The 230,686-nt window shown below is 39.1% G+C and carries 216 protein-coding genes, 2 tRNA genes, 1 pseudogene, 1 riboswitch and 5 other annotated features (1 of these 225 cut by a window edge); of the genes and pseudogenes, 187 read left to right on the top strand and 32 right to left on the bottom strand.

Going from position 1 to position 230,686, the window contains the following annotated elements:
- Positions 1–34 precede the first annotated feature (34 nt).
- Both M3196_RS05340 and M3196_RS05335 read left to right on the top strand, forming a co-directional pair.
- Positions 35–763: a pseudouridine synthase gene (locus M3196_RS05340; RefSeq protein ID WP_251321183.1), complete on the top strand. Its 729-nt coding sequence runs from the start codon at positions 35–37 to the stop codon at positions 761–763.
- A gap of 42 nt (positions 764–805) precedes the next feature.
- Positions 806–1,435: a PRC-barrel domain-containing protein gene (locus M3196_RS05335; protein WP_251321182.1), complete on the top strand. Its 630-nt coding sequence runs from the start codon at positions 806–808 to the stop codon at positions 1,433–1,435.
- A 71-nt stretch (positions 1,436–1,506) separates the two neighbouring features.
- On the opposite strand, the gene M3196_RS05330 is transcribed toward M3196_RS05335, so the two are convergent.
- The gene (locus M3196_RS05330; RefSeq protein WP_066291818.1) at positions 1,507–1,725 is read right to left on the bottom strand and encodes a DeoR family transcriptional regulator; all 219 of its coding nucleotides are present in this window, start codon (positions 1,723–1,725) and stop codon (positions 1,507–1,509) included.
- Positions 1,726–2,156: 431 nt separating this feature from the next.
- Here M3196_RS05330 and M3196_RS05325 point away from each other — a divergent pair, with 431 nt between their 5' ends.
- Genes M3196_RS05325 through M3196_RS05315 form a run of 3 tightly spaced genes read left to right on the top strand, consistent with a single transcriptional unit; the run spans position 2,157 to position 5,797 of the window.
- A complete protein-coding gene (locus tag M3196_RS05325) occupies positions 2,157–3,182 on the top strand; it encodes a potassium channel family protein (RefSeq protein ID WP_251321181.1) in 1,026 nt (341 codons plus the stop codon).
- 3 nt (positions 3,183–3,185) lie between these two features.
- Positions 3,186–4,589 (top strand): dipeptidase PepV, encoded by a 1,404-nt coding sequence (pepV, locus tag M3196_RS05320; protein WP_251321180.1) that lies wholly within the window; start codon positions 3,186–3,188, stop codon positions 4,587–4,589.
- A 26-nt stretch (positions 4,590–4,615) separates the two neighbouring features.
- Complete coding sequence (locus M3196_RS05315) at positions 4,616–5,797, top strand: MFS transporter (protein WP_251321179.1); 1,182 nt, start codon at positions 4,616–4,618, stop codon at positions 5,795–5,797.
- A 51-nt stretch (positions 5,798–5,848) separates the two neighbouring features.
- Here the strand turns inward: M3196_RS05315 and cysK are convergent, their stop codons facing one another.
- A complete protein-coding gene (gene cysK, locus M3196_RS05310) occupies positions 5,849–6,784 on the bottom strand; it encodes a cysteine synthase A (RefSeq protein ID WP_251321178.1) in 936 nt (311 codons plus the stop codon).
- A 115-nt stretch (positions 6,785–6,899) separates the two neighbouring features.
- Here cysK and thpR point away from each other — a divergent pair, with 115 nt between their 5' ends.
- The 6 genes from thpR to M3196_RS05280 all read left to right on the top strand — a co-directional run bounded on the left by thpR (position 6,900) and on the right by M3196_RS05280 (position 12,627).
- On the top strand, positions 6,900–7,460 hold the full coding sequence (gene thpR, locus M3196_RS05305) for an RNA 2',3'-cyclic phosphodiesterase (protein ID WP_251321177.1): 561 nt from the start codon (positions 6,900–6,902) through the stop codon (positions 7,458–7,460).
- Between the two features lie 22 nt (positions 7,461–7,482).
- Positions 7,483–8,265 (top strand): hypothetical protein, encoded by a 783-nt coding sequence (locus tag M3196_RS05300; RefSeq protein ID WP_251321176.1) that lies wholly within the window; start codon positions 7,483–7,485, stop codon positions 8,263–8,265.
- A 48-nt stretch (positions 8,266–8,313) separates the two neighbouring features.
- Positions 8,314–9,237, top strand: coding sequence for a diacylglycerol/lipid kinase family protein (locus tag M3196_RS05295; RefSeq protein WP_251321175.1), 924 nt, complete (start codon positions 8,314–8,316; stop codon positions 9,235–9,237).
- A 30-nt stretch (positions 9,238–9,267) separates the two neighbouring features.
- A complete protein-coding gene (locus tag M3196_RS05290; protein ID WP_251321174.1) occupies positions 9,268–9,468 on the top strand; it encodes a hypothetical protein in 201 nt (66 codons plus the stop codon).
- Positions 9,469–9,568: 100 nt separating this feature from the next.
- Positions 9,569–11,704, top strand: coding sequence for a type I pullulanase (pulA, locus tag M3196_RS05285; RefSeq protein ID WP_251321173.1), 2,136 nt, complete (start codon positions 9,569–9,571; stop codon positions 11,702–11,704).
- A 140-nt stretch (positions 11,705–11,844) separates the two neighbouring features.
- Positions 11,845–12,627 carry a phosphotransferase family protein gene (locus M3196_RS05280; RefSeq protein WP_251321172.1) on the top strand — a complete coding sequence of 261 codons (783 nt, stop codon included), beginning with the start codon at positions 11,845–11,847 and terminating at the stop codon, positions 12,625–12,627.
- Positions 12,628–12,671: 44 nt separating this feature from the next.
- Here the strand turns inward: M3196_RS05280 and M3196_RS05275 are convergent, their stop codons facing one another.
- Entirely contained in the window at positions 12,672–12,956 is a 285-nt protein-coding gene (locus M3196_RS05275; RefSeq protein WP_251321171.1) for a YtzH-like family protein, read from the bottom strand.
- Positions 12,957–13,086: 130 nt separating this feature from the next.
- On the opposite strand from M3196_RS05275, the gene trmB reads away from it, so the two are divergent.
- The 3 genes from trmB to M3196_RS05260 all read left to right on the top strand — a co-directional run bounded on the left by trmB (position 13,087) and on the right by M3196_RS05260 (position 15,330).
- Positions 13,087–13,728: a tRNA (guanosine(46)-N7)-methyltransferase TrmB gene (gene trmB, locus M3196_RS05270; RefSeq protein ID WP_251321170.1), complete on the top strand. Its 642-nt coding sequence runs from the start codon at positions 13,087–13,089 to the stop codon at positions 13,726–13,728.
- Between the two features lie 95 nt (positions 13,729–13,823).
- Positions 13,824–14,666 (top strand): YtnP family quorum-quenching lactonase, encoded by an 843-nt coding sequence (locus M3196_RS05265; protein WP_251321169.1) that lies wholly within the window; start codon positions 13,824–13,826, stop codon positions 14,664–14,666.
- A gap of 127 nt (positions 14,667–14,793) precedes the next feature.
- Positions 14,794–15,330 (top strand): hypothetical protein, encoded by a 537-nt coding sequence (locus M3196_RS05260; protein WP_251321168.1) that lies wholly within the window; start codon positions 14,794–14,796, stop codon positions 15,328–15,330.
- A 52-nt stretch (positions 15,331–15,382) separates the two neighbouring features.
- On the opposite strand, the gene M3196_RS05255 is transcribed toward M3196_RS05260, so the two are convergent.
- Positions 15,383–15,691 (bottom strand): PepSY domain-containing protein, encoded by a 309-nt coding sequence (locus tag M3196_RS05255; protein WP_251321167.1) that lies wholly within the window; start codon positions 15,689–15,691, stop codon positions 15,383–15,385.
- A gap of 234 nt (positions 15,692–15,925) precedes the next feature.
- Between M3196_RS05255 and queD the strand changes: the two genes are divergently transcribed.
- From queD to mltG, 6 genes are all read left to right on the top strand, one after another.
- Positions 15,926–16,399: a 6-carboxytetrahydropterin synthase QueD gene (gene queD / locus M3196_RS05250; protein ID WP_251321166.1), complete on the top strand. Its 474-nt coding sequence runs from the start codon at positions 15,926–15,928 to the stop codon at positions 16,397–16,399.
- Positions 16,396–17,124 carry a 7-carboxy-7-deazaguanine synthase QueE gene (locus M3196_RS05245; protein WP_251321165.1) on the top strand — a complete coding sequence of 243 codons (729 nt, stop codon included), beginning with the start codon at positions 16,396–16,398 and terminating at the stop codon, positions 17,122–17,124. The genes queD and M3196_RS05245 overlap by 4 nt, the downstream gene beginning before the upstream one ends.
- Positions 17,125–17,126: 2 nt before the next feature.
- Positions 17,127–17,798, top strand: a complete 672-nt coding sequence (gene queC / locus M3196_RS05240; protein ID WP_251321164.1) for a 7-cyano-7-deazaguanine synthase QueC — start codon at positions 17,127–17,129, stop codon at positions 17,796–17,798.
- Between the two features lie 87 nt (positions 17,799–17,885).
- Complete coding sequence (locus M3196_RS05235; RefSeq protein WP_251321163.1) at positions 17,886–18,959, top strand: M42 family metallopeptidase; 1,074 nt, start codon at positions 17,886–17,888, stop codon at positions 18,957–18,959.
- A gap of 13 nt (positions 18,960–18,972) precedes the next feature.
- The gene (locus tag M3196_RS05230) at positions 18,973–19,491 is read left to right on the top strand and encodes a DUF84 family protein (RefSeq protein WP_251321162.1); all 519 of its coding nucleotides are present in this window, start codon (positions 18,973–18,975) and stop codon (positions 19,489–19,491) included.
- A gap of 110 nt (positions 19,492–19,601) precedes the next feature.
- Positions 19,602–20,627, top strand: coding sequence for an endolytic transglycosylase MltG (gene mltG, locus M3196_RS05225; RefSeq protein WP_251321161.1), 1,026 nt, complete (start codon positions 19,602–19,604; stop codon positions 20,625–20,627).
- Positions 20,628–20,659: 32 nt separating this feature from the next.
- Here mltG and M3196_RS05220 read toward each other — a convergent pair whose 3' ends face one another.
- Positions 20,660–22,852: a methyl-accepting chemotaxis protein gene (locus tag M3196_RS05220; protein ID WP_251321160.1), complete on the bottom strand. Its 2,193-nt coding sequence runs from the start codon at positions 22,850–22,852 to the stop codon at positions 20,660–20,662.
- 173 nt (positions 22,853–23,025) lie between these two features.
- Between M3196_RS05220 and M3196_RS05215 the strand changes: the two genes are divergently transcribed.
- From M3196_RS05215 to murC, 7 genes are all read left to right on the top strand, one after another.
- Positions 23,026–24,033, top strand: coding sequence for a PTS transporter subunit IIC (locus M3196_RS05215; RefSeq protein ID WP_251321159.1), 1,008 nt, complete (start codon positions 23,026–23,028; stop codon positions 24,031–24,033).
- A gap of 13 nt (positions 24,034–24,046) precedes the next feature.
- Positions 24,047–24,373 (top strand): thioredoxin family protein, encoded by a 327-nt coding sequence (locus M3196_RS05210; protein WP_251321158.1) that lies wholly within the window; start codon positions 24,047–24,049, stop codon positions 24,371–24,373.
- 68 nt (positions 24,374–24,441) lie between these two features.
- Positions 24,442–24,867, top strand: coding sequence for a preQ(1) synthase (gene queF / locus M3196_RS05205; protein ID WP_251321157.1), 426 nt, complete (start codon positions 24,442–24,444; stop codon positions 24,865–24,867).
- A 58-nt stretch (positions 24,868–24,925) separates the two neighbouring features.
- Positions 24,926–25,738, top strand: coding sequence for a DUF1444 family protein (locus tag M3196_RS05200; RefSeq protein WP_276531241.1), 813 nt, complete (start codon positions 24,926–24,928; stop codon positions 25,736–25,738).
- Positions 25,739–25,893: 155 nt separating this feature from the next.
- Positions 25,894–28,494, top strand: coding sequence for a DNA translocase FtsK (locus M3196_RS05195; protein WP_251321156.1), 2,601 nt, complete (start codon positions 25,894–25,896; stop codon positions 28,492–28,494).
- A gap of 699 nt (positions 28,495–29,193) precedes the next feature.
- Positions 29,194–30,291, top strand: coding sequence for a nicotinate phosphoribosyltransferase (locus tag M3196_RS05190; protein WP_251321155.1), 1,098 nt, complete (start codon positions 29,194–29,196; stop codon positions 30,289–30,291).
- A 240-nt stretch (positions 30,292–30,531) separates the two neighbouring features.
- Entirely contained in the window at positions 30,532–31,839 is a 1,308-nt protein-coding gene (murC, locus tag M3196_RS05185) for a UDP-N-acetylmuramate--L-alanine ligase (protein ID WP_251321154.1), read from the top strand.
- 36 nt (positions 31,840–31,875) lie between these two features.
- On the opposite strand, the gene M3196_RS05180 is transcribed toward murC, so the two are convergent.
- The gene (locus tag M3196_RS05180; RefSeq protein WP_251321153.1) at positions 31,876–32,988 is read right to left on the bottom strand and encodes an aminopeptidase; all 1,113 of its coding nucleotides are present in this window, start codon (positions 32,986–32,988) and stop codon (positions 31,876–31,878) included.
- Between the two features lie 177 nt (positions 32,989–33,165).
- Here M3196_RS05180 and M3196_RS05175 point away from each other — a divergent pair, with 177 nt between their 5' ends.
- From M3196_RS05175 to ytxJ, 3 genes are all read left to right on the top strand, one after another.
- Positions 33,166–33,621: a DUF948 domain-containing protein gene (locus M3196_RS05175; RefSeq protein WP_251321152.1), complete on the top strand. Its 456-nt coding sequence runs from the start codon at positions 33,166–33,168 to the stop codon at positions 33,619–33,621.
- Positions 33,622–34,047, top strand: a complete 426-nt coding sequence (locus M3196_RS05170) for a YtxH domain-containing protein (RefSeq protein WP_251321151.1) — start codon at positions 33,622–33,624, stop codon at positions 34,045–34,047. It begins immediately after the preceding gene.
- 79 nt (positions 34,048–34,126) lie between these two features.
- Positions 34,127–34,471, top strand: a complete 345-nt coding sequence (ytxJ, locus tag M3196_RS05165; protein ID WP_251321150.1) for a bacillithiol system redox-active protein YtxJ — start codon at positions 34,127–34,129, stop codon at positions 34,469–34,471.
- Between the two features lie 28 nt (positions 34,472–34,499).
- Here ytxJ and M3196_RS05160 read toward each other — a convergent pair whose 3' ends face one another.
- On the bottom strand, positions 34,500–36,653 hold the full coding sequence (locus M3196_RS05160) for a cell division protein FtsA (RefSeq protein ID WP_251321149.1): 2,154 nt from the start codon (positions 36,651–36,653) through the stop codon (positions 34,500–34,502).
- 128 nt (positions 36,654–36,781) lie between these two features.
- Here M3196_RS05160 and M3196_RS05155 point away from each other — a divergent pair, with 128 nt between their 5' ends.
- The 3 genes from M3196_RS05155 to M3196_RS05145 all read left to right on the top strand — a co-directional run bounded on the left by M3196_RS05155 (position 36,782) and on the right by M3196_RS05145 (position 39,830).
- Complete coding sequence (locus M3196_RS05155; RefSeq protein ID WP_251321148.1) at positions 36,782–37,870, top strand: bifunctional 3-deoxy-7-phosphoheptulonate synthase/chorismate mutase; 1,089 nt, start codon at positions 36,782–36,784, stop codon at positions 37,868–37,870.
- Between the two features lie 238 nt (positions 37,871–38,108).
- Positions 38,109–39,107, top strand: a complete 999-nt coding sequence (gene ccpA / locus M3196_RS05150) for a catabolite control protein A (protein WP_251321147.1) — start codon at positions 38,109–38,111, stop codon at positions 39,105–39,107.
- 21 nt (positions 39,108–39,128) lie between these two features.
- Complete coding sequence (locus M3196_RS05145; RefSeq protein ID WP_251321146.1) at positions 39,129–39,830, top strand: 5'-methylthioadenosine/adenosylhomocysteine nucleosidase; 702 nt, start codon at positions 39,129–39,131, stop codon at positions 39,828–39,830.
- A 194-nt stretch (positions 39,831–40,024) separates the two neighbouring features.
- Here M3196_RS05145 and M3196_RS05140 read toward each other — a convergent pair whose 3' ends face one another.
- Genes M3196_RS05140 through M3196_RS05130 form a run of 3 tightly spaced genes read right to left on the bottom strand, consistent with a single transcriptional unit; the run spans position 40,025 to position 42,497 of the window.
- On the bottom strand, positions 40,025–41,179 hold the full coding sequence (locus M3196_RS05140) for an acetoin utilization protein AcuC (RefSeq protein WP_251321145.1): 1,155 nt from the start codon (positions 41,177–41,179) through the stop codon (positions 40,025–40,027).
- A complete protein-coding gene (locus tag M3196_RS05135) occupies positions 41,169–41,819 on the bottom strand; it encodes an acetoin utilization AcuB family protein (RefSeq protein WP_251321144.1) in 651 nt (216 codons plus the stop codon). The genes M3196_RS05140 and M3196_RS05135 overlap by 11 nt, the downstream gene beginning before the upstream one ends.
- A gap of 45 nt (positions 41,820–41,864) precedes the next feature.
- A complete protein-coding gene (locus M3196_RS05130) occupies positions 41,865–42,497 on the bottom strand; it encodes a GNAT family N-acetyltransferase (protein WP_251321143.1) in 633 nt (210 codons plus the stop codon).
- A gap of 160 nt (positions 42,498–42,657) precedes the next feature.
- Here M3196_RS05130 and acsA point away from each other — a divergent pair, with 160 nt between their 5' ends.
- Positions 42,658–44,373: an acetate--CoA ligase gene (gene acsA / locus M3196_RS05125; protein ID WP_251321142.1), complete on the top strand. Its 1,716-nt coding sequence runs from the start codon at positions 42,658–42,660 to the stop codon at positions 44,371–44,373.
- A 30-nt stretch (positions 44,374–44,403) separates the two neighbouring features.
- Here acsA and M3196_RS05120 read toward each other — a convergent pair whose 3' ends face one another.
- The gene (locus tag M3196_RS05120; protein ID WP_251321141.1) at positions 44,404–47,268 is read right to left on the bottom strand and encodes a transglycosylase domain-containing protein; all 2,865 of its coding nucleotides are present in this window, start codon (positions 47,266–47,268) and stop codon (positions 44,404–44,406) included.
- Positions 47,269–47,394: 126 nt separating this feature from the next.
- Positions 47,395–47,619, top strand: a binding site (T-box leader).
- A gap of 53 nt (positions 47,620–47,672) precedes the next feature.
- On the opposite strand from M3196_RS05120, the gene tyrS reads away from it, so the two are divergent.
- Positions 47,673–48,932 carry a tyrosine--tRNA ligase gene (tyrS, locus tag M3196_RS05115; protein WP_251321140.1) on the top strand — a complete coding sequence of 420 codons (1,260 nt, stop codon included), beginning with the start codon at positions 47,673–47,675 and terminating at the stop codon, positions 48,930–48,932.
- Positions 48,933–48,995: 63 nt separating this feature from the next.
- Positions 48,996–49,898 carry an aldo/keto reductase gene (locus M3196_RS05110; RefSeq protein ID WP_251321139.1) on the top strand — a complete coding sequence of 301 codons (903 nt, stop codon included), beginning with the start codon at positions 48,996–48,998 and terminating at the stop codon, positions 49,896–49,898.
- A 412-nt stretch (positions 49,899–50,310) separates the two neighbouring features.
- Here M3196_RS05110 and rpsD read toward each other — a convergent pair whose 3' ends face one another.
- Entirely contained in the window at positions 50,311–50,913 is a 603-nt protein-coding gene (gene rpsD / locus M3196_RS05105; protein WP_251321138.1) for a 30S ribosomal protein S4, read from the bottom strand.
- A gap of 347 nt (positions 50,914–51,260) precedes the next feature.
- Here rpsD and megL point away from each other — a divergent pair, with 347 nt between their 5' ends.
- Entirely contained in the window at positions 51,261–52,439 is a 1,179-nt protein-coding gene (megL, locus tag M3196_RS05100; protein ID WP_251321137.1) for a methionine gamma-lyase, read from the top strand.
- A 154-nt stretch (positions 52,440–52,593) separates the two neighbouring features.
- Here megL and M3196_RS05095 read toward each other — a convergent pair whose 3' ends face one another.
- Positions 52,594–53,079 (bottom strand): GAF domain-containing protein, encoded by a 486-nt coding sequence (locus tag M3196_RS05095; protein WP_251321136.1) that lies wholly within the window; start codon positions 53,077–53,079, stop codon positions 52,594–52,596.
- A 151-nt stretch (positions 53,080–53,230) separates the two neighbouring features.
- Between M3196_RS05095 and refZ the strand changes: the two genes are divergently transcribed.
- On the top strand, positions 53,231–53,917 hold the full coding sequence (gene refZ / locus M3196_RS05090; protein WP_251321733.1) for a forespore capture DNA-binding protein RefZ: 687 nt from the start codon (positions 53,231–53,233) through the stop codon (positions 53,915–53,917).
- On the opposite strand, the gene hisJ is transcribed toward refZ, so the two are convergent.
- Positions 53,891–54,715, bottom strand: coding sequence for a histidinol-phosphatase HisJ (gene hisJ, locus M3196_RS05085; protein ID WP_251321135.1), 825 nt, complete (start codon positions 54,713–54,715; stop codon positions 53,891–53,893). The genes refZ and hisJ overlap by 27 nt on opposite strands.
- A 222-nt stretch (positions 54,716–54,937) precedes the next feature.
- On the opposite strand from hisJ, the gene ezrA reads away from it, so the two are divergent.
- From ezrA to M3196_RS05060, 5 genes are all read left to right on the top strand, one after another.
- Positions 54,938–56,629, top strand: a complete 1,692-nt coding sequence (ezrA, locus tag M3196_RS05080) for a septation ring formation regulator EzrA (RefSeq protein WP_251321134.1) — start codon at positions 54,938–54,940, stop codon at positions 56,627–56,629.
- A 170-nt stretch (positions 56,630–56,799) separates the two neighbouring features.
- Positions 56,800–57,942, top strand: a complete 1,143-nt coding sequence (locus tag M3196_RS05075) for a cysteine desulfurase family protein (protein WP_251321133.1) — start codon at positions 56,800–56,802, stop codon at positions 57,940–57,942.
- A 5-nt stretch (positions 57,943–57,947) separates the two neighbouring features.
- The gene (gene thiI / locus M3196_RS05070; RefSeq protein WP_251321132.1) at positions 57,948–59,159 is read left to right on the top strand and encodes a tRNA uracil 4-sulfurtransferase ThiI; all 1,212 of its coding nucleotides are present in this window, start codon (positions 57,948–57,950) and stop codon (positions 59,157–59,159) included.
- 234 nt (positions 59,160–59,393) lie between these two features.
- Positions 59,394–60,971, top strand: coding sequence for an acyl-CoA synthetase MbcS (mbcS, locus tag M3196_RS05065; protein ID WP_425310975.1), 1,578 nt, complete (start codon positions 59,394–59,396; stop codon positions 60,969–60,971).
- 89 nt (positions 60,972–61,060) lie between these two features.
- Positions 61,061–62,674 carry an amidohydrolase gene (locus tag M3196_RS05060; RefSeq protein WP_251321131.1) on the top strand — a complete coding sequence of 538 codons (1,614 nt, stop codon included), beginning with the start codon at positions 61,061–61,063 and terminating at the stop codon, positions 62,672–62,674.
- Between the two features lie 39 nt (positions 62,675–62,713).
- Here the strand turns inward: M3196_RS05060 and M3196_RS05055 are convergent, their stop codons facing one another.
- On the bottom strand, positions 62,714–63,511 hold the full coding sequence (locus tag M3196_RS05055) for an NAD kinase (RefSeq protein ID WP_251321130.1): 798 nt from the start codon (positions 63,509–63,511) through the stop codon (positions 62,714–62,716).
- Positions 63,512–63,661: 150 nt separating this feature from the next.
- Here M3196_RS05055 and M3196_RS05050 point away from each other — a divergent pair, with 150 nt between their 5' ends.
- The 8 genes from M3196_RS05050 to M3196_RS05015 all read left to right on the top strand — a co-directional run bounded on the left by M3196_RS05050 (position 63,662) and on the right by M3196_RS05015 (position 70,184).
- On the top strand, positions 63,662–64,333 hold the full coding sequence (locus tag M3196_RS05050) for a DUF2953 domain-containing protein (protein ID WP_251321129.1): 672 nt from the start codon (positions 63,662–63,664) through the stop codon (positions 64,331–64,333).
- A gap of 3 nt (positions 64,334–64,336) precedes the next feature.
- The gene (ytfJ, locus tag M3196_RS05045) at positions 64,337–64,801 is read left to right on the top strand and encodes a GerW family sporulation protein (RefSeq protein ID WP_251321128.1); all 465 of its coding nucleotides are present in this window, start codon (positions 64,337–64,339) and stop codon (positions 64,799–64,801) included.
- A gap of 86 nt (positions 64,802–64,887) precedes the next feature.
- The gene (tpx, locus tag M3196_RS05040) at positions 64,888–65,388 is read left to right on the top strand and encodes a thiol peroxidase (protein WP_251321731.1); all 501 of its coding nucleotides are present in this window, start codon (positions 64,888–64,890) and stop codon (positions 65,386–65,388) included.
- Between the two features lie 132 nt (positions 65,389–65,520).
- Entirely contained in the window at positions 65,521–66,519 is a 999-nt protein-coding gene (locus M3196_RS05035; protein WP_251321127.1) for a class I SAM-dependent methyltransferase, read from the top strand.
- Positions 66,520–66,722: 203 nt separating this feature from the next.
- Positions 66,723–67,910 (top strand): acetate kinase, encoded by a 1,188-nt coding sequence (locus M3196_RS05030; RefSeq protein WP_251321126.1) that lies wholly within the window; start codon positions 66,723–66,725, stop codon positions 67,908–67,910.
- A 168-nt stretch (positions 67,911–68,078) separates the two neighbouring features.
- The gene (locus tag M3196_RS05025; RefSeq protein WP_251321125.1) at positions 68,079–68,750 is read left to right on the top strand and encodes a GNAT family N-acetyltransferase; all 672 of its coding nucleotides are present in this window, start codon (positions 68,079–68,081) and stop codon (positions 68,748–68,750) included.
- An 81-nt stretch (positions 68,751–68,831) separates the two neighbouring features.
- Positions 68,832–69,668 carry an EcsC family protein gene (locus M3196_RS05020; protein ID WP_251321124.1) on the top strand — a complete coding sequence of 279 codons (837 nt, stop codon included), beginning with the start codon at positions 68,832–68,834 and terminating at the stop codon, positions 69,666–69,668.
- A 9-nt stretch (positions 69,669–69,677) separates the two neighbouring features.
- Entirely contained in the window at positions 69,678–70,184 is a 507-nt protein-coding gene (locus tag M3196_RS05015) for a MogA/MoaB family molybdenum cofactor biosynthesis protein (RefSeq protein WP_251321123.1), read from the top strand.
- Between the two features lie 335 nt (positions 70,185–70,519).
- On the opposite strand, the gene M3196_RS05010 is transcribed toward M3196_RS05015, so the two are convergent.
- The gene (locus M3196_RS05010; protein ID WP_251321122.1) at positions 70,520–70,834 is read right to left on the bottom strand and encodes a hypothetical protein; all 315 of its coding nucleotides are present in this window, start codon (positions 70,832–70,834) and stop codon (positions 70,520–70,522) included.
- A 215-nt stretch (positions 70,835–71,049) separates the two neighbouring features.
- Here M3196_RS05010 and M3196_RS05005 point away from each other — a divergent pair, with 215 nt between their 5' ends.
- From M3196_RS05005 to M3196_RS04975, 7 genes are all read left to right on the top strand, one after another.
- Positions 71,050–72,252 (top strand): argininosuccinate synthase, encoded by a 1,203-nt coding sequence (locus M3196_RS05005; RefSeq protein ID WP_251321121.1) that lies wholly within the window; start codon positions 71,050–71,052, stop codon positions 72,250–72,252.
- Positions 72,249–73,634: an argininosuccinate lyase gene (gene argH, locus M3196_RS05000; protein ID WP_251321120.1), complete on the top strand. Its 1,386-nt coding sequence runs from the start codon at positions 72,249–72,251 to the stop codon at positions 73,632–73,634. Before M3196_RS05005 ends, argH begins: the two co-directional genes overlap by 4 nt.
- A gap of 65 nt (positions 73,635–73,699) precedes the next feature.
- Positions 73,700–73,861, top strand: coding sequence for a hypothetical protein (locus tag M3196_RS04995; protein WP_251321119.1), 162 nt, complete (start codon positions 73,700–73,702; stop codon positions 73,859–73,861).
- Between the two features lie 423 nt (positions 73,862–74,284).
- Positions 74,285–75,409 carry an alanine dehydrogenase gene (ald, locus tag M3196_RS04990; protein ID WP_251321118.1) on the top strand — a complete coding sequence of 375 codons (1,125 nt, stop codon included), beginning with the start codon at positions 74,285–74,287 and terminating at the stop codon, positions 75,407–75,409.
- Positions 75,410–75,547: 138 nt separating this feature from the next.
- Positions 75,548–76,228: a metal-dependent hydrolase gene (locus M3196_RS04985; RefSeq protein ID WP_251321117.1), complete on the top strand. Its 681-nt coding sequence runs from the start codon at positions 75,548–75,550 to the stop codon at positions 76,226–76,228.
- 58 nt (positions 76,229–76,286) lie between these two features.
- Positions 76,287–76,526 carry a hypothetical protein gene (locus tag M3196_RS04980; RefSeq protein ID WP_251321116.1) on the top strand — a complete coding sequence of 80 codons (240 nt, stop codon included), beginning with the start codon at positions 76,287–76,289 and terminating at the stop codon, positions 76,524–76,526.
- Between the two features lie 82 nt (positions 76,527–76,608).
- Entirely contained in the window at positions 76,609–77,925 is a 1,317-nt protein-coding gene (locus M3196_RS04975) for a DRTGG domain-containing protein (protein WP_251321730.1), read from the top strand.
- Positions 77,926–77,967: 42 nt separating this feature from the next.
- Here M3196_RS04975 and M3196_RS04970 read toward each other — a convergent pair whose 3' ends face one another.
- Positions 77,968–78,267: a YtpI family protein gene (locus M3196_RS04970; protein ID WP_251321115.1), complete on the bottom strand. Its 300-nt coding sequence runs from the start codon at positions 78,265–78,267 to the stop codon at positions 77,968–77,970.
- A gap of 85 nt (positions 78,268–78,352) precedes the next feature.
- Between M3196_RS04970 and M3196_RS04965 the strand changes: the two genes are divergently transcribed.
- Positions 78,353–79,300, top strand: coding sequence for a DHH family phosphoesterase (locus tag M3196_RS04965; protein ID WP_251321114.1), 948 nt, complete (start codon positions 78,353–78,355; stop codon positions 79,298–79,300).
- 51 nt (positions 79,301–79,351) lie between these two features.
- Here the strand turns inward: M3196_RS04965 and M3196_RS04960 are convergent, their stop codons facing one another.
- The 3 genes from M3196_RS04960 to M3196_RS04950 form a co-directional block, all read right to left on the bottom strand.
- Entirely contained in the window at positions 79,352–79,534 is a 183-nt protein-coding gene (locus tag M3196_RS04960; RefSeq protein WP_251321113.1) for a hypothetical protein, read from the bottom strand.
- 119 nt (positions 79,535–79,653) lie between these two features.
- A complete protein-coding gene (gene ytrI / locus M3196_RS04955; RefSeq protein ID WP_251321112.1) occupies positions 79,654–80,163 on the bottom strand; it encodes a sporulation membrane protein YtrI in 510 nt (169 codons plus the stop codon).
- The gene (locus M3196_RS04950; RefSeq protein WP_251321111.1) at positions 80,163–80,495 is read right to left on the bottom strand and encodes a YtrH family sporulation protein; all 333 of its coding nucleotides are present in this window, start codon (positions 80,493–80,495) and stop codon (positions 80,163–80,165) included. The genes ytrI and M3196_RS04950 overlap by 1 nt, the downstream gene beginning before the upstream one ends.
- 162 nt (positions 80,496–80,657) lie before the next feature.
- Here M3196_RS04950 and dnaE point away from each other — a divergent pair, with 162 nt between their 5' ends.
- The 8 genes from dnaE to M3196_RS04910 all read left to right on the top strand — a co-directional run bounded on the left by dnaE (position 80,658) and on the right by M3196_RS04910 (position 91,335).
- Positions 80,658–84,035 (top strand): DNA polymerase III subunit alpha, encoded by a 3,378-nt coding sequence (dnaE, locus tag M3196_RS04945; RefSeq protein ID WP_251321110.1) that lies wholly within the window; start codon positions 80,658–80,660, stop codon positions 84,033–84,035.
- Positions 84,036–84,148: 113 nt separating this feature from the next.
- Complete coding sequence (locus tag M3196_RS04940; RefSeq protein WP_251321109.1) at positions 84,149–85,390, top strand: NAD(P)-dependent malic enzyme; 1,242 nt, start codon at positions 84,149–84,151, stop codon at positions 85,388–85,390.
- Between the two features lie 20 nt (positions 85,391–85,410).
- Positions 85,411–86,061: a FadR/GntR family transcriptional regulator gene (locus M3196_RS04935; RefSeq protein WP_251321108.1), complete on the top strand. Its 651-nt coding sequence runs from the start codon at positions 85,411–85,413 to the stop codon at positions 86,059–86,061.
- Positions 86,062–86,077: 16 nt separating this feature from the next.
- On the top strand, positions 86,078–86,956 hold the full coding sequence (accD, locus tag M3196_RS04930; protein ID WP_251321107.1) for an acetyl-CoA carboxylase, carboxyltransferase subunit beta: 879 nt from the start codon (positions 86,078–86,080) through the stop codon (positions 86,954–86,956).
- On the top strand, positions 86,934–87,911 hold the full coding sequence (gene accA / locus M3196_RS04925) for an acetyl-CoA carboxylase carboxyl transferase subunit alpha (RefSeq protein ID WP_251321106.1): 978 nt from the start codon (positions 86,934–86,936) through the stop codon (positions 87,909–87,911). The genes accD and accA overlap by 23 nt, the downstream gene beginning before the upstream one ends.
- 118 nt (positions 87,912–88,029) lie before the next feature.
- A complete protein-coding gene (pfkA, locus tag M3196_RS04920) occupies positions 88,030–88,989 on the top strand; it encodes a 6-phosphofructokinase (protein WP_251321105.1) in 960 nt (319 codons plus the stop codon).
- Between the two features lie 88 nt (positions 88,990–89,077).
- On the top strand, positions 89,078–90,832 hold the full coding sequence (gene pyk, locus M3196_RS04915) for a pyruvate kinase (RefSeq protein ID WP_251321729.1): 1,755 nt from the start codon (positions 89,078–89,080) through the stop codon (positions 90,830–90,832).
- A 116-nt stretch (positions 90,833–90,948) separates the two neighbouring features.
- The gene (locus tag M3196_RS04910) at positions 90,949–91,335 is read left to right on the top strand and encodes an FxsA family protein (RefSeq protein ID WP_251321728.1); all 387 of its coding nucleotides are present in this window, start codon (positions 90,949–90,951) and stop codon (positions 91,333–91,335) included.
- A 65-nt stretch (positions 91,336–91,400) separates the two neighbouring features.
- Here the strand turns inward: M3196_RS04910 and ytvI are convergent, their stop codons facing one another.
- Positions 91,401–92,516: a sporulation integral membrane protein YtvI gene (gene ytvI, locus M3196_RS04905; RefSeq protein ID WP_251321104.1), complete on the bottom strand. Its 1,116-nt coding sequence runs from the start codon at positions 92,514–92,516 to the stop codon at positions 91,401–91,403.
- A gap of 44 nt (positions 92,517–92,560) precedes the next feature.
- Between ytvI and M3196_RS04900 the strand changes: the two genes are divergently transcribed.
- The 26 genes from M3196_RS04900 (at position 92,561) to M3196_RS04775 (ending at position 118,488) form a co-directional block, all read left to right on the top strand.
- Entirely contained in the window at positions 92,561–93,019 is a 459-nt protein-coding gene (locus M3196_RS04900; protein WP_251321103.1) for a DUF441 domain-containing protein, read from the top strand.
- A gap of 207 nt (positions 93,020–93,226) precedes the next feature.
- Positions 93,227–94,342, top strand: a complete 1,116-nt coding sequence (gene citZ, locus M3196_RS04895; RefSeq protein WP_251321102.1) for a citrate synthase — start codon at positions 93,227–93,229, stop codon at positions 94,340–94,342.
- A 114-nt stretch (positions 94,343–94,456) separates the two neighbouring features.
- On the top strand, positions 94,457–95,725 hold the full coding sequence (gene icd, locus M3196_RS04890) for an NADP-dependent isocitrate dehydrogenase (protein ID WP_251321101.1): 1,269 nt from the start codon (positions 94,457–94,459) through the stop codon (positions 95,723–95,725).
- An 80-nt stretch (positions 95,726–95,805) separates the two neighbouring features.
- Positions 95,806–96,744, top strand: a complete 939-nt coding sequence (mdh, locus tag M3196_RS04885) for a malate dehydrogenase (protein ID WP_251321100.1) — start codon at positions 95,806–95,808, stop codon at positions 96,742–96,744.
- 80 nt (positions 96,745–96,824) lie between these two features.
- Complete coding sequence (locus M3196_RS04880; RefSeq protein WP_251321099.1) at positions 96,825–97,301, top strand: MaoC family dehydratase; 477 nt, start codon at positions 96,825–96,827, stop codon at positions 97,299–97,301.
- Between the two features lie 154 nt (positions 97,302–97,455).
- A complete protein-coding gene (locus M3196_RS04875; protein WP_251321098.1) occupies positions 97,456–98,166 on the top strand; it encodes a response regulator transcription factor in 711 nt (236 codons plus the stop codon).
- The gene (gene pnpS / locus M3196_RS04870) at positions 98,166–99,899 is read left to right on the top strand and encodes a two-component system histidine kinase PnpS (protein WP_251321097.1); all 1,734 of its coding nucleotides are present in this window, start codon (positions 98,166–98,168) and stop codon (positions 99,897–99,899) included. Before M3196_RS04875 ends, pnpS begins: the two co-directional genes overlap by 1 nt.
- Before the next feature lie 249 nt (positions 99,900–100,148).
- The gene (gene polA, locus M3196_RS04865) at positions 100,149–102,791 is read left to right on the top strand and encodes a DNA polymerase I (protein WP_251321096.1); all 2,643 of its coding nucleotides are present in this window, start codon (positions 100,149–100,151) and stop codon (positions 102,789–102,791) included.
- A gap of 60 nt (positions 102,792–102,851) precedes the next feature.
- A complete protein-coding gene (mutM, locus tag M3196_RS04860; RefSeq protein ID WP_251321095.1) occupies positions 102,852–103,673 on the top strand; it encodes a DNA-formamidopyrimidine glycosylase in 822 nt (273 codons plus the stop codon).
- A gap of 60 nt (positions 103,674–103,733) precedes the next feature.
- On the top strand, positions 103,734–104,366 hold the full coding sequence (gene ytaF, locus M3196_RS04855; RefSeq protein ID WP_251321094.1) for a sporulation membrane protein YtaF: 633 nt from the start codon (positions 103,734–103,736) through the stop codon (positions 104,364–104,366).
- Positions 104,367–104,380: 14 nt separating this feature from the next.
- Positions 104,381–104,986 (top strand): dephospho-CoA kinase, encoded by a 606-nt coding sequence (gene coaE, locus M3196_RS04850; RefSeq protein WP_251321093.1) that lies wholly within the window; start codon positions 104,381–104,383, stop codon positions 104,984–104,986.
- Positions 104,987–105,125: 139 nt separating this feature from the next.
- Complete coding sequence (locus M3196_RS04845; RefSeq protein ID WP_251321092.1) at positions 105,126–106,169, top strand: glyceraldehyde-3-phosphate dehydrogenase; 1,044 nt, start codon at positions 105,126–105,128, stop codon at positions 106,167–106,169.
- A gap of 281 nt (positions 106,170–106,450) precedes the next feature.
- A complete protein-coding gene (gene speD, locus M3196_RS04840) occupies positions 106,451–106,834 on the top strand; it encodes an adenosylmethionine decarboxylase (RefSeq protein ID WP_251321091.1) in 384 nt (127 codons plus the stop codon).
- A gap of 104 nt (positions 106,835–106,938) precedes the next feature.
- Positions 106,939–107,334: a cytosolic protein gene (locus M3196_RS04835; RefSeq protein ID WP_251321090.1), complete on the top strand. Its 396-nt coding sequence runs from the start codon at positions 106,939–106,941 to the stop codon at positions 107,332–107,334.
- 72 nt (positions 107,335–107,406) lie between these two features.
- Positions 107,407–107,868 carry a transcriptional regulator NrdR gene (gene nrdR / locus M3196_RS04830; protein ID WP_251321089.1) on the top strand — a complete coding sequence of 154 codons (462 nt, stop codon included), beginning with the start codon at positions 107,407–107,409 and terminating at the stop codon, positions 107,866–107,868.
- A gap of 90 nt (positions 107,869–107,958) precedes the next feature.
- Positions 107,959–109,341 (top strand): replication initiation and membrane attachment family protein, encoded by a 1,383-nt coding sequence (locus M3196_RS04825; protein ID WP_251321088.1) that lies wholly within the window; start codon positions 107,959–107,961, stop codon positions 109,339–109,341.
- A gap of 12 nt (positions 109,342–109,353) precedes the next feature.
- Positions 109,354–110,298, top strand: coding sequence for a primosomal protein DnaI (gene dnaI / locus M3196_RS04820; RefSeq protein WP_251321087.1), 945 nt, complete (start codon positions 109,354–109,356; stop codon positions 110,296–110,298).
- A gap of 132 nt (positions 110,299–110,430) precedes the next feature.
- On the top strand, positions 110,431–111,537 hold the full coding sequence (mqnC, locus tag M3196_RS04815; RefSeq protein WP_251321086.1) for a cyclic dehypoxanthinyl futalosine synthase: 1,107 nt from the start codon (positions 110,431–110,433) through the stop codon (positions 111,535–111,537).
- A 305-nt stretch (positions 111,538–111,842) separates the two neighbouring features.
- Positions 111,843–112,634 (top strand): basic amino acid ABC transporter substrate-binding protein, encoded by a 792-nt coding sequence (locus M3196_RS04810; protein WP_251321085.1) that lies wholly within the window; start codon positions 111,843–111,845, stop codon positions 112,632–112,634.
- 18 nt (positions 112,635–112,652) lie between these two features.
- Positions 112,653–113,309 carry an amino acid ABC transporter permease gene (locus M3196_RS04805; RefSeq protein ID WP_251321084.1) on the top strand — a complete coding sequence of 219 codons (657 nt, stop codon included), beginning with the start codon at positions 112,653–112,655 and terminating at the stop codon, positions 113,307–113,309.
- A gap of 104 nt (positions 113,310–113,413) precedes the next feature.
- Positions 113,414–114,283: a sporulation protein YtxC gene (ytxC, locus tag M3196_RS04800; RefSeq protein ID WP_251321083.1), complete on the top strand. Its 870-nt coding sequence runs from the start codon at positions 113,414–113,416 to the stop codon at positions 114,281–114,283.
- A gap of 64 nt (positions 114,284–114,347) precedes the next feature.
- Positions 114,348–114,578: a binding site (T-box leader), on the top strand.
- 48 nt (positions 114,579–114,626) lie between these two features.
- The gene (gene thrS, locus M3196_RS04795; protein ID WP_251321082.1) at positions 114,627–116,534 is read left to right on the top strand and encodes a threonine--tRNA ligase; all 1,908 of its coding nucleotides are present in this window, start codon (positions 114,627–114,629) and stop codon (positions 116,532–116,534) included.
- Positions 116,535–117,029: 495 nt separating this feature from the next.
- Positions 117,030–117,533: a translation initiation factor IF-3 gene (gene infC / locus M3196_RS04790; protein WP_077359273.1), complete on the top strand. Its 504-nt coding sequence runs from the start codon at positions 117,030–117,032 to the stop codon at positions 117,531–117,533.
- Positions 117,534–117,556: 23 nt separating this feature from the next.
- Positions 117,557–117,760: a 50S ribosomal protein L35 gene (gene rpmI, locus M3196_RS04785; RefSeq protein ID WP_130294541.1), complete on the top strand. Its 204-nt coding sequence runs from the start codon at positions 117,557–117,559 to the stop codon at positions 117,758–117,760.
- A gap of 39 nt (positions 117,761–117,799) precedes the next feature.
- On the top strand, positions 117,800–118,159 hold the full coding sequence (gene rplT, locus M3196_RS04780; protein ID WP_251321081.1) for a 50S ribosomal protein L20: 360 nt from the start codon (positions 117,800–117,802) through the stop codon (positions 118,157–118,159).
- 77 nt (positions 118,160–118,236) lie between these two features.
- Positions 118,237–118,488 (top strand): DUF1294 domain-containing protein, encoded by a 252-nt coding sequence (locus M3196_RS04775; RefSeq protein ID WP_251321080.1) that lies wholly within the window; start codon positions 118,237–118,239, stop codon positions 118,486–118,488.
- Positions 118,489–118,493: 5 nt separating this feature from the next.
- Here the strand turns inward: M3196_RS04775 and M3196_RS04770 are convergent, their stop codons facing one another.
- Both M3196_RS04770 and M3196_RS04765 read right to left on the bottom strand, forming a co-directional pair.
- Complete coding sequence (locus M3196_RS04770) at positions 118,494–119,519, bottom strand: cytochrome d ubiquinol oxidase subunit II (RefSeq protein WP_251321079.1); 1,026 nt, start codon at positions 119,517–119,519, stop codon at positions 118,494–118,496.
- A 17-nt stretch (positions 119,520–119,536) separates the two neighbouring features.
- Positions 119,537–120,877 (bottom strand): cytochrome ubiquinol oxidase subunit I, encoded by a 1,341-nt coding sequence (locus M3196_RS04765; protein ID WP_251321078.1) that lies wholly within the window; start codon positions 120,875–120,877, stop codon positions 119,537–119,539.
- 144 nt (positions 120,878–121,021) lie between these two features.
- On the opposite strand from M3196_RS04765, the gene M3196_RS04760 reads away from it, so the two are divergent.
- Positions 121,022–121,624, top strand: a complete 603-nt coding sequence (locus M3196_RS04760) for a TVP38/TMEM64 family protein (RefSeq protein WP_251321077.1) — start codon at positions 121,022–121,024, stop codon at positions 121,622–121,624.
- A gap of 494 nt (positions 121,625–122,118) precedes the next feature.
- A complete protein-coding gene (locus M3196_RS04755) occupies positions 122,119–122,613 on the top strand; it encodes a dUTP diphosphatase (RefSeq protein ID WP_251321076.1) in 495 nt (164 codons plus the stop codon).
- Positions 122,614–122,644: 31 nt separating this feature from the next.
- On the opposite strand, the gene sspI is transcribed toward M3196_RS04755, so the two are convergent.
- Entirely contained in the window at positions 122,645–122,851 is a 207-nt protein-coding gene (gene sspI, locus M3196_RS04750) for a small acid-soluble spore protein SspI (protein WP_066291537.1), read from the bottom strand.
- A gap of 104 nt (positions 122,852–122,955) precedes the next feature.
- Between sspI and M3196_RS04745 the strand changes: the two genes are divergently transcribed.
- The 3 genes from M3196_RS04745 (at position 122,956) to pheT (ending at position 127,725) form a co-directional block, all read left to right on the top strand.
- The gene (locus tag M3196_RS04745) at positions 122,956–123,720 is read left to right on the top strand and encodes a TrmH family RNA methyltransferase (RefSeq protein ID WP_251321075.1); all 765 of its coding nucleotides are present in this window, start codon (positions 122,956–122,958) and stop codon (positions 123,718–123,720) included.
- Positions 123,721–123,803: 83 nt separating this feature from the next.
- Positions 123,804–124,031, top strand: a binding site (T-box leader).
- A gap of 217 nt (positions 124,032–124,248) precedes the next feature.
- Positions 124,249–125,283: a phenylalanine--tRNA ligase subunit alpha gene (gene pheS, locus M3196_RS04740; protein ID WP_251321074.1), complete on the top strand. Its 1,035-nt coding sequence runs from the start codon at positions 124,249–124,251 to the stop codon at positions 125,281–125,283.
- 18 nt (positions 125,284–125,301) lie between these two features.
- The gene (gene pheT / locus M3196_RS04735) at positions 125,302–127,725 is read left to right on the top strand and encodes a phenylalanine--tRNA ligase subunit beta (RefSeq protein ID WP_251321073.1); all 2,424 of its coding nucleotides are present in this window, start codon (positions 125,302–125,304) and stop codon (positions 127,723–127,725) included.
- Between the two features lie 360 nt (positions 127,726–128,085).
- Here the strand turns inward: pheT and rnhC are convergent, their stop codons facing one another.
- Positions 128,086–129,030 carry a ribonuclease HIII gene (rnhC, locus tag M3196_RS04730; protein WP_251321072.1) on the bottom strand — a complete coding sequence of 315 codons (945 nt, stop codon included), beginning with the start codon at positions 129,028–129,030 and terminating at the stop codon, positions 128,086–128,088.
- Positions 129,031–129,187: 157 nt separating this feature from the next.
- On the opposite strand from rnhC, the gene zapA reads away from it, so the two are divergent.
- The 14 genes from zapA (at position 129,188) to M3196_RS04660 (ending at position 144,888) form a co-directional block, all read left to right on the top strand.
- Positions 129,188–129,451 (top strand): cell division protein ZapA, encoded by a 264-nt coding sequence (gene zapA, locus M3196_RS04725; RefSeq protein ID WP_251321071.1) that lies wholly within the window; start codon positions 129,188–129,190, stop codon positions 129,449–129,451.
- Between the two features lies 1 nt (position 129,452).
- Positions 129,453–129,989, top strand: coding sequence for a CvpA family protein (locus tag M3196_RS04720; RefSeq protein ID WP_251321070.1), 537 nt, complete (start codon positions 129,453–129,455; stop codon positions 129,987–129,989).
- A 60-nt stretch (positions 129,990–130,049) separates the two neighbouring features.
- Positions 130,050–131,765 (top strand): DNA polymerase/3'-5' exonuclease PolX, encoded by a 1,716-nt coding sequence (gene polX / locus M3196_RS04715; RefSeq protein ID WP_251321069.1) that lies wholly within the window; start codon positions 130,050–130,052, stop codon positions 131,763–131,765.
- Positions 131,766–131,797: 32 nt separating this feature from the next.
- Positions 131,798–134,155: an endonuclease MutS2 gene (locus M3196_RS04710; RefSeq protein ID WP_251321068.1), complete on the top strand. Its 2,358-nt coding sequence runs from the start codon at positions 131,798–131,800 to the stop codon at positions 134,153–134,155.
- 161 nt (positions 134,156–134,316) lie between these two features.
- Positions 134,317–134,721, top strand: a complete 405-nt coding sequence (locus tag M3196_RS04705; protein WP_251321067.1) for a DUF350 domain-containing protein — start codon at positions 134,317–134,319, stop codon at positions 134,719–134,721.
- Positions 134,722–134,979: 258 nt separating this feature from the next.
- A complete protein-coding gene (locus M3196_RS04700) occupies positions 134,980–136,671 on the top strand; it encodes an AMP-binding protein (protein ID WP_251321066.1) in 1,692 nt (563 codons plus the stop codon).
- Positions 136,672–136,859: 188 nt separating this feature from the next.
- The gene (locus tag M3196_RS04695; RefSeq protein WP_251321065.1) at positions 136,860–137,459 is read left to right on the top strand and encodes a TetR/AcrR family transcriptional regulator; all 600 of its coding nucleotides are present in this window, start codon (positions 136,860–136,862) and stop codon (positions 137,457–137,459) included.
- Positions 137,460–137,484: 25 nt separating this feature from the next.
- Complete coding sequence (locus M3196_RS04690) at positions 137,485–138,258, top strand: enoyl-CoA hydratase (protein ID WP_251321064.1); 774 nt, start codon at positions 137,485–137,487, stop codon at positions 138,256–138,258.
- A 17-nt stretch (positions 138,259–138,275) separates the two neighbouring features.
- A complete protein-coding gene (locus tag M3196_RS04685; protein WP_251321063.1) occupies positions 138,276–139,046 on the top strand; it encodes an electron transfer flavoprotein subunit beta/FixA family protein in 771 nt (256 codons plus the stop codon).
- 12 nt (positions 139,047–139,058) lie between these two features.
- The gene (locus M3196_RS04680) at positions 139,059–140,030 is read left to right on the top strand and encodes an electron transfer flavoprotein subunit alpha/FixB family protein (RefSeq protein WP_251321062.1); all 972 of its coding nucleotides are present in this window, start codon (positions 139,059–139,061) and stop codon (positions 140,028–140,030) included.
- A gap of 81 nt (positions 140,031–140,111) precedes the next feature.
- Positions 140,112–140,702, top strand: coding sequence for a histidine phosphatase family protein (locus M3196_RS04675; RefSeq protein WP_251321061.1), 591 nt, complete (start codon positions 140,112–140,114; stop codon positions 140,700–140,702).
- 116 nt (positions 140,703–140,818) lie between these two features.
- Positions 140,819–141,130, top strand: a complete 312-nt coding sequence (trxA, locus tag M3196_RS04670) for a thioredoxin (protein ID WP_066243558.1) — start codon at positions 140,819–140,821, stop codon at positions 141,128–141,130.
- Between the two features lie 285 nt (positions 141,131–141,415).
- Complete coding sequence (uvrC, locus tag M3196_RS04665) at positions 141,416–143,167, top strand: excinuclease ABC subunit UvrC (RefSeq protein WP_251321727.1); 1,752 nt, start codon at positions 141,416–141,418, stop codon at positions 143,165–143,167.
- Between the two features lie 65 nt (positions 143,168–143,232).
- A riboswitch (Lysine riboswitch) is annotated at positions 143,233–143,421 on the top strand.
- A 231-nt stretch (positions 143,422–143,652) separates the two neighbouring features.
- Complete coding sequence (locus M3196_RS04660) at positions 143,653–144,888, top strand: aspartate kinase (RefSeq protein WP_251321060.1); 1,236 nt, start codon at positions 143,653–143,655, stop codon at positions 144,886–144,888.
- Between the two features lie 374 nt (positions 144,889–145,262).
- On the opposite strand, the gene M3196_RS04655 is transcribed toward M3196_RS04660, so the two are convergent.
- Positions 145,263–145,709: a YslB family protein gene (locus tag M3196_RS04655; protein ID WP_251321059.1), complete on the bottom strand. Its 447-nt coding sequence runs from the start codon at positions 145,707–145,709 to the stop codon at positions 145,263–145,265.
- 305 nt (positions 145,710–146,014) lie between these two features.
- Here M3196_RS04655 and M3196_RS04650 point away from each other — a divergent pair, with 305 nt between their 5' ends.
- The 31 genes from M3196_RS04650 (at position 146,015) to yihA (ending at position 181,225) form a co-directional block, all read left to right on the top strand.
- Complete coding sequence (locus M3196_RS04650; RefSeq protein ID WP_251321058.1) at positions 146,015–146,623, top strand: succinate dehydrogenase cytochrome b558 subunit; 609 nt, start codon at positions 146,015–146,017, stop codon at positions 146,621–146,623.
- A 15-nt stretch (positions 146,624–146,638) separates the two neighbouring features.
- Complete coding sequence (gene sdhA / locus M3196_RS04645; protein ID WP_251321057.1) at positions 146,639–148,399, top strand: succinate dehydrogenase flavoprotein subunit; 1,761 nt, start codon at positions 146,639–146,641, stop codon at positions 148,397–148,399.
- A 2-nt stretch (positions 148,400–148,401) separates the two neighbouring features.
- Positions 148,402–149,157, top strand: coding sequence for a succinate dehydrogenase iron-sulfur subunit (gene sdhB / locus M3196_RS04640; RefSeq protein WP_251321056.1), 756 nt, complete (start codon positions 148,402–148,404; stop codon positions 149,155–149,157).
- A gap of 62 nt (positions 149,158–149,219) precedes the next feature.
- Entirely contained in the window at positions 149,220–149,687 is a 468-nt protein-coding gene (locus M3196_RS04635) for an acyl-CoA thioesterase (RefSeq protein WP_251321055.1), read from the top strand.
- A 155-nt stretch (positions 149,688–149,842) separates the two neighbouring features.
- Positions 149,843–150,067, top strand: coding sequence for a helix-turn-helix domain-containing protein (locus M3196_RS04630; protein ID WP_066243534.1), 225 nt, complete (start codon positions 149,843–149,845; stop codon positions 150,065–150,067).
- A gap of 237 nt (positions 150,068–150,304) precedes the next feature.
- A complete protein-coding gene (gene glcT, locus M3196_RS04625) occupies positions 150,305–151,150 on the top strand; it encodes a glucose PTS transporter transcription antiterminator GlcT (protein WP_251321054.1) in 846 nt (281 codons plus the stop codon).
- A 212-nt stretch (positions 151,151–151,362) separates the two neighbouring features.
- A complete protein-coding gene (gene ptsG / locus M3196_RS04620) occupies positions 151,363–153,435 on the top strand; it encodes a glucose-specific PTS transporter subunit IIBC (protein ID WP_251321053.1) in 2,073 nt (690 codons plus the stop codon).
- Between the two features lie 13 nt (positions 153,436–153,448).
- On the top strand, positions 153,449–153,715 hold the full coding sequence (locus M3196_RS04615) for a phosphocarrier protein HPr (RefSeq protein WP_251321052.1): 267 nt from the start codon (positions 153,449–153,451) through the stop codon (positions 153,713–153,715).
- The gene (ptsP, locus tag M3196_RS04610) at positions 153,715–155,430 is read left to right on the top strand and encodes a phosphoenolpyruvate--protein phosphotransferase (protein WP_251321051.1); all 1,716 of its coding nucleotides are present in this window, start codon (positions 153,715–153,717) and stop codon (positions 155,428–155,430) included. The genes M3196_RS04615 and ptsP overlap by 1 nt, the downstream gene beginning before the upstream one ends.
- A 182-nt stretch (positions 155,431–155,612) precedes the next feature.
- Positions 155,613–156,407, top strand: a complete 795-nt coding sequence (racE, locus tag M3196_RS04605; protein WP_276531286.1) for a glutamate racemase — start codon at positions 155,613–155,615, stop codon at positions 156,405–156,407.
- A 118-nt stretch (positions 156,408–156,525) separates the two neighbouring features.
- Positions 156,526–157,572 carry a GerMN domain-containing protein gene (locus M3196_RS04600; protein ID WP_251321049.1) on the top strand — a complete coding sequence of 349 codons (1,047 nt, stop codon included), beginning with the start codon at positions 156,526–156,528 and terminating at the stop codon, positions 157,570–157,572.
- 187 nt (positions 157,573–157,759) lie between these two features.
- Complete coding sequence (locus tag M3196_RS04595; RefSeq protein WP_251321726.1) at positions 157,760–158,371, top strand: XTP/dITP diphosphatase; 612 nt, start codon at positions 157,760–157,762, stop codon at positions 158,369–158,371.
- Complete coding sequence (locus M3196_RS04590; RefSeq protein WP_251321048.1) at positions 158,356–158,874, top strand: metallophosphoesterase family protein; 519 nt, start codon at positions 158,356–158,358, stop codon at positions 158,872–158,874. The genes M3196_RS04595 and M3196_RS04590 overlap by 16 nt, the downstream gene beginning before the upstream one ends.
- Before the next feature lie 95 nt (positions 158,875–158,969).
- A tRNA-Gly gene (locus M3196_RS04585) sits at positions 158,970–159,043 on the top strand.
- 190 nt (positions 159,044–159,233) lie between these two features.
- Positions 159,234–159,310, top strand: a tRNA-Arg gene (locus tag M3196_RS04580).
- Between the two features lie 314 nt (positions 159,311–159,624).
- Positions 159,625–160,527 (top strand): branched-chain-amino-acid transaminase, encoded by a 903-nt coding sequence (gene ilvE / locus M3196_RS04575; RefSeq protein ID WP_251321047.1) that lies wholly within the window; start codon positions 159,625–159,627, stop codon positions 160,525–160,527.
- Positions 160,528–160,551: 24 nt separating this feature from the next.
- Entirely contained in the window at positions 160,552–162,219 is a 1,668-nt protein-coding gene (gene ilvD, locus M3196_RS04570) for a dihydroxy-acid dehydratase (RefSeq protein WP_251321046.1), read from the top strand.
- 540 nt (positions 162,220–162,759) lie between these two features.
- Entirely contained in the window at positions 162,760–164,478 is a 1,719-nt protein-coding gene (ilvB, locus tag M3196_RS04565) for an acetolactate synthase large subunit (protein ID WP_251321045.1), read from the top strand.
- Positions 164,475–164,993, top strand: a complete 519-nt coding sequence (ilvN, locus tag M3196_RS04560) for an acetolactate synthase small subunit (protein ID WP_251321044.1) — start codon at positions 164,475–164,477, stop codon at positions 164,991–164,993. Before ilvB ends, ilvN begins: the two co-directional genes overlap by 4 nt.
- Before the next feature lie 15 nt (positions 164,994–165,008).
- A complete protein-coding gene (gene ilvC, locus M3196_RS04555; protein ID WP_251321043.1) occupies positions 165,009–166,034 on the top strand; it encodes a ketol-acid reductoisomerase in 1,026 nt (341 codons plus the stop codon).
- Positions 166,021–167,562 carry a 2-isopropylmalate synthase gene (locus tag M3196_RS04550; protein WP_251321042.1) on the top strand — a complete coding sequence of 514 codons (1,542 nt, stop codon included), beginning with the start codon at positions 166,021–166,023 and terminating at the stop codon, positions 167,560–167,562. Before ilvC ends, M3196_RS04550 begins: the two co-directional genes overlap by 14 nt.
- A gap of 18 nt (positions 167,563–167,580) precedes the next feature.
- Positions 167,581–168,675, top strand: coding sequence for a 3-isopropylmalate dehydrogenase (gene leuB / locus M3196_RS04545; RefSeq protein ID WP_251321041.1), 1,095 nt, complete (start codon positions 167,581–167,583; stop codon positions 168,673–168,675).
- Between the two features lie 17 nt (positions 168,676–168,692).
- Complete coding sequence (gene leuC, locus M3196_RS04540; protein WP_251321040.1) at positions 168,693–170,129, top strand: 3-isopropylmalate dehydratase large subunit; 1,437 nt, start codon at positions 168,693–168,695, stop codon at positions 170,127–170,129.
- Positions 170,116–170,709 carry a 3-isopropylmalate dehydratase small subunit gene (gene leuD, locus M3196_RS04535; protein ID WP_251321039.1) on the top strand — a complete coding sequence of 198 codons (594 nt, stop codon included), beginning with the start codon at positions 170,116–170,118 and terminating at the stop codon, positions 170,707–170,709. Before leuC ends, leuD begins: the two co-directional genes overlap by 14 nt.
- 42 nt (positions 170,710–170,751) lie before the next feature.
- Positions 170,752–171,702 carry a threonine ammonia-lyase gene (ilvA, locus tag M3196_RS04530; protein WP_251321038.1) on the top strand — a complete coding sequence of 317 codons (951 nt, stop codon included), beginning with the start codon at positions 170,752–170,754 and terminating at the stop codon, positions 171,700–171,702.
- A 263-nt stretch (positions 171,703–171,965) separates the two neighbouring features.
- The gene (locus M3196_RS04525) at positions 171,966–172,979 is read left to right on the top strand and encodes a tetratricopeptide repeat protein (protein ID WP_251321037.1); all 1,014 of its coding nucleotides are present in this window, start codon (positions 171,966–171,968) and stop codon (positions 172,977–172,979) included.
- Between the two features lie 107 nt (positions 172,980–173,086).
- Positions 173,087–174,379, top strand: a complete 1,293-nt coding sequence (tig, locus tag M3196_RS04520; protein WP_251321036.1) for a trigger factor — start codon at positions 173,087–173,089, stop codon at positions 174,377–174,379.
- Positions 174,380–174,702: 323 nt separating this feature from the next.
- Positions 174,703–175,977 (top strand): ATP-dependent protease ATP-binding subunit ClpX, encoded by a 1,275-nt coding sequence (clpX, locus tag M3196_RS04515; protein WP_251321035.1) that lies wholly within the window; start codon positions 174,703–174,705, stop codon positions 175,975–175,977.
- Positions 175,978–176,514: 537 nt separating this feature from the next.
- Complete coding sequence (lonB, locus tag M3196_RS04510; RefSeq protein ID WP_251321034.1) at positions 176,515–178,182, top strand: ATP-dependent protease LonB; 1,668 nt, start codon at positions 176,515–176,517, stop codon at positions 178,180–178,182.
- Between the two features lie 140 nt (positions 178,183–178,322).
- Positions 178,323–180,641, top strand: a complete 2,319-nt coding sequence (lon, locus tag M3196_RS04505) for an endopeptidase La (RefSeq protein WP_251321033.1) — start codon at positions 178,323–178,325, stop codon at positions 180,639–180,641.
- A complete protein-coding gene (gene yihA, locus M3196_RS04500) occupies positions 180,638–181,225 on the top strand; it encodes a ribosome biogenesis GTP-binding protein YihA/YsxC (protein ID WP_251321032.1) in 588 nt (195 codons plus the stop codon). Before lon ends, yihA begins: the two co-directional genes overlap by 4 nt.
- Positions 181,226–181,563: 338 nt before the next feature.
- Here the strand turns inward: yihA and M3196_RS04495 are convergent, their stop codons facing one another.
- Complete coding sequence (locus M3196_RS04495; RefSeq protein ID WP_251321031.1) at positions 181,564–182,037, bottom strand: hypothetical protein; 474 nt, start codon at positions 182,035–182,037, stop codon at positions 181,564–181,566.
- Between the two features lie 231 nt (positions 182,038–182,268).
- On the opposite strand from M3196_RS04495, the gene hemA reads away from it, so the two are divergent.
- From hemA to ysxE, 9 genes are all read left to right on the top strand, one after another.
- Complete coding sequence (hemA, locus tag M3196_RS04490) at positions 182,269–183,636, top strand: glutamyl-tRNA reductase (protein WP_251321030.1); 1,368 nt, start codon at positions 182,269–182,271, stop codon at positions 183,634–183,636.
- Between the two features lie 38 nt (positions 183,637–183,674).
- Positions 183,675–184,493 carry a cytochrome C assembly family protein gene (locus M3196_RS04485; protein ID WP_251321029.1) on the top strand — a complete coding sequence of 273 codons (819 nt, stop codon included), beginning with the start codon at positions 183,675–183,677 and terminating at the stop codon, positions 184,491–184,493.
- 20 nt (positions 184,494–184,513) lie between these two features.
- A complete protein-coding gene (gene hemC, locus M3196_RS04480) occupies positions 184,514–185,443 on the top strand; it encodes a hydroxymethylbilane synthase (protein ID WP_251321028.1) in 930 nt (309 codons plus the stop codon).
- Positions 185,443–186,195 (top strand): uroporphyrinogen-III synthase, encoded by a 753-nt coding sequence (locus M3196_RS04475; RefSeq protein ID WP_251321027.1) that lies wholly within the window; start codon positions 185,443–185,445, stop codon positions 186,193–186,195. Before hemC ends, M3196_RS04475 begins: the two co-directional genes overlap by 1 nt.
- A 1-nt stretch (position 186,196) precedes the next feature.
- Positions 186,197–187,174, top strand: coding sequence for a porphobilinogen synthase (gene hemB / locus M3196_RS04470; protein ID WP_251321026.1), 978 nt, complete (start codon positions 186,197–186,199; stop codon positions 187,172–187,174).
- A gap of 17 nt (positions 187,175–187,191) precedes the next feature.
- Complete coding sequence (gene hemL / locus M3196_RS04465) at positions 187,192–188,478, top strand: glutamate-1-semialdehyde 2,1-aminomutase (RefSeq protein WP_251321025.1); 1,287 nt, start codon at positions 187,192–187,194, stop codon at positions 188,476–188,478.
- A gap of 121 nt (positions 188,479–188,599) precedes the next feature.
- Positions 188,600–190,363: a LysM peptidoglycan-binding domain-containing protein gene (locus tag M3196_RS04460; protein WP_251321024.1), complete on the top strand. Its 1,764-nt coding sequence runs from the start codon at positions 188,600–188,602 to the stop codon at positions 190,361–190,363.
- A gap of 14 nt (positions 190,364–190,377) precedes the next feature.
- Positions 190,378–191,289 (top strand): hypothetical protein, encoded by a 912-nt coding sequence (locus M3196_RS04455; protein ID WP_251321023.1) that lies wholly within the window; start codon positions 190,378–190,380, stop codon positions 191,287–191,289.
- Positions 191,286–192,350, top strand: a complete 1,065-nt coding sequence (gene ysxE, locus M3196_RS04450) for a spore coat protein YsxE (protein ID WP_251321022.1) — start codon at positions 191,286–191,288, stop codon at positions 192,348–192,350. Before M3196_RS04455 ends, ysxE begins: the two co-directional genes overlap by 4 nt.
- Before the next feature lie 234 nt (positions 192,351–192,584).
- On the opposite strand, the gene M3196_RS04445 is transcribed toward ysxE, so the two are convergent.
- On the bottom strand, positions 192,585–192,779 hold the full coding sequence (locus tag M3196_RS04445; protein WP_251321021.1) for a hypothetical protein: 195 nt from the start codon (positions 192,777–192,779) through the stop codon (positions 192,585–192,587).
- Positions 192,780–192,946: 167 nt separating this feature from the next.
- Positions 192,947–193,171: a binding site (T-box leader), on the top strand.
- Between the two features lie 46 nt (positions 193,172–193,217).
- Here M3196_RS04445 and M3196_RS04440 point away from each other — a divergent pair.
- The 20 genes from M3196_RS04440 (at position 193,218) to M3196_RS04345 (ending at position 213,058) form a co-directional block, all read left to right on the top strand.
- Entirely contained in the window at positions 193,218–195,866 is a 2,649-nt protein-coding gene (locus M3196_RS04440; RefSeq protein WP_251321020.1) for a valine--tRNA ligase, read from the top strand.
- Between the two features lie 80 nt (positions 195,867–195,946).
- Positions 195,947–197,242, top strand: a complete 1,296-nt coding sequence (locus M3196_RS04435) for a bifunctional folylpolyglutamate synthase/dihydrofolate synthase (RefSeq protein ID WP_251321019.1) — start codon at positions 195,947–195,949, stop codon at positions 197,240–197,242.
- Between the two features lie 108 nt (positions 197,243–197,350).
- Entirely contained in the window at positions 197,351–199,072 is a 1,722-nt protein-coding gene (locus tag M3196_RS04430; protein WP_251321018.1) for a GGDEF domain-containing protein, read from the top strand.
- A 110-nt stretch (positions 199,073–199,182) separates the two neighbouring features.
- The gene (locus M3196_RS04425; RefSeq protein ID WP_251321017.1) at positions 199,183–200,181 is read left to right on the top strand and encodes a hypothetical protein; all 999 of its coding nucleotides are present in this window, start codon (positions 199,183–199,185) and stop codon (positions 200,179–200,181) included.
- A gap of 262 nt (positions 200,182–200,443) precedes the next feature.
- The gene (locus tag M3196_RS04420; RefSeq protein ID WP_251321016.1) at positions 200,444–201,025 is read left to right on the top strand and encodes a Maf family protein; all 582 of its coding nucleotides are present in this window, start codon (positions 200,444–200,446) and stop codon (positions 201,023–201,025) included.
- Positions 201,026–201,069: 44 nt separating this feature from the next.
- The gene (gene radC, locus M3196_RS04415; protein WP_251321725.1) at positions 201,070–201,741 is read left to right on the top strand and encodes a RadC family protein; all 672 of its coding nucleotides are present in this window, start codon (positions 201,070–201,072) and stop codon (positions 201,739–201,741) included.
- A gap of 72 nt (positions 201,742–201,813) precedes the next feature.
- On the top strand, positions 201,814–202,851 hold the full coding sequence (locus M3196_RS04410) for a rod shape-determining protein (RefSeq protein WP_251321015.1): 1,038 nt from the start codon (positions 201,814–201,816) through the stop codon (positions 202,849–202,851).
- A 14-nt stretch (positions 202,852–202,865) separates the two neighbouring features.
- Entirely contained in the window at positions 202,866–203,738 is an 873-nt protein-coding gene (mreC, locus tag M3196_RS04405; protein WP_251321014.1) for a rod shape-determining protein MreC, read from the top strand.
- Positions 203,738–204,256, top strand: coding sequence for a rod shape-determining protein MreD (gene mreD / locus M3196_RS04400; RefSeq protein WP_251321013.1), 519 nt, complete (start codon positions 203,738–203,740; stop codon positions 204,254–204,256). The genes mreC and mreD overlap by 1 nt, the downstream gene beginning before the upstream one ends.
- Positions 204,257–204,319: 63 nt before the next feature.
- Positions 204,320–204,997 (top strand): septum site-determining protein MinC, encoded by a 678-nt coding sequence (gene minC, locus M3196_RS04395; RefSeq protein WP_251321012.1) that lies wholly within the window; start codon positions 204,320–204,322, stop codon positions 204,995–204,997.
- 15 nt (positions 204,998–205,012) lie between these two features.
- Positions 205,013–205,807 (top strand): septum site-determining protein MinD, encoded by a 795-nt coding sequence (gene minD, locus M3196_RS04390; protein WP_251321011.1) that lies wholly within the window; start codon positions 205,013–205,015, stop codon positions 205,805–205,807.
- Between the two features lie 125 nt (positions 205,808–205,932).
- The gene (locus M3196_RS04385; RefSeq protein ID WP_251321010.1) at positions 205,933–206,658 is read left to right on the top strand and encodes a M23 family metallopeptidase; all 726 of its coding nucleotides are present in this window, start codon (positions 205,933–205,935) and stop codon (positions 206,656–206,658) included.
- Complete coding sequence (locus M3196_RS04380; RefSeq protein ID WP_251321009.1) at positions 206,651–207,502, top strand: site-2 protease family protein; 852 nt, start codon at positions 206,651–206,653, stop codon at positions 207,500–207,502. The genes M3196_RS04385 and M3196_RS04380 overlap by 8 nt, the downstream gene beginning before the upstream one ends.
- Before the next feature lie 42 nt (positions 207,503–207,544).
- Positions 207,545–209,020: an Rne/Rng family ribonuclease gene (locus M3196_RS04375; protein ID WP_251321008.1), complete on the top strand. Its 1,476-nt coding sequence runs from the start codon at positions 207,545–207,547 to the stop codon at positions 209,018–209,020.
- Positions 209,021–209,066: 46 nt separating this feature from the next.
- Positions 209,067–209,140, top strand: a sequence feature (ribosomal protein L21 leader region).
- Between the two features lie 14 nt (positions 209,141–209,154).
- Positions 209,155–209,463, top strand: coding sequence for a 50S ribosomal protein L21 (gene rplU, locus M3196_RS04370; RefSeq protein ID WP_066291353.1), 309 nt, complete (start codon positions 209,155–209,157; stop codon positions 209,461–209,463).
- 5 nt (positions 209,464–209,468) lie between these two features.
- Positions 209,469–209,822 (top strand): ribosomal-processing cysteine protease Prp, encoded by a 354-nt coding sequence (locus M3196_RS04365; protein WP_251321007.1) that lies wholly within the window; start codon positions 209,469–209,471, stop codon positions 209,820–209,822.
- Positions 209,815–210,105: a 50S ribosomal protein L27 gene (gene rpmA / locus M3196_RS04360; RefSeq protein WP_066291343.1), complete on the top strand. Its 291-nt coding sequence runs from the start codon at positions 209,815–209,817 to the stop codon at positions 210,103–210,105. Before M3196_RS04365 ends, rpmA begins: the two co-directional genes overlap by 8 nt.
- A 218-nt stretch (positions 210,106–210,323) precedes the next feature.
- Positions 210,324–210,860 carry a Spo0B domain-containing protein gene (locus M3196_RS04355; RefSeq protein WP_251321006.1) on the top strand — a complete coding sequence of 179 codons (537 nt, stop codon included), beginning with the start codon at positions 210,324–210,326 and terminating at the stop codon, positions 210,858–210,860.
- A gap of 18 nt (positions 210,861–210,878) precedes the next feature.
- On the top strand, positions 210,879–212,165 hold the full coding sequence (gene obgE, locus M3196_RS04350) for a GTPase ObgE (protein ID WP_251321005.1): 1,287 nt from the start codon (positions 210,879–210,881) through the stop codon (positions 212,163–212,165).
- 446 nt (positions 212,166–212,611) lie between these two features.
- Positions 212,612–213,058, top strand: coding sequence for an ACT domain-containing protein (locus M3196_RS04345; protein ID WP_251321004.1), 447 nt, complete (start codon positions 212,612–212,614; stop codon positions 213,056–213,058).
- Positions 213,059–213,099: 41 nt separating this feature from the next.
- Here the strand turns inward: M3196_RS04345 and M3196_RS04340 are convergent, their stop codons facing one another.
- Entirely contained in the window at positions 213,100–213,630 is a 531-nt protein-coding gene (locus tag M3196_RS04340) for a transcription repressor NadR (protein ID WP_251321003.1), read from the bottom strand.
- The gene (locus M3196_RS04335) at positions 213,627–214,769 is read right to left on the bottom strand and encodes an IscS subfamily cysteine desulfurase (protein ID WP_251321724.1); all 1,143 of its coding nucleotides are present in this window, start codon (positions 214,767–214,769) and stop codon (positions 213,627–213,629) included. Before M3196_RS04335 ends, M3196_RS04340 begins: the two co-directional genes overlap by 4 nt.
- Before the next feature lie 108 nt (positions 214,770–214,877).
- On the opposite strand from M3196_RS04335, the gene nadB reads away from it, so the two are divergent.
- From nadB to yajC, 12 genes are all read left to right on the top strand, one after another.
- Positions 214,878–216,461 carry an L-aspartate oxidase gene (gene nadB / locus M3196_RS04330; RefSeq protein WP_251321002.1) on the top strand — a complete coding sequence of 528 codons (1,584 nt, stop codon included), beginning with the start codon at positions 214,878–214,880 and terminating at the stop codon, positions 216,459–216,461.
- Entirely contained in the window at positions 216,415–217,272 is an 858-nt protein-coding gene (gene nadC / locus M3196_RS04325; protein WP_251321001.1) for a carboxylating nicotinate-nucleotide diphosphorylase, read from the top strand. The genes nadB and nadC overlap by 47 nt, the downstream gene beginning before the upstream one ends.
- On the top strand, positions 217,250–218,347 hold the full coding sequence (gene nadA / locus M3196_RS04320) for a quinolinate synthase NadA (RefSeq protein WP_251321000.1): 1,098 nt from the start codon (positions 217,250–217,252) through the stop codon (positions 218,345–218,347). The genes nadC and nadA overlap by 23 nt, the downstream gene beginning before the upstream one ends.
- A 136-nt stretch (positions 218,348–218,483) precedes the next feature.
- On the top strand, positions 218,484–220,256 hold the full coding sequence (locus tag M3196_RS04315; RefSeq protein ID WP_251320999.1) for a LysM peptidoglycan-binding domain-containing protein: 1,773 nt from the start codon (positions 218,484–218,486) through the stop codon (positions 220,254–220,256).
- The gene (locus M3196_RS04310) at positions 220,249–221,235 is read left to right on the top strand and encodes a phosphotransferase (RefSeq protein WP_251320998.1); all 987 of its coding nucleotides are present in this window, start codon (positions 220,249–220,251) and stop codon (positions 221,233–221,235) included. The genes M3196_RS04315 and M3196_RS04310 overlap by 8 nt, the downstream gene beginning before the upstream one ends.
- 71 nt (positions 221,236–221,306) lie before the next feature.
- The gene (locus M3196_RS04305; RefSeq protein WP_251320997.1) at positions 221,307–221,894 is read left to right on the top strand and encodes a YhcN/YlaJ family sporulation lipoprotein; all 588 of its coding nucleotides are present in this window, start codon (positions 221,307–221,309) and stop codon (positions 221,892–221,894) included.
- Between the two features lie 209 nt (positions 221,895–222,103).
- Complete coding sequence (ruvA, locus tag M3196_RS04300; protein WP_251320996.1) at positions 222,104–222,697, top strand: Holliday junction branch migration protein RuvA; 594 nt, start codon at positions 222,104–222,106, stop codon at positions 222,695–222,697.
- Between the two features lie 13 nt (positions 222,698–222,710).
- Entirely contained in the window at positions 222,711–223,712 is a 1,002-nt protein-coding gene (gene ruvB / locus M3196_RS04295) for a Holliday junction branch migration DNA helicase RuvB (RefSeq protein WP_251320995.1), read from the top strand.
- Complete coding sequence (locus tag M3196_RS04290; RefSeq protein ID WP_251320994.1) at positions 223,709–223,900, top strand: DUF2905 domain-containing protein; 192 nt, start codon at positions 223,709–223,711, stop codon at positions 223,898–223,900. The genes ruvB and M3196_RS04290 overlap by 4 nt, the downstream gene beginning before the upstream one ends.
- A gap of 18 nt (positions 223,901–223,918) precedes the next feature.
- Positions 223,919–224,947 (top strand): tRNA preQ1(34) S-adenosylmethionine ribosyltransferase-isomerase QueA, encoded by a 1,029-nt coding sequence (gene queA / locus M3196_RS04285; RefSeq protein WP_251320993.1) that lies wholly within the window; start codon positions 223,919–223,921, stop codon positions 224,945–224,947.
- A gap of 15 nt (positions 224,948–224,962) precedes the next feature.
- A complete protein-coding gene (tgt, locus tag M3196_RS04280; RefSeq protein ID WP_251320992.1) occupies positions 224,963–226,105 on the top strand; it encodes a tRNA guanosine(34) transglycosylase Tgt in 1,143 nt (380 codons plus the stop codon).
- 24 nt (positions 226,106–226,129) lie between these two features.
- Positions 226,130–226,399 (top strand): preprotein translocase subunit YajC, encoded by a 270-nt coding sequence (gene yajC, locus M3196_RS04275; RefSeq protein WP_251320991.1) that lies wholly within the window; start codon positions 226,130–226,132, stop codon positions 226,397–226,399.
- A gap of 31 nt (positions 226,400–226,430) precedes the next feature.
- Here the strand turns inward: yajC and M3196_RS04270 are convergent, their stop codons facing one another.
- The gene (locus tag M3196_RS04270; protein ID WP_251320990.1) at positions 226,431–226,820 is read right to left on the bottom strand and encodes a TIGR04086 family membrane protein; all 390 of its coding nucleotides are present in this window, start codon (positions 226,818–226,820) and stop codon (positions 226,431–226,433) included.
- Positions 226,821–227,005: 185 nt separating this feature from the next.
- On the opposite strand from M3196_RS04270, the gene M3196_RS04265 reads away from it, so the two are divergent.
- On the top strand, positions 227,006–227,665 hold the full coding sequence (locus M3196_RS04265) for a DUF421 domain-containing protein (protein ID WP_251320989.1): 660 nt from the start codon (positions 227,006–227,008) through the stop codon (positions 227,663–227,665).
- A gap of 19 nt (positions 227,666–227,684) precedes the next feature.
- Here M3196_RS04265 and spoVB read toward each other — a convergent pair whose 3' ends face one another.
- Complete coding sequence (spoVB, locus tag M3196_RS04260; RefSeq protein ID WP_251320988.1) at positions 227,685–229,235, bottom strand: stage V sporulation protein B; 1,551 nt, start codon at positions 229,233–229,235, stop codon at positions 227,685–227,687.
- A gap of 99 nt (positions 229,236–229,334) precedes the next feature.
- Here spoVB and M3196_RS04255 point away from each other — a divergent pair, with 99 nt between their 5' ends.
- Both M3196_RS04255 and secDF read left to right on the top strand, forming a co-directional pair.
- Positions 229,335–229,589, top strand: a complete 255-nt coding sequence (locus tag M3196_RS04255; RefSeq protein ID WP_251320987.1) for a post-transcriptional regulator — start codon at positions 229,335–229,337, stop codon at positions 229,587–229,589.
- Between the two features lie 164 nt (positions 229,590–229,753).
- Positions 229,754–230,686, top strand: a pseudogene (secDF, locus tag M3196_RS04250) (protein translocase subunit SecDF); it runs 1,282 nt beyond the window's last position.

Genomic DNA, 230,686 nt, shown 5'->3' with positions numbered 1-230,686 from the left:
ATAGGAAATATATATCATACAACTGGAGGTTCATATGAGAATAGATAAATGGCTTTCAAACACAGGCTTTGGAAGCAGAAAAGAAGTTAAACAATTACTAAGGTCAGGTGGCGTGACACTAAACGGTGATGTTGTTAAAGACCCAAAAACACAAGCCAACCCTGAAAAGGACCACGTGTTAGTTCATGGTGAGGAAGCTGTTTACAAAGAATATATATATTTAATGATGAATAAGCCGCAAGGAGTCATTTCTGCAACTGAAGATTCACGTCATGAAACGGTCATCGATTTATTGGAAATGGAGGATCAGGCTTATGAGCCTTTTCCAGTAGGAAGATTAGATAAAGATACAGAAGGACTTTTGATTTTGACGAATGATGGACAGCTGTCACATACTTTATTGTCGCCGAAAAAACATGTACCAAAAACCTATTTCGCAAAAATAAATGGTGCAATACCTGAAGATACTTTCGAAAAATTTACTGAAGGTATTGTTTTAGAGGATGGCTACAAGACTCAGCCCGCTAAGCTAGAAATCATTGAGAATGCGTTAGAGGAATCAGAAGTTTTACTAACCATTACAGAAGGTAAGTTTCATCAGGTGAAACGAATGTTTGAAGCGGTCGGGAGAAAAGTGACTTATCTGCAAAGAATACAGATGGGGAAATTGAAACTAGATGATACACTCCCATTAGGAACGTATCGAGAATTAACCGAGGAAGAGCTTTCGTTGCTTTCTGAAAAAGTGGATGTTTTTGAATAAATCACAAGGGGTATCTTCCAATAAAAAGGAGGATTAATCCGAATGAAGTTATCTGCTGAGAAAATAATTGGTGCAAAAGCTGAACATGATGGGGCTTCTATTGATGAACATAAAGTAAACGATATTCTTTTTAACATGTACGATCATCGTTTGTGTTATTTTACTTACTCTGTTGAAAACAGAGGTCAGGATCATGAAGAAATGCCTGCAGATCGTCATATGGAAACTGTTGTGGCGGCAACATCAGGGATTGGAACACAAAATACTCCTATGGCTGGCAGTGCTTATCCGGAAACTAATTATAATCAAGTGAAGGAAACCTACTTTATCCCTTGGCATCAGGTAGTCGATATTCAAGAAGATAAGCTGGTTTTTGAAGGCAACGAAAGGCAAAAGGAAGAACCGGTTGAATGTTATTCCTATATGGCTGTAAAAGATTGGCCAGTAACTGACCAAACAGGAGAAAAGGTAGGGAAGATTAAAGACCTTGTAATGGACACTGAGCGTCAGCAGGTGACGGGGTTTGTTCTGTCTGAAGGCTTTTGGAAAAGTTTATTAGGGCACGATGAAAAATATATGCCTGTGACAGGACAGCCAGACTGGAAAACTCGGGAGTGGAAAATTGAACGGACGTCTGATTTACTTCTAAAAGATAACCTTGAAGAATTATAAAACGGCATAAAAAAGTCCCCGCTAACTGTAGCGGGGATTATTTTTTGCTTATCCATTTTTAAATATTTATATTATGATACTTTTACTTTTTTTGCTGTCGTTTCCCACATTCCGCGGGCAGGACTTGTTACCAAATTGTTATAAGAAAGTACATTCAAATCTCTCTGGATTGTTCGCTGTGTAGTTCCAAATTCTTCAACTAATTCTCGTGTTGTTACAGTACCTTTCTTGCGAATAAACAAATACAGGGCTTTTACACGATTCAACATTCTGTCAGTTGAAGGACTCAAAAAACCACTCCTTGTTTAAATTAGTTGTTAACATACTATATGATAGCAATCAAAAGTTAATTAACTATGAATGTTAGATTACAATCTCTTTAATTCGTAAGACCCATCCTTTTTAGAAAATAAAAAAGCGAAGAATCCATATCGGTTCTTCGCTGCGTCAGCCATTTGCTTCGTTGTAAAAAGTTCAAAAAGATGTCTGTGCGGCTATGCAGCAAAACCTTTGTAAAGAACATATAATCCTTATTTTAAGGAATATTTGTCAGTACAGGTAACACACCACACCTCCCATTTACGCAATATTATACACGAAAACCTGAAAAAGTCAACCTGTGTTTTTTTCCAAAACTTTGAAAAAGACCAATAACAAAATTTCAGGATATAAGGTACAATGAAAAAGTTATGGAAACTGTATAAAGTTAGGAGGGTCGATGGTGTATATCTTGCAGAGATTATTTAAACAGCTGGTTCTTACAAATAAGCTTGGAATATTCTCCTTTACTTTTTTTATCGTCATCTTCTCATCAATTGTTATGCGTATTTTAGAACCTGAAACATTTCCAGGCTGGTTTGATGCTTTATGGTATGTAATGACAACAGTTACGACGGTAGGGTACGGAGATTTCTATCCTGTAACTTTAGCTGGCCGAATTTATGCCATTTTTATTTTTTTGATTGGCATTGGTATTGCCGGTTTAGCTATCGGAAAATTAGTTGAAGCTTTAGGTGCCCATCGAAAACGTAAGGAGGAAGGAAGGTTGGACTTTAAAGGGAAAGGTCATTTTGTTATAATCGGCTGGTCAGAAAAGGCGAAGTATGCCATTTCTGAAATAATTGAGACTCATCCAGAATTAGACATCGTTTTAATCGATCACTTATCGGTAACACCTTTAACACATAAGAATGTGCATTACATACAAGGAGACCCTTCAAGTGAATCAGTTCTTCTTCAGGCGAATATTAATGAAGCAAAATCTGTACTGGTCTTTTCAGATGATTCTATTCAAGATTCCGCTTTAGCTGACGGAAAAACATTATTGGTTGTAACTTCGGTTGAAAGGCTAACTCCGGACATACATAGTACCGTTGAAATAAAAAAGGAAGAAAACATTAAAAATTTCAGGCATGCAAAAGTTGATGAATTTGTTTTAAGTCATGAAACAGTATCACGTATGGCTGTAAGGTCTGCTTTTTCGAAGGGAATTACGGATATATATACTCAGCTTCTGTCCCATAAAGAAGGGGAAAACTTATTTGAAGTAAAGACAAGAGATGAGTGGAAAACTTATAAAGATGCTTTCGAAGGACTTTTAAAAGAAGGAGCAACTTTAATTTCCGACGGAAGCGATTTAGGCATTAATAAAAAATTAAATGATCCAATCCGCAAAAATGCAAGGCTTTATATTATTTGCAATAAAGAAGTATACGAGTCTCTATCGGGCAATCATGAAGGGGTGTAAAAGGTGACTGCAATTAGTTGGCAAAAAGAAGTTGAAAAAAGAAAAGAAAAAATCTTGGAGGATACACAAGGACTCTTAAAAATTCCTAGTATATTAGATGAATTCAACGGAACAGAGGGTGCCCCATTTGGTCCCGATATTTTTAAAGCATTGTCCTATTTACTTGATCTCGGAAAAGAAAGCGGAATGACAGCAAAAAATGTAAATGGATATGCAGGACACTTAGAAATGGGAAGCGGAGAGGAATTGGTAGGCATCCTATGTCATGTCGACGTTGTTCCTGCAGGAGAAGGCTGGTCGGTTGATCCTTTTGGAGCCGAAATAAAAGATGGGAAGATCTATGCAAGAGGTGCAATAGATGATAAAGGACCCACAATGGCAGCATTCTACGCAATGAAAATTATACAAGAATTGAAGCTGCCATTAACAAAACGAGTTCGTATGATTATTGGCTGCGACGAAGAAAGCAATTGGCAATGCGTACGACATTATTTTCAAAATGAAGAAATGCCTAATTTTGGTTTTGCTCCAGATGCCGATTTTCCGATTATTAATGCTGAAAAAGGTATCTTTGATGTTGAATTTACTTTATCAGGGGATACCCAAAGTGCGGATGGTCTTCAATTGATCTCATTCCAATCAGGACAGCGTTTAAATATGGTGCCTGACCGCGCATATGCCAAAATAACAGGCCGTGATCTTGAGTCGATTAAAGAAGCTTTTGCTAATTATGCAGAGAAGAAAGGAATACAAAGTCAATCATTTATTGAAAATGGGGAACTTACTTTACAGACAGAAGGAAAATCAGCGCATGGCAGTACACCTGAGATTGGAATAAATGCCGGGATAGAGCTTGCTGAATTTCTAAATGGTTATACGTTTACAGGACCTGAAAAAGTATTCTTATCACTCCTTGAAGATGTGACAGGAGAATACACAGGAAATAAACTTGGGATTGCAGCTGAAGATCAAGCTAGCGGAAAATTAACCGTTAATGCTGGTGTAATGAAATTTACCAGGGCTGAAGGCGGGAGGATAGGATTAAATATTCGTTATCCGGTAACCCACAACAGTGAGGAAATTGAAAATACACTTTTACAAAAAGCTGAAAAAGATAATTGGGTTATGAAAGTAATCGAAAATAATCCGCCAAATTATGTGGATGAAAAACACGCTTTGATTAAAACGCTGCAAAAGGTTTATGAAGAGCAGACAGGAGAAAAAGGGGATTTGATTGCTATTGGGGGAGGAACTTACGCAAGGTCCCTGAATACCGGTGTAGCATTTGGTGCATTGTTCCCTGGCAGAGAAGATGTAGCTCACCAAAAAGATGAATACATGTATGTTGATGATCTATTGCGGGCTGCTGCTATATATGCACAAGCCATTTATGAACTTGCAAAATAGGCGGAAAAAGAGAAGAGGAATACATCATGAATAAAACGTTTGATCAAACCTCAATGAGTTTAAAAGGCTTTTATTTGCTTTGCTTTTTTAGCTTGGGCAGTTTGTTTCCTTTATTGGGTGTTTATTTTAAAGAAGAGGTTGGGCTAAATGGAACTGAAATAGGAACTTTAATGTCCATAAGTCCTGTTGTTATGATTTTTGCCCAGCCGCTATGGGGGATGATCACGGATTTTTCAAGACGTCCTCGATCCGTATTGGGTTTTTCACTATTGTTAACAGCGGGATTAGGCTACAGCATACTATTGCTTGATTCATATATATGGCTATTGTTTCTGCTCATTTTGTTTTCGTTCATACATAGCGCGCTTGTTCCTGTATCGGATAGTATCCTGCTAAATTATGTCCAAAAAGAGAACAAGCAGTATGGGAATTACAGGCTTTTTGGTGCGGTTGGATTTGCGATTGCCGTTTATATCGCAGGCAAGCTTGCAGAGACATATGGCACTCAGGTTATATTTTATATGTTTTCTTCTGTTCTTATCGTTTGTATTCTTTTCGTCTTTAATATGCCAAAAGAGAATCAAACATTAAAAACGGACTTGAAAAAGGGAATCGATAAACTGATAAAAATGCCTTCATTCATGGTTTTTCTTGTGGCAACTTTTCTTGTTTTCGGACCGATCTTTGCGAATAACTTCTATTTTGGCTTTTACATTCAGGAAACAGGAGGCACTTTAGCTGGAGTTGGATTAGCTTTCTTACTGGCTGCAGGCAGTGAAGCGCCTTTTATGAAGTTTGCAGGTCTGACAATTAAAAGATGGGGCATGATGCCCATTATGATGTTTGCGGCAACCGTTTCTGCTGTACGCTGGACATTTTACTTTTTTGAGCCGACTTTTCCGGTAGTTTTGGCTACAACCATTGTACAAGGCTTTTCAGTAGGTTTGTTTATTCCAGCTGCTATGGATTATGTCAGGGTGTATACACCAAGTGAAGTAAGAGCTACTGCAGTCTCATTATATACCGCTGTCGGAAACGGGCTTGGTTCTTGGTTTTGCACTTTTGTTGGCGGAGTCATTTTTGATAAATTCACGATCTTTTATACCTATCTTTTCTTTGGTGTTCTTTCATTTGGAGGTCTCATCATGGTTATTATCCTATCGAAAATGAGAATAAAAGAACAGATTCTTGTACATAGATCAATATAAAGAAAGGCATCCTGGATGAATGTTCCGGGATGCCTTTACATGTATATCCTGTTATGAATTAAATTGAAATAAGTCGCTTGATAGATAGCGTTCGCCTGAATCACAAGTCATGCAGATGACAACTTCACCTTTTTTTCGTTTTTCTGCAATTCTTAATGCAGCATAAACAGCAGCACCAGATGAAGGTCCAACAAGAATGCCCTCTTCTGAAGCAAGACGCCGTGTAATGGAATAAGCATCTTCGTCATTTACTTGAACGATTTCATCATATACATTTTGGTTGAGAATAGATGGTATGAAGCCTGGACTCGTTCCTACGAGCTTATGTTTTCCCGGTTTGCCCCCTGAAAGAACAGGGGATCCCTTTGGTTCAACAACATGAACAGTCAGCTCAGGGAACATGGACTTAAGCGTTTCTCCTGTACCTGTTATTGTTCCGCCGGTTCCTGCAGGAGCAATGAATGCACGAAATGGCTTGTCAATTTCTTTGATCGCTTCCTTTATTTCAATCGCCGTACTATGACGGTGAGCATCCGGATTAGAAGGATTTTCGAACTGCATAGGCATATAGCTGTTCGGAATTTCTTCAGCAAGTTCTCGTGCCTTTTTAATGGCTCCGGGCATTTTCTCATCACCTGGGGTCAGTACAACTTTTGCTCCATAGGCTTTTAGTAAGTTAATTCTTTCTTCGGTCATTGTATCTGGCATTACAATTATAGATTTATAGCCTCTTGCTGCAGCATTCATCGCCAGGCCAATACCTGTGTTTCCAGAAGTTGGTTCAATGATCGTAGATCCTTCTTTTAAATCACCTTTCTTCTCAGCTTCAATGATCATATTATAGGCAGCACGGTCTTTCAGGCTGCGGCTAGGATTATAATATTCAAGCTTAACGTAAACATCCGCTCCATCTGGATGAGGCAAACGGTTTAATTTAACAAGGGGTGTATCACCAATTAGTTCCGCGATGTTTGTAACAACTCTCATATTCAGCACTCCTTTTTATTCCTTTCGTTAGTATAACAAATAATCCTTTAGGTAAAAAAGCAGATAGAAGGATTCTAGTTTCTGATAAAATAAATAATAGAAAGCGGTGGATTTTATGGAAAGGCACTTTTTTGTTGCCTTGCAGCTTCCGGCTGAAGTTAAACGCAAACTTAATCAATTATGCCATGAAATTAAGAAGAATCATTCGTTTAAAACATGGGTTCATCCTGAAGATTATCATATTACACTTGCTTTTTTAGGGAAAGCATCACGTATCCAAATTGAAAATCTAACTTCTTCATTACGAGAAACAGTGGCTGAACATGATATTTTTACTTTGGTTATTAACCGTTTGGGATTTTTCGGGAACAAAGAGCAGCCTAGAATTTTTTGGGCTGGTGTTGAAGAACAAGATAAATTATATTATCTGCAAAAACTAGTGGCAAACGCCTGTGCAGAGGCTGATTTCAAATTAGAAAAAAGGCCTTATGCTCCTCACATTACACTTGCCAGAAAATATATTGGATCTGATGCAGTTCCTGTTGATTCAGCAGGATGGTGGCAAACATATGGGGAAGAAGTTGAATTTCAGGCAGAAAATATTGTTCTTTATGAAACTCATTTTGAAATGCAGCCTAAATATCAAATTGTTAAGTCCTTTCCATTAAAAAAATAATCGTAAAAGGAGGGGAGAAAAGATGGCACAGCTTGTTAAAATACAAGATTACGTCTCACGCTATGAAAAAAATCTCTATCATTATCAGTCTCTTTTCATGAGAATAAAAGAGAACCGCTGGAAATCATTTTTACAAACTAATGAAGAGGATGATAAGAAAAATTTACAGAAAGATTTTCGAAAAAAGCTTTTTCAAAATCAAATAAACTGGGCCACTTCTACCGTAAAGGAAGTTTCAAATCTTGACCCTAAGTACTGGAGAGATCAGCAGCTCCAGTTTTTGACTCAAGAAGTCCCTGATAATTACTTTTTATTTTATGAACCAGTGCTGCAGGTGAAAAGTGCTCCGATTGAACTGGATATTATATTAGTCGGACCGGCATCTATATCTCTGATTGTTTGGGTAAGCGGTGAAGGAATCTGGCAGGAAACTGAAAACAAACGTTTTTGGAAAAATGTCAGTCAAGACCATAAGGAAACAAGACTGAGTCCTGTTGTCCATCTTGAAAGAATGATCAGCATTATTAAGGGCTGGGCAGATCCTTATAAACAGCAGCTTACGATACAACAAACGATAGTTGCACCTCATGCATTCATTGACCTGTCAGACGACTGGAGAAAAATAAACTATATTGACAAACGGAATTTTAAACAATGGCATGCGCAGCTCGTTCACGAACCCGCTCCTGTAAAGAGCCAGCAATTAAAATTTGTAAGAGACATCTTAAGTATGGGAGTCACTAATTCACTCTATAGAAAAGATCCTTTAACAAACGAGTCTGAATTAAGTTTTGAAGGAATTTGATACATATTGTCGAATTGAATGTAAAACAGATAATCGAGGACTCATTTGATGAAAAGATACTTCTTTATTATTAATTCGAATAATACAAAAGCAGTGAAAACCTTCAATCGTTTAAAAAAAGAATTGGATAAGGAAAAAATTTCTTATCGGACATTTTATACCGAACATAAGGGTCACGCTGTAGAAATAGCTAAGAAAATTATTTATATAAACAAAGATTCAATTAAGGCAATAATTGCAGTAGGCGGAGATGGAACGATCCATGAAGTTTATAACGGGATAAAAGATCACCCTGACATTCCACTAGGATTTATTTCTGGGGGTTCAGGAAACGACATTGTACGTGTACTTGCCAAGCAAATAAAAAGTGTGAAAAGCCAGATTGCTTACCTAAGAAGGAACCGTCTTATTAAAACCGATAGCGGTATGCTGCATCTATTGGGAAGAAGCATGAAAGACCAAGTCTTTTTAAGTGCGGTCGGAATTGGTTTAGATGGAGAAGTAGCTAGATATACGAACGAAGCTAGCTATAAAAAATACCTTCATAAACTCAGATTAGGAACTTTTGCATATGTCATAACTCTTTTCAAAGTGTTGAGATCCTATAAGCCTGTTTCTATACATATTGAAATAGACGGGAGATCACATTCTTTTGACACCGTTTGGCTTGTAGCAATCGGGAACATGCCCTATTATGGAGGGGGTATGAAAATATGTCCTGAGGCACAATACAATGATGGTATACTGGACGTTTGTATCGTACATAACCTTACATTAACAAAACTTCTTATGCTTTTTATTTCCGTCTTTTGGGGCGGGCACGTTAAGGTAAAAGGAGTTACACAATTTAGAGGGAGAAATATTTCAGTAAATACGGATAGACCCGTCGCGATACATGCTGACGGTGAATATAAAGGAACAACACCTGTATCAATTGAAATAAACAAATTATCGGTGCCTATCAAAGTTTAAAAATTAAAGAATGCATGCGTGGTGAAGAAAATGAAATGGACTGATTTTTTTAATATTGCTCTCTTTTCAATCCTTTGGGTTGCGCTGATTCAAAAAAAACCAGGAATTAAAGATTGGCTGTTAGGGGTAACTAACGATAATCTGATATGGGGAATTATTGTCCCGATCATACTTTATGCCTCAATGGTCATTACTGGTCGATTTCTTAAAAATAAATACTTGAATGCTTAATGAGAGTGGGGCATCCCTCTCTCTTTTTACATATAAACGAATAACAAATTGAATTTAAGTTCAATATGATGTAATAGCTGATTATAGGGGTGTGAGATGATTGAAACACTTTGGTGCTGAAGCATATATAGATGATTTTTCATTAATTACAATTGTAGCAAAAAAGTCTTTTTCAATCGTACCGTCATTTGTTTTATATAAAGCTGACGGCACTAAATACCCATTAACGATCAAAAGCCAAGAAAATTACAACCAGCAATATATTTATAAGTGCAAATCACCCGTCCCTTTTGATCTATGGAAGGAATATTGGGTTGCGATAAGCGGATACAGAATACCGCTTAAAATTGGAAGTGTTGTTAGAACCGAACAATTTGATTGTCTTTTCTTTGATGACGGTATGTTAGGTTCGCAGTATACACACGAATATACGGTATTTAGAGTTTGGTCTCCTGTCGCTTTTGAAATGCGGCTAAGATATAAAACACATGGTTCAGAAACTTTTTTTGAGGAAAAAATGCAAAGAACAGAAAAAGGAATTTGGCATTTCACATTAAAAGGAAATCATCATCTGACAGAATACACCTACATGGCCAAGGTAAATCACAAATGGATTGAGGCTACAGATCCATATGCCCGAACTGTCACCATTAATGGTGAAAAATCAGTAGTTATTGATTTATTAAAAACAGATCCTAATGACTGGAGCCGTTCAGAAAAGAAAATGAATCTCCGATCTAAAACAGACAGTTCAATCTATGAACTTCATATCAGGGATTTTACAATTCACGCTGAAAGCGGAATAAAACATAAAGGTAAATATGTTGGGTTAACGGAAAAAAACACGAAAACCCCTGCTGGAAATCCATCTGGTTTAGACTATTTACAAAGTTTAGGAATCACACATGTACAGCTAATGCCAGTTGCTGATTTTGGCAGTGTAGACGAAAGAAATGCAGCTAATCAATATAATTGGGGATACGATCCTGTCCACTTTTTTGCTCCTGAAGGATCTTATGCAACAGATCCTAATGATCCGGTTTGCCGGGTAAAAGAGCTGAAACACTTGATTAGAACCCTTCAAAAAAACGGACTTTCTGTTATCTTGGATGTGGTATTTAATCATGTATATAAATTAGAAGAATCATCGTTTGAAAAACTTGTTCCAGGTTATTATTTTCGCTATGATGATGGCGGAAATCCTGTGAACGGAACAGGTGTAGGAAATGATACGGCATCAGAGAGAAAAATGGTAAGAAAGTTTATAATCGATGCTCTTATATATTGGCTGAATGAATACAAGGTGGACGGTTTCCGCTTTGATTTAATGGGAATACATGATGTAGAAACGATGAACATTGCAGCAAAGAAGCTAAAATCATTAAATCCCGGAATATTTTTGCTTGGAGAAGGGTGGGATTTAAATACGAATCTCGATCCTGAAAAAAAAGCAAGCTTGGCTTCAGCTAAAAAACTTCAAGATTATTCATTTTTTAATGATTCATTTCGTGACACTGTAAAGGGAAGTATTTTTCCCGGAGGCAGAAGCGGTTTTATTAATGGAAATCAGGAGTTTTCAGTAAAAACCAACATTTTTAAATGTATGAATGGGTATACGGGTAGTAATCAAACATTCTCAACCGCAGCGCAAAGCATTAATTATACAGAATGTCATGATAATCATACTTTATACGACCTCCTTTCAATTAGGCATCCTTATGAAGATAATGTTCAAAGAAAGAAGCGTCAGCAGCTTGCTTTAGCTTTTACTCTATTTTCACGGGGAGTTCCATTTATTCATTCAGGTCAAGAGTTCTACCGAACAAAACACGGTAATGAAAACAGTTATAATCTGCCCGACAAAATAAATGCGATCAATTGGATAGATTATGATAACTGTCAGCATGATGTCCAGTACTTTAGGGAACTTTTAAAAATTCGAAATGAGCAGCCTGTTTTTCGTGATGAAAATGTTGAACTGTTTTGGAAAGATGAGCTCCCAGATGGTTTCTTCGGAGTTGAAATAAATCTATCTATGACCGATAAAAAAAGAAAGACTTCATATTGGGAAAAAGTCTTGCTGATTTTTAATCAAACTTTGAATTCTGCTCATATACCGCTTATGGGGAATCGGTGGAATATCGCTGTTGAAAACGAAACATGCACCGACATTAAAATAAATACTGATACTTATCAACTTAGTCCATTATCTTTTTCGATGTTATATATGAATTGAATCATATAGTCGGCAATATACAAGTGCTTTTATTGAGGTTTTGTGTTAAAATAATGACTTCGCAGTATTTTATTTGATACGGAATTTGCTGAATGAACATAAATGAAAAACGGATCTAAACAGACAAGAAGGTGAACATTTTGGAACAGATTTTGGGAGATGACTGGCAGGTTTCCCCTGCTGGCGGAGCAACAGGAGAAGCATATATAGCTGAATATGGGAACCAAAAACTGTTCTTAAAGCGTAATTCTTCTCCGTTTTTAGCCGTTCTTTCAGCAGAAGGTATTGTACCAAAACTGTTATGGACAAAAAGACTAGGCAACGGTGACGTTATTACCGCACAACAATGGCTTAATGGACGGGAATTAAAAGCTGCGGATATGAAAGGTAAAAACGTTGCGGAACTTTTAGCAAAAATTCATCAGTCACAAGAGCTGCTTGGAATGATGAACAGACTCGAAAAAAAGAAACTCACACCTGTTGATATGCTAAGAGACATCCAAAAACAGATGCGTAAAGAAAAAGATTATCTAGAAATCATCAATGATTCATTTGCTTACCTTATGGAAACAGCTTCAGAAGTAGAAGTCGAAAATTTGGTTGTATGCCATTGTGATGTAAATCATAATAATTGGCTGCTAAGTGAAGCAAACGAGCTATATCTCATTGATTGGGATGGAGCGATGATCGCAGATCCTGCATTGGATTTAGGAATGCTTCTTTACAGTTATATACCTTATGAAAAATGGGAAGATTGGCTAGATATTTATGGACAGAAACTGGATGATGATCTGGAGCGAAGAATGCATTGGTATGTTCTTGCACAAACGATCAGTTCTTTTTTCTGGTACAAAGAAAAAGGGCAGTTCAAGGAAACTGCCCAGTTTGCGGAGAGTATAAAAGAGTTAGCAGGAACCATCTGACAAAAAAATTGTAAATTTGACACTATTTCCTAGGGAATAGTGTATTAATATGGATGGTGTGTCTGAATCGTATTAATCCATGATTCCAAGTATGGAAGATGGTTAGTTATATGTTCTTCCAAATGCTGATGTGAAAAGCCTGCATGACTGTATTCATTAATATTTGTTAGTATATTTCTTACTTCTTCATGAATTTCATCATTTTCAATTAAATGTGCAGCCAAGCGTTCAATTTGTGCACATTCCGCAGGTGAACCAGCACAATCCGTGTAATGGTCTTGAAGAAGGTCTCTAATAATATGCAATTGATCATTTTGGTTTAATGGCATATACTGCACATCCTTTCATTGCATAGGTTATGGAGTTAAGAAAAAAATATCCTTGAAAAACAGAATGCGTTTTGTATTTTCTGAAATTCACATCTAGAAAAAAACAGATTGTAAGGCGGGAGAAAACGTTATGCGTCAACGGTTTAAGTCTTGGGCTAAAGGAAAATTAATGGAGAATCCTGAAGTGGTATCGGTAAATCCTGAATCGATGAAAGGGAAATGGAATTCTTTCTTTGGAAATGATCATCCGATTCATATAGAAGTAGGCACTGGAAAGGGACAATTTATAAAAGGTATGGGCAAACAGAACCCATCGATAAATTATTTAGGGATGGAGCTCTACGACAGCATTATTATTACTGCTTTAGACCGGATACTAGAAGACGGTACAGCCAATGTAAAATTAATACGGGCTGATGCAACTCATCTATTGGATTATTTTGAACCTGGAGAAATTAGTCGCGTCTATCTGAATTTTTCCGACCCTTGGCCAAAGAAAAAACACGCAAAAAGAAGACTCACTCATGAAAGTTTTTTGATGCGGTATGAAACCATACTAAAAAAACAAGGTGAAATTCACTTTAAAACAGATAACCAAGGTTTATTTGAATATTCACTTCATAGCATGTCTAAATATGGCATGATTTTTCAAGACGTTAGCCTTGATCTTCATAACAGCGGAATGGAAGATAACGTAATGACAGAATATGAAGAAAAATTCTCTGAAAAAGGTTTTCGTATATATCGAATGGAAGCGCAGTTCCGCGCTTAACCAACCCGGATCCTTAATCCGGGTTTTTTCTTTTATTCCGAACCAGTTTGTTATGATACACTTGTTAAAGAAAAGTGAGGAAAGGAGTAATAGAAATGGATCATTGGAAAATTGGAGAGATAACATTGACTTGGCTTGATGGCGGTGTAACACATATGGATGGCGGAGCAATGTTTGGGGTTGTGCCAAAACCATTATGGGAAAAAAAATATCCGGTTAATGAAAGAAACCAAATTGAATTAAGAACAGAACCCATTCTTATTAAAGGTTTTGAGGGTAAGAATATCTTAATTGAGTCAGGGATAGGCGCAGGTAAATTATCAGATAAACAGCGCAGAAATTATGGTGTATCTGAAGAATCATCAATTATAAAGAGCCTTGAAAAAGAGGGACTTACAACAAGTGATATAGATATCATTCTGATGACACATATGCATTTTGATCATGCATGCGGATTATCTGAGTGGAAAGATGAAAAATTGGTGCCTGTTTTCGAAAACGCTGTCATCTATACATCTGAAATAGAATGGTCAGAACTTAAAAACCCAAATATCCGCTCTCAAAATACATATTGGCGTGAGAATTGGGAACCGATTGAACATCAAGTAAAAACGTTTAAGGATGAGATCGAACCATTATCAGGGATTAAAATGATACATACTGGGGGCCATAGTGACGGGCATTCAATCGTGGAAATACATATTAGTGCTGAAGAAAAAATATATCATCTAGGTGATATTATGCCGACACATGCTCATAACAACCCATTATGGGTTTTAGCTTATGATGATTATCCTATGACATCTATTTTTGAAAAACAAAAATGGATCAAACCAGACACATGGTTTTTCTTTTACCATGATTGTATTTACCGTGCTGTTAAATGGGATAAAAACGGGCAGTTATTGGAAAGAATACCGCGTTCTCCAAAAATGTGAAAAAAAGTCATACAATTTCCATTTACAAGTGAATGTCGAAATCAATAGGATATGTTAAAATATGAAAGGTATGAAATTATATTCTTTATTCGCAATTCAAGAGGTGAATTGAAAGGGGATTAGAAAAATGAAAAAACAGTTAGTTGCCATTTTTACCGTTTTAGCACTGTTTTTATCAATGGGTTCTTTTGTATCTGCAGACCAAGCGACAGATGAAATGAAAAAAACTATTGAAAAAGGAATTAAAAGTGAACACAAAGACTATAAAAAAGGTTCTTTAACTTTGTCGGATGTTCAGTCTTTTCCTAATGAAGACCCAGAATTGGAAGCTTCTGAAGTTACTGTAGCAATTGCTAACTATGATACTGTAAGAGATAATATCTTCTATTTTGATCATACAGAAGTTGTTTATTATGATGCAGACAAGAATGAATTAATAGCTGAAGGTGCAGTTGCAAAAGCTAATGACAAAATTAAAGAATACAAAAAAACACATGAGTCTGATCTTGGAACTCATATGGATGTAATTGTCGTTACGGCATTATTGTTCATCTTAATTATTGTACCTTTATTCATCCTTACAGTTTGGGAAAAACGTCAATACCTTACTACAAAATTCAAGATTGAAAACAATCTATACAACCAAACAAAGCTTTACCGTTAATAGATAAAGCCCCTTTTGGCAAATGTGCCAGAGAGGGGCTTTGTTTTATTTTTTATTTTTCAATAAGCTGTAACAGTGTTCCTGTCTTTGCATCAATTAAAAATTCATAATGTATAGGTGCATTCCCGTAACTTGAGTGAGAGAAGCCTCCTTTGTATACGGTATATGGAAGGCCGAATACGTTCGTATCTTCCCGATTTACTAAAATCCATGAACCTGAAATGTTATAATTTTGATTTGCTTTTTCTTTTAACATCTTTAATGCTTTTTCAGGTGACAGCCATTCTGTTTGTTTTTTAGTAATTGCATATCCTGCTACTGCACCAGCCAATCCGGCTATGACCAGGTTTCTCCATTTCATTTGATATTTACCCACCTTATGTAAAATTTCTTTTCTTCTATTTTTAGTATAACAAAGAAAAGCCTTCTTTTTCTTCTCTGTTTTTGTTAAGATACTCATGATACAGATGGAGGGTTCGAGATTCCCACCCCTCATAAAACAAAACTAGGGAGCGTGAAGAATGATTTTTCAACACTCTCTGCTTGGGCAGAGATTTTTTTATTTTCGTGCTCTCCATTGAAAGGATGAACTGGAATGACTTATAAAATTCCAAAAGATGTTCAAATATTAGACCGTGATATTAAGCGTGAGCAATTAAAATATCATAATAAACGCGTGGCGGTCTGCAAAGAATTTACGTTTGATGCAGCACACCATTTGCACTGTTATGAAGGTAAGTGCAAAAACCTCCATGGACACACCTACAAACTGGTGATTACAATGAGCGGTTTTGTAAATGAAATTGGGTTAGCCGTTGATTTTGGAGAAATTAAAGAAATATTTAAAAAAACGATTGATGCAAAACTTGATCATAGATATTTAAACGAAGTTCTCCCCCCTATGAATACTACAGCTGAAAATATGGTTGTGTGGATGTGGGAACAAATTGAAAGCGAGCTTAATGAAAGAGGCTTGTCAGCACAGGGCCACAGGCTTGAAGAATTAAAGCTGTATGAAACACCCACAAGCTTCGCTATTATGAAAAGAGAATGGATGGTGGGAGAATGAATTCGTTTAACCTGCCATCTAAAGACATCTGGAGACATTGGAAGCTTCCGATGGTTGAAATCTTCGAAACTGTAGAGGGTGAAGGACTTCAAGCAGGATATCCAACTGTTTTTGTAAGAGTCTTTCACTGTAATCTGCGTTGTACGTGGTGTGACACGACTTATAGTTATGCACCTGCGAAGCCGGAGTTTGAAGCAACGATTGATGAAATAATCTCAACCATTAGATCTTTCCGTTCCTCCCGTATTTGTTTTACGGGAGGTGAGCCGCTCATCCATCGTGAAAAATCAGCTGCTCTGCTTATGGCAATGGCAGATCTGGATCATATTGTTGATATTCATATCGAAACAAATGGCGCCATTGACTTAGTTCCATTTGAAAATCTGCGTAATTCTCACCCTGAACTGCAAAGAAAAATGAGGTTTGTCATGGATTACAAACTTCCCGCCTCTGGTGAAATGGACAAAATGAACCTTGGTAATTTTAAAGAGCTTCAAAATCAAGATGAAATAAAATTTGTGATCGGCTCTGAAGATGATTTTGAAATTACAAAACAAGTAGTCGGTGAGCATTACCGGAATGGACAAATATGTGTCAGTCCGGTATGGGAAAGTATGCCGCCAAGAAAACTGGTGGAACTTTTATTAGAAAATCCTCTGCCAAATGCAAAGTTGAGCCTTCAGCTGCATAAAGTAATCTGGCACCCGGATGAGAGAGGTGTTTAATTATGAATAAAAAAGCAGTCATAGTCTTAAGCGGCGGTCTTGATAGCACGACATGCATGGGTATTGCAAAATCAGAAGGGTATGACCTTTTTCCGATAACCTTCCATTATGGCCAGCGTCATAATCGCGAAGTACAGCAGGCAATTGAAGTAGCAAGGCATTATGAAGTTGCAGACCATAGAATTGTGGATCTTACTTTCTTGAAGGATATTGGCGGAAGTGCTTTAACTGATGAGACTGTTGATGTTCCAACTGAAGCAGAAGAAGGCATTCCAGTTACTTATGTTCCTGCAAGAAATATGATTTTCCTAGCTCTTGCAAGTGCGTATGCAGAAGTTATAGGCGCAACGGCGGTTTATACAGGTGTTTCTGCAGTAGATTACAGCGGTTATCCGGATTGTCGCCCTGAGTTTATCCATAGCATGGAAGAGACGATTAACCTGGCAACGAAAGCAGGTGTTACCGGGCAGAATATACAAGTGAAGACGCCTTTAATTAATCTCTCAAAAAAGGAAACGATTGAAGCGGGATTATTGCTTAACGTACCTTATGAATTAACAACTTCCTGCTATAACGGTAAAGAAACAGCTTGCGGTCAATGTGACAGCTGTCAGCTCCGTTTAAAAGGTTTTAAAGAAGCCGGTTCTGCTGACCCGATTGCATACGAAAACTAGACAATATTCATAAACCTAGAAAACCCCTTCTGATAAAGTGTACAATAAACGTGTACATAGGATTATTCAGAAGGGGTTGTTTTTATAATGAATAAGGAAACACTCGCGTTATTTAAAACATTAACTGAGATGCCGGCTGCACCAGGATTTGAGAGGGATATTCGAAAGTTTGTCCGTCAAGAGATCGAACCGGTTTCGGATGAAATTATCCAAGATGGGCTTGGGAGTATTTTCGGTGTGAAGAAAGGAAAAGGCGGACCGAAAATCATGGTGGCCGGTCATATGGACGAAGTTGGATTTATGGTAACAAAAATAACGAAGAATGGAATGCTTAAATTTCAGGAACTTGGAGGCTGGTGGAGCCAAGTATTATTAGCACAGCGTGTCAATATATACACAGATAAAGGTGATGTGATCACAGGAATTATTGGCTCAACACCTCCGCACCTTCTTTCTGAGGATCAGCGAAACAGACCGATGGGTATTAAGAATATGTATATCGATATCGGTGCAGATGACGAAATAGATGCTTATAACATGGGAGTAAGGCCAGGACAGCAAATTGTACCGATCTGTCCTTTTACCCCAATGGCAAATCCAAAGAAAATCATGGCAAAAGCATGGGATAACCGGTATGGTGTAGGGCTTGCCATTGAATTGTTAAAAGAACTTAAAGACGAAACCCTTCCTAACGAATTATACAGTGGTGCTACAGTACAGGAGGAAGTAGGACTTAGAGGATCAAAGACCGCAGCAAACTTGATTCAGCCTGATTTATTTTTTGCGTTAGATGCAAGTCCCGCCAATGATATGATGGGCGATAAAAGTGAATTTGGCCAGCTTGGAAGAGGGGCTTTATTAAGAATTTTAGATCGAACAATGGTTACACACAGAGGGATGAAAGAATTTATTCTAGATACGGCAGAAACAAACAATATTCCTTATCAATACTTTATCTCCCAAGGAGGAACAGATGCAGGCAGTGTTCATGTCTCAGGAAGCGGTGTACCGTCTGCAGTGATTGGTGTTTGCTCCCGGTACATCCATACACATGCATCTATTATTCATATTGATGACTATGCAGCGGCTAAAGAACTGCTTATTAAATTAATTAAAACTGCCGACGCGTCTACGCTTAAGACAATTTTAGAAAATAGTTAAGGATGATTGTAATATGAAAATCGGAATAGGATCTTCTAATCCAGCAAAAATAAAAGCTGCCGATCCGTTCTTAAACTATTATGAGAACACAGAGCTTGCTGTTATTTCCTCTGATTCACTCGTTTCTGCACAGCCTTTTTCGGATGAAGAGACAAAGACAGGTGCAATAAACCGTGCAAAAGATTGTTTAAGGCAAGGTGCAGTAATCGGTCTTGGTTTTGAAGGTGGAGTAATGGAAATGAAAGATGGCATGTATTTAAGTAATTGGGGAGCGGTTGCGGACAAAAATGGAAATGTACTGACTGCTGCTGGTGCCCGAATTTTGCTCCCATTACCAATCGTTGAAGGCTTAAGGCAGGGTAAAGAACTTGGCCAATTGATGGGCGAATGGACAAATGATCCAGAAATCAGGAAGAAGGATGGGGCGATCGGTGTTTTTACTTCTGGATTCCTCTCAAGAAGTGAGATGTTCTTGCATATTTCCACGATCCTGCTTGGTCAGTATATTTATATAAGAAGCAATCATCATTAAAGAAAAGTGTCTCATTTCGAGGCACTTGTTTTTTTTCCGGCAACCCTTAGTTGAATGATTTAAAGTGTTTAGGGCAGATTAGATACAAAAAATGTAAGGCGGATCTCTCTGTGAACACATCTTTCAAGAGGATATTAATTCTTGTTCTAATCATCATTGCTGCTTTATTAGTTTGGATATCATATGAGACTATGCCAGTAGAAGGTAAGGCGGAAAAACCATTTATCGTGAAAGAAAAAAGTGATTTCCGAAAGCTGTCCGAAAACCTGGAGAGAGAAGGGTTTATTAAAAACAGCTTCCTATTTTCCTTATACGGAACGATTTATGGTAAAAAGGACAAAATTGTTTCAGGAGAACATACATTAAAACAGGGTTCTGACTATAAAGAATTATTATCAGACCTTTCTACACTAGATAAAGAAACAGAAGCATTAGAGATTATTATTCCTGAAGGGATTACCGTAATAGAGATTGCTGACAGGTTAAGTGAAAAAGGGATCACGGGAAGAAAAGCATTTTTAGAAAAAGCAAAAACATGGAATACCTTAAGAAAAGATCAGCGTGAAGAATTAGAGTTAGAGGATGAAAAATTTAAAAAGGGTACAAAATATGCTATGGAAGGATTATTGTTTCCGGATACTTATTTTTTTGAAAAAAAACTAGATGCTTCAGAGGTTATCCGGCAAATGACTGACCGTTTTATTGATAAGACAGCTTCTATAAAGATCAAAACTGGCCAATCGCCATATGAATGGATCACTCTCGCTTCCATTATTGAAAAAGAAGCTTTATTGAATAAAGAAAAACCAGTGATTGCAGGAGTATTTATAAACAGGATCCAAGATGGAAAAAAGCTTCAATCCTGTTCAACGGTACAATATTTATTGGACAAGCCAAAAGCAACACTACGGAGAAAAGACTTAAAGATAAAGAGCCCTTATAATACGTATATTAATGACGGGCTTCCTCCAGCTCCGATTGCAAGCCCTGATCTTCATTCTTTAAAGGCTGCTGCGAACCCTGAGAAACATGACTATTATTATTTTGTAGCCAAACAAGATGGAACATGGAGCCATTATTTTTCAAAAACGTACAAAGAACATAGGAAATATACAAATTTAAGCGGAAATTATTAAAGGGTGTCTTCTTTAGGACACCCTTTTACGATTTATTTTTGTTTTTCTTCAGTTAGCTCTGCATCATATGAATGTTCATGATCAGCTTTTTTATCGTTTTCTTGCTCCTCTTCTATCGGGGAATCTGCTTCAACATGATCTTTTAGCCGCATTTCTTCGAATGTTTCTTCTGTTGCTTCATCTTCAATAAACTCAACTTCATTTTCTTCGTCTATCGCTGCTGCAGCCTCTTGAAATTCTTCGATGAATACCACATCTGGACTAACAGCTGCATATTCACCTAAGCGGAACTGGTCTACTTCCTGCTGTAGGGTTAATGCGATTTCCTGCAGGTCAGTTGCCGCAAGGTTTACTTGATGGATCGCTTCTTTCTGATGGATACTTGAAGCGCTGACTTGTTCACTTGTTGCAACAGATTCTTCTGAAATCGCACTTACTTCAAATAATTTTTCAGATAAGTTTTCATTTGCAGATTCAACACGTTCAATCGCGCCTTTTACTTGTGTAATTCTGCCGTTGATCTTTGAAACATTGTGGATGATGCTGGTAAAGGCTTGTTCTGTCTGTTTAACTGATACTTGCTGGTCATTTCTGTATTGTTCAAAACGAACGGTTTCTTTTGCTAACAATTCCATTTGGCTCGTCATTGATTTTACAAGCTGCTGAATCCGTAAAGCTTCGTTTTTAGAACGTTCGGCAAGCTTTCTGACTTCACTTGCTACCACTGAAAAACCTCTGCCTGCTTCACCGGCTCTTGCTGATTCAATCGCAGCATTCAATGCAAGAAGATCTGTACTGCCAGCTATCTCTTGGATGGTTTCAACGATGGAGTTAATTTGTTTAGACTGCTGACTCGCATGCTGAATCTCAGATATTAAGCTTTGAGCCAATTGTAAAAATTGCTCTGAATGCGTATTTAGACGCTGGACAGTTTCTGAACCTGCTTTACCTTCATTTTCGGTTTTCTGTGCATCACGTGAAATTTCATCGCTGATCATCGCAGTTTCTTTAATAGATTCGGTAACCCCAGATAATAGAACGGTACATTCATGAAGGTGATTTGCCTGACTTTGAGCCCCAGTTGCTACTTGAGAAATGGCTTCTGTTACTTCATCGCTTTGTGCAGTCGTTTCTTCAGATACTGCCGCCAGGTTTTGTGAAGAGCTGGTTAATTTCTCAGCTGCATTTTTTACTTCGTTCATAGACTTTTGCATTTTTTCAGCCATGGCATTAAAAGTAAGTGCCAATTCGGCCATTTCATCTCTTGATTTCGTTTGCACTCGGTACGAAAGGTCTCCTTCTCCAATAATGGTAGCTCCTTCTTTAAGTACAGAAATTGAGGATTGGATAGACCGCAAAAGCCAAACCCCTATAACACCTAATATTCCTAGGATAATGACACTCAGTGTAATTAAACAAATGGTAAGCCAGGATTTGACGGTTTTCTGTTTTTCTGATAATGCAGTGCTGTTATTTTGCAAAGTTTTTTCGGCATCTAAAGTAGATTGGTCGACTACACCTGCTATTTTTTCAAATGTATGGATGTCATCTTCAATTCTCTTTGTAATCGTCTGTATAGAGTCGGCAGAATTTGTATATTTTAATAACTTGGATTTAAAGCTTGATAACTGGTCTGCAGGAAGGTTTTTTGTATCCAGCATCCGGTCAAAAGAAGCTGCACTTGCTTTGAAATTTTCAACGGATGTGCTGTCATATTTAATATGAACATCTTTTTCATACGTTTGCATTTGCAGTAAATTTACTAATAATGCCTGATCATTCATGCCTTTTACTGTTTGGGCAAATTCATCAGAAGTCTCTGCCATCATTTGTTTTAAAGAATTAAGCTGTGCGGTGAGTCCGGTAGCAGATTCGAATGATTTCTGATAAGCAGCTAAATCTTGCTCAATTCCTTTTATGGACTTATTGTTCGTTTCTTTAGCAAGTTTGCTAGTTTCATTTTGCAGTGTTTTTAAATAGGTTAGAACATTTTGCTTTGAGTCAGCACTTGGCGTACGTAAATATTCTTGTTCCAGCTTACGTACTTCATTAAAAGAACTTCGAATATTGTTGCTTGAGAAAAAGGCGTGCTGCACTTCTTCTTTTTCCTCTTCCATCTGTGTATTCTGCCATAAAAATACTCCTATAAATGCAAGTAATACAACCATTCCGGCTAAACTGATAAGAAGCATCAGCTGAACTCTTTTTCGTATCGTCATGTTCATATGTAATTCCCCCCAAAAATTTTATCGGCAATATTTAAGAATTTTTAAGTGAGGAGACATTAAATGCAGGATAAGGAGACACGATAGAATTGACATGTGTCTTTACACATGAAGAAAAGAAGTTATAATGTGGTAGGGACTGATTTAACAACTAGATTAAAGGAGTAACATTCATGAGGGATTTTTTACATAAAAAAGGAGTAACATTATCACCTAAAGTTTATTTTATAACCGGTTTTCAATATTTTGCTCTAGGTCTGATGGCTTCTCTTATCGTTGGACTGATTTTTAAAACAGTAGGCGAACAGTTGTCTATTCCGTTTTTTGTGAAGATGGGTCAATTATCTATGACATTAATGGGTCCGGTTATTGGTACAGCTGTTGCTTATGGCCTAAAGGCACCCCCTCTTGTCATATTTTCTGCAGGAATAGCAGGAGCAGCAGGTGCTGAGCTTGGGAGTGTAGCAGGCTGTTATGTTGCTGCTTTGATTGCTGTAGAATTAGGTAAACTCGTATCGGGTGAAACCAAGTTTGATATTTTGGTCACTCCTGCTGTAACGATTTTATCCGGCTATACAGTTGCTGCTTTTGTAGGACCGGGAATCGACCAATTCATGAAAGCATTTGGACAGCTGGTTATGTGGTCTACTGAACAACGGCCATTGGTAATGGGAATGCTTGTTGCCTTTTTATTAGGCCTTGCTTTAACCGGACCAATTTCTTCTGCAGCAATTGCCATGATGCTAGGACTTGAAGGTATTGCAGCTGGTGCGGCAACAATCGGCTGTGCTGCGCAAATGATTGGCTTTGCAACTAGCAGTTTTAGGGAAAATGGTTTTGGAGGATGGCTAACACAGGGGATTGGTACATCTAAACTTCAGTTTCCAAATGTCGTTAAGAACCCCTATATCTTAATTCCGCCAACAGTTGCAGGAATCATGTTAGCTCCTATTGGAACGCTGTATTTCAAAATGGAAAACATTCCAGCTGGGGCTGGGATGGGGACAAGCGGTCTTGTTGGTCAAATTATGACACTCAGGACAATGGGCTTTACCTTTGAAACGTTTCTTGCTATATTTATTTTGCATTTTGCCGGCCCTATTTTGATCAGTCTGCTTTTATCTGAGTGGCTAAGAAAATCAGGTCATATTAAATTCGGCGATATGAAGCTGAATCAATAAGGAGTTGCTAATCATGGAACACATTAATTCTATAGAACAATTTCGTGAAACGATAAAATCTGGAATAACTGTTGCTGTATTTTCTGCTGACTGGTGTCCGGATTGTGTTGTCATCAAACCAATACTACCTGAGATTGAAGAGGAATACGCACAATTTAACTTTGTATTTGTAGACCGTGATGAACTAATCGAGCTGTGCCAGGAGCTGGACATCTTTGGGATTCCTAGCTTTGTTGTTTTTAAGGACGGGCAGGAGATCGATCGTTATGTGAATAAAGAAAGAAAAACAAAGGAGCAGATTACTGCATTTTTAGAAGGGCTAAATCTCATAAACAAATAGGTTAACCCTTTGTGTTATAATACCTGTATAATGATTTATCTTTTTAAATTGAAGGGAAGTATTATAGAATGGCAAAAGTTGAAGTTAACCACAGCAAATACGAAGGTATTCGTTTTGATATCCAAGATGAGAACGTAATTTTAGTAGATATCTTAGAAACGATTCCTTTTGAATATCCAGAAAAAGAAACGATGGTAACAATTCCGACAACAGAATTCACATCTGTATGTCCATGGTCTGGTCTGCCGGATTTTGCGGATATTATTATCAGCTATATTCCGAACAAAGACTTAGTTGAGATGAAATCTCTGAAATATTACTTAACATCCTACAGGAACGTAGGCATCTATCAAGAGCATGCAACAAATCGCATTAAAGAGGACTTAGTAAAACTTTTAAACCCTAAATACTTAAAAGTTACAGGCAACTGGAATGCTCGCGGCGGACTAGGAACAGAAGTAGTAGTAGAATATAAAGAAGATAGCAGCAACTAAAAATGAAAACCTCCATTAGGAGGTTTTTCACGTTATTAACGAAAGGGGGCAGTCGATTTTGAGCAATACAATTAAATTAAAAAAAGCATTAGAACAAACACTTACCCATACCGAACGTGAAATCACTTACCAGAGAGAAGAAGAAACGTTAAGGGTAACAGATACAAAAACTGGTAAAGGGGTAACACTTTCATTAGGCGGACTAAGTGCAAGATGGGAAAAAGAAAAAGACAAGCTATTGGAAGAGCTTGTTTATTATGTGGAAGAGGGACTTAAAGCAGCACGTATTTCTTACGATGATGAATCACTTTCCCGTATCTTCCCTGTAATCCGGTCTGCTTCTTTCCCTGAAAAAACCCCTGAAGGTGAGAAGCTCTTTTTTCAGGAACATACAGCAGAAACAAGAATATATTATGCTTTAGACCTAGGCAAAACTTATAAACTTTTGACGAATCATAAGATGAAGGACTTAAAAGTAGAGGAGTCTCAGGTTGTTGATGCAGCAAGATTCAATGTAAAACGATTGTCTACAGACTATAAACAGGATCAGGTGGCCGGAAATACTTTTTTCTTTCTAAATCACAATGATGGATATGATGCTAGCAGGATTCTTAATATAAGTTTCTTAGAAGAAATGAAAAAACAAGTTTCCGGTGAAATGGCTGTGGCTGTACCTCATTCAGATGTATTAATCGTAGCTGATATAAAGAACAAGCAAGGTTATGACATTTTGGCACAAATGGCGATGCAATTTTTTATGAATGGCCGCGTACCAGTAACCGCTTTACCATTTATTTATGAAGATAAAGAACTTGAACCTGTCTTTATTTTAGCGAAAAATAAACCGGTAGAAGATGAAACAAACGAGTAAAGCAAGCAATTTGCTAAATAAAAGCCGCTAGAACATTCTAGTGGTTTTTATTCTTCTTTTTAGGTGTTGAATATGCTCCCATAAAATATTTAGACTATTGTTTCTCTTCTATTTTCGCTACAATAAAGAAACAACCAACAGAAATAGGTGAGAAAATGAGTTGGATAAAAAAATTAATGAATACGTTTTTTGATGATGATAATGAGGATGACTCCTTTTATGATGAACAAAAAGAAGAGCGGCCTGTAAAAAAGCAGCCGGCTGCAGAAAAGACAACACAAGTTCCAAAAACAGGGCGTACACCAGTTTTTAAAAACAATACTAGGCGGCCTGTTATGCAAAACAATCAGCATTCGGCAAAAATGCTGCATAAGTATCCAGAGAATGGTCCTTTCCGTTTTCCTGTAATACCTGATGAAAAAATGACCCATCAAGCTCCTATACAAAAAAGTACATATCAGCCAAGAGAAAAGAGCTACGAAAGAGAGCCGGTCAGAAAAGAAGAAAGACCAGCAAGAAAGGACAGCAGAAGGTCTACATCAGTGCCTTCCGGTCAAAGCAGGCAAGAACCAAAAAGGCCTGCATTTAAAGCGACTCATGTTCCGTCCCCGGTATATGGATATGAGAAGCAAGACAAAAAATCGCATAAGCCATCAGAATCAACGGATCAAGCTCCTGAAGTGAAATCAAGGTTCACTCCAACAGATGTGCCATCTCCTGTTTATGGCTATGGAAAGCGGAAACCTGAAGGAATATTATTTATCGGCCGAGATATTCCGCCAAAAAATTCAGTTGCTGAAGAGCTTTTAAAATCAGTGGATGAAGTACGTCCCAATGTACCAGATGAATTTATTCCAATTTCTGAAGAGAGACAGGAAAGTCCTGTTTTAGATCAGGACCATGAACTGGACTTTGTGGACCGTACACCGGATCCAGAAATAACACATGATACCGAGCCTGTAATTCAATATGAAAAAAAGGAAACTGAAATTGAAACAGAACCCGTTCTAGAGGATCCAACGCTCATTCAGGCAGAAGAGCCGGTCAGCAGGATAGAAGAGGCATCGTCGGAAGAAGAAAGACCTTATTTTGAAGAAGCTCCTTCGACAGAACCTGTCGAACAGCAAAGTGCTGAACAAAAAGAAGCTGTACCTGCAATAAAACGCGAAACGCCAAGAAGCGGCGGTCAGTATGTTCCTTTTAATGTGCTCATGCTTAAAAAGGACAGACAAATCAGCAATACACAGCCGCAGCCTAGAAAAGAACAAGCGAATGCGAGAACGCAGCCAGCACCATTTAATCCGAGACCAGATAAACCTATACATGATAAACAGCAGCTTTTTGTACCGTTGTCTTTCTTAAATAAAGCAGCCATTTCGCTCGAAGACGATGATATTTGGTTAAACGAACAAAAACAAACACTGCAATCAACCCTAGATAATTTTAATGTTAATGCCAAAGTTGTTCACATGACAAAAGGTCCTGCTGTAACGAGATTTGAAGTCCAGCCGGCACCAGGAGTTAAAGTGAACAAGATTACGAATCTAACAGATGATATAAAACTTAGTCTGGCTGCAAGGGATATTCGTATAGAAGCGCCCATTCCAGGGAAAAACGCAATCGGTATCGAAGTGCCGAATCAGCATAGCCGTGCTGTGTTTTTACGTGAAATTATTGAACATGATGTGTTCAGAGAATCCGCTTCATCTTTAACGGTCGCTTTAGGTCTCGATATTTCAGGTGCACCAGTTGTGACAGATCTGCAGAAAATGCCGCATGGCTTGATTGCAGGTGCAACGGGTTCAGGAAAAAGCGTATGCATTAACTCCATCTTAGTTAGTCTGTTATATAAAGCGAAACCGGAAGAAGTAAGGCTCTTGCTGGTTGACCCTAAAATGGTCGAACTGGCACCTTACAACCACATTCCACATCTAGTAACACCTGTAATAACAGATGCCAAAGAAGCAACTGCAGCATTGAAATGGGCAGTTGAAGAAATGGAAAGACGATACGAAGTGTTCGCCAAAACCGGTGTAAGAGAGATTAAACGCTATAACGAAAAGATGGAGCAGGAAAGACTTTATCAAAACAAAATGCCTTATATTGTAGTCGTAATCGACGAGCTTGCTGATCTGATGATGGTATCTCCTCAAGAAGTTGAAGAGGCTATTTGCAGAATTGCACAAAAGGCAAGAGCTTGCGGCATTCATTTGCTTCTGGCTACACAGCGTCCATCCGTTGATGTCATTACGGGATTGATCAAAGCGAATGTACCGAGCAGAACAGCTTTTGCAGTATCATCAGCTATTGATTCACGTACCATTTTGGATATGAGCGGTGCAGAACGTCTGTTAGGCCGCGGGGACATGCTCTTTATGGAAAATGGATCAAATAAAGCTGTCAGAATTCAAGGAACTTTCGTATCAGATGAAGAGATCGAAGAAGTTACCCGTTATGTAAAAGAGGAATATAAGACAGATTATCTATTTACGAGGGAAGAGCTGATTCAGCATCAGCAGACTACTGACGTTGAGGATGAGCTGTTTGAGGAAGCCTGTTATTATGTGATTGAAGTAGGCGCAGCATCTTCGTCCAGTCTACAGCGCAGGTTTAGAATCGGCTATAACCGGGCAGCTAGACTTGTAGATATGATGGAGAGTTTCGGATTAGTATCTGAAGCGATGGGAAGCAAACCGAGACACGTGCTTCTCACTCAAGAAGAATTAGAGAATCGTTTATACAGTCAAGTTGATTAAAGTAGGCTGATATTGCTAACTTTGTTGTTCTTGAAAGTCGTTGATTTCCGCTCCAGGATGCTTGCTTTCCGCGAGGGGTAAGGTGAGCCGCGGTGAAAGATATATGTAGTGCTGCTCCTGCGTCTATAGGAAAATTCTACCGAAGCGGGCTTCCTCGTCGCATGCCTTGCGAGAAGTATTCTCAGGTGGCTGGCACGCTAATCCCGCTGGAGTTTCGCACCTTCCGCTCCAATCAACCCGTCAACGAGGTGTTTTCGTAAAAAGATTCAAAGAAACAATCTTTTAGAAAGGCTGTTTTCGTATTCATTGTTGTTTTTTGAAAGTAGTTGATCTCCGTTTCAGGATGCTCGCTTTCCGCGGGCGTGCGGTGAGCCCCCTAGGCTAATCAAGCCTGCCGGGGTCTCACCTGTCTCGCTGATCCCGCAGGAGTCTCGCACCTTACACTCCAATCAACATGCCGCTGGAGGCATATCACAAAAATCCCCCCAGAAGCAACAATCTTTTAGAAAAGAGTCTTAAAGATAGATTAAACTGGTGGACAATCCGCCAGTTTTTCTATTTCCCGTTGAATGATCTGCATCCAATGAAGAACCTCATCATAAAGGATTTTCTTGAGTTCTTGGGACTTGTCGGCTATTATAGTGTGGGGAATAGTTCCCTTCTGTTTTTAACCATGAAAAAGTCATGAGGAGTAAATAGATGAAAGAAATAGAATTAAAGCTGCAGGGAAAAATTAAGCGGCTGACGAATAAAACATTTAAATTTGATGAACGGATCAGAGAGGGATGGTTCTCTGCTGTATATTTTCTAAAAACATGTGAAATTGTAGAATCGTTTAAACCTGATAACATGGTAACCATGCAATTTTTCCAAAAAAGCGAGGCTGTATTATGCGGTTCAGATGAGGCAATCGCTCTTATAAAGACGTTTGCTAAAGATCCTGACTCCTTAGAAATTTATTCGCTGAAAGATGGAGATAAAATTTCTCCATTTGAAACAGTGCTCACAATAAAAGGACCATATCAGAATTTTGGCTTTCTCGAAGGGATGATTGATGGAATCCTAGCCAGAAGAACGTCGGTAGCTACGAATGTTTATAATGTAGTTAAAGCTGCGAGCAAATCCGGTATCCAAAAGCCTGTGATTTTTATGGGTGACAGAGACGATCACTTTGCCCAGCAGGCTGGTGATGGATATGCATCCTATATAGGGGGCTCAACTGCACAAGCTACACATGCTATGAACGAATGGTGGGGCAAAAAAGGAATGGGTACCATGCCTCATGCTCTTATACAAATTTTTAATGGCGATATTGTTGAAGCTACTAAAGCATACCATGCAAAATATCCGGAAGATGATCTTATCTCACTTGTCGATTACAACAACGATGTGATTACAGATGCTCTAAAGGTAGCGAGAGAGTTTGGGGAAACGCTAAAAGGGGTAAGGGTTGATACTTCCCGTACGATGGTCGATCAATACTTTTTTAGAAACCCAGACGTGCTTGGTTCTTTTGATCCAAGAGGCGTTAACCCTGAGTTGATCTTTGCACTTCGCAAAGCACTAGATGAAGAAGGCTTTCAGCATGTAAAAATTGTTGTAAGCGGCGGATTTAAAAAAGAAAGAATAGAACAATTTGAAGAGCAGAAGGTTCCTGTAGATATCTATGGCGTCGGCAGCAATCTATTAAAGATTAATATCGGATTCACAGGCGACAACGTTCTGATGAATGATACCCATCAAGCAAAAGCAGGAAGAATTTATCGTCATAATCCAAGACTTGAGCTTGTAGAATAGTGTTTGGATTCTTTTATTCATTTTTCTGGAGAAGTTGCACAAAATAGGAAGGTATTCTTTCATATCGGACTATTAGAATCTTATCATTTGTCTATCATGGTGATGAGACTTCATTTTTGCTATAATGGTTCAAGTATTTGAATCAGCCTGTATTCTGTAATATATAACCATTAAAGCAATCAGGCATATAATAATACAAATAGGCCTTTTAGAAGGTGTTCTTTTTGTGGAGGGCTTTACATGACACAATACCATTTTATTGGAATTAAAGGGACAGGAATGAGCCCGTTGTCACAAATCCTTCATGACATGGGTCATGATGTACAAGGATCTGATATTACTCAATACATCTTTACTCAGTCAGCGCTGGAAGAGAGAAACATTCCCGTTTTACCGTTTGACAAAAATAACATTAAAGAAGGTCAAACCATTATTGCAGGTAATGCATTTGGTGAACAGCATGAAGAAATACAAGCTGCAAATGAAAAGAATATACCGATTCACAGGTATCACCATTTTCTTGGTGAATTTCTTTCTAAATTCACATCAATCGCAGTGACAGGTTCACATGGAAAAACTTCGACAACTGGATTGCTTGCACATGTAGTAGGGGCAGCAAAGCCTACTTCATTCCTAATTGGTGATGGAACCGGAAAAGGAAGCATGGGCAGCGAATACTTTGTGTTTGAAGCGTGTGAATATCGCAGACATTTTCTTTCTTATGAACCGGATTATGCGATCATTACAAACATCGACTTTGATCATCCTGATTACTTTTCCGATCTGAATGATGTAATCAGCGCATTTCAACAGATGGCAATGCAGGTTAAAAAAGCGATAATTGCTTGCGGTGATGACGCAAATCTCCAGGAGCTGCATGCCCAAGTTCCTGTAGTATTTTACGGGTTCGAGGATCATAATGATTTTCAGGCTAAGAATATTCAGCGTGGAGACGAAGGAACGACATTTGATGTATTTGTAAGAAATACGTATTATGGCACATTCCAAATTCCTGGATATGGTACGCATAATGTATTAAATGCACTTGCCGTTATCGCGATCTGTCATTATGAAACGCTGCCAATGGATATTATTAAAGAGCAGTTAAAAAGCTTTTCAGGTGTAAAGCGCCGCTTTTCAGAAAAAACAGTTGGTGATCAAATCTTGATCGATGATTATGCGCATCATCCGACTGAGATTAAAGTCACGATTGAAGCAACAAAGTATAAATATAAGAATCGTGAGGTTGTAGCTATATTTCAGCCGCATACCTTTACACGCACAAAAACATTTCTGGATGAATTTGCAGCAAGTTTAAGTGAAGCTGACCATGTGTATTTATGTGATATTTTTGGTTCTGCAAGAGAAAATGCAGGAAATCTTTCAATCGAGAATCTTAAAGAAAAGATTCCTAATGCGGAGCTTATATCAGAAGATAACATTGACGTTCTAAAGAAGTATGATAATGGCGTTTTACTGTTTATGGGTGCTGGAGATATTCAGAAGTTTCAAAGAGCTTACGAAGAAGCACTTACAGCAACACCATAAGAAAAAGACTTGCCTTTTGCGGCAAGTCTTTTTTTATTACTTTAAGTTCTCAGGATTTAACTGTTCAAGTTCTGGCAATACGAAAACCCCATCTTTACGAATTAAGACTTCATCAAAATAGATTTCTCCCCCGCCGTAATCAGGACGCTGAATCATCACCATATCCCAGTGGATATTTGATTCATTTCCGTTATATGCTTCTTCATACGCCTGACCTGGTGTGAAGTGGAAACTTCCGTCGATCTTTTCATCAAATAAGATGTCTTTCATCGGATGCTTAATGAAAGGATTTACTCCAATTGCAAATTCCCCTACATAACGGGAGCCTTCATCAGTATCAAAGATTTTGTTGATTCGCTCTGAATCATTTGCAGTTGCTTTAACAATTTTCCCATTTTCAAACGTTAATTGCACATTTTCAAATGTAAATCCATTGTATGGAGATGGAGTATTGTAAGAGATCGTTCCATTAACAGAATCCTTTACAGGTGCAGTAAATACTTCTCCATCAGGAATGTTGTTCTGTCCAGAGCATTTAATGGAAGGGATATCTTTGATAGAGAATGTTAAGTCCGTTCCAGGGCCTGTAATACGGACTTTATCGGTTTTATCCATTAAGTCTTTTAAAGAAGACATCGCCTCATCCATCTTGCCGTAATCAAGGTTGCAGACTTCAAAATAGAAATTTTCAAATGCTTCCGTGCTCATGCTTGCAGACTGTGCCATAGAAGCATTTGGATAACGAAGAACACACCATTTTGTTTTCTTAATACGAATCTTGCGGTGCATTGCGAAAATTGTTTTTTCATATAGTGCCATCTTCTCAGAAGGAACATCAGACATCTCGTTGATGTTGTCGCCTGAACGCAAGCCGATATAAGCATCCATTTGGCTCATAAGTTCTCCTTCATGCTTAGCGATTAACTCCATTTGTTCTTCTGAAGCTTGAGAATATTGTGCACGCATTACGGAGTGATCTTTTAGCAATACAAATGGGTATCCACCGGCAGCGTAAGCTTCTTGAACGAGTGCATTAACTAATTCTTTTTGCAGCCCAAAGTTTTCAATTAGAACCTTTTCACCTTTTTGCAGGTTAACTGAGTATGTAATCAGATTTTTTGCGAGTTGTTGAATTCGCGGATCTCTCATGCGGAATATGCCCCCTAAATATATTTAATATCTTCTTTATTTTAACTTAATTTAAACAATTTGTAATGTTCAAGAAAAGGAATTTAGCAAAAGTCCGAGAATAATTAATAAAACACGTTTTCTTTGATAAAAACTCGGGAAAAAGCAATAATATACTTTCAGGAGGTGTCTCGTATAATGGAAATCATTATTTCAATCAGTGTAGCTATCATTGCAGTTGCATTTGTCGTACTCGTTTATTTTTTGTCAAGAGCTCTAAAATCCTTGCAAATAACCCTCGATAATGTCGCAGTAACGCTTGGAAGTCTGGAAAAACAACTAGACGGCGTGACGCGCGAGACAACCGATTTGTTACATAAAACAAACCAGTTAGCCGAGGATGTTCAAAAGAAATCTGATTCATTAAACCATGTTTTCTCTGCAGTACAGGATTTTGGTCAATCCGTTCAGAAGGTGAACCAATCTGTCCGCAAAGTAACTGATCAAATTACAGTTGAAACGGAGCGGCAGTCTAAGCAAATATCGCAAGCGGTTCAATGGGGGAATGCAGCATTGAATTTGTGGGAGAAGTACAAGCTCAAAAAATCCAATGTTGATTCAGCAACAAACCAATATTCTAGAGGAGGAGTGTAAATGAGCAACAATAACAACCATAACAATCAAAACATCGACAGCAAGGATTTTATGATCGGTGCTCTTGTTGGCGGAATGTTAGGGGCCGCAGCAGCATTATTGCTTGCACCAAAAGCCGGAAAAGAATTACGAAGTGACTTGAATGAGCAGGCTGTATATTTAAAGGATAAAAGTAACGAGTTTTCTCATTTAGCTCGTGAAAAATCCTCAAATATTGTACGTACTGTTTCTGAGCAATCTAATCAAGTTGCTACAAAAGTAAAAGATCTAACTTCTAATCTTCGAAAAGATATTGATAAATGGCGTTCGAAGGAAGAAGAAAATGCATCTGAATTGTACGGTGAAATTACAGATGACATTAAGGAAGAAAGGCAATTAGATTATGATCCTGCAAATGAACAAGAATTAGTAGAGCAAAAATATTGATAAGTGAAGAACAAATATGAAAAGATAAGAGAAAGAATTTAATTCTTTTTCTTGTCTTTTTATTATGGAGGTTGAAAATATGTCATTAGTTCAATTGCAAAATGAACAGGATTGGAATTTAGTAAAAGAGCAAAAAGATCGAATTATTATAATGAAAAACAGTACGACCTGTCCTGTAAGCCATGAAGCGTTTAAAGAATACCAAAAGTTTGCGTCTGAAAATGAGAATGAAACCTTATATTACTTGAATGTACAAGACTCCAGACCGCTTTCGAATCTAATTGCAGAACAAACGGGGGTTAAGCATGAATCACCACAAGTTCTGATTTTTGAAGGCAGTACGGTTGTTTGGCACGATTCACATTGGAACATTACGAATAAAAAATTGGGTCAAGCAAATGAAAAAACAAAAGCGCAGCAGTAATTTTGCTGCGCTTTTTCTTATAAATGGTCTACACAATAATCTCAAACTTTAATTCTAGGATATCTCCTGTTTCTATCTCTGTCTGGAATCCTGCTTTCTCATGATTCTTTAAAATAATTAATGTTTCACCTGGCTTAGGTGACACCGAAATATCAACTTGTGTAAAGATATCCTGGAAAATAAAAGGCTGCTGTTTTCTTTTTTCGATGAAAAGTTCGTCATTCATACAAAGAACAGAATCTTCTTCGAGAAGAACTCCGTTTCGTAAAAACTTAAATAACGGCCGGGTAAGTGTAACTTCCTCCGAGTTAAATTTAACTGAACAGGATTGATGAAGATTCAATTCAAGTGAATTGAGCAAGTCTTTTAAAGTAATCTTATTATCTTGCTGATTATCAAAACTTAGGTGATCACCACTACTCCATTTCGAGTGTTTATCTGCAATCTGACCATTTATTAAAAAGGTATCCTTTATGTTTCGATTCAAATTAACAGGTTTGCCATCAACGGTTACTGTAAATGAATAAGTCTCTTGGTTAATGTGAATACCATTCATATCCAGGATTTCATCAATTCTATTTGGAAAATAGGCTACAATTTCATCACGGTCTTTTACAAGTGACTCAGGATTGACTAAGTGATGATTAAGATAGTACTGCGTTTCAACAGAAAGTGGTTCTCCATTCAAGATTATCGTTTTTACCACATGTTCTTGTACAGCGTCTTTTACCGTAACGGAGGCGTTTTCCCCATTCTGGCCCACTTCAAAGAATATCGCAGCTCCTTCAAAAATTTTCTGGGATAAGGATGACTCTTTTCCATTCATCATGATTTTTGGCGGAGTTCCTAAAGCACCTTTAAACATTTGCACTTCTCCGTTGACCTTTATCATCAGCCCCATGCCTGGTCTGCCATAAAGCTTTGAAAGATCAGCTCCACCGGCGATTAATGCATCCCCGATGGTAAGTTTTTTTACTTCGAATAAACGAAGTATTTTTTCGTTTACAGTGACGGTAACATATTTAACAGGATTTTCTTTAGCAGCTATCCCGATTCCAACTGGGGTAACAAATTCAGGTCCTTTGTGATCGATTGAAGCTGTTAGGGAAGTAATGGCATCAATACCTCGAATCGCTGCACGTTCTATTGGCAGATTAAGTTTCTCTGCAATTTTCTCCCGCAAGTTTGGTGTCAGACTTCCGCCTCCAACAAGCATAACAGCTTGAGGTGCTTTCGCATTCAGCTGCAGGATTTCATTTGTTATTTTGTCGGCAAGATTCTCAATAGCTGGCTGTATCTTTTCGAGTATCTCCTGCTTCGATTTTTTTGAAGAAAAACCTAATATATCTGTATAGGCTACATAATCATTTTTCCACAAAGACCGTTTCATTTCCTCAGCTACAGGAAAATCGAGAAGGAATTCCGAGCTGATCGCCTCAGTTATCTCGTCACCAGCAACAGGCACCATACCGTATGCCACAACAGTTCCCTCAGCTGTTAATGCTATATCAGAGGTTCCTGCTCCTATATCCACAAGAGCCACATTTAACTTACGCATAGACGGCGGAATCAGCACATTGATCGCTGCAATCGGTTCGAGCGTTAATGCCTCCATCTCAAGACCAGCCTCACGCAAAGCCCTTATCAAAGACTCTACAACCACTCTTGGCAAGAAAGTTGCAATAACATCAACGGAAGCTGTTTTTCCTTGCTGTTCGATAAAACTTCCAATTTCCTGATCGTCCAGGTAATAATGAAGAACGGAATAACCTACACAATCGTAAGTATAATTAGATTTCTCCTCCAGCATGCTTGCAAGCTGGAACTGTGCTTGCTGAACGGCAGCCAGTTCCATATGTATTTCCTCTTCTTTTGTTGATACAGAAGCTGCTGATATATCTTTTTCTGCCCGCCCCTTTACAGTCTTTAAAGCTCTTCCTGCTGCAGCAACACATACTTTCTGCAATGGACCTGTTTCTGTTTCAAGCTCTTCTTTCATTTTTTTAATAATCTTGGCAACTGCAGGTATATGATGGATTTGTCCATCAAGCATAGAACGCTCTTCATGCTCCATCACTTTCATATGCAAAACTTCATATTTTCCGTCAGGATGCTGTTTCAATATCATACCGACGACTGAACGAGTGCCGATATCAAGTGCAAATATAATATTTTTGTCCACGAAGGCACCTCTTTTTGATACGATAGACGTAAGGAATGATTTAAATTAAACGAAGCTGTCTACTAACAGCCTAATAATTAGAAATGTATCACATTTTTTACATTTTATAAATACTGAGGTGTATAGAGATGAACCATCCTGAATTAAATACATTGCGTAACGAATTGGATGAAATGAATAAAGAGATATTGGCATTAATCAACAAACGGGGAGAGCTAGTTCAAAAAATCGGGAAGATTAAGACCTCCCAAGGAATGAAAAAGTTTGATCCTGTAAGAGAAAGACATATGCTAAACTTAATTGCTTCAAAAAATGAAGGTCCGTTTGATACAAGTACTATGCAGCATCTTTTCAAAGAAATTTTTAAGGCAGGTCTGGAACTTCAGGAAGATGATCATAGAAAGGGACTACTTGTATCGAGAAAAGAGCGGGCACAGGATACAGTTGTTTCTGTAAACGGCACTGATATTGGAAGCGGAACACCTATTTTAATAGCGGGTCCATGTGCTGTTGAAAGTTATGAACAAACAGCCGAAGTAGCACAGGCTATTACGAAAAACGGATTGAAGATCCTTCGTGGTGGAGCTTTTAAACCTCGGACTTCACCATATGATTTTCAAGGACTGGGGATAGAAGGATTAACGATTTTAAAAAAGGTCGCAAAAGAATACAACTGTGCTGTCATCAGTGAGATCGTTCATCCAGATGATTTAGAAATGGCTTCCGAGTATTTGGATATCATTCAAATCGGCGCCAGAAATATGCAAAACTATGAATTATTGAAAGCAGCAGGGAGAATAAAAAAACCAATTTTATTAAAAAGAGGGTTATCTGCAACGATCGAAGAATTTATCAATTCAGCTGAATACATTATGTCTCAAGGAAACGGCCAGATCATTCTATGTGAAAGAGGTATTCGTACCTATGAAAGAGCAACTCGAAACACGCTGGATATTACGGCAGTACCTATCTTAAAGCAGGAAACACATTTACCTGTTCTCGTTGATGTTACACATTCAACGGGAAGAAAAGATTTGCTTCTCCCAGCAGCTAAAGCAGCATTAGCAATCGGTGCTGACGGAGTAATGGCTGAGGTACATCCTGATCCTGCAGTTGCTTTATCAGACGCAGCCCAGCAGATGAACATCAGTGAATTCGAACATTTTACCGAAGAACTTGTAAAGTCTGGATTTTTAAAGGTAAACCAATTGGCTTAAATATAGGTCTCTAATGACCGGCAGCTAAATAACGCTGCCGGTTTTAATATTTAAAAAAGAGTATGATAATGTCTAATTTCGCCAAAAATAAGCAAAATAGGGTTGTTTTCTTTTAAAATCATTTCAATTAATGAATAAATCGTGAAACATGCTCCTATTCGTTGCCTACTTTACTACTTTATCGTATGATATTAGCATTACATAGCTGTCGGACATGCAGTAAAAAGGAGGACTTTTTTTGAATAAAACAATTTATGATGTGGCTCGCGAGGCAGGCGTTTCAATGGCAACGGTTTCACGCGTTGTGAACGGAAACCCAAACGTTAAGCCGTCGACCCGTAAAAAGGTTTTAGAAGCGATTGAAAGACTGGGCTATCGTCCAAACGCTGTAGCAAGAGGATTAGCCAGCAAAAAAACAACAACGGTAGGGGTTATCATCCCGGATATCTCAAGCATCTTTTTTGCTGAATTAGCAAGAGGAATTGAAGATATTGCAACAATGTATAAATATAATATTATTCTGTGTAACTCGGATCAGAATAAGGAGAAGGAAATCCACCTTTTAAACACACTGCTTGGAAAACAAGTAGATGGTATCGTGTTTATGGGGGGCAAGATTACTGAAGAGCTTGTAGAAGAATTCAAACGTGCTCCAGTTCCAATTGTTATGGCTGCAACAGTAGATATGAATGAAGAAGTGCCGTCAGTCAATATTGATTATGAAAATGCGGTTTATGAAGCCGTAACAACTCTTCTTGAAAAAGGCCATTCCTCTGTAGCCATGGTGACAGGACCTCTTGAGGATCCAATCAATGGATATTATAAATTTAACGGCTACCGCAAAGCATTAGAAAAACACGGGAAAAAGGTAGATGAAAGCCAGGTCTTTGTCGGTGAATACACATATGATTCTGGTATAGAAGCAGTTGAATCCTTCCTGGATAGCGATACCAAACCATCTGCTATTTTTGTAGGAACAGATGAAATGGCGTTAGGTGTCATTCATGGTGCGCAGGACCGTGGTTTAAAGATACCTGAAGATATTGAAGTTATCGGCTTTGACAATACAAGACTTGCTACTATGGTTCGTCCAACCCTATCAACTGTCGTACAGCCAATGTATGATATCGGAGCGGTAGCAATGAGACTGCTGACTAAATTAATGAACAAAGAAACGGTGGAAGAACATACAGTTGTATTGCCTCATCGTATTCAATTTAGAGATTCTACAAAATAAGTTCTTGATGAGGTGGGAGAATTGAAAATAGGCATTATCGGAGCGATGGACGAAGAAATCATTTATATGAAAGAATCGCTAGATATATATGGGGAAAGTGTTTTTGCACAAAACAAGTTTTATGAAGGTACACATAACCATAAAGAAGTGGTTCTCTGTAAATCAGGTGTGGGGAAAGTGAATGCAGCTATCACCACACAGATTCTGATCGACAGATTCCAAGTAACTCATATTCTTTTCACTGGTGTTGCAGGCGCCCTTGACCCCGCACTTGAAGTGGGGGATATCGTGATCTCCTCAAGTGCCTTGCAGCATGATATAGATGCATCTGCATTAAGTCCGGATTTTCCTAAAGGGACAATTCCTATGTTTCCGTTTGATTCCGAGTTTAAAGCGGACGCAATACTTATAAAATTGGCAGAAGCTGCAGCTGAAAACCTTTCTGGACCACAAGTAAAAGTTGGGAAAGTATTGAGCGGTGATCAGTTTATTGCCGATCGTGAACTGGTGGAAAACTATCGTGCGGTGTTTAATGGATCGTGCATCGAGATGGAAGGGTCTGCTGTAGCGCAGGCTTGCTTCTTAAACGAGGTGCCGTTTGTTATTATTCGTTCCATTTCCGATAAAGCAAACGGTGAAGCTCCAGCAAGTTTTGGAGAATTTACAGCTCTTGCCGCAAGACGTTCATCTGACATGGTGGAATCTATTATAGAATCATTATAAAAATGATAAAGCTGGCTCGATAAGGGAGTGTAACTGCCTCGGTGAGCCTGCTTTTTATTATGATGGAAGCAGCAGGATTTCTTGACGAAGTACATTTTGTCGAAAATCGTTATATGTAAAATAACGTGGGATTAGCATTGATAATCATTAATTGGAATTCAAATAGGAGGACTCAGCCCTGAGTCCTCCTTCATTTATGAGCTTTTTCGAATCGAATATAGACTTTTTTCAAGAGTTGCTCTATTTTTTGATGTGATTTCATCTTTTCTAGGGATGGGCTTATAGATGCCTGCTTCATCTTCCCAAGTGCGCGGCAGACGATGCTTGGCTTCTTTATCCCAGCGGGAAAGCCAGCTATCTGCGATTAGTCCTGAAGGTGCCTTATCATTCATTACACACCATAAATAAGACCAGGCTCTCGGAACGACGCGCCAAATATCATAGCCTCCGCCGCCAGTAGCAATCCAGCGGCCGCCGCAATATTTATCGGCTACTTTTTTTGCTATCCGAGGAATTTCAGCATACGTTTTCATCGTAACTGACAAGTGGGTTAAAGGATCATAATAATGAGCATCCACACCGTTTTGAGTGATGATAACATCTGGTTTAAAAAAATCGGCAACTTCCCACAAACTCTTTTCATAGCAATCTAAGAAAGATTCATCTTCTGTGAAGGCATCCACTGGTACATTGAAGGAATAGCCATACCCTTTTCCAGCGCCCTTTTCATGAATAGAGCCTGTACCTGGGAATAAGTATCTGCCAGTTTCGTGAATCGACAATGTACATACATCTGGATCGTCATAGAAAGCCCATTGAACACCGTCGCCGTGATGAGCATCTGTATCCACATACAATACACGGGCTTTATATTTTTGCTTCATATATTCGATTGCGATAGAGCTGTCATTATAGATGCAGAAGCCCGATGCCTTTCCTCTGAAACCGTGATGAAGACCACCGCTTAAACTAAGAGCGTGTTTTGCTTTTCCTTCCATGACCCAGTCGACAGCGGTTAATGTTGCTCCAACGATCCAGCTGCTGGCTTCATGCATATTTTGAAAAATTGGAGTGTCTTCAGTACCAAGACCATAATTCAAGCCTATCTCTTTGCTAAGTTTTCCTATACCCGCTTTTTTAACGGCTTCTACATATCCTTTATCATGAATAAGCAGAATCTCATCATCTGTTGCTTGTCTTGGAGAGACAATATCCTTGTCATCCAGATATCCTGTATCTTTTAATAGTTCATATGCAAGCTGAACCCGCAGCTGATTAAACGGGTGGGTATCACTAAATTTATAGCTTAGTAGATCTGGTGAATAAACAAAGACAGCATCATTTCCCATTGTTCTCACCTGGAACGGGAGGCCACTTTACTTTGTAGCCGTTATCGATTAGATGATTGATAACAGGTAAAGGATTCATCGTTCCTACCCGGAAAACAACGATCTTTTCTTTTTCATCATGAGATGGATAGACGAGAACAGAGCTTATGTTTAAGTGGAAATCTTTTAAAACACTGGCGACATTAGCAAGCTGACCTGCTTCATTTGGTACAGCTACTTCCAGATGCGAACCTGGCTGATGTGTACCAGTTAATTGTATAAAAGCATGAAGCATCTCACGTTCTGTAACTAACCCTACTAATTTCTTTTCTTCTAGAACAGGAATGCAGCTTATGTTATGTTCGTAAAAAATAGTAGAGAGTTCTTCCGCGATATCAAAAGGATGAGCCGTAAAGCCGGCATCCTTCATGATGGTTGAAACGGGTTTATCAAAATCTTCCGGATGCTCATTTTGATGAAAGATAGACGGACTCGCATCTTTTAACTCTCTGTCTGTTACAAGTCCTAGCAAATTGCCGCTGTCATCTGTGACAGGAAGATAGCGAACGTCTTTTTCGAGCATCAGTTTTAATGCAGTTCCGATCGTTTCTTCTGCATGAATCGACACCCACTTTTTTTGCATCATATTTTGAACGATCATTATCTACCACTCCCATGCTTATTATCTCTGTTATGTGAGGCGAATTTAGTACATAAATCGATTCTTAAATCGGAGCCGGTCAAACTGCTGAACGGTTTCAAGGTCTATCCGCTTGCCGATGCGCACCATTAAACAGTTGGCCGGATGTGAACTGATCTCTGGATCGTCGGTAGCCATGTATTCCAGGTCACCTGCATTCATCATCTTTTCCATAACTTTTCGGTAATCCCATACAGACAGCTTTGTTCCTTTTAAATCCCAATGCCAATAATATTCAGTTGTTATGATAATATAATCCTCCATCGCATCATCCATCATAGAAACTTTTAGAAGTGTTTTACCAACTTTATAGTTTCTGTATGCAGGAATGACTTCAATGGCACCAAGTTCCAGTAAATTTTCCATATTGCCTTCTGACCAACGCTCTAGCGGATCAGGATACACGTATGTAACATAGCCGATTACGGTATCTTTATTTCTTGCGATAATAATTCTTCCTTCATCAAGTTTAGCAATGTCAACTACAGCCTTTTTTTGTTCAATTGCTGGCCTGAATGCTTTAAGATCCTCATGAAAATAAAGGCCCTCCAATGTTTCAGAAGACACAGGTCCTTCAACGGTAATTGTGCCATGAGCAGTTTTTAAAGCTATGCAGTTATATGTTTTAATGTGTTTCATGTCTACACCACCTAGGTTTGTTTCCATCCTCTATTATACATGATATCAGCAGGATGTAAGGGTTTTCATCGTTGTTTTTATAGATAGTTCAAATAAGTTAAAAAATTTTGATAATATGTTATAATTAAAGAGATATTTAATTGGGAAGGGAGATTTAGCAATGAAACTGGAAGCGCTTCCGATAATAAAAGGTGATTTTAATCTACAAGACTATGAGGCAGCATACGGAGCATTTGATTGGAAAGACATTGAGAAAGAATTCTCCTGGCATAAGACAGGTCGAGTGAATATGGCGTATGAAGCAATTGACCGGCATGCTGCATCCCATCGCAAAAACAAAGTAGCTCTCTATTTTTCCGATCAAAAGAGAGATGAGAAGTACACGTTTAAAGATATGAAAGATATGTCTAATAAAGCAGGAAATATGCTGCGCCAGATCGGTGTAGAAAAAGGGGACCGTGTCTTTATTTTTATGCCGCGTTCACCTGAGCTTTATTTCGCATTCCTGGGTGCTATTAAACTTGGAGCGATTGTAGGTCCTCTGTTTGAAGCGTTCATGGAAGGTGCAGTAAGAGACAGACTTGAAAACAGTGAAGCAAAAGTGCTGGTGACAACGCCTTCACTTTTAGAACGTGTACCTGTAAGCGAACTGCCTAACTTAAAAAATGTTATTCTTGTTGGAGAAGATGTAAAAGAAGAAGGCCCTTATGTAAGTTATTATGACCGCATGGCTAAAGCCTCTAAAGACCTCGATATTGAATGGGTAGACCGCGAAGACGGATTAATCCTTCACTATACATCAGGCTCAACTGGTAAGCCAAAAGGTGTCCTGCATGTTCATAATGCGATGCTGCAGCACTATCAAACTTCTAAATGGGTTCTTGATTTGAAAGAAGACGATGTGTATTGGTGTACAGCAGATCCTGGGTGGGTAACTGGAACATCTTATGGAATTTTTGGACCTTGGCTGAACGGAGCTTCCAGCGTAATTAGAGGCGGACGTTTTTCACCAGAAGACTGGTATGGAACAATCGAAAAATATGGTGTAACAGTATGGTACAGTGCCCCTACAGCATTCCGTATGCTAATGGGTGCAGGTGATGAAGTTGTTAAGGAATTTGATCTGTCTACTCTGCGCCATATCTTGAGTGTAGGTGAACCTCTGAACCCTGAAGTAGTGAGATGGGGAATGAAGGTATTTAATCTTCGCATTCATGATAACTGGTGGATGACTGAAACAGGCGGTCAATTGATCAGCAACTACCCTGCAATGGAAATAAAACCAGGCTCTATGGGGAAACCATTCCCTGGTGTTGAAGCAGCAATTATTGATGACCAGGATAATATCTTGCCGCCATACCGTATGGGTAACCTTGCGATTAAAAAAGGATGGCCGTCGATGATGCGCGCGATCTGGAACAACCCTGAAAAATATGACTCTTACTTTACTCCTGGCGGCTGGTATGTGTCTGGAGATTCAGCTTACATGGATGAAGACGGTTATTTCTGGTTCCAGGGAAGAATTGATGATGTTATCATGACTTCCGGTGAACGTGTAGGGCCTTTCGAGGTGGAAAGCAAGCTAGTTGAACATCCTGCTGTTGCAGAAGCTGGGGTAATAGGCAAGCCAGATCCTGTTCGCGGTGAAATTATTAAAGCATTTATCGCATTGCGTTCTGGTTATGAACCGAACGATCAACTGATTGAAGAAATCAGAAACTTTGTAAAATCAGGACTAGCTGCTCATGCCGCTCCTCGTGAGATTGAATTCCGTGATAAGCTTCCGAAGACACGAAGCGGTAAAATTATGCGCCGTGTACTTAAAGCTTGGGAACTTGATCTTCCAACAGGAGATCTTTCTACAATGGAAGACTAAAAGAATAAAGGACAACAAAAACCCTCGAAATCAATTCGAGGGTTTTTTGTCTTTCTTTTTATTTTGTGTTGTTGCTGGTGGAGGATCCCCTGTACCTGGATCAGTTGGCGGCGGCGGGGGATCCTGTGGCTCATCAGGTTTCTCTCCATCTTCACCTGGAGGCGGAGGAGTTCCCGGTTCAGCCGGCGGTTTCTTTTCACCGACCTGAACCTTTGTTTGAGCAGCTGATTCGTTTCCAGCAATATCAACGGCAGTCACGTAGACAACTCCATTCGTAACTTTTGCAGAAGTTTTATCTGCTGTAACTGAACCGATTTTCTTAAAGGACGTGCCATCAGTTGAATGATAGATTCGATATCCAATAACATCATTCTCACCATGTGCTGACCACGTTAAGACGCCATCAGACATCTTTGTGCCTGCAACTGGTGAAGGGGCTTTGCCATTTTCTTTTAATTCTTTCTCAGGAACAATGTTGTTCAAGAGATCAATCTTTTGTGTAAGTTTATTCAATGTTTCTAATCCGAGTTCTTTTAAGAACTCTTCTTTTATAAGCACGCCTTCTTTCGTAAATTCTTCTGGCGTAGTCGGCAGTGCTTTATATTTTGCGTCTCCAACAAGTACATAACGTCCTCTTGTTAATGTATCGTCCACTTCTTTAGGAGTAAACTTTGCATTAAATAAATCAGTTGTTACAAGACCTGCACTCCGGCATAGATCTGATGGAAGTTTGCCAGATATTCCGCAGATTTCACGGCGTACAATTCCTGATGGCATCGCAAATCTTTGTTCAGGGTCCACAAGTTGAGGCGCATGTTTATGTGCAGCATTTATAAGCTGAGCCCATATAGTTTGGTTCCGCTGACCTGTGTTACCGGATAAATCAGCTGGTGTGTCATAACCAATCCAAACTCCGAATGTGACATTCGGGTTTGACGCTACAAACCATGAATCTTTATCTTCATTCGTAGTTCCTGTCTTACCAGCCCAATCAGACTGGAAGGCAAGCTTTCGAGGCACACCAGCCGCTGTACCGGATGAAAGTACATCTCTCATCATATCAATCATTAAGTAAGATGTTTGAGGACTAAAAACTTGTTTAGGTTCACTTTTATGCTGGTAGATTATTTCACCGTCATTTGTTTCTATTCTATCAATCATATAGGCATCAAGAAATTTACCGTTATTTGCAAATGTAGAGAATGCATTTACGTTTTCTTCAACAGTAATTCCTACACCTAAAGCACCAAGCGCCATTGCATTGTTAGTTCTGTCACCTTTAGTAAGGCTTGTCACACCCATCTGAATCAGTTTTTCAGTTGCTTTAGTATGATCTACTCGTTGATAAGATCTGATTGCAGGTATATTTCTGGATTTCTTAAGTGAATGTCGAACAGATACAAGACCATCGAAATCCATGTCATAATTATTTGGTTTCCACCCATTAATATTGATTGGAGTATCCGGTACAATCGTACCAGGTTGCACCTTGCCAGTTTCAACAGCATAGGAATAAGCAAGCAATGGCTTCATTGTTGATCCGTTTTGGCGAGGTGCTCTCATTGCATGGTTGGTTTGTTCTCTATTAAAATCACGTCCGCCAACAAAACTGATAATTTTTCCGGTTTTATTATCAATTAATGTTGCACCAACTTCTTCAGGCTCTGGTTTTTCAAGTTTTATTCGCTGACCGTTACTGTTATAGACATACTGATTATCAGGTCCGAATAAACCATCATTTTTTACAACCTGCTGCATCTCATCATAAATCTTTTGGTTGATCGTCGTATGAATTTTTATTCCTTTTTGTCTGACTTGAGTACGTGCGTTATCCTGATATTCTTTTAATTCTTCAGGGGTTAGATCCTCAAGTTTTTTTCCGTCTTTTTCTGCTTCTAATTTCGTTAGTACTTCGACTGTTCGTCGCTGTACTTCAACTGTTAAAAACGGATATTTTTCAAAGGAAGATTGTTTTTTCGTTGTTAAGTTCTTTTTAATATCATACTTCATGGCTTCATCATACTCGGCTTGCGTAATCTCTCCTGCAGACAGCATTCTGCTCAGAACCGTATTCATGCGTCTTAAGCCGGCTGAAATATCTTCTTTCGGTTCACCGCCATTATTAAAAGGCGTGTATACGAATGGATTTTTTGGAAGTCCTGCAATATAAGCTGATTGAGCAAGGTTTAGCTTAGATGCATCAACTCCAAAAATTCCTTCTGCCGCTGCCTGAATGCCGGCGATGTTCCGGCCAGATGAATTACGGCCAAATGGTACGATGTTCAAATAGGCTTCCAGGATCTCATCTTTTTCAAAGAATTTTTCAAGACGCATCGCTAGAAGAATTTCTTTTGCTTTTCTGTCAAAAGAAACTTCATTGGTAAGAATCTGATTTTTTATTAGCTGCTGAGTCAGCGTACTTCCGCCTGTAACGATTGCAGCACCAGAGAATTCCTCATACATGGCACGCAGAATCGCCTTAGGAACAACTCCGTCATGTTCATAAAAATATTGGTCTTCTGTTGAGATAACTGCTTTTACAACAAATGGAGAAACGTCCTTCAGTCTGATTTCCTGTCTGTCCAAATCTGATTGAAGCTTGCCCATGTATTGATTATCATCAAAGTATACTGTACTTGTTTCTTCATAATTATAGATGTCTTCTCTCATAGCAGAGAAAGCGCGTACAGGTTCATCCTTAACAAGTGAGGCAAAGAAACCTGCTCCGACGCCGGCAGCGAAAACACCGCCTAAAACAGCAAGTACTGTGACGATCAAAAACATGTTCCAAGTTACGTTATATGTAATTCGTGCTGTTCGAATAATCCTTTTCTCATTCAAAAAGTGGACAAATTTCTCCCATTTTTGTTTAAGTTCATCAAAATGAGACTTCATTTGGTACTCCCCCCCCCCTGTGTATAAGTATAACATACGGTCGAATTGTGAAAATGGGCAGTTTTTTGAATGATTAAGATTGACATGAAATTTGTCCATATGGTAAAAATAAAAGAACATAATAATGATAAAGCTTTGATAGGAATAAGTAGCAGGTGTCTCCCTGTTTCAGAAAACTGGTGGTTGATGCAAACCAGTACATAGACATTTCGTGAATTACCTCCTGGAGCTGTCCTTGTGAACCATTCAGTAGCAAGGAACCGGATAAAACCGTTATAAAATGAAGTGAAAAGCTTTTTTTGTAAGCTTTTAATTAGGGTGGTACCGCGAGATTGTAATCACGTCCCTTTCAATTTGAAAGGGACTTTTTTTATTGCCATTAAAAACAGAAAGGAAAGAAAAAAATGAACATTTTACAAGACTTGGAATTTAGAGGTCTTCTTAATCAAGTTACCGATCGAGAAGGACTTGAAAAAGAGCTTGAAAGCGGGATGGTAAAGCTATACTGCGGTTTTGATCCGACAGCTGACAGTCTTCATATTGGTAATTTATTGCCGATCCTTACGTTAAGAAGATTTCAAGAGGCAGGACATCAGCCGTTTGCGCTAGTTGGCGGAGGTACAGGATTAATTGGGGATCCAAGCGGAAGACAAACAGAACGTATTCTAAATGAAGCTGAAGTGGTTGTTCAATGGACAGAAAAAATCAAAAATCAGTTATCTAGACTTCTTGATTTTGAAAGAGAAGGCAATCCTGCTAAACCAGTAAATAACTACGACTGGCTAAGTGAACTGACTGTGATCGAATTTCTTCGTGATGTAGGGAAGAACTTTTCTGTTAACTACATGCTTGCCAAGGATTCTGTTGATTCCCGTTTAGAAGGGGGAATTTCTTTTACAGAGTTTTCCTACATGATTTTGCAATCCTATGACTTCTTAAATCTATTCAAAAAAGAAGATGTGAAATTACAGATCGGTGGAAGTGACCAATGGGGCAACATTACAGCTGGAATGGAGCTGATCCGTCGTTCAGGTGAAGAAGATAAAGCATTTGGTTTAACGATTCCTTTGATCACAAAAGCGGATGGCACAAAATTCGGAAAAACGGCATCAGGAACAATTTGGCTTGATGCTGAAAAAACAACGCCATATGAGTTCTACCAGTTCTGGGTGAATGCAGCTGATGCGGATGTAATGAATTGGCTGAAATACTTCACATTCCTGACAAAGGAACAAATTGCAGAACTTGAAAAATCAATGGCCGAAGCACCCGAGAAGCGTGAGGCTCAAAAAGCTTTAGGACGTGAAGTAACGACATTAGTACACGGTGAAGAAGCGTACCTGCAGGCTGTAAAAATTACAGAAGCATTATTTAGCGGAAATCTTTCTGACCTTACTGCAAATGAAATCGAACAAGGTTTTAAAGATGTTCCTTCGTTTACAGTAGAGAACCAGGCAGACATGAACATTGTTGACCTTTTAGTTGAAGCAAAGATCTCTCCATCTAAACGTCAGGCAAGAGAAGATATAACGAACGGAGCAGTTTCTGTAAATGGCGAGAAAGTTCAAGACCTGGAATACACGATTGGGGAAAAAGATAGAATCGAAAATCGTTTTGTAATCCTTAGAAGAGGGAAGAAGAAGTACACGTTAATCAGATACTAAACGATATAAGGAAGAACCCTTTTCATAGGGTTCTTCACTATTTCATGTAAAGGATGTGCAACGATGAAAAGAATTCAAATGGCAGATGATCTGCACTTTTCACAAATTATTCACGGACACTGGCGGTTAGCAGAATGGGATTTATCGGCTGAAGGACTGCTTCATCTTATCGAACAATGTTTAGAAGCGGGCATCACAACGTTTGACCATGCAGATATTTATGGAAACTATATGTGTGAAGAAATCTTTGGACAAGCCCTGGCTCTAAAGCCATCTTTGAGAAAAGAAATTCAGATCGTTACAAAGTGCGGAATTAAACTGGTATCGGAAAATCGGCCGCATCATAAGCAGAAATCCTACGACACAAGCAAGGAGCATATTATTTCATCTGCAGAGAATTCACTGCAAAAGATGACAACAGATTATATTGATGTACTCCTGATACATCGTCCAGATCCTTTTATGGATCCATCCGAAACAGCTGAAGCATTTCATCAATTAAAAGAACAAGGGAAAGTAAGGCATTTTGGAGTTTCAAACTTCACACCAAGGCAGATGGAAATGCTGCAGCATGAATACAATGGTCCCTTGGTGACAAACCAAATCGAATTGTCAGTGTTGCATGAAGAGCCATTCTTTGACGGAACGATTAACTATCTTCAAAAAGAAAAAATCAAACCTATGGCGTGGTCTCCTCTAGCTGGAGGAAGACTATTTAAAGGGGAAAGTGAAAAAAGTCTAAGAACAAGAAATGCTCTTGAGAAAGTAGCACAAGAAACAGGTGCGTCGTCGATCGATGAAGTGGCCTATGCATGGCTTCTTGCTCATCCTGCCGGCGTAATGCCGATTGTCGGAAGCGGACAAATGAACCGTATTCAATCCGCAATTAACGCAACGAAAATTACTTTGTCTCGTGAACAATGGTTTTATATTTTACAGGAAAGCATGGGGAAAGAAGTAGATTAAGTAAGGCTATTTCCTAGAATAGAAATTTCAGGACTAGTACTAGACAAAAAAGCAAGTAAATTTAAGAAATTATTATGAAAAGAGACAGGCTGGCCTAATCATGTACACTTAGTGTGCAATTAAAGGTCAGCTTTACTCTTTTTTTATTGTCTTATTTCTGTAAAATTGGTGTACGGGGCGAAACAAAACGGAGATTGAGCGAAACTTACGGTCTGTTGAGCGAAACATTGGATTATGGGGCGAAACTCAGGGAAGTTGGAGCGAAAACAAGAAGTTATTGGGCGAACGTGTAATAAATAAAAGAACACGTACCGTAAACGCTCAACTTACTGTACCGCTTAAAACTTAAAGTTCATTTTTTGATAAAAAGAAAAAACCTGAAGCCCGTAAAAGGGATTCAGGTTTTTTAAACTTAACGAGAGTAGTATTCAACGATAAGTTGTTCTGTGATCTCAGCTGGAAGCTCAGAACGCTCTGGTAAGCGTGTGAAAGTACCTTCCAATTTGTTTTCATCAAATGTTAAGAAGTCAGGTACGAAGTTATTTACTTCGATTGCTTCTTTAATTGCTGAAAGGTTGCGTGACTTTTCTCGTACACCGATTACATCTCCAGCAGAAAGACGGTAAGAAGCGATGTCTACACGCTTTCCGTTTACTGTGATGTGACCGTGGTTTACTAATTGACGAGCTGCACGACGAGTACGAGCAAGACCAAGACGGTAAACAACGTTGTCTAAACGAGCTTCTAGTAGTGCCATGAAGTTTTCACCATGGATACCAGGCATTTTTCCAGCATCATTGAAAATGCGGCGGAATTGACGCTCATTTACACCGTACATGAAACGAAGCTTTTGCTTCTCTTGTAGTTGTAAACCATATTCAGAGATTTTTTTACGTTGAGTAGGACCATGTTGTCCTGGAGCGTAAGGACGCTTTGATAATTCTTTTCCTGTTCCGCTTAGAGAAATTCCAAGACGACGGGAAACTTTCCATGTTGAACCTGTATAACGAGCCATTATTGACTCCTCCTTCACTTGTTTGTTTTGTGTTAAAACAATACAGTGACTATGACCTTTTCAAAAGCTTATTTTGTATGAAAAACACTTTCACTTCAGCAGCCATGAAGCTACACGGTGTTCCTTAATCATTAAAGAATTAAGGTACAAAATAATAACTGTTGATGGGCACAGTGCTACTTATTTTACACAAAGAACAGTATAATCTTTTTTGAACCAATATGTCAACTTTATTCTGGTATCCATCATAAATTTTTTAGGACAATTTGTAAAATAAGTCTGAATCATATATGATAATAATAAAGAAAGCGCTTACATTTTAAATCGTCCTAAAAGGAGAACTTTAAATGGAAACAAAACGCTTTGAGACAGAAGTCATTCATAAGGGGTATCATGCACTTCAGCACCACGGTAGTCTATCTCCGCCTATCTTTCAAACTTCAACGTTTGTTTTTGATACTGCGGAAACAGGAGCCAGCCGTTTTGCTGGTGAACAAGAAGGATACATTTATTCAAGGTTAAGCAATCCAACTGTAGCGATGCTTGAAGAGAGAATTGCTTCAATGGAAAATGGTGAAAAAGGTCTGGCTTTTGGTTCAGGCATGGCTGCTGTATCAGCCATTTTAATTGGTCTAACAAAAACAGGTGACCACGTTCTTTGTTCTGAAGGTGTTTATGGCTGCACTTTTGGACTTTTACAGCTTATGGAAGAAAAATTTCATATAACGCATGATTTTCATCCGATGCATAACGAGGAATCAATAAGAGCAGCAATAACAGATCACACAACCGTAATCTATATAGAGTCTCCTATTAACCCAACGATGAAGCTTGTTGACCTGGAGATGGTAGCTGGTGTTGCAAAAGAATATGGAATTCCGGTGGTTGTAGATAATACTTTTTCCTCTCCATATTTGCAGCGCCCATTGGATTTAGGCTGTGATGTTGTTATCCATAGCGCTACGAAATATCTTTGCGGGCATGGAGATGTTATAGGCGGGCTTGCTGTAGGAAGCAAGGAACTTATGAGCCATCTTGCAATGACAACGCAAAAAGATATTGGTGGAGTTATGTCTCCGTTTGATGCTTGGCTTCTGTTGAGAGGGATAAAAACTCTGCCAGTTCGTATGGACCGCCATTGCGAGAATGCCAAAAAGCTTGCTGATCTCATAAAAGAACATCCTGCTGTAGAAAAAGTGTTATTCCCGGGAGATACTGATTTTCCTCAATATGAACTTGCAAATAAACAAATGAGGAATGCGGGCGGACTGATCAGTTTCGAAATTAAAGGAGACAAGGCTGCTGCTCAAAAGTTTATGAATTCCTTGAAGCTCACCAAAATAGCAGTAAGCCTAGGAGACGCTGAAACATTGATTCAGCATCCAGCAACGATGACACATGCCGTAGTTCCTGAAGAAAACAGAATGAAGATGGGAATTACGGATCAGCTGCTTCGCTTATCAGTTGGTTTGGAAGCATGGGAAGATATTTGGAGTGATCTTCAACAAGCATTGAATCAAGTATAATCAAAAAGCACTGCGCAAAAGAGTTTGCACAGTGCTTTTTTAATTTGTTTTCTGGTTACTTGTGGTGAAAAAACGAATTAGGAATAAATCACAGATACAAGGAATAAAAGTCTGAAATAAGGAATAAATCCCCTCTTCGACCATCCCTCAACCATTAAATATATTGGAGTAAAATAGCTGAGAATTTCTCTAAATTTTCACGATCTACTTCATCAAATCGTTCTTTTTCAGGACTGTCGATATCCAGAACACCGACAAGCTTTCCATTTTTGACAAGCGGAACGACAATTTCCGATTGGGAAGCGGCATCACATGCTATATGTCCCGGGAATTCGTGTACATCTTTTACAACCAGCGTTTCCCGTTTTTCAGCCGATGTTCCACAGACACCTTTTCCTAACGGTATTCTTACACACGCAGGAAGTCCTTGAAACGGCCCTAAGACAAGCTGGTTTGATTCTTCTTCAAATGAATAAAATCCCACCCAATTCACTCTGTCCAAAAATTGATTCAATAAAGCTGATGCATTAGCAAGATTTGCCGTTGCATTTGTTTCTCCTTCAAGTAGTGCCTGAAGCTGTTTACATAGAAGATCATATGCTTTGTTTCTATCAGTGCTGTATTGTTGAACGGTAAACATCAAGATTCCTCCAAACCTGATAAATTGTTTACTCTATCCTATCAAATAATGTTGAACAATACACTCAAAAGCCCTTATTTGTCGAGCGATTATTAAAGGTTTATGTCTGCCGTCCAAGAATTTTATACATTAAGGAAGGACGGTGAACAAAATGAAGGCAGATAAAGCAGAAACAAAGATCAAAATAGCTGAAGCAGCCATCTCTCTTTTTACAAGCCAAGGATTTAAAGGTACAACTGTGAGGCAGATTGCTAAAAAAGCAGGTGTTAATCTCGCGTTGATTTCATACCACTTCGGCGGAAAAAAAGGGCTGCTTGAAGAACTGATCACTTTATTTTTTGAAGGTTATATTAGAAGGATTGAAATCGTCTATCATACCTCAAACTCTTCATCTGTTAAGGGGAATTTTATAGAACTCGTTGAGTCACTGTTGATCTATCAGCAGAAGAATCTTCCGCTTGCACGTTTCGTTTATCGTGAAATGACGCTGGATTCTACTCTTGTAAGGGAGTTAATGTCAACCTATCTTGTGAAAGAGAAATATTTTCTTCAAACCATGTTTGAAAAAGGCATGAAGAAAAAGGAGTTCAGAAGACAGCCAATTGATTTTTTGACCATTCAATTTAAAGATATGATGATGCTGCCCTTTTTGCATCCGTTATATTTATCCGAAGTCTACCAGATTACAGCTGAGACCGAAACGTTCATCAAACCGTACAAAAAGTGGATGGTTAACTGGTTTGATAAATGCGTATGTCAAACAGAAAGAAAAAATCCCCTCCTATCTGCTGTTCAAGCGCCTTTGTTTGGCTCAATCCAGGAGAAGTGGGGAAGTTAATTTTGCATATGGTTCCAGTTTTTCATACCCTTGACCAAGTCCCTTAGCGCTATGGGCGTCAGACCCGTAAACGAGAGGGATTTTTCTTTTGTGTGCTTCTTTTACAATCCATGCAGATGGATAAGTATCCCCACAAAAGGGCTTGACAGCACCGGCACCATTGTAATCCAAGGACATTCCTCGTTCAGAAACTTCTTTCAAAATATCATGAATATCTTCAGTGATACTGAAATCTGCTGGAAACAGCTTTTGGAACTTATTAACGAGCGTAATATGGCCGATTCTAAGCGGCTGGTAACTCATAAATGAGTGTTTGATTGATTTTTTTACAGCAGTAAAATAATTTTTATAAACAGAATTCAGCGCACCGGATTCCCTGATCATATCGTTAAAAACGTTCTCGTCATAATCCATGCAATAAAATGTCTCCCCGACATTCAAAAAGTGGACAGAGAGTATAGCATCTTCAAGCTCTGGACCGACTTCACGAAGAAAATCTTCTGTCTCTTGTTCAAACCCTTCTATAAAATCAATTTCCAGACCTGTTCTCACATCGATATATTTTCTATAGAATTTTTTTATCTCTTGAAGCTTATGAAAGTAGTTATTTAAGTCTCCATATAACATTGCACTGTCCTTTGCAGGAGCAGGATCCGTGAAATTCTTAGGCAATGGGGCATGTTCTGTAAATGTAATGCCTTTTATTCCAAGGGAAATAGCTTTTTCAATATACATTTCAAATGTGTCATTAGAACCGTGCGGGCAAAACGGAGTATGAACGTGTCCATCGTAATACATCTTTTATCCTCCTCCTTTCGACAAAATCTTCATTAATTTGGAAAAAATTTATCAAATTATGCATTTTTTTTACGTCAAATGTGTGTTTACATGTTATCATAAAAGCATTAAACTGCAATTTTATACGTAGAAAAACCTTTTTTCATTTAAATGAGTAAAATTATATTCTTATACATAATACAAGGAAATGAAGAAATAGAACAAGTAGAAGGGGTGCCTCCAATGATATACATACTCATTGCCATAGTTACATTCCTAGCATTAATCCTTTACGGTGCCATGTCACGCCGAAGAATATATAAAGAAATTGACCGCTTGGAAGCATGGAAAATGCAGATTATGAATCGTCCATTAACTGAAGAGATATCAAAAGTTAAAGGAATGGCGATGATCGGAGAAACGGAAGAAAAGTTTGAAATGTGGCGACAAGAGTGGGATGAAATGGTTACGACCCATCTTCCTAATCTTGAAGAAGACCTGTTTGATGCAGAAGAGTATACAGACAAATACCGTTTTAAAAAAGCGCGTACAATTTTAACAGGGGTTAATAAAGCTTTAGATGCAATGGATGCAAGAATGAAAGAAATAACCTCTGAAATTAATGAACTGGTAACGAGTGAAGAGCTTAACCGTGAAGAAATCGTTGAGGCAAAAGAAAAGCTGCAGGAAACGAAGAAATACTACTTAACTCATATTCGGGCACTTGGACAAACAGCTGCTCTTTTTGATAAAGAATTAGATGAGATTAAAGCTTTGTTTGAAACGTTTGAAGCACTCACTGTTCAGGGCAGCCATCTTGAAGCGAGACAAAAGCTCGTGGAAAGTTTGAACCGTATTTCTGAATGTAAAACAAAAATGCAAGGTGTTCCGGAGCTTCTGGTTATTTTACAATCAGATGTCCCAGGATCATTAAAAGAGCTGAGCGCAGGATTCACTGAAATGGAAGAGCAAGGCTATGTACTGCATCACATTGGGATCGAAAAAGAGATCTCCTCGTTAAAAGAATTAAATGAAGAAGCATTAAATAAAGTTTTCGAACTGGAACTAGAATATGCTCAAAAAGACATGGATGAGCTTATTCAAAAAATGGATCAGCTCTATGAAATGCTTGAGAACGAGGTACATTCCAAACAGTTTGTAATCAAAGAGAAGGAAGTATTTTCTTCCACTATCCAAAACCTTCAGGAACGCATTGAGAATCTAAAAGCTGAGACCGAAGCTGTTTCTTCCAGCTATTTAATTGAACAAAATGAAGCAGACATGCAAAAGAAAATTGAAAAACTTTTCCACAAGCTTCAAAGCAGATTTATCATCATTCAGGAATCAATCGATGAAAAAAGAGAATCATTTTCTGTAATCCGTGAAATGATGGAAGAGATGCAGAAACAAATGGAAGAACTTCAGCGCTCCCAAAAAGTATATGAAGAGATGCTTCACAATTTAAGAAAAGACGAGTTAGATACAAAACAAAGTCTTAAAGAACTAAGAAGAAAGCTTTTGGAAGCAAGACGGATGGTTCAAAAAAGCAACCTTCCTGGTCTGCCCGAACATTATCTGATTACCATCGGAAAAGCAGAGGAATACATCATCGAAGTTTCAAAAAAGCTGGATGAAAAGCCTTTAGAGATGTCTGATGTTTCTTATGTACTCAACAAAGCACATGAAGCTGTTAACGAAGGTTATGCAGAAACGTCTCAAATGATTGAGAATGCCTTCCTTGCTGAAAAACTTATCCAATATGGAAACAGGTTCAGAAGTTCATATCAATCTGTTTCTATACGATTGATTGAGGCTGAAATTGCTTTCCGCAACTATCAGTATGAAGATGCACTTCAAATTGCAGCTTCCGCGATTGAAAGTGTCCAGCCTGGGATTTTAAAAGAGATGGAAATCAATATGAAATCACATGTATAAAAACTGCAAGGATAAATATCCTGCAGTTTTTTACTGTTTGAAAAAGATTGAATTTCGCCACTTTGCAAAGACTATGAAGTAATATTGTTATGATGTCACGGATTTTAAATTATGGTATGATATTGAAATGTGCATTTATGGACGGAACGTATAATTGGAGGATTGGAAAGATGATTTATCTGGATAATAGTGCAACTACAAAGCCATATAAGGAAGTTCTTGAAACATTTGTTACCGTGTCTGAAAAATATTTTGCCAATCCATCTTCCCTCCATTCCAAAGGAGGAGAAGCAGAAAATCTGTTGACAGCAGCAAGAAAATCGATTGGTCATTTATTGGATGCTTCACCTTCTGAAATTGTATTTACTTCAGGAGGGACCGAAGGCAATAACATAGCAATAAAGGGTATTGCCTATCAGCATCAGAACCGCGGCAAGCATTTAATTACTACTGCTATAGAACATGCCTCTTCCTATGAATCCTTTCAATTTTTAGAAAGCCAGGGATTTGAAGTAACTTATTTGCCAGTGGATCAGACAGGGATGATTTCATTAGATAATCTGAAGCAGGCGATACGTCCGGATACGGTTCTTGTTTCGATGCTCCATGTCAATAATGAGACAGGTACCATCCAGCCGATTAAAGAAGTCGGTGAAACCTTAAAGAAACATAAAAAAATCTTTTTTCATGTCGATAATGTTCAGGGTATCGGTAAAGTTCCTCTGATGTTAAATGAATGGGGAATTGATCTTTGCACAATCTCAGCACATAAGATCCACGGATTAAAAGGTACCGGATTGCTATATGTGAAAAACGGAGTCACCCTGTCTGCTTTATTTACTGGAGGAGAACAGGAATATCGCAGGCGTGCGGGGACAGAAAATGTTGCAGGAATAGTTTCCATGGCAAAGGCTTTACGTCTAAATCTAGAAGAGATGCAAGTAAAGAAAGAAAACATGCTTGCTGTAAAACATTTTATTTTAAATGGATTAAAGAATATTAACGGAATTGAAATTAATACCCCTGAAGAAAATTCTGCTCCTCATATCATAAATTTTTCTGTTGAAGGTATTAAACCAGAAGTCTTGATTCATGCTCTTGATAAAAGAGATATCTTTGTTTCGACACGGTCTGCATGTTCTTCAAAACAGGGAGGAGCAAGCCGAATACTGCTGGAGATGGGTCTTGATGAAAAAAGGGCATCTACGGCAATCCGCATAAGTACTTCGTATGATAGTACGGAAGATGAAGTGAAGACGGCATTAAAAGTATTGGAAGAAGAGATTTTAAACTTTAAAAAGGTAATGAGGTAATATAAATGCTTTATGATCATTTAGTAGTACGTTACGGAGAATTATCCCTAAAAGGAAAAAACAGAAGGCACTTTGAGTCTCAACTGTTCGAAACTGTTAAAAGAAAACTTCGTCAATACGACAATCTTAAAATGGCAAAATTATTTGACCGGATCGTTGTCGAATTAAACGGACAGCCATTTGAGCCTGTTGTGAAATCACTTCAGGATATTTTTGGTATCCATTCAATCAGCTTGGCACTAAGAGCTGAAAATGATTTACAAGAAATTCAAAAAGCTGCTTTGCTTGCACTTAATGAGGCAATGGTTAAAAAAGGAACCTTTAAAGTTACTGGAAAACGTTCTTTAAAATCCTTTCCGGTTAATTCCATGCAGCTTAACCGGGAAGTGGGAGGATATCTTTTACAGCATACAGAAGACCTAAAAGTTGATGTTCATAATCCGGATGTAGATGTGAAAGTTGAAGTTAAAGATACAGGTACTTACATCAGCTGTCAGACATTTAAAGGTGCAGGCGGTTTGCCTATTGGGGTTGGCGGTAAAGCAATGCTTATGCTTTCTGGAGGAATTGACAGTCCCGTTGCCGGTTATTTAACAATGAAACGGGGAGTCCGCATCGAAGGAGTACATTTTCATAGCCCCCCTTTCACAAGTGAACGCGCAAAGCAAAAAGTTGTAGATTTAACACAGGAACTTACACGTTATAGCGGAGGTAAAATCAAGCTTCATGTGGTCCCGTTCACAAAGATTCAGCAAACCATAAAAGATAAGATCCCCTCAAGCTACAGTATGACGATCATGCGGCGTGTAATGCTTAGAATTACAGAAAAATTAGCAGAAAATAACCATGCAATGGCTATTGCGAATGGTGAGAATCTCGGGCAGGTTGCGAGCCAGACGATGCACAGCATGTATGCAATTAACGAAGTCACAAACATGCCGATCCTTCGTCCGGTTATAACGATGGACAAGCAGGAAATCATGAATATCTCACATAAAATAGGAACATATGATATCTCAATTCGTCCTTATGAAGACTGTTGCACTATTTTCTTGCCATCAGCTCCTAAAACTAAACCGAAACGCGAGAAAGCAATTCTGTTTGAAAAAAATATTGAGAATTTGGAAGAACTAATAGAGGAAGCTGTTCAAGAGGTTGAAACCCTCATCCTTGAAGAAGGCAAAACTACTGATAATACATTTGAAGATCTGTTTTAAAACCTGCACCTTGTGCTAGCGGGTCTGCAGGTGGCGAAATTACTAAGCATCTAGTAGCTCAAGCTCTAGATGGATTCCAAAAATTAAATAATAAATGGCTAACGGAGCGGGCTTTCCCCGCTCCTTTTTATTTTGTCTTAAACGATGACTAAATTTTAAAAATTTTCAAAAATATATTATAATGAGAATAAGTGTGTAATCGACATGATGAAAACGAAAGGGTGGATGTTGAAAATGAATTTAGTCGCTCCTAGTATCTACAACTTAACAGAAGAAATTGAAAAATTCGCAGAGAACCCGGATAAAAAAGCATTGATTTGGATGAACGAAAAAAATGAAACACAAACCATAACTTATAAAAACTTGATGGAACGAGCAAATCAAATCGCTAATTCACTTGAAGAATTAGGATTGATTAAAGGTGATCGAGTCCTTATTATCATGCCTCGCTTAATTGAAACATACGCTGTGTATATCGCTTGCTTAAAAGCAGGTATTACCGTTATACCATGTTCCGAGATGCTAAGAGCTAAAGATCTGAGTTATCGTGTTCAGCATAGTGAAGCAAAAGCGATCATTGCAGATTATCAATTCACAGAACAAGTAAGCGAAATAAAAGAACATCTTCCTACTCTTACATACAAAATAAGCGCTAATGGAGAAACGGAAAACTGGCTAAGCTTAAAAGCAATAACAGAAAATGTGAGCGATTCTTATAAGGCTCCTGAAACCTCAAGAGATGATATGGCTTTTCTTTCCTATACATCCGGTACAACTGGTCAGCCTAAAGGAGTTGTCCATACACATGGATGGGGATATGCACATATTCGAACTGCTGCAAAAAGCTGGCTGAGTATCTCTGAAAACGATAAAGTCTGGGCTACGGCAGGACCAGGCTGGCAAAAGTGGATCTGGAGTCCATTTGTTTCTGTATTAGGGACTGGGGCAACAGGCTTTGTATATCAAGGTAAATTTGATCCTCAGCAATATTTGTCTCTTTTAGAAGATCAGCAAATTTCCGTATTATGCTGCACGCCTACTGAGTACAGATTAATGGCAAAAGTAGATAATTTAGATCAATATCGCTTACCTCATTTAAGAAGTGCTGTTTCAGCAGGTGAACCATTGAATAGGGAAGTAATCGATACGTTTAATAAGTACTTCCATATTAAAGTTCGTGATGGTTATGGGCAAACAGAGAATACATTGCTGGTAGGTACTATGGAAGGTATGGAAATCAAGCCAGGGTCCATGGGGAAACCTACACCTGGAAATGATGTGGATATCATTGATGAGAATGGAATACCTGTAAGACCAGGAGAAGTTGGTGATATTGCCGTTCATAAAAACTGCCCCGCACTTTTTAAAGAATATTATAAAGATCAAGACCGTACGTTAATGGCCTATAGAGGGGATTATTACATTACTGGCGATAAGGCAAAGAAAGATGATGAGGGATATTTTTGGTTTGAAGGCAGAGGGGATGACATCATTATTTCCTCAGGATATACCATTGGGCCGTTCGAGGTCGAAGATGCACTTGTGAAGCATCCAGCTGTTAAGGAGTGTGCTGTTGTAGCAAGTCCCGATGAGATCAGAGGACATATCGTAAAGGCGTTTGTGGTATTGAGAGAAAATACAGCAAACAATAAGGAAGCACTTACATCCGAATTACAAGAACATGTTAAGCAACTGACAGCACCATATAAATACCCTCGTTCTATCGAATATGTGAACGATCTGCCAAAAACAACTTCAGGTAAGATCCGGCGAATAGAGCTTCGTCAGCTAGAAGCAACCAAAACAAGATAAGGGTAATGAAAAGCAGGCTGATGTCTGCTTTTTGTTCTGAAAACCGTTATAATACGATTAAAATGTTATGTACAAAAGGTGGTAAGAAAGTGGGAACTTTGTTTCATAATGGCACGATTTATACAATGATTAATGAAGGCGATCAATGTGAAGCGGTATATGTGAAAGATGGTACTATTGTGAAAACAGGAAAGAAAGAAGAACTCTATCCTATTTTTAGCCAAGAAATTACACAGACTGTAGATTTAGAAGGAAATGTTATGTTTCCTGGTTTTGTTGACAGTCACTTGCATTTGATCGGGCATGGTGAGAAGCTCATTAGATTGGATCTTTCAGAAATGACTTCTGCAGAAGAAATGGAAAAGGCCTTAAGAAAAAAAGCGAAAACTTTGGATGAAAATGAGTGGCTCCTTGGGGAAGGATGGAATGAGAACAATTTTATAGACCGAAAAATTTTTCACAAGAACGAATTAGATGTGATTTCTGAGGGCCGTCCTGTTTTATTATCAAGAGTATGCCGTCATGCTTTTTTAGCAAATTCAAAAGCACTTGAACTAGCAGGAATAATGAATGAAACGCCAGATCCAGCAGGAGGTATCATTAAACGGGATGCTGACGGAGATCCTACTGGATTATTGCATGATAGTGCAGCTGACCTCGTAAAAAAAGTAGTTCCGGAAGTTTCGCAGGAATATTTGAACAAAGCTTTAAAAACATCTGTAGAATACTTGCTTTCGTTAGGATTAACCGGTGGGCATTCAGAGGACCTTAGTTATTATGGAAATGTTGAAAGACCTTTAAATGCTTATAAAAAGGTTTTTGAAGATGATCATTTAAAATTCAAAGCCCATTTACTCGTACATCATGAGGCCCTTGATGATTTTAAAAAGATCAAAAAAAATTATCAGCTGCCGTTTGTTGAATATGGTGCTATGAAAATATTCTGTGATGGAGCTTTTGGAGGACGAACAGCATGGCTTTCTCATCCTTATAATGATGCTCCTGAAACATCGGGTGTTTATATTCACGAGGACGATGAATTGTTAAAACTGATTCAAAAAGCCAGAAAAGAAAACATGAATATTGCTGTTCATACCATTGGCGATATGGCTCTTCAGAAAACGATTGAAGTGATAAAAAAATGTCCCCCCCATGGTGGTGCGGACCGGCTTATTCATGCAGGTTTAGTATCAGAGTCTTTGATCAATGAGTTGAAACAGCTGTCCGTTATCCTAGATGTTCAGCCTGGTTTTGTTGCATCCGATTTTCCGTGGCTAATTGAACGTCTCGGTACGGAACGGATTCCTTATGCTTATGCTTTCCGAACCTTGCTGGATGAAGGTATCATTTGTGCAGGCGGATCAGATGCCCCAATAGAACCTGTTAATCCCTTATTAGGTATCTATGCAGCTGTTGCCCGCAGAAAACCACGTGAAAAACACGAGGGATACGTACTGGAACAAAAACTTACAAGACATGAAGCGATTGGGCTTTATACTTTTGGCAGTGCTGCGGCCATTGGACAAGAACATATAAGAGGATATATTAAAGATGGTTATGCTGCGGATTTCACGGTATACGACCGTGATTTATTCAAGATAACTATAGATGAAATACTTGAAGCTAAAGTGAAATACACGATCGTTGAGGGTGAGATTGCATACGAATTATCTTCAGCAAAAAATACACATTCCCATAGTTAATACAAGAAACAGCCTGCAAACGCAGGCTGTTTTTATCAGCTATAGAAAACTTCTTTTCACTTTATGCCAAAACGAGTTATCTTTTAACTTAACCGTTTTTATCCGTTTATTTGTCAGCTCAAAACTTAAGCTTTCACAATGCTTTACACTCATTGCCTCATTATCCATTCCGATTATCGGATAATGGCTGTTATCATGTTTGATTTTTAACGACATTTTTCTGTTATCACTCAATAAAAATGATGAACCAAGTGTACGGTACCGATTGTTATTTAATGAAGCAAGCTCACTGATCTGATAACAGGCAAGCATTGGATCTACTACAGCGCCGTTAACGGATTTGTTATATGCTGTACTGCCAGTTGGAGTTGAAATGATCAATCCGTCGCCGCGGAAAGTCTCAAAATAAAGATCATCAATAAAAACATCAATTTCAAGCGTTCTTATAATGGAAGAACGAAGTGAACATTCATTCAGACAATAAAACAATCCTTGTCCATCAATCGTTACGGATAGAGCTGGATACTTCCTGACTTCGATCTGTTCGTTCTTCATGGCTTCAATCATGCCTGCTTGATCATCAATATGAAAATCACAATAAAATTCCGAATCTAATGTACTTACCCCGACATAAAGACAATCTTCTCTAAATCCTGTCTTTCGAACAGCCTGTAAGAATGCTCCGTCACCGCCGATGCTTGCAATGATGTTGGCTTCTTTTTCATTCTCTGTGACCGCGAACCCTTCTCTTTCTGCTAAAGATTTAAGTCCATCTGCTTTTTTAAGTATGGATTCTTCTTTTTTATAGAAAAAGAAAATCTTATTTCTTTCAGTCATCTTTCCTACCTCCCTTAAAAATTATACTCCACAGTTATTTTGTTCGGACTGTCAATATTGATTCCCTGGCTATATTGTAGCAGACATTCTATATACGTTTAGATTAACAATCCCTTGCCTATACTGAAAAAATAGAAGGGAAGAACATTTATGGAATGGATTTTAATCATTTTATCTATTTTTATCATTCTATTTTTACTCTTAATGATTTCCACGCTTAATGTTGCACTAAACTTTGTGCATCGCAACGATAACAGCGATATTAAAATCACTTTGCGTATGTATCGCATTATAAAGTACACACTTCATATTCCTCTTGTCAAGGTCGATACAAAAGACCATGCGGTGAAAATAAAAGAAGAAACGCAGGCAAGTATGGGACAAAAGAAAGAAAAAAAGAAAAGGAAATCGTTTAAACAGCTCAAGCACCAATATATCATGTTTCAAAAAACATTGAAGCATGTCCAAAACTTTTATCGCATTATTGCGCAATTTTTAAAGAAAATAAAAGTTTCTAATGTTGAGTGGCACAGTGCAATCGGTCTAGGAGAAGCCTCTTCATCAGCGGTGGCAGCTGGAACAGTCTGGGGGATAAAAGGTATCGTACTCCAGCTCATTAATACATTTTTTCAATTAAAAGGAACACCGTCTATTTCTGTTGTTCCTGTTTTTCAAGGAATGCATAGTGAAACGAGGCTTTCTTGTATGGTTTCTTTTAAAATCGGGCATGCTATTGTCGTTATGTTAAAAATATTGAAATCTTGGCGAAAGTCAAGGAGTTCATCTCAGGTAAATTCTGAATATATGACTGGAGGAGTGTAAAAAATGAGTGAACATCCAATCCAGGGTTTAATGAAAACCGCAATGGAAAATCTAAAAGAAATGATCGATGTTAATACGATTATTGGAGACCCTGTCGAAACACCTGATGGCAGTGTAATCCTTACTGTTTCAAAAGTTGGTTTTGGTTTTGCAGCCGGAGGAAGTGAATTCGGAAATCAGCAGCAATCTCAAAATTCTTCCCAAGGGTCACAGCAATCACATCAAGGATCTTCAAGTGATTCTAAAGAGATGCCTTTTGGAGGAGGAAGCGGGGGCGGAGTTTCAATTACTCCAATCGCATTCCTGGTTGTTAGCAATACGGGGATAAAAACAATTCATTTAGATAACAGTACACATCTTTATGAAAGAATTTTAGACTTAGCGCCTGGTGTCATCGATAAACTGCAGCATTTAATGAATAAAAATAAAACAAAAGGATCTTCAACTACACAACCAAATGAGTTTTAAAAGGAAGCTAACATCTTGTTAGCTTTTTCTTCTGTGATGTTTTAAGATGAATAGGGAAGTACATAAATTTGAAGGAGGAGTTATAGATCATGAGCGTTACATTTAAAGAAAAACCGGTCACTTTATTAGGAAACCAGGTAAAAGCAGGAGATCAAGCTCCAGATTTTAAAGTTCTTGCAAATGATTTGTCTGAGGTTACTTTAGCAGATTCAAAAGGAAGTGTAAGACTGATAGCAGCTGTACCGTCAGTGGATACAGGTGTCTGCGATGCTGAGGTCCGCCGTTTTAACGAGGAAGCTTCTAAGCTTGATCATGTTAAGGTGTTGACGATCTCAGTGGACTTGCCTTTTGCACAAAAGAGATGGTGTGCAGCAGCAGGTATTGAAAACGTTCAAACGCTATCTGATCACCGTGATCTTTCTTTTGGAAAAGCTTATGGTGTAGCGATTGAGGAATTGCGCCTTTTAGCACGCTCCGTATTCGTTATCGATAGCTCTGACAAAGTTACATATGTTGAATATGTAGACGAAGTTACGAACCATCCAAATTATGAAGCAGCGATTGAAGCTGCAAAAGCTGCGAAATAACAGTAACCACCCATCTCCGGCAGTGCTCTCTGCTGGAGTTTTTTTATGAAACAGCATTTATAAATGGTTTAGCATTGTGTATGGTGCATGTCATTTGATAAAATGTTTCCTGTGAAAACTTAGGAGGAAATAATGAGTACTTTTAAAGATGTGGAGAAACTATTTATAGTATTAGATAATACAACAACAGCCATAAAGGAAAAATTAGAAATACCATATTTAGATGCTCTCGTTGAAACAGGCGAAAATTTGTTTTTTCAGGAGATTCCTAAAGAGTATCCAAAAGAATTGATCAGTGTTTTAACGGGGGAGTATAAAAAGGTTAACTTGACTGAATACGGCAAGGAAGAATTACGTAAAGCTTTTCAGCTGGCTGTATTAAAAGGAATGAAGGAAGCTGTTCAGCCCCATCATGCAATGACTCCGGATGCTGTAGCTTTATTCACAGGCTACCTTGTACAGAAATTCATGAAAAAAGCGGAGCATCTTACCCTATTAGACCCAGTAATCGGTTCTGGAAATTTATTGACTGCTGTATTAAATCAGCTAAAAGATAAAGAATGTGAAGCGTTTGGTGTTGAAGTAGATGAAACGCTGCTGCGTTTAGCCTGGGTAAACGCAAACATACAAAAACATAAAGCAGAGCTGTTCCATCAAGATGTGATTAAACCTCTCTATGCAGATCCGGTTGATGTTGTTATAGCGGACCTGCCTGTCGGATATTACCCAGATGACGATACTGCTAAAGTGTATAAAGTAAGAGAAAAAAACGGTCACACTTATGCACATCACTTAATCATCGAACAGTCAGTCAATCATTTAAAAGAAGCTGGAATTGGTATTTTTATTGTTCCAAACAACCTTTTTGAAAGTGAACAATCAGCTTTATTGCAAGCCTGGATTAAAGAAAATGTAACCATCTTAGGTTTGCTTCAGCTCCCGGAAACACTTTTCAAATCATCGGTTCATGCGAAAAGCATCCTGATTCTGCAAAAGAATGGTGAAGGGGCTATTAAGCCAAAACAAGCAATTCTTGCGCAGCTGCCTTCTTTTTCAAACAAAACCGGATTGGCAAATGTGATGGACCAGATGAATGAGTGGTTTAAAACTGAATGGGAACGTGAAAAATAACAGCGTGGGATCACTCATGCTGTTTTTTTTGTACAGTTGCAAACGCATTCAAATCTGAATTGCATGAATATAAGGTGTAAGCGTTTTACAACCTTGATAATAACGATGTGCAATGTTTAAATAAGGAAGGATTATAGTATTAATGAGATAGAAGTGTGCAGCAAAGCGCTCTTCTTTTTCTTGAATTGAAGGAGATGGCTATTTTGGCTAAAATTATTGCAATTAATGCCGGAAGCTCGTCCTTAAAGTTTCAGCTTCTACAAATGCCCGAGGAAGAAGTACTGACAAAAGGACTTGTTGAACGTATCGGATTAAATGATTCTATTTTCACAATCGAAGTTAATGGTGAAAAAGTTAAAGAAGTAAAAGATATTCAGGACCACTCTGAAGCAGTTTCTATGCTTTTAGATAAATTGATCAATCACGGCATCATATCCTCTCTTGATGAGATTGAAGGAATTGGCCATCGTGTCGTTCACGGAGGAGAAAAGTTTAACGATTCTGTTTTAATTACAGATGAAATCTTAAAAAGGATTGAAGAAATTTCATATCTAGCTCCGCTCCACAATCCTGCAAACGTTGTAGGGATTAAAGCATTCCAAAAAGTATTGCCGAATGTACCGGCTGTTGCCGTATTTGATACAGCTTTCCATCAGTCAATGCCGGAAAAATCATTCTTGTACAGCCTTCCGTATGAGTATTATGAGCAATATGGAATTCGTAAATATGGTTTCCATGGTACAAGCCATAAGTATGTTTCTGAAAGAGCGGCTGAACTGCTTGGCCGTCCGGTAGAACAGCTTCGTCTTCTTTCTTGCCACCTTGGAAACGGAGCAAGTATTGCTGCAATTGAAGGCGGTAAATCCATCGATACTTCTATGGGGTTCACTCCTTTAGCTGGTGTAACAATGGGGACTCGTTCAGGAAACATTGACCCTTCATTAATTCCTTATATCATGCAAAAGACTGGTCAAAGTGCTGAAGAAGTGTTGAATGTGTTAAACAATAAGAGTGGTATGCTCGGTGTTTCTGGTTTCTCCTCAGATCTTCGAGATATTGAAAGTGAAGCAGAGAAGGGGAATGAACGTGCTGAACTTGCTCTAGAAGTATTTGCTAGTCGTATCCATAAGTACATTGGTTCTTATGCAGCACGAATGGCAGGTATTGATGCTATTATCTTTACAGCAGGTATCGGTGAAAATAGTACAGCTGTCCGTGAAAGAGTACTTCGCGGTTTAGAATTTATGGGCGTGTATTGGGATCCTGCATTAAATCAGGTTCGCGGTAAAGAAGCATTCATCAGCTACCCTCATTCACCTGTAAAAGTAATTGTAATTCCTACAAACGAAGAAGTTATGATCGCTAGAGATACTATGCGTATAGCGATGTAAGCTTGATAAACAACCTTTTATCATGTATTTATTGCATGAGAAAAGGTTGTTTTTGTGTTTAAGTGGGTATTTGTTTATTTATATGAAGGAAAATGAATGAAAAAAGCGTAAATTCTTTTATGTACCTTTAACAGGAGTGACTCAAACCATCAAGGGAGAGGGTTTTTCATGTACAAAAAGGAACAATACTTATACACAAACGAAAAAAACGTTAAAGTTATTATTAGAAATTATGAGAAGAAAGATTTTAAGGAGCTCATACAAATTCAAAAAGAAAGTTTCCCGCCGCCATTCCCTTCCGATCTATGGTGGAACGAGGAACAGCTTACAAATCATGTAACCCTTTTTTCTGAAGGGGCTTTATGTGCAGAAATTAACGGAGTTCTTGCTGGATCAATTACCGGATTGCTGGTGGACTTTGACCCGGAGCATCCAAAACATACTTGGGAAGAGATTACAGATAACGGTTATATTAAAACTCATAAAAAGAACGGGAATACACTTTATATAGTTGATATATGTATACGTCCCTCATATAGAAAACTTGATCTTGGAAAACTCCTCATGCAATCTATGTATGAAACCGTTATTCAGTTGAAGCTTAGCAGGCTCTTAGGCGGGGGAAGGATGCCAGGATACCATAAGTTTTCCGAAGAAATGAAGCCTGATGTATATATAGAAAAAGTAGTGAAAGGAGAATTGCGCGACCCTGTTATTTCATTTTTGCTGCGATGCGGCCGAACCCCTCTTGTTCTCGTTCCTGGATATTTGGAGGATGAGGAATCGTGTCACTATGGCTTGCTGATGGAATGGAAAAACCCATTTCATTCTTCTCATTAGCTGCTAGACTAACAGTAGATATTATTTTTACTTAAATCCACGGTTATTATAAACTATAAAAAAGGTTAAAGGAGGAACGGTATGCCATTAACAGAGCGTGAAGAACAAATCTGGCAAGAAATAAAAAACTGGGAAGAAAACTTTTTTACATACGAACCTACAGATTTTGGCCGTACTTATGAAAAATGGGCAACGAGACAAATGGATATGCTGTCGGAAGAAATGCAGGAGACAATTGGAGAATACGTAGATTCTGTCCTGTTTCATATTCATGCGCTTATACAAAATTCTCAATTTCAGCTGGATATGAAACAACGACTTCTCTCCGAAGCCCGGGTTTTTAGGGAAGATATTTTTGAAATTGAAGATCTGAAAAAATGCTCCATTGATCAATTATCGTATATGGCTGATCAGCAAATTGCGCGCAACCGTTTATTATCCTTCTCACAGGGAGGGCTGGCAGGGACAGGCGGACTTCTTTTTTTAGGAACAGATTTCCCTGCAATGGTCGCTTTAGGAATTCGGTCTGTCCAATCGATCGCAATGCATTACGGCTATGATATCCAAAGACCGTCTGAAATGATGCGTTCCCTTAAAGTGTATCATGCAGCTACGATGCCGAAACGGTATCAGCAGGAAAAATGGGATGAGTTAATGGAAGAACTTCGTGAAGAAGAAGACCCTATTTTTTATGCAGGTAAAGACGTAATAGCAGACGTTTCCTGGATGTCTCATCCTATTCAACAAATCGTTAAGATGATGGCGATCATGCTTCTCAGAAAAAAGCTGACACAAGGTCTTCCGATATTCGGTATGGCATTAGGCGCTGTAATGAACTATCAGCAATCAAGGAAAATCACTGAAATCGCACATAAGTTTTATCAAAAAAGATATCTTTTTGAAAAATATAACGGATAGGTGTTTTTTATGAGTGTTCAAGAACATAAAGATTTAGCTCCAAAAATGGCTAGATGCATGATTGTAACCGTAAGCGATACAAGGAATGAAGAAACAGACAAAAGCGGTAGGCTCATCCATTCCTTTCTGTCTGTTCATAAGCATGATATTCAGGAATATAGAATTGTTAGTGATGATAAAGGCCAAATTCAAGAAGCTGTCCAGTTTGCCATAGATAAGGAAGATATTGATGTTGTCATATTTAATGGGGGAACTGGAATTGCCTTCAGGGATGTAACCATTGAATCCTTAACTTCATTTTTTGAAAAAGAAATCACTGGATTCGGTGAGCTTTTTCGTATGTTAAGTTACACAGAAGATATAGGTTCAGCGGCTATGTTAAGCCGTGCTGTCGCTGGCGTACATGGGAAAACGGCAATTTTTGCTCTTCCTGGATCGTCGGGAGCAGTAAAACTCGGTATGGAAAAGTTAATCTTGCCTGAACTTACGCATATCGTACAACAGCTTTATAAATAAAGGCTGTTTTCGCAAACTTTGTTGCTCTTGAAAGTAGTTGTTTCCGCTTCAGGATGCCTCGCTTTCCGCGGGGCGTACGGTGAGCCCCCTTGGCACAAGGAAGGATCCTATCAATGGTGTAATTGTGCTCCTGCGTCTACAAGCTAATCCATACCGAAGCGGGCTTCCTCGTCGCATGCCTTCCGAGAAGCATACTCAGGTGGTTGGCACGCACCTTACGCTAGAATCAACGTGTCAAAGAAGGGAATGGAACAAAATTACTTAAAAAACAACAATCTTTTAGAAAAGAGCCTAAATAAAAGAGGGTGCATCCGCATCCTCTTTTTTGATGTATGCTACCCGTGTATTTTCGATGTTACCTGCTGATTTAATCTGTACCATAGCCAGAGGTCATTAATGACTGCTGCCTGGCTAGCAATTCTTTCATTTAATTCACAGGACACCTTAAAGTTTTCTTCTACAGACAGCTGATCCTGAAGTTTATTTATTTGTTTTTCAATTTCTGCGATCCGGTCTGGAATTGCTCCTCTTATCTTCTCCCATCGCAGGAGGATAGTTGCTTGTTCATTTTTATCGTAAGCTTCCCATGACTTATATAATTTAGGTATGGAAATCCCGAGCTTTTCGTCCCAAACAAAATGGTTATCCATCCGATCATCACCTCTGCCTTCATTGTACAAAAGGTGCTGTTGTGAAGCCAGATAAATAAATCATTATTATTTTTATTCATTTTAAAGAATAACCTTGCAATTTCCTCCTTCTTTTTGTTATAGTATGAAATATCATAAATGGTATTTTTATAAACAATTATGCATAAAAATAAATAAAAAATACATTATTCGAACTTCAGGAGGAGAGATTTCATATGGGAAAAAAGGTAGTTTTGGCTTACTCTGGGGGACTTGATACATCGGTGGCTATTCCTTGGCTGGTAGAAAAGGGGTATGAAGTTATTGCATTATGCCTTGATGTTGGTGAAGGCAAGGACCTTCCTTTTATACAATCAAAAGCTTTATCAATTGGAGCTTCTGAATCCATCGTATTAGATGTACAAAAAGAATACGCAGAAGAATATGCATTAGTTGCTTTGCAGTCTCATGCATTATATGAAGGAAAATACCCGCTCATTTCTGCATTGAGCAGACCATTAATCGCCAAAAAATTAGTGGAAACAGCTAAAAAATATGGAGCTACAGCCGTTGCACATGGATGTACAGGAAAAGGAAACGACCAAGTTCGATTTGAGGTTTCCGTTGCAGCCCTGGCACCAGATCTAGAAGTACTAGCACCTGTTCGCGAGTGGAGCTGGTCACGTGAAGAAGAAATTCAATATGCAAAACAGCATGACATACCTGTTCCAATAAAAAAAGAAAATCCTTTTTCGATTGACCAAAATTTATGGGGAAGAAGCAATGAGTGCGGAATTTTAGAAGATCCATGGGCTGCACCGCCAGAGGAAGCGTATGAAATGACTGCTTCTTTGGAGAATACACCAAATGAGCCTCAGATCGTTGAAATCGGTTTTGAAAAAGGTGTCCCAGTTTCCCTTAACGGCAAGAGTCTTCCACTTGACACTCTTATTCATCTGCTTAATGAATGGGGAGGCGCTCATGGAGTTGGACGTATCGACCATGTTGAAAACCGCCTAGTAGGAATTAAATCACGTGAAGTATATGAATGTCCTGCTGCTACAACATTGATCAAGGCACATAAAGAACTGGAAGATTTGACGCTTGTTAAAGAAGTAGCCCATTTCAAACCGGTTATTGAAAAGAAAATGACAGAATTGATATATGATGGCCTTTGGTTCTCTCCACTGAATGCATCATTAAAAGCCTTTTTAGATGAAACACAAACACATGTGACGGGGACTGTACGTGTCAAATTCTTTAAAGGGCACGCGATTGTCGAAGGAAGAAAATCACCATTCTCCCTTTATGATGAAAAACTTGCAACTTATACATCTGATGACATGTTTGATCACGGTGCTGCTAAAGGATTTATCTCATTATGGGGACTTCCGACAAAAGTAAGCAGCATGGTTCAAAAAAATGAGGTGAAAATGTGAAAAAATTATGGGGAGGCCGTTTTTCAAAACAGCCGGAAGAATGGGTAGATGAATTTGGAGCTTCCATTTCTTTTGATAAACAATTGGCAAGCCAAGATATTAAGGGAAGCCTGGCCCATGCAAAAATGTTGTTTCAATCCGGTATTATTGAAGAAAGTGCTTATGAAAATATTAAAAGCGGCCTGCTGAAACTTGAATTACAGGAACAAGCTGGAGAGCTCGACTATTCAGTAAAATATGAAGATATACATTTAAATCTTGAAAAACTGCTCACTGATCAAATTGGTCCAGACGGCGGCAAGCTTCATACGGCACGAAGCAGGAATGACCAGGTAGCAACCGATTTTCATCTTTATGTAAAAGAAGAAACACAGTTGATCATGGATTATATTGATGAACTTCAAAAATCCTTGCTTAACCTGGCTGAGGAGCATGTTGAAACCATTATCCCTGGATATACACATCTTCAGCGTGCACAGCCTGTGTCTTTCGCTCACCATCTATTAGCATATTTTTGGATGCTTGACCGTGACAAAGAAAGGCTGCAGGACAGCTTAAAAAGAACAGATGTTATGCCGTTAGGAGCGGGTGCATTAGCAGGAACAACTTTTCCTATCGATCGAAATATAACAATGAATGAACTAGGGTTTTCAAAAAAGTATTTAAACAGTTTAGATGCTGTTAGCGACAGAGATTTTGCGATTGAATTCTGCAGCAATGCCTCTATGATCATGATGCATTTATCCCGGTTTTGTGAGGAACTGATCATCTGGTCTTCAGAAGAGTTTGGTTTTATCGAGATCAGTGACAGTTTCACAACTGGCAGCAGCATGATGCCGCAAAAGAAGAACCCAGATATGGCAGAGCTCATTCGAGGAAAAAGCGGAAGAGTCTATGGATCACTCCTTTCACTGCTTACATTAATGAAGGGACTTCCTCTTGCTTACAACAAAGATATGCAGGAAGACAAAGAACCTGTATTTGATGCTGTAAAAACAGTCAAAGGCTGCTTAAGCATAATGACAGGGATGATGAATGAAATAAAGATTAATGAAGAACGTATGAACAAAGCCGTTCATCAAGATTTTTCTAATGCAACAGAACTTGCAGACTATCTAGCTAAAAAAGGTATTCCTTTTAGAGAAGCGCATGAATTAGTAGGTCAGATGGTTCTTCAATGCATTCAAAAAGGATGCTATCTGCTAGATGTAAGTCTGGCTGAATATAAAGAATGGTGTCCAGCGGTTGCTGATGATCTATTTGACGCGCTGTCTCCAAAGACTGCAGTGGAAAAAAGAAACTCAGAAGGCGGTACTGGATTTCAAGCTGTACGTCAGCAGCTTGATGCCGCTAAATCTGCTGTATATATTTCCAATAATTAACCGCGATAACTTTCTTCTCAAGAAGGAAACTAAACATAAGTTTCATCTTAAAAGGAGGAAGTTAAATGGAAAAGGAAAAACGCCCGAATCAGCAGCTTGAGTATGATCAAGAAGGAGAAATGACTGTTCATCAGCAGATTACAGAAGCTTATCAAAGTGGAGTAGTCGATTTAGTTGATCAAGGTCAGGAACGTACAAAGTTAGATGAAGAAGAAAACCTCCAATAAGAATAAGAAAGGATGACTCGAAGTGAGTCACCTTTTTTTTGTTTTTAGGTTTGTTTTAGTTTTAAATATTACGAATATGAAAAAATGTGAGTAATTTTACACTTTATAGCACTTTGTTTACTAGGATGATATATCAAGAAAATCGTAATCCCACGTTATTTTCAATAATCCCACATTAATTTAAATAATCCCACAATAATTGGATTAATCCCACGTTAGTTAAAATATACACGATTTTCGACTCGATTCGACACACGCGTTCCCTCTTCAGTCACTTTCCATGAATGCTTCTTTTTTAATAGGGCACATTAAAACCTGTCTTGTTTATAGAATTAAATCTGCCTTTTTATTTTGGTTTTTTGGTGGTATGGTAACTATAGAAATGAAGAAAAAATTTCCATTCATTTTCAGGGAGGGACAGCAATGAAAATAGGTATACCGACTGAAATTAAAAATAACGAAAACCGGGTAGCCATGACGCCTGCTGGAGTATTAAACCTAGTGGCATCCGGTCATGAAGTATTTATACAAAGAGGTGCCGGCATCGGGTCGGGCTTCACAGATGAAGAATATGAAAGTGCAGGCGGAGTAATGGTAGAGACACCAACTCAAGCCTGGTCGATGGAAATGGTTATGAAAGTTAAAGAACCATTACCAGAAGAATACTGTTTTTTTCGTGAAGGTTTAATTTTATTTACTTATTTACATCTAGCTCCTGAACCGGAATTGACAAAAGCATTAACGGAAAATAAAGTAATCGGAATCGCCTATGAAACTGTTCAGCTTCCAAACGGAACGCTGCCGCTGTTAACCCCAATGAGTGAAGTCGCTGGAAGAATGGCAGCACAAATTGGAGCACAATTTCTAGAGAAGCCAAAAGGCGGTCTTGGGATTCTTTTAAGCGGCATCCCAGGTGTAAGGCGCAGTAAGGTAACCGTAATCGGCGGTGGAGTTGTAGGTACGAATGCAGCTAAAATCGCTATGGGACTTGGCGCAGATGTTACCATTATCGATTTGAACCCTGAACGGCTTCGTCAGCTCGATGATATCTTTGGTGTTGAAATCAATACACTTATATCAAACCCGCTAAACATAGCACTTGCTGTTCAAGAATCAGCTCTCGTGATAGGAGCGGTTCTTATTCCAGGAGCAAGAGCACCAAAACTGGTAACGGAAGAGATGATTAAAGGCATGCAGCCTGGATCGGTTATCGTTGATGTCGCTATAGATCAAGGCGGGATTTTTGAAACGGTTGACCGCATTACTACACATGATAATCCTACTTATGAAAAGCATGGAGTGCTGCATTATGCAGTTGCCAACATGCCAGGGGCAGTTCCGCGGACATCTACAATCGGTCTGACAAATGTTACGGTTCCTTATGCACTGCAGATTGCTAACAAGGGATACGTAAGAGCTTGTCTCGATAATGCAGCATTGTTAAAAGGGATAAACACACTCGATGGATTTGTCACTTATAAAGCTGTCGCAGAAGCACATCAATTAGATTATAAAGATGCAGGCTCTATACTCGCACATAAGCAATGAATCCAACTACTAAAAGTCCATTTCAGAAAAGAAGTACTTCTTCCTGGAATCGGACTTTTTTTATGTCCTATAATAGGGTATGAAAGGAAAGTAGGATGCAATAACGAATCCTATTATTTGAAGGAGGGAATATATTAAATGAAAGTAACGTATCACGGACATTCAGTACTTGAAATTCAAACGGGCGAACATTCTGTTTGGATAGACCCTTTTATCAATGGAAATGGTCAATGTAAGATCAAAGTAGAAGATGTAAAAGCGGATGTAATCCTTCTAACACATGGTCATAATGATCATGTTGGTGACACAGTTGAAATTGCGAAAAAAAACAACAGTTTGGTGGTAGCACCGTTTGAACTAGCAAACTATATCGGTTCATTAGGTGTTGAAGTTCATCCGATGCATATCGGAGGAAGCCGCAAATTTTCTTGGGGAAAAGTGAAATTCACACAAGCTTTTCATGGCTCTAGCTATGAAGAAGAGGATGGAAAAGTCGTTTACACCGGTATGCCGGCAGGAATCTTGTTTTCTGATAATAATAAAACAATCTATCACGCTGGGGACACTGCTCTCTTTTCAGATATGAAAATGATCGGAGAGCTGGAGAAACCTGATGCTGCTTTCCTGCCTATTGGTGATAATTTTACGATGGGACCAGAAGATGCCTTAATCGCTGCTAAATGGATCGGAGCTCCGATAACGATTCCTATTCATTATAATACGTTTCCTGTGATCCAACAGGATCCTGAAAGCTCATTTGCTGCAAAGCTTGGCACAAAAGGGAAAGCACTTCAAAGCGGTGAAAGCTTGAATATATAAATGATTCTAACCTCTCTTTCTATGCATACCAATGATAGTAAGGGAGGTTGTTTTACTTATGAGTCAGGAAAAAATAGCAAAGTTACTTATGCTTGTCGTTTTGATTTACGTGGGATTACCTGTTCTATCATTTGAAGAACTTACGATGAAAACCTTTTTTTCGATTGCCTGGACAGGATTTGCCGGGATGCTGTTCTTAAGTTTGCTGTTTAATAAAAATGAAGCCAGAAAAAGAACAGTTAAGAAGCAGGCTTTCTCTAATCAAAAGTCACGTAAAAGGGTGCACATGGAAAGTTGAGTTTCTGTTTCATTGCCTGTATAATCTGTATTAGTCAAACAACTGAAACAGATAGATACAGGTAAAAGGAACGGTGAATGTAATGCTAACAAAGCATGAACAAATATTGCAGCATATTATTGAGCTTGATGTTGGATCGAAAATCTCCGTTCGGCAAATCGCAAAAGATTTAACAGTTAGTGAAGGAACGGCATATCGAGCGATTAAAGAAGCTGAAAACCAAGGGATTGTCAGCACGATTGAACGTGTAGGAACCATCCGGATTGAACGGCAAGCTAAAAGCAATATTGAAAAATTAACATTTGCCGAAGTGGTTAATATTGTTGAAGGGCAAGTACTTGGAGGACGAGCTGGACTTCATAAAACCTTGCACAAATTTGTAATCGGTGCAATGAAACTTGAAGCGATGATGCGCTATGTTGATGCGGGAAGTTTATTGATTGTCGGTAACCGTGTCAATGCCCATGAGCTAGGATTGAAAGCCGGCAGCGCGATCTTGATCACCGGCGGATTTGACACAGTAGAAGAAGTGAAAAGACTTGCTGACGAATTGGAACTCCCGGTTATTTCTACGAGTTATGATACGTTTACTGTAGCGACAATGATAAATAAAGCGATTCATGACCGGTTAATTAAAAAAGATATCGTACTAGCTTCAGATATTCTAATTCCAATCGATGAAACGCACTATCTTTTTCAGCATGATAAGGTCGAGAGGTGGCACGAACTAAACCGTGAAACCATGCACAGCCGTTATCCAGTAGTGGATCAATCAAACCGGGTAACCGGAGTGGTTACATCTAAAGATATCATTGGGGTACCCGAGGAGATTACCATTGAAAAAGTTATGACTCGTTCGCCTCTAACTGTAACTGAGAAAACGTCAGTAGCAGCCTGTGCACATATGATGATCTGGGAAGGAATTGAGTTACTCCCTGTAACAGGTTCCTCCCATAAATTAATTGGTATTCTCACTCGTCAAGATGTGTTAAAAGCGATGCAGATGATGCAAAAACAGCCTCAAGTTGGGGCTACCTTCGATGATCTGATCACGACAGAATTAAAAGAACATAAGTCAGAAAATGAAATATCCTTCTCCTGTGAGATCACACCGCAGATGACGAATCATTTAGGAACCGTTTCATACGGTGTACTGATGACCCTCGTAACAGAAACAGCCCGCAAGGCTTTACGTAGAATTAAAAAAGGTGATCTTGTTGTTGAAAATGTAACGTTCTATTATATCAAGCCCGTTCAGATCGAGAGCGAGATACAATTCATTCCAAGAGTCTTAGAGGTAAGCAGGAAATTTGGAAAAGTAGATGTTGAGATATATCATGACGGTAAGATTGCAGGAAAGGCTATGATGATGGCTCAATTGATCGACCACCGTTCATAAACATAAAAAAAGTCCCCTTCGGAGGGACTTTTACTACTATCTTCAGTTTGTTTCTTTAGCTTCTTCTCGAGCAAGGGTTAAGAAATGCTTGTACATTTTCCAGCCCATTAATAATAGAACAATTCCGTACGCCAGGAAAATCAGAGCAACCCAAAGCTGTACACGTCCTTCGACGGCGGTTAACTCGTTTAATCCGAAGGAAGCCAAGAATGCTCCGAGTGCCATTTTTGCTTTTGTTCCTGTCCATTGTTTATAAAAAGGCTCTTTTGCACGTACTTCCCGAACTTTATAAAACACATACAGAGCAAAAGAAAGTATAATTAGGATAATAAAAATCGGCATTAAAAATTCCCCCAAGTAGTTACTCCATTATATTGTAAACGTTTAAAACAAGAATTGCCACAACAAGGTCTAAAAGGAGTTCATTATGAAAGAGGAAATTTTAAATCAAATCAAACGATCTGAACGAATCATAATTCACAGGCATGTAAGGCCAGATCCAGATGCTTTAGGTTCACAGGGCGGACTTGCAGCTATTATAAAAGCGAGTTTCCCAGAGAAGGAAGTCTTCTTAGTAGGCGAAGAGGATGAAAATCTTACCTTTTTGAACACGATGGATTCAATTGAAGATGATATATACAGTGGAGCATTGGTCATTATATGCGACACAGCAAACTCACCGAGAATTAGTGATTCGCGCTATTCTTTGGGTGATACAGTCATCAAGATTGATCATCACCCAAATGAGGATCCTTATGGTGATCTAGTATGGGTAGATACAACAGCTAGTTCCACCAGTGAAATGATTATGGACTTTTATCTTTTTGGTGCAGAAAAAGGGCTGAAATTGAATGCTCAAGCGGCGAGGCTTCTCTATTCGGGTATTATAGGTGACACAGGACGTTTCTTATTCTCCAATACAACGGAAAAGACACACAGGTATGCCGCCCTATTATTGAAAACAGGCTTTTCACCTTCAGAGATTCATGAAAATCTTTATAAGATTTCTGAAAAACTTGTAAGGTTAAATGGCTATGTACTTCAGCATTTTGTCATTTTAGATGAATGTGTAGGTTATATTCATCTCACAGAAGACACTTTGAAAACTTTTAATACGAATGCGAGTGAAGCGTCGCTTCTGGTTAATTCATTTTCACATGTTGAAGGATTATTAGCATGGGTTTTCTTTGTGGATGAACCAGATCAAATACGGGTCAGACTCCGTTCTAAAGGACCGGTTGTAAATAAGATCGCTGCCAAGTTTAATGGAGGTGGACACCCAAGAGCCTCTGGAGCCACTGTATATACAAAGGAAGATACTGAGGCTGTACTTTTAGAATTAAGAAAAGCATGTATCGAATATAAGACAAAATAAAAAGGCCTCATGGGGGGCCTTTTTACACTTTTGAAGAATTTTAAAAGTGTATTAATTTTTTTCAGGGATGAACCAAGAGCCAAGATCAGTAACATCTTCGTGAACTTTTAAGTTTAATTTTACAAGCTCTCTTTTAATTAAATCTGCTACTTCTTTCGTTTCTGCGAAAGCAGAGAAACCATTTTGTAATTCTTTAACCTTTTCACGTGCTAGTTCTTTTCGATTAATAATCATTTAGTTTCCCCCCATTATTCACTCTTTTGTTAATATTGTATACAAAGAATGGGGTAAATGCCATTCTGCTGCCCAAAGATTCATAAAAATGTAATATATAGCCCATTATTTATGCATAATCATTCAATCAGACGAGCAGAAACATAGATTCGGAGTACCCCAGTGTACAGATAAAGGTGGTCGATTTTAACTGCATACTTTTGATCATCATCTAGCTGAAAAGGTTTATTTTCAATAGCTTGTACGAGCAAAACATGGCTTTTAGCGATTGTCTCAGTATCTTCTCCTATTAAATGCTCAAGGTCATCCTCAACCGCTTTAGTTAAATGCAGTTTTGTGAGGTTAGATAATTTATCTGATGAGGTGTTTGAAAAACGGGCATTAATTTCATGCAGTTTAAACTTTTTGGCTAGTTCTTCGTTTGCTCTTTTATCATCAGAAGTCAGAATTTCATTTTTCTTCTCAAGATCTATAATAATAGAATTCTTTTCTTTCAATTTATTTACAAGACGTTCATGTGCTAACCCGCCCTGAAATAGGAAAAATGCCCAGCCGATGATAAAACCGATTGCGACTCCTGCAAAAAAACGCTGGTAGCCTTTTCGTTGATATAGCGGCGGAATCCTCATTAGTTCATATGCTCCTGGCTGAGCCATTGAATTAATATAATAGCCGTATTAGCACCTGCGATTGCAACAAAGATATAAGTTAGTTGTTTGAAAATCTCAAACGTAGCTCCATTTTCAAAACTTCTTTCAAAGTTTGAGATGGTATCAAATGTACCTCCGATTGCTGCAACGATTGCCCAGATTTTAAGCTTTTTAGCCAGTTCCATCATTTCGAGAATAGGGGCTTTTCCAACAAGAAATGCTGCGAGTCCGCCAATTAGTGCTCCTCCTAGAAGCACACCGAATGCAATTGCAAAATCCAGAATTATGTTTGCAAAAAAATCGCGTACCATGAGAACCCTCCTCTATTATTCAATGTATGGACAACAAAAGAAGAGTATGCTCGTTTTACCGATAAAGAGTTAACGGGACATGGGTTAACCTGTTTCATTAACATGTTCTGACTTCTGTACTATAATGGAGTTGGAAATAGGTGCAAAAAAGGAAGTGAAGATATGGGATTTGTTCCTCTGCATATACATAGCGAGTATTCTCTTCTCGAAAGCTCTTGTCGTATAGATGCACTTGTAGCACAGGCTTCTGCATTTGGTTTTTCAGCATTGGCCTTAACAGATAAAGCCAATATGTACGGTGCGCTGAAATTTTATACAGCCTGCAAGAAAGCGGGAATAAAACCAATTTTAGGTCTGGAAGCAGATATTGTTGAACAGGATCTGCAAGGTGATCCACAAAGAAATCAATGGAGTAAAATCCTTTTATATGCACAAAACATAGAGGGCTATAAGAATTTATTGAAGCTTTCAACCTTGATGCAAACGAAGCGGGATGGTGATATCACTCCCATTACATATGAGGAATTATCACAACACTCAAAAGGTTTGGTTGCACTATCTTCAGGTCCGGAAGGGGTTATTCAGGAGCATCTTGCAAATGAAGCAAGGAACAATGCATCTTTGAAAAAAAAGCTTCAGAATTATCTGCAATTGTTTCCCGACCGTTTTTTTCTGGGTCTCGAAGATCATGGGACAGGTCTGGATAAAACGATTAATCTTCAACTGCAATCCCTCTCCAGAGAGTTTCATATTCCACTCCTTTGTGCACATGAAACGTATTATCTGAAAGCAGAGGATGCAAATGCACATGATATTCTAATATGCATTAAGCAAGGAGAGAAACTGAATAATACTGACCGTTATAAACTGCCGACTGGAGAGTATTATTTTAAATCTCAAAGTGAAATGGAAAACTTGTTTTCTTCTGAGGAATTAGCAGAAACAAAAAGGCTTGCTGACATGTGCAGTCTTGAGATTAAATTAGGAGAAATCGCTCTACCAAAATATCCTGTTCCTAATGGCAGAGATAGTTTTGAATACTTGAAGGAGCTATGCCATGCAGGGGTTGAAAATAGATATCAGACGATAACTACTAAAATTGAAAAACGTCTTCAATATGAACTTGAAATTATACAGAGCATGAAATTTGAAGACTATTTTCTAATCGTGTGGGACTTTATGAAATATGCACATGACGTAAAAATGATTACAGGACCTGGAAGGGGGTCTGCTGCGGGATCATTAGTCGCTTATGTGCTCGAGATTACAAATGTAGATCCTATTCGCCATAATCTTATTTTTGAACGTTTTCTTAATCCGGAACGTATTACAATGCCGGATATTGATATAGATTTTCCAGATAATAGGCGCGATGAAGTTTTAAGATATGTAGCAAAAAAATATGGGACAGACAATGTGGCTCAAATAATTACATTTGGAACACTTGCTGCAAGAGCTGCTGTAAGAGATGCGGGAAGAGTAATGGATTTCTCTCCTTCGCTTATTGATCAAACGGCAAAAAACATTCCCTCAAGACCAGGGATTTCTTTAACAAATGCATTGAAAGAATCGCCTGGCTTGCAGCAGGCATTCAATTCAGACCCAAGTGTTAAAAAGCTGATTGAAATTGCGATGACGCTTGAAGGGCTTCCGAGGCATGCTTCTACACATGCAGCAGGTGTTGTCCTTTCTGGTGCTCCACTTGTTAATACGGTACCCCTGCAATCAGGGCATGATGGAATTCCTCTTACACAATATAGTATGGAATGGCTGGAAGCTGCTGGTCTTTTGAAGATGGATTTTCTTGGTCTGCGCAATCTTTCATTAATTGAAAATATTTTGCTTTCCATTGAAAAAAATGAACATATCAGGATCGAACTTAATGAGATTCCATTCACTGACCCAAAGACTTTTCAGCTTCTTTCGCAAGGGGATACAACTGGTGTTTTCCAGTTAGAGTCAGATGGGATGAGAAAAGTTCTGCAGCAGCTAAAGCCTACTGAGTTTGAAGACATTGTTGCTGTTAATGCACTTTACAGACCTGGTCCGATGCAGAATATTCCTGATTATATCGCAGGAAAAAACGGACAAAAAAAGGTTGAGTACATGCACCCTGATCTTGAGCCCATCTTAAAAAGTACTTACGGAGTTATTGTATATCAGGAACAGATCATGCAGATCGCTACAAAAGCAGCAGGCTTTACACTCGGTGAGGCAGATTTGTTAAGGAGAGCAGTTGGAAAGAAAAAACGGGAAATTTTGATGAGAGAACGCGAACATTTTGTTGCAGGCTGCTTAAAACAAGGCTATGATGAAAAGTCTGCAGATGCTCTATATGATCTGATCGTCCGGTTTGCTGATTATGGGTTTCCAAGAAGCCATGCTGTAGCATATAGCGTTATTGCCTATCAGCTCGCCTTTTTAAAAGCAAATTATCCTATTCATTTTATGGCTGCATTACTTTCAAGTGTTATTGGCAATCATGATAAAGTAAACCAGTATATTAAAGAGTCTAAGCAAAAAGGAATTCACATTTTTTCTCCATCAATTAAAAAAAGCACTCCCATATTTACACCAGAACAATCTGGAATACGCTTTGGGCTGCTGGCAGTAAAAAATGTCGGTCTGAATGCCATCAGGACGTTAATGGAAGAAAACAAAAAAGAGCCGTTTCAGGATTTATTTGAAATATGTGCCCGGTGTCCGCAAAAAGCAGTGAACAAACGAACACTTGAATCGCTGATCTTTGCAGGTGCTTTAGATGATTTAGGTGAAGACAGAGCCGTTTTGTTAGCCTCACTTGAAACTGCTATAGAATATGGTGAAGAGTTTCAGGAGATATCAAGAAAAAATCAGATGTATTTATTTGATGACGATATTAACCTTCCTAAGCCATCTTACGTAAGTGTCCAGCCGTTTCAAGATAGCGAGAAACTGAAATTTGAAAAAGAATCATTAGGATTTTTCTTTTCATCTCATCCTTTGGAAAGGTTCCGTTCTGTGCTTAAAAGCTGGGCGGCAGCAAACATAGCAGGAATAAAAGGGAAAGATTCGTCTATACGCCTTGGCGTTTTAATAGATAAAGTGCGTGTCATAAAAACGAAAAAAGGAGAACTTATGGCCTTTCTTTCGATAAGTGATGAAACAGGTGAGACAGAAGCTGTAGTTTTTCCAAAAGTGTACGAGCAATATCATGGACTTCTGCAAAAAGGGCAGCAATTGTTCTTGGAAGGAAGTGTTGAACAGCGTAATGATGCTTTGCAGGTTTTAATTAATAAAGTAAAGCCATTACAAGAACTTAAATTAAAAGACCAATCAGCTGTATTTATCAAAATTGATAAACAGCACCGTTCACCTGAACATTTGAATGCGATCAAGACAATATTAGATTCATCCAAAGGAACCGTTCCTGTTGTATTGATTTATGAAGAAACAAGACAAAAAGTACAGATTTTCCAAAAAATAGAGGCAACAGAAGACTTGCTCTTGGAACTTCAATCTATTACAGGTGAAGGGAATGTCGTTTTTAAAAGAAATTAATAACTTTACAGCTTGTTTACATTTGATATAATGAATGAGTCAATAACAGTGGTCTGACCACCTCCTAATTTGACTCATCAATCTTAAATATAAAAACATTAGGAGATGAAATGATGTCTACTTTACGAGAAGAAGCACTACACATGCACAGAACTCATCAAGGAAAACTGGAATCAAAATCTAAGGTGCCAGTACGAAATGCTAAGGACCTAAGCCTTGCTTATTCTCCTGGTGTTGCAGAACCATGTAAGGATATTTATGATGACAAATCGAAAGTTTATGATTATACGATGAAAGGTAATACTGTAGCTGTTGTCTCCGATGGAACAGCGGTATTAGGTCTAGGTAATATTGGGCCAGAAGCAGCACTTCCTGTTATGGAAGGTAAAGCTGTATTGTTTAAAAGTTTCGCAGGTGTTGACGCTTTTCCAATCTGTTTAAACACTACGGATGTGGATAAGATTGTTGAAACAGTTAAACTTCTTGAACCGACATTTGGCGGTGTTAACTTAGAAGATATCGCCGCACCTAATTGTTTCGTAGTTGAAGAACGTTTGAAAAAAGAAACGAACATTCCGATCTTTCATGACGATCAGCATGGAACAGCTATTGTGACCCTGGCTGGACTTGTGAATGCTTTGAAGTTAACTGGACGTGAAATGTCTAAGATTAAAGTTGTCGTAAATGGTGCGGGTGCTGCCGGTATTGCAATTATTAAATTGTTAGACCGCTTCGGGGTAAAAGATATCATCATGTGTGACACGAAAGGTGCTATATATGAAGGCCGTCCATTTGGCATGAATTCGGTAAAAACAGAAGTAGCCTCTTTTACAAACCGCACAAAACAAGAGGGTACTCTTGCTGATGTTATCAGTGGTACTGATGTTTTTGTTGGTGTTTCTGTAGAAGGAGCTCTAACAAAAGCGATGGTCGAATCTATGAATTCAGAGCCTATCATTTTTGCTATGGCTAACCCTAACCCTGAGATCATGCCTCATGAAGCACGTGAAGCAGGAGCAATGGTCATTGGTACAGGGCGTTCAGATTTTCCTAACCAAGTAAATAACGTATTGGCTTTCCCGGGAATTTTCCGTGGAGCATTAGATGTAAGAGCAACACATATTAACGAAGAAATGAAGATTGCAGCTGTTCATGCGATTGCAAGTCTAGTAAATCCAATGGAATTAAGTGCAGAATATGTTATTCCTGCGCCGTTTGATCCAAGAGTGGCTCCAGCGGTTGCTGCGGCTGTAGCCACTGCCGCTATGGAAACTGGAGTAGCTAGAATCCGTATGAATCCAGCAGACATCGCTGAAAAGACAAAGAGACTTGCCATCATCGGAAAAGATGAATGAAACCGGTAAAGGAGAGAGGAATGTCTGTCCAGCCTACCGAAAAAGTATATGTTGAAATTTTAAAAAAAATAAAAGCAATAATTGTAGAAGATCGCCTTCAGGCAGGTGACAAACTTCCATCAGAGCGGGAACTCAGTGACCGCTTAAATGCTGGAAGGTCATCTGTGCGGGAGGCGTTAAGAGCTCTTGAATTGCTTGGTTTAATTGAAACGAGACGGGGAGAGGGTACTTTCATACGCGAGGCAACAGGTCACAGGCTGGTAGAAGTGCTCGCTTCTTTTATCCTTAATGATGAAAAAGCCCGGCAGGATTTGCAAGAAACACGTTACATCGTGATTAAAGACTGTGTAGAGCTTATAGTAATGAGAGTCACCCCCTTAGAGTTAAACCACTTGAAAAAGTTAATACAGCAATTTGAGCAAAGCTCTAAAGAAAAAGTAAATGAAATCTGTAGAAGATTCGAAAAAAATGTCATTCAGTCGTGCGGCAATCATCTTCTTTATCGTTTATATGTAGAATTAACGGGTTATGGGTCATCGTTACAACGGAAAGACTCGAATTGGTCTCCAGAAATGTGCATAGAAGTTTTAACACTTCTAAAAGATAAAGATGCACAGAAGCTAACGGATTTGTTATCAAAACAAAACGATGCCCTAAACGCAATCGAATAGGTGGTGTTATTCATTCATGATTAAAGGATTGTTCGTAAAAAAGAAAAAATATGCCACAATACCTACTGGTAAAGTAAAGCAGGATGTACCTGAAGGAATTATGACAAAATGCCCTGAATGCAAACACATTATGGTAACGAAAGAGCTAAGAAAAAATCTGCTTGTTTGCCAAGGCTGTCAGTATCATTATTCAATGTCTTCGCAAGAAAGAATTGCGAGTTTGATCGATGAGGGTACCTTTTCTGAATACGACGCAAATATGATCTCAGAAAATCCATTGGAATTTCCTGATTATTTGGAAAAACTTGAGAGTGACCGTAAGAAAACAAAAATAAACGAAGCTGTAGTGACCGGTAAAGGCCAAATTAACGGTATGGATGTCACACTTGCAGTAATGGATTCTCGTTTTCGAATGGGAAGCATGGGATCGGTGGTAGGAGAAAAAATTACCCGTGCTATTGAGAAAGCTATCGAGAATCAAACACCTTTCATCATTTTTACTGCATCAGGCGGTGCACGGATGCAAGAAGGTGTTCTTAGTCTTATGCAGATGGCCAAGACGAGCGTGGCTCTAAAAAGGCTGAGTGATAAAGGGTTATTGTTCATTTCAGTTATGACACATCCTACTACTGGCGGAGTTTCGGCTAGCTTTGCTTCAGTAGGTGATTATAATTTTGCTGAACCAAGAGCACTGATCGGTTTTGCAGGAAGAAGAATAATCGAACAAACAATCCGCCAGGAGCTTCCTGAAGATTTTCAGACAGCAGAATTCTTATTGAAACATGGTCAGCTAGACGGTGTAATTCACCGCAGCGACATGAAGAAAACGCTCGGTACATTATTAAAGATCCATACAGAAGGGAGGCTTAAGCATGGCGGCAGAACTCGAATTTGAAAAGCCGATTCACGAGCTCGAGAAAAAAATAGCGGAATTAAAGTCTTTTATGGATGAGAAAGATATTGATCTTACAGATGAAATTAAAAGACTTGAAGAGAAGCTTTCAAGATTGGAAAACAGCACGTATTCTGAAATGAAACCATGGGATCGTGTTCAAATCGCCAGACATGCTGAACGTCCTACAACCCTTGATTATATAAACTACCTGTTTACGGATTTCATTGAATTGCACGGAGACCGTCTTTTTGGCGATGATGAAGCGATCGTAGGAGGAGTCGCTTTTTATAAAGACCTTCCAGTTACCGTTATCGGCCACCAAAGAGGGAAAGATACGAAGGAAAACCTGCGCCGTAACTTTGGTATGCCTCATCCAGAAGGATACAGAAAAGCTTTACGATTAATGAAGCAAGCTGAGAAGTTTAATAGACCTATCATTTGTTTTATTGATACAAAGGGAGCATTCCCAGGAAAAGCTGCAGAAGAAAGAGGGCAAAGCGAAGCGATTGCCCGCAATCTGGTAGAGATGGCAGGATTAACCGTTCCTGTTATTTGTGTTGTAATAGGAGAAGGCGGAAGCGGCGGCGCTCTAGCATTGGGTGTAGGTAATTATGTACACATGCTGGAGAATTCCACTTATTCGGTTATTTCTCCAGAAGGTGCAGCTGCTATTCTCTGGAAAGATGCATCTCTTGCTAAAAAGGCTGCAGAATCTATGAGAATTACAGCACCTGATTTGAAGGAACTAGGAATTATAGATGAGATTATTGAAGAAGTAAAAGGTGGAGCGCATAAAGATGCAAAACGCCAAGCTGAACTTATGGATGAAGTTTTAGAAACTTCTTTAGATGCTTTACTGTCAATGTCTCAAGAAGAGCTCATTAATCAGCGTTATGAAAAATATAAAAAAATCGGACAATTTGGGTTTGTAAACGATTCCATTGTTGTTAAATAGGGAATGTGCCTTTCCGCCATAGGAAAGGCGCATTTTTTTGCCTATTGTTGTCTATTGTGTTCAACATTTGAACATGATATTTTAATAAGACGAGAGAACTAGAGAGGTGAAATGTTTCATGAAACGGATAGGAGTTCTAACAAGTGGAGGCGACTCTCCTGGTATGAATGCTGCGATTCGTGCAGTTGTTCGAAAAGGGATCTACCACGAATTAGAAGTTTATGGGATATACAATGGTTATGCAGGACTGATCTCAGGGAATATAAAGAAACTGGAGCTAGGTTCTGTTGGAGATATTATTCATCGAGGCGGAACAATGCTTCATTCTGCCCGCTGCCTGGAGTTTAAAACCCCGGAAGGCCAGCAAAAAGGTATTGAGCAGTTAAAGAGATTTGGAATTGAAGGATTAGTTGTAATTGGTGGAGACGGATCCTTCCAAGGCGCAAAGAAATTATCTGAACAAGGATACCCTACAATCGGGGTACCTGGAACGATCGATAATGACATTCCTGGAACTGATTTCACAATTGGTTTTGACACAGCATTGAATACAATTATCGATGCGATTGATAAGATCCGCGATACGGCTACTTCTCATGAACGCACTTATATCATTGAAGTGATGGGACGCGATGCAGGAGACCTTGCTCTTTGGGCAGGACTGGCTGATGGAGCTGAGACCATTCTCATTCCAGAAGCAGAACATAAAATGGAACAAGTTGTTCAAAAGCTTCAAAGAGGACACGAACGCGGTAAGAAGCATAGTATTATTATCGTTGCTGAAGGCTGTGGAAGTGGTGTAGATGTTGCCAAGGAAATCGAATCTCTTACAGGATTTGAAACTAGAGTTACCGTTCTGGGACATATCCAGCGCGGAGGTTCCCCAACTGCATTTGACCGTGTCTTAGCGAGCCGTTTAGGGGCTCAAGCCGTTGAGCTGCTTTTACAAGGAAAAGCTGGACGAACTGTAGGTATTGAAAATAACAAACTTGTGGATTATGACATTACAGAGGTTTTATCTAGAAAACATTCGATAGATAAAGATATGTACAGATTATCTCAGGAATTATCCATATAAACCGCTTAATGCATCGTATGGCTGCAGTCTTGCTTCAGTCCGTACGATGCCTTCTTGCGAATATGAAAATCAGGAGGCCATTTACATGATGCGCAAAACAAAAATCGTTTGTACAATAGGTCCTGCAAGCGAAAGCATTGATAAATTAAAAGAATTGATGAATGCCGGGATGAACGTTTCCCGTCTAAATTTCTCACACGGTGATTTTGATGAGCATGGACAGCGAATCAAAAATATACGAGAAGCTTCTAAAGAACTCGGAAGAACGGTTGCTATTCTCTTGGATACAAAAGGTCCTGAAATCCGTACTCAAACCCTTGAAGGCGGCGTAGCTGAACTTGTAGCAGGAAATGAATTGATCATTTCCATGGAAGAAGTAGTTGGTAACGATAAAAAGATTTCAGTTACATATCCCGGACTTGTTGAGGATGTGGAAGTAGGTTCAAAAATCCTGCTTGATGACGGTCTCATTGAACTAGAGGTTGTTGAAATCAAAAGCAACGAATTAATTACTAAAATTTTAAATTCAGGAACGTTAAAGAACAAAAAAGGTGTTAACGTACCAAACGTAAGTGTGAAGCTTCCGGGAATCACAGATAAAGATGCAAAAGATATCGAGTTTGGAATTCAGCAAGGTGTTGATTTTATCGCAGCATCTTTTGTACGCCGTGCGACAGATGTGCTTGAAATCCGTGAAATTTTGGACCGAAACCAGGCAAACCATATTCAAATCATCCCTAAGATTGAGAACCAGGAAGGTGTCGATAACATCGATGAAATCCTTGCTGTATCTGACGGCTTAATGGTAGCTCGCGGTGACTTGGGTGTGGAAATCCCAGCTGAAGAAGTACCTCTTGTTCAAAAAATGTTGATTAAGAAATGCAACGAGCTTGGGAAACCAGTTATTACAGCAACACAAATGTTAGATTCCATGCAGCGCAATCCACGTCCTACACGTGCGGAAGCGAGTGACGTTGCCAACGCAATCTTCGACGGAACTGACGCAATCATGCTATCTGGTGAAACAGCTGCAGGTAACTATCCTGTAGAAGCAGTTTTAACTATGCATAAAATTGCAAGCCGTGCTGAGAGCTCCCTTAATTATAAAAATCTTTTATCATCAAAGAGCAAGGAAAGTAAGACGACCATTACAGATGCAATTTCACAGTCTGTTTCCTTTACTGCTTTAAACCTCGATGCAGATGCAGTGATCACGGCGACTGAAAAAGGCCAAACGGCTCGTATGATTTCAAAGTATCGTCCGAAAGCACCGATCATTGCTGTTACTAGCAATGAAGATGTTTGCCGCAAGCTTGCACTGGTTTGGGGAGTTACACCAGTCTTGGGTGAAAAAGCAAAGACAACTGATGAAATGTTCCAAGTGGCAATTGATTCTGCCCTAAAAGCAGATGCTGTTCACCATGGCAATCTAGTTGTTATTACTGCAGGAGTTCCAGTTGGTGAATCAGGTTCAACCAACTTAATGAAAGTTCATATCATTGGTGATGTACTTGCTAAAGCTCAAGGCATTGGACAATCATCTGCTTCAGGTAGAGTTATTGTGGCTAAAACAGCGCAAGAAGCTATGGAGAAGATGATAGAAGGTGCCATCCTAGTAACGGTTGGCACAGACCGTGATATGATGCCTGCATTTGAAAAAGCTGCTGCTGTAATAACAGAAGAAGGCGGTCTAACGAGCCATGCTGCTGTTTGCGGTGTATCTTTAAGCATACCGGTAATTGTCGGTCTTCAGAATGCAACAGACATCTTTACAGACGGACAGGAAATTACAATTGATGCATCAGTTGGATACATTTATGATGGAAGAAAAAATGTAATCTAATAAATGAAAAAGAGAAGGGGACGAAACCTTCTCTTTTTTTATACGTAAATAGGATAGAGGAAAGAGTTTCGCCTCTTATTCTTTGTTGAGTGAAAGCGGTGGTTAATTTGTTCAGAGTGTTATTGCTCATATTTATTCTTGTACCTGCCATTGAAGTAGGAACTTTCATTTTTGCAGGAAGATATATCGGTATTCCAGCTACAATTGCATGTATTTTTCTCACAGGAATTATAGGTGCGTATCTGGCAAAAAGAGAAGGAACAGAAACGATAAAAAGGGTAAAGCTTCAGCTTGAAAGCGGTCAGATGCCGGGAGATGCCGTTCTGGATGGAGCGTGTATTTTAGTTGGAGGCGCACTGCTGTTAACACCCGGCTTTCTTACAGATATAGCAGGATTTTCTTTGCTGTTTCCGCCTATCAGAAAAGGGGTTAAGATTTGGCTGAAAGCTAAACTATATAATAAAATAAAATCTGGTCAGTTTTATTTTATAAGAAGACCATAAAAAAAGAATGGAAAAAGTGACTAGAAAAAAAGAACGCTGCAAATAGCAGACGTTCTTTTTTAAGTTTATTTCACTGGCTTCGTTATAAATTGGTAAATTTCATGGAAGAACTTTGCTTCATATAACGCCCTGATCACAACGAGAAAAACAGGACCGATAATTAAACCGACAAATCCAAACAGCTGGAACCCTGCAAACAATGCAGCAAGAGTCGCAAGAGGATCTAATCCAATCGTTTGAGACAATAACTTCGGCTCCATAATCTGCCTCTGAATAACGACAACCCCATATAGGATAGATAGTCCGATTGTCAGAGTATAGTTACCGGTTAAGAAACAATAAGCGATCCATGGCAAAAAAACAGCTCCTGTCCCAAGGTAAGGAAGCAGATCGATCGCGCCTATCAAAACTGAAATGGTTACGGCGTAATCAATTCTAAGGATAAGAAGTCCGATTAATACGATGCATGCTGTAATAGAAATTAAAGTCAGCTGTGCTTTCAAAAAACCAAACAAGGCTTTCCGAAGCTCAATATACACTGTTTTTACCGTGTAAGTAAGTTTCTCAGGAAATATAGCTGTTAAAAATCCCGTTAATCTGTACCAGTCCTTGCTGATAAAAAACGCCGCAAGCAATGAAAATATAAAAACAGTTAAAAAGGTTGGCAAACTGACAATCATTAATGACACACTATTAATAATAGCTTGGGTAATGCCTGTTACATTCGTAGTGATGCCTGTACCAATTTTTTCGATATTATCCATTACAGTTTCTTGCTGATCGGTTCCTAATTTGCTGTAAATAGAAAGTAAGTCGTGATAAAGTGGCAGAATGTTGGTTTTAAAATAGTGCTCAAAATAAAAGACGAGCTCTTGAATATAAGAGGGCAGTTCATGCGCAATATAAGCAAATCCAGTCATCATTTCCTGAATAAGCAAAGTCAGGATTAATATTAGGAATCCTAAAAGAGCAAATATAGAGATAATAACGGCTAGTGCTCTGTTCATCTTAAAACGCTGCTCTAAAATACCTACTAATGGATTTATGATAAGTGCAATAACTGCGCCTGCAATAAAAGGATAAAGAATACCTGAAACATAATACCCGGTGAGAATAAGAGCGGCAGCAATAAAAATAATATAGCTCAAACGTATAATCCGCTGAGTCAGTTCTGGCTGCAAGGTTCAACACCTGCTTTCTTAGAAAATGTAGAGAGGAAATTTTTATGGAGCCTTTAATTTTTTTAGTTGGTTTATTAATCATTGGGGTTGCTGCTAAGAACCAGTCCCTCATGATTGCAGTAGTATTTTTATTAGTGCTGAAATTTACAGGTTTGGGTGGAAAATGGTTTTCTGTCTTACAGCAAAAAGGCATAAACTGGGGAGTTACGATAATCACTATAGCAGTGTTAATACCTATTGCTACTGGTGAGATCGGTTTTAAACAGCTGCTGGAATCACTGCGGTCTACCTATGCGTGGATCGCCCTATTATCCGGAATTTTCGTTGCCGTTATTGCCAGCAGGGGACTGCATTTACTTCAAGACGATCCGCATATTACTGCAGCATTAGTGTTTGGAACAATTCTTGCCGTCGCCTTATTTAAAGGAGTTGCGGTAGGTCCATTAATCGGTGCAGGAATTGCCTATTTAGCGATGAAAATAGTAGGCTTATTTTCAGCGTAACAACCATAAAACGCATGAATTAAGCGATATCCGTTCACAAAAATCAGATTATTGTTTATAATTGATGTGTATGTCCCATTTCCTTTAAATAGTCTTTCATTTTTCTTGCCTCTTTTTTTAGGAGAAAAATGTAAGCTCTTTCTATTTTTTAAAAAATGAAACAATTAAAGGAGAAGAGAGAATAACAGAAAAAAAGGAGAGATAGCCATGACAGCTACAAGAGGATTAGAAGGAATTGTTGCAACAACATCTTCTGTCAGCTCTATCATTGACGATGTATTAACCTATAGAGGATACAGCATTGATGACTTAGCTGAATATGCGACTTTTGAGGAAGTTGTATACTTGCTTTGGAATGGTAAACTGCCTAACCAATCTGAATTAGATCAGTTTAAAACGGAGCTTGCAGAAGCGAGCGAACTTCCTGCAGAATTGTTGGAACAAATGAAATCGCTTCCTTTGAAAAATGCACATCCAATGACAGTTCTGCGTACAATCGTATCTACATTAGCGATGTATGATAAGGATGCAGAGGATATGTCTGTGGAAGGAAACTACAAAAAAGCCATCCGTCTTCAGGCACAGATGTCTTCGCTAGTGACGGCATTTGCACGTATTAGAGAAGGAAAAGATCCTATATCTCCTAAAAAAGATCTAAGCTATGCTGCTAATTTCTTATATATGCTGACAGGCAAGGAGCCTGATGAAATTTCTGAAACTGCTTTTAATAAAGCACTTGTATTGCATGCAGACCATGAACTGAACGCTTCTACATTTACTGCGCGTGTATGTGTTGCGACACTTTCTGATATTTATTCAGGAATTACAGCAGCCATTGGGGCTCTTAAAGGACCTCTTCACGGTGGAGCAAATGAGCAAGTTATGAAGATGCTTTCTGAAATCGGAGAGGAAGCAAACGTTGAATCATACTTGGATAATGCGATTGAAAACAAGCAAAAAATTATGGGCTTCGGCCACCGTGTATACAAAAATGGCGATCCGCGCGCGAAACATTTGCGTGAGATGTCCAAGCAGCTTACTTCGATTACAGGCGAAGAAAAGTGGTACACAATGAGCGTGAAGATTGAAGATACGTTAAAGCAGAAAAAAGGATTGCTTCCTAACGTGGATTTCTATTCTGCTAGTGTTTATCATAGCTTGGGAATCGACCATGATCTATTTACACCAATCTTTGCTATCAGCCGTGTTTCCGGCTGGATCGCTCACATTCTGGAACAGTACGATAACAACCGTCTGATCCGTCCGCGTGCAGAGTATATAGGTCCTGATAAACAGCAATATATTACTTTAGAACAAAGATAATCTTTAAAAAAATATCACAATTTTAAAAAGAGAAGGGATTCTTCTTCTCTTTTCCCTATGTTTTTTAGTAGACTAGTATGGTAGATGTAATTGCAGAAATAGGAGGAATTTAGAATGTCTAACGGAGAACGTATTACAGTTGACAACGGAGTGTTGAATGTACCAAACCAGCCGATCATCCCTTTCATCGAAGGTGACGGAACTGGACCAGATATTTGGGCTGCTGCTTCCCGAGTTTTAGAAGCTGCTGTAGAAAAAGCATACAATGGGGAGAAAAAGATTGTATGGAAAGAAGTACTTGCAGGTGAAAAAGCTTTCAACCAAACAGGTGAGTGGCTGCCTGCAGAAACATTAGATGTTATTCGCGATTACATAATTGCGATCAAAGGACCTCTTACAACTCCAGTTGGTGGAGGAATCCGTTCATTAAACGTAGCATTAAGACAAGAGCTTGACTTGTTTACATGCCTGCGTCCTGTTCAATACTTTAAAGGTGTTCCTTCACCTGTTAAGCGTCCTGAGGATACAAACATGGTTATCTTCCGTGAAAACACAGAAGATATTTACGCAGGTATCGAATATGCAAGCGGATCTGATGAAGTGAAGAAATTGATTCAATTCTTGAAGGATGAGATGGGAGTAAACAAGATCCGTTTCCCTGAAACTTCTGGTATCGGAATTAAGCCTGTTTCTTCCGAGGGTACTCAGCGCTTAGTGCGTGCTGCCATTCAATATGCGATCAATGAAGGCCGTAAGAGCGTAACATTGGTTCATAAAGGAAACATCATGAAATACACTGAGGGAGCTTTCAAGAACTGGGGTTATGAGCTGGCAGAAGCTGAATTCGGAGATAAAGTATTCACTTGGGCTCAATACGACCGTATTGCTGAAGAGAGTGGCAAAGATGCGGCTAACAAAGCACAAGCTGATGCTGAGGCTGCTGGTAAAATCATCGTGAAGGATTCGATCGCCGATATCTTCTTGCAGCAAATTCTGACTCGTCCAGCCGAGTTTGATGTAGTAGCAACAATGAACCTGAACGGTGACTACATTTCTGATGCATTGGCTGCTCAAGTTGGCGGAATCGGTATTGCTCCTGGAGCAAACATCAACTATGAAACTGGACATGCTATTTTCGAAGCAACTCATGGCACTGCACCAAAATATGCAGGTCTTGATAAAGTAAATCCATCATCTGTAATACTTTCAGGTGTTTTGATGCTTGAACACTTAGGCTGGGGAGAAGCAGCTAAGCTTGTTCTTTCATCTATGGAAAATACAATTGCAAGTAAAGTAGTAACATATGACTTTGCTCGTTTAATGGACGGTGCAACAGAAGTTAAATGTTCAGAGTTTGCAGACGAACTTATCAAGAATATGTAAGCTTTCGGCCCCTTTCCAAAGGGGTCTTCTCTAAGACGTGAAATGAAAACGTTTTTTATAATGTTCCTGGAGGGAATAACATGGCAAACAAACGTAAAAAGATTTCAGTTATTGGTGGAGGATTTACCGGAGCGACAACAGCATTTATTTTAGGACAAAAAGAAATCGGGGATGTCGTGCTAGTTGATATTCCTCAAATGGAAAATCCTACAAAAGGTAAGGCTCTTGATATGATGGAAGCAAGTCCCGTGCAAGGGTTTGATGCAACAATCACAGGTACAAGCGATTATGCAGATACTGCTGGATCTGATGTAGTAGTCATTACTGCCGGTATTGCCCGTAAGCCTGGCATGAGCCGTGATGATCTTGTGAATACAAACGCAGGCATCATGAAGAGTGTTACGAAGGAAATCGTTAAGCATTCTCCTGAATGTACGATTATCGTATTGACCAACCCGGTAGATGCTATGACTTACACTGTATTAAAAGAATCAGGTCTCCCTAAAAACCGTGTAATCGGACAATCTGGTATTCTGGATACAGCTCGTTTCCGTACATTCGTTGCAATGGAACTAAATCTTTCTGTAAAAGACGTGACGGGTTTCGTTCTTGGCGGACACGGTGATGATATGGTTCCGTTGGTACGTTACTCCTATGCAGGGGGAATTCCATTAGAAAAACTAATCTCAAAAGATCGTCTGGATGCAATTGTAGAACGTACGCGTAAAGGCGGCGGGGAAATTGTTAACTTATTAGGCAACGGTTCAGCTTACTATGCACCAGCTGCTTCTTTAGTTGAGATGGTAGAAGCGATCGTGAAAGATCAGCGCCGAGTACTTCCTTCTATCGCATATCTTGAAGGTGAGTATGGATATGAAGGTATCTGTCTTGGGGTTCCGACCATTCTTGGTGGAAACGGTCTGGAAGAAATCATTGAATTAGAACTAACCGCTGAAGAAAAATCTGCTCTTGATCAATCTGCAGAATCTGTAAAGTCTGTTATGAAAGTTCTAGCATAAGTAAAAGGAAGATTCGGGAGCTTTCCCGAATCTTTTCTCCTATATAGAATGAAAGCGTTATCATAAAAGGGGGAAATAAGATGCTGATTGGAAAAAAGAGAAAACTTGGACGGAAAATTCATGAAATCCAAGCTGGCGAGAAGCTGGAAATGCAAGAAACGATTGAGGATAAAGATCTGTTGCTGTATCTTGGCTTAACTAATGATAATAATCCTCTTTTTATCCAGCATGATTATGCAACACTTACACCTTTTAAAAAACCAATTGTACCGCAAATTATGCTGATGGGTATGGTAACTTCCGCAATTTCAAAATATCTTCCCGGCCCAGGGAGCTCTATTACCAAATCTCAATTTAATTTTCTTAAACCTGTATATCATTATTCAAAACTTACATTCTTGTTTGAAATTACTGAAGTAGACCGGGATAGACATCTAGTTGCTATGAATGTGATAGCAAAAAATGAAGAGGGTACGGATGTGCTTCACGCCGAACTCCAAGTTTGTCCGCCATATCCTCCGAAGCCGATTACTTCTCATACAATGGAAAACTTTTAAACCCTTTCTTATGAAAGGGTTTATTTTTTCGTAACATGTAAATGTTGTGTAAAGGAATTGTTAACCCAGTGTGAAAATTTAACGTTTTTTGTACACACTAATAAAAAAATAGTATGATGAATCTGTACAAGTCGCTATAAAGGTGGGAATTTGAATGAGCCAAAAGTTACTCGTTGTAGAAGACGAAATTTCAATCTCAACATTGTTGCAATTCAATCTAGAACAAGCAGGATTTCAAGTAGTAACGGCAATGGACGGCAAAAGCGGATTAAAAAAAGCAGAAAGTGTAGTTCCTGACCTGATCATATTAGATCTAATGCTTCCAGAAATGGATGGTTTGGAAGTCTGCAAAGAGCTTCGTTTAAAGAAGCTGAATATTCCAATTCTCATGCTTACGGCTAAAGATGATGAATTCGATAAAGTGCTGGGTCTTGAATTAGGTGCGGATGATTATATGACGAAACCTTTCAGCCCAAGAGAAGTAGTTGCCAGAGTAAAAGCAATTCTGCGCAGAACTGCTGCAGCTGGCACGGAATTTGAAAAACAAAAAGAAGAAGTTGAGCATTTGCGAATTGGTGAAGTGGATATTTATCCTGAGAATTATGAAGCCTACTTTAAGGAAAAAGCATTGGAATTAACACCGAAAGAATTTGAATTGCTCGTTTACCTTGCAAGGCATAAGGGCCGTGTCCTATCAAGAGAGCAGTTATTATCAGCGGTCTGGAACTATGATTTTGTAGGAGATACGAGGATTGTAGATGTTCATATCAGCCATCTCCGGGAAAAAATCGAAGCGAATACAAGGAAACCGATATATATTAAAACAATTAGAGGGTTAGGTTACAAATTAGAGGAGCCTCAATAATGAACGAATTTAAAAACCGGGTACTTACGCTTTTTTTACTCGGGATTTTACTTGTTTTTATCCTTCTTGCATTAATTATGAGCAATATCGTTCATCACAGTGTTAAAGAAAAAAGAATGCAGTTTTACGCTGGAGAACTTGGTTTGCTCGAACAAGTATTAAGTACAGAAGACCAGCCTTCAACGATAAAAAAGTTATTAAGATATGCTTCCGATGATTTAAAAGGTGAAATTTATGTTCTTGATTCTGACTGGAACGTTAAATACACATCAGATGGAAACAGTCCTCGAAATATGTCAGCTTTTTATCCGAAAAATCAATCTTCTGACCAGGAGCTTGTCCAAAAAAATGAAGATGGAATTATATATTATACGCTTGAAAGGTTGCAAAAAGATAATCCGGGCTATATACAGTTAGCCGTTCCAGAAGGTGCTGCAGAAGCAGATGAGAGAACAATCTGGATTATGATGTCCATTGGATTTCTAGTCTGTTTTATCATTATTTTATATGTCTCAATAAAGGTTATACATAAAATTGTACGTCCTGTAGAGGAAGCTACTCAAACAGCTAAAGAACTGGCTAAAGGAAATTTTAAAGCCAGAACCTACGAATATTATGGAGAAGATATTGGGGAGCTAAATTATTCACTGAATGTGCTGGCGCGTAATCTTGAAAAAATGACGAAATCACAAGAGTCTCAGCATGACAGATTAATCACGTTGATTGAAAACATGGGGAGCGGATTGATTTTAATAGATTCCAACGGATATATTAACTTAGTGAATAAAGCGTTTAAAGAGTTATTTAAAGAACATGCAGACTTCTGGACTGGTCACTTGTTCTATGAAGTATTTCCCCACGCTGAAATCAAAGATATCGTAAAAGAAACATATCTTACAGAAAAAAATGTCAGAAAGAATGTAGTCATTCCGATACACATTGAAAGAAAGCATTTTGATGTATACAGTGCTCCTGTACTCGATGTTAAAGGAAAACTTAGAGGGATTGTCCTAGTATTCCATGACATAACAGAATTAAAGAAACTGGAACAGGTGAGAAAAGATTTTGTAGCAAACGTTTCTCATGAACTGAAGACGCCGATCACTTCTTTAAAAGGTTTTGCTGAAACCCTTTTAGATGGGGCAGGAGAAAACGAAGAATTCCGTAATAAGTTTCTGACTATCATTCTTAATGAAAGTGACCGTTTGCAAGATTTAATTCAAGATCTCCTTGATCTTTCAAAAAGTGAGCAAGGGTTTCATCTGGACATACAACCAGTTAATCTTAAATCTTTAGTTCAAGAAACGGTAGAGATATTGCTTCCAAAGGCAGAAAAGAAAAACATTGACCTTTCATTAACTGTTGCCGGATCTCCGATGATGGATGGGGACCCTCCCCGTTTGAAGCAAATAATAATCAACCTTGTTTCGAATAGTCTAACTTATACACCAGCAAATGGTTCTGTAAAAGTAAATGTAGAAGAGAAGAATGAACACGTGAAGCTGACTATAAAAGATACAGGGATCGGTATTAAAGAAAGTGAAATTCCCCGCATATTCGAGCGCTTTTACCGAGTTGATAAAGCAAGAAGCAGAAACTCAGGCGGTACTGGGCTCGGGCTTGCAATTGTTAAACACTTAGTAGAAGCACATCACGGTACGATAAATGTACAAAGTAAACTTGGTGAAGGATCTGAATTCATTATCCTGTTTCCTAAAAAAATAGAGATATAAGATTTACAATTCCTTTACACCTCTGTTTTCAATAGTTAATAGAGATGCCGTACTATAAAAGTATCCTTTTTCAGTACCCCCTTAGCGAGAGTCCTTCTTGGATTCTCGCCTTTTTTTTGCACTTTAAATATAACTTGTTAAATGATTGAATCTCTTCTGAACCTTTATGTGTGTCCTTTCTATTTTTGTTTCTTTTAGCCATCATGATACAATAGAGTGTAGAGAAATAGCCTTCAGGAGGTAACGGACTTGGGAAAAAAAACAAATAAATTAGTTTTGGTTGATGGGAATAGTATTGCATACAGAGCGTTTTTTGCCTTGCCGCTTTTAAACAATGATAAAGGTGTTTACACAAATGCTGTATATGGTTTTACTCAAATGCTTCTTAGGATTTTAGAAGATGAAAAACCGACACATATGCTAGTTGCGTTTGATGCAGGAAAAACTACTTTTCGCCATAAAACGTTCGGTGAATATAAAGGCGGACGTCAAAAGACACCGCCTGAGCTTTCTGAGCAGTTTCCTTTTATCAGACAGCTGCTAGATGCTTTTAAGATTAAAAGATACGAGCTTGAAAATTATGAAGCAGATGATATTATCGGAACACTCGCCTCGCATGCTGCTGATGGTGACTGGGACGTAAAAGTGTTTACGGGAGATAAAGATTTATTGCAGCTTGTAACGCCTGATGTGGAAGTTGTTTTAACTAGAAAAGGCATAACTGAAGTTGAAGCCTATACGGTTGAACAAGTAAACGAGCGTTATGGAATCACCCCGGATCAAATCATCGATATGAAAGGACTGATGGGAGATCCATCGGATAATATCCCAGGAGTGCCGGGTGTTGGCGAAAAAACTGCAATTAAACTCATTAAGGAGTATGGATCTATTGAAAAAGTTCTGGATTCCATCGATCACATTTCAGGAGCTAAGTTAAAAGAGCGATTGAGTGAAAATAAAGATCAGGCACTAATGAGTAAAGAGCTTGCTACGATCACTAAAGAAGCTCCTATCGAACTAAGTTTAGAGGATACAAACTATGAAGGATATGAAAACTCTTCTGTATTTCCGTTATTCAAAGAACTCGGTTTCCAATCTCTTCTGGAACGCCTGGGAGGAGATGAAGACATACTTCCGGATACTGAAAAAGAAGAGCTGAACTTTCAAACCGTTTCTTCCATTGAGGAAAAAATACTGCAAAGCCCGTCCTCACTCGTTGTAGAAACGCTGACTGAAGATTACCACAGAGCGGATATTCAAGGCTACGCGATCAGCAACGAAAACGGAACGTATTATATTTCTTCTGGTCTTGCAGAAGGATCGAAAGAGTTTACAAACTGGCTCCAAGATGAAAACCAAAAGAAAAGAATGTTTGATGCAAAAAGAGCTCACGTTGCTTTAAAAGGACAAGGAATCGATTTAAAGGGCATTGAATTTGACATTCAGCTAGCATCTTATCTGCTTAACCCGTCAGAATCATTAGATGAGGTGGCAGATGTAGCTAAGCAATATGGAAAAATAACAGTAGACGTTAATGAGAAAGTTTATGGAAAGGGCGCAAAGAAAAAGCTTCCGGAAGAAGACATTCTTGCAGAGCACCTTAGCAGAAAAGCACATGCAATCTACACGTTAAGTGATGTATTAGCGGAGAAATTAGAAGAGAATGAACAAAGCAATCTTTTCTATGATTTAGAGATGCCATTATCACTCGTCCTTGCGAAGATGGAAGAGATCGGCGTAAAAGTAAAAGCAGACACTCTGAGAGAAATGGGTACTGACTTAGAAGCGCAGCTTTCTATACTGGAAAAAGAAATTCATGAACTTGCAGGCGTTTCGTTTAATATTAATTCTCCAAAACAGCTGGGTGAAATACTTTTTGAAAAATTAAACCTGCCTGCTATTAAGAAGACGAAAACAGGATACTCAACCTCAGTTGATGTATTAGAAAAATTAGAAGGTAAACACGAAATCATCAATAAAATATTGATTTACCGCCAGTTAGGTAAATTAAGATCAACTTATATTGAAGGCTTGTTAAAGGTTGTGCATGAGGATACAGGAAAAATTCATACCCGTTTTAACCAGGTCCTTGCACAGACAGGCCGTTTAAGTTCGATAGACCCTAATCTGCAGAACATCCCGATCCGTCTTGAGGCAGGAAGAAAAATCAGACATGCATTTGTTGCTTCTCAGCCTGAGTGGAAAATACTCGCTGCTGATTATTCGCAGATCGAGCTCCGGGTATTAGCCCATATTTCTAAAGATGAAAATCTGATGGAAGCTTTCCAAAGTGAAATGGATGTTCATACCAAAACGGCGATGGATGTTTTCAATGTCGGGGAGAATGAAGTTACTTCTGAAATGCGAAGACATGCTAAGGCTGTAAATTTTGGAATCGTCTATGGTATCAGTGATTATGGCTTATCTCAAAGCTTAGGAATAACGAGAAAAGAAGCAGGAGAATTCATAAAAACTTATTTAGAAAGTTTTCCTGGTGTACAAGCATATATGAAAGACAGCATTGCTGAAGCCAAACAAAACGGATATGTATCTACGCTGCTTCACAGACGCCGTTACCTTCCGGAAATCAACAGCAGAAACTTCAACCTTCGAAGCTTTGCTGAACGGACTGCTATGAATACACCAATTCAAGGTACAGCTGCTGATATTATCAAGAAAGCAATGGTGGATATGGACAAGCGCCTGATAGATGAAAATCTTGAAGCGAAGATGCTATTAACGGTACATGATGAACTGATTTTTGAAGCTCCTGAAAATGAAATTGATAAGCTGAAGGAAATTGTATGTGAGGTAATGGAACAGGCTGTACAGCTTGATGTTCCATTAAAAGTGGACGTTAGCTGGGGCGATTCATGGTTTGAAGCAAAATAAATATATGAACAGCTCCCCTGAACGGGGTGCTGTTTTTCATACTAAAGAGTGGTGAAAATAGTGCCCGAATTACCTGAAGTAGAAAATGTGAAAAATACACTCAATCAATTTTTGCCAGGAAAAGTGATTAAAGATGTAAAAATTTATTGGGAAAATATCATAAAGTATCCTGAAACAGAAGAATTTATTTTAAGATTAAACGGCCAGAAATTTGAACAAGTGTATCGCAGAGGTAAATTTTTAATTTTTTATTTAAATGAGGATGCTCTTGTTTCGCACTTAAGAATGGAGGGCAAATACGGATTGTTCGATGCAGGAGAACCTGCGGATAAACATAATCATGTTATCTTTTCTTTCACAGATGGGACAGAACTCAGGTACCGGGATGTAAGAAAATTCGGTACGATGCATGTGTTTCCGAAAGGAACAGAAGAAAGTCATCCCCCACTAAGCACACTAGGAGTTGAACCTTTATCCGATTCGCTTACAGCTGGACTTTTAAAAACGTTATTCGCTAAAACAAAACGCAATGTTAAAGCGGTATTGCTTGATCAGACTATCATTGCAGGTTTAGGAAATATCTATGTTGATGAAGTGTTGTTTCAGGCTAAAATCCATCCGGAAACATCTGCTAATGAACTCTCTTTGCATAGGCTGAAAAAATTAAAAACAGCCATTACAGAGATCTTATCTGAATCAGTAAAACACGGAGGAAGCACGATTCGTTCCTATACAAATTCGATGGGTGAGGCTGGAGGATTTCAGCTCAAATTATTTGTTTATGGCCGAAAGAGTGAAGCCTGCCGGATATGCGGAACAGAAATTGAGAGAATGGTCGTTGCAGGCAGAGGAACTCACATTTGTAGGAGCTGTCAAAAATAAACCAATTTTATACTCCTTTCATATACTGCTTTTACCGTTAACTGAAAGGAGTACTGGGATATGGTGGCTTACTCATTTGTTTTACTGGCACTGGCCGTCAGCCTGGACAGTTTTGGAGCCGGATTAACGTATGGAATGAAATCCATTAAAATTCCTTTTCGCTCCATCATGATTATCGCAATATGTTCAGCTGTTACATTTTTGCTTTCGATGCTGCTCGGATTTACATTAGAACAGTTTATAACGAAAAAAACAGGTGAAGTATTAGGCGGATTGATTCTTCTAGGAATCGGAGTCTACTCTCTATGGCAGGTTTTTTTACCAGATAAAGAAAACATTGAAAAAGAACCAAAGAATATCGTGCTATTTGAAATTAAATCTTTAGGGATCGTTATTCATATTCTTAAAAAACCAGTAATGGCTGATATTGATAAGTCTGGTTCGATAACCGGATGGGAAGCAGTATTGCTTGGGATCGCTCTTGCTCTTGATGCTTTTGGCGCAGGAATAGGAGCTGCATTAATCGATCTGTCTCCTCTGTTGACGACAGCATCAATAGCGGTTATGAGTGCTCTCTTTTTATGGGGCGGGATGGTTCTTGGGTTATATTTTTTCAATAAAACGAATTGGATGAAACGCTTATCCATTCTTCCGGGTATATTATTGATTGTGATGGGCTTATTAAGAATGTAACAGGAGGAAAACCATTGATTATTGGATTAACAGGCGGAATTGCTACTGGAAAAACTACTGCCAGCCTATTTTTTAGCGAACACGGCATACCTGTAATTGATGCAGATATTATTGCAAGAGAAGTAGTTATGCCTGGGAAAGAAGCATATGAAAAGATCGTTGCTTTTTTTGGAACTGAAATTCTTCATGCGGACAAAACATTGAATCGGGTACAGCTTGGCGAGATTATTTTTAACGATACCGAAAAAAGATTAATGCTAAACAAGATTGTGCATCCTGCCGTTCGTCTGGAAATGAAAAAGCAGGCAGAACAATACCTGAATGCTGGTCATCCTTTTGTAATTATGGATATTCCTTTATTGTTTGAAAGCAAGCTAACTCATATGGTAGATCAAACTTGGCTTATCTATACGAAACCAGATATACAGCTTAAACGATTGATGGAACGTGATGGCTATTCAGAAAAGCAGGCTTTATCAAGAATTCAATCTCAAATGCCAATCGATGAAAAAAAGAAGTTAGCTGATATAGTTATTGAAAACAATGGCACGAAAGCTCAATTATATGAAAATTTGATGAGTCTTCTAACAAAAACCAGGAAAACAGATTCTATTAAATAGGGTCTGTTTTTTTGATTACGAATAAATGCCTCTTTTTTGCCTAATTTCAATAAAAGTATGTTCTTTTGGCGGTCTATTATGATATACTAATTACAGATAGAAACCTTAAAGAGTATAACACATTGGAAGGAGCAGCTTCATGAAAGCAAAAATTGCAATTAATGGCTTGGGGAGAATCGGAAGAATGGTCTTCCGCAAAATGATGGAGAATGATGATTTCGAGGTTGTAGCTGTTAATGCCAGCTATCCGGCAGATACACTTGCTCATATGGTAAAATACGATTCCATACATGGAACTTTTCCTGGAGATGTTGCAGCTGGAGAAGATGCCCTTTTTGTTAATGGGAAAAAAGTTGTTTTAGTTAATTCACGTGATCCGAGAGTACTTCCTTGGGGTGCACTCGGTATAGATATAGTAATTGAAGCAACAGGTAAATTTGTATCTCAGGAAACTGCCGGTCTTCATATTGAAGCAGGCGCTAAGAAGGTAATCATTACAGCCCCAGGTAAAAATGAGGATATTACTATTGTTATGGGCGTAAATGACAGCGATTACATTCCATCAGAACATCATATTATTTCAAATGCTTCTTGTACAACAAATTGTTTAGCACCTGTAATTAAAGTGCTCGATGACCAGTTCGGTGTACAATCTGGTATGATGACAACGGTTCATGCTTATACAAACGATCAAAAAAATATCGATAATCCGCATAAAGATTTAAGACGTGCCCGAGCCTGCGGAACTTCCATTATTCCTACTTCAACAGGTGCAGCAAAAGCGATTGCTAAAGTTCTTCCACATCTAGAAGGCAAACTAAATGGAATGGCGCTTCGAGTTCCTACTCCTAATGTATCTTTAGTAGATGTTGTTGTGGAACTGAAGACACCTGTATCAAAAGATCAAGTAAACCACGCTTTCCAATCGGCAGCTGAAGGTTCCATGCAGGGAGTTTTAGGCTACAGTGATCTTCCTTTAGTCTCAATCGACTATAATGGAAATGAAAATTCTTCTATAGTAGATGGTCTTTCTACAATGGTGATGGATGGCAATAAAGTTAAGGTGCTTGCTTGGTATGACAATGAGTGGGGTTATTCTTGCAGAGTTGTTGATCTGGCGAAGCATGTTGCGTTTGCCATTAACAGCACTGTTCAGGTAGAAAAGAACGCTTCTGTATCTTAATCATAAATAGAAATTGTTAAAGCCGGGAGATTTCCGGCTTTTTTATATGAAAAGATTTATGCTTAATTTTCTGAAAAACAATGAAAAAAAATTTGCCAAGAATTATTGCAAATCAATTTTAAAAGAAGTATACTATGTTTCGTGAACTTCAAATAAAGCAAATTAAGGCATTGAATGCTACTTAAAGGGTTAGGACCTCTTTGGACTAACTTGCCCCCGTGGTAGATGTTCGATACCGCATGCTTGAAGGCATGATTATTTTTAAAAGGGGGACTATGCTAATGGATACAATGGGAAGACACGTTATTGCTGAGTTATGGGGTTGTGATTCTAAAAAACTAAATGATATGAAATTTATTGAAGAGACTTTCGTAGATGCTGCATTAAAAGCAGGTGCAGAAATTCGTGAGGTTGCTTTTCATAAATTTGCTCCGCACGGTGTAAGTGGAGTAGTCATCATTTCTGAATCTCATCTTACTATTCACAGCTTTCCTGAGCATGGTTATGCAAGTATTGATGTCTATACGTGTGGAGATCGCATTGATCCTAACGTAGCTGCTGATTATATTTCAGAAGCATTAGGCGCTAAAAAACGCGAAAATCTGGAAGTTCCTCGTGGAATGGGTCCGATTTCCGTTGCCAAATCTAAAGTTACTGCTCAATAATTAAAAACAGAATGTAAGCGGGGTGTGAGAATTCACACCTCTTTTTTATTTTCATTGAAATAGGGAATAATACGATACAAATTATCTCGTTTTGGAGGTTTGTTATGTTTAGAAAGCTGCAAAATCTAATGGAAAATCATGCGGAAACGAGTGAACAACATCTGGACGAAAGACTTAGAACCCATTATTTTAAAGTTAATAAAGCAGAAGTTATGAAGGCTATCAAACAAATTCTGGATGAAGACACTAACTTTAGAGAGCTGGGATTTTCTGAAGAAAGGGGAGAGGCTACTTTTGAGGTAAGGCAGCCTAAAAATGCATTTATTGTAATAACTGCAGTAACTGTAAGACCCAACCATACAGCGGTAGATCTAAATGTTTCAACTGAGTCGGCACTGCCATTCAATTTTGGAAACAATCAGCGGCTAATAAGCAGCATTTATGAAATTTTAAAACAAAGACTCCCTTTTATAGGGACATCCATGGCTGAAAAATTATAGGAATAGCTTGTCACACACCTCCCTTTTCTTTAAGATAGAAATAGAATAGAAAATTTTTTGGGGATGATTACAATGAGGTGTCCTTCTTGCCAGCATAATGGAACAAAAGTGCTTGATTCCAGACCTGTACATAGCGGCCGGTCTATTCGCCGAAGACGGGAATGTGAAGATTGCAGTTATAGATTTACTACATTTGAAACGGTAGAACAAACACCGCTTATCATTGTTAAAAAGGGCGGAGAAAGAGAAGAATTCAGTCGCGAAAAGATTCTTAGAGGGCTTATCAAAGCTTGTGAAAAAAGACCTGTCCCCTTAGAGACACTTGAAAATATAGTAGATAATATTGAAAAAGAATTGCGAAACAGCGGAGCTTCCGAGGTATCAAGTACAGCTGTTGGCGAGCAGGTAATGGAACACCTCTCAAAAACAGACGAAGTTGCCTATGTTAGATTTGCTTCAGTATATCGTCAATTTAAAGATATTAACGTTTTTATTCAGGAATTAAAAGAACTGATTAACAAAGATGAGCGTTAAAGCGTCAGTTGAACAGCTATAACGCTCTTTTTGTTCCATTAGTTCCATTAGAAGTTTTAGAGAATTTTTTATATATAAAGGGTGAAAACGATGACGGTACATTTTCAGGAAGTAGTGCCCGTTGATACGTATTCCGTCCAGTGCAAAGGTCTATTGCATGAAGTAGATCAAAACGTGCTGACTTTGCTTTATCAGCCATTAATAGGAGCCTTTGCGCACAGCTTGTATATGACTTTATGGTGCGAAGCTAAAATGAACACACAATCTAAGAAGCATCAGCATCTTATGAACCTGACACAATTTTCTTTAAAGGATATCTTATCAGGAAGAAAAAAGCTTGAAGCAATCGGTTTATTAAAAACGCTCAAAAAAGATGGGGAAAGTTCAAGGGAATATATTTATGAACTTCAATTGCCCCTGTCTCCCAAAGCATTTTTTACAGATGGATTTTTAAGTATATACTTGTTTAACCGCCTTGGACAAGCCAAGTTCAATGAAATAAGAGAATCATTTTTTGTTCAGCAAGCAGATTTATCAGGCTTTACAGAGGTTACCGCTTCTTTTAGCGATGTTTTTACTTCATTGCACCCATCTGAAATGTCATCAAAAAGCTATTCGGAAATTAATGAGAATGTCTTGTCCGATAACCTGTCTCTTATGGATAAAGGAGTGCAAGGCAAAGTAACATTAAGTGAGGCTTCATTTGATTTCGAAGCGATGGTAAACCAAATATCAACATTTGTAGTACCTAAGGAAGTGCTGACTCCTAAACTGAAGGAATCAATTTATAAACTTGCTTACATTTATCAGCTTGAACCAATGGATATGAGCAGGCAAATTCAGAACGTTTATTATTCAACAGGAGAAATAAACGAAGAAAATTTGCGCCGAGAAATACAAAAATGGTATCGTTTTGAACACGAAGAAGGTCTTCCTGTGCTTGCCTTAAGAACACAGCCTGTTCACCTAAAGGCGCTTCAGGGAATGACTCCTCAATCCAAAGAAGAAGAACTGATTAAATATTTTGAAGAGGTTTCACCGTACCAGTTATTAGAGGATTACAGCGGCACAATCCCTTCAGAAGTAGATTTGAAGCTTGTTGCCTATTGTATACTTGATCAGAATCTAACACCGGGTGTAACTAATGTTCTATTGGATTATGTTTTGTCCGGTAATGATATGAAGCTAGCTAAAGGTTTGATAGAGCGTATATCTTCCCATTGGGCACGTAAAAAAGTTCAAACAGTGCCTGAGGCAATGGCTCTTGCTCGTGAAGAAAAAAGAAAATCAAAAGAATGGCAAGAGAAAAAGACATCAAAGGCAGGATACTATAACGGTAAACCAAAGCCCAATGTATCTGTTCCGGAGTGGCTAAGGCCGGAAACAAACAATGCTAATGGCAATCAAGAAACGAATGCAAGTGAAGATGAAAACCGCAAATGGCTGGAGAGCCTATTAAATAATTCGAAATAAGGGGGGATGAACGTGGAATCAATAAAGGAATCTGTTAAGCAGATGCCGGGATTTGAAAAATTTCAGGAAAAATATGATTTAATGAAACAGCAAGTCCTTACAGATCCAAACGTGATGCGTTTTTTAAGAGAGAACCCTGACATTTCAGATACCCATGCAGAAAAGCTGCTATCGAGTTTTTATACGTTTAAAAATGAACAGCAGGCATGCAGCCGCTGTCCTGGATTAGAAAAGTGTCCCAACTTGATGCAAGGGTATCGATCTGAACTTACACGAGTCAGACAGACTGTTGAATTAAGGTATAAGCCATGTGAACTGAAAGTACATGATGAACAGAAAAAATCGATGGCATCCCTTATTAAGAGCTATTTTATTCCAAAAGAAATACTTGGCGCTACATTTGACCGTCTTTATAAACATAGCATCGATGATACAAGACGCAATGCCATTTCAAAAGCGTATGAATTTGTACAGATGGCAGGAACGAACCAACAAGTAAAAGGTATTTACTTTTATGGGAAATTCGGTGTAGGCAAAACTTATCTGCTTGGAGCAATCGCAAATGGGCTAGCTGAAAAGGGTATTCACTCACTCATGGTTCATACTCCTGAATTTTTAAGAGAGATGAAACAATCCCTTTCTGATGGGAGTTTTGATTCTAAAATGGAACTATTAAAAACAGTTCCTGTACTAATGCTTGATGATGTCGGCGCAGAAAACATGACAAACTGGGTTCGAGATGAGATTCTTGGAGTCATCCTTCAATACAGAATGATGGAAAAGCTTCCGACTCTTTACACCTCAAATTGTGACTATGATATGCTGCAGCAGCATTTATCTTATTCACAAAAGGGCGGAGTTGATGAAGTAAAGGCTCTAAGAATTATGGAGCGTATTAAGCACTTAAGTTCTCCTGTGTTTATGGGCGGCAATAAGAATTTCAGAGAAGAATTCTAAGTGAGTTCTGCTCCTAAAACGGGGCAGGATCTTTTTTTTAGGGTTTATTCTCTTTCTTTCTTGTACAAAGCTGTGTCTTGTTTCAAAATATGATAGGATAAGTACATAAGAAATTCGATTCGGAGGTTACCGATGAGTATTGAATCTATTTTACAAAAAGCATTGGATGGCGAACGTTTATCGGTAGAAGATGCCGTTAAACTTTATGAAAGTAATGAAGTAGAACGCATGGGAGAAGTGGCAGACATCATCATGAAAAGGTGGCATCCAGAACCTGTTACCACTTTTGTTATTGGACGAAATGTAAACTATACAAATTTCTGTGATACATACTGCAGATTTTGTGCCTTTTATCGCCCGCCGGGAAGTGAAGAAGGATATGTACTGGATGATGAAGTGATTTTCCAGAAGATCCAAGAAACTGTAGACGTGGGCGGTACAGAAATTTTAATGCAAGGCGGAACAAACCCTAATCTGCCGTTCAGCTACTATACAGACCTTTTGAGAGAGATTAAAAAGCGGTTTGATATTACCATGCATTCTTTCTCACCGGCAGAAATATGGAAAATGGTTGAGGTATCCGGCTTATCTCTTGAAGAAGTGCTTCGCGAGTTAAAAGAAGCGGGTCTTGACTCACTTCCTGGTGGAGGGGCAGAGATTCTTGATGATCGTACACGTAAGAAGATAAGCAGATTAAAAGGTTCATGGACTGAGTGGATTGAATGTATGAAAACCGCAAAAAAAGTCGGCTTGCATTCTACGGCTACAATGGTAATTGGCTTTGGTGAAACATTTGAAGAAAGAGCATTGCACTTGCAAAGAGTTCGTGATGCTCAAGATGAAACCAATTGTTTCCTTGCTTTTATTTCATGGACATTCCAGCCGGATAACACAAATATGAAAGCGGAAAAAACAACACCGCGAGAATATTTGAAGAACGTAGCGATATCACGTATATTCTTAGACAATATTCCAAACTTCCAATCCTCCTGGGTTACAATGGGACCAGAAGTCGGTAAAAAATCACTTCATTATGGATGCAATGATTTTGGAAGCACGATGATGGAAGAGAATGTAGTATCAGCCGCAGGAACAACACATAAAGTAAATACCAATTTAACATTGCGTCTTATTCGAGAAGCTGGAAAAATCCCCGCACAGCGTAATACGAAGTATGAGATTCTTCGGGTTTTCCAGGATAAAGAAAACGCGGAAAAAGATTTTGTAATGCAAAATTGATGATGACTACCTGACACCAACAAGTAAATGTGTGTCAGGTTTTTTTACGCTTTAAGAAAATATAGCCTTTTAACCATTGATAAACGACCAGGCAAGGAAATATAAAGATTACAGACTTAGAGTATTGAAAAACAGCTTGCAGCTGTGAAGGTTGCCCATTGGAAATCTGCAGAATTTAATCGTTTTAATAAACTGAGATCCCGTTTTTTGGGATCTTTTTCTATAAAAAATATTTTTTGAATTTTCCTTAAATTAAAAAATTTGTGTATAATATAAGAGTATTTAGAATAAGGGGGAAACAAACAATGAATTTAAAACAAAAATTAAAAGTAGGAATGATTGGACTTTCTGCAGCGTTCCTTGTAGCTTGCGGAAGTACAGATTCCGGATCGGGGTCTAAAGAAAAACTGACTATCGGAACAGATGCTGCATACGCCCCTTTTGAGTCTTTGGATGGGGACAAGATCGTTGGATTTGATGTGGATCTGCTAGATGCGGTGTTGAAGGAAGCGGGTCTTGAGTATGAAATGAAGAACACAGGCTGGGAGCCGTTATTTATTGCTCTTCAAAATGAAGAGGTGGATGCAGGAATCTCTGCCATTACAATAAATGATGAGAGAAAGAAAACGTATGACTTCTCATCACCGTATTTTGAATCTATTAATATGATCCTTGCTAAAGAAGGTACGTCCATTAAAAGTGCAAAAGATCTAGAAGGCAAAAAAGTCAGTGTACAAAATGGTACGACTGGTCAGGAAGCTCTAGAGAAAATGTTTGGAGCCAGTGAAAATATTAAGAAGTTCGATAATAATACATTAGCCATACAGGCTTTATTAAATGGCGAAGTAGAAGCTGTCGTTGCTGATAATGCAGTTGTTCAGGAGTATGCAAAGAACAACCCTGACAAAAAGCTAGTTGCGATTACTGATAAAGAGAATTTCGAAAGTGAGTTCTATGGGATTATTTTTCCAAAAGATGGTGAGCACCAAGAAGAAATCAATAAAGCTCTGAAAAAAGTGATTGAAGACGGCAAGTATGCTGAAATCTATAAAAAATGGTTTGGTGAAGAACCGAATGTAGAAACATTGAAACAATAATACTCTCTGGAGGCCTGCATGGATTATTCTTTACAAATCATAGGGAATTACATGCCCCTGTTTTTAAAAGGGACATGGGTAACGATTCAGCTCTCACTTCTTGCCATATTGTTTGGAACGATATTGGGGTTGTTTATCGGATTAGGAAAAATGGTTAAAAATCCGCTCATTAACTTGCCTTGTAACTGGTATATCAGTTTCTTCCGGGGAACTCCTTTACTCGTGCAGATATTATTGATCCATTCAGCTCTAATGCCGCTGATAATGAAACCGCCAAATGTTTTTATTTCCAGTGTTCTAGCATTGTCTTTAAATGCTGCAGCATACATTGCAGAAATATTTCGGGCTGGAATCCAATCTATTGATAAAGGGCAGATGGAAGCTGCAAGGTCATTAGGGATGAATCATGTACAAGCTATGAAACATGTTATTCTTCCTCAAGCTTCAAGAAGAATGATTCCACCGCTTGGAAACGAATTTATAGTATTGATAAAAGATTCTTCACTCGTTTCAATCATTGCTACACCTGAGTTGATGTATTATGCCCGTGCAATGATGGGACAGTATTATCGTCCATGGGAACCATATATGACAGCAGCTTTAATGTATTTAATCCTGACTCTGGGCATGGCTTACATTCTTTCTAAAATCGAACGGAAATTTGTTTATGATTAAACAACCCGGTATTTTCCGGGTTGTTTTTTCACTGTATAAGTAACATTTTTTATTACCTGGTCCCATATATTGTATCATTGAGATTTTATATGGGGGGGACTTGCTTGGTCACGATTGTTTTTTCACACCCGTCTGACGGAATCGCCGTCCTAAAAAATATGATCAAGACGGCAGTAAAATATAAAATAAACCCTTCCTTTGCCAAATTATCTGACGCTTCTTCAAAAATTCTTGAACTGCACATACAAGAAGATAAAGAATTCATTCTGGATGTGCTAACAGAGTTTACAAGGAATAAGGTAGAAGATATTTGTTTAAAGGAAATGATTGAACATGCGTTTTTTTATAGTGATTCCACTGAACAAAAAGAAATATTTTCTATATCAAAAAGTATTATTTCAGGAGAGATTGAAGGAATACCAGAGGTTAAACATCTACCGAAACTGAATGAACTTATACGCACCCAGTGGCGTTCCATTTTTTTAGATAAGACAGACTTCTTAGAATTTGAAGCATTTTTAAAGTTTCGGCTTAAAGAATACTTGGCAGCTTTATTAAAAGTTGTTGAATGTGCAATTGACGAATATAAATTAGAGCTTGAATATCAAATGTTTGTTGAACGGCTCCGTACTTGTTTATCAAAACAAAAATCTATTTTGAAAAATGAAATTGTTGTTATCTTTGATTATGAGAATGTAGTTATTTTTGATGAAAACCAAAATCAGCTATCAAAAAGCGAAATAAGGAATATGCATGAAAAAGCAATGAAGCTGACAAATGCGGTAAATCTTGATGAACGGCTGCTGGGCCCACTGATCGGATTAGCGCCTTCATCAGTTCAAATTTATTCGTATGATGTTGATCATCCTCTTATTCAGACTGTTAAAAATATATTCCAGGAAAAGGTTTCGATTGCACCTATTGAAAAAATGTCTTTTAAAGACAATCGATATCCGCATAAAAAAAAGTCATAAACTGTCATCGGCCCCCTTGCTTTTTGAAAAGGGACTGCATATAATAAGTTTATAATTTTATGATTCAACAGTATTGATAAGGACATGAAGCAGCTTTTACGGTTTTTAGAGAGGGAAGTCACGGCTGAAAACTTCCTAACACGGAAAATTGCTTTACCACCTTGGAACTTCAGCGGTGAAAAATAATGAGTAATCGCTGACGGCAGCAGTCCGTTATCCTGTCCGAGTGCCGCAAAGTATTTATTTGTATTTGCGGAACAAGGGTGGAACCACGAGATTATCACTCGTCCCTTCTTTAGGGACGGGTGTTTTTTGTTTTATATTACTAAAAGGAGATGTTTTTATGTCAGTTTCAATTACATTCCCAGACGGATCGGTAAAGGAATTTCCAAAAGGCATTACTTCAGAACAAGTTGCTGAAAGTATCAGCCCAAGCTTAAAGAAAAAGGCTGTTGCAGGTAAAGTTAACGGTCAATTGTATGATTTTTCACGTCCAATTGAAGAAGATGCATCTATCGAAATCGTGATGCAGGATTCACAAGAAGGTCTGGAGATGACAAGACACTCAAACGCTCACTTGCTTGCTCAAGCCCTAAAGCGTTTGTATCCAGATGTGAAGCTTGGAATCGGTCCAGTGATCGATAACGGTTTTTATTACGATGTGGATATGTCTCACAATCTAACTCCAGAAGACCTTCCCGCGATCGAAAAAGAAATGAAAAAGATTGTAAATGAGAATCTTCCGATCGTTCGCAAAGAAGTAACTAGAGAAGAAGCTCTTGAAATTTATGACAAATTAAACGATCACCTGAAGCTTGAACTGATCCGCGACCTTCCAGAAGGAGAGAAAATCACGATCTATGAGCAAGGCGAGTTTTTTGACCTCTGCCGCGGACCGCACGTTCCATCTACTGGGAAGATCAAAGCATATAAACTTATGAGCATCTCAGGTGCTTACTGGCGCGGAGACAGCGATAACCAAATGCTTCAGCGTATTTATGGTGCTGCGTTCTTAAGCCAAAAAGATTTAGATGAGTACCTGCACTTCATTGAAGAAGCACAAAAACGCGACCACCGTAAACTAGGAAAAGAATTAGAGCTATTCATGTTCTCTGAAGAAGCGCCAGGTATGCCTTTTTATCTTCCAAACGGCCAAACAATTCGTACAGAGCTTGAGAACTTCTCTCGCGAACTGCAGCGTCAAGTTGACTATGATGAAGTGCGTACACCATTTATGATGAACCAGCGTCTTTGGGAGCAATCAGGCCACTGGGATCACTATCACGAAAACATGTATTTCTCTGAAGTAGATGATACAAAGTTCGCGATGAAACCGATGAACTGCCCAGGTCACATGCTTATCTTTAAAAATAAGCTTCACTCATATAGAGACCTTCCTGTCCGTATGGCTGAGTTTGGTCAGGTTCACCGTCATGAGTACAGCGGCGCGCTGAACGGTATGATCCGTGTACGTACATTCTGTCAGGATGATGCACATATTTTTGTAACACCTCAGCAAATTGAAAGTGAAATTAAGAACGTATTTAAATTAGTTGATAAGATCTACAGCACATTTGGTTTCGAATATTCTGTAGAGCTATCAACTCGTCCAGAGGATTCTATGGGTGATGATCGTCTATGGGAGCAAGCTGAAGGGGCACTGAAGAATGTATTGGAAGATCTAGGCATGAACTATCACCTTAACGAAGGAGATGGAGCATTCTATGGTCCGAAGATTGACTTCCACATTAAAGATGCGCTTAAGAGAAGCCATCAGTGTGCAACAATTCAGCTTGATTTCCAAATGCCAGAGAAATTCGATCTTACTTATGTAGATGAAAACAACCAAAAGGTTCGTCCAGTTGTTATTCACCGTGCAATATACGGCTCGATTGACCGTTTCTTAGGAATCTTAGTAGAACACTTTGCTGGCGCATTCCCAACTTGGCTGGCTCCAGTTCAAGTGAAGCTAATCCCTGTATCTGATGTTCATAACGAATATGCGTTTAAGCTTCAAGAAGACTTGAAAGAACACGCAGTACGTGTTGAAATCGATACTAGAAACGAGAAGATGGGTTATAAGATCCGTGAAGCTCAAATGAAGAAGATTCCTTACATGCTTGTTCTCGGTGATAAAGAGATCGAAGATAATGCAGTAAACGTTCGTAAATATGGTGAGCAAAAATCAGAAACTGTTTCTTATGAAGACTTCAGAGACAAGATTTTAGCTCAGATTAACGAGAAGAGATAAATAGCAGGAGAGCGGACTGGGCGAAAGCTGGCCGCTCTTTTTTTTGAATGAAACCATTTGGAAAAAGCAGAAGTGGACAGATTAAATTGAAAAGTGGAAAGTTTAATTGTGAAAGTTAACAGATTACATAACGGTACAAACTGGCAACTAAATTTCTGATAAAAAACTCTTGCATTACCTCTAAGAACGAAGTAAAATTAATTTCGTTGCTTATTACATTCGTTGTTTGACACATTTCACGCCAATATGTTATAGTATGTAAGGTTAATAAAATAAGCTTAAGCATCAAACAAGCAGGAGCACCCGCTTCTCACCTGATTCGACGCCGGACTGGCTGTTGATGGGTAGATGGAATTCAGGCATGTCATTAAGTACATAGCCGGTTTACGTGTGGGTGATTTATGCACCGACGCTTTTTTATTTGCAGAAATAACAAGTTGGGTGTTTTTAACACTCACTGAAAAAATTTGGAGGTGACTTACTATTAGTAAGGACATGTCTGTCAATGAAGGCATTCGTGCACGTGAGGTACGCTTAATCGGTCCTGATGGAAGCCAGCTTGGCATTAAAACAAGACAGGAAGCTTTAGACCTTGCGGCAAACGCAAATCTTGACCTTGTACTCGTTGCTGCAACTGCTAAACCGCCAGTATGTCGTATTATGGACTACGGTAAGTTTAAATACGAGCAACAGCGTAAAGATCGAGAAGCACGAAAAAATCAAAAAGTCATTACGACTAAAGAAATTCGTCTTAGTCCAACAATTGAGGAAAACGACTTCAATACGAAGCTTAAAAATGCCCGTAAGTTCCTTGAAAAAGGCGACAAAGTAAAGGCAAGTATTCGTTTCCGTGGACGTGCAATCACTCATTCTCAAATCGGAAAAACGGTATTGGAGAAATTAGCGAAAGAATGTGAAGATCTTTCTACGGTGGAAACTCACCCTAAAATGGAAGGTCGTAGCATGTTTCTTATCCTAGCACCTAAAGCCGAAAAATAATTTTTACCAGGGAGGAAACCATTATGCCTAAAATGAAAACTCATAAAGGTGCTGCAAAGCGCTTTAGAAAAACTGGAACAGGTAAATTAAAGCGTGCACGCGCTTATACAAGTCACTTGTTTGCTAACAAGTCTACAAAAGCTAAGCGTAAGCTTCGTAAAGCTAAACTTGTTCACAGTGGTGACTACAAGCGTATCCGCACATTGTTAACTTACAAAAAACGTTAATCATACGAAAAGTTGATTTAAAAATAGGAGGTTTTTAATATGCCAAGAGTAAAAGGTGGCTATGTAACACGTCGTCGTCGTAAAAAAGTTCTTAAGCTAGCTAAAGGCTATTTCGGTTCTAAACATAAATTATTTAAAGTAGCACAACAACAAGTATTCAAATCTTTAATGTATGCTTACCGTGACCGTCGTCAAAAGAAGCGTGACTTCCGTAAGCTTTGGATCACTCGTATCAACGCTGCTGCACGCACAAATGGTCTTTCTTACAGCCGTTTAATGCACGGTCTTAAACTTGCGGGTATCGACATCAACCGTAAGATGCTTTCTGAAATCGCAATTACAGACGAAAATGCTTTCGCTGAATTGGCTTCAAAAGCAAAAGAAAGCCTAAAAGCGTAAATTTGACTAAAAGAAAAGATCATTTCCTCATTTGATGGAGATGATCTTTTTTACATTTTGAAAGGAAAAGGAAAAAGGTGTTAATTTTATATTTAATCATTATGAATACTGTTGCTTACTTCGTCATGAAAAAAGACAAGTTCTATGCAAAAGAAGGAAAGTGGCGAACGCCTGAGTCTAGGTTATGGATGCTTGCTTTCATTGGAGGAGCTCCTGGTATGTGGCTCGCAATGAAGAGATTCCGCCACAAAACAAAGCACCCGTCATTTCGCAACGGATTGCCTGTATTGAGTATTTTTATTACGATTTTGACAGGGTGGTTTTTGTAAGTTCATTAATCCTGCTGCAAATATCGTTTGTCTTTTAAAAAGAGTCTCCAGAAAATATAGAACCCTGGTGCTAATATGGCGAGACCTATTATATACATAATCATCAATGAATAAAAAGTTTCAGTCGCAGTGAACGCCTCATAGATGGTTAGATCGGGATAGACGATATATGGCAGGTGGGCCAATCCATATCCTACACTTGCCAGTCCATATTGTAATACTGTCAAAAGCAAGGTGAATCTTGGCCGTCCATGACCTGGGCGGTTTTGTTTTGGCCACCAGAGTGATCCATAAGCGAAACCAAACGCTAAGATAGACAATATGAACCATATCTTCTGGTCTAAAAGATTATCTACCAGCCAGGCAGCTTCTGGCGCCATAAATAAAAGAGTGAGCAAAGCGGATAACAATGTAAGCGGTCCAAGTATTATGGCATTGCTGCGATAGAGACGAAAGGCATCTTCTTTTTTTGAAACACGAGAATAGTCTGCTAAAAAAAGGGAAGAAAGGTACAGCTCAGAAGTCAGTCCGAATAACACATACAGATATAAAGTAGGGCTAGAAAAAAGCTTTCCTAATAAAAGGTTTTGGGTTTCACCATCAATACTGATAAATCCCCCTTGAGAAATAGGCAGGACAGCAATCAGCAAGGACGGAATTAATAATCCTGATATTCCTGAAATAAAAAACATCGTCTTCCTGTACCCTTGCACAGAATAAGAAAACACCATAAAAGCACTTCGTATAGCCAGGAAAAACAAGATCAGCGAAACAGGGACAAGCATAACTGTACCAAGTGTATAAGCCCCTTTTGGAAAAAACCCTACGAATGCAACAACTAGCAGAACGAGGAACGTATTTGTTATTTCCCATGTCGGGGAAAGAAACCGGTTCGCAATCTTTCCTGCCATTGTTTTGTGATTGTTAAAAACCATAGCCCAAAACCCTGCGCCGAAATCAATCGAGCCAAAAATACTATAGACAAAAATGAAACTCCACATGATTAAAATGGCAAGTACCTCTTCACTCATACTCTGTTTCCCCCTTCCTATCCATAGATTTTATCCATATCTTTAGACACAGGATTGCGTTTGAAATAAGCGGTCAATATTAAAATCGTCAGAACACTCAATAGAGCATACAAAAGTAAAAACATGAGGAAAAGTATTCCGAGATTTTCATTCCTAGTGGCAGCTTCTGCGGTAGTCTGTACTCTATAAATGGTCCAGGGCTGTCTGCCGCTGCAGCTGAAAACCCAGCCGAACTCAATTCCAAGCATCGAAAGCGGTCCCGATAAGACAAGAGACCAGAGCAGCCATTTCGGGAAAGGCTTGCCTCTTTTCTTAATAAAGAACCACCAATATAGCAATGTGATTCCGGCAAGCCCTAATAATAGGGTTCCGATTCCAACCATTAAATTAAATAAAGTATGCACGTAAAAAGGGGGCCATGTTTCACGCGGAAACTCGTATAAACCTTTTACTTCAGTATCAAACTTTCCGGCTGCAAGCCAGCTTAAAGCCCATGGAATCTCTATGCCATACTTCACTTCTTCAGTTTCCGGATCTGTGTAGCCCCCTATGGCAAGAGGTGCATATCTCTGTGTTTCAAATAATCCTTCGGCAGCTGCAAGTTTCTCCGGAGAATACTGGTGCAGAATCTGCGCTGAGTGATGACCTGATAAGGCAGAAACGAAACTCATAACAAATGCAACGGCAAGTGACATGAACAAACTCTTCAGATGATAGGAACGTTCTCTGTCTGACCGCTTTTTTAATAGTTTAAATGCCGCTACTGAAGCTACAGCGAACGCACCTGTCATGTAAGCGGTAATCGCTACGTGGAAGGCAGAAGAAACAAAGCTCGGGTTGAAAAAAGCATCCCAGGGATGGACATCATAAATCGTTCCATCCGGCTTAATCTTAAATCCGTCGGGCGTATTCATCCACGTGTTTACCGCTGTAATAAGAATGGCGGAGGCTACGGCTCCAAATGCAACAAAAAATACCGAAATTAGACGGAAATACCTGGGGAGTCTGTCAGCGGCATAAACATAGATTGACATAAAAAGTGCTTCTAAGAAAAAAGCAAAGATTTCAATCTGGAAAGGAAGCGAGATTACTTTTCCGACAATCTCCATAAATCCTGGCCATAGCAAGGAAAGCTGGACACCGACAATTGTTCCGGAGGGAATGGCAACACCTAATAGCACAGCAAACGCCTTTGTCCAGCGTTTTGCCATAATGGCATAATCATTATCTCCTTTTACCTGGTGGATGATTTCTGCGATTACAATCATTAAAGGAAGACCAACACCGAGTGTAGCAAAAATAATATGAAAACCGAGTGATGTGCCAAAAAACGCTCTCGCAAGTATAACTGTGTCCATGCCGATTCCTCCTAAAAAATACAACTATGTAAACAAACAATCTATGTTTAAGGTGTCAAAAAGAATAAGGGTTTATTCACGCTGATAAAATTGTCATACAGTGCTCGTCTTATGTCATATGTTGACTTAAAGGGGGAGTGCAGCGTGTTAGAGGATACTAGTGTTTACATTGAAGTACTAAAGTTTACCGGTATTTTTGCCCCTTTACTGTTTATCTTATTGCATGCGTTCAGACAGTTTTTCTTTCTGCCAGTCGGTTTGATTTGTCTAGCAGGAGGGGTATTGTTTGGAGCGGTGGCTGGTGCTTTCTATTCTGTAATCGGAATCACAATGTCGAGTGTTCTCTTTTATTGGGGAATAAAAAGTATGCCGAAGCTTATGAGGAAAATAAAAAAAATTCAAAAAAAGTGGATCGGAAAAAGAATGCCTTTTTCAGTAGGACAGATTGCTATTTTAAAATTAATACCCTTTATGCATTTTCATCTGTTAAGTCTTTGTTTAATTGAGATGTCTTCAAACTTCAGAGAATACACAAAGGCAAGTGTGATATCGAATATACCCATTGCCATTTTCTACTCTTCATTTGGATCGATCATACTCTCTTTATCTTTATTGACATCCGTCATCCTATTAACTGTACTATCCGTATTGTTCTATTTATTAAGAAGGAAAGAATGGGTAATAAAATGGAGTGAATTCTTTGAGGATGAGCCAGGAAAAAGAGAAAAGCAGCGCATGCCTGCATAAGGCATGCTTTTTTTAGGTTCTTTTCTAAAAGAATGTTGTTTTTGATTCGTTTTTTGTTTGCCCTTCGTTGAAAAGTTGATAGAAGCTTAAAGTGTGAGACTCCTCGAAAATGAAAAATCACATTTTCTTCGTGCGATGTAACGCTGTCGAAGCTTTCCTTGTCCTGCGGGAGCAGCGTGCCTGCTACCTGAATATTCTTCTCGAAAGGCATACGACGAGGAAGCTCGCTTCGCTGTGTTTTTCTTGTAGACGCAGGAGCACCAGCTACTCCTGATTATTCTTCTCGACAAACATGCGACGAGGAAGCTGACTTCGGCAGAATTTTCTTGTAGACGCAGGAGCAGCACTTTATATCTTTCACCGAGGCTCACCTTACCCCTCGCGGAAAGCGAGCAACCTGGAGCGGGAATCAACTGCTTATAATAGCAAACAAATCAGCCTTATTTTATGAAATGCGTTATAATAGCTAAGGAATGAAAGGCAGGGGATCAAGGATGAATATAAAAAGACTTTTTGCAATGCAAAATGATCTAAACACACGAATTGTAAAAGAACATAGACTAGAAGATGTAAACTTATCCAAGCAGAGAAGACTGGCATTTCTTGTTGAGCTTGGGGAACTTGCCAATGAAACAAGATGCTTTAAATATTGGAGCAAACGTCCGGCATCTGAAAAAGAAATCATTTTAGAAGAATATGTCGACGGGTTGCATTTTGTCCTGTCGATTGGCCTTGAATTGTCATTTACTGAAGTGAAAATACTTGACGAGGTTAAACTGCAGCAAAAAATGGACAAGCTAGAAATAAATGAATTATTTCTTTCACTATATCAATTGGGTGCTAAGCCTTTATCAGCAGAAGAGTTTACATTATTTTTTGAAGAGTTCTTATGTTTAGGTGTGAAGCTCGCGTTTTCATTTGATGAGATTGAAACGGCATATCTAGATAAAAACGCCGTAAACCATGAGCGTCAAGACATTGGATATTAATAAAAAATAAAACCCAGAAAATAACCGGGTTTTATTTTAAGCCGTTTGATAAGGTTGTTAGGATTTCTTCTTTCTTTTGCTCGTCTGAATTTTTCCAGATTACTTCAAAAAGGACACCAAGACCAGGGAGCATTTTTTCTTCTCCGCTTTCGATAGCATCTACAATCGTATCTTGCAATTGTTCTTTGTTGTTGCCAGTAACGTTATGCAATACAGCTTTTCTTAGATCAAGATTCATTAGATAAGCACCTCTATTAATTGTTTTCTTTTTTTATTGTGTACGTTCTGAACGTGTTTTATGAAAAAAATAATAAATTTTTATGATTTAAAGGAGTACTAAGTATGAAGCACATCGAATCCGAGTCCAATGCTTCCTTAAAGCAATGGAAAAAACTGCATACAAAAAAAGAAAGAGAAAAAACGCGTACATTTTTATTGGAAGGTCCGCATTTGATCGAAGAGGCCATTTCTTCAGGGGTTAAACTTCAGCATGTAATCATTGAAGAGAACTTTCAAATTAAAGATGATTGGCTAAACCAAAAATTCACATTGTGGTCTGTTCCTTCAAAGCTAATGAAACAACTTTCTGAAACGGAGAAACCACAAGGTATCATTGCTGTGTGTGAAATGATGGATCAGACCGATGAGCTTATTAAAAATAAAGGACGTTATCTGCTGATTGATGGTGTTCAAGATCCAGGGAATCTTGGGACGATCATACGAACGGCTGACAGTGCAGGGCTCGATGGGGTATTTTTAGGAGAAGGGACAGCTGACCTTTATAATGGGAAAACGGTTCGTTCTACTCAAGGTTCACTTTTCCACCTGCCAATTGTAAAAGCGGATTTAATAGAAGTAATTGCTGAATGTAAGGATGCAGCTGTGCCTGTAATTTCTACATCCCTGCAAGATGCTCTCGACATGAGAGAAATTCCAGAAATGAGCGGATTTGCGCTGATTGTAGGCAATGAGGGTCAAGGCGTACAGCAAATGCTTCAAGATGAATCGGAAATGAATGTGAAGATCCCCATTTTTGGTCAGGCGGAATCCCTCAATGTATCCGTTGCAACAGGTATTCTTTTATATGAACTGCAGCGAAAAAGATAAAAGTTTATTGAGTTTTTGATTGAGATACGTTGCAATTACTGATTTTTTTCATATATAATGTAGAAAGATGAAAATGAATAAATGAAAAAACAAAGATGGAGAAAAGTAGGTAATGATTCCGCCAAGAAGGGAGGAAATGTCCTGGACTGCGAGCATTTCTTTGGTAGGTATTATTGAATTCACTCCTGAGTTGCCACTTGAACAATTTTTTAGTAGGGATGGCCGGTGAAGAGCCGTTATTAAAATGAAGTGAACAGTGTATTTTTTATCATTGTTAAATTGGGTGGTACCGCGAACTCCTCGTCCCTTATTGGATGAGGAGTTTTTATATTTTTTATTAGCTCTGTAAATTGTGCTGTAAGGAAATCTGCGACACTCCAGCGGAAAAACGGGCTGCCGAGACCCCGCAGGGAGGTACGAGCGAGGAGGCTTGGCTGTTCGTCCGCGGAAAGGGAGTGGGTTTCCTGGCTTCTTTTGGAAGATCAGCAGTAAAGTTATCAGAGCCACATATTAAGGAGGGGTTGCACGGTGAAAGACCGTTTAGAAGCTCTAAAAGTAGAAGCGATCGGCAAAATCAATGAAAGCCAGGATTTAAAAGATCTGCAAGCTGTTAAAGTTGCGTATTTAGGAAAAAAAGGACCCATAACGGAAGTTCTAAAGGGCATGGGAAAATTATCTGCTGAAGAAAGACCGGTTATTGGAGCTTATGCGAATGAAGTACGTGACAGTATTCAGCAGGAGCTGGATAATAAGCAGGTTGAACTGGAAAATGCAGCAATTTCTGAAAAGCTTGCAAAAGAAACTTTGGATGTTTCTTTACCAGGCAGACCTGTTAAGAAAGGAAATTCGCATCCATTAACAGCAGTGGTTACAGAAATTGAAGATCTGTTCCTTAGCATGGGCTTTACGATTGCAGAAGGTCCTGAAGTGGAAACGGATTATTATAATTTCGAGGCGTTAAACCTGCCAAAAGGCCATCCGGCTCGAGACATGCAAGATTCTTTCTTTATTACAGAAGACATTTTACTTCGTACACAAACATCACCAGTTCAGGCCCGCACGATGGAAAAGCATGAAGGCCAAGGTCCTGTGAAAATTATCTCGCCAGGGAAGGTTTACCGCAGAGATAACGATGACGCAACGCATTCACATCAATTCATGCAGATTGAAGGACTCGTTGTTGATCAGAATGTTCGTTTAAGCGACTTGAAAGGTGTACTTGAAACCTTCGCAAAGAAAATGTTTGGTGAAGACCGCAAAATTCGTTTGCGTCCTAGCTTCTTCCCATTTACAGAACCTTCTGTCGAAATGGATATTTCTTGTTTTAAATGCAGCGGAAAAGGTTGCTCGATCTGTAAACAAACAGGCTGGATTGAAATATTAGGAGCAGGTATGGTACATCCGAATGTTCTTGAGATGGCTGGTTTTGATTCTAAAAAGTACACAGGCTTTGCCTTTGGTATGGGACCTGAGCGTATTGCGATGCTTAAATACGGAATAGATGACATCCGCCATTTTTATGCGAATGATATCCGGTTCTTGAAACAATTCAAAAAAGCATAATTAAGGAGGGGAAAATAGATGCTAATTTCTTATAACTGGCTAAAAGAGTATGTAAATATAGAGATCAGTCCGTCTGAACTAGCGGATAAAATTACAAAGAGCGGTATTGAAGTTGAAATGGTTGAATCCTTAAATAAAGGAATCAGCGGAGTTGTTGTAGGATATGTCCAAGAGTGTATTCAGCATCCAAACGCAGATAAGCTGAGAGTCTGTAAAGTTGATATCGGACAAGGCGAAGTGTCCCAGATCGTTTGCGGCGCACCGAATGTTGCACAAGGACAGAAGGTGGCTGTAGCTGTTCCTGGAGCTGTATTGCCTGGCAACTTTAAAATCAAAAAAGCAAAGCTTCGCGGTGAAGAATCACACGGAATGATTTGTTCTCTTCAAGAACTTGGAGTTGATACAAAGCTAGTTCTGAAAGAATATGCAACAGGTATTTTTGTAATGCCATCTGATGCAGAGCCAGGAAGTGATGCGTTAGAATACTTAAATCTGAATGATCACGTGCTTGAGCTAGGTCTTACACCAAACCGTGCAGATTGTCTCAATGTTCTAGGTGTTGCCTATGAGGTCGCAGCAATTTTAGAACAAGACGTAAAACTTCCAGACACATCTTACACAGCTTCTGAAGAGAAAGCAGAAGATTTTATCTCTGTAAACATTGAATCTCTTGAGGATAATCCTTATTACGGAGCAATGATCATTCGTGATGTAAAGATCGGTCCTTCACCGTTATGGATGCAAAATCGTCTAATGGCTTCAGGTATTCGTCCAATCAATAATATTGTTGATATTACGAACTATGTACTTCTTGAATACGGACAGCCGCTGCATGCATTCGACTATAACCGACTTGGTTCAAAGGAAATCGTTGTACGCCGTGCTGCAGAAGGTGAGCACATTCAAACGTTGGATGACCAGGACCGTACACTTAAAGACACTCACTTAGTCATTACAAACGGAAAAGAGCCGATTGCGGTTGCTGGTGTTATGGGTGGAGCAACAAGTGAGGTTCAGCCTGATACAACGAACGTGCTGCTGGAAGCTGCTTATTTTGCTTCTGGACGTGTTCGGGCTGCTTCAAAAGATCTTGGTCTTCGCAGTGAAGCGAGCTCCAGATATGAAAAAGGAATTGACCGGAACCGAGTTTATGCAGCGGCAAAAAGAGCGGCCGCTTTAATGGCTGAAATCGCTGGCGGGAGAGTGGCAGAGGGCATTGTTGAAGCTGGAAAACGTGAAGTTAACACGTACACAGTAAACATGGATGTGTCCAGAATGAATGGTCTGCTTGGGACATCAATCACATCTGAACAAACAGCAGCTATTTTTGACCGTTTAGGATTCTCGTATAAAGAATCAGACGGAATTTTTGAAGTTGTTGTACCTTCTCGAAGACCAGATATTACGATTGAAGCTGATCTTATTGAAGAAGCAGGACGAATTTATGGATACGATCGTATTCCGACAACGTACCTTTTATCAGAAGCGCGCCCTGGCGGTCTAACAGAGAGCCAGGCAAAACGCAGGGGAATTCGCAATTATTTAGAAGGAGCCGGACTTTACCAGGCGGTAACATACGCTTTAACTACTCCAGAAAAATCAACACACTTTTCATATAATGGTGATGCTGTTTATCCAATCTCAGTTGCTCATCCAATGAGTGAAGAGCGCAGTACATTGCGTATGAGTTTATTGCCGCAGCTTCTTGAAGTGCTTCAGTATAACCGCAACCGCTCAATGGAAGATTTAGCAGTGTATGAGATGGGCTCAGTTTTTATCAACCGCCAGGAAGTATTGAATGATCTTCCTGAAGAGTATGTGTTTGTTTCAGGAGCGGTAACTGGCGTGTTTAACGAACATTTATGGCAAGGAGAAAGAAAAACAGTTGATTTCTTTGTACTAAAAGGAATCTTAGAAGGATTAATGAGTGAACTGAATCTTTCTGAACGTATAACGTATGAATCCGGAGCAATTGAAAACATGCACCCTGGAAGAACAGCCATTGTAAAACTTGACGGGATTCCAGTTGGATTTGTTGGTCAGCTCCACCCAGCCCTACAAAAGGATTTGGATTTAAAAGATTCGTATGTATTTGAATTAAATGCCACTAGTCTGGTAGAAGCAGAAACAGAACAGATGGTATATCAAGCATTGCCGCGCTACCCTTCGATCACACGCGACATCGCATTAGTCGTTGATCAAGAATTGCCAGCTGGCGATCTGTTCACAGTGATTCAAGCTGCTGGCGGTGAGCTGCTGAAAGAAGTAAATCTGTTTGACTTATATGAAGGAGAGAAGATGGAAGAAGGAAAGAAATCACTTGCTTTCTCTTTGAAATATTTCGATCCAGAACGTACTCTTACAGATGAAGAAGTTGTAACAGCACACAATCGCGTTTTAAAAAGTTTAGAAGAACACTTTGGAGCGCAATTAAGAAAATAAAGGTAAAAAGAAACTGGCTTGCAGGTTAGCAAGCCAGTTTTTATTACACTATCAGTAAAGTATAACTTGTTTGCACGATGATTTTCGACGCAGCAACAAGTCAAAGTAGATAGTATAAGCCCAACTTGAGCTGACGAGAAAGGCTTGGCGTCAGCCAAGTTTTCTTTAGATTTAGTATTAATCTTAGGATTTTACGGTACGTGTTCTTTAATCTGTTACACGTCCGCTCAAAAGATACCCCTTTTCGCTCAGAACTATGGAGCTACGCTCAAACCAGCTGTGCTACGCTCAAAATCTTGCAGTTACGCTCAAACCATACCGAGTTACGCTCAAAGCAGTGTTTTATGCCTAAAATACAGATCATGTTCGCTTTTTCTTTAACAGATTCAACGCTTTCTGGGTGTTAGCGAAATGTTTTTTTGTTGCTGTATCAAACACGGTTTCACCGAATTTCTCTACAAGCTCCGCGGCTTTTACATCAACATGAGGTCCGGCACCTTTTGGGATAACAGTGTTAAATCTTGCTCCGAGCTTATCCATTTCCTTTAAAAAACTGTACCTTGCCAAAATAGAGGCAGCTGCTACAGCCAGATGGACCGATTCTCCTTTAGTCGCAAAATACAGTCCCTCTTTCAAAAGATTTTTTTCCTTCGTTAAATAATTGAAGTAAACACCAGGTTCACAGAATTGATCAACTAAGATGCCATCAAGTTTTTCGCCTTCAATTTTAGCTTTTACATTTTGAAGCGCACGGTTATGAAGAATCGCTTTTATTTTACCTTGCGACATGCCTTTTTGCTGGAGGTCATTATATTTTTCGTTTGGCAATACGAGCAGACTATAAGGAACAGTGTGAATGAGCTCTTTTGCAATCTGTATTATTTGTTTATCATTTAAATGTTTGGAGTCTCTTACTCCAAGCTCTTTCACTAGTTCGAGCTGTGAAGCTGATACATAGGCTGCTGCCACTGTCATCGGACCAAAATAATCCCCAGTGCCAACTTCATCGCTTCCGATCATGGACAGTTCTGCTGCATTTTCTGGCGGTGCAAACCTATGCGCCGGTTTAGCTGTTTTGGTTTTATCTTTAGCAGGAGCGATTTGGCCGGAAAATTCTTTTGAAGCTTCTTCCGCGCGTTTACCCTGAAACAAGACTTTCCCTGATTGGTAGGCTGTCACTGTGCACTCGTTAAGTTTCGCAGTAAATACAGCACCAGGTGGAGTTTTATCCTGTACAGCATGAGCCAGTTCTTTTTTCATTGCTAAAATTTCAGTGTTCGTCATCTTTTTTACAACATGAGCCATTATTAATGCCTCCCAAAGTTATTGAATTTCCAAATATATCAAAAAATCTCTAGAAATGAACAGAAATATTTTCAAGTATGTACGATATTTGATAAGATGTAGATTAGAGTAAGCATCCTAAACTGTTTGATCCTTTTTATGAGAAGGAGGTTTTTTCGTGGCGGAAGACAAAAATAAAAACCGTACGACGGTCGAGATCTATGGACAGCGCTATGTAATTGCAGGGACCGAAACTTCCAGCCACATTCATTTAGTAGCTGATAAAGTAGATTTAAAAATGAGAGAAATTCAGTCTCATAACCGTTTTCTTGATACTAAACAACTCGCTGTACTAACAGCAGTAAATACAATGAGTGAATATTTAAAGATTAAAGAAGAGCTGAAAAAATTGCAACAAAGAATTGGAAAAGAGGAAAGTTAATATGCTGGATTTAATTCTGTTTATCGTATTATTAGGTGGCTTTTTAATCGGTTTAAAACGTGGTTTTATTATGCAGCTTGTGCACTTGATCGGATTTATAGCAGCTTATATCGTTGCTTATCTGTATTATGATGATTTAGCTCCGAAGCTGGAGTTATGGGTTCCGTATCCTTCATCAAATGATAGTTCAGTATCGTTTCTGCTGAACAGTATTTCACTCGAACAGGCCTATTATAATGCGATCGCTTTTGCAATCTTATTCTTTGCAACTAAAATTATTCTGCAGATCTTAGGTTCTATGCTTGATTTTCTGGCACATTTGCCGATTTTGCACACTGCGAACAGATGGCTTGGAGGACTTTTAGGTTTTGTAGAAGTTTATCTGATTGTTTTTATCCTGCTCTATATTGCTACATTAGTCCCGATTGAATCCTTCCAGGCGTATTATGATAATTCTTGGATCGCACAGGGAATGGTTAAAAACACCCCCGTATTTTCAGAATCTGTTAAAGATATGTGGATGAAACATATGGCGTAAAACTTCTCCCTTTCTGGAGAAGTTTTTTTCACATCGAGATTAATAGAAAGGAAGTACGTTATGGCAAATAAAAAAGAGATTGTACGTACGCTGGAGCAAATTGCTCTTTATCTCGAAATTTTAGGAGAAAATTCATTTAAAGTTTCGGCTTATCGAAAAGCAGCAAATGCTCTTGAAAGTGATGAGCGTACGATGGATCAAATAAAAGATGTTTCCAAAATAAAAGGTATTGGTAAAGGAACAGCAGCGGTTATTATCGAAATGATGGATAAAGGTGAATCTGAACTTTTAATAGAGCTTCAGGAAAAAGTGCCATCAGAACTTATTACATTATTGCAAGTCCCGAACTTAGGCGGTAAAAAGATTGCGAAACTATATTCAGAACTCGGCATAACGAATATAGCATCATTAAAAGAAGCTTGTACTTCAGGGAAAGTCAGAGAGCTTGCCGGATTTGGAGCAAAAACAGAAGAGAAGATATTAACTTCTCTAGCCGATATTGGCAAACGTCCGGATAGACTTCCGATTGCATATATGCTTCCGATTGCTGAAAGGATTGAAGGACAGCTTGAAAAGATGAAACACATTGATAAATATTCGAGAGCCGGAAGTTTAAGGCGCTATCGGGAGACGATTAAGGATCTTGATTTTATTATTTCATCAAATAATCCCCACAAAGTGAAAGAGCAGCTATTAAACTTGCCGGAAGTTACCGATGTCATCGCCAGCGGTGACACAAAGGTTTCTCTCGTTATAGGAGAGAAAATAGCTGTTTCTGTAGATTTTAGAATTGTTGAGCCCGAGCAATTTGCAACCACGCTTCATCATTTTACAGGTTCCATGGAACATAACGTAAAAATGCGGCAGCTTGCAAAAAGCAGAGGAGAAAAAATCAGTGAATATGGCGTAGAGAATACAGAAACAGGTGAAATGAAAACCTTTAATACGGAAGAAGAATTTTACGAATATTTCGGATTGAATTGGATTCCACCAGAAGCAAGGGAAACGGGTGAAGAAATCGAGCTTCTAAAGGAAGAATATAATTTTATTCAGTTGTCTGATATTAAAGGTGACCTGCATCTGCATTCCACATGGAGTGACGGAGCATTCTCAATTGAAGAGATGGCTGAAGAGGCGAGAAGCCGCGGATACAAATACATGGCTATTACGGATCATTCACAATATCTCCGGGTTGCAAATGGACTTACGCCAGAGCGAATCCGCATGCAGCGCAAAGAGATTGATAAGCTGAATAAAAAGTATAAAAATTTTAAAATATTTGCTGGAATAGAGATGGATATACTCCCAGATGGTACACTTGATTATGATGATGATCTTCTGGATGAATTGGATTTTGTCATTGCCAGTATCCACTCCGCTTTTTCCCAAGATAAGAGCAAGATCATGAATCGTCTAAAAACAGCCTTACAGCATAAAAGAGTAGATTTAATCGCTCATCCTACAGGCCGTCTGATCGGGCGGCGAAAGGGTTATGACGTTGATGTGGAAATGCTGCTGCAGCTGGCGTATGAAACAGATACTGCAATAGAGCTAAATGCGAACCCGAACCGTTTGGATCTATCTCCGGACTGGTTAAGAAAAGCGCAGGAACTTGGTGTAAAGATCGCTATAAATACAGATGCACATTATAAAGAAACGATGAAACATATGGAGATTGGGGCAGCGGTAGCACGAAAAGGTTTTATTAAAAAGAGTTCTGTTATCAATACAATGAATGCAGAAGAATTTCAAGCCTATTTAAACCGTAAAAAATAGCTCAATATCCTCGGAGCAGGAGGAAAAAGAACATGCAAGAAAAAATGTTGCGAGTTTTAGAATTAAAAAAAGTGATTGAGAGACTAAAAAAACATGCAAGCTGTTCACTTGGAATAAATAAGATTGAAGCCCTTGTTCCTTTAACTGATCTACAAGAAGTGAACGAAGCTCAAGAGGCAACTGATGAAGGAGTTAAGGTTCTCCGGTTAAAAGGACAGGTTCCTTTTGGCGGTATTTTTGACATTCGTTCGAACGTGAAAAGATCTAAAATAGGAAGTCTTCTTAACGAAGAAGATCTGATGGATATTGCTTCTACACTGTATGGGGGCAGAAGATTTAAACGTTTTATTGAAGGATTGACTGAAGATGGCATCGAACTTCGCATCCTGAAGAATGCAGCAGAACAGATCATTCCATTGCATGATGTGGAACAATCTATTAAAAACTGTATTGATGATCATGGAAATATGATGGATAGTGCAAGCGGCGAGCTTAGAGCCATACGCCAGCAGCTTCGTACATTTGAAGCAAGAGTAAGAGAAAAGCTTGAATCAATCGTAAGGTCTTCAAACTATCAAAAGATGCTTTCTGACTCCATCATTACGATTCGAAATGATAGATTTGTTATTCCTGTTAAACAAGAGTACAGAGGAAACTTTGGCGGCATGGTTCATGATCAATCTGCCAGCGGAGCCACTTTATTTATTGAACCTCAATCCGTCGTAACCGTTAACAATCAGGTAAAAGAGACAAAAGCGAAAGAAGCCCGGGAAATTGAAAAGATCTTAAGGGAGCTGACTGCACAAGTTGCAGAAGTGGCTGATGATATTCTGTTAAACGTGAATGTTTTGGCAGAGGTTGACTTTATTTTAGCTAAAGCAAGATTTGCAGCAGAACTTAAATGCACAAGGCCTATTATGAATGACAAAGGATACATTGCATTGAATAATGGGCGGCACCCGCTTCTTGATCAAACGACGGTCGTCCCAACGAGCGTCAAGCTTGGCGGGGAGTATCAATCCCTTGTTATCACGGGTCCAAATACAGGGGGGAAGACGGTTACTTTAAAGACAATTGGACTTCTCACACTAATGGCGCAATGTGGTTTGCAGATTCCAGCTCAGGAAGAGTCTGAAATGGCAGTGTTTAAAAGTATTTTTGCTGACATTGGAGATGAGCAGTCCATTGAGCAATCGCTGAGTACCTTTTCTTCCCATATGGTGAATATTGTTGAGATTCTCAACAAGCTCGATTATGAGTCACTCGTACTTTTTGATGAACTTGGAGCTGGAACAGATCCCCAAGAAGGTGCAGCGCTTGCGATTTCCATACTTGATTTTGTATTTGCAAGAGGTGCACGTGTAGTGGCAACTACCCATTATAGTGAACTTAAAGCATATGCATACAACCGTGAGGGCGTTATGAATGCTTCAGTTGAATTCGATGTGCAGACTTTACGTCCTACTTACAGGCTGTTAGTAGGGGTTCCGGGACGAAGCAATGCATTTGAAATATCAAAACGGCTTGGATTGCGTCAAGATATTATCGATGCAGCACGTTCTCAAATAAGTGAAGATGAAAATAAGATTGACAATATGATCAGGTCTCTGGAAGACAATCGTAAACAAGCAGAGAAAGAAATGCATGAAGCTGAGGCTAAGAGAAAAGAAGCAGAAGCGATAAAGGCTGATCTTGAACGTGAGCTTGAACTTTATCAGAATGAGAAAGAACGATTGTATCAAAAGGCAAAAGAAGAAGCTGAAAAAGCTGTTGAAAAAGCAAGGGAAACGGCTGAAGAAATCATCTGGGAAATCCGTGAGCTTCAAAAAGCAGGCGGACAAATCAAAGAACATAAACTGATTGAAGCTAAAAAGAGATTAGAAGAAGCAGTACCGAAATCTAAGGCAAAGAATAAGAACCCAAAAACCACTTCCACTAAGAAAGAATATGTTCCAGGTGACGAAGTAAGGGTATTAAGCGTCGGACAAAAGGGACACATCGTTGAAAAAGTCAGCAGCAATGAATACCAAGTTCAGATTGGGATATTAAAGATGAATGTTTCAGAGCGGGATCTGGAATGGGTAAAAGAATCAAAGCCAAAACCCGAACCTCGTGCCTTTGTTAAAGTGACTGGTACTTCAGATTCAACACGTCCGGAACTCGACCTTCGAGGCAAGAGATACGAAGATGCAATGCTGGAAGTTGACCGTTATTTAGATGATGCATTAATGGCTGGCTTTAACCAGGTATATATTATTCACGGCAAAGGCACAGGTGCTCTTCGTAAAGGCGTGCAGGAACTGTTAAAATCACATCGTAATGTAAAGTCTACAAGAATGGGTGCTGCAGGCGAAGGTGGAGGCGGAGTCACAGTGGCTGTGTTAAAATAATCAGGGGTTGGTGCTGAAAGTTCGGTTTTCAAAATTTCTATGTGGCTCACTCGTGTTTATCAGTGGTTTCACTGTCTTTCTGCTATATTGAAGGTCTTATACGGAGATGAGCCGGAGCAAATTAGTAAAAACCAACAAAGCCACGTAAAGGGGTTGTGCGGATGGATTTTATGAGTAACGCATTTGTTAAAACAGCAGCAAACTACAGCGTTGTTGTTCTTTGCCTTGTTTTGTTTTTGGCTGTATTTGAGCTCGTAACACGATATAAGAACTGGGTTGAAATTAAGAATGGAAATCTGTCAGTAGCAATGGCAACAGGCGGAAAAATCTTTGGGATCGCAAATATATTCCGTTACTCAATTTCACAGAATGATTCTTTGATCTTGATGGTCATGTGGGGAATATATGGCTTTATCCTGCTTCTTATCGGTTACTTTATTTATGAATTTTTAACACCAAAATTTCAGATTGACAAAGAAATAGAAAATGACAACAGGGCAGTTGGTTTTATTTCGATGGTCATATCGATCGGGTTGTCATTTGTTATTGGTGAAGGAATTGAATAGTTGAAGGGATAAAATATGGAAACTTTATTTAAAGTGCTTTTTGTACTTAGTGGTGTATTTATCACTGCAGGCTTTATTTATTTATTATTTTTCGCATGATGAAAACCAGATCTCTGCCTACGAGATCTGGTTTTTTTTGGATGTAATTTTACCGATTATTTTTAATTTTTAAAAAAGTATATAAAATTGTATGCGTTTTCAATATAATAAGAATAAAGATATAGAAATTTTGAAGGAAGGCGTGAATTAAAGGAGGAGATGCAAGTGGAAAGAAGGTGGCTTAACAGTTACCCAAGTGAAATTCCGGGACATCTTGATTACGACAGCAAACCTTTATTCGCGTATTTAGAAGAAGCAGCAGAACAGAAAAAAGACAATACTGCTGTACATTTTTTAGGCAAGACTTTATCGTTCGGTGAACTGTATGAAAGCAGCCTGCGATTTGCTCATTCACTTTCAACATTGGGAGTGAAAAAAGGTGACCGTGTAGCTATCATGCTGCCAAACTGTCCGCAGGCAGTTATCGCTTATTACGGAACTTTGCTTTTAGGCGGGATTGTGGTTCAGACGAACCCTCTTTACACCGAAAGAGAGCTGCGCCACCAGCTTTCGGACAGTGGAGCAAAGGTAATAGTCGGTTTGGATTTGCTGTTTGGAAGAATTTCTGCTGTACGGAATGATACGAGTATCGAGCACGTAATAATGACGTCTATCAAGGATTACTTGCCTTTTCCAAAAAATCTTTTTTACCCGTTTGTACAAAAAAGGCAAAATCCTACGGTGGTAGTCAACATTTCGTATAATCATGAAGTTCATTCTTTTACAGATCTGCTAAAACGTTCAAAACCCGTTAAACCGCAAGTAAATATCACTCCAGATGAGGATTTGGCTTTATTGCAATATACGGGCGGCACAACGGGACCAGCAAAAGGGGTTATGCTCACACATAAGAACCTGGTAGTTAATGCTTTGCAATGTAATGCCTGGATGTACAAGAATCGAGATGGAAAAGAAAAAATATTGGGAGCACTTCCTTTTTTCCATGTGTATGGCATGACTTGTGTGATGAATTTAGGGATCATGACAAAAGCACAGATGATCATCCTTCCGAAATTCGACCCGGCTCAAGTACTCAAAACGATTCATAAAGAACGTCCTACCCTTTTTCCGGGCGCTCCTACTATGTATATTGCGCTGCTTAACCATCCGGATTTAAAGAAGTATGACCTTTCTTCAATTCAGGCATGCATAAGCGGTTCCGCCGCTTTGCCGCTCGATGTTCAGGAAAAGTTTCAGGCTATTATTTCAGGTTCATTAGTTGAAGGCTATGGTCTAACAGAAGCTTCTCCTGTAACACATGCCAATCTAATTTACGGAGAGCAGGTTAAAGGAAGTATTGGTTTACCATGGCCAAACACGGAAGCAGCTATTATATCTGCTGAAACCGGCGAATGGGCAGAACCCGGTGAAATCGGTGAACTCGCTGTAAAGGGCCCGCAAGTCATGAAAGGGTATTGGAACCAGCCGGAAGAGACTGCTTCTGTATTCCGGGATGACTGGCTGATCACAGGCGATATGGGATATATGGACGAAAGAGGCTATTTTTACATTGTTGACCGTAAAAAAGATCTCATCATAGCCGGTGGCTTTAACATTTATCCAAGAGAAGTAGAAGAGGTTTTATACGAGCATGAAAGTGTAAAAGAAGCAGTAGTCGTCGGTGTGCCAGATGAATATCGGGGTGAAACGGTTAAAGCATTTATTGTTCTAAAAGAGGGCGCTGAATGTAATGAAGAAGAACTGAATAAGTATTGTCGAGAGCATCTTGCATCGTTTAAAGTGCCAAGACTGTATGAATTTAGGGATGAGCTTCCAAAAACAATGGTTGGAAAGATCCTCCGCAGAGTACTGCTGGAAGAAGAACGTGAAAAAGCAAAACAAAACAACTGATCAAACACCTAAAAACCGCCATCGTGCGGTTTTTATCTTTTAAAAAGAAAATATATCTTCCTGCTTGTCAACGTTTATAAAAAAATGACATAATGAAATTGACAGAAAAGAAAGATTTGTTTTACAATTATGAATGAACAATCATTCATTTTTTATTGATTGTGTTATAAACAAATGAGGCGATAGTTATGAAGCGTAAAGGTCCAAAATACGAAAAAATTATTGATGCTGCCGTTAACGTTATTGCAGAACACGGTTACCATCAATCCCAAGTTTCGAAGATTGCGAAAGAAGCAGGTGTCGCTGATGGCACCATATATCTTTACTTCAAGAATAAAGAAGATCTGCTTGTTTCTGTTTTTAATGAAAAGATGGGGACCTTTATCGAAAAAACAGAAAACGAGCTAAAGAATAACGATACGGCGATCGAAAAACTTCGGACACTCGTCGAGATGCATTTCAAGCAATTAACTGCAGATTACGAATTATCAATCGTAACTCAATTAGAACTGCGCCAGACAAACAGGCAGCTTCGGGCCAAAATAGGTGAGGTATTAAAAGGGTATCTGAATTTAATAGACACCATACTGACTGACGGCATGAATGAAGGTGTGTTTGTAAAAGATTTGGATTACAGGCTGGCCAGACAGATGATCTTCGGAACGATTGATGAAACGGCTACAAACTGGGTGATGAATGATCATCGATATGATTTGCCGGCACTAGCCGGTCCAGTTCATCAAATGCTAGTTAATGGTTTGGCGGCCCGATCTGTGCATAAGAATTAATTCATTTTGGAGGAGGATTGATAAAGTGGACTATCTACAAATTGAAAAACAAGGCAAAGTGGCTACTATAAAACTTAATCGGGCACCTGCAAACGCACTTTCTACCGGTGTTATACAGGAAATTGACTTAGCGCTGGATCAAATAGAGAAAGATAACTCGGTGAAAACAGTTGTTATCCTTGGAGAAGGACGTTTCTTTTCAGCAGGAGCGGATATTAAGGAATTTACTGAAGTCCCTGATGAAAAAGGTTTTGCAGAGCTGGGAAAAAAAGGTCAGGACGTTTTTAACCGTATCGAGCAATTTTCGAAGCCGGTTATTGCAGCGATTCATGGTGCAGCACTTGGAGGCGGCTTGGAACTTGCGATGAGCTGTCATGTGCGTCTTGTAGCAGAAGATGCAAAGCTAGGTCTTCCTGAGCTCACTTTAGGACTCATTCCCGGTTTTGCAGGTACCCAAAGACTTCCTCAGCTGGTCGGGGTCCCTAAAGCATGTGAGATGCTCTTATCCAGTCAGCCGATTACAGGAAAAGAAGCAGTATCATTTGGTTTAGCCAATGACTCATTTCTTGTTGAAGAACTTTTTGAAAAGGCTTACAAAATGGCAGAAAGTTTCTCAGATAAAAGTGCTGTTTCCATTAAATACACCTTAGAGTTATTGAATTATGCAAAACATGGTTTCTATGAAAAGGGAGCAGAAAGAGAACAGGAACTGTTTGGAAAAGCTTTTAAGAGCCATGACGGTCAAGAGGGCATCCAAGCATTTATTGAAAAAAGAAAGCCTGTATTTCAGGACCGATAATTTTAGGAGGGGTAATAATGAACATTTATGTTATTTTAAAACGTACCTTCGATACAGAAGAAAAAATTTCAGTTTCTAACAACAAAATCTCTGAAGACAGTGCAGAATTTATCATCAATCCTTATGATGAGTATGCGATTGAAGAAGCAATCACCCTAAAGGATGCGCATGGCGGTACAGTTACAGTTGTAACAGTAGGCGATGAAGATTCTGAAAAAGAACTTCGTACAGCACTAGCAATGGGCGCTGATCAAGCAGTCCTCATTTCAAATGAAGATTTGGACAGCCAGGATCCATTCACAACATCATCTGTTTTAGCTGCTTATTTTAAAGATAAAGAATTTGACATTATTTTAGGCGGAAATGTGGCAATCGATAATGGAACAGGCCAAGTAGGTCCTCGTTTAGCAGAGCTTCTTGATATACCGCATGTTACAACGATTACGAAAATTGAAATTAACGGTACAACGGTAAATATTGAACGAGATGTAGAAGGAGATCTTGAAAAGATTGAAACTTCACTTCCTCTATTAGTGACTGCTCAGCAAGGATTAAATGAGCCTCGCTATCCGTCTCTCCCAGGGATTATGAAAGCAAAGAAGAAACCGCTGGAGACTTTGGAGCTGGATGACCTTGATATCGATGAAGATGATGTAGAAGCAAAAACAAAAACGGTAGAAATTTATCTTCCTCCTAAAAAGGAAGCTGGAAAAATCTTATCTGGTGATACAGCGGATCAAGTAAAAGAACTTGTATCTCTGTTAAGAAACGAAGCAAAGGTAATATAAGGAGGAGACATCATGGCAAAAAAAGTTTTAGTACTTGCAGAATCTCGTGACGGCTCATTGCGTAACGTATCATTTGAAGCAATTGCAGCAGCAAAAGAAATTTCAGGAGGAGGAGAAGTGTTCGCTGTATTGTGTGGAGAATCTGTTCAATCCCTTGCGAATGACTTGATCCATTACGGTGCTGACCGTGTTCTCGTAGCTGAAAATGAAAAGCTCGCAAACTATACCACAGATGGCTACTATCAAGCTTTGAAACAAATCATTGATGATGAAAAACCGGAAGCAATCGTATTCGGGCATACATCATTAGGAAAAGACTTATCACCGAGACTGGCAGCACGATTAGAATCAGGTCTTATTTCAGACGTTACAGGATTGGAACAAGCAGGTGAAAACACTGTATTTACACGTCCTGTATACTCTGGAAAAGCATTTGAAAAGAAATTAATCAATGATGGACTTGTATTTGTTACAATCCGTCCGAATAACATTGCACCACTTGAAAAAGACGAGTCACGTTCCGGAGAAGTAAAATCAGTATCAGTAGAAATCAAGGATTTAAGAACTATAGTGAAAGAAGTTGTCCGCAAGGCTACTACTGGGGTTGATCTTTCAGAAGCAAAAATTATTGTTGCTGGCGGACGAGGAGTAAAGTCCGAAGATGGCTTCAAGCCTCTTCAAGAGCTTGCTGATGTTCTTGGTGCAGCAGTTGGTGCTTCCCGCGGAGCTTGTGATGCTGACTATTGTGACTACTCGCTGCAGATTGGCCAAACAGGTAAAGTTGTAACTCCTGATTTATATATCGCTTGCGGAATCTCCGGAGCAATTCAGCACTTAGCTGGTATGTCCAACTCAAAAGTAATCGTGGCGATCAATAAGGATCCAGAAGCAAGCATCTTTTCAGTAGCTGATTATGGGATCGTTGGAGATCTGTTTGAAGTCGTTCCTTTATTAACAGAAGAGTTCAAGAAAGTGTTAGTATAGAAGTAAGAATGAAAAACGTCCGGTCTTCGCTGGACGTTTTTTTGTTAAACGATACAGGAAACAAGTAAGGGGGAATATCGGGTGACGACGATTGCTTTTATCCGTCATGGGGAAACAGATTGGAACATAGAAAGAAGAGCTCAAGGCTGCATGGATATTCCACTTAATAATCAAGGACAAAAGCAGGCAAAAGCTCTTGCAGAACGTTTTCGTAATGATATCTGGGATGTTATTTATGCCAGTCCGTTATCAAGAGCTTTTAAAACAGCTGAAGCCATCAGTGAGTTATCAGGCTTAAAAGTAGTATTGGACGAAAGACTGCGAGAAATCTCTTTTGGGGAAACAGAAGGAACAACAGAAGCTGAAAGAATAGAACGCTGGGGCGAAGATTGGAAGACATTGGATCTGGGAAGAGAAACAAATGAACAAGCGGATGAACGCTGGAAAGCAGTACTAGAAGAGATTGTGCTAAATCATAAAAATCAAAAAGTGCTGATTGTGACTCACGGTGCATTATTAGTACGGATCTACAAATATCTTCTCCAGGATAAAACAGATAAATGGTATGGATTGAATAACACGTCCCTCTCAATATTTAAACTTGATGATCAAAGTTGGTCTTGTGAATTATTTAATTGTCAAAAACACTTGGAAGAGACACAGACCATTTAACGTTTGTCATTTTTAAAACTTGGGTACCATAATGTTGAGCAAACTATTAGCAACTGTGTAATTTGTGGTGATATACTTTGTTTACACTTTGTTAATTCAAAAGGAGGGCCAAATAAATGGCTATTGTTAATGCATCAGATCAAACATTTAATACAGAAACGAACGAAGGTTTAGTACTTGCTGATTTCTGGGCACCATGGTGCGGACCTTGTAAAATGATTGCGCCAGTTCTTGAAGAAGTTGATCAAGAAATGGAAGAACTGAAAGTAGTTAAGCTGGATGTTGATGAGAATCAAGAAACAGCAGGAAAATATGGTGTAATGAGTATTCCTACACTGCTAGTATTCAAAGACGGTCAAGTGGTTGATCAAGTTGTAGGATTCCAGCCAAAAGAAGCGCTAGTTGAACTTCTGAACAAACATAAGTAAGTTACGGAAAGCCCGGTACTCGGGCTTTTTTTATTTGGCAATGTGATTTCGGGAATGTGCTCTGTAAGGAGGAGACCTGTCAAAAAACATCAGAGTATCCTTCCAATGATACAAAATGAGTCATGATGCAAATTGGCCTGCTCCTGCAGGTCTTTTTTTAAAAATTAAAAGGTATAATGGATAAGCTGCATAAACTAAAAAAGTCCATTTCTATGATATTATGTATAAATAACAGTGAATGAACAGGGGGGTGGATAATAATTGACCTCGATTAAACAAAAATTGATGCTGCTTCCAGATCAGCCCGGCTGCTACTTAATGAAGAATGAATTTGGAAAAGTAATCTATGTAGGAAAAGCAAAAGTATTAAAGAACAGGGTAAAATCTTATTTTTCTGGTTCGCATGACGGAAAAACACAGCGTTTAGTCAGTGAGATCAGAGACTTTGAATATATTGTTACTTCAACGGAAATGGAAGCTCTTGTTCTTGAGATGAACTTGATCAAAAAGCATGATCCCCGATATAACGTCATGCTGAAAGATGACAAAAGCTATCCTTACTTAAAAGTAACTTCTGAAAAACAGCCTCGTCTTTTATACACACGGAAGATAAAAAAAGATGGGGGGAAGTATTTCGGCCCCTTTGTAAATGCGTATGCTGCACAAGAAACGAAAAAGCTCCTTGATCGAATTTTCCCGCTAAGAAAATGTGATACGATGCCGAAAAGAGTTTGTCTTTATTACCATATTGGCCAGTGCTTGGGTCCTTGTGTGTATGACATTACAGATGAACACAATAAACAGATGGTAGAAGGCATTATCAAGTTCCTTAATGGCGGTTATCAGGATGTGAAAAATCAGCTGGCAGAAAAAATGCTTGAGGCATCTGAGGCTTTAAACTTCGAACGTGCCAAAGAGCTTCGTGATCAGATCCAGCATATTGAAGCTGTAATGGAAAAGCAGAAGATGATGACTTCTGATTTAGTAGACAGAGACGTGTTCGGATATCATTTTGATAAAGGCTGGATGTGTGTACAGGTCTTTTTTATACGGCAAGGGAAAGTCATAGCACGGGATATATCTGTTTTTCCTTTCTATGGTGAAGCACATGAAGACTTGCTTACATTTATCGGCCAGTTTTATCTGCAAAAAAATCATTTGCTTCCAAAAGAGATCCTCTTGCCTCAACGGGTTGATGCTGATATGATTCAGCAGCTCCTCCAGGTAAAAGTACTTCAGCCAAAAAAAGGGCAGAAGAAGGAACTTGTTGAATTAGCCACGAAGAATGCGACCCTTGCGCTTAATGAAAAGTTTGCTCTCATTGAGCAGGATGAAGCCCGGACCATTAAAGCTGTTGAAAACTTAGGCGAAAGAATGGGGATAGCCCCGCCGTACCGCATTGAAGCGTTCGATAACTCCAACATTCACGGTACAGATCCGGTTTCAGCTATGGTCGTTTTTGTAGACGGGAAACCTTATAAGAAAGATTATCGAAAGTATAAGATAAAATCTGTAGAAGGTCCTGATGATTATGCCTCCATGAAAGAAGTGGTACGCAGAAGATACTCCAGATTGCTGAGAGAAGAAGGGGAATTGCCTAGTTTGATCCTTATTGATGGGGGAAAAGGCCAGATTTCTGCTGCCCAAGATGTACTTGAGAACGAACTTAATTTATTTATCCCTGTTGCTGGGCTTTCAAAAGACGAGAAGCACCGTACATCCCAGTTATGGCTTGGCGATCCCCCTGAGATGATTCATCTTCCAAGAAATAGCCAGGAATTTTACTTGCTTCAAAGAGTACAAGATGAAGTTCACAGGTTTGCCATTTCATTTCACAGAAAAGTTCGTTCTAAAAGTATGTTTGAGTCTACTTTGGACGGAATTGCGGGTATAGGAGAAAAAAGAAAGAAGATGCTGCTTCGTCATTTCGGTTCAATGAAAAAAATGAAAGAGGCAACAGTCGAAGAGATTCAGGAAGCGGGAGTCCCAAGAGGAGTAGCAGAAGAAATTAATAAAGCATTTTCTTCAAAAGACTAGTTGCAGTCACATTATAACTTTGTTAAAATGAATCCAACTTTATAAAAATGCCATGCTTCGAATGAAGTGATGGTAGAGGAGCAGGAACCAATAGTAGCCCATCTGAAGAGTAGAAGCTCTTATGAAGATGGTGGAAAGGGGATTCTTGCCGAAGTGTAAAAGGACTTCTAGCCTTTTATGCTGGACCTGTATTGAATAAATACAGAGCTGTCACACCATTCCCCCCAGGAATTGTGTGGAGGACTATCTCACTAGGGGGAAACAAACTTGGCTTGCTGCGGATATAGCAACAATAGGGTTTTTCCTTATTGTTGCTTTTTTGATTTTACTTTCAGAAAAATATAATTTTTCTACATGATGAGTATCATGGGGTTAAAAGTTTAAGTTGAAAGTAAAGTGCAACTAAGCAGACGTTCAAATTTAAGCGTCTACAAAGTTTTCTAATAAAAGCGATAGAAATTACAACAGGAAAGGATTTGGAGAAGATGGGGAGAATCGTACAAAAATTTGGCGGTACAAGTGTAGGTTCAGTTGAACGGATCCAAAACGCTGCAAAAAGAATCATTAACGAAGTCAACAAAGGCAATGAAGTGGTCGTGGTAGTATCTGCAATGGGGAAAACGACAGATGAACTTGTAGGGCTTGCCGCACAGATCAGCAAAAATCCTTCTAAAAGAGAAATGGATATGCTTCTCACTACAGGAGAACAAGTGACGATCGCCCTGTTAACGATGGCTTTACATCAGGAAGGGTATAAAGCAGTTTCATTAACTGGATGGCAAGCAGGAATCCAAACGGAGAACAATTATTCAAATGCCAGAATTCTAAATATTGATTCAGAACGAATAAATGGGCTTATAAAAGATGGAAATATTGTGGTCGTTGCAGGTTTCCAAGGCTTGATTCCGGAGACAAATGATATTGCTACTCTTGGAAGAGGCGGTTCTGATACAACAGCTGTTGCATTGGCGGCTGCACTTCAAGCAGATCGCTGTGACATTTATACAGACGTAACGGGTGTATATACGACTGATCCCCGGGCTGTCAAAACAGCAAGAAAAATCCCATCCATTTCATACGATGAAATGCTAGAGATGGCTAATCTTGGTGCAGGTGTTCTGCATCCGCGCGCTGTTGAATTTGCAAAGAATTATTCCATTAAACTGGAAGTCCGGTCAAGCATGAGTGATGAAAGAGGAACGTTAGTAGAGGAGGAAGCAACAATGGAACAAAACTTAATGGTTAGAGGTTTAGCATTTGAAGGTAACATAACAAAGATTACGGTTACTAACATGCCTAACGAAATTAATACATTGTCTGATTTGTTCACGATTTTAGCAAGCAATGGAATAAATGTAGATATTATTATTCAAAATGTGATGAACGAAGAAAAGACCAATATCTCATTCTCTATTGACTCAAGCCTATTGTCCGAAACACAGGAAGTACTTGCTGCTCATCAGGAAAAATTAGGTTTTGAATCTATCAGTCATGAAGGCAGTCTTGCTAAAGTTTCTATCATTGGATCAGGAATGATCTCCAACCCTGGAGTCGCAGCAAAAATGTTTAAAGCGTTATCTGACCAAGGTGTAATGATTAAAATGGTCAGTACTTCCGAGATTAAAGTATCAACGGTTGTTAAACAAGAAGATATGATTAAATCAATTGAAACACTTCATGACACATTTGAACTGGATGCACGTGTTCCTGTTCAAAAATAAGCATTCTTTGCAATTGGCTTTTTTCGTGAACGGGTACTAGTAGAAGCAGTTGAATTCCGCTTCAGGATGCTCGCTTTCCGCGAGGGGTAAGTTGAGCTTTGGTGGAGATGGATAGAGAGATTCATATTCAAGGAAGTATGTGTGCTCCTGCGTCTGCAAGCCTATTCTGCCGAAACGGGCTTCTTCGTCGCATACCTTGCAAGAAATTTCTCAGGTGGCTGGCACGCTGCTCCCGCAGTAGTCTCGCACTTTAAGCTTCTATCCACTTTCAACGAAGCGTACTCGTTAAAAATTCAAATGCAACAATCATTTAGAAATAAGCCTTTAGAGAAGAGTCTTACAATTGAAAAAAGCCGGCTTATGCCGGCTTTTGCTTATTCGATGATATCTTTTTTATCCCATTGGACCGTAATGGAAACTTTATTGCGTTTCATTGACTCAAGTGCTTCAGTTGTACATTTCTTTTGCAGTTGAATTTGTTCTGCTAAAAAACCAGCTTCTAAGCTGAAAGTTTGATGCTGGAAATTTTGAATACGCTGTTCAATAATCATGGAATGAAGTGAAAACACCATTTCAGTTTTTGATGCTTCTATCATTTCAAGGTTACCCCAGCCCGCTTCATAGAAAAAAGCGGTGACTTCTTCCATCGTATGTAAAGGGTATTTTCTGGCAAGGTGTCTGCCGGCCCAATATAGAATATTTCTTTCTTGTTTACCAAGAAGTTCAGGTAACAAATCGCTGCGAAGGATCTCGTACCCAAAAGCTGAAACAGAAGGCTTTTCGGCAGGGGTGGTCTCGTCCTTTGTTTTTTGTTTAAACATTCTGCATCCCTTCTTTCTAATTTTTATTATAACGGGTAAAGGGATCAAACTCTATAGCAACAATCAGTATTTGTCGAAATTGTTAAGAATGAAAAAACGCTGATGTATCAATAAAATCTCCTAATTTAGTTGTTAGCGTTTTCTTGACGGTGTCAAACGATGGGAGTAAAATGGACATGTTGCTAGTTGATTAAACTAATTGTTTAACACTTTTCCTCTTAATGGGGAAACTTAAAACGCTTACATGTGGAGAGGAACAAAAGATTAGCAGCCAGAGAGAGGCTAAATTTGAAGGGGGCAAGAAAATGGCTGGCAGTAAGGATTTTGTTAACAGAAGGATTCATTCACTTTTAGGAGTTATTCCTATCGGGCTTTTTCTAGTTCAGCATTTAGTTGTAAACCATTTTGCAACAAAGGATGCTGATGCATTTAACGCCGCAGCGCATTTTATGGAAAATCTGCCATTTCGTATTTTCCTAGAAACGTTCGTAATTTACTTACCAATTTTATTTCATGCGGTTTATGGACTTTATATTACATTCCAGGCTAAAAATAACGTTAGCCGCTATGGATATTTCCGCAATACAATGTTCCTCGTTCAGCGTGTAACAGGCGTTATTACACTGATTTTTATTGCATGGCATGTTTGGGAAACACGTGTACAAGCTGCGTTCGGACATGAAGTAAACTTCTCTATGATGGCCGATATTTTAAGTTCTCCATTTATGATCGCGTTCTACTTAATCGGAGTTTTATCTGCAGTATTTCATTTTGCTAACGGACTATGGTCGTTCTTTGTCAGCTGGGGCCTTACTGTTTCGCCTCGTTCACAGAAGATTTCAACTTACGTAACGATGGGTGTGTTTGTTCTTTTAGCTATCGTTAGCGTGCGTACTATTTTTGCATTCATTTAAAAGGGGTGAGACAAATTGAGTAATCAAAAAATTATTGTTGTTGGCGGAGGTCTCGCCGGATTAATGGCTACCATTAAAGCTGCTGAAGCTGGTGTAAATGTCGACCTCTTTTCAGTTGTACCAGTAAAACGTTCGCATTCTGTTTGTGCTCAAGGCGGTATAAACGGAGCTGTTAATACAAAGGGTGAGGGAGATTCACCTTGGGAACACTTTGATGATTCAGTTTACGGCGGGGACTTTTTAGCGAATCAGCCTCCTGTTAAAGCAATGTGTGATGCTGCACCTGGGATCATCCATTTAATGGACCGTATGGGTGTAATGTTCAACAGAACACCAGAAGGATTGCTTGATTTCCGTCGCTTTGGTGGTACTCAGCATCATCGTACGGCGTTTGCCGGTGCTACTACAGGCCAGCAGCTTTTATATGCACTTGACGAGCAAGTTCGACGTCATGAAGTTGCAGGACTTGTTACGAAGTATGAAGGCTGGGAATTTTTATCAGCAATTATTGATGATGAAGGCCAGTGCCGCGGTATAACAGCTCAAAACTTAAAAACTATGGAAATTGCCAGATTTGCTGCTGATGCTGTCATCATGGCAACAGGAGGACCTGGTATTATCTTTGGAAAATCTACGAACTCAGTTATTAATACTGGTGGGGCTGCATCTTCTCTTTATCAGCAAGGCGTTTATTATGCAAATGGTGAGTTTATCCAAATTCACCCTACGGCTATTCCTGGTGACGACAAACTACGTTTAATGAGTGAGTCAGCACGTGGTGAAGGCGGACGTGTTTGGACTTATAAAGATGGAAAGCCATGGTATTTCCTTGAAGAGAAGTATCCTGCATATGGAAACCTTGTTCCTCGTGATATCGCAACTCGTGAGATCTTCCATGTTTGTGTAGACCTTAAGCTAGGGATTAACGGAGAAAACATGGTATACCTGGATCTTTCACATAAAGATCCTAAGGAACTTGATATCAAACTTGGCGGAATCATTGAAATCTATGAAAAGTTCATGGGAGATGACCCTCGTAAAGTTCCAATGAAAATCTTCCCTGCGGTTCACTATTCAATGGGCGGCATGTGGGTAGATTATGATCAGATGACTAATATCCCTGGTCTATTTGCTGCAGGTGAGTGTGAGTACCAATACCATGGGGCTAACAGATTAGGAGCTAACTCTCTATTATCTGCTATTTTTGGCGGTATGCAAGCGGGACCATCTGCAGTTAAATATATTAAAGGATTGGAAAAAACGGTTGAAGATGTTTCTTCTTCTGTCTTTGAAAACCAAGTGAAGAAAGATCAAGAAGTATATAACAACATCCTTTCTATGGATGGAACTGAAAATGCATATGTGATCCATAAAGAATTGGGAGAATGGATGACTGATAATGTAACAGTTGTTAGATACAATGATAAATTGAAGCAAACAGATGAAAAAATACAAGAATTAATGCAGCGCTACAAGAATATCAACATTAACGATACTTCTAAATGGAGCAACCAGGGAGCTTCATTTACTCGTCAGCTTTGGCACATGCTGCAGCTTGCCCGTGTTATTACACTCGGTGCACTTAACCGTGATGAAAGCCGTGGAGCGCATTATAAGCCAGATTTTCCTGAACGTAATGATGAGCAATGGCTAAAAACAACAAAAGCGAAATTTAATCCAGCAACGAACGGACCTGAGTTTGAATATGAAGAAGTAGATGTTTCGCTTATCCAACCGCGAAAACGCGACTATTCCAAGAAGAAAGCAGGGGTGTAAGCATGACCGCTAAAATGGTTAAATTCGTCATCACGAGACAGGATAATCCAGAGACTGCCCCGTATACTGAAGAATTTGAAATTCCGCACCGCCCAAACATGAACGTTATTTCTGCTCTAATGGAAATCCGAAGAAATCCTGTAAACGCAAAAGGTGAAGCTACGACTCCAGTAACATGGGAAATGAACTGTTTAGAAGAAGTTTGTGGTGCATGTTCAATGGTAATCAACGGAAAGCCTAGACAATCTTGTACCGCACTTGTTGATCAATTAGAACAGCCGATTCGCTTAGAGCCAATGAAAACATTCCCTGTTGTTCGCGACTTGTCAATCGACAGAAGCAGAATGTTTGATGCTCTTAAGCGAGTTAAAGCATGGATCCCGATCGATGGCACGTATGATCTGGGTCCTGGACCACGTATGCCTGAAACAAAACGTCAATGGGCGTATGAATTATCAAAATGTATGACATGCGGTGTTTGCTTGGAAGCTTGTCCAAACGTAAACTCAAATTCTGACTTTATCGGACCAGCTCCACTTTCTCAAGTTCGATTGTTCAACGCGCATCCGACAGGTGAAATGAACAAAGAAGAACGTTTAAATGCAATTATGGATGACGGAGGTTTAGCAGAATGCGGTAACTCTCAAAACTGTGTTCAGTCTTGCCCGAAAGGAATTCCTTTAACAACTTCCATTGCTGCACTTAACCGTGATACAACATTCCAAGCTTTCAAGAACTTTTTTGGCAGTGATCGATAATTACAGAAGAAAAGCTTCTCTCGATAGGGAGAAGCTTTTTTTAACAAAGGTGGAAAGAAACAATGGCGAAACAGGATTATATTTCAAATATGGAAGATTGGAGAAAAGGATTTCACTTTTTTCATGAATTGAACGTTCGCTTTGGGGAAATAGACGGCTTTGGACATGTAAATAACACGAATGTATTTATCTATATGGAAGAAGCAAGGATTGCTTTATTTAAAGAATTAGGTTTGATGAGTGCATGGGGCGCACCTGATTCACGTGAAATACCGGTAGTTGCCGATCTGCAATGTGATTATCTGGCACAAATCTTGTATGATGAAAAATTAAAAATTTATGTGAAAATAAGTGAAATAGGCTCTTCGTCCATAGACTTGCATTATTTGGGAACAAATGAAAAAGAAAGAGCAGTTTTTACCGGAAGAGGCACCATTGTTCAGATTTCAAGAGAAAGCGGACGCCCTTTAAAATGGAATGAAGAACTAAGAAAACAATTGGATCATTTTTTACAAAAAGCCTTCAAATAAAAAATGGGCTTTTTTTTTATTGGAACTGGAATATTTTGTGGACTTTTTACCTGAACCAAGTCACTCACATCGCTGGTTTTACATACTATATGTTGACTAAATACTTCCAATATTCGTTGGCGGTTCCTAAACCCTAGCAAGGAGGGGTGAATTCATTGAAAGATAAACACTACCGACCGAAGCCTCTACTTACAAAAAGAGAGAGAGAAGTTTTCGAACTATTAGTCCAGGATAAAACCACAAAAGAGATCGCAGAACAATTATTTATCAGCGAGAAAACAGTTCGAAACCATATTTCGAATACCATGCAAAAGCTTGGGGTTAAAGGACGCTCTCAAGCCGTTGTAGAGTTATTGAGGCTTGGAGAACTCGAGATTTAGTCAGGAAGCGGCTTTCACGTGAAAGCCGTTTTCAGTTTGCATTTTAGAGGATAATTTGTTAACTGATAGATGGAAAAACAAGTAAACAAGATGAGGAATAAAATAAGTTCAACTACCGCTCAGGGTCAGCTAAGTTTTCTATACAGGTAAAAGTTGCAATTGATTTTTTAGTTCTTTTTCAGATATGATGACTAAGATGTTAGTGTTTTTGGCCAGTTAATGAAAAAGGTGAAAATCATGAATAAAAGCCTGCAAGTAAAAAAAGTATTAAATAACAATGTCGTGATCGTAACAGATTCGTCAAATAAAGAACAAATAGTGATTGGAAAAGGAATAGGATTTGCCAAAAAACAAGGCGAACCGATTCTTTCCGAACAAGTAGACAAGCTGTTTGTGCTGAAAAATGAAAATGAACAAGAGCAATATAAAACACTGTTAACCTATATAGATGAAGAAACTGTTGAAGTAATAAACGATGTTATCGTTCATATCAGAACAAGATTCGAAAATGACTTGAATGAGCACATTCATGTAGCCTTAACAGATCATATTGCTTTTGCCATTAAAAGGCTGCAGCAAGGATTGGATATTAAAAACCCATTTCTTACTGAAACACAGACTTTGTATCCTAAAGAATACACAGTTGCTGAGGAAGTAATAGAAGTGATCAATAGATCCTTGAAAATTCATCTTCCTGAAGGCGAAATCGGTTTTGTTGCTCTTCATATTCATAGTGCGATTACAAATAAAAGTGTTACAGATATTAAAAAACATTCCCAGCTTATCAATACACTTATGCAGATGATTCGACATTCACTGGATATGGAGATTGATACAAAAAGCATTAACTATCTTCGGTTAGTAAGGCACTTAAGACATGCTATTGAGCGGATCTCGATGGGAGATATTATGGAAGAACAAGAAAAGTTAGCAAAAGTGTTGAAAGAAGAATATCCTGTGTGCTACAATTTGGCTTGGAAGTTGATCAAGGTTATGCAAAATACCTTGAATAAGCCCGTGCCACATGCAGAAGCAGTTTACTTAACCATGCATTTGCAAAGGCTTTCGCGACATGACAATTAGCAAAACGTAATGAGTAATTGAATATATATAAGCGTTTTTACGTGTTACTGATTCGATCAGGCATAAGTAAAGAACAAAAGTGTAGCAAATACTTAATTAGGATATATTAAATCTGATTAGGTAAATTTGCTTATGTTCTTTATTTATGTCTTTTTTGTTTTTAGCGGAAGTAAATGGAAGGGTTATCATAATAAAAAAAAGGAGGACTTCCTATGTGGAAAAAGCTTTTTGGTGTACTTCAGCGTGTAGGTAAAGCATTAATGCTTCCAGTAGCTATTCTGCCAGCAGCAGGTCTATTACTTGCGTTTGGTAATGCGTTTAAAAATCCCGCGTTGATTAAAGTAATACCAGCCTTAGATGCAGCATGGTTTCAGCTTGTTGCAGATGTAATGGAGAAATCCGGAGACATCGTATTTGCGAACTTGTCATTATTATTTGCAGTAGGGGTTGCCGTTGGTCTTGCTGGCGGTGAAGGGGTTGCAGGTCTTGCTGCCATTATCGGTTACTTAATTATGAACGTTACGATGAGCGTCATTGAGGGTGTAACGCCTGATATGATCGGAAAAGATCCGTCATTTGCTAACGTGCTTGGTATTCCGACACTGCAAACGGGTGTATTCGGCGGTATTATTGTCGGGATTCTTGCATCGTATCTATATAAACGTTTTTATAACATAGAACTTCCTCAATACTTAGGTTTCTTTGCAGGTAAACGTTTTGTACCGATTATTACAGCTGTATCAGCATTAGGGCTTGGTATTTTAATGACGTTTATATGGCCGCCTGTACAGAATGGACTTAATACTTTCTCAGAAAGCATGATTAATTCTAATCTTACTTTAGCAGCCTTTATCTTTGGTGTAATTGAAAGATCACTGATTCCTTTTGGTCTTCATCACATTTTCTATTCACCGTTCTGGTTTGAATTTGGTTCATATAAATCAGCTGCAGAAGGTCTCGTACGCGGTGATCAGGCAATTTTCTTTGCACAATTAAAGGATAATGTGGAACTGACAGCAGGTACTTTCATGACAGGTAAATTCCCATTCATGATGTTTGGACTTCCTGCTGCAGCACTTGCTATGTATCATGCAGCTCGTCCAGAGCAAAAGAAAGTTGTCGCAGGGATCATGGGTTCCGCTGCCTTAACTTCATTCTTAACAGGGATCACAGAACCAATTGAATTTACATTCCTCTTTGTAGCACCGGTTCTATTTGGAATTCATGCGATTTTTGCAGGGCTTTCATTCATGGTTATGCATTTGTTAAATGTTAAAATTGGTATGACTTTCTCTGGTGGAGTCATTGACTATTTACTATTCGGAGTTCTTCCAAACCGCACAGACTGGTGGCTGGTTATTCCGGTTGGTTTAGTTTTCTCAGTCATCTATTACTTTGGTTTTCGTTTTGCGATTCAAAAGTGGAACCTGAAAACTCCAGGGCGTGAAATCGTTGATGATGAAGTTGAAACAAATGTTGGACCGTCCAATAAAGATTCTTTAGCTGCGAATATTTTAGAAGGCTTGGGTGGAGAGTCTAATATTGCTAACCTGGATGCATGTATCACACGCCTTCGTGTTTCTGTTCGTGATCCAAAAGAAGTTGACAAAGCACGTTTGAAAAAACTTGGTGCTTCTGGTGTTCTTGAAATGGGTAACAGTATCCAAGCGATTTTCGGAACCCGTTCAGACACTATAAAGAGTGAAATTCAGGATATTATAAATGGAAAAACAGTTGCTAAGCCGAAAAACAGCGAAAAAACAGCTGAGCAAGGCGAGTTAGCTGATACAACTGAAAAAGATGCAGTAAACCCAACTTCATCAACCTCAACAGAGGAACGTTTCGTATCTCCGATTAAAGGGAAAATAATTCCGATCACAGAAGTACCGGATCAGGTTTTCTCCGGAAAAATGATGGGTGACGGATTTGCGATTGAACCAGCAGAAGGTTTGGTTGTATCACCGGTTAATGGTAAGATAATCAATGTCTTCCCTACAAAACATGCGATTGGTATTGAATCAGATAACGGAAAGGAAATTTTGATTCATTTCGGAATTGATACCGTCAAATTAAAAGGTGAAGGTTTCGAAAGCTTTGTTTCTGAAGGAGATAAGGTAACAGCTGGGCAGAAGCTTCTAAAAGTTGACCTAAACTTTGTAACAGAGAATGCACCTTCCATCGTTACGCCGATTGTTTTTACTAACTTATCGGGAGAAACTGTTTCAGTCGAAAAAACAGGAACAGTGGATATTGAAGAAGAAAATATTATTACATTCAAAAAATAAAGGGGTAATTAAAATGGCAGAAAAAACATTTAAAGTAACTAGTGAATCAGGAATCCATGCTCGTCCAGCAACAACATTGGTAAACCAAGCTGGTCAGTTCAGCTCTGATATTACGCTTGACTATAACGGAAAGAGCGTTAACTTAAAGTCAATTATGGGCGTAATGAGCTTAGGTATTCAATCTGGAGCTGAAATTACTATTAAAGCTGAAGGTTCAGATGCAGAAGAAGCTATTGCTGCTTTAGAAGATGTAATGAAAAAGGAAGGGCTTGGTGAGTAATGTCTGAAAAAATTTCAGGTATTGCAGCATCAGCCGGCATAGCGATCGCAAAAGCTTTTGTACTTCAAAATCCGGAATTGACAATTGAGAAAAAATCAGTTGAGGATTCTGCTCAGGAAATTGACCGTTTCCAAGCAGCTCTTGAAAAGTCGAAGGAAGAACTGACTGTTATTAAAGATAAAGCTAATAAAGAACTTGGTGAAGACAAGGCAGCGATTTTTGCTGCCCATCTTCTTGTCCTTAGTGATCCAGAGCTGGTTGATGCTGTAAAACAAAAGATTGAAAGTGAAAAAGTAAATGCTGAATCAGCGATGAATGATGTTTCTTCCATGTTTATTGACATGTTTGACCAGATGGATAACGAATATATGAAAGAGCGTGCAGCAGATATTCGTGACGTTTCAAAGCGTGTTTTAGCACATTTATTAGATGTTCAATTTGCTACGCCTGCGAGTATTTCTGAGGAAGTTGTAATTTTGGCTGAAGATCTGACTCCTTCTGATACGGCGCAATTGAACCGTAAATTCGTAAAAGGTTTTGCAACTGATATCGGAGGAAGAACTTCTCACTCTGCTATCATGTCCCGCTCAATGGAGATTCCTGCAGTTGTAGGAACAAAGACGATTACAGAAAAAGTAGAGAATGGCGTAATGATCATCATCGACGGATTGGATGGTCAAGTTATCATTGATCCGACTCAAGATGAAATTGCCACATATGAAGAGAAGCAAAAGCAATATCAGAATCAAAAAGAAGAATGGGCGAAGCTTGTAAACGAAAAAACAATCTCTTCTGATAAGGTTCAGGTTGAGCTGGCAGCGAACATTGGTACGCCGGCAGATGTAAAAGGAGTTCTGGAAAATGGCGCTGAAGGCGTTGGTTTATATCGTACAGAATTCTTGTATATGGGACGCGATCAGCTTCCAACTGAAGAAGAGCAATATACTGCATATAAAGAAGTTCTTGAAAAAATGGAAGGGAAGCCTGTCGTTATCCGTACATTGGATATTGGGGGCGACAAAGAACTTCCATACTTGAACCTTCCGAAAGAATTAAACCCATTCTTAGGATTCCGTGCGATCCGTCTATGTCTGGAAGAACAAGATATGTTCCGAACACAGTTAAGAGCACTTCTTCGTGCAAGCACTTTCGGCAACTTGAAGATTATGTTCCCGATGATCGCGACTCTAGAAGAGTTCCGTTCAGCAAAAAGCATTCTTATCGAAGAAAAAGAAAAGCTTGTTAAAGAAGGAACAGAAGTTTCAGAGAACATCGAAGTAGGAATCATGGTTGAAATTCCATCAACAGCTGTTATGGCAGACACTTTTGCAAAAGAAGTAGATTTCTTCAGTATCGGAACAAATGACCTGATTCAGTATACGATGGCTGCAGACAGAATGAATGAGCAAGTATCTTACTTATATCAGCCTTACAGTCCTGCTATTTTAAGACTTGTAAAAATGGTGATCGATGCGGCTCATAAAGAAGGAAAATGGACTGGAATGTGTGGAGAGATGGCAGGAGATCCGATCGCAATCCCTATCCTTTTAGGGTTAGGACTGGACGAGTTCTCTATGAGTGCAACTTCTGTACTGCCAGCTAGAAGTCAGATCAGAGGGCTATCAAAAGAAAAGATCAGTGCACACATTGATGAAATTCTCCAAATGGATACAATGAAAGATGTTGTGGAATTTGTAGAGAAGAATTTTAAATAAAAGTTTTTACTCTAGTTGGTGTTAATTTTTAAAAAAAGGGCTATGGGATGTTTCCATAGTCCTTTTCCGTACATTTCGAACGATTTTTATTGCATTTTAATAAAAATATTAGCAGAATAGATAACAATGATAAACGCCTTTTGTTTACATCATGTTAATAGAGAGATGGGGCGATGGATACGTTGAACAGACCGATAGGAGTAATAGATTCGGGGGTTGGCGGATTAACCGTAGCAAGAGAAATTATGAAACAGCTCCCAAAAGAAGAAATCATCTATTTAGGGGATACGAAGCGATGCCCTTATGGACCTAGGCCGTTTGAAGAAGTTAGAACATATACGTGGGAATTGATCGATTTCCTTTTAGAGCAAGAAATTAAAATGCTTGTAATCGCATGTAATACAGCTACGGCGGCTGTGTTAGACGAAGCAAAAAAGAAGCTTGATATCCCTGTAATTGGTGTTATTCACCCTGGGGCACGTTCTGCATTAAAAGCAACCAAAAATAACCACGTAGGTGTAATTGGTACGATTGGAACAATAAACAGCGGTGCCTACAAACAGGCGCTGCAGCAGATTCGCAGTGATGTTATAGTGGAAAGCTTAGCTTGTCCTTCGTTCGTTCCGCTGGTTGAACAAGGAAAGCTTTCAGGAGAAGAAACACTGAATGCTGTATCGGAAACATTATACCCTTTAAAGGACGTCTCGATTGATACGCTGATTTTAGGCTGCACACATTACCCTTTGTTACGGCCAGTGATTCAGCAAGTAATGGGTGACCATATTAAAATATTGTGTTCAGGTGCAGAAACTGCCCGGGAGGTTTCTGTTATACTGGATCATAGCGGACTTTTGAACACTGAAGAGAAAAAACCGGTTCACCGTTTTTTAGCTACAGCCGAGAGCGCTCAATTTTTACAAATCGCCAACCATTGGCTGGATAGAAAAATAGATAAAGTAGAATGTGTAAGGCTTTAATTAATGATCAAAGCAGAATCGTTTCTTGTGATTCTGCTTTTTTATTTTTGTACAAGTGGTCTATCAGAAGAATATAGCTCGTATACATAATAGTACAAACCACTTGAGGAGGGAAAGTATGCGCAAAACAATGAGGTCAGGAGCTCCGCTGCTTTTGTTGTCAGTGTCATTACTGGTAACAGGTTGCGGATTAGGGGGAGAGAAAGCAGGAACTGAGCTTGATCCCCCGAAGGTGAATTACGTTAAGGAAGGAAAGTCACTTGATAAAAAAGATAAAGCAGCCAATGCCGAAAGTACTCAGAAAAGGCAGCTGTTTTTATTCGACAGTAATGGTATGGTTGTACCTCAAGTTTTAGCTCTTCCAAAGAACGATGAAACAGCTAAACAAGTTTTAGAGTATCTTGTAAAAGATGGACCGGTAAGCAATATCATTCCAAATGGCTTTCAAGCTGTTCTGCCGGCAGATACAGAAGTCTTATCTGTTAACATAAAAAAGGGAACTGCTACTGCAAACTTTTCAAAAGAATTTACAGAGTATAATGCTAAAGATGAAATGAAAATCTTGCAGGCCATTACGTTTACACTTACACAGTTTGATAATATTAAGAAGGTCAAAATACAGATTGAAGGCAAAAACCAAAATTCAATGCCTGTAAATAACACACCTGTTGGGGAAGGCGTCAGCAGAGTGGATGGAATTAACCTTGAGAACGGAAATGTGGCAGATATAACAAACAGTGAACTTGTGACACTCTACTTTTTAGCACAAACCCAGGATCAAACGTATTATGTTCCTGTTACACGGCGTGTAGCTAAAGAAGGAACTGACAGAGTTACAGCAACCATTGAACATCTAATTGATGGGCCGTCTGCAGAAAGCAACCTTCTGACTGATTTTAGAACAGATGTTAAATTATTGAGTACACCTGTTGTAAAAGACGGGGTGGTCACCCTGAATTTCAACGGTGCAGTATTAGATAACAAGGAAGAGAGTATGATTGCAGATGAAGTGCTTAATTCTATCGTACTTTCATTAACAGAGCTCTCCGAGGTTAAAAAGGTCGCTATTAAAGTAGACGGAAAGTCTAAAATTTTCACGGAAAAAGGTAAAGAGCTTACAGCTCCTGTTTCACGCCCTAAAGAAGTAAATACCGGTGAATTTTAAATCAGCAAGTGTTGTGATACAGTAAAGAGACGAGAAATCGTCTCTTTTTTGCGATAAGGAAGTATAACTTGTGAACTGCTCGATAACCGAATTAGTTAAGGTATTTCGTTCAAGTTCAACTCAGACTGACTAGAAGACCTTGGCGTCAGCCAAGATTTATTTTTATACGAGGAAAGTTGGAGGATACATAATGAAAATATTAATAGCAACAAAAAACACAGGCAAAGTAAAAGAATTTGAAGCCATGTTTAAGGAGATGGGTATTGAGGTCGTATCACTGCTAGATATTAAGAAAAGCCCAGATGTCGAAGAAACAGGAACAACCTTTGAGGAAAATGCTATTCTTAAGGCAGAAACGATCAGTTCACAAATGAATATTCCGGTTATTGCCGATGATTCCGGTCTTGAAATAGACGCTCTAGAGGGGAGACCAGGCGTTTATTCTGCAAGATATGCGGGAAGCCAAAAGAGTGATGAAGATAACATGGATAAAGTACTAAGTGAACTGAAAGATGTGTCTCGACAAAACCGGACAGCACGTTTTGTTTGTGCTCTTGCTTTTGCAAGACCAGACAAAAAAACTTTTGTAGTTAGAGGTACATGTGAAGGTGAAATATTAACTGAAAGACGAGGAAATAAAGGATTCGGGTATGATCCGATTTTCTATCTTCCGTCATTAGAACGTTCGATGGCAGAGCTGTCAAAAGAAGAAAAGAATAAAATCAGCCACAGAGCTGTCGCACTGCGTAAATTAAAAGAATTTATCAGCGAGGAGGACATGCTATGGCAAAAGCCTTGATTGTTAGTGACAGTCATGGATTAAAGGAAGAATTAATTACGATTAAAAGGCGCCATGAGGATAAAATTGATCTATGGATACATTGCGGGGATTCTGAACTTCAAACAAATGCAAAAGAACTGTCAGGTTTTGTTGCTGTCCGGGGGAATATGGATTTTTTAGGAAAAGATTTTCCGAATGAAGCGATTGAAATGCTCGGGAATAAATGTATATATATAACTCACGGTCATTTGTATGATGTAAAGATGTCGCATCTTTCGCTGGCTTTCAGAGCAGAAGAAACGGGAGCATCTATTGCTTGTTTCGGTCATTCGCATGTTGCTGAAGCATATGAACGTGAAGGTATGGTATTTATAAATCCGGGAAGCATCAGATTGCCAAGAGGAACTTTTAAAAAAACGTATGCCATTTTGGAAGTGAATCAATCTAATATTTCAGTGGTTTTTTATTCAGTGGAAGGAAAACAGATCGATTCCTTATCAAAAGAGTTTAAAGTAAATTAATTTAGAAAGTATGAAAAAATTTAAGAAATGGGTTGACTCTTTTGTGAATATCATGTATATTAAGTTATGTCGTCGCGACAAGATCTAATATGTCTGCGGGTGTAGTTTAGTGGTAAAACAAGAGCCTTCCAAGCTCTGGTCGTGAGTTCGATTCTCATCACCCGCTCCATTTGTTTTTCTCACGTTCAAATGGCACAAAAGAGTTACATCTGAAGTTTAACAGATCTTACATTTAAAATGCATGTTATAAAAACATATTTGTATCCACGGTCGACAGGTGGAACAAATCACTGTGTGCCCGCAGCGCATGGTAATTGCGGAAAGCGCATTGCTATGCGAAATGGGCTCAAAATACATATGTCCCAGTAGCTCAGCTGGATAGAGCATACGCCTTCTAAGCGTACGGTCGGGAGTTCGAATCTCTCCTGGGACGCCATATAACTATCTTTTATTACATAATCAAACACGCTTTATATCCTCTATTAAAGGATATAAAGCGTGTTTTTTTTATATTTAATAACGCGTTTTTGAAAGCGCTTTAAAAATGTTTACATTTGGCTGTTTTGTTCTGGTTTTTCCCTCAACCATGGGAATGAAAGCGCGTACAAAATATCAGAAAAATCAGAATTAAATATTTTTAATAAAATTCATGGTTGACCCTGCCGTGATATGGGCGTAATATTGTCAACAATTATAAATTGTTTTTAAAAAATTCTAATAATTCAATTCGTTAAGAAAAGGAGGATCACGATGCAGGAGCAATGGGTTTATGTAAATGGTGAGTACGTATTAAAAGACGATGCTAAGGTTTCAGTTTATGATCATGGTTTTTTATATGGAGATGGGGTGTTTGAAGGCATTCGTGTCTACAATGGTAACGTATATCGTTTAAACGAACACCTTCAGCGCTTATACGAATCGGCTCAATCCATTATGCTAAACATTCCACACACTAAAGAAGAGTTAACAGACATCATTGTCGAAACGCTCCAGAAAAACAAATATCGTGATGCCTATATTCGTTTAGTTGTTTCACGAGGAAAAGGTAATTTAGGTCTTGATCCGTTTACTTGCGGAAAACCTGGAGTCATTGTAATTGCAGAGCAGCTCGCTCTATTTCCAAAAAAACTTTATGAAACAGGACTGGAAATCATCACTGTCGCAAGCAGAAGAAACCGGCCGGATGTATTAAGTCCTAAAGTAAAATCCCTGAATTATTTAAATAATATTTTAGTTAAAATCGAGGCAAGTCTTGCAGGAGTTAGCGAAGCGTTAATGCTGAACGATCAGGGGTACGTGGCAGAGGGTTCTGCAGACAATGTATTTATTGTAAAAGGCAATACGATTAAAACCCCGCCTGGATATTTAGGAGCTCTAGAAGGTATAACGAGAAATGCAATTGTTGAAATTGCCAATGATCTCGGATACAAAATGAAGGAAGAGCCGTTCACAAGACATGATGTTTATGTAGCTGATGAAGTATTCCTGACTGGAACAGCTGCAGAAGTCATTGCAGTTGTTAAGGTGGATGGCAGAGTGATCGGCAACGGTGCACCTGGGGAACATACAAATAAACTTTTGGAAGCCTTTAGAAAAAAAGTTGTTGAAGAAGGTGTAAAGGTTTATTCGGGCCAAACCGTTCAAGCAGGATAATAGTTGTATAGGAGTGTTTCAAACATGCGCAGCAATATGATCAAACAAGGAATTGATAGAGCCCCGCACAGAAGTCTTCTCCATGCAGCGGGTGTTGCACCAGAAGATATGGATAAACCTTTTATCGGTGTTTGTAATTCCTATGTTGACATTATTCCGGGACATATGCATTTAAATAAGGTTGGTGAATGGGTCAAGGAAGCCATTAGAGAAGCAGGCGGAATTCCTTTCGAATTTAATACAATCGGTGTTGATGACGGAATTGCGATGGGGCATATCGGGATGCGTTACTCGCTTCCAAGCAGAGAAGTTATTGCAGATGCAGCAGAAACTGTAATCAATGCCCATTGGTTTGACGGCGTTTTTTATATTCCTAACTGCGACAAGATCACTCCTGGCATGCTGATGGCAGCAGTCAGGACCAATGTACCGGCAGTATTCGTTTCCGGAGGGCCGATGGAAGCCGGAAAATCTATGGCAGGCAAATCACTTTCACTTGCCTCGGTTTTTGAAGGAGTGGGTTCTCACCTTGCAGGGAAAATGACTCGGGAAGAGCTCCTGGAGCTTGAAACGAGCGCTTGTCCAACTTGCGGTTCATGTTCAGGAATGTTTACTGCAAATAGTATGAACTCAATCATGGAAATGCTAGGAATCACATTGCCGGGAAACGGTACAATTGTTGCAACATCCGATGAGCGGAGACAGCTTATACGTGATGCGGCAAATTCTCTTATGAGACTTGTTAAAGAGGATGTACGCCCAAGAGATATTATTACAAAAGCGGCGATTGATGATGCTTTTGCACTGGATATGGCAATGGGGGGATCTACAAATACAGTCCTCCATATGCTTGCTATAGCCAATGAAGCTGAGATCGAATATGATCTGACACGAATTAATGAAATTGCAGAAAGAATCCCTTACTTGTCTAAAATCAGTCCTGCTTCAGACTATTCCATGCAGGACGTTCATCGAGCAGGCGGTGTCAGTGCCATCATCAACGAACTCTGCAAAATGGAAGGTGCGATCCATAATGACCGTATTACAATATCCGGTGAAACTCTTCAAGAACGGGTTTGTAATGCTGATATTTTAGATGATGATGTCATTCGACGGAAGGATAACGCTTATTCACCGGTCGGAGGCTTATCTATTCTATATGGCAACATCGCACCAGATGGCTGTGTTATTAAAGTAGGAGCGGTAGACCCTTCGATCAAGACATTCCAAGGAGAAGCTATCGTTTATGAATCTCAAGATGACGCGATTAAGGGAATCAACAATAGTGAAGTAAGAGAAGGCCATGTTGTAGTTATTCGATATGAGGGGCCAAAAGGCGGACCCGGAATGCCTGAGATGCTTTCCCCGACATCTGCGATTGCAGGAATGGGATTAAGCACAAAAGTGGCACTTATAACAGATGGCCGATTTTCAGGGGCATCCAGAGGTATTTCGATCGGTCACATTTCGCCGGAAGCTGCTCAAGGAGGTCCGATTGCATTTATTAAAAATGGAGATCCGATCTTAATCAATTTAGTAAATAGAACGATTCAAGTAATGCTGACAGAAGATGAATTGAAAGAAAGAAAAGAAAACTGGGTGAAACCAGAGCCTAAGATTAAAAAAGGCTATCTAGCCCGTTATGCTGCTTTAGTAACTTCAGCAAACACTGGTGGAATCTTAAAAATTTAAAACCCTAAAACGATGACGGAGAACAATGGTAGATGTGGAATACACAGAGAGCCGGGTTGCTGTGAGCCGGTTATTCCTAATACCAGGACATCCCTCCTGAGTGTCCTTTTGAAAGTAACATGAGTAGGAAGGGCCAAGCGGTTATTTCCATTTTTAAACCGCTTGTTATCAAATGACGGCATGTTCGTCACGAGACGGTTTCTTTTAATGAAGATACCGTGAAAAAGGGTGGTACCGTGAAAATGAAACTTTTTCACCCCTTTGGATAGGATTTTCCTGTCCATTTGGGTGGGAAAGTTTTTTTAATGGCTGTTTTCTAAAAGATTGATGCTTTAGAAACGGTTGATTTCCGCTCCAGGTTGCTCGCTTTCCGCGGGGTGTGCGGTGAGCCTCCTTAGCGCTTTGCGCTACGGAGTCTCACCTGTCCCACTACTCCCGCAGGAGTCTCGCACCTTGCGCTCCAATCAACTTGTCAACGAAGTCTTTGAGAGAAGAGCCTTCTACAAATAAATGGGTTCAAAAGATGAAGGAGGAATGAAAATGAAGGCCAGTTGGGTGGCTGATCAAAAAACGGTGAAATCTTCATTAGTCTCTGGCGCTGAACTATTTATTCAAGGTTTGCAGAAAGAAAAAGTAGAGGTTGTATTCGGGTATCCAGGAGGTGCAGTTCTTCCGATATACGATGCTCTTTACAAAGCAGAAATGAAGCACGTGCTAACAAGGCACGAACAGGGTGCGATTCACGCAGCTCAAGGCTATGCGAGAGTTACCGGAAAACCAGGTGTAGTGCTTGCGACTTCTGGACCAGGTGCTACCAATCTCGTAACAGGTATTGCAGATGCCATGATTGATTCCATCCCTCTTGTTATTTTTACCGGGCAAGTAGCTACAAAAGTAATTGGAACTGATGCATTCCAAGAAGCAGATATAGTAGGGATCACGATGCCGATTACTAAGCACAACTATCAAGTGCAAAAAGCTGAGGATCTGCCCCGGATCATGAAAGAAGCCTTTCATATTGCGAACACTGGCAGAAAAGGACCTGTTTTAATAGATATTCCAAAAGACATCGCAGTAAACACAGCGCCCTTAAAAGAAGTATCAAACATCCATCTGCCTGGTTATCAGCCGACTTTAAAGCCTAATATCCTTCAAGTAAAAAGGTTGAATGAAGCTTTGCAGCAGGCAAAGAGACCTGTTCTCCTTACAGGAGCGGGGGTGCTTGCTGCTAATGCCGAGGAAGAGCTCTTAGCCTTTGCGGAATATTATCAGATTCCGGTAGCCCAAACATTGCTTGGACTTGGAGGGTTCCCGGCAGATCACCCTTTATGCTACGGAATGGCCGGTATGCATGGCACCTATGCAGCGAACATGGCGCTCTATGATTGTGATCTCTTAATTGGCGTAGGAGCAAGATTTGATGACCGGTTAACTGGAAATCTAGAGCATTTTGCTAAAAAAGCGGTCGTTGCACACATTGATATTGACCCTGCTGAGATAGGAAAAAATGTTCCGACAGAAATACCTATAGTAGGATGTGCCAGAGAGACCCTGGCAGCTTTAAACCAGACACGCGGTGAAAAAGGCGACTCAAACGAGTGGATGATTCAGCTTTCAAAATATAGAAGCGAGCTGCCGCTCACTTATAAGTCTAATGATAAAGAATTAAAGCCGCAAAAATTAATGGAAATCTTGCACGAAGTTACAAAAGGTGCTGCTATTGTTTCGACAGATGTGGGTCAGCATCAAATGTGGGCAGCGCAATATTATACGTTTTCAACTTCAAACAGATGGATTACATCCGGAGGGCTCGGAACAATGGGATTTGGATTTCCGGCTGCCATAGGAGCGAAAGTAGGAAGACCAGATCTTCCAGTAGTCGCAGTCGTAGGAGATGGAGGGTTCCAAATGACGCTGCAGGAACTAGGTGTTCTGCAGGATTGGGAACTTCCGGTAATCATAGTGATTGTAAATAATAAATCCCTGGGTATGGTGCGGCAGTGGCAGGAGATTTTTTACGAAAAACGATACTCACATTCTCTCCTTGAAATTCAGCCGGATTTTGTAAAACTTGCAGCAGCATATGGAATTGATGGAAAGCGTGCCGAAAACGAAGTCGAAGTGAGGGAGGCGTTAACGGCAGCTCTATCTTCAAATAAACCTTTTGTTTTGGATTGTGCAGTAACATCGGATGAAAATGTGTATCCAATGATTGCTCCAGGAAAAGGACTTCATGAAATGATTGGAGTGAGAGGATGAGACGTATCATTTCTGCAACCGTGTTAAACGAAAGCGGTGTTCTGAATCGTTTAACCGGCTTGCTTACAAAAAGGCAATTTAACATTGAAAACATTACAGTCGGACATACGGAAGACCCTGCAATTTCAAAAGTGACTCTGACAGTTTGGGTAGAGGATGACAGAAAAGCGGAACAGCTTGTTAAACAGCTTCATAAGCAGATCAATATATTAAAAGTCCGTGATCTGACAAATATGGCTCTTGTTTCAAGAGAGCTGGCACTTATTAAAGTATTAACCACTCCGGATACACGAAGTGAAATAAAAATGCTGATCGAGCCTTTTAGGGCTACAGTTCTCGATGTTTCATTGGAGAGCGTAACGCTGGAGGTAACAGGTGACAGTGAAAAGGTAGACGCTTTGATAGAACTGCTGCGTCCTTATGGAATTAAAGAGATTTCCAGAACAGGCATTACGGCAATCCCAAGAGGAACACAAAAGAAAGTCCTTGAGCTTCACCCCTATTCTATTATGTAAAGGAGACTATTAAAAATGGCTAAAGTATATTACGAAAATGAATTATCAAACGACGTATTAAAAAATAAGAAGGTAGCAGTAGTTGGTTACGGTTCACAAGGGCATGCACATGCACTGAATTTAAAAGACAGCGGCTATGATGTTGTGGTGGGTGTCCGTGAAGGGAGATCTTTTGACGAAGCAGTTAAAGATGGATTCGAGGTTTATCCCGTTCGCGAGGCTGCTCGTCTTGCAGATGTTGTTATGGTATTGCTTCCGGATGAAAGGCAGCCTGAGGTATATAAAAATGAAATATTACCAGAGCTTTCCCCAGGAAATGCTCTCGTATTTGCACATGGATTCAATGTTCATTATCACCAGGTTGTACCACCTGAAAATGTGGATGTGTTCTTGGTTGCCCCTAAAGGTCCGGGCCATTTAGTACGCAGGACTTTTGAAGCTGGTGAAGGGGTACCTGCATTGTTTGCGGTTTACCAAGATGCTACTGGTTCCGCGAGAGAAACTGCTCTTTCTTATGCAAAAGGCATCGGTTCCGCTCGAGCGGGTGTACTGGAAACAAGCTTTCAAGAAGAAACCGAAACGGATTTATTTGGGGAACAGGCGGTCCTGTGCGGCGGATTAACTTCACTCGTTAAGGCTGGTTTTGAAACACTTACGGAAGCAGGATATCAGCCTGAAGTTGCTTACTTTGAATGTTTACATGAGTTAAAGCTCATCGTTGATCTGATGTATGAAGGCGGATTAGAAGGAATGCGGCATTCTATCTCTGACACGGCTCAATGGGGAGATTTCCAGTCAGGCCCGCGTGTAATTGATGGCAGAGTAAAAGAATCAATGAAGGAAGTATTAAAAGATGTTCAGTCCGGTGAATTTGCAAAAAACTGGATTTTGGAAAATCAAGCAAATCGTCCTGTGTTCCATGTTGTAAACTATCAGGAAAAAAATCACCCGATCGAAAAAGTGGGGAGGGAATTGCGTGCGATGATGCCGTTTGTTAAGGCAAAACAAAAGAAGGAGGCTGTCGCCAGTGCGAACAATTGAAATCTTTGATACAACTTTGCGGGATGGAGAGCAAACAGCAGGTGTAAATTTAAATACGGAAGAAAAAATAGAAATTGCAAAACGACTTGAAAGATTAGGAGTAGATGTTATGGAGGCTGGCTTTCCTGCAGCCTCTAAAGGAGACTTAGAAGCAGTTAAAAAAGTCGCATCAATCATAAAGGATTCTGCTGTAACGGGATTAGCAAGGTCGAATCAATCTGATATCGATTATGCATGGGAAGCACTAAAAGATTCTGCAGAACCAAGGCTTCATGTATTTATTGCCACTTCTCCGATTCATATGACTTATAAATTGAAAAAAACACCAGACCAAGTCGTTGAGGCGGCAGTTGAGGCTGTTAAATATTCGAAAAAGAAATTTCCGGTTGTTCAATGGTCTGCAGAAGATGCATGCCGTTCGGATTTGGTATTTTTAGCACGAATTGTTGAAAAAGTCATTGATGCCGGAGCGAGTATTATAAACATTCCTGATACGGTTGGTTTTACAAACCCTGAAGAGTATGGGAAGATCTTCCGTTATCTTTTAAACAATGTTCCAAACATACAAAAAGCTGTATTATCTGCTCACTGTCATGATGATCTCGGGATGGCCGTGGCAAATTCACTTTCAGCTGTTGAGAACGGAGCAAATCAGATAGAGTGTACGATTAATGGAATCGGAGAAAGAGCGGGGAATGCTTCATTAGAAGAGATTGCAGTAGCATTAGCCATTCGTGAAGATTTTTATAAAGCTAAGACCAATCTGAAGTTAAATGAGATCAGCCGTACAAGTCAGCTTGTAAGCCGTTTAACGGGAATTGCGGTCCCTCCTAATAAAGCGATAGTGGGAAAAAATGCTTTTGCCCATGAATCAGGCATTCATCAGGACGGGGTCTTAAAAGAAAAATCAACTTATGAAATTATTACACCCGAGCTTGTCGGGGTGCCTTCTAACCAGTTAGTGCTTGGCAAACATTCCGGCCGTCATGCATTCAGAGATTATTTATCCAAATTAGGCTTTCATCCAGAAGAAAGCAAAATAAAAGTTTTGTTTGAAGATTTTAAATTACTCGCTGACCGGAAAAAAGAAATGACAGAAGAAGATATTTTTGCCCTGTTAATCGATCATAGAATCCAGCCGGAAGTGCCGCTTTATCAATTAAAAGATATACAAGTCAATTATGGAACAAACCAAATTCCAACTGCTACATTAAGGCTTATTACACCAGAAGGCAAGGAAATCCAAGATGCTGCTACAGGTTCTGGAAGTGTTGAAGCCATTTATAATACACTTGGAAAAATGCTTCCATCCTCACTGAAACTAAATGATTACCGTATTCAATCTGTTGGAGCTGGCAGGGATGCACTAGCTCAAGTATTTGTGCAGATTGTCTGTGACGGATACGAAATTAACGGAAGCGGAACGGCACAGGACGTTTTGGAAGCATCAGCGAAAGCCTATGTTCATGCGTTCAACAAGCTGCAGCTTCAGTCAGATAAAACAAGTTATGAGAAAATGAGCATTTAATTTAGGGAGGGATGTTAGATGAAAAAGAAAATAACAGTTTTACCTGGAGACGGAATCGGTCCTGAAGTAATGAGAGGTGCTCTGCAGGTATTAGACGGTGTTGCTGCAAGGTTCGGTCATGAATTTCAAACAACAGAAAAACGGTTTGGAGGTACAGCGATTGATCAAGGAGGCACACCCCTGCCGGAAGATACTTTAGAAGCTTGTAAAAATAGTGATGCTGTTCTGCTTGGAGCAGTTGGAGGACCTAAGTGGGACGGTCAAACTGTTAGACCTGAACAAGGGCTTTTAGCATTAAGAAAAGAATTGAATGTGTTTGCAAATTTAAGACCTGTTCAAGTGTTTCCTGGTCTTGAAAATCTATCCCCTCTCAAATCAAGCAAAGTAAAAGGTGCAGATTTTGTTTTCGTTAGAGAATTGACGGGCGGCATCTACTTTTCAGAACCGAAAACAAGAGATGAAAAACTCGCTGTTGATACCCTTTCCTATACACGGGAGGAAATCACAAGAATTATTGAAAAAGCTTATGACTTAGCCAGACTGAGAAGAAAGAAAGTTACATCAGTTGATAAAGCCAATGTGCTGGAAACAAGCAAACTGTGGAGAGAAATTGTTGAAGAAACGGCTAAAAAATACAGTGATGTTGAAACGGAGCATTTACTTGTTGATTATGCTGCGATGAGGATCATCAGTGAACCTTCCAGTTTCGATGTTGTTGTAACTGAGAACATGTTCGGTGACATTTTATCCGATGAAGCTTCTGTAATTCCCGGTTCACTTGGAATGATGCCTTCTGCTTCTCTTAGTCAAAGCGGACCAGGGCTTTATGAACCGATACATGGCTCCGCTCCAGATATTGCTGGAAGCGGAAAAGCAAATCCTATCGGGATGATTTTAAGTGCTGCAATGATGCTTCGCCATTCATTCCACCTTGAAAAGGAAGCTGCTGCAGTTGAGTTGGCAGTTTTTGAAACACTACAAGCCGGCTACCGGACGCGGGATATTTATGATGGAAAAGGAAATCTTGTTTCCACGAAAGAGATGGTTAACCAGATCCATTTTAGAATGCTTGAAGATTCAACAAGCGCAACATTGCTTGAGGTATATGTGTAAGAAGGGGGATGCAGTAAATGGGTAAAACAATAATAGATAAATTATGGAAAAATCATGTTGTAGCAGAAGAAAAAAATAAACCCGACCTCTTATATATCGATCTCCATTTGATTCATGAAGTAACTTCACCGCAAGCATTTGCTGGTTTAAGAGAAAAGAACAGAAAAGTAAGAAGACCTGATCTGTGTTTCGCGACGATGGACCATAATATACCTACGGCAGACCGGTTCAATATTAAAGACGAAACATCACGACTTCAAGTTCAGACATTGGAGAAAAATTGTGAAGAATTCGGAATCCGGCTAGAAGGGTTGGATTCTCTGCAGCAAGGAATTGTTCATGTAATCGGACCAGAACTTGGTTTGACGCTGCCGGGAAAAACGATTGTTTGCGGAGACAGTCATACTTCAACACATGGAGCATTCGGAGCACTTGCTTTTGGAATCGGAACCAGTGAAGTAGAGCATGTATTGGCAACGCAAACTCTTTGGCAGAACAAACCAAAGCAAATGAATGTAAAGATTGAAGGAGAGCTGGGCTTTGGTGTTACAGCAAAAGATGTAATTTTGTGGTTTATCGCCAATTACGGAACAAATGCAGGAACAGGCTATATCATTGAATTTTCAGGAAGTGCAGTACGAGGTTTTACGATGGAAGAAAGAATGACCCTTTGTAACATGTCGATCGAAGCAGGTGCAAAAGCGTCTGTTATTGCCCCAGACGAAAAAACGTTCAGTTATATTCAGGGTAAACCTTATGCACCAAAAGAAAGTGAGTTTAACGCGCGCTGCGAAGCGTGGAAAAAGCTTGTGTCAGATAATGATGCAGTATTTGATAAAGTAATAGAAATTAATGCTTCTGATATTGAACCGATGGTTACATGGGGGACTAATCCGTCCATGTGCCTGCCGATAAGCGGACAAATTCCCGCAGCAGAATCTTCATTATCAATAGAAGAAAAGCAATCGATAGAGAGTGCTCTTACCTATATGGGCTTTCAAGGCAATGAACGACTAAAAGATGTTGACGTTCAGCATGTATTTATAGGTTCATGCACAAACTCCAGATTAAGTGATTTAGTAGAAGCCTCAGCTGTCGTTGAAGGCGAAAAGGTACATCCAGGTGTGAGGGCCATCGTTGTACCGGGATCACAATCCGTAAAACGTGAAGCTGAAAGTCTGGGAATTCATAAGATTTTCCTTCATGCCGGTTTTGAATGGCGGGATTCTGGGTGTTCCATGTGCTTAGGGATGAATGATGACATTGTTCCTGAAGGGGAAAGATGCGCATCCACATCAAACAGGAACTTTGCTGGAAGACAAGGTAAAGGAGCGAGAACGCATCTTGTAAGTCCTATTATGGCTGCAGCCGCTGCTATAAATGGAAGATTTACAGATGTGCGTTCCATTATGCAAACAAAAAATCTGGAGGTGGACCGTTATGTCGGGATTTAAAACACATACGGGAAAAGCCGCTTCTCTAAAAAGGGATCATGTGGATACCGACCAAATCATTCCTAAACAATTTTTGAAGAAAATTGATAAAGCGGGTTATGGAGAATTTTTGTTCTATGATTGGAGATATCAGTCTGACGGACAGGAAAACCCGGATTTTGAACTAAATCAATTAAACACAAAAGATTCTTCAATTCTTATAACCGGTAATAACTTTGGTTGTGGTTCTTCCAGAGAACATGCTCCCTGGGCTTTAAAAGATTATGGTTTTCAAGTTATTATTGCGGAGAGTTTTGCGGATATCTTTTTTAATAATTGTGTAAAAAATGGGATATTGCCTATCCGGCTTCCAAAAAAAGAAATACAGCGTTTATATTCTGAAGAATCACCGGATGTGATCAGCCATCTGATTGTAGATCTCGAAAACCAGCATGTCGTGAATGGGAGCGGAGAACATTTTTACTTTGAATTTGATCCGTATTGGAAGAAAATGCTCTTGAATGGCTGGGACGAAATTTCAGTAACACTTCAATATGAAGATAAAATAAAAAGATTCGAAACGGAAAGGATTGTGAATTGACATGGGGATTTAAGAGTCACGAATGAAAAATTATTTCACGCGATGGAGGAAGTTTCAAAAATTGCACACCGGACACCGCTAAAGCAATCTTCTACTTTAAACAAGTGGACTGGCGGAAAAGTTTATATGAAGTTAGAAAACCTTCAAAAAACAGGATCGTTTAAACTAAGAGGCGCTTATTATAAAGTTTCTACACTGAATGATTTCGAAGCAGCTAGAGGTGTTATTGCAGCCTCTGCAGGAAATCATGCTCAAGGTTTGGCACTGTCATGTTCGAAGCGGGGGATAAAATCAAGAATTTTTATGCCGGAAAACGCCCCGCTTTCCAAGGTGGAAGCTGTAAAGTCTTATGGGGCAGAAATCGTATTGCAGGGTGAAAACTACCAAACGGCCTTTGAAGCGGCTAAAAGGGAAGAGCAGAAGAATGGATCAGTTTTTGTTCATGCTTTTGATGATTATGATGTCATTGCAGGACAGAGTACGGTGGCACTCGAAATGCTGCAGCAGAAGCCTGAATTAAAAACGATTGTTGTGCCTGTTGGAGGAGGTGGTCTTCTGGCTGGCATCAGTCTAGCAGTTAAAAGGTTGAGACCGGACGTCCGTGTCGTAGGAGTACAATCTGCAAATGCTAGTGCCGTCTATCAAATATTCACAGGTGCGAAAGTAAAAACATTGTCCAGCTCTTCGATTGCAGACGGAATTGCGGTAAAAAAGCCGGGAGAGCTGACGGTTCCCATGATTTCTAAATATGTAGATGAAATGGTAACTGTAACAGAAGAACAAATTGCATTCGCGATGATGTTCATGCTGGAACGCGAAAAAGTTGTTGTTGAAGGAGCGGGAGCAGCAAGTCTGGCAGCTGTACTTTTCCACAGTCACCTCGCGTTAGATCGAAAAGTAGGACTGATCATAAGCGGCGGTAACGTCGATCCCCAGAAATGGTCACGATATAAAGGGATGGCTGACAAATTAAACATGAAACGGATTAGCTGATCATGAAAAACTCTTAAAGGAGAACTTACTTCTTTAAGAGTTTTTTTTTGAAATAAATAGGCTTGGGTGTCTCTCTCATGCGGATGTGTCTTTTACGTAAAAAGTATTTTTATGTGATTAAAGTTCAATATCCATGATCGTGTAGCTCTCAGAAAAACGTCTTACTTTGTTTCTGATTCAACATTACCTGCACACGGTTCCTTGAGTTCCGAAGTTGAAACTGCTATTCTTTAGACAAATATAAACGGAAGCGGAGAATTGTGATGACAAACGACAAGGAAAACAAGAACAATATAATTCGGTTTCCAAATTTAACAGGGCGTCTTTTAGAAAAAGGAATGGATTCTTTAAAAAATAAGCAATATGATGAATCACTGGCTTGTTTTGAACAGCTGCTTCATTCAGATCCCATGCATTCACAAGGAAATTTGGGACTTGTTTTAAGTCTCGTTGAGCTAGGTAGACTCCAGGAAGCGAAAATGCGATGTGACAAGATGCTTAAAGAAGGAATCGGTGAATATTACGATGTTCTTCAAATCTATTTAAGCATTCTTGTTCAATTATCAGAATACATAACTGTCGTTTCAGTAATTGAAGCGGTTTTAGAAGAACAAAAGATACCTGCAGATAAAGCCGAAACGTTTTATCAGCTTCTTCAATTCAGCAGGAAGGTGATTGAGCAAGAGGGGGTTCCGGAGGTAAAAAGAGATCCGGAAGCAAAACCAAGTGATAATCCTGATTTTCTTACATTAAAAGAGATGCTTTCCAGTGACAGGGCAGATTCACAATGGATAGCTGTCCAACAGTTAAAGAGACTGGGAACAGAAATGACAGTGCCTCTTTTTGAAACCTTCTTGGTTGATGAGAAAAAACATCCTGCTGTAAAAAGCTTGATTCTGCAATATTTAAAAGAAAACCAAATTAATAAAGTCGTTAAACTAGAAAAATACGGGCAAACAGAAGAAGTTGACATTGCAAATCTGACAGAGTTAAACGAACACCCCTTTTATAAGGAAGTAAAAAGATTAATACAGGACGAGTTAGAACAAGAAAACCCGTCACTGCTTGATATTGCATTGGCAGTTTGGAAGGATTACACGCTGGCATTATATCCTTTCACTCCAAAACCTGAAAATAAACTGTTATGGTTTGAAGCGTCTGTTATGGCAGCCTCATTGTTATGCGGGTTAGAAGAAGAGCTTGAAAATGAAGAGCCCGAATTGCAAAAAGCAGTAAAGCATCTAGTGGAGCTGGAAAGATTTTATTTGCAGACTTAATGATAAAGTGATGTAACTTGTTGAAATACACAACGTCTATGCTATAATGGAATGGTTGTAATCTATATGATACTTATGGAAATACCGATGTTGGAGGGAACATATTAATGAGTGCTAAATGGGAAAAGTTAGAAGGCAATCAAGGTGTCTTAACAGTTGAAGTTGAGGCTTCTGAAGTAGATACAGCGCTAGACCAAGCGTTTAAAAAAGTGGTTAAAAAGGTAAACGTACCAGGCTTCCGTAAAGGGAAAATGCCGCGCAGACTTTTTGAACAACGTTTTGGTGTAGAGTCTCTTTACCAAGATGCTTTAGATATCTTATTGCCAAAAGCTTATGGTGACGCAGTTGAAGAAACAGGTATCGAGCCTGTAGATCGCCCAGAAGTTGATATCGAAAAAATGGAACAAGGAAGCAACCTTGTATTCACTGCAAAAGTAATCGTTAAGCCTGAAGTAAAACTTGGTGAATACAAAGGTCTTGAAGTTGAAAAGACTGAAACAGAAGTAACTGATGAGGATGTTCAAAACGAACTTACTCGTCTACAAGAACAACAAGCTGAACTAGTTGTTAAAGAAGAAGGCGCTATTGAGAATGGTGACACTGTTAACATCGATTTCGAAGGATTTGTTGATGGAGAAGCATTCGAAGGCGGAAAAGCTGAGAACTATTCACTTGAAATTGGTTCTGGTTCGTTCATTCCAGGTTTTGAAGAACAATTAGTTGGTGAAAAAGCCGGAACGGAAAAAGACGTTAACGTTACTTTCCCTGAAGAGTACCATGCTGAAGAATTAGCTGGTAAGCCTGCAGTATTCAAGGTTAAAATTCACGACATCAAATCAAAACAGCTTCCAGAGCTTAACGATGAGTTTGCTAAAGAAGCTGAAGGCGATGCTGAAACTTTAGAAGATCTTAAAAAAGAACTTCGTACAAAGCTAGAAGAAAGCAAAAAGCAAGAAGCTGAAAACAAAACTCGTGAAACAGTTATCGAAAAAGCTTCTGAAAATGCAGAAATCGAAATTCCAGAAGCAATGGTAAACACTGAGCTTGACCGTATGGTGCAAGAATTTGGTCAACGTCTTCAAATGCAAGGTATGAACCTTGATCTTTACTACCAGTTCTCTGGAACTAGCGAAGAAGCACTTCGTGAGCAAATGAAAGAAGATGCTGGAAAACGTGTTCGCACAAATCTAGTACTAGAAGCAATCGTTGAAGCAGAAAACATCGAAGTTTCTGAAGAAGAAATCGATGCAGAACTTAACAAGATGGCTGAAATGTACAAGATGGAAGTTGAACAAATTAAGCAAATGCTTGCAATGCAAGGCGGAAACGATGCAGTTGCAGCTGACTTGAAGGTTCGTAAAGCGATCGATTTCCTAGTTGAAAACAGCAAAACTGCTTAATCAATAGAATAAATGCATGAAAAAACAAGGCGCGATCCTTATTTATCGTGCCTTGTTTTGCAATACATAACATTATTTAGGCAATATATCCTGCTATTTGAAAAATAGGTTTTAAAACACGCAGGATTGTTCATACTTATATAGAGCCATACCATACATATTTAGTAAGGGTTTTTATTTCCGTTTTATTATGGAAGTGTGATACAATCCATTATAATCAACGGAATGCTTAAGTAGTAGAAATAAATTCAGACCTGCACTATAGAAATCGTAAAATACGGGTCAAGCGTTTCATCCATATTATTGTTTTAGGGGTGATATCATTGTTTAAATTTAATGATGAAAAAGGGCAATTAAAGTGTTCTTTCTGTGGCAAAACACAGGATCAAGTTAGAAAACTGGTTGCTGGACCAGGTGTATATATTTGTGATGAATGTATCGAACTTTGTACTGAAATCGTGGAAGAAGAACTAGGTACAGAAGAGGATGTAGAACTAAAAGAAGTACCAAAACCAGTTGAAATCCGTAAAATTCTTGATGAGTATGTTATTGGTCAGGATCAGGCTAAGAAATCCCTTTCTGTGGCCGTTTACAATCATTATAAGCGTATTAATTCATCGCAAAAATCAGATGAAGTAGAACTTGCAAAAAGTAATATCGCGATGATCGGACCCACAGGAAGCGGTAAAACGCTCCTTGCGCAAACTCTGGCCAGAATCTTGAATGTACCTTTTGCTATTGCGGATGCTACATCTTTAACAGAAGCTGGATATGTAGGTGAGGACGTAGAAAATATCCTCCTGAAATTGATTCAGTCTGCTGATTATGATGTGGAAAAAGCAGAAAAAGGGATCATTTATATTGATGAGATCGATAAAATTGCACGAAAATCTGAAAACCCATCGATTACACGTGATGTTTCCGGTGAAGGTGTTCAGCAAGCCCTTCTGAAAATTTTAGAAGGTACAGTTGCGAGTGTTCCTCCTCAAGGCGGAAGAAAACACCCTCATCAAGAATTCATTCAGATCGACACTACGAATATTTTGTTTATTTGCGGCGGTGCATTTGATGGTATCGAGCAGATAATTAAACGCCGTCTAGGCAAAAAGGTTATCGGATTCAGCTCAGATTCGAAACAAGCTGATTTAAAAGCTGGCGAATATTTATCTAAAGTACTTCCTGAAGATTTACTTCGTTTCGGATTAATCCCAGAGTTTATTGGGCGCTTGCCAGTAATCTCTAACTTAAATTCATTGGATGAGGACGCGCTGATCGAGATCCTGACAAAACCTAAAAATGCATTGGTAAAACAATATCAAAAACTTTTAGATATTGATGGAGTAGAGCTTGAATTTACAGATGAAGCACTTCGAGAAATTTCTGCACAAGCGATCGAACGCAAAACGGGTGCGCGCGGACTTCGTTCTATCATTGAAGGTGTTATGCTAGATGTGATGTTTGAGCTGCCTTCACGTGAAGATGTAGTCAAATGTATCGTTACAAAAGAAACAATTTCTGATAAAGTACCGCCTACACTAGAACTTGAAGATGGTACTGTAATTGAACAATCAAAAGAAACTCCTAAAGAGAGTGCATAATAAAGACTGGCTCATTGGCTGTTATGATTAACGGCTGATTGAGCCAGTTTTTTTGGGTGTAGTGTGTGGTGTGTTATGGGAGGTATAGGCGCTGTGAGATTTGTCGTCATGTGTCGACTCGTGGTTATATTCTATTTAACGTGAGAATTAACTGATTTTTCGTGGGAAAAAATCAATTAACGTGGGATTAATCCCATCTAACGTGGGATTCTTTAAACGTATACCTGATAAGGTATAGGTCATAAACGGTTAGTTCATCGTATATCCCCTTATTTTTAAACAGACTAAAAGGGATACTGCCTGGAAACTTGGGCAGCATCACAATTTTTTATAAAAAAAGAACGGTTTAAGTAGGAAGAAGGATATTTTTTTTAAAAATTTCTCCTATATCATTAAATCTGATAAGAAATTTTCGGAAAGATCTTTATCCGCTCTACATGAAACGTAACAAATTTCTTTTTAGCATGATTACCGTTTAGGTCCTTAAATCCTCGGAGATACTATGCTTATCAATACATACGTATCGGGAGGAAAACAATGAATTGGACAGGGATAGCGTTAATCATTCAATTATTTTTTGGGATTGTAATCGGTCTGTATTTTTGGAACTTACTCAGAAGCCAGCGGTCTCAAAAAGTAAGTGTAGATAAAGAATCAAGAAAAGAAATGGAGCAATTAAGAAGGCTGCGCTCCATCTCTCTATCTGAACCGTTGTCTGAACGGGTCCGCCCAGGGAAATTTGAAGATATTATTGGTCAAGAGGATGGTATTAAAGCATTAAAAGCTGCCCTTTGCGGTCCTAATCCGCAGCATGTAATTGTATATGGCCCTCCAGGAGTAGGTAAAACTGCCGCTGCTCGATTAGTGCTTGAAGAAGCAAAAAAAAATAAAACTTCCCCATTCCGTTCTATGGCTGTTTTCGTGGAACTTGACGCTACAACAGCACGTTTTGATGAGCGTGGTATCGCTGATCCTCTAATTGGTTCTGTACATGATCCTATCTATCAGGGAGCAGGAGCAATGGGACAGGCAGGTATCCCTCAGCCAAAACAAGGGGCAGTTACAAATGCACACGGCGGTGTTCTATTTATTGATGAGATTGGTGAACTTCATCCGATTCAAATGAACAAGCTGTTAAAAGTATTAGAAGATCGGAAAGTATTTCTCGAGAGTGCTTATTATTCGGAAGAAAATGCGAATATACCGCATCATATCCATGATATTTTCCAAAATGGCCTGCCTGCAGACTTCCGGATGATAGGTGCAACAACACGTATGCCGGATGAGATTCCGCCAGCTATCCGATCGAGATGTCTTGAGGTGTTTTTCAGAGAACTTCAGCCTGCTGAAATTGAGCAGATCGCTAAACGAGCTGCTGATAAGATTCAGCTGGGCATTGAAGAAGAATCTTTAAAATATATGGCCCAATATGCAAAAAACGGACGTGAAGCAGTTAATATGATCCAAATCGCAGCGGGGCTGGCTATTACAGAAGAACGAAAGAGCATTACAAAAGGTGATGTTGAATGGGTCACTCATTCAAGCAGAATGGCACCAAGACCGGAAAGAAAAATCGGAAGCAAACCAAAAATCGGGTTAGTTAATGGACTTGCTGTATATGGTCCAACAAGCGGTGCTCTTCTTGAAATTGAAACGACAGTTCTTCCTGCTAAAAAACAAGGATCAATTATCATTACAGGTATAGCTGAGGAAGAGAGCATCGGTAATCAATCCAAGTCCATTCGCAGAAAAAGTATGGCAAAAGGATCAGTTGAAAATGTCATAACTGTACTTCGTTTTATGGGTGTTGATGCATCTATGTACGATATTCATGTTAACTTCCCAGGCGGGGGACCAGTAGATGGACCTTCAGCGGGGATAGCAATCGCATCATCCATTTACTCAGCCATCCATAAAGTGCGTGTTGACCATGAAGTGGCGATGACAGGAGAAATAAGTATTCACGGAAAGGTGAAACCTGTCGGAGGCGTTATGGCAAAGATTTTAGCAGCAAAAGATGCTGGTGCAAAGCGGGTGCTAATTCCTTTTGAGAATAACCAGAAAATATTCGAAAGCATTGAGGATGTAGAAATCATCCCGGTTAAAAAACTCTCAGAAGTATTTCAATATGCATTTTTAGATGAGAGCAAGGAAGAATCTATTCCTGCGTCAGCAGCTCTAAACTCCCCTCCTTCTTCAGTTTAAGGAGTAGAAGGGGTTTCTTTTTTGTTTAATTAAAGTTTATTGGATGCTAACATTAGACAAAGTTAAGCATTATCGGTAGAATTGTACAAAGACTATGCATATAATTAATGATTACACAGCAGTTTTCGGAGGTGTTTTTAATGGGGGAAAAACGAGTTCTTCCGCTCCTCCCTCTACGCGGATTGTTGGTCTATCCGACAATGGTGCTTCATTTGGATGTTGGAAGAGAAAAGTCCATTCAAGCACTTGAAAAAGTGATGCTTGATGATCAGGTGATTTTTCTTTCAACTCAGAAGGAAGTTTCTATCGAAGATCCGGCTAAAGAGGAAATCTACAATGTAGGAACTTTATCAAAAGTTAATCAAATGCTCAAGCTGCCAAACGGCACAATCAGGGTACTCGTAGAAGGAATTCAGCGTGGTAAAATCACATCTTTTATGGATGAACAGACACACGTTGAAGTAGAAATAGAACTGACAGATGATGTAGAGGAAAAAGAAGCTGAAACAGAAGCTTTAATGAGAGCGGTTTTGGCTCAATTCGAACAATACATAAATCTCTCTAAAAAAGTTACTCCTGAAACCCTTGCGTCTGTACAGGATATAACTGAACCTGGCAGACTTGCTGACGTTATTTCTTCCCATCTTTCACTTAAAATTAAAGAAAAGCAAAAAATCTTAGAAATTTTTAATGTGAAGGAAAGACTTGAGCATTTACTAGCCCTTTTAAATAACGAAAAAGAAGTGTTGGGACTTGAGAAGAAAATTGGTCAGCGTGTAAAAAAGGCGATGGAAAAAACGCAAAAAGAATACTATTTGCGTGAACAAATGAAAGCCATTCAGAAGGAACTGGGCGATAAAGAAGGAAAAATTGGTGAAGTCAGTTCATTAAAAGAGCGAATTGAAGCGTCTGATATGCCTGAGCATGTTATGGAATTAGCGAAGAAAGAGCTGGACCGCTATGAAAAAATGCCGAACTCTTCAGCAGAAAGTTCTGTAATCCGGACGTATATTGAATGGCTTGTTAACTTGCCGTGGAAGCAGGAAACGATCGATAATCTTGATATTCCTCATGCAGAAACAGTGTTAAATGAAGACCACTACGGACTTGAAAAAGTAAAAGAACGTGTCTTAGAATACTTAGCGGTTCAAAAACTCACAAATTCTTTAAAAGGCCCTATACTTTGTTTAGTCGGACCTCCGGGAGTAGGTAAAACTTCTTTAGCACGTTCTATTGCACGTGCAATAGGCAGAAATTTTGTTAGAATTTCTTTAGGCGGAGTAAGAGATGAAGCCGAGATCAGAGGTCACCGCAGAACATATGTAGGTGCAATGCCAGGCCGTTTAATTCAGGGCATGAAGAAAGCTGGAACGGTTAATCCTGTATTTTTGCTTGATGAAATAGATAAGATGTCGAGTGACTTTAGAGGAGACCCATCTTCTGCGATGCTTGAGGTATTAGATCCGGAACAGAATAGTACGTTCAGCGACCATTATATTGAGGAACCATATGATTTATCAAAAGTCATGTTTGTAACGACCGCAAATACGCTCTCTACAATTCCAGGACCTCTTTTAGACAGAATGGAAGTTATTTCGATTGCAGGATATACAGAAGTAGAAAAACTTCATATCTCGAAAAACCACTTAATTCCAAAGCAGCTGAAAGAACATGGTCTGAAGAAAAGCCAAATTCAGTTCAAGGATGATTGTATCCTTAAGCTTGTCCGAAATTATACTCGTGAAGCGGGAGTACGTAACCTGGAACGCCAAATTGCCGGATTATGCAGAAAAGCTGCCAAACAGATTGTTTCATCTGAAAAGAAAAAGGTAATTTTATCGGCTAAAAACCTTGAAGATTACCTTGGCAAGCCGCGTTTTCGTTTTGGTCAGGCAGAACTTGAAGATCAGATTGGAGCTGCTACAGGCCTTGCATACACAACGGCAGGCGGTGATACACTGTCCATTGAGGTTGCATTATCTCCTGGAAAAGGGAAGCTGATCTTAACGGGTAAACTGGGCGATGTTATGAAAGAATCAGCGCAGGCTGCTCTGAGCTATGTTCGTACAAAAGTAGAAGACTTAGGTATTGCTCCAGATTTTTACGAAAAAACAGATATTCATATTCATGTTCCTGAAGGTGCCACTCCAAAAGACGGGCCATCTGCAGGAATTACAATAGCTACAGCCCTAGTCTCGGCTCTTACAAAAAGACCGGTAAAAAGAGATGTAGGCATGACAGGTGAAATTACATTAAGAGGCCGTGTATTGCCAATAGGCGGTTTAAAAGAAAAGTCATTAAGCGCACATCGGGCGGGGATCAAGACAATCATTCTTCCAAAAGAGAATGAAAAGGATATTGAAGAAATTCCGGAAACAGTAAAAGAGGGTCTTTCATTTATTCTTGTTTCTCACTTAGATGAGGTGTTAAAAGTTGCATTAGCAGGTGATGTAAAGTGAAAGTAAATACAGCAGAGATCGTCATATCAGCCGTAGGGCCAAAACAGTATCCGGAAGGAAATCTCCCGGAAATTGCTCTGGCAGGCCGGTCAAACGTAGGAAAATCTTCTTTTATCAATAAAATGATCCACCGAAAGAATTTAGCGCGTACATCTTCTAAACCAGGAAAAACACAAACACTAAACTTCTATATTTTGAATGAGAGCTTCTATTTTGTGGATGTACCAGGATATGGTTTCGCAAAAGTTTCTAAAACTGAAAGAGAAGCTTGGGGGAAAATGATCGAACAATATCTTGTTGAGCGGGAACAGCTAAAAGCTGTTGTTCAGCTAGTTGATCTTAGACATCCTCCTTCAAAGGAAGATTGTTTAATGTATGACTGGCTTAAACATCACGAACTTCCGGTTATCGTTGTGGCTACTAAAAGCGATAAGATACCAAAAGGAAAATGGGATAAGCATAAGAAAGTCGTGAAAGAAACATTAAACATGGATCCATCTGACAAGATCGTCCTTTTCTCATCGGAAACAGGCCATGGAAAAGATGAAGCATGGGGTGTTTTAAACTCTTATTTAACGAAATAAAAAAGCAGCGTTCATTTTTGAACGCTGCTTTATTTTTTTTCTTTCTATAAGCTTGTTGTTTTAGGTTTGCTTTTATGAATACTCTTCATTGACAAGTTGATTAGAACGGAAGGTGCGAACCTCCTGCGGGAGCAGCGTGCCATCTACCTGACTATTCTTCTTGCAAGGCATACGACGAGGAAGCCCGTTTCGGCAGAATAGGCTTGCAGACGCAGGAGCACACATACTTCCTTGAATATGAATCTCTTTATCCATCTTCCACCAAAGCTCACCTTACCCCTCGCGGAAAGCGAGCATCCTGAAGAGGAGATCACCCACTTCTTTTTCAGCTAAACAGTCTATTTTTTTCTAAAGAAAATGAAATAGGCTCCTACTATCATCAGAACGATTGGCCACAAATTTTCTGCTCTTGCAAATATATTTTGTACAGAAGGGGTATTATTGTTAAAAAAGATGAACCATAGTGACAATATCGTTAAGAGAAGCCCAGGTATGAGTCCCTCTTTTGCTTTTTTGTACTGAATCAAAAAAGCAATACCGGTTAAAAGAGTGATCATCTGCAATGGCTGCGGCCAAGAAGCAATCTTTGACACAGCATGAAAATGGATGCCGAGTCCGGTAAGAAAGACACCGGAGAATATGCTCGCAGAATCCTTTCCGGAACCTGCTTGTAATAGTAGAGCGAGTCCAATGATGATGATTAGAGTTGGCCATGTTAAATAAGGCTGGATGAGATCAAAATTCATTCGTATTGCGAAAAAAAATAATCCGATACCCAGTAATATAAAACCGCTGAATTTGCTCTGTTTCATAAGTCCTCCATTATTGCGTTTAACCTTTGCTAATTTGGTCGAAATTTGTTATTTTAATTAATGGTGCTAAGTTTTAGAAATTCAGGAAATCCTAATACAGTTACATCGTCTTAAAATTGAATAACCCTATCATAGCATAAACGTTTAAATTCTGTTCACAATATACCGGCAATTTGAATTTTTGACCATGTTATAATAGGAACACGAACATACATAAAGGGAGGTGAGCGCATGCATATATTGGTGGTAGGACTTAATTACAAAACGGCACCCGTAGAAATACGTGAAAAAGTATCGTTTCAGCCTGCCGAAATGTCTGATGCGATCTCACTGCTTCGTAAGCAAAAAAGTATACTCGAATGTGTAATCGTTTCAACATGTAACCGTACTGAAATTTACGCGGTTGCGGATCAGCTTCATACAGGCAGATATTACATCAAATCGTTTTTGGCGAGCTGGTTTAATATCGATAAAGAAGAAATTTCTCCATTTTTAAGTATAAGAGACGGTGAAGCGGCTGTTGAGCATCTTTTCCGGGTAGCAGCAGGTTTGGACTCCATGGTGATCGGAGAGACTCAAATCCTTGGCCAGGTAAAAGACAGTTTTCTTGAATCGCAGAAACTTTCAGCTACGGGAACCATTTTTAATAAGCTTATGAAACAGGCGATTACTTTTGCGAAAAAATGCCACTCTGAAACAGATATCGGCGAAAATGCAGTTTCTGTCAGCTATGCTGCTGTTGAGCTTGCAAAGAAAATTTTCGGCGGACTGCAGAACAAGACGATATTAATCGTCGGTGCAGGAAAAATGGGAGAGTTAACTGCAAAACATCTTCATGCCAGCGACGGAAATGAAGTTTTAGTGATAAACCGTACGTTTGAAAAAGCAAAAGAAGTTGCTGAAAAGTTTCATGGCATCGCTCACCCGTTTGAACACTTAGATCAATTACTCGTGAAAGCAGATATTGTTATCTCCTCGACAGGAGCAAGTGATTTTGTCATAACAAAAGAGATGGCTGCACCTGCAATTAAGAAAAGAAAAGGGCTGCCATTGTTCATGGTAGATATTGCAGTTCCAAGAGATTTAGATCCTGCATTACATGATTTGGACAGCGTTTTCTTATATGATATTGATGACCTGGAAGGAATCGTAGAAACCAATCTGGCGGAGCGTAAAAAAGAAGCTGAAAAGATCGAGATTTTAATTGAATCAGAAATTGTTGCCTTCCAGTCATGGATTTCCATGCTTGGTGTTGTGCCGCTGATTTCTGCACTTCGCGATAAAGCATTAACGATTCAGGCTGAAACCATGCAAAGCATTGAACGGAAGCTTCCTGATTTAACAGAGCGCGAGAAAAAAATCTTAAGCAAACATACGAAAAGTATCGTAAACCAACTTTTGCGGGACCCTGTAACAAGAGCAAAAGAAATGGCTGGACAAGCTGACGCAGAGGAACAGCTTCAGTTATTTACAGAGATTTTCGCATTGGAAGAATACTTGGATAAACAGAAGCAGTTGGAAACAGGATTTGCTGCGAACAGAGAAGACAAATCTTCATTATCCAATGAAGCTGTCAGTCCTTTTACAGCAAGAACATAAAATCTTTGTTTCCCTCGAGCTCATGGAGTGTGAGCAAAATGAATTGGATATATGATCTGACAATCGTCTTATATGCATTAAGCATCACGGGCTATTTTATAGATTTTCTTCAAAACAACCGGAAAGCGAATCAATTTGCTTTCTGGTTGCTTTCTATTGTCTGGGTATTGCAAACGGTCTTTTTTGTGTTACGGATGCTGGAAGATCGGCGGTTTCCAATCTTAACACCATCAGAAGGCTTGTTTTTTTATGCCTGGATTCTCGTTACGTTTTCAGTCGTAATGAGTAGATTTTTTAGAGTGGATTTCCTCGTATTCTTTACGAACGTACTCGGTTTTCTGCTCGTTTCCATACATTTATTTGCACCAACGGGTCAAGCTAGTGCGGTTATTGAAAAGCAGCTGATCTCAGAACTATTGATTATTCATATAACGATGGCATTTATATCGTATGGAGCATTCTCGTTATCTTTTATCTTTTCATTCATGTATTTAATTCAACACGGTATGCTGAAAAAGAAAAAATGGAACAAACGGCTGCAGCGTTTTGGAAGTCTTTCCTACCTGGAAAAGCTTTCGTTCCGTTTAAATACAATCGGTGTACCTCTGTTGCTGCTAAGTTTAATCCTAGGCGTTATATGGGCATTCTGGAAGATAAATAACTTTACACTACTCGATGTGAAAGTAATCTCATCGTTTATCGTTCTTTTGGTTTACAGCACTTACTTATATCAGAAAGTAGCTAGAGGTGTGCAAGGCAAAACATTGGCTCTCTGGAATACCGCAGCATTCCTTGTTGTCCTTATAAATTACTTTTTAGCCTCTACATTTACAGAGTTCCACCTTTGGTATAAGTAAAGAGACAGGAGATTATTAATATGAGAAAAATTATAGTAGGTTCAAGAAGAAGCAAGCTTGCCCTTACACAGACAAACTGGGTCATAGAACAATTAAAGCAGGCAGACCTTCCTTTTGAGTTTGAAGTTAAAGAGATTGTCACGAAAGGTGATGTCATCTTAAACGTTACATTATCAAAAGTAGGCGGAAAAGGGCTGTTTGTTAAAGAGATTGAGCAGGCTATGTTAGATAAAGAGATTGATATAGCTGTTCATAGTATGAAGGATATGCCGGCAGCACTGCCTGAGGGGTTGGAGATCGCCTGTACACCTGAACGTGTAGATCCGCGAGACGCTTTAATTTCAGAGAAATATTCCTCTTTAAACGCATTGCCAGATGGTGCTGTTGTTGGAACAAGTTCTTTAAGAAGAGCTGCCCAGCTTCTCTATACACGGCCTGATTTAACGATCAAGTCCATTCGAGGAAATATCGATACAAGATTGGAAAAGCTTAAATCTGGTGAATTTGATGCGATCATTCTTGCTGCAGCGGGTTTAGAAAGAATGGGATGGTCAAAGGATGTTGTAACCGAATTTTTAGAGACAGATGTTTGTCTTCCGGCAGTTGGGCAAGGTTCATTGGCTATTGAATGCCGCAGTGATGATTTAGAAGTAAAAGAGCTCTTAGCTACTCTTAATGATGACTATACTTTCACGACGGTTGAAGCAGAACGATCATTCTTAAATACCCTAGAAGGCGGATGCCAGGTTCCTATCGCAGCGTATGCAACCATGAACAATAGTGAAGTTTCGTTAACTGGTCTTGTAGCGGATCCATCTGGAGAAACAGTTTTAAAGAAAAGTAAAACTGGCCGAGATCCTATAGCAGTTGGTGTTGAACTTGCTCAAGAATTAAAAGAACTAGGAGCAAAGACGATCCTTGATGATGTAAAAAAGGATCTTGATATCTAATGAGAGCACTAGAAGGTCCATTAGCAGGTAAAACCATACTTGTTACCCGGCCTAAAGAGCAATCAAGTTCCCTTTTTTCATTAATAAAAAATGAAGGGGGCATCCCGCTCCCTTTTCCGGTTGTAACAATTACAGGTACGTCTAGAATAAAACCTATAAAAGAATTTTCACAATTTGATTGGATAATATTTACGAGCAAAAATGGTGTTGATTATTTCTTTCAGATGTTTAAAGAAGAAATAATGAAGCCAAGCAATCACAAATTTGCTGCAGTCGGCGAAAAAACTGCACAAGCCTTAATTAGCTGGGGAATCGATTCCGTTTTAATTCCTGATCGTTTTGATGCTGCAGCACTTACTGAGCTTTTGAGAGAGCAGGTTAACTCTGGTGACAAAGTATTATTCCCTAAAGGAAATCTTGCTCCTTCTTATATTAAAGAGAAATTAGAAGGTATTGCCGATGTTGAAGAACTGGTTGTTTATGAGACTAAACCGTCTGAAAACCTCGATTGGAGCGTAGTTCATAAAGCAGATTGTTTCTTTTATTTAAGCCCATCAGCGGTCTATTTTATGACAAAACATTATGAAAACAGCCAAAACAGCAGGATCATGAACACCCCTGCTTTTTGTATTGGGCCAACAACTAAACAAGCAGCTATCGAGAAAGGGTTTCAACATGTTTTTATGCCAGAACGCTTTACAGCTGAGGACATGGTGAAACGTGCTGTATCTTATTTTCAAGGAGGAAGCTAACATGAATTTTCAGAGACACCGCCGTTTAAGAAAAACGGCATCTATGCGTTCACTTGTTCGTGAAACACATCTTCACGTTTCAGATTTCATATATCCGTTATTTTTTGTTGAAGGTGAGAACGTTAAAGAAGAAGTACCATCGATGCCAGGAGTTTATCATCTTTCACTGGACTTATTAAATGAAGAAATTAAAGAGATTGAGAGTTTAGGCATCCAGTCTGTCATTGTTTTTGGTGTACCGAATGAAAAGGATGACTGCGGAAGCTCTGCCTACGATCATAATGGCATTGTACAAAAGGCAATCCGTCAAATTAAAGAAATTGCACCTTCTTTAACCGTGATTGCGGATACTTGTCTATGTCAGTTTACAGATCACGGTCATTGCGGTGTTATTGAAAACGGTTATGTACTTAACGACGAAACACTTAAATTATTGGCGAAAACAGCAGTTTCTCAAGCAGACGCAGGAGCTGATATTATTGCGCCTTCAAACATGATGGATGGTTTTGTTGCAGCAATCAGAGAAGGTTTGGATGAAGCCGGGTTTTCGGATATTCCGATTATGTCGTACGCTGTGAAATATGCTTCATCATTTTACGGGCCATTCCGTGATGCTGCTCACAGTACTCCGCAATTTGGTGACAGAAAAACCTATCAGATGGATCCGGCAAACCGTTTAGAAGCCCTTCGTGAAGCAGAGTCAGACATTGCAGAAGGTGCAGACTTCCTAATGGTAAAACCGGCTCTTTCATATTTAGATATAATCCGGGAACTAAAAGATAGATATACTCTTCCGCTTGTTGCTTATAATGTAAGCGGTGAATACTCCATGATTAAAGCAGCAGCTCTTAATGGCTGGGTGGATGAAAAAAGTATTGTTCTTGAAAAATTAATTTCGATGAAGAGAGCAGGAGCAGACTTAATTATTACGTATTTTGCTAAAGATGCGGCAAAATGGCTAAATGGTGAGAGTGAGTAAAAAAGGAGGGTGCAAATATGAGAAGCTTTGAAAAATCGATCGCAGCATTTAAAGAAGCAACGGAGTATATGCCTGGCGGCGTAAATAGTCCTGTACGTGCTTTTAAATCAGTAAATATGGATCCTGTGTTTATGGAACGCGGAAAAGGTTCAAAGATTTATGATATAGACGGAAATGAATATATCGATTACGTTTTATCCTGGGGACCATTAATCTTAGGTCATGCAGATGAAGCTGTTGTTAGAGCTTTAAAAGAAACTGCAGAACGCGGAACAAGCTTTGGTGCTCCAAATGAAATGGAAACAGAGCTGGCTAAACTGGTAATCGAAAGAGTTCCCTCTATAGAAGTTGTCCGGATGGTAAACTCGGGAACTGAAGCAACGATGAGTGCACTTCGCCTTGCTCGGGGATATACCGGAAGAAGCAAGATTGTTAAATTCGAAGGATGTTATCATGGACATGGTGACTCCTTATTGATAAAAGCTGGTTCAGGTGTTGCTACCCTTGGTCTGCCAGATTCACCAGGAGTTCCAGAAGGAATAGCACAGAATACGATTACAGTTCCATACAATGATTTGGAAAGCCTGCAAGTTGCATTTGATCAGTTTGGAGAAGATATTGCCTGTGTAATCGTCGAGCCTGTTGCGGGTAACATGGGAGTTGTTCCTCCTCAAAAAGGGTTCCTTGAGGGTGTCCGCAAAATGACGGAACAGCATGGTTCTCTATTAATCTTTGATGAAGTAATGACAGGATTCCGTGTGGATTATGAATGTGCACAAGGTTATTTCGGAGTAACACCTGATCTTACATGTCTAGGTAAAGTAATCGGGGGAGGCCTCCCAGTAGGTGCATATGGCGGAAAACGTGAAATCATGCAGCAGATCGCACCAAGCGGACCTATATATCAGGCTGGAACTTTGTCAGGTAATCCACTGGCGATGGCTGCAGGTTATGCAACTCTTTCTCAGCTTACAAAAGATAGCTATGAATATTTCAAAAAGCTCGGTGACATGCTCGCTTCTGGAATTTCTGAAGCTGCTGAACATTATGGGATCGACCACACGATAAACCGTGCTGGAAGCATGATTGGTTTCTTTTTCACTAAAGAGGATGTCATCAATTATGAAACAGCTAAGTTATCAAACTTAGATCATTTTAATTCATGTTTCCGTACGATGCTTCATGAAGGAATATCTCTTCCTCCTTCACAATTCGAAGGCTTGTTCTTATCAACTGCCCATACGGAAGAAGATATCAGCAAGACGATTCATGCATTTAGAAAAGCATTTTCACAATTAAAATAATACATCCGAGGAGCGTCCGCTTATAAAAGCGGACGCTATTTTTATTTCATTCATATTTCGTCCTCTTCTCTCATACACCTATATTGTATAACTATATGCAAACTGAAAGGAGGAGAAGGGCATGAGTCAATCGAAGCTGCGTTTCTCCATTGAGGAGTCTGTTTGGCTTAAGAAAGGACAGGAAGTAGCTGAAGTTTTGTCGATGTCACTTAATCCTGAAATCAGTATCAGTGAGGAAGCCGGGCAGGTTTATATCAAGGGAGCTCTTGTTTTAAACGGGAAATATTGTGCAGAAAAACAGGATGATAACGAAAGGTCAAAATTTGATGAGAATCCTTTATCTGAAGGTGTCTCATATCGATCACTTACCCAGTTGAATACTGCAGAGGACGGGGTTACAGAACTGGTTCATCGTTTCCCTGTTGATATTACCATTCCGTCATATCGTGTTGAAGATTCAAATCAGGTGAAAGTGGAAGTAGAATCTTTTGAATACGAACTCCCAAATTCGACTTGCTTTGAACTCTCAGCATCTATTTGTATTTACGGAATAAAGGATGAAAAGCAGCAGCGTCAGGAAAGTCACTCATACGAAGAACCAATAGAAACGGTGCGTTCTGCAGCCACTGAAGAACCGTTTGATCAAAAAGAGGAAAGATCAGAGATTTTTACCCCGTTTCAATTTGAAGCACGTCAAAGCGGAGGTGTTCCTTCTCAGCCTTTACAGAATGAGTTTCAAAACAGTTTCAGAGAGGAAGCAGCCGAAGTCCGCCCAGAAAAGAAAACATCTTATGAATTTAAACCTTATTTTGAAGCTGCAGATGATCGAACAATGGAAGCAACGTTTGATTCATTAAAATCTATTGCTTTTTCAAATGATGATATGAGGAATCCAAGCATTGAACAAAGTGATGAGGAAGCGGAAACTGAAGAGCAGTATCTGGCAGAAGCTGAAGAGCCGCAAGTGCAGTCCGATTATGATGAAGAACCAGCTCAAGAGCAGGAATACGTTGAATACGAGAGTTATGAACAGCCATATGCCCAGCAGGATTATCAGACTCAGGATTCCAATAATGATCAGCAGAACACTTATCAAGATCAGCCATCCTATCAGCAGCAAGACAGACCTTATCTAGATCAATCCTATCAGCAGCAAGACAGACCCTATCCGGATCAATCTTATCAGCAGCAAGACAGACCCTATCCGGATCAATCTTATCAGCAGCAAGACAGACCTTATCCGGATCAATCCTATCAGCAGCAAGACAGACCTTATCCGGATCAATCCTATCAGCAGCAAGACAGACCTTATCCGGATCAATCCTATCAGCAGCAAGACAGACCTTATCCAGATCAATCCTATCAGCAGCAAGACAGACCTTATCCAGATCAATCCTATCAGCAGCAAGACAGACCTTATCCAGACCATTCCTATCAGCAGCAAGCATACCCTCCTCAAGGAAATAGTTATCCAGAATATCAGTCTCAGTATGGAGACAGACCATATGAGGCAGAGGAGTACGGTGAACAAACCTATCAAGACGAGCAAGAATATGACGATCAAAATTATCATGCAGAAGAACATGAGTCCTATAGCAAAGAGGCTGAAAGTGAAGCAGAAAGTTATGAAGTTCAAGAATCGCCTCAGGGAGGACGTGAAGAAGAGCCTAGGGATGAAAATGCGCTATATCTAACAAAGATGCTTTCTGGAAAAGAAGAACGATTCTCAAAAATGAGAATGTATATTCTTCAGCGCGGAGACTCATTAGAACATATTTGTGAAAGGTATGATATATCGTTAAATACACTGATGCGTATGAATCAATTACAGCAAGGTGAAGTTTCTGAAGGGCAAATAATCTATATCCCTGTAAGTTCACGTTAAAATGAGGTGCTGCCATGGGGCTTATTAACCTCTTAGAGAATGAGTATGACTTATATGGGGTGAGATGGAAACAAGAGCCTCATATTATCCTGACAGATTTTGGAGAGAAACAATTACGGTATTGGACAGATGAAAGTAAATTAAAATGGCATGTTAAATGGCGCGATGAGTCTTCAAAAGGCTCTGGCGCCGTGCCTGACAGAATGATCCGAACAAGAGATGGAAAAGTTGCCGTGTTTGACGGCAAGTACTGGGTCACGCTCCATGATTACGCAGATACACCCTTTGGATGTGAAGAAGTAGAGAAGTGGGGGCAATTTATTGGTCAGCTGTTAGAGGCTTCAATTCACAAAAACATGGAGAAAGACTTAAGAGTTGATAAACCTGTATTCGATTTTCAACACTGCATGGAAGTGTCCAGAAAATACTTGGAAGGCGATTTTGACATTTTAAATAAAAGTATTTATGAAGCTGAAAAACGGCTTCAATATGCGGAAGCATTAAAGAAAAAAGTTAAAAAATCGGTTATTCCGCTCTTAGAAAATGAAATAAGCATTTCAAACGGAAAAAGGATCTTTCACTTTTTATTTTATCAAGGTGGTGATACCTGGCCGGTAAAAGGTTATTTGCCTATACGGAATTTCTTATTCGAATGGCTGAAACAGAATTCTCCATTATCTCTAAAGATGCTCCTGACTGAAATTGATAAGATCTTCCCCCTAAACAGTGATCAAGGATTGTTATTATTAGCTGAGATCACACTACCATGGGAATTGATTGAATGTCTTAACCAGTTAGATAACAGCAATTTAGAGAAGATGGTAGAAGGAATGAACAAGTATGAAAGCATTTGGAATGCGAACCGCTTATTACTTAAAACGGTAACGGAGTGGTTTGATGAAAAAAGAAGGAAGGTGGCCCTATGACAACGGAAAAAGAAACATTGAATTACGGGCCCGTCCTTTTTCACTATGATCTTTTTCCTGAAAAGCTTGAACGTCATGGAAAAGTAAAGAAGGTCATAACGAAAAGGGGTACTTTTGCACTTAAAGAAGCAGAGATGAACGAAGATGAACGAAGCTGGTTTACACATGTCATTCAAAGACTTTCAGAGATTGGTTTCCATCAAGTTGTTCCATTGTATCCTACAAAGTTTGGTGACTATACCGTACAGCTAGGACCGAAAACTTATTACCTTATGCCATGGTTTGCATCAGATGAAAGAAATGAAAGAGCGAAGGATGAAGTACTTCTTGACCACATTGGCAAAGTGCATGCGTTAACGATCAAAGAACAGGATTTCTCTAATGAAGTGGTCGAACATTCTTATCAATATCTGATGAACCGATGGGAAAACAGACAGTTTGAGATGGAGAGGTTTACAGAGGAATCCGAACAAAAAACGTATATGTCTCCTTTTGAATTGACGTATTTAAGCCATTTTCATCAAATAATGAGAATGACTGAAGAAGCGAAAAGAAGATTAAAAGAATGGTATGATACTTGTCAGCGTGAAAAAAGGTACAGAAGTGTTTTGTGCCATGGTAAGGTTTCCCGGAATCATTTGATTTTTAATCCTTCTGGGGAAGGACATCTGCTTAACTTTGAAAAAGCTGTGCTTGATACGCCTGTCAGAGATTTGGCCATTTATTTCCGGAGAGCTGCACATCAGAGAGATTGGGCAATAGAAGAAGGGAAGTTATTATTAGATTTATACGAAAAGCATGTACCGCTTTTAAATGAAGAACGAGGATTATTAATCAGTTATTTATCTTATCCTGAACCTGTGTTTAATACAGTGGATTTATACTGCAGCAAAAAACATCAATATTCTCAAATCGAGTTGGTGCACAGACTTGAGAGCCGAATAAGAGCGATGAAAAAAATCCGTGAATTTTGTGATGCTATTATGCAAGCTCCTCCACCCGCACCTATAGAAAATGAACCAAATAAAATTCATATAAATAATGAAGAAGATCACATATAGCATCATATATGTGATCTTTTTGATTGCTAGAGGCAGTTTCGGCAGGCGGAATTAGCCTTTAATATTATACCAAGCTAGATATAAATATTATTAATTCCACGGTAATCGTAAATTTGTCCACTGTAAACAATACGTTAAATTGAATGAATCCCATGTTAATTAGCATATAACCATAAGTAGACGCTTTATAAAACAATCGCCATGCGGTTATGCAGCTGCTGTTCACCCGCTTGATTAAAATAGTTCGTTTGCGAAACCGAAATGCAATACGAGAAGGATCAGTATAATGAAAAAATCTACCGCAGAAGGAAATAGCAGAGTCCGGATCAGCTGAAAGATGATAAGCGGCACTGTTAATTGTCCGATTGCATTTTTTACAGTCAGTAGCCAGCCAGGAAAGCGGGCTTTCCTAAAATATCTGCGTGACAAGAAGAAGCCCCCCATTCGCCCTTTTTTATACCTTATGCTTGAAAAAATAAGACGTGAAAGACGGGCTTCACCATATTTCCCATTTTTGCATAGAATAACTTTTACAAGATACGGTTATCCTATTGACTAAAATTAGCACTCTTGTATAAAATATAAACAGATTCTATATTGTTGCGTAGAAAGGGAGTAGTACAATTCAACGCCTTTTAGAGAGAGGATTCATCAGCTGAAAGAATCCTTAAGGAAAGTTGATTGGAAGTCGTCCTTGAGCATCTTCTTTGAACAGTGGTAGAAGAAGACGGTCCATCCGTTACCGATGAAGTGTACAGCAGGTTTGTTTAGACTTGCCGTAAATTAAGGTGGTACCGCGGAACAGTCCTTTCGTCCTTTTTAGACGATAGGGCTTTTTTGTTTTTAAGAAATAAAGGAGGAGACTTGATGACAAACGAACAGAAAGAACTGACGATGCCGACTAAATATGATCCTAAGGCTACAGAAGAGAACCGTTATGACTTCTGGCTTAAAGGCAAATTCTTTGAAGCAAAAGGTGATAAAGAGAAGGAGCCATACACAATTGTAATACCGCCTCCAAATGTAACAGGTAAACTGCATTTAGGCCATGCTTGGGATACAGCTCTGCAGGATATCCTCACTCGGACAAAACGTATGCAGGGCTATGATGTTTTATGGCTTCCTGGAATGGACCATGCTGGTATTGCTACTCAGGCAAAGGTTGAAGGAAAGCTTAAGGAAGAGGGGATTTCCCGATATGATCTGGGGCGTGAAAAGTTTTTAGAAAAATCATGGGAATGGAAAGAGGAATATGCTGAATTTATTCGTCAGCAATGGGCTAAACTTGGCCTCGGATTAGACTATTCCCGTGAACGTTTTACATTAGATGAAGGTCTTTCAGATGCGGTCAAAGAAGTTTTTGTAACGCTTTATGAAAAAGGACTGATCTATCGCGGTGAATATATTATCAACTGGGATCCACAGACAAAGACAGCCCTCTCTGATATAGAAGTTATCCACCAAGATGTTCAAGGCGCGTTCTATCATATGAAATATCCGCTTGCTGATGGCTCCGGGCATATTGAAGTAGCGACAACCCGTCCAGAAACAATGCTCGGGGATACAGCAATTGCGGTCCATCCGAAAGATGAGCGTTATAAGCATCTTATCGGCAAAAAAGCAATACTGCCGATTGTTGGGCGTGAGATTGAAATCGTAGGCGATGATTATGTAGATATGGAATTTGGTTCAGGTGCAGTAAAAATCACACCTGCTCATGATCCGAATGACTTTGAAATCGGAAACAGACATAACCTTGAACGTATCCTTGTAATGGATGAAGGCGGCAAGATGAACGATAATGCCGGAAAGTACCAAGGTATGGATCGTTTTGAATGCCGAAAACAAATCGTAAAAGATCTTGAGGAACAAGGCGTTCTCTTTAAAATTGAAGAGCACATGCATGCTGTAGGTCATTCTGAAAGAAGCGGGGCAGTAGTTGAGCCATACTTATCCACACAATGGTTCGTAAAAATGAAGCCACTTGCTGAAGAAGCAATCAAGCTTCAACACAGTGATAATAAAGTTAACTTTGTACCTGATCGTTTTGAAAACACTTATATGCGCTGGATAGAGAATATCCGCGACTGGTGTATTTCACGTCAGCTTTGGTGGGGACACCGGATTCCTGCGTGGTTCCATAAGGAAACAGGTGAAATCTATGTTGGGAAATCAGAACCTAAAGACCCTGAAAATTGGGAGCAGGATACAGATGTTCTTGATACGTGGTTCTCTTCAGCTCTTTGGCCGTTTTCTACAATGGGCTGGCCGGATGAAGAATCAGCTGATTTAAAACGCTACTTCCCTGGAAATGTGCTTGTAACGGGATATGATATTATTTCATTCTGGGTTTCAAGAATGATTTTTCAATCATTGGAATTCACAGATCAAAAGCCGTTTAATGATGTTTTGATCCATGGACTTGTTCGTGATTCTGAAGGGCGTAAGATGAGTAAGTCTCTCGGAAATGGTGTAGATCCGATGGATGTTATTGAAAAATATGGTGCAGACGCACTAAGATTCTTTTTAACAACCGGAAGTTCTCCAGGTAACGACTTGCGTTTCTACTGGGAAAAAGTTGAATCTACTTGGAACTTTGCCAATAAGATCTGGAATGCATCCCGATTTGCTTTAATGAACATGGATGGCATGAAATATGATGAGATTGACCTGACAGGCAAAAAATCACTTGCAGACCAATGGATTTTAACACGTTTAAACGAAACTGCTGAAGATATCACAAGACTAATCGATGCTTATGAGTTTGGAGAAGTAGGCCGTCTTCTGTACAACTTTATCTGGGACGATCTTTGTGACTGGTATATTGAGATGGCGAAGCTTCCTTTATACGGTGAAGATGAAGAAGCAAAGAAAACAACTCGTTCTGTATTAGCTTATGTTCTGGATCAAACATTGCGATTGCTGCATCCGTTTATGCCGTTTATTACAGAAGAAATCTGGCAGCACCTTCCGCATGAAGGTGAGTCCATCACAGTTTCATCTTGGCCTGTAAAGCAGGAAGATCTTCATTTCCCTGAGGCAGCAAAAGAATTCGCACTTGTTACCGAAGTAATCCGATCTGTTCGTAACATCCGCTCAGAAATGAATGTAGCTCCTAGTAAGCCGATCGAACTGCAGATTAAACCGAAAAACAAAGAAATTCTTTCAGCTTTAGATAATAACCGTCATTATTTAGTCCGTTTCTGCAACCCAAGTGAGCTTGTGATTTCTGATGAGATTTCTGCACCAGAAAAAAGCATGAGCACGGTTTTAACAGGACTTGAAATGTATCTCCCTCTTGAAGGATTGCTGAATATTGATGAAGAGATTAAGCGTCTTGAAAAAGAAGCAGAAAAATACGCTAAAGAAGTTGAGCGTGTACAGAAAAAATTAAGCAATGAAGGTTTCATGAAAAAAGCACCTGAGAAGGTTATTGCTGAAGAACGTGCAAAAGAAAGTGATTATCAAGAAAAGTATGATAACGTTCAGGCACGTATTAAAGAGCTTCAAAGCTAACAGCAGTATTACGATTACGAGGCGGATCCTTTTTATGCAGGATTCGCCTTCTTTTTACGTTATGAAAGGCGGGCTTTAATTTGAATTCTTATGAAGAAGCATTAGCATGGATCCATAGTTTATTAAAGTTTGGTATAAAACCAGGGTTAAAAAGGGTGGAATGGCTTTTAAAAAGAAATGGCAATCCCGAAGAAAAGATTAAATGCATACACATTGCTGGAACGAATGGAAAAGGCTCTACCGTTGAATATCTCCGGAGTATTTTTAACGAAGGGGGATATAGTGTAGGTACTTTTACTTCCCCTTACCTTATTACTTTTAATGAGAGAGTTTCGATTAACGGAAAACCTATTAAAAATGATGAGCTTCTCTATTATGCTAAAATGCTTAAGCCATTAGTAGATGATCTTTCTCAATCAGAATTAGGAAGTCCGACAGAGTTTGAGGTGATCACTGTTATATCTCTGCTGTATTTTGCAGACAAGAAGCCAGACCTTGTTATTTATGAAACTGGATTAGGCGGGCTATTTGATTCAACGAATGTGATCACACCCTTTTTAAGTCTTATTACTAATATTGGCTATGATCATATGGGGATCTTAGGAGATACACTCGAAGAAATTGCCTTCCAAAAAGCAGGAATCATAAAAAAGGGGATTCCACTTATTTCAACAGTGGAACAACAAGAAGCGATAAGGGTAATAGAGGAAAGAGCTAAAGCGATGAACTCCAAAACTTATCTTCTTGGAAGAAACTTTTCTGTCCAGCATAAAGAGAGTACATATTCTGGAGAATCATTTTATTTTAAAGGATTTAACAGCATTACTGTCAGAGCTCAAATATCTATGAAAGGCCAGCATCAAATAAAGAATGCAGCACTCGCTTTAGCTGCTGTCGATTATATAAGAGAAAGGGGTTTATACATAATCGAACCTGAAAAAGTAAGGTCAGGATTATTTCGTGCACATTGGGCCGGAAGATTTGAAAAAGTTTCTTCTTTACCCGATATAATCCTAGACGGTGCACATAACCTTCAAGGTGTTCAAGCTCTTAAACAAACGATCGAACAGCATTATAGGGGCAGAAGAATATATTTATTATTCGCAGCGCTGCATGATAAAGCATACGGAAATATGATGAAAGAACTAGAGCCGACAGTCGATGAGGCATATTTCACTAGCTTTGATTTTCCGCGAGCGGCTTCAGCAGAACAGCTGCTGGATGAAAGTCCATTTGAAAAATCCTTTTCAATTTCTCCTTGGGACAAAGCGCTAAATGAAATAAAAAACAGATTGAAATCAGATGATGTACTTGTTATTACAGGCTCACTTTACTTTATTTCAGAAGTCAGAAAAACATTTCAAAAATCAGAATAACATTTATTGTAATTTTTAGAACTTTTGATAAAATAAGAAAGATAATAGAATTGTACTAGTAAAAAAGATGTGTATAAGAAATATTACAGGTGGAAAGGAGACGAGCTGATGGATACACGGATGAATAGTAAGAAAAAGCGTGTTTCTCTCGTGGCGGCATGGGTGATATTATTTCCCCTTGCTATTTGGACTGCCGTTCAAATGACAAAAAATCAGCCCGATCTCAATTTTATCGATCTGGGAATCATTTCACTCTTGGCTATTATCGTCTCTTTATTTCCTATTAGAGTTCTGGACCGGAATATATCTTTTATGTCTGGTATTAATTTAGCTGTCTTTCTATACTACGGGCTTACAGTTGCTTTATATATGACTCTATTATCTTTGATAACTATGTTTATCTCTATTAAAGCAAACGTATTTAAAGAATATTACAGATACATGGCCAACACCCTCATGTTCTCCTGGATCATTATCTTTGAAGCCGCTATTTTTTATTTTCTCGGAGGAGAAACAGGAGCTTTTGATATAAATGAATCCGTCAATCTAATCCCTATACTGGGGTATGTGTTTACAGGATTAATATTGAATCATGTAGGTCTGTATTTTATAATTACTGTCCTATACGAAGAAGACATTCCTTTTATCGAGCGGGATGCATTATGGGATTTAGTGTCAGAAGTACTGGCAATCCCTGTTGGACTAATGCTTTATGTTTTATATTCACAATTGGGACAGCCTGCTATCTTTTATGTAGGGCTTCCATTTTTATCACTGTCCATTATTATTAACCTCTATCATTCTAGTGAACATATTAACGATTCTTTACAAAAAGCAAGTGAAATTGGTCAGCAGCTTTCAGAGCATTTAAAAGTTCATCATATCTTAGATGTCTTTATAGAAAAACTTGTTGCTTTTATGCCGGTTGACTTTGCCTTTATATATGACGCTGATGCAGGTGAACATTTGAAAATTATTAGGAAATATGAAAGTGAAGAAGGTATACTGACTTCTGTTCCTATTAAAAAGCATGAAGCGATCAGTGGCAGAGTATGGTCTACTGGAAAGAGTATTAGATTCAGCAAATTAAAAGCGTGGCGGGACATATCAGAGACCTTTTTTCAAAGTAAAGCTGAGTCCGTTGTAGCCGTTCCTATGATTCGTAATCAGAAAATTGTCGGGATCATCACATTTGCTTCAAAAGAAAAGCACGCATATCAAAAGCATCATCTCATTATATTAGAGATCTTAGCCAACTATTTAGCGGTAGCCATCGATAATGCCAGAAACTATGAATCCACAAAGCTTAAAAGTGAGCAGTGTCCGCTGACAGGGTTGTATAACTACCGTTACTTTGAAGATCTTTTGACTAGTATGTACAATAATTACGAATACTTCCGGAAGCAATTCTCCGTCATTTTGCTGGATATTGATCATTTTAAAGCTGTAAATGATTCTTATGGTCATCAAAGCGGCAATGATGTACTTATACTTCTTGCCAGAAGACTTGAGTCATTTATTGGAGGCCGCGGAACTGTTGCGCGGTATGGCGGTGAAGAATTTATTATTCTTCTTCCGGAAGCTGGTCAAAAGAAATGTTTGGATATTGCTGAACAGCTCCGATCTGTCATTTCTGATAATGGTTTTGAAATACATAACGATCTAACCGATCAGTGTAAACATAAAATATTCATAACCGCGAGTATAGGGGTTGCAACGGCTCCTCTTCAAGGGGAAGATCCTTTAACACTTGTAAGAAACGCAGATAGAGCAATGTATACGGGTGCGAAACAGAAAGGCCGTAATAAAGTGGCAGCATATATTGGATGAATAAAAAGACTTTGGATGAGATATCCGAGGTCTTTTTTAGCCCTCAATTCCAGTTCTATTAAATGAGAATCTGCATATGATTTAGTAGATGCTAGAGAGGAGCGGATGATATGAAACAGGATATTTCAATTTTAATAAATGGCAAAGAACCTAAATATAGAGAAGGTAAACAAAAAGTTGAACCTGGCCATGCTAATAAAGAAGTAGCAGCGTCAATGGAAGCGGGAAATGAGCAGAATTTTATTTTGTTGGCGGAACCATTAAAGAAGAATGAGCTTGCTTTTAAAAGAAAGAAAATAAGTTTGTTTTCTAAAAAAAGGACAAGCTTTTATCTACCTAAAAAAAGTAGGGCGCTGCCAAAGCAAATCGTGGCAGCGATTATGGCGGCTGTAGTCACAGGAACGGTTTTAGGTCTCCTTGTTTTAATGGTTTTTTCAACTGACGTTACAGAAGCCGGAAACCAACAAGCAGATAGTGCGCCGGTTCAAAAAGAAGAATCTCCGTCAGCCGGCAAGCTTGCCGCATTACCTCCAATTAAACTGGATTTTTCAGCCCTGCAGGCTGGGGTTTTTTCATCTGAAGAAAGAGCAAAAGATGCTGTAAAAACAATTGAAGAAAAAGGTTTTTCAGCAGCAATATTAGCTGCAGATGATAAAAAATTTGCTGTGATCGTAGGTATAGCAAATGAAAAACATCAATTAAACAGCTATGCTGAAAGCTACCAAAAGGAAATGGAAAAACCTCTTGTGAAAACACTTTCCTTTTCATATGAAGGATTAAATACTCCAAGCAATCTAGATGAAACTTATTTTACAAATGGCAAGATTCTACTGCAGAATGTCTTAACTCTTTCCCAAATGCCAGGAACCAAAGATTCTGGACTTGATCAAACATTAACAGATTTCAATAAATGGAAGGAATACGGTAAGAAACAAAAGGAAAATTGGAAAGAAAAAACCGCTAATTCTGCATCTGATTTTGAAAAACAGCTTGAAGGTGCCTTTCTTGCATTAAAGGATACAAAAAAAGGTGAGCTGAACTGGGCATTTCAACAAAAAGCGATGGACAGTCTTCAATCATATAACAAGTTGCTAGAAACACTAAAATAGAAAATTCTTTAGCAGGCAGAGAAACCTCCCCTTTCTCTGCTTTTATAATTTTAATAAAACATAAACATAAGTGATTTAATAATCTTTCGGGAAATTTGTCAAAAATCGTCTATGAATCTTTGCATTTGCCCACATAAAAATAAGGGATTTGCCGAAAAACTAATAGAAGTGAGTTTTTGACATCGTTTGTCTATTTTTTACAAGTTTGTTATTGTAAAACTGTACATAATTAACATCAACGAACTAGATGAAAGGTGATTACATGAAACGCCTCATTTTAGCCTCTTCTTCACCTCGGAGAAATGAACTTCTGTCATTAACGCTTCTTCCATTTGAAACATACCCAAGTACCATTGAAGAAAAAATGGATATCACTCTTACTCCTGGTCAATTGGTGGAGTCACTAGCTGAACAAAAAGCTGCTGACGTTCTTACATATAATCCAAATGACGTTATTCTCGGTGCAGATACAATCGTCGCTTTCAAAGATATGCGTCTTGGGAAACCTCAAAATGAACAGGAAGCAGCTGAAACGCTAAGGATGCTGTCCGGTCAAACTCATGATGTATACACAGGTGTGTGTATTATGGATAAAGAAAAAAAACGTATATTCTCGGTTAAAACGAGCGTGACTTTTTATCCGCTTGAAGAGGAAACGATTACCTGGTATATCAGCACAGGTGAGCCTTTTGACAAAGCAGGAAGTTATGGTATTCAAGGTTCAGGTTCTTTACTCGTAGAAAAAATTCATGGAGATTACTTTAGTGTAGTAGGTTTACCAGTATCAAAAGTAGCTAGAACACTCATGGATTTCGGATTTTCTTTCACCGGGTCAGTCAGATAGACTGAAAAATCGAGGGAGGAACGTAAGTGGCAATAAAACCGCTTATGATTAAAGATTTTCCATTGCAGGAAAGACCCAGGGAAAGGCTGTTGCAAGATGGCCCTGATTCCCTCTCCAACTATGAATTGTTAGCTATACTTTTGCGTACAGGGACAAAGCAGATGTCTGCTATACAACTTTCACACCATATCATTCAGCATTTTGAAGGTTTAAGACATTTAAAAGATGCAACGATTGGTGAATTGAAAGAAATTAATGGTATCGGACCTGCCAAAGCGGTGGAACTCCTTGCGGCAATCGAAATTGGCAAAAGGATCAGCCGTCTTCAATTTGAAGAAAGGTATACGATCCGGTCTCCGGAGGATGGAGCAAGATATTTGATGGATGAACTGCGTTTTTTGCATCAGGAACATTTTGTCTGTCTCTATCTGAACACTAAAAACCAAGTGCTGCATAAAAAGACAGTTTTTATCGGAAGTCTGAATACATCAATCGTTCATCCAAGGGAAGTATTCAAAGAAGGTTTGAAACGATCAAGTGCTTCTATCATATGCTTTCACAATCATCCGAGTGGGGACCCGGCTCCCAGCAGGGAAGATATTGAAGTTACTAAAAGGTTAGTAGAGTGTGGAAAGATGCTTGGAATTGAAGTGCTGGATCACATTATTATTGGTGATCAAAAATACGTAAGTTTAAAAGAAAAAGGATATGTTTAACATTGTCTTTTGAATCTTTTATAGCGTATAATCAAACGTATGAGTTTTGCTTGATGAAAGGAGTTTACATAAATGTTTGGTGGATTTTCAAGAGATTTAGGAATTGATTTAGGAACTGCAAACACACTTGTTTACGTGAAGGGCAAGGGTGTTGTTGTGCGTGAACCTTCCGTTGTTGCTTTGCGTACTGACACAGGTTCAATTGAAGCAGTAGGTAATGCTGCTAAAAATATGATTGGCCGTACCCCAGGGAATATCGTTGCTGTTAGACCGATGAAGGACGGGGTAATTGCCGACTTTGAAACAACGGCAACAATGATGAAGTATTTTATTCAGCAGGCACAAAAGAACCGTTCTGTATTTGCTCGTAAGCCTTATGTAATGGTTTGTGTTCCTTCTGGAATTACAGCAGTTGAAAAACGTGCTGTTGAAGATGCTACAAAGCAAGCGGGTGCACGGGAAGCATATACGATTGAAGAGCCGTTTGCTGCAGCAATCGGTGCGGATCTGCCTGTTTGGGAGCCGACTGGAAGTATGGTTGTTGATATCGGCGGAGGTACAACAGAAGTTGCGATTATCTCTCTTGGAGGAATTGTAACCAGCCAGTCTATTCGTATTGCTGGTGATGAAATGGATGACGCAATTATCGCGTACATTAAGAAGACTTACAACTTAATGATCGGTGAGAGAACAGCAGAAACTCTTAAACTTGATATAGGTTCAGCTGGGACGCCAGATGGCATTGAAGATATGGATATCCGTGGGCGTGATTTGTTGACAGGTCTTCCAAAAACGATTACGATAACGGCGGAAGAAGTTTCCAGCGCGTTGCGTGATACGGTCAACAGTATTATGGATGCTGTAAAGGTAACTCTTGAAAAAACCCCGCCGGAGCTTGCTGCTGATATTATGGATCGCGGCATCGTTCTAACAGGTGGAGGAGCTTTATTGAGAAACTTGGATAAAGTGATTAGTGAAGAGACAAAAATGCCTGTTATCGTGGCGGAAAACGCATTGGATTGTGTAGCCGTAGGAACTGGCCGTGCGCTTGAAAATCTGCACCTTTTCAAATCCAAAGCTGGTATAACTTCTAGATCTAAATCCAAGTAAGTAGGTGTATTTTCATGCCACATTTTTTTTCGAATAAACGCCTTATCATTCTGCTAGTAAGTATTATTATTCTAGTAGCTTTGATTGGTTTTTCGATGAAAAAAAGGGAAAGCCTAACCTTACCTGAACAGTTTTTAAAAGATTCTGCAGGACTAACACAAACGATTTTCTATAAACCCGCTAATACAATAGCGGGTTTCTTTGAGAATTTAGCTGAAATGAAACAGCTTTACAAAGAGAATCAAATGTTAAAAGCAAGGTTAGATGAGTACGCAAAATTATATGTACAGTACGAGGAAGTAAAGAAAACAAATGAAACTTTAAAAGCACAGCTGGATAAAGAAGAAGATCTTACTGATTTCAAGGTGAGAGAAGCAACTGTTATTGGCCGTTCGCCTGATCAATGGAACCAATTCATTTATATCAATAAAGGGGAAAAAGACGGGATCAAGCCAAAGATGGCAGTTATATCTCCACAGGGATTTATTGGTAAGGTGACGAACGTTTCCTTGTTTCAATCAACGGTTCAGCTCATTAGCGACAACGATCGGACAAACCGTTTTTCTGCTATTGTCCAAGGGGAACGAAATATTTTTGGAACGATAGAAGGATACGACCCTAAACGACAGGCTTTGCTTTTTAAAAAGATTCCAGTAGACGCAAAGATTAAGAAAGGCCAAAAGGTCATTACATCTGGTCTCGGTGATGTCTTTCCTCCTAACCTGCTTATTGGAGAAGTGGTTGATATCGAACCAGATGAAGTTGGTTTAACCCAAACGGCTTACTTAAAACCTTCAGCTGACCTGTATGATTTGGATCATGTGATGGTGCTCGAAAGAGAGATGCCAGCAGTAGATGAAAGTTTAAAAGAAAAGGAGGAAGAATGATGAAAAAGATCCTTCTTCCTTTTCTTATCTATTTAGCTTTCATAAGTGAAAGTTCATTAATGCAAGCTTTACTGCCTCAAGAAAACAGTATGGAATGGCAATTTATTCCTCGCTTTTCTATGGTGATGATCCTATTTATTGCAATGTACCTAAATACAACTTATGGACTTGTCTATGGATTAGCGTTTGGGCTTCTTACTGATTTGCTCTATACGGATATAATCGGAGTTTATTTATTCTCAATGGCTGCAACGGCTTATATTACTTCGGTATTCTCAAGATATCTTTTCGGAAATCTGATTGTTACATTGCTTCTTTCCATTGTTGGCGTGTCTATCCTGGAGTTTTTTGTTTACGGTTTAAACAGCCTGATCGGGATCAGCAATCAAATGATCGACCTGTTTCTTTATAAAAGATTGTTGCCTACCCTCATCTTAAACGGTTTCTTTGCGATACTCATTTATTATCCATATGATAAGCAGTTAAATCTGCTGAAGGATACTCTAAAAGAAAACTAACAGCAGCAAAGAGGAATTTAGACCTAGCTGTCGAATGTTAGTACGTTGAGGTGAACAATGGCAATGGTACAGAAACTGCAGCACAACGTAACGATTAAAGGTACAAAAGACGGCCTCATTTTGTTGTTGGATGATAAATGTTCCTTTGATAATATTATAGAGGAACTCTATGATAAATTAACTGCAAACAGTGGACAATTGCTGAACGGTCCAGTTATTTCTGTAAAAGTGAAAGCAGGAAAGAGATACATTTCTGCTGAGCAGGAAGAGAAATTGCGGGAAGTTTTAAAACAAAAAGAGAATCTGATCTTAGAAAAAATAGAATCAGACGTTATCACCAAAGCAGATGCTGAGGAAATGAGAAAAGATGCACAAGTTGTAACCGTTTCAAAAATTATAAGGTCAGGACAGGTTTTAGATATACAAGGAGACCTTTTATTAATAGGGGATGTTAATCCCGGGGGAACCGTAATGGCCACCGGTAACATTTATATTATGGGTGCTTTAAAAGGAATTGCACATTCCGGAAGTAAAGGGAATGAAGAAGCAATAATTGCTGCCTCTGTCATGAAACCTTCTCAGCTAAGGATTGCACACCATATTAATAGAGCACCCGACTCTTATCCGGATTTAGGAAATGAGATGGAGTTTGCTTACATATCCAAAGAAGAACAACAGATCCGGATTGATCGGATCAGTGCTGTTCATCGACTTAGACCGGCGTTGAACAGCTTGGTATAGAAAGGGGAATGAAGCATGGGAGAAGCGATTGTCATTACGTCTGGGAAAGGTGGAGTCGGTAAAACGACGACTTCTGCCAATATTGGGACTGCTCTAGCTCTTTCTGGGAAAAAAGTATGTCTCGTGGATACCGATATTGGATTGCGTAACCTTGACGTATTAATGGGACTCGAAAACAGAATCATTTATGATCTAGTAGATGTTGCAGATGAACGCTGTAAATTAAACCAGGCTTTGATCAAAGATAAACGTTTTGAATGTTTGTATCTGCTTCCTGCAGCTCAAACAAAAGACAAATCTTCAATCCAGCCAGAGCAAGTAAAGAAAATTGTGCAGGAATTAAAACAAGATTATGACTATGTGATCATTGACTGTCCTGCTGGTATTGAACAAGGCTTCAAAAATGCTGTTGCTGGTGCAGATAAATCGATTGTTGTAACTAATCCTGAAATATCATCGGTTCGTGATGCTGATCGGATTATCGGTTTGCTTGAGCAAGAAGATGTAGAAGCACCTAAACTAATCGTAAACAGACTGCGGAACCACCTTGCAAAAAGCGGTGATATGCTGGATGTTGACGAGATTGTTTCTGTACTCTCGATTGAACTGCTAGGAGTAGTCGTAGATGACGAAAACGTAATTAAGGCAGCTAATAAAGGTGAACCTGTTGCTATACAGCCGGATTCTAAAGCCTCCATTGCTTACCGGAATATAGCAAGAAGAATTTTGGGAGAATCAGTTCCTCTATTGTCATTAGAAGAAGAAAAAGGCTTCTTTGGCAAGATCAAAACATTATTAGGAATGAAATAAAACATTGGCTATGGGCCAATGTTTTTTTGTTTTTGTTGTTCCTCTAAGCCTGGCTCTCATTTTACTCATATCTGCTCCGGACAAGTCATAGGATGTACATATATGATAAAAATGGGGGAACGGGTATGAAAAATAGAGCAGATGAAATCCGAAAGAAATATGGGAACATATCAAAAAAGGGAAGTTTTAAAGAAAAAGGAACACCTCTTGCAAGAGACGGGTCGGAAAAGAATCATCCTCTATTTAACCGTCATGCCATATTAATGCAGGTCATGTTTTCAATCATTCTATTTTTAATCGTAGGCATTATCTTTAAAAATACTGGTGAGCAAACGGCTAAAGCGCAAAATTTTATTAAACAGATTTATCAAGATGAGTTCCAGTTTGCTGCAGCAAAAGATTGGTATGAAGAACAATTCGGAAAGCCTCTTGCTTTGCTTCCAAAAGATAAAGTGGTCAAGAAACAGCCAGAGGAAGCTAGTGAGGTATTTGCCGTTCCTGCTGATGGAAAGGTATATGAGACTTTCAGTACAAATGGAAAAGGAATCTGGATAGAAACCGGAAACAAGGAAGAGTTTGTAGAAACTGCAAAAGATGGATACATTGTTTTTGCAGGAAAAAAAGAGGATCTTGGGTACACCGTTATTATTCAGCATTCTGATGAACAGGAGTCTTGGTACGGTGATCTAAAAGAAATCGATAAATCCATAAAACTTTATAATTATGTAGAGAGCGGAACACGTTTAGGTAAAGTATCAGAAAATGACGGCGGAAAAACCGGGAAATTTTATTTTGCGATCAAAAAAGACAAAAGCTTTATCGATCCTAGCAAGGTGATTGATATTGATTAACTTGATCTATCAATTTATCCGAAAAATAAAAGTGAATCCGGCTTTCTGGATCGTTATCTTCGGTGCAGTTTTTACTGGTCATTTTAGAGAAATTATTATATGGTTTTTCGTTGTGCTTATACATGAGATGGGTCATTTTGCCGGGGCCCATCTTTTTAAATGGAGAATATCCAGAATTGACCTGCTTCCTTTTGGAGGTGCAGCAGTGGTAGAGGAACACGGCACACGGCCATTTCATGAAGAGATTTGGGTAGCTGTCCTTGGTCCGTTGCAGCATGTATGGATGACTGGACTGGCAGCTATGCTTAACAGTTTGGAGGTGATATCTCCAGCTGATTTTTCCTGGTTCTTGTTTTTAAATCTCACTTTATTCACATTCAATTTATTGCCTATCTGGCCTTTGGATGGCGGGAAGATCGCTTTTGCATTATTTACCAGATGGGTCCCATTTAAATTAGCACAGCGCCAATTTTTACTATGGTCTGGTTCCTTTATGTTAGCAGGGGGAGCTTGGCAGCTATACATGCAGCCTAAACATTTAAATCTATGGGTAATATGTGTCTTCCTGGCAGCCGCCCATATCCTTGAATGGAGAAGAAGACACTATGTTTTTATGCGCTTTTTGTTAAGTAAGATGCAGCAACAGCCTTCCTATCGGACTCGCACACTGATCGTATCCCCGGCAATGTCTTTATCAAAAGTTACCCACCATTTTATAAAAGGATTCTCGCACACTATTGTTGTAAAAGATCAGAAGCCACTAACGTTGAATGAAAAGGACCTATTAGAAGCCTATTTTAATAAGCATTCTCCTGAATGTGCAATTGGTCACGTTTTTCGTTAAAATAAAGAAACGATAGATGTACAGGGAGATGTGAATTTCAGGATGCAACAAATAGTAATTAATGCAGCAGGAATGGAAAAAAGAACGGCGCTCCTTAATAATGGTAAGCTTGTAGAATGCGTGTATCAAAGACCAAGTGATAAACCTTCGGCAGGAAGTATATATAAAGGAAGAGTACAAAAAGTTCTTCCGGGAATGCAGGCTGTCTTTGTAGATATTGGCACGAATAAGAATGGGTTTCTTCATAAAGATGACCTGCCTGCATTTCAGCGGTTATCGAACGAAAACAAAAGACAGACATCCATATCTAATCTTATAAAAGAGGGAGAATCTGTACTGGTACAAGTTGCGAAAGAGGAAAGTGGCGATAAAGGTGCGAAATTAACTGCCCTGCTGTCATTTACAGGACATCTTCTCGTATATTTTCCATATACTCCGCATGTGGGTGTTTCAAAAAAAATAAAAGAATCAGAGCGGGATGTTTTATTAAAATGGGGCTATGAACAATCAGATGGTCAGGATGGAATGATTATTCGAACAGGCTGTGAAACCTTTCCTGAAAATGAAATGGCTCTGGAATTAAACGGCTTAAAAAAACAATTTATAAATGTTGAGAAAATGGCCGCGGGGAAAAAAACTCCCAGTTTAATTATCCGCCCTCCTTTTTATTACACATCTTTAGAAAGGTGGCTTAATCCCGCTATTGATGAGATTATTGTGGATGATCCTGACGTTTATTCACAAATTAAAGAGTACGCATCTACGTACCCCGTAACATATAACATTAGACTTTATAATGAGAAAGAACCGATATTCAAAAAGTATGGAGTTGATATAGAGATTCAAAAAAGCTTATCACCCCATGTATGGCTGAAAAATAGTGCTTCTCTTTTTATTAATGCAACAGAAGCTTTAACAGTTATTGATGTGAATACCGGAAAGTTTACGGGAAAAAAAGACCGTTCTAAAACTGTACTCGAGACAAACCTTTTAGCCGCAAAAGAAATTATGAGACAGCTCCGATTGCGTAATTTTGCCGGAATGATCGTTATCGATTTTATTACCATGCAGTCAAATGCAGATAAAGAAAAGGTTCTGGAAGCCATGAAAGAAGAAACAAAAAAAGATTCCTCAACCATCATCCTATATGGTTTCACAAAAATGGGTTTGTTTGAGCTGACAAGAAAAAAAGAACGTCCTTCATTATTAGAGACTCTTGCCGTTAAACAACAAGGCGACATAATGGACGGCCGCCTGCTTCGTCCGGAAACATTTTATTATGAGCTTGAACGAATAGCTATGGAGTATAAGTATCATGTTGATGAAGCGCTATGGATCGAAGCGCCGTCATATTTTGCAGACTGGCTCAACAAAGATTCGGAAAAGCTTTCTGTTATTGAGAAAAGATATGATATTACTTTACTGATAACACCTGGCCCATCAAATCGTGAAATTACCGTCAGGCAGACAGGTACAAATACTGACTTAAAAAAGCGAATGCTAAAAGATTCAGATTGACACAAGGGTGCCAAACATGGTATCCTTTTTTCGTTAGTGTTTGGAGCACCCGCTCCAACCGCACAGACTAGGTTTTTAAGTATTTTATATACACCTAGGATGGCGAGTCTGAGTATAAGAGGAGGTGCACGTTGATGTACGCAATTATTCAAACTGGTGGTAAGCAAGTTCGAGTTGAAGAAGGTCAAGCAATCTATGTTGAAAAACTAGATGTTGAAGCTGGTGAAACAGTTACATTTGAAGATGTATTGATGGTCGGTGGAGACAGCTTGAAAGTAGGAGCTCCTTTAGTTGAAGGTGCTACAGTTACGGCAAAAGTTGAAAAACACGGTCGTGGCGAGAAGGTCGTTGTCTACAAGTTTAAGGCGAAGAAGAACTATCGTCGTAAGCAAGGACACCGTCAACCATACACAAAAGTTGTGATTGACAAGATTAACGGGTAATTCTCATGATTTCAGTTTCTATTTTCAGAAACAGCGATCAAAACATACTTTCGTTTACGATGGAAGGACACGCTGATTTTGCTCCACATGGCCAAGATTTGGTTTGTGCAGCCGCAACCGCCGTGTCGTTCGGTACAATTAATGCTATTGAAAAGCTTTGCGGCTATGAGCCTGAAGTGACCACTCATGAAGATGGTGGATTTCTAAAGTGCAAAGTACCGAATAATCTAAATGATTCAACCTATCAAAAAACGCAATTGCTTTTGGAAGGCATGATTGTATCTCTTGCTTCGATTGAAGAAGGATACAGTGAGTATATAAAATTGACTGAACATGAAGGAGGTGCAACGAATGCTTAAATTAAACCTTCAATACTTTGCCTCTAAAAAAGGGGTAGGTAGCACAAAGAATGGTCGTGATTCACAGTCTAAGCGTTTAGGCGCTAAGCGTGCTGACGGACAATTCGTTTCTGGTGGTTCAATTCTTTACCGTCAACGCGGTACTAAGATCTATCCTGGTACAAACGTTGGTAAAGGCGGAGATGACACTCTATTTGCTAAGGTAGACGGAATCGTTCGTTTCGAGCGTTATGGCCGTGACCGCAAAAAGGTAAGTGTTTACCCAATCGCGCAAGAGGCGTAAGAGGGAGATAAAAACTCTAACCAGATTGGTTAGGGTTTTTTCTTTGTACTATAGGAAAGTGATTTTAGGAAAATTTAGTATGAGTGGCAACTGAGGCTGGCGGATAAAGATTGGCGTCAGCCAAATTTTCTTTTTGTCGTAGACAAAGTTTAAGTACTGCGCTAAATTTGTTGGTGTAAGGTATAGCCCTATTAAAAGGAAAGGCTAGGAGTGCGATGATGTCAAAAAAATGGACGACTGTCGATCTTTTGCGCCATGCCAGGCATGACTGGCTGAACCAGCTTCAGCTTATTAAAGCAAACCTGTCCCTTAACCGCACGGAGCGGGCAAAGGAGATAATGAATGAAGTGATTGAATTATCCCGGGAAGAATCCAGAATCTCTAACCTGAAAACCCCGAATTTACCAGAGTACTTACTAACCTATAATTGGCTGAAGCACCCGGTAAAATTGTTTGGAAAAGTTAAGGGTGAAAGCGGAGATTTTAGTTTATTTGAAGAGGAATTGTTACATACAACGGATGAGTTATGCGATGTGCTGAACAATTCAATTTCGGGATATGAGGAATACTCACTTACTGTTACATTTGAACCTGAAGATCTTATCGTTAGTTATACATTTGTGGGTAATCTCTCCGATCAGGAGAATACACTCGAAAAAATGAAGAAAATTTTTTCAACACATAAAAGCATGGTACTCATCGAAAGCTATATTCAGGAGAATAAGTGTTATTTTGAATTTCAGTTAACTTCCTAATGAAAGGAGGAGAATTAAATGTTTGTCGATCAAGTCAAAATTTATTTAAAAGCCGGTGACGGCGGTAACGGAATGGTAGCGTTCCGTCGTGAAAAATATGTTCCGGACGGCGGTCCAGCCGGCGGTGATGGAGGAAAGGGCGCAAACGTTATCTTTGAAGTGGAAGAAGGACTTCGTACACTAATGGATTTCCGTTATAATCGCCATTTTAAAGCTCCGCGAGGCGAACATGGTATGTCTAAAGGCATGCATGGTAAAAAGGCTGAAGATATGATCGTAAAAGTTCCTCCTGGTACTGTTGTAACAGACGCAAATACTGGAGAAACGATTGCAGATTTGGTTCACCATAAACAGCAAGCGATTATCGCTAAGGGCGGCCGCGGCGGCCGTGGTAATATTCGTTTTGCTACACCAGCAAACCCTGCACCTGAAATTGCAGAAAATGGCGAGCCAGGTGAAGAGCGTGAGGTAACATTAGAATTAAAAGTATTAGCTGATGTTGGACTTGTTGGGTTTCCAAGCGTAGGAAAATCAACATTCTTATCTATCGTATCAGCTGCTAAACCTAAGATTGCAGCTTACCACTTCACTACAATTACACCTAACTTGGGGGTTGTAGCTGTTGAGGATGGCAGAAGCTTTGTGATGGCTGACTTGCCTGGATTGATTGAAGGTGCCCATGAAGGTGTAGGGCTTGGACATCAATTCCTGCGTCATATTGAAAGAACGCGTGTTATTCTTCACGTTATTGATATGTCAGGTATGGAAGGCCGCGATCCGTATGATGATTTTATAAAAATCAACGATGAACTCAATCAGTACAACATGAGATTGATGGAACGCCCTCAAATTGTTATTGCAAATAAGATGGATATTCCTGGAGCGGAAGAAAATCTGGCGGAGTTTAAAGAAAAAGTTGGGAAAGACGTTCAGGTATTCCCTATTTCAGCTATTACTCGTCAAGGGATTCGAGAAGTATTATTTGCGACAGCTGATATTCTTGAGGTAACACCGGAATTCCCTCTTATCCATGATGATGGGGTGGAACAGCAGCGTGTTCTTTATAAACATGAAAAAGAAGAAGCAGGATTTTACATTACACGTGATTCAGATGGAACGTTTGTTATTAATGGTCCTAAAATTGAGAAATTGTTCAAGATGACAGATTTCTCAAGGGAAGAATCAACAAAAAGGTTTGCACGCCAAATGCGTACACTTGGTGTTGACCAGGCGTTGAGAGACCGCGGTGCAGAACATGGAGACGTTGTAAGAATTCTAAAGTATGAATTTGAATTTATTGATTAAACAAGGGGCTGACCCAAAAGGGCACGTAACGTGATCTTTTGGTGTCGGCCTTTCTTATTTTGTGGAAGTCTATACACCAAGTCGATCATTCTATTCACCGATAATAAGGGTCTATGAACTGAATTTGCCTTTCTATGCTCCTAAAAAAACATCTATGCGCAATTTCATTTTCTATGCGCTGATTTTGACGCACTATGCACCAAAATAGTTATTCTATGCACCAAACCTACATTATGGGTTTTAGGCAATTTTCATAAGCATTGTAGCTCTTTGGGTTGATTTCCGCTCCAGGATGCTTACTTAAGCTCCAATAAACTTGTGAACGAAGTGACTAAAAAACAATCACTTAAAAAAGAGCCATTTTTTGTGAATGTGTCCATGTGGAATAGACATTTTCCTTTGGATTTATTATAATAAGTGTAAGATTTACACCGGAGGAAATTCTTATGAAAAACGATAAACAATACTATATGGTAAGAGAAGATGTCCTGTCAGAATCAATGCAAAAGGCGCTGGAAGCAAAATCATTATTAGACCGCGGAAAAGTTAAAACTGTAGCTGAAGCCGCGGAAAAAGTAGGTTTAAGCCGCAGCGCATTTTATAAGTACCGCGATGGAATTTTTCCGTTTCATACGATGGTGAAAGAAAAGATTATTACACTTTCCATACATCTTGAAGACAGATCCGGTGCTCTTTCAAGTCTTCTAACAGTCGTTGCCTCACAAGGATGCAATGTACTGACGATAAATCAAACCATTCCGCTGCAAGGACGCGCACATATAACGCTTACCATTGAAACAAACATGCTGCAAGGTGATATGAAAGAATTATTGGCAACATTAAATAGAATGGAAACCGTTGAAAAAGTAGAAGTTGTAGGTACAGGAGCTTAAAAATAAGAAACCAGCAGAATGGATCTGCTGGTTTTGTTTTTCTATAATAAATAACCTTTTTGACGCAATGCATGGCAAGCATTGTCAATTTTTTCTTTTGAATCAGAGGACAAGGTGTGCATGTGTACACCTTCCGTAAGCTCACTTAAAAGAGAAGCCTGGGTTTCTTTTAAACGTTTTATGAAATCCTCAACATCTTTGCGGCTGGACAGCTTGAGTGAAGCTTTAATATCTCCATAAACAGGGTGTTCAACTGTTACATCATCGACGGTAACTCCGTGATCCACAATCGTATTTAATTCATCGATTGTCTGGTCAGGAGAATGATTTGCTGCTATCACACAAGAAAAAGATTTTTCTTTTGCGGGTTTCAAAAAAATATACCCTTGAGCAGTGGCCATTATTGGCTCACCGCTGGCTTTTAAAAGTGACATATCCTGTACAATTACTTGTCTGCTCACATTCGTTTTTGACGCAAGCAATGATCCGCTAAGAGGCTCTGAAGCTTCTTTTAGCCACTTTATAAGCTGCAGCCTTCTGTCATCACCTTTTAATTTTTCCGCTGAATTCATCTTAAAGCTACCTCTCTATCTGATAAAAATTGTTTTGTGATCTCATTCAATGCATGGCAAAGGGTATATATGTGTTCTTTGGTTGTATATCGGCTCAAAGATACGCGTACAAGACCATGCGCTTCGCTCATATTCCGGCCCATTGCAAGCAAGGTTTTAGAAGGTGACTGCATGCCGTTCTTGCAGGCTGATCCAGTCGATACAGCAATGTTTCTTCGGTTGAGCTCCTGCATAACCAATTGACCCTCTAATCCTTTTATCCTAACCGGCAATATATAGGGGGATCCCTCTGAACTGCCTTCAAATATGATATCTTTATTCATTAGTATAAGCGAAATAAATTCTTTTCGCATTTCTGCTGCGTGCTGATAATTTTCCTGCTGAAGCTGCAGCGTTTCTTCAGCTGCCGTCACAAATGAAACGATAGATGGGAGATCAATTGTCCCAGGCCGAAAACCTCGTTCATGGGTGACGCCAGAAATAATGGGTGAAATGTGTGCCTGAGGTGATATATAGACGGAACCTGTCCCTTTTGGACCATGTATTTTATGAGCAGAAACTGTATAAGAGTCTAGACAGATTGAATTAAAATGTTCAGGATCCAGTTTTAAAAATGATTGAACACAGTCACTGTGAAATAAAATATCGTTCTTCTTAAAAATAAGCTTAAGTTCTTCGAGATCCTGAATAATCCCTGTTTCACTGTTAACATGCTGGATGGTCGCAAGAATGGTATCTCGACGGAGATAATTTTCTATTTGCCTGTTTGTCACTTTTCCTGTTTCATCTACAGGAATACGAGTAACCTCAAATCCCTGTGTTTCCAAATATATAAGAGCGTAATCAACAGATGGATGCTCAACGTTCGAAGAGATGATATGCTTACCTTTTTCTTTCGATCCAAGAGCTAAAGAAGTGATGGCTAAAAAATTGCCATCCGATCCTCCCCCTGTAAAATAGATTCCTCTTGGGTCTCTTCCTGTTAATTTCCCTAAAGCAGACCTTGCATGCTCCAGAAGATCATGGGCATCCTGTCCGCTGTCATGAAGACTTTCTGTATTTTCATAAAAATTTTTTGCCGTATCTAGATAGGCGTTCATCGCTTTATCAGACATAGGTGTAGTTGCGGCATAATCCATATATAACAAGGTCATCACCTCAAATTTTTTAAAAATCTACTTGTAACAAGTGTAATTCTATGTAAATATAGGTGTCAAGACACATGTAAAGTCGAGGTGTTTTGTTAAATGGAGATTATTGAAACTGAAGTATTAATAATTGGCAGTGGGATCGCTGGGTTGATGGCTGCTGAATATTTAAGTTCGCATAAGAATGTGATAGTTATCACAAAGTCGAAAATTGAACATTCAAACTCTTTTATGGCACAAGGCGGGATTTCTGCCGTGATTACTAAGGAAGATTCGTGGCAGGCACATTTATCAGATACGCTTCTAGCAGGCCAATTTCATAATGATCGAAGAAAGACTGAAAAGCTTGTAAGAGAAGGCCACAATGTAATAAACACCCTATCTGAATGGGGTGTTTCTTTTGACCGGGATGATAATGGCCGGCTTTTGCTTGGAAAAGAAGGAGGTCATCACCGAAACCGTATCGTTCATGCTGGAGGAGACCAGACAGGCAGGAAGGTGATGGAAGCTTTAATTCATCGGGTCATAAATCGAGTAAGGGTTGAAACAGGTCAATATGCTATCGACTTACTAGTAGAAAGCGGCATCTGCTATGGTGCTTTTTGTAAAGATGAGGATGGAAGTCTCAAAATCTATAAAGCAAGGCACACGATTTTGGCTGGAGGAGGATATGCGGGCATCTATGCTGCTTCATCCAATAAGTATGGTTCAGATGGCAGTGCCATTTGTATGGCTTACCGGGCGGGTGTAGAACTTTCAGATTTAGAGTTTGTGCAATTTCACCCGACAATCATGAAAGATAAAAATGAGTCTGCATTGATTACTGAAGCTGTAAGGGGTGAAGGAGGGATTTTATCAAAATCAAACGGAGCTTTAATAATGGACGGTGTTCATCCATTGAAAGACCTGGCACCAAGAGATATTGTATCGCGAAGGTTATTCGAAGAGATTCATAACAACAACGAAAAGGTTTATTTGGATATCAGAGGCATCAGTCATTTTAAAAGAAAATTTCCAGGTGTTACTTCACTGTGTCAAAAAGCCGGAATCTCTATAGAAACAGGTCTGATTCCTGTTTCGCCAGGAGCCCACTTTACGATGGGAGGGATTATAACGGATCAATTTGGCAGGACATCACTTCAATGTCTATACGCAATTGGGGAATGTGCAAATACAGGGGTACATGGAGCGAACAGGCTGGCAAGCAATTCGCTACTTGAAGGTGCTGTGTTTGCTAAAGAAACAGCAGATTACATCTTAAGTACCGATAAAAAAAGGACTGAGAGCTCCTCGATGCCTTCTTTTGAATGGTTCTCATCAGAAAACTGTATATACGAAGATGAGTTGCTTGAAGTAAAAACCATTCAATCATTAATGGATAAGCATGCAGGAATTTGCAGACAGGTGAACGGTTTGAAAACGGCAGAAGATGCTTTACAGCCTAGAACATTAAGACCATTCTTACTTAATCAGCCATTTTCTGCGGTAAAGAGATTTAATATGCAGACAATGGCTTGGCTGACTGTAACTAGCTGTATGAAAAGGAAAGAAAGCAGAGGCAGTCATTATCGAACAGATTTCCCTGATAGTAAAAAAGAATGGGAACAAAAAAGGATTAAAAGGAGTGTTTTCCAAGATGAATCACTTATTGCTAAAAAAGCAGCTGCAAGAGTTTTTAATTGAGGATATTGGAACAGGGGATTTATCAGTGTCTTTTTTCGATGATGAAACAGAAGTTACTGCTGCAATTATAGCTAAAGAAAATGGTGTATTTGCAGGACAACAGGTTCTACATCTTGGATATGAATTAATTGATATAGATATAAAAACAGAGATCTTCGTGAAAGATGGTGACTTAATCGAAGCTGGTATGAAATTAGCCGAAATTCAAGGGAAAAGAAAAAGTATCCTATCAGGAGAGAGGGTCATTTTGAACTTGCTGCAGCGTCTCTCCGGAATTGCCACAATAACAAATAAAGCGGTTAAACTTGCCGAAGGGAGAACGAGGATTTGTGATACAAGGAAAACAACACCTGGTTTAAGGATGCTTGAAAAGTATGCTGTTCATTGTGGAGGCGGGTATAATCACCGTTTTGGATTGTATGACTCCGTTATGTTAAAAGAAAATCACCTAGCAGGTTTTTCTTCTATTACGGAAGCTTTAAGTAAAGCCCGTGAAAAATTTGGCCATACCATAAAAATTGAAATTGAAACCGAAACAGAAGAGCAGGTAATAGAAGCTGCAAACGCAGGTGCAGATATTATTATGTTTGATAACTGTACGCCTGAAGAAATCAAGCATCGACTCACTCATGTACCGCCAGCAATCATTACTGAAGCTTCTGGTGGTATAACGTTAGAAACAATAGATGAGTACAGCAGGACAGGAGTTCAATATTTGTCGTTAGGATTTTTAACCCATTCCTACCAAGCTCTTGATATTAGTCTGATTGTAAAAGGAGCAGTTAAACATGACTATTCTAGAAACATTTAATAAAACAACAGTTATTCCTGACCGTTATTTTAAAATGACTTCATCTGAAATGGAGTTAAGAATACTTGAAATCAAGCATCAATTAAAAAATAGATTATTTTTACCAGCTCATCATTATCAAAAAGATGAGGTCGTTCAATTTGCTGATGTTACAGGAGACTCTTTGCAGCTTGCTAAAATATCAGCAGAGAATCATGAAGCGGACTATATTGTATTTTGTGGTGTGCACTTTATGGCCGAAACGGCTGATATGCTGAGTGGTACAAATCAAACGGTAATTTTGCCAGATCTAAAAGCAGGATGTTCTATGGCAGATATGGCGGATATCCATCAAACAGAAAGAGCATGGAAGGAACTTTCCGATATTTTTGGAGATTCCATTTTGCCGTTAACGTATGTAAACTCAACAGCTGGCATAAAAGCGTTTTGCGGCAAACACGGCGGGGCTACGGTTACCTCTTCAAATGCAAAAGCTATGGTGAGTTGGGCATTTAAACAAAAAGAAAGATTATTATTTTTGCCCGACCAGCACCTCGGAAGAAATACAGCATTCGATCTTGGTATATCCCTGGAGGATATGGCTGTTTGGGATCCTATTCAGAACAAATTAATTTATGATGGAGAAAATCTTGAACAAATAAAAGTAATCTTATGGAAAGGCCATTGTTCGGTACATGAAAAATTTACAGTTGAACAAATAGATGACTTCAGAAAAAATCAGCCTGAATTTAAAATCATTGTGCATCCAGAATGTACTCACGAGGTTGTAAGAGCCAGTGATCTAAACGGCTCTACTCATTTCATTATTGAAACAATAAAGAATGCTGAACCTGGTACAAAATGGGCGGTTGGAACAGAGATGAACTTAGTGAACCGGCTTGCAGATCAATATACTGATAGAGAGATTGTTTCTTTAAATCCAAATCTTTGCCCGTGTTTAACGATGAATCGAATTGATCTTCCACATTTATTATGGTCACTTGAAAATATCGTACAAGGCAGAATAGAGAATATTATTTCTGTAGATGAGGAAACAAAAAAGTACGCTCTTTTAGCCTTAAACCGCATGATGTAGTGCCAACCCCTTCTGTCATATACTCCTTTTAACAGGCATAAAGTGATAAAGGAATAATGACATTTCAATAAGATGTAGCAATATGCCCAAATGTTCATATACTGTAAGGAAATTTGGCAGGAGGGAGTTTTGCAGCGTGAGAATTCACATTGTGCAAAAAGGGGACACACTTGACAAAATAGCTGAAAAATATGATGTTCCAGTAAATGAACTAAGAAAAGCAAATCCTGGTTTTTCTAGAACAGACGTAATTGAGCGGGGGGAAAAAATAAAGATCCCTATTAAAATGCCAGGTATGAAAAAAGAAGCACCGATTAAGAAAGAGCAGCCAAAGCCGGTAGCTCCGGTTCAAGAAGCACCAAAACCGGTGCCGAAACCAGCGCCGATGAAGCCTGCACCGATGAAACCCGCACCTGTAAAAAAGGAAATGAAGCCAGCGCCGATGAAACCGGCACCAATGAAGCCAGCACCAGCAAAGAAGGAAATGAAGCCAGCACCAGCAAAGAAGGATATGAAGCCATCGCCAGCAAAGAAGGATATGAAGCCTGCACCGATGAAGCCTTCACCGCCAAAAATGGATCATAAAGATGCACCAATGAAAAAAGATTCGTATCAGGCACCAATGATAACCCCAATGAAAAAAGATTCGTATCAGGCACCAATGATAACCCCAATGAAACAGCCAATGGCACCATTACATGGTAAAGATTTTGCAGGTATGATGGAATCTTCTAATCTTGGTCAGTATATTCCAATGGGTTATCCAAGCGGAGCAAACCAGCCCAACATGGCGAACCTACCAAATACTGCTAATCAGCCCAACAAAGCCAATTTGCCAAACATAGCTAATCAGCCAAACATAGGAAATCTGCCAAACATAGCTAATCAGCCTAATGTTCCTGGTAAGCACGGATTATATCCTTCAGGAAAAGACAACTATCCGCCAAATGAGCATCCATTCCTGATGGAAGAATCCTCTGGAATGATGCAAAATATGTATGGTTCAATGCCGCCAATGTTTCCTAAACCGCAAACATATTCACCTATCCCGCAAGGTTATGGAATGATGCCGCCGCAGGGATTTAGCGGAATGCCGCAGTTATATGGAGGAGGTTATCCTCAAAGCGGTCAACAAGGTGTTTCAGGAATGCAGCAAGGCGGAATGCCGTTTGGTGAATTTCCTGATTCCGACATGGATATGATGCCTGCAGGTGAGTATACTCCTGGACAGCAGTCTCTACAAGGATTCCAACCGATGGGCATGCAAACTGGTGAAACGGGTATCATGCAAGGAATGCCGCAAATGGGCCAGATGGGTATGATGCCTGGCCAGCCGGAAATGGGTCAGATGGGTATGATGCCTGGCCAGCCGGAAATGGGTCAGATGGGTATGATGCCGGGCCAGCTGCAAATAGGTCAGATGGGTATGATGCCTGGCCAGCCGGAAATGGGTCAGATGGGTATGATGCCTGGCCAGCCGCAAATGGGTCAGATGGGTATGATGCCGGGCATGCCGCAAATGGGTCAGATGGGTATGATGCCAGGCATGCCGCAAATGGGCCAAATGGGCCAGATGGGCATGATGCCAGTCATGCCTCAGATGGGTCAGATGGGCATGATGCCGGACATGACACAATTAGGCCAAATGGGAATCCCTCAAAATGGAGGAACTCCACAATTGGGCATGATGCCTCAAAATGGCGGAGCACCGCAAATGGGCCAGATGGGTATGATGCCAGGGATCCCTCAGATGGGCCAGATGGGTATGATGCCAGGGATCCCTCAGATGGGTCAGATGGGCATGATGCCACAAGGCCATGATATGTATAATATGCCAAATCCTTATTCACAGGCACAATCTCGCAACTCTGAACAAGATCATGCGGAGGAACCGGAAGAGAATGAATAGGGAGAATAAAGACGGTTTCCAAGGAGATCGTCTTTTTTTAAAAAAAATGAAAGAGTCAGGTCTTGATATTATTGACTTTGGATTTTTTCGTGAAAATGTAATCTGGATTAAGACACCCCAGGGCAAATACGTTCTTAAAGGATTTCACCGTCTGGAAACATGTCAAAAGCAACTGAAGCTTTCAAAATTATATAAAGGCGAAAAACCTAGAATTATGGGCACTTACACAGTTTTTCCGAATAACAAACGTTATGTTGAATTTGGTAAATACTATTGGGCAATCATGCCTTTTTATAAAGGAGAAGAGCTTCATTTTGGAAATCCAAAAGATGTAATAGCTGGAATGAATGCCATAAGCAGATTTCATTCATTTTCTAAAAATATCCCATCGAATATTTACAATAACCTTTCTTCATATTCACTCTATAAAAAGTGGAGTGAACGATATGAAACGTTTAAATATTATGCCCGAAATGCTAAATGGAGCAGAGATATGCAGCCATTGCTTGCTGATATTCTTATGTGGGGAAAGTGGAGCTTGGAACATTTTGATCACTCTGCCGTTGAATCCCTGGAGCGAAAAGCATATAAAAGAAAAGAAATAACCCATGGCGATGTTGCTCCGCATAATTTTGTCCTGAATAAAGAAAAGTCAAGAGAAGCTTATCTAATTGATTTTGATTTATTTGCTGCAGTTCCTCAAGCTTATGATTGGCTGCAGTATGCAAACCGTATTCTGCCATTTTATTATTGGTCTTATTCGAAAATGGAGGAAATAGGTAACCAGGATTACCTTAAATGGTTTGGGAAAAAATGGTTTGTTATTTGTTTAGTTTTTCCGACAGATTTATATCGGGAATGGAATCGAGCGTTAAAATCCGGGGATCAGGACATGATCGAAGGTGTTACAAAGTTTACGCTGCGTGATTTTTCCCACAGAAAAAAATTTGTGGATCGAATAATAAAAAAGATCGAATGATTCTATCCTACATTTAACAGATTAATTAAAGCCTCCTCTTGCCAACCTATAGGTGAAAGGAGGTTTTTCCATTGAAAACGATAGTGAAAACACTCGCCTTTACAATACTCGCGGGAGGTCTTGCAGGCTGTAACGGAGTTAATGAATCCCAAGACAAGTATGACAATGATGTTCGCCCTATAGGATACTACACGAATGAGGGAGATAATCGTGGTGATCTTGACAGAGGAAGCGGATTCATCTCAGATATGGCAGATCGAGATGTTAATGATCATACCTCAACTTACCATGAGGATTATAACGGTGCACTTGCTGAACGTATCGCAAAAAAAGTGAATGACATCCGTGGTGTAGACGATGTTCACGTTATTCTTGAGGATAACACCGTCATTGTAGGAGTAGACACGGATGAAAATAAAAAGGAACAACTGACCAAAAAAGTCAGGGAAACCACAGCTAAGATCGCACCAGACCGTGAAGTAAAGGTTGTTTCAGATCAAAAGATCGTAGACCGCATTGAAAATGTTGATAATGACTTGCGTGATGGCCGTGCCTACACGGAAGTAGAAACCGATGTACGTGGAATCATGGACGACATTGTAGATGCAGGCAGCAATCTTGGTAATGCGATAAAACGTCCTTTCGAAAATAATCGTTAGATATGAGAGAACAGGTTAAACTGTTCTCTTTTTTGTTCATTGATAACCGGCTAATCCTTCGACCGTTCTGCTATTAGATTAATCGTCGTAATTCTTTATGGATTCAACGATGTTTCATTTTCGCTTTTTATAAGGAATTAGAGGATATGCTGTGTTACAATATGAGATAGAAACATACGCTCGGTTTAAGCGTCTAAGGAGAGAAAAAGTTGATAGAAAGCATTACGGGGAATGTAGATTACATAACTGCGGAATACGTTGTCATTAATAATAACGGTATTGGATATAAAGTGATTTGTCCGAACCCATTTATATATAAGTTAAACGAACAAAGAAGTGTGTACACGTATCATTATGTAAGAGAAGATGTTCTTGCATTGTATGGGTTTATTAACCGTAAAGAACGGGATTTATTTTTAAAGCTATTAAATGTATCAGGAATTGGTCCTAAAGGAGCACTGGCTATTGTTGCATTCGGTCAGCCAATACAAGTTGTTAATGCGATTGAGCATGAGGATGAAAAGTTTTTAACCAAGTTTCCTGGTGTTGGTAAAAAAACAGCACGTCAGATCATTTTGGATTTAAAAGGAAAACTTTCTATTTTTGCTGACGCAGAAATAACAGAAGGTCTCTTTGCAGAAGTTCAGACAAGCGGTGATGAGCTAGATGAAGCGATAGAGGCTCTTACCGTTCTGGGTTATGGGAGAAAGGAAATTCAAAAAGTGCTTCCAGAACTTAAGAAAGAAAAAATGTCTGCAAATGAGTATGTAAAAGCAGCTCTTAAGAAGTTAATGAATTCATAAGGACGTGAATTGTATGGAAGAGAGAATTGTTTCTTCAGAAGAACGTCAGGATGAAGCGGTTATGGAATTAAGTCTGCGGCCGGAAGCATTAGATGAATATATTGGTCAATCATCAGTAAAGGATAACCTGCGTGTGTTTATTAAAGCAGCAAAACTGCGTAATGAACCCCTTGACCATGTACTGCTCTATGGTCCTCCAGGTCTTGGGAAGACAACACTTGCGTCGATAATAGCAAATGAAATGGAAGTTAATTTGCGTACGACTAGCGGACCTGCCATAGAGCGTCCAGGGGATCTGGCTGCGATCCTGACATCACTTGAGCCAGGAGACGTACTGTTTATCGATGAGATTCACCGGCTTTCACGTGCAATTGAAGAGATATTGTATTCAGCTATGGAAGATTTCTGTTTAGACATAGTGATCGGAAAGGGAGAAGTAGCTAGATCTGTACGGTTAGATCTTCCTCCTTTTACCCTTATAGGCGCGACAACAAGAGCAGGTTCACTGTCTGCACCGCTTAGAGACCGATTTGGGGTTATGGCTAGACTGGAGTATTATAAACCTGATGAACTTGGGGAAATCGTAAGACGGACAGGTGATGTGTTTGGTATCAGGGTTGATGATATGTCTGCTGAAGAAATTGCAAGAAGATCAAGAGGAACACCCAGGATAGCAAATAGGCTGTTAAGAAGAGTGCGTGATTTTGTCCAGGTAGAAGGCAAAGATATGATTTCACTGCCTATTTGTCAAAAAGCATTGGAGCTTCTTCAAGTTGACCGTTTAGGTTTGGATCATATTGACCATAAATTATTACTAGGGATCATTCATACATACAAAGGTGGTCCTGTAGGTCTTGAGACCATTTCAGCAACTATTGGGGAAGAGTCTATGACGATTGAAGATGTTTATGAGCCATATCTTCTTCAGATTGGTTTTTTGCAGCGGACACCCAGAGGGAGAATGGTAACTGAACAGGCCTATCATTATTTTGGACTGGAGGCTTCCACTGAATGAACCGGCTTTTTATTATTGCAGGAATTGTCCTTATTATTATAGGATTAATAGGTACGTTTATCGGAAAGCTACCTGGCGATATGGTATTTAAAAAAGGAAATACAACTGTGTATTTTCCGATAATGACTTCCATCATCATCAGTGTTGTTCTTTCTCTCATCTTTATGATTATTGGACGATTTAAATAGAAAGCAGGAATAATATCAATGAAAGTAAATGATTTTGATTTCTATCTGCCTGAAGAATTAATTGCACAGACACCACTGGAAAACAGAGCTTCCTCCAGGCTGATGGTATTGAATAAAGAACAAAAGAAAATATCTCATGAGCATTTTTATGATTTGAGGAATCACTTAAAAAAGGGAGACTGCCTCGTTTTGAATGATACACGCGTTCTTCCTGCCAGACTTTTTGGCCAAAAAACGGATACTGGTGCAAAAGTTGAAATTCTGCTTTTAAAAGAAGAAGGTCAAGATACCTGGGAAACACTTGTAAAACCCGCTAAACGAATAAAAAATGGAACTGAGATCACTTTTGGAGATGGAAGGTTAAAAGCAGTTTGTGTGGGTGAAAGTGAACATGGCGGGAGACATTTGAAATTTATCTACTCAGGAATTTTTTATGAGCTGCTTGATGAACTCGGGCAGATGCCGCTTCCCCCGTATATAAAAGAACAGCTTGAAGAAAAAGACCGCTATCAGACTGTATATGCTGTACATCAAGGATCAGCCGCAGCGCCAACGGCAGGGTTGCATTTTACGTCCGAAATGATCGAAGAGATTAAAGAGTCAGGTGTTCATGTGACTTTTATAACTCTGCACGTAGGTTTAGGAACGTTCAGGCCTGTTAGCGTTGATAATATTTTTGAGCATGATATGCATACGGAGTTTTACCAGGTTAGTAAAGGGACTGCGGAACTTTTAAACCATGTAAAAAAGTCAGGTGGACGGATTATTACTGTTGGAACAACAAGCACCCGTACACTTGAGACCGTCGCAAATAATTTTAACGGAAGGTTTGAAGAAGATTCCGGCTGGACAGATATATTTATTTATCCAGGTTATGAATTTAAAGCTATCGATGGACTAATTACTAATTTTCATTTGCCAAAATCAACGTTAATTATGTTGGTAAGTGCATTCGCAACTAAAGAGTTTGTGATGGAAGCATACAATGAAGCCGTTAAAGAAAAGTATCGTTTTTTCAGTTTCGGTGATGCGATGCTTATACTTTAAGGGGGATTTTCTTAAATGAAACCAGCTGTAACCTATGAATTAATAAAAACATGCAAACAGTCAGGTGCAAGGCTAGGGAAGGTTCATACACCTCATGGGTCATTTGAAACTCCTATTTTTATGCCTGTAGGGACCCTGGCGACGGTTAAAACGATGAGTCCCGAAGAGTTAAAGGAACTAGGCGCAGAGATTATATTAAGCAACACGTATCATTTATGGTTAAGACCAGGACATGATATCGTAAAAGAAGCAGGCGGATTGCATTCCTTTATGAATTGGGATCGGCCTATTCTTACTGATTCGGGTGGTTTTCAGGTCTTTTCATTAAGTGATCTAAGAGAGATAAAAGAAGAAGGGGTTCACTTTAGAAATCATTTGAGCGGTGAAAAGTTATTCTTAAGTCCTGAGGGGGCAATGGAAATTCAAAATGCTCTTGGTTCTGATATAATGATGGCTTTTGACGAATGCCCGCCGTATCCTGCAGAATATGAATATATGAAGGCATCTGTAGAACGGACAAGCCGATGGGCAGAACGTTGCTTAAAAGGTCATGCTCGTCCTGAAGATCAAGCATTGTTTGGAATTGTTCAAGGCGGAGAATATGAAGAGCTTCGAAAGCAAAGTGCCCGTGATCTAGTTTCCTTAGATTTTCCTGGTTATGCGGTAGGAGGGTTATCTGTCGGAGAACCAAAAGATGTGATGAACCGGGTTCTGGATTTTACCACACCCTACTTGCCTGAAAATAAACCGCGTTATCTGATGGGTGTAGGTTCACCTGATTCTTTGATCGACGGTGCTATCCGCGGCATAGACATGTTTGACTGCGTACTCCCTACACGTATTGCTAGAAATGGGACTTGTATGACAAGTGAAGGAAGACTTGTGGTTCGGAATGCAAAATATGCACGTGATTTCCGTCCGATCGATGAGAAGTGTGACTGTCATGTGTGCCGTACTTATTCAAGAGCTTATATCCGTCATCTTGTGAAGGCAAACGAAACATTTGGTTTTAGATTAACAAGTTACCATAATCTATATTTTTTGGTAAACTTAATGAAGCAAGTCAGACAAGCAATCATGGAAGACAAGCTTCTTGATTTTAGAAATGAATTCTTTGAAATGTATGGTTTTAATAAACCGAACGCACGTAATTTTTAACTAATTGAAAGGGGTGAAGAAAAAATGGATGCAATTAAAAGTTTATTACCGATTATCTTTATGTTTGCTATTTTTTATTTCCTGCTTATCCGTCCACAGCAAAAGAGACAAAAGGCGGTTAGAGATATGCAGTCAAATCTGAAAAAAGGCGACAAGGTTGTAACAATTGGCGGTATGCACGGTACATTGGAAAGTATTGATGATACGATTGCAGTTATTCGTTCAAATGATGGAGCTAAATTAACATTTGACCGTAATGCTATTCGTGAAGTAAAAGAAGAAGCTGCACTATAATGAAAAAGTAAGACCCGTCCTTAGACGGGTCTTATTTATATGATTGTTTGTGGCTGCTTAAATTAACACCCATAATTCCTCCAATCATCGCTAATACCAGGAACAGACCATGATACATATATTGCGATGAGTTAAATGTGCTTTGATAGCCTAAATATTGTATAAGAAAAACAAGAAATGAAAACAGAAGACTTGTTCCACCACCCAGCAGCCAGCCCTTGCTTTGTCCCTTTTTCCCTGATATAAGTCCCCCGATAAATAAAGATAAAAAGGATAATCCAATTGTTACCCATTTTAGAGAGGGCTCTGTCAGGCCAGTAAATCGCAATAAAAGTGAAAGAACTAAACTGCAAACCATAATCATAAGAAGAATGGCTGCCAAACCGCGTCCCATTGAAGAAAACATATGCTTAATCCCCATTTTAATCCTCCTTATCCTGCAAGCTTTCTATATACTTTATTCATCCGTAATTAAAAATAGAAGTACAAGCAATGGATTTTTCCCTCTACTTTCCATAATTTCAATACTTGGCAAAACCTTCGTATTATTATTTTTCATATCTGTGCCACACTAACAAAGAAAATAATATGGAAGGAGGGGAATTTATGGAGTTATATACGATCATCTTTAGAACGCTTTTTATATATTTTTTAATTGTTGTTGTTTTTCGTATGATGGGTAAACGAGAAATAGGGAAATTATCAGTTATTGACTTTGTAATATCTATTATGATTGCTGAACTAGCCGTTATCTCAATTGAGGACCCCAAAATCCCAATGGTAAATTCCCTTGTTTCCATATTTGTCTTGCTGGGAATACAGCTTATTCTGGCAATCATTTCTTTAAAGAGCAGAAAAATGAGAGAGCTGGTTGACGGAAAGCCTTCGATCATTATAAAAGAAGGAAAAGTTGACGAACAAGAAATGCGAAAACAGCGTTATAACTTTGATGACCTGCTAACGCAATTAAGGGAAAATAATATTAGAAGCCTGAATGAAGTGGAATTTGGTGTTTTGGAGACAACAGGAAAACTGTCAGTTATTAAGAGGCATGAAGATACAGACAATAGCCCGCTACAGATGATACTGCCACTCGTTCTCGACGGAAAAGTACTTGAAGATAATTTAGAAAAAGTTAATAAAACTGGATTTTGGCTTAGACAGGAACTAAAAAAAGCGGGATTTAAAGATATTAAAGGGATATCATTTTGTACACTGAATGAGGATGGTTCATTGTATGTGGACGAAAAAAATGAAAAAAAATAAAACAGCCAACATGGCTGCTTTAAACCCATCGTTTTATGATAGGGATATGTTTAAGATCTTCTTTTCCAAGAAGTTTAAAGAAGATCAGTGTGAATAAATAAATGGCGCAAGTAGCGGAAACACAAAAAATAAGTCCCTGAATGGGCGGGAACTGCGGCATCATAAATCGGTAAAGGTAAACCGCTCCTGCTCCTGTAATAAAGATTGAGAACAAACAAAAAGCAAAATCCTTTACTACTATTGTGTAACTTATGGCTTTAATAACAGTAGCAAAATGGAGTAGTGTTACAACAACAATACTTATTACGATAGCGAGTGCAGCACCCATGATGCCGAATTCTGAACGAGTTGCGAGCGCAAAAATGGCTGCCAATTTTACTACTGCTCCAATTAAGCTGTTAATCATAGCAGATCTTGCAAGATCTAACGCCTGAAGTACAGCTTGTAGCGGTCCTTGGAAATAAAGAAAAAAGAAAAAAGGTGTCATGATTTTTACATAAGAAGCTGATGCAGGAGAATTGTACATTAAATCCATGATAGGCACAGCAAAAACGTATAGAATAATAACAGCAATGCCGCCTGATAGCATGGACAGTTTTAATGCTTGGTTTAATCTATGCTCAATAAGATGGTATTTTTTTTGTGCATTGGCCTCGCTGATGGCAGGGACTAAAGAAACAGAAAGCGAATAGGTAATAAATGTGGGTAAAAATAATAAAGGTATGACGTAACCTGCCAGTTCTCCATATTGAGCGGTTGCAACTGCAGTTGTAACTCCTGCAATGGCTAAACTGTTAGCGACTACGATCGGTTCAAAAAAGTAAGATACAGAGCCAATCAGTTGACTTCCTGTTGTAGGAAGTGCAATATTCAATAAATCCTTTAATGTTTGATGCCCTTGTTTTAGCTGTTTGAAGAACCCTTTGCGAATCCGCATCGTTTTCTTAACTTTAAACATGGAAAACATGTATAAAAGGGATGCCAGTTCCCCTATAATTACGGAAATCATGGCGCCCGCTGCAGCAAAATGCACACCATAAGGAAGAAATAATCCTGTGAGCAAGGCAACAAGTGCAATTCTCACAACTTGTTCAATTACTTGTGAATAAGCAGATGGCCTCATATTTTGAAGGCCTTGAAAATAACCGCGCAAAACGGAGGAAACTGCAATAACCGGAACAACGGGTGCAATTGCTAGTAATGGCCATATCGTCCGATCGTCAGTAAAGAAGTGTTTTGCTAACAAAGGTGCGGCAATAAATAACCCTATTGTTATGACGAGACTTAAAACTCCTGTAACCGCTAAGGACACAATTAATATTTTTTTAACCTTTGACCGGTCTCCCGTAGCATCAGCTTCTGCTACAAGCTTCGAAATAGCGATAGGAAGACCTAACCGGGTTAAAGTTACAGCAAGCAAAAATGTCGGGACTGCCATCATGTAGAGCCCTACACCTTCGTGTCCCATAACCCTGGCCATAACAATTCGGTTTACGAATCCAAGAATCCGGGTGATGAGTCCTGCTAAAATGAGCAATAACGTACCTTGTACGAGTGTTTGTTTAGTCATATTAACCTGTCCTTTCCTGGGACAATCTCATACTTCACTATATGCACGATACATGAACCGTCATGACAGCTTGTTTCATATCGAAAGGGGAGAGCGAACATGGAAAACATTCATTTTACAGAATGGAAAGACGAAGTTCAGCCGGCGGTAAAGAGTAAAAAAGAAGAATTTCATTATATGGGGTATGAAAGTGTAACTGAAGAAGAAATATGGAAGTGTGTTTTGGCCAGGTTAAAGAAAAAGAAAGAGGATCCTCGTCTGCACACACTGGTTGATTACATTTTGTCTCTATCACTTAATGATTTTATGACTTGGCTGACTATCCAATCGTATACAGAGGACGTTAAAAAGTAAAAGTGGACTATGCGCCACTTTTATTTTTATGTTTTATTTATGAATATTTCCAGGACAAATTGACAGAAAAAAACAACAATCGCTATAATGGGAAGGATTAGTATTTGTACTCATACATAGTTATGTTGTTTTTTGATGCAGCATGAAGGAGGTTTCTTGAAGTGATAAAAAGAAGTAAGATCGTTATCTTTTTTGTGGTGCTTCTTATGTTTGCCGCTCTTATAGGGCTTACAACAGAAAAGATTGTAAAAGGGACAAAGCTTGGACTCGACCTTCAAGGTGGTTTTGAAGTACTCTATGAAGTAAAACCAGTCAAGAAGGGTCAAAAGGTTACAGAAGAAACGTTAAAAAGTACAGTAGAAGCATTAAATAGCCGTATCAACGTACTTGGTGTTTCTGAACCTGAAATACAAATTGAAGGTGATAACCGGATCCGTGTTCAGCTGGCTGGGGTATCTGACCAAAACAAAGCCCGTGAATTATTGTCTACTCAAGCAGAATTAACGTTTCGTGATGTAGACGATAAAGTGCTTCTAGATGGTTCTGACTTAAAAGGGAACGGAGCAAAGCAAACGTTTGAACCTAATAGCAATAAACCGATCGTTTCCTTAAAGCTGAAAGATGCGGATAAGTTTGCAAAAGTAACAGAAGAGATCCTTAAGCGTAAGCCGCAAGGTGAAAACCGCCTTGTCATCTGGCTCGATTATGAAAAAGGGGATTCTTTTAAAGAAGAAGTAAAAAAAGAGATGGCAGGCAAAGAACCTAAATATATTTCTGCTCCTTATGTAAATGAAGTTCTTACACAGAGTGACGTTACGATAACGGGTCAGTTTTCAGTAGAGGAAGCACAAAGTCTGGCGAAGATCTTAAACGCAGGAGCACTTCCTGTAAAACTAGATGAGATCTATTCCACATCAGTTGGTGCCAAATTTGGAGAAAAAGCGTTGGATGAAACGATTCTAGCAGGCTTTATTGGTATAGCTGCAATCTTCTTATTCATGCTGATCTTCTATCGTGTACCAGGAATTATCGCAGTTTTAACTTTAACCATCTATATTTGGTTGATTTTGGCCATCTTCTATTTGATGAACGGCGTT

Source organism: Fictibacillus nanhaiensis, from assembly GCF_023715445.1.
GTDB classification, from domain to species: Bacteria; Bacillota; Bacilli; order Bacillales; family Fictibacillaceae; genus Fictibacillus; species Fictibacillus nanhaiensis_D.
The sequence above is the reverse complement of the archived record's forward strand: the minus strand, read 5'-3'. Positions and strand labels throughout refer to the sequence as shown.

Bases quoted from the DNA above. Each gene is read 5' to 3' on its own strand.
- M3196_RS05300 (WP_251321176.1), top strand. From the start codon at position 7,483: ATGGCACAGCTTGTTAAAATACAAGATTACGTCTCACGCTATGAAAAA.
- mqnC (WP_251321086.1), top strand. From the start codon at position 110,431: ATGAGTATTGAATCTATTTTACAAAAAGCATTGGATGGCGAACGTTTA.
- mreC (WP_251321014.1), top strand. From the start codon at position 202,866: ATGCCACATTTTTTTTCGAATAAACGCCTTATCATTCTGCTAGTAAGT.
- M3196_RS04600 (WP_251321049.1), top strand. From the start codon at position 156,526: ATGCGCAAAACAATGAGGTCAGGAGCTCCGCTGCTTTTGTTGTCAGTG.
- M3196_RS04410 (WP_251321015.1), top strand. From the start codon at position 201,814: ATGTTTGGTGGATTTTCAAGAGATTTAGGAATTGATTTAGGAACTGCA.
- M3196_RS04385 (WP_251321010.1), top strand. From the start codon at position 205,933: ATGAAAAATAGAGCAGATGAAATCCGAAAGAAATATGGGAACATATCA.
- M3196_RS05020 (WP_251321124.1), top strand. From the start codon at position 68,832: ATGCCATTAACAGAGCGTGAAGAACAAATCTGGCAAGAAATAAAAAAC.
- M3196_RS05335 (WP_251321182.1), top strand. From the start codon at position 806: ATGAAGTTATCTGCTGAGAAAATAATTGGTGCAAAAGCTGAACATGAT.
- tgt (WP_251320992.1), top strand. From the start codon at position 224,963: ATGAAACCAGCTGTAACCTATGAATTAATAAAAACATGCAAACAGTCA.
- M3196_RS04460 (WP_251321024.1), top strand. From the start codon at position 188,600: ATGAGTCAATCGAAGCTGCGTTTCTCCATTGAGGAGTCTGTTTGGCTT.
- hemB (WP_251321026.1), top strand. From the start codon at position 186,197: ATGAATTTTCAGAGACACCGCCGTTTAAGAAAAACGGCATCTATGCGT.
- M3196_RS05190 (WP_251321155.1), top strand. From the start codon at position 29,194: ATGAAAGAAATAGAATTAAAGCTGCAGGGAAAAATTAAGCGGCTGACG.
- M3196_RS04430 (WP_251321018.1), top strand. From the start codon at position 197,351: ATGGATACACGGATGAATAGTAAGAAAAAGCGTGTTTCTCTCGTGGCG.
- M3196_RS04695 (WP_251321065.1), top strand. From the start codon at position 136,860: ATGAAGCGTAAAGGTCCAAAATACGAAAAAATTATTGATGCTGCCGTT.
- nrdR (WP_251321089.1), top strand. From the start codon at position 107,407: ATGAGGTGTCCTTCTTGCCAGCATAATGGAACAAAAGTGCTTGATTCC.
- M3196_RS04765 (WP_251321078.1), bottom strand. From the start codon at position 120,877: ATGGACACAGTTATACTTGCGAGAGCGTTTTTTGGCACATCACTCGGT.
- tig (WP_251321036.1), top strand. From the start codon at position 173,087: ATGAGTGCTAAATGGGAAAAGTTAGAAGGCAATCAAGGTGTCTTAACA.
- M3196_RS04975 (WP_251321730.1), top strand. From the start codon at position 76,609: ATGCTAACAAAGCATGAACAAATATTGCAGCATATTATTGAGCTTGAT.
- ilvA (WP_251321038.1), top strand. From the start codon at position 170,752: ATGGAGGAAGTTTCAAAAATTGCACACCGGACACCGCTAAAGCAATCT.
- M3196_RS05290 (WP_251321174.1), top strand. From the start codon at position 9,268: ATGAAATGGACTGATTTTTTTAATATTGCTCTCTTTTCAATCCTTTGG.
- M3196_RS05140 (WP_251321145.1), bottom strand. From the start codon at position 41,179: ATGGGAAATGATGCTGTCTTTGTTTATTCACCAGATCTACTAAGCTAT.
- ptsG (WP_251321053.1), top strand. From the start codon at position 151,363: ATGTGGAAAAAGCTTTTTGGTGTACTTCAGCGTGTAGGTAAAGCATTA.
- M3196_RS05265 (WP_251321169.1), top strand. From the start codon at position 13,824: ATGGATCATTGGAAAATTGGAGAGATAACATTGACTTGGCTTGATGGC.
- M3196_RS05005 (WP_251321121.1), top strand. From the start codon at position 71,050: ATGGGAAAAAAGGTAGTTTTGGCTTACTCTGGGGGACTTGATACATCG.
- M3196_RS04355 (WP_251321006.1), top strand. From the start codon at position 210,324: ATGTCAAAAAAATGGACGACTGTCGATCTTTTGCGCCATGCCAGGCAT.
- citZ (WP_251321102.1), top strand. From the start codon at position 93,227: ATGACAGCTACAAGAGGATTAGAAGGAATTGTTGCAACAACATCTTCT.
- M3196_RS04700 (WP_251321066.1), top strand. From the start codon at position 134,980: ATGCAAGTGGAAAGAAGGTGGCTTAACAGTTACCCAAGTGAAATTCCG.
- M3196_RS05110 (WP_251321139.1), top strand. From the start codon at position 48,996: ATGAAAAGAATTCAAATGGCAGATGATCTGCACTTTTCACAAATTATT.
- M3196_RS05010 (WP_251321122.1), bottom strand. From the start codon at position 70,834: ATGGATAACCATTTTGTTTGGGACGAAAAGCTCGGGATTTCCATACCT.
- lon (WP_251321033.1), top strand. From the start codon at position 178,323: ATGGGGGAAAAACGAGTTCTTCCGCTCCTCCCTCTACGCGGATTGTTG.
- M3196_RS04810 (WP_251321085.1), top strand. From the start codon at position 111,843: ATGAATTTAAAACAAAAATTAAAAGTAGGAATGATTGGACTTTCTGCA.
- M3196_RS04475 (WP_251321027.1), top strand. From the start codon at position 185,443: ATGAGAGCACTAGAAGGTCCATTAGCAGGTAAAACCATACTTGTTACC.
- obgE (WP_251321005.1), top strand. From the start codon at position 210,879: ATGTTTGTCGATCAAGTCAAAATTTATTTAAAAGCCGGTGACGGCGGT.
- M3196_RS05220 (WP_251321160.1), bottom strand. From the start codon at position 22,852: ATGAACATGACGATACGAAAAAGAGTTCAGCTGATGCTTCTTATCAGT.
- murC (WP_251321154.1), top strand. From the start codon at position 30,532: ATGACACAATACCATTTTATTGGAATTAAAGGGACAGGAATGAGCCCG.
- M3196_RS04660 (WP_251321060.1), top strand. From the start codon at position 143,653: ATGGGGAGAATCGTACAAAAATTTGGCGGTACAAGTGTAGGTTCAGTT.
- M3196_RS04265 (WP_251320989.1), top strand. From the start codon at position 227,006: ATGGAGTTATATACGATCATCTTTAGAACGCTTTTTATATATTTTTTA.
- M3196_RS05095 (WP_251321136.1), bottom strand. From the start codon at position 53,079: ATGTTTACCGTTCAACAATACAGCACTGATAGAAACAAAGCATATGAT.
- queF (WP_251321157.1), top strand. From the start codon at position 24,442: ATGGCAAAAGTTGAAGTTAACCACAGCAAATACGAAGGTATTCGTTTT.
- nadA (WP_251321000.1), top strand. From the start codon at position 217,250: ATGACTATTCTAGAAACATTTAATAAAACAACAGTTATTCCTGACCGT.
- M3196_RS05025 (WP_251321125.1), top strand. From the start codon at position 68,079: ATGTACAAAAAGGAACAATACTTATACACAAACGAAAAAAACGTTAAA.
- M3196_RS05055 (WP_251321130.1), bottom strand. From the start codon at position 63,511: ATGACTGAAAGAAATAAGATTTTCTTTTTCTATAAAAAAGAAGAATCC.
- M3196_RS05180 (WP_251321153.1), bottom strand. From the start codon at position 32,988: ATGAGAGATCCGCGAATTCAACAACTCGCAAAAAATCTGATTACATAC.
- M3196_RS04705 (WP_251321067.1), top strand. From the start codon at position 134,317: ATGGATTTTATGAGTAACGCATTTGTTAAAACAGCAGCAAACTACAGC.
- spoVB (WP_251320988.1), bottom strand. From the start codon at position 229,235: ATGACTAAACAAACACTCGTACAAGGTACGTTATTGCTCATTTTAGCA.
- ptsP (WP_251321051.1), top strand. From the start codon at position 153,715: ATGTCTGAAAAAATTTCAGGTATTGCAGCATCAGCCGGCATAGCGATC.
- M3196_RS04835 (WP_251321090.1), top strand. From the start codon at position 106,939: ATGTTTAGAAAGCTGCAAAATCTAATGGAAAATCATGCGGAAACGAGT.
- M3196_RS04995 (WP_251321119.1), top strand. From the start codon at position 73,700: ATGGAAAAGGAAAAACGCCCGAATCAGCAGCTTGAGTATGATCAAGAA.
- minD (WP_251321011.1), top strand. From the start codon at position 205,013: ATGGGAGAAGCGATTGTCATTACGTCTGGGAAAGGTGGAGTCGGTAAA.
- M3196_RS04335 (WP_251321724.1), bottom strand. From the start codon at position 214,769: ATGGATTATGCCGCAACTACACCTATGTCTGATAAAGCGATGAACGCC.
- M3196_RS04615 (WP_251321052.1), top strand. From the start codon at position 153,449: ATGGCAGAAAAAACATTTAAAGTAACTAGTGAATCAGGAATCCATGCT.
- M3196_RS05075 (WP_251321133.1), top strand. From the start codon at position 56,800: ATGATTTATCTGGATAATAGTGCAACTACAAAGCCATATAAGGAAGTT.
- polX (WP_251321069.1), top strand. From the start codon at position 130,050: ATGGCAAATAAAAAAGAGATTGTACGTACGCTGGAGCAAATTGCTCTT.
- M3196_RS05210 (WP_251321158.1), top strand. From the start codon at position 24,047: ATGGAACACATTAATTCTATAGAACAATTTCGTGAAACGATAAAATCT.
- M3196_RS04880 (WP_251321099.1), top strand. From the start codon at position 96,825: ATGCTGATTGGAAAAAAGAGAAAACTTGGACGGAAAATTCATGAAATC.
- M3196_RS05295 (WP_251321175.1), top strand. From the start codon at position 8,314: ATGAAAAGATACTTCTTTATTATTAATTCGAATAATACAAAAGCAGTG.
- pheT (WP_251321073.1), top strand. From the start codon at position 125,302: ATGCTAATTTCTTATAACTGGCTAAAAGAGTATGTAAATATAGAGATC.
- M3196_RS05315 (WP_251321179.1), top strand. From the start codon at position 4,616: ATGAATAAAACGTTTGATCAAACCTCAATGAGTTTAAAAGGCTTTTAT.
- M3196_RS04825 (WP_251321088.1), top strand. From the start codon at position 107,959: ATGACGGTACATTTTCAGGAAGTAGTGCCCGTTGATACGTATTCCGTC.
- M3196_RS04805 (WP_251321084.1), top strand. From the start codon at position 112,653: ATGGATTATTCTTTACAAATCATAGGGAATTACATGCCCCTGTTTTTA.
- minC (WP_251321012.1), top strand. From the start codon at position 204,320: ATGGTACAGAAACTGCAGCACAACGTAACGATTAAAGGTACAAAAGAC.
- M3196_RS05260 (WP_251321168.1), top strand. From the start codon at position 14,794: ATGAAAAAACAGTTAGTTGCCATTTTTACCGTTTTAGCACTGTTTTTA.
- M3196_RS04685 (WP_251321063.1), top strand. From the start codon at position 138,276: ATGAACATTTATGTTATTTTAAAACGTACCTTCGATACAGAAGAAAAA.
- M3196_RS04440 (WP_251321020.1), top strand. From the start codon at position 193,218: ATGACAAACGAACAGAAAGAACTGACGATGCCGACTAAATATGATCCT.
- M3196_RS04425 (WP_251321017.1), top strand. From the start codon at position 199,183: ATGAAACAGGATATTTCAATTTTAATAAATGGCAAAGAACCTAAATAT.
- pnpS (WP_251321097.1), top strand. From the start codon at position 98,166: ATGAACGAATTTAAAAACCGGGTACTTACGCTTTTTTTACTCGGGATT.
- ald (WP_251321118.1), top strand. From the start codon at position 74,285: ATGAAAATAGGTATACCGACTGAAATTAAAAATAACGAAAACCGGGTA.
- M3196_RS04770 (WP_251321079.1), bottom strand. From the start codon at position 119,519: ATGAGTGAAGAGGTACTTGCCATTTTAATCATGTGGAGTTTCATTTTT.
- ilvE (WP_251321047.1), top strand. From the start codon at position 159,625: ATGCAGGAGCAATGGGTTTATGTAAATGGTGAGTACGTATTAAAAGAC.
- sdhB (WP_251321056.1), top strand. From the start codon at position 148,402: ATGACCGCTAAAATGGTTAAATTCGTCATCACGAGACAGGATAATCCA.
- M3196_RS04485 (WP_251321029.1), top strand. From the start codon at position 183,675: ATGAATTGGATATATGATCTGACAATCGTCTTATATGCATTAAGCATC.
- M3196_RS05035 (WP_251321127.1), top strand. From the start codon at position 65,521: ATGAGTACTTTTAAAGATGTGGAGAAACTATTTATAGTATTAGATAAT.
- mdh (WP_251321100.1), top strand. From the start codon at position 95,806: ATGGCAAACAAACGTAAAAAGATTTCAGTTATTGGTGGAGGATTTACC.
- accA (WP_251321106.1), top strand. From the start codon at position 86,934: ATGGCGGCAGAACTCGAATTTGAAAAGCCGATTCACGAGCTCGAGAAA.
- M3196_RS04290 (WP_251320994.1), top strand. From the start codon at position 223,709: ATGAACCGGCTTTTTATTATTGCAGGAATTGTCCTTATTATTATAGGA.
- hemA (WP_251321030.1), top strand. From the start codon at position 182,269: ATGCATATATTGGTGGTAGGACTTAATTACAAAACGGCACCCGTAGAA.
- glcT (WP_251321054.1), top strand. From the start codon at position 150,305: ATGAATAAAAGCCTGCAAGTAAAAAAAGTATTAAATAACAATGTCGTG.
- ysxE (WP_251321022.1), top strand. From the start codon at position 191,286: ATGACAACGGAAAAAGAAACATTGAATTACGGGCCCGTCCTTTTTCAC.
- M3196_RS05175 (WP_251321152.1), top strand. From the start codon at position 33,166: ATGGAAATCATTATTTCAATCAGTGTAGCTATCATTGCAGTTGCATTT.
- icd (WP_251321101.1), top strand. From the start codon at position 94,457: ATGTCTAACGGAGAACGTATTACAGTTGACAACGGAGTGTTGAATGTA.
- M3196_RS04985 (WP_251321117.1), top strand. From the start codon at position 75,548: ATGAAAGTAACGTATCACGGACATTCAGTACTTGAAATTCAAACGGGC.
- queC (WP_251321164.1), top strand. From the start codon at position 17,127: ATGAATAAAAAAGCAGTCATAGTCTTAAGCGGCGGTCTTGATAGCACG.
- M3196_RS04525 (WP_251321037.1), top strand. From the start codon at position 171,966: ATGACAAACGACAAGGAAAACAAGAACAATATAATTCGGTTTCCAAAT.
- M3196_RS04960 (WP_251321113.1), bottom strand. From the start codon at position 79,534: ATGATTATTAATCGAAAAGAACTAGCACGTGAAAAGGTTAAAGAATTA.
- M3196_RS04635 (WP_251321055.1), top strand. From the start codon at position 149,220: ATGGCGAAACAGGATTATATTTCAAATATGGAAGATTGGAGAAAAGGA.
- hemC (WP_251321028.1), top strand. From the start codon at position 184,514: ATGAGAAAAATTATAGTAGGTTCAAGAAGAAGCAAGCTTGCCCTTACA.
- ilvD (WP_251321046.1), top strand. From the start codon at position 160,552: ATGCGCAGCAATATGATCAAACAAGGAATTGATAGAGCCCCGCACAGA.
- ruvB (WP_251320995.1), top strand. From the start codon at position 222,711: ATGGAAGAGAGAATTGTTTCTTCAGAAGAACGTCAGGATGAAGCGGTT.
- M3196_RS05230 (WP_251321162.1), top strand. From the start codon at position 18,973: ATGAAAATCGGAATAGGATCTTCTAATCCAGCAAAAATAAAAGCTGCC.
- M3196_RS04655 (WP_251321059.1), bottom strand. From the start codon at position 145,709: ATGTTTAAACAAAAAACAAAGGACGAGACCACCCCTGCCGAAAAGCCT.
- leuC (WP_251321040.1), top strand. From the start codon at position 168,693: ATGGGTAAAACAATAATAGATAAATTATGGAAAAATCATGTTGTAGCA.
- yajC (WP_251320991.1), top strand. From the start codon at position 226,130: ATGGATGCAATTAAAAGTTTATTACCGATTATCTTTATGTTTGCTATT.
- queD (WP_251321166.1), top strand. From the start codon at position 15,926: ATGACTTATAAAATTCCAAAAGATGTTCAAATATTAGACCGTGATATT.
- ytfJ (WP_251321128.1), top strand. From the start codon at position 64,337: ATGAGTGAACATCCAATCCAGGGTTTAATGAAAACCGCAATGGAAAAT.
- M3196_RS04590 (WP_251321048.1), top strand. From the start codon at position 158,356: ATGGCAAAAGCCTTGATTGTTAGTGACAGTCATGGATTAAAGGAAGAA.
- rplU (WP_066291353.1), top strand. From the start codon at position 209,155: ATGTACGCAATTATTCAAACTGGTGGTAAGCAAGTTCGAGTTGAAGAA.
- hisJ (WP_251321135.1), bottom strand. From the start codon at position 54,715: ATGTATTACGATGGACACGTTCATACTCCGTTTTGCCCGCACGGTTCT.
- acsA (WP_251321142.1), top strand. From the start codon at position 42,658: ATGAAACTGGAAGCGCTTCCGATAATAAAAGGTGATTTTAATCTACAA.
- M3196_RS04455 (WP_251321023.1), top strand. From the start codon at position 190,378: ATGGGGCTTATTAACCTCTTAGAGAATGAGTATGACTTATATGGGGTG.
- speD (WP_251321091.1), top strand. From the start codon at position 106,451: ATGGATACAATGGGAAGACACGTTATTGCTGAGTTATGGGGTTGTGAT.
- M3196_RS05155 (WP_251321148.1), top strand. From the start codon at position 36,782: ATGAACCATCCTGAATTAAATACATTGCGTAACGAATTGGATGAAATG.
- lonB (WP_251321034.1), top strand. From the start codon at position 176,515: ATGAATTGGACAGGGATAGCGTTAATCATTCAATTATTTTTTGGGATT.
- M3196_RS05130 (WP_251321143.1), bottom strand. From the start codon at position 42,497: ATGAAACACATTAAAACATATAACTGCATAGCTTTAAAAACTGCTCAT.
- mbcS (WP_425310975.1), top strand. From the start codon at position 59,394: ATGAATTTAGTCGCTCCTAGTATCTACAACTTAACAGAAGAAATTGAA.
- rpmI (WP_130294541.1), top strand. From the start codon at position 117,557: ATGCCTAAAATGAAAACTCATAAAGGTGCTGCAAAGCGCTTTAGAAAA.
- ilvB (WP_251321045.1), top strand. From the start codon at position 162,760: ATGAAGGCCAGTTGGGTGGCTGATCAAAAAACGGTGAAATCTTCATTA.
- trmB (WP_251321170.1), top strand. From the start codon at position 13,087: ATGCGTCAACGGTTTAAGTCTTGGGCTAAAGGAAAATTAATGGAGAAT.
- refZ (WP_251321733.1), top strand. From the start codon at position 53,231: ATGAAGGCAGATAAAGCAGAAACAAAGATCAAAATAGCTGAAGCAGCC.
- trxA (WP_066243558.1), top strand. From the start codon at position 140,819: ATGGCTATTGTTAATGCATCAGATCAAACATTTAATACAGAAACGAAC.
- leuD (WP_251321039.1), top strand. From the start codon at position 170,116: ATGTCGGGATTTAAAACACATACGGGAAAAGCCGCTTCTCTAAAAAGG.
- M3196_RS05235 (WP_251321163.1), top strand. From the start codon at position 17,886: ATGAATAAGGAAACACTCGCGTTATTTAAAACATTAACTGAGATGCCG.
- ezrA (WP_251321134.1), top strand. From the start codon at position 54,938: ATGATATACATACTCATTGCCATAGTTACATTCCTAGCATTAATCCTT.
- ilvN (WP_251321044.1), top strand. From the start codon at position 164,475: ATGAGACGTATCATTTCTGCAACCGTGTTAAACGAAAGCGGTGTTCTG.
- M3196_RS04650 (WP_251321058.1), top strand. From the start codon at position 146,015: ATGGCTGGCAGTAAGGATTTTGTTAACAGAAGGATTCATTCACTTTTA.
- M3196_RS04270 (WP_251320990.1), bottom strand. From the start codon at position 226,820: ATGGGGATTAAGCATATGTTTTCTTCAATGGGACGCGGTTTGGCAGCC.
- M3196_RS05275 (WP_251321171.1), bottom strand. From the start codon at position 12,956: ATGCCATTAAACCAAAATGATCAATTGCATATTATTAGAGACCTTCTT.
- M3196_RS05135 (WP_251321144.1), bottom strand. From the start codon at position 41,819: ATGATCGTTCAAAATATGATGCAAAAAAAGTGGGTGTCGATTCATGCA.
- M3196_RS04255 (WP_251320987.1), top strand. From the start codon at position 229,335: ATGGAAAACATTCATTTTACAGAATGGAAAGACGAAGTTCAGCCGGCG.
- M3196_RS04970 (WP_251321115.1), bottom strand. From the start codon at position 78,267: ATGCCGATTTTTATTATCCTAATTATACTTTCTTTTGCTCTGTATGTG.
- M3196_RS05050 (WP_251321129.1), top strand. From the start codon at position 63,662: ATGGAATGGATTTTAATCATTTTATCTATTTTTATCATTCTATTTTTA.
- M3196_RS04965 (WP_251321114.1), top strand. From the start codon at position 78,353: ATGAAAGAGGAAATTTTAAATCAAATCAAACGATCTGAACGAATCATA.
- M3196_RS05245 (WP_251321165.1), top strand. From the start codon at position 16,396: ATGAATTCGTTTAACCTGCCATCTAAAGACATCTGGAGACATTGGAAG.
- queA (WP_251320993.1), top strand. From the start codon at position 223,919: ATGAAAGTAAATGATTTTGATTTCTATCTGCCTGAAGAATTAATTGCA.
- thiI (WP_251321132.1), top strand. From the start codon at position 57,948: ATGCTTTATGATCATTTAGTAGTACGTTACGGAGAATTATCCCTAAAA.
- M3196_RS05195 (WP_251321156.1), top strand. From the start codon at position 25,894: ATGAGTTGGATAAAAAAATTAATGAATACGTTTTTTGATGATGATAAT.
- ytaF (WP_251321094.1), top strand. From the start codon at position 103,734: ATGGTGGCTTACTCATTTGTTTTACTGGCACTGGCCGTCAGCCTGGAC.
- M3196_RS04420 (WP_251321016.1), top strand. From the start codon at position 200,444: ATGAAACGCCTCATTTTAGCCTCTTCTTCACCTCGGAGAAATGAACTT.
- M3196_RS05215 (WP_251321159.1), top strand. From the start codon at position 23,026: ATGAGGGATTTTTTACATAAAAAAGGAGTAACATTATCACCTAAAGTT.
- hemL (WP_251321025.1), top strand. From the start codon at position 187,192: ATGAGAAGCTTTGAAAAATCGATCGCAGCATTTAAAGAAGCAACGGAG.
- infC (WP_077359273.1), top strand. From the start codon at position 117,030: ATGTCTGTCAATGAAGGCATTCGTGCACGTGAGGTACGCTTAATCGGT.
- M3196_RS04875 (WP_251321098.1), top strand. From the start codon at position 97,456: ATGAGCCAAAAGTTACTCGTTGTAGAAGACGAAATTTCAATCTCAACA.
- M3196_RS04375 (WP_251321008.1), top strand. From the start codon at position 207,545: ATGCAACAAATAGTAATTAATGCAGCAGGAATGGAAAAAAGAACGGCG.
- M3196_RS05015 (WP_251321123.1), top strand. From the start codon at position 69,678: ATGAGTGTTCAAGAACATAAAGATTTAGCTCCAAAAATGGCTAGATGC.
- ytrI (WP_251321112.1), bottom strand. From the start codon at position 80,163: ATGAGGATTCCGCCGCTATATCAACGAAAAGGCTACCAGCGTTTTTTT.
- M3196_RS04495 (WP_251321031.1), bottom strand. From the start codon at position 182,037: ATGAAACAGAGCAAATTCAGCGGTTTTATATTACTGGGTATCGGATTA.
- M3196_RS04900 (WP_251321103.1), top strand. From the start codon at position 92,561: ATGGAGCCTTTAATTTTTTTAGTTGGTTTATTAATCATTGGGGTTGCT.
- M3196_RS05255 (WP_251321167.1), bottom strand. From the start codon at position 15,691: ATGAAATGGAGAAACCTGGTCATAGCCGGATTGGCTGGTGCAGTAGCA.
- M3196_RS04365 (WP_251321007.1), top strand. From the start codon at position 209,469: ATGATTTCAGTTTCTATTTTCAGAAACAGCGATCAAAACATACTTTCG.
- M3196_RS04720 (WP_251321070.1), top strand. From the start codon at position 129,453: ATGCTGGATTTAATTCTGTTTATCGTATTATTAGGTGGCTTTTTAATC.
- M3196_RS04935 (WP_251321108.1), top strand. From the start codon at position 85,411: ATGTCTGTCCAGCCTACCGAAAAAGTATATGTTGAAATTTTAAAAAAA.
- rplT (WP_251321081.1), top strand. From the start codon at position 117,800: ATGCCAAGAGTAAAAGGTGGCTATGTAACACGTCGTCGTCGTAAAAAA.
- accD (WP_251321107.1), top strand. From the start codon at position 86,078: ATGATTAAAGGATTGTTCGTAAAAAAGAAAAAATATGCCACAATACCT.
- cysK (WP_251321178.1), bottom strand. From the start codon at position 6,784: ATGAGAGTTGTTACAAACATCGCGGAACTAATTGGTGATACACCCCTT.
- M3196_RS04345 (WP_251321004.1), top strand. From the start codon at position 212,612: ATGAAAAACGATAAACAATACTATATGGTAAGAGAAGATGTCCTGTCA.
- M3196_RS04310 (WP_251320998.1), top strand. From the start codon at position 220,249: ATGAATAGGGAGAATAAAGACGGTTTCCAAGGAGATCGTCTTTTTTTA.
- M3196_RS04950 (WP_251321111.1), bottom strand. From the start codon at position 80,495: ATGGTACGCGATTTTTTTGCAAACATAATTCTGGATTTTGCAATTGCA.
- M3196_RS05340 (WP_251321183.1), top strand. From the start codon at position 35: ATGAGAATAGATAAATGGCTTTCAAACACAGGCTTTGGAAGCAGAAAA.
- M3196_RS04940 (WP_251321109.1), top strand. From the start codon at position 84,149: ATGTCTACTTTACGAGAAGAAGCACTACACATGCACAGAACTCATCAA.
- thrS (WP_251321082.1), top strand. From the start codon at position 114,627: ATGTCAGTTTCAATTACATTCCCAGACGGATCGGTAAAGGAATTTCCA.
- mreD (WP_251321013.1), top strand. From the start codon at position 203,738: ATGAAAAAGATCCTTCTTCCTTTTCTTATCTATTTAGCTTTCATAAGT.
- uvrC (WP_251321727.1), top strand. From the start codon at position 141,416: ATGCTGCTTCCAGATCAGCCCGGCTGCTACTTAATGAAGAATGAATTT.
- pyk (WP_251321729.1), top strand. From the start codon at position 89,078: ATGCGCAAAACAAAAATCGTTTGTACAATAGGTCCTGCAAGCGAAAGC.
- M3196_RS04980 (WP_251321116.1), top strand. From the start codon at position 76,287: ATGAGTCAGGAAAAAATAGCAAAGTTACTTATGCTTGTCGTTTTGATT.
- megL (WP_251321137.1), top strand. From the start codon at position 51,261: ATGGAAACAAAACGCTTTGAGACAGAAGTCATTCATAAGGGGTATCAT.
- tyrS (WP_251321140.1), top strand. From the start codon at position 47,673: ATGAACATTTTACAAGACTTGGAATTTAGAGGTCTTCTTAATCAAGTT.
- ytxJ (WP_251321150.1), top strand. From the start codon at position 34,127: ATGTCATTAGTTCAATTGCAAAATGAACAGGATTGGAATTTAGTAAAA.
- ilvC (WP_251321043.1), top strand. From the start codon at position 165,009: ATGGCTAAAGTATATTACGAAAATGAATTATCAAACGACGTATTAAAA.
- rnhC (WP_251321072.1), bottom strand. From the start codon at position 129,030: ATGGCTCATGTTGTAAAAAAGATGACGAACACTGAAATTTTAGCAATG.
- rpmA (WP_066291343.1), top strand. From the start codon at position 209,815: ATGCTTAAATTAAACCTTCAATACTTTGCCTCTAAAAAAGGGGTAGGT.
- M3196_RS05120 (WP_251321141.1), bottom strand. From the start codon at position 47,268: ATGAAGTCTCATTTTGATGAACTTAAACAAAAATGGGAGAAATTTGTC.
- M3196_RS04340 (WP_251321003.1), bottom strand. From the start codon at position 213,630: ATGAATTCAGCGGAAAAATTAAAAGGTGATGACAGAAGGCTGCAGCTT.
- nadC (WP_251321001.1), top strand. From the start codon at position 216,415: ATGAATCACTTATTGCTAAAAAAGCAGCTGCAAGAGTTTTTAATTGAG.
- M3196_RS04755 (WP_251321076.1), top strand. From the start codon at position 122,119: ATGAATATAAAAAGACTTTTTGCAATGCAAAATGATCTAAACACACGA.
- M3196_RS04845 (WP_251321092.1), top strand. From the start codon at position 105,126: ATGAAAGCAAAAATTGCAATTAATGGCTTGGGGAGAATCGGAAGAATG.
- pfkA (WP_251321105.1), top strand. From the start codon at position 88,030: ATGAAACGGATAGGAGTTCTAACAAGTGGAGGCGACTCTCCTGGTATG.
- dnaE (WP_251321110.1), top strand. From the start codon at position 80,658: ATGGGATTTGTTCCTCTGCATATACATAGCGAGTATTCTCTTCTCGAA.
- M3196_RS04680 (WP_251321062.1), top strand. From the start codon at position 139,059: ATGGCAAAAAAAGTTTTAGTACTTGCAGAATCTCGTGACGGCTCATTG.
- rpsD (WP_251321138.1), bottom strand. From the start codon at position 50,913: ATGGCTCGTTATACAGGTTCAACATGGAAAGTTTCCCGTCGTCTTGGA.
- leuB (WP_251321041.1), top strand. From the start codon at position 167,581: ATGAAAAAGAAAATAACAGTTTTACCTGGAGACGGAATCGGTCCTGAA.
- M3196_RS04710 (WP_251321068.1), top strand. From the start codon at position 131,798: ATGCAAGAAAAAATGTTGCGAGTTTTAGAATTAAAAAAAGTGATTGAG.
- M3196_RS04745 (WP_251321075.1), top strand. From the start codon at position 122,956: ATGAAGCACATCGAATCCGAGTCCAATGCTTCCTTAAAGCAATGGAAA.
- nadB (WP_251321002.1), top strand. From the start codon at position 214,878: ATGGAGATTATTGAAACTGAAGTATTAATAATTGGCAGTGGGATCGCT.
- radC (WP_251321725.1), top strand. From the start codon at position 201,070: ATGATTAAAGATTTTCCATTGCAGGAAAGACCCAGGGAAAGGCTGTTG.
- M3196_RS05170 (WP_251321151.1), top strand. From the start codon at position 33,622: ATGAGCAACAATAACAACCATAACAATCAAAACATCGACAGCAAGGAT.
- sspI (WP_066291537.1), bottom strand. From the start codon at position 122,851: ATGAATCTTGATCTAAGAAAAGCTGTATTGCATAACGTTACTGGCAAC.
- thpR (WP_251321177.1), top strand. From the start codon at position 6,900: ATGGAAAGGCACTTTTTTGTTGCCTTGCAGCTTCCGGCTGAAGTTAAA.